The 228592-nt window shown below is 68.8% G+C and carries 217 protein-coding genes, 1 tRNA gene and 2 riboswitches (2 of these 220 cut by a window edge); of the genes, 98 read left to right on the top strand and 120 right to left on the bottom strand.

The features are described from left to right. On the top strand, positions 1–62 hold the end of the coding sequence (cydB, locus tag Q9R27_RS07410) for a cytochrome d ubiquinol oxidase subunit II (protein WP_311251712.1). 961 nt of this gene lie to the left of the window's left edge; 62 of the gene's 1023 nt are visible here — the last part of the coding sequence; the start codon falls outside the window, past its left edge; it ends in the stop codon at positions 60–62. After that, complete coding sequence (cydD, locus tag Q9R27_RS07405; protein WP_311251711.1) at positions 59–3460, top strand: thiol reductant ABC exporter subunit CydD; 3402 nt, start codon at positions 59–61, stop codon at positions 3458–3460. The genes cydB and cydD overlap by 4 nt, the downstream gene beginning before the upstream one ends. Here the strand turns inward: cydD and Q9R27_RS07400 are convergent. From Q9R27_RS07400 to Q9R27_RS07370, 7 genes are all read right to left on the bottom strand, one after another. Then, on the bottom strand, positions 3436–3975 hold the full coding sequence (locus Q9R27_RS07400; protein WP_311251710.1) for a hypothetical protein: 540 nt from the start codon (positions 3973–3975) through the stop codon (positions 3436–3438). The genes cydD and Q9R27_RS07400 overlap by 25 nt on opposite strands. A gap of 103 nt (positions 3976–4078) precedes the next feature. Then, positions 4079–5767 carry a ribonuclease J gene (locus tag Q9R27_RS07395; protein WP_311251709.1) on the bottom strand — a complete coding sequence of 563 codons (1689 nt, stop codon included), beginning with the start codon at positions 5765–5767 and terminating at the stop codon, positions 4079–4081. Between the two features lie 31 nt (positions 5768–5798). Continuing rightward, positions 5799–6698, bottom strand: coding sequence for a 4-hydroxy-tetrahydrodipicolinate synthase (gene dapA / locus Q9R27_RS07390; RefSeq protein ID WP_311251708.1), 900 nt, complete (start codon positions 6696–6698; stop codon positions 5799–5801). A gap of 24 nt (positions 6699–6722) precedes the next feature. Further along, entirely contained in the window at positions 6723–7661 is a 939-nt protein-coding gene (locus Q9R27_RS07385) for an LLM class F420-dependent oxidoreductase (protein ID WP_311251707.1), read from the bottom strand. After that, positions 7658–8536, bottom strand: coding sequence for a dihydrofolate reductase (locus Q9R27_RS07380; RefSeq protein ID WP_311251706.1), 879 nt, complete (start codon positions 8534–8536; stop codon positions 7658–7660). The genes Q9R27_RS07385 and Q9R27_RS07380 overlap by 4 nt, the downstream gene beginning before the upstream one ends. Next, a complete protein-coding gene (locus tag Q9R27_RS07375; protein ID WP_311251705.1) occupies positions 8533–9345 on the bottom strand; it encodes a thymidylate synthase in 813 nt (270 codons plus the stop codon). Before Q9R27_RS07375 ends, Q9R27_RS07380 begins: the two co-directional genes overlap by 4 nt. Before the next feature lie 441 nt (positions 9346–9786). After that, positions 9787–10047, bottom strand: a complete 261-nt coding sequence (locus Q9R27_RS07370; protein WP_311251704.1) for a hypothetical protein — start codon at positions 10045–10047, stop codon at positions 9787–9789. A 105-nt stretch (positions 10048–10152) separates the two neighbouring features. Next, positions 10153–10204: riboswitch (cobalamin riboswitch) on the top strand. Positions 10205–10312: 108 nt separating this feature from the next. Between Q9R27_RS07370 and Q9R27_RS07365 the strand changes: the two genes are divergently transcribed. Genes Q9R27_RS07365 through Q9R27_RS07340 form a run of 6 tightly spaced genes read left to right on the top strand, consistent with a single transcriptional unit; the run spans position 10313 to position 16813 of the window. After that, positions 10313–11032, top strand: a complete 720-nt coding sequence (locus Q9R27_RS07365) for an SCO2322 family protein (protein WP_311251703.1) — start codon at positions 10313–10315, stop codon at positions 11030–11032. A 26-nt stretch (positions 11033–11058) separates the two neighbouring features. Further along, positions 11059–12192 carry an energy-coupling factor transporter transmembrane component T gene (locus Q9R27_RS07360; protein ID WP_311251702.1) on the top strand — a complete coding sequence of 378 codons (1134 nt, stop codon included), beginning with the start codon at positions 11059–11061 and terminating at the stop codon, positions 12190–12192. Beyond that, complete coding sequence (locus tag Q9R27_RS07355; protein WP_311251701.1) at positions 12189–13757, top strand: ATP-binding cassette domain-containing protein; 1569 nt, start codon at positions 12189–12191, stop codon at positions 13755–13757. The genes Q9R27_RS07360 and Q9R27_RS07355 overlap by 4 nt, the downstream gene beginning before the upstream one ends. Next, positions 13750–14547: an ECF transporter S component gene (locus Q9R27_RS07350; RefSeq protein WP_311251700.1), complete on the top strand. Its 798-nt coding sequence runs from the start codon at positions 13750–13752 to the stop codon at positions 14545–14547. Before Q9R27_RS07355 ends, Q9R27_RS07350 begins: the two co-directional genes overlap by 8 nt. Continuing rightward, positions 14544–15971 carry a bifunctional adenosylcobinamide kinase/adenosylcobinamide-phosphate guanylyltransferase gene (locus Q9R27_RS07345; RefSeq protein WP_311251699.1) on the top strand — a complete coding sequence of 476 codons (1428 nt, stop codon included), beginning with the start codon at positions 14544–14546 and terminating at the stop codon, positions 15969–15971. Before Q9R27_RS07350 ends, Q9R27_RS07345 begins: the two co-directional genes overlap by 4 nt. Further along, entirely contained in the window at positions 15968–16813 is an 846-nt protein-coding gene (locus Q9R27_RS07340; protein WP_311251698.1) for an adenosylcobinamide-GDP ribazoletransferase, read from the top strand. The genes Q9R27_RS07345 and Q9R27_RS07340 overlap by 4 nt, the downstream gene beginning before the upstream one ends. Before the next feature lie 21 nt (positions 16814–16834). Here the strand turns inward: Q9R27_RS07340 and gcvT are convergent, their stop codons facing one another. After that, the gene (gene gcvT / locus Q9R27_RS07335; RefSeq protein ID WP_311251697.1) at positions 16835–17935 is read right to left on the bottom strand and encodes a glycine cleavage system aminomethyltransferase GcvT; all 1101 of its coding nucleotides are present in this window, start codon (positions 17933–17935) and stop codon (positions 16835–16837) included. 68 nt (positions 17936–18003) lie between these two features. On the opposite strand from gcvT, the gene Q9R27_RS07330 reads away from it, so the two are divergent. Beyond that, positions 18004–19530, top strand: a complete 1527-nt coding sequence (locus Q9R27_RS07330; RefSeq protein WP_311251696.1) for a leucyl aminopeptidase — start codon at positions 18004–18006, stop codon at positions 19528–19530. A gap of 33 nt (positions 19531–19563) precedes the next feature. Here the strand turns inward: Q9R27_RS07330 and Q9R27_RS07325 are convergent, their stop codons facing one another. Then, positions 19564–19917 carry a hypothetical protein gene (locus tag Q9R27_RS07325; protein ID WP_311251695.1) on the bottom strand — a complete coding sequence of 118 codons (354 nt, stop codon included), beginning with the start codon at positions 19915–19917 and terminating at the stop codon, positions 19564–19566. A gap of 134 nt (positions 19918–20051) precedes the next feature. On the opposite strand from Q9R27_RS07325, the gene lpdA reads away from it, so the two are divergent. The 3 genes from lpdA (at position 20052) to Q9R27_RS07310 (ending at position 24278) form a co-directional block, all read left to right on the top strand. Next, positions 20052–21446, top strand: a complete 1395-nt coding sequence (gene lpdA, locus Q9R27_RS07320; protein WP_311251694.1) for a dihydrolipoyl dehydrogenase — start codon at positions 20052–20054, stop codon at positions 21444–21446. A 49-nt stretch (positions 21447–21495) separates the two neighbouring features. After that, entirely contained in the window at positions 21496–23250 is a 1755-nt protein-coding gene (gene sucB / locus Q9R27_RS07315; RefSeq protein ID WP_311251693.1) for a 2-oxoglutarate dehydrogenase, E2 component, dihydrolipoamide succinyltransferase, read from the top strand. A 95-nt stretch (positions 23251–23345) separates the two neighbouring features. Next, positions 23346–24278, top strand: a complete 933-nt coding sequence (locus Q9R27_RS07310) for a TIGR01777 family oxidoreductase (RefSeq protein ID WP_311251692.1) — start codon at positions 23346–23348, stop codon at positions 24276–24278. Positions 24279–24287: 9 nt separating this feature from the next. On the opposite strand, the gene Q9R27_RS07305 is transcribed toward Q9R27_RS07310, so the two are convergent. Next, on the bottom strand, positions 24288–24806 hold the full coding sequence (locus tag Q9R27_RS07305) for a hypothetical protein (RefSeq protein ID WP_311251691.1): 519 nt from the start codon (positions 24804–24806) through the stop codon (positions 24288–24290). A gap of 77 nt (positions 24807–24883) precedes the next feature. Between Q9R27_RS07305 and lipB the strand changes: the two genes are divergently transcribed. From lipB to Q9R27_RS07270, 7 genes are read left to right on the top strand one after another with little or no spacing between them, the layout of a single operon-like run. Then, on the top strand, positions 24884–25597 hold the full coding sequence (gene lipB / locus Q9R27_RS07300) for a lipoyl(octanoyl) transferase LipB (RefSeq protein ID WP_311251690.1): 714 nt from the start codon (positions 24884–24886) through the stop codon (positions 25595–25597). Between the two features lie 58 nt (positions 25598–25655). After that, positions 25656–26189 (top strand): ATP-binding cassette domain-containing protein, encoded by a 534-nt coding sequence (locus tag Q9R27_RS07295; RefSeq protein WP_311251689.1) that lies wholly within the window; start codon positions 25656–25658, stop codon positions 26187–26189. Then, entirely contained in the window at positions 26186–26563 is a 378-nt protein-coding gene (locus tag Q9R27_RS07290; RefSeq protein WP_311251688.1) for a hypothetical protein, read from the top strand. The genes Q9R27_RS07295 and Q9R27_RS07290 overlap by 4 nt, the downstream gene beginning before the upstream one ends. Beyond that, positions 26560–27003 carry a hypothetical protein gene (locus Q9R27_RS07285; protein ID WP_311251687.1) on the top strand — a complete coding sequence of 148 codons (444 nt, stop codon included), beginning with the start codon at positions 26560–26562 and terminating at the stop codon, positions 27001–27003. Before Q9R27_RS07290 ends, Q9R27_RS07285 begins: the two co-directional genes overlap by 4 nt. Next, entirely contained in the window at positions 27000–27539 is a 540-nt protein-coding gene (locus Q9R27_RS07280; protein ID WP_311251686.1) for a hypothetical protein, read from the top strand. The genes Q9R27_RS07285 and Q9R27_RS07280 overlap by 4 nt, the downstream gene beginning before the upstream one ends. Before the next feature lie 56 nt (positions 27540–27595). Next, positions 27596–28555 carry a lipoyl synthase gene (gene lipA, locus Q9R27_RS07275; protein WP_311251685.1) on the top strand — a complete coding sequence of 320 codons (960 nt, stop codon included), beginning with the start codon at positions 27596–27598 and terminating at the stop codon, positions 28553–28555. Positions 28556–28584: 29 nt separating this feature from the next. Next, positions 28585–29295 carry a DUF4191 domain-containing protein gene (locus tag Q9R27_RS07270; protein ID WP_311251684.1) on the top strand — a complete coding sequence of 237 codons (711 nt, stop codon included), beginning with the start codon at positions 28585–28587 and terminating at the stop codon, positions 29293–29295. Between the two features lie 82 nt (positions 29296–29377). Here the strand turns inward: Q9R27_RS07270 and Q9R27_RS07265 are convergent, their stop codons facing one another. Both Q9R27_RS07265 and Q9R27_RS07260 read right to left on the bottom strand, forming a co-directional pair. Then, the gene (locus Q9R27_RS07265) at positions 29378–30187 is read right to left on the bottom strand and encodes an LppX_LprAFG lipoprotein (protein ID WP_311251683.1); all 810 of its coding nucleotides are present in this window, start codon (positions 30185–30187) and stop codon (positions 29378–29380) included. A 23-nt stretch (positions 30188–30210) separates the two neighbouring features. Next, positions 30211–30612 (bottom strand): RDD family protein, encoded by a 402-nt coding sequence (locus Q9R27_RS07260; RefSeq protein WP_311251682.1) that lies wholly within the window; start codon positions 30610–30612, stop codon positions 30211–30213. Positions 30613–30817: 205 nt separating this feature from the next. Here Q9R27_RS07260 and glnA point away from each other — a divergent pair, with 205 nt between their 5' ends. Next, positions 30818–32248: a type I glutamate--ammonia ligase gene (gene glnA / locus Q9R27_RS07255; RefSeq protein WP_311251681.1), complete on the top strand. Its 1431-nt coding sequence runs from the start codon at positions 30818–30820 to the stop codon at positions 32246–32248. Positions 32249–32416: 168 nt separating this feature from the next. After that, positions 32417–33223, top strand: a complete 807-nt coding sequence (locus Q9R27_RS07250; RefSeq protein ID WP_311251680.1) for a DUF4192 family protein — start codon at positions 32417–32419, stop codon at positions 33221–33223. Here the strand turns inward: Q9R27_RS07250 and Q9R27_RS07245 are convergent, their stop codons facing one another. Continuing rightward, a complete protein-coding gene (locus Q9R27_RS07245) occupies positions 33224–33754 on the bottom strand; it encodes a GNAT family N-acetyltransferase (protein WP_311251679.1) in 531 nt (176 codons plus the stop codon). 42 nt (positions 33755–33796) lie between these two features. On the opposite strand from Q9R27_RS07245, the gene Q9R27_RS07240 reads away from it, so the two are divergent. Further along, positions 33797–34411, top strand: a complete 615-nt coding sequence (locus Q9R27_RS07240; protein WP_311251678.1) for a TetR/AcrR family transcriptional regulator C-terminal domain-containing protein — start codon at positions 33797–33799, stop codon at positions 34409–34411. Positions 34412–34437: 26 nt separating this feature from the next. On the opposite strand, the gene Q9R27_RS07235 is transcribed toward Q9R27_RS07240, so the two are convergent. Next, complete coding sequence (locus Q9R27_RS07235; RefSeq protein ID WP_311251677.1) at positions 34438–35769, bottom strand: ABC transporter permease; 1332 nt, start codon at positions 35767–35769, stop codon at positions 34438–34440. After that, on the bottom strand, positions 35769–36506 hold the full coding sequence (locus tag Q9R27_RS07230) for an ABC transporter ATP-binding protein (protein WP_311251676.1): 738 nt from the start codon (positions 36504–36506) through the stop codon (positions 35769–35771). Before Q9R27_RS07230 ends, Q9R27_RS07235 begins: the two co-directional genes overlap by 1 nt. Positions 36507–36709: 203 nt before the next feature. Between Q9R27_RS07230 and Q9R27_RS07225 the strand changes: the two genes are divergently transcribed. The 14 genes from Q9R27_RS07225 to Q9R27_RS07160 all read left to right on the top strand — a co-directional run bounded on the left by Q9R27_RS07225 (position 36710) and on the right by Q9R27_RS07160 (position 48904). Continuing rightward, on the top strand, positions 36710–37663 hold the full coding sequence (locus Q9R27_RS07225; RefSeq protein ID WP_311251675.1) for an ABC transporter ATP-binding protein: 954 nt from the start codon (positions 36710–36712) through the stop codon (positions 37661–37663). Then, positions 37660–38442, top strand: a complete 783-nt coding sequence (locus Q9R27_RS07220) for an ABC transporter permease (RefSeq protein ID WP_311251674.1) — start codon at positions 37660–37662, stop codon at positions 38440–38442. Before Q9R27_RS07225 ends, Q9R27_RS07220 begins: the two co-directional genes overlap by 4 nt. An 80-nt stretch (positions 38443–38522) precedes the next feature. Continuing rightward, on the top strand, positions 38523–39704 hold the full coding sequence (locus Q9R27_RS07215) for a sensor histidine kinase (RefSeq protein WP_311251673.1): 1182 nt from the start codon (positions 38523–38525) through the stop codon (positions 39702–39704). Next, positions 39701–40324: a response regulator transcription factor gene (locus Q9R27_RS07210; RefSeq protein ID WP_311251672.1), complete on the top strand. Its 624-nt coding sequence runs from the start codon at positions 39701–39703 to the stop codon at positions 40322–40324. The genes Q9R27_RS07215 and Q9R27_RS07210 overlap by 4 nt, the downstream gene beginning before the upstream one ends. A gap of 96 nt (positions 40325–40420) precedes the next feature. Then, positions 40421–41356, top strand: a complete 936-nt coding sequence (locus tag Q9R27_RS07205; protein WP_311251671.1) for a M23 family metallopeptidase — start codon at positions 40421–40423, stop codon at positions 41354–41356. 652 nt (positions 41357–42008) lie between these two features. Further along, on the top strand, positions 42009–42179 hold the full coding sequence (locus tag Q9R27_RS07200) for a hypothetical protein (RefSeq protein ID WP_311251670.1): 171 nt from the start codon (positions 42009–42011) through the stop codon (positions 42177–42179). A gap of 1 nt (position 42180) precedes the next feature. Continuing rightward, positions 42181–42435, top strand: a complete 255-nt coding sequence (locus Q9R27_RS18745) for a GNAT family N-acetyltransferase (RefSeq protein WP_397219655.1) — start codon at positions 42181–42183, stop codon at positions 42433–42435. A 453-nt stretch (positions 42436–42888) separates the two neighbouring features. After that, positions 42889–44061, top strand: a complete 1173-nt coding sequence (locus tag Q9R27_RS18740; protein ID WP_397219654.1) for a bifunctional DNA primase/polymerase — start codon at positions 42889–42891, stop codon at positions 44059–44061. A 127-nt stretch (positions 44062–44188) separates the two neighbouring features. Further along, positions 44189–44509 (top strand): hypothetical protein, encoded by a 321-nt coding sequence (locus tag Q9R27_RS07185; protein WP_311251669.1) that lies wholly within the window; start codon positions 44189–44191, stop codon positions 44507–44509. Beyond that, on the top strand, positions 44509–45792 hold the full coding sequence (locus tag Q9R27_RS07180; RefSeq protein ID WP_311251668.1) for a hypothetical protein: 1284 nt from the start codon (positions 44509–44511) through the stop codon (positions 45790–45792). Before Q9R27_RS07185 ends, Q9R27_RS07180 begins: the two co-directional genes overlap by 1 nt. 16 nt (positions 45793–45808) lie before the next feature. Further along, a complete protein-coding gene (locus tag Q9R27_RS07175; RefSeq protein ID WP_311251667.1) occupies positions 45809–46012 on the top strand; it encodes a helix-turn-helix domain-containing protein in 204 nt (67 codons plus the stop codon). Next, positions 45999–47183, top strand: a complete 1185-nt coding sequence (locus tag Q9R27_RS07170; RefSeq protein WP_311251666.1) for a tyrosine-type recombinase/integrase — start codon at positions 45999–46001, stop codon at positions 47181–47183. Before Q9R27_RS07175 ends, Q9R27_RS07170 begins: the two co-directional genes overlap by 14 nt. A gap of 64 nt (positions 47184–47247) precedes the next feature. Beyond that, on the top strand, positions 47248–47904 hold the full coding sequence (locus tag Q9R27_RS07165) for a type IV toxin-antitoxin system AbiEi family antitoxin domain-containing protein (RefSeq protein WP_311251665.1): 657 nt from the start codon (positions 47248–47250) through the stop codon (positions 47902–47904). After that, positions 47897–48904 (top strand): nucleotidyl transferase AbiEii/AbiGii toxin family protein, encoded by a 1008-nt coding sequence (locus Q9R27_RS07160; RefSeq protein ID WP_311251664.1) that lies wholly within the window; start codon positions 47897–47899, stop codon positions 48902–48904. The genes Q9R27_RS07165 and Q9R27_RS07160 overlap by 8 nt, the downstream gene beginning before the upstream one ends. 571 nt (positions 48905–49475) lie before the next feature. Here Q9R27_RS07160 and Q9R27_RS07155 read toward each other — a convergent pair. After that, positions 49476–51995 carry a LuxR C-terminal-related transcriptional regulator gene (locus tag Q9R27_RS07155; RefSeq protein WP_311251663.1) on the bottom strand — a complete coding sequence of 840 codons (2520 nt, stop codon included), beginning with the start codon at positions 51993–51995 and terminating at the stop codon, positions 49476–49478. 319 nt (positions 51996–52314) lie between these two features. Here Q9R27_RS07155 and Q9R27_RS07150 point away from each other — a divergent pair, with 319 nt between their 5' ends. From Q9R27_RS07150 to Q9R27_RS07125, 6 genes are all read left to right on the top strand, one after another. Beyond that, on the top strand, positions 52315–53823 hold the full coding sequence (locus Q9R27_RS07150; protein WP_311251662.1) for a leucine-rich repeat protein: 1509 nt from the start codon (positions 52315–52317) through the stop codon (positions 53821–53823). Then, positions 53823–54464 (top strand): hypothetical protein, encoded by a 642-nt coding sequence (locus tag Q9R27_RS07145; protein WP_311251661.1) that lies wholly within the window; start codon positions 53823–53825, stop codon positions 54462–54464. Before Q9R27_RS07150 ends, Q9R27_RS07145 begins: the two co-directional genes overlap by 1 nt. A gap of 39 nt (positions 54465–54503) precedes the next feature. After that, complete coding sequence (locus Q9R27_RS07140; protein WP_311251660.1) at positions 54504–55028, top strand: hypothetical protein; 525 nt, start codon at positions 54504–54506, stop codon at positions 55026–55028. A 365-nt stretch (positions 55029–55393) separates the two neighbouring features. Continuing rightward, positions 55394–56752, top strand: coding sequence for a Na+/H+ antiporter NhaA (nhaA, locus tag Q9R27_RS07135; protein ID WP_311251659.1), 1359 nt, complete (start codon positions 55394–55396; stop codon positions 56750–56752). A gap of 391 nt (positions 56753–57143) precedes the next feature. Next, the gene (locus Q9R27_RS07130) at positions 57144–57386 is read left to right on the top strand and encodes a hypothetical protein (RefSeq protein WP_311251658.1); all 243 of its coding nucleotides are present in this window, start codon (positions 57144–57146) and stop codon (positions 57384–57386) included. Positions 57387–57440: 54 nt separating this feature from the next. Then, positions 57441–57848: a hypothetical protein gene (locus tag Q9R27_RS07125; protein ID WP_311251657.1), complete on the top strand. Its 408-nt coding sequence runs from the start codon at positions 57441–57443 to the stop codon at positions 57846–57848. Between the two features lie 75 nt (positions 57849–57923). Here the strand turns inward: Q9R27_RS07125 and Q9R27_RS07120 are convergent, their stop codons facing one another. Further along, a complete protein-coding gene (locus Q9R27_RS07120; protein WP_311251656.1) occupies positions 57924–59201 on the bottom strand; it encodes an amidohydrolase in 1278 nt (425 codons plus the stop codon). Between the two features lie 76 nt (positions 59202–59277). Here Q9R27_RS07120 and Q9R27_RS07115 point away from each other — a divergent pair, with 76 nt between their 5' ends. The 4 genes from Q9R27_RS07115 to Q9R27_RS07100 are packed head-to-tail and all read left to right on the top strand — an operon-like array spanning position 59278 to position 62580. Continuing rightward, positions 59278–59943 (top strand): histidine phosphatase family protein, encoded by a 666-nt coding sequence (locus Q9R27_RS07115; RefSeq protein ID WP_311251655.1) that lies wholly within the window; start codon positions 59278–59280, stop codon positions 59941–59943. Between the two features lie 49 nt (positions 59944–59992). Then, positions 59993–61102: a carbohydrate kinase gene (locus Q9R27_RS07110; RefSeq protein WP_311251654.1), complete on the top strand. Its 1110-nt coding sequence runs from the start codon at positions 59993–59995 to the stop codon at positions 61100–61102. Next, on the top strand, positions 61099–62016 hold the full coding sequence (locus tag Q9R27_RS07105; RefSeq protein WP_311251653.1) for a pseudouridine-5'-phosphate glycosidase: 918 nt from the start codon (positions 61099–61101) through the stop codon (positions 62014–62016). The genes Q9R27_RS07110 and Q9R27_RS07105 overlap by 4 nt, the downstream gene beginning before the upstream one ends. 30 nt (positions 62017–62046) lie before the next feature. Beyond that, positions 62047–62580, top strand: coding sequence for a hypothetical protein (locus tag Q9R27_RS07100; protein ID WP_311251652.1), 534 nt, complete (start codon positions 62047–62049; stop codon positions 62578–62580). Here the strand turns inward: Q9R27_RS07100 and Q9R27_RS07095 are convergent. The 3 genes from Q9R27_RS07095 to Q9R27_RS07085 all read right to left on the bottom strand — a co-directional run bounded on the left by Q9R27_RS07095 (position 62577) and on the right by Q9R27_RS07085 (position 63939). Then, positions 62577–62921: a DUF2200 domain-containing protein gene (locus tag Q9R27_RS07095; protein ID WP_311251651.1), complete on the bottom strand. Its 345-nt coding sequence runs from the start codon at positions 62919–62921 to the stop codon at positions 62577–62579. The genes Q9R27_RS07100 and Q9R27_RS07095 overlap by 4 nt on opposite strands. 36 nt (positions 62922–62957) lie before the next feature. Further along, positions 62958–63512 carry a hypothetical protein gene (locus Q9R27_RS07090; RefSeq protein ID WP_311251650.1) on the bottom strand — a complete coding sequence of 185 codons (555 nt, stop codon included), beginning with the start codon at positions 63510–63512 and terminating at the stop codon, positions 62958–62960. 76 nt (positions 63513–63588) lie between these two features. Then, the gene (locus Q9R27_RS07085) at positions 63589–63939 is read right to left on the bottom strand and encodes a TraR/DksA C4-type zinc finger protein (protein ID WP_311251649.1); all 351 of its coding nucleotides are present in this window, start codon (positions 63937–63939) and stop codon (positions 63589–63591) included. A 123-nt stretch (positions 63940–64062) separates the two neighbouring features. Between Q9R27_RS07085 and Q9R27_RS07080 the strand changes: the two genes are divergently transcribed. Further along, positions 64063–64641 carry a GNAT family N-acetyltransferase gene (locus tag Q9R27_RS07080; protein WP_311251648.1) on the top strand — a complete coding sequence of 193 codons (579 nt, stop codon included), beginning with the start codon at positions 64063–64065 and terminating at the stop codon, positions 64639–64641. On the opposite strand, the gene Q9R27_RS07075 is transcribed toward Q9R27_RS07080, so the two are convergent. Then, on the bottom strand, positions 64638–65402 hold the full coding sequence (locus Q9R27_RS07075) for a crotonase/enoyl-CoA hydratase family protein (RefSeq protein ID WP_311251647.1): 765 nt from the start codon (positions 65400–65402) through the stop codon (positions 64638–64640). The genes Q9R27_RS07080 and Q9R27_RS07075 overlap by 4 nt on opposite strands. Before the next feature lie 95 nt (positions 65403–65497). On the opposite strand from Q9R27_RS07075, the gene Q9R27_RS07070 reads away from it, so the two are divergent. Beyond that, entirely contained in the window at positions 65498–66415 is a 918-nt protein-coding gene (locus Q9R27_RS07070; RefSeq protein ID WP_311251646.1) for a nitronate monooxygenase, read from the top strand. Between the two features lie 3 nt (positions 66416–66418). Here the strand turns inward: Q9R27_RS07070 and Q9R27_RS07065 are convergent, their stop codons facing one another. The 3 genes from Q9R27_RS07065 to Q9R27_RS07055 form a co-directional block, all read right to left on the bottom strand. Then, entirely contained in the window at positions 66419–66757 is a 339-nt protein-coding gene (locus Q9R27_RS07065; protein ID WP_311251645.1) for a DUF1801 domain-containing protein, read from the bottom strand. Positions 66758–66880: 123 nt separating this feature from the next. Then, complete coding sequence (locus tag Q9R27_RS07060) at positions 66881–67981, bottom strand: LLM class flavin-dependent oxidoreductase (protein ID WP_311251644.1); 1101 nt, start codon at positions 67979–67981, stop codon at positions 66881–66883. Between the two features lie 71 nt (positions 67982–68052). Then, positions 68053–68562, bottom strand: coding sequence for a flavin reductase family protein (locus Q9R27_RS07055; RefSeq protein ID WP_311251643.1), 510 nt, complete (start codon positions 68560–68562; stop codon positions 68053–68055). A 124-nt stretch (positions 68563–68686) separates the two neighbouring features. Here Q9R27_RS07055 and Q9R27_RS07050 point away from each other — a divergent pair, with 124 nt between their 5' ends. From Q9R27_RS07050 to Q9R27_RS07005, 10 genes are all read left to right on the top strand, one after another. Then, positions 68687–69421 carry an SDR family oxidoreductase gene (locus tag Q9R27_RS07050; RefSeq protein ID WP_311251642.1) on the top strand — a complete coding sequence of 245 codons (735 nt, stop codon included), beginning with the start codon at positions 68687–68689 and terminating at the stop codon, positions 69419–69421. A 111-nt stretch (positions 69422–69532) separates the two neighbouring features. Beyond that, positions 69533–70693, top strand: coding sequence for an ABC transporter substrate-binding protein (locus tag Q9R27_RS07045; RefSeq protein ID WP_311251641.1), 1161 nt, complete (start codon positions 69533–69535; stop codon positions 70691–70693). Between the two features lie 31 nt (positions 70694–70724). Beyond that, positions 70725–71588 (top strand): branched-chain amino acid ABC transporter permease, encoded by an 864-nt coding sequence (locus Q9R27_RS07040; RefSeq protein ID WP_311251640.1) that lies wholly within the window; start codon positions 70725–70727, stop codon positions 71586–71588. After that, a complete protein-coding gene (locus Q9R27_RS07035; RefSeq protein WP_311251639.1) occupies positions 71588–73579 on the top strand; it encodes a branched-chain amino acid ABC transporter ATP-binding protein/permease in 1992 nt (663 codons plus the stop codon). The genes Q9R27_RS07040 and Q9R27_RS07035 overlap by 1 nt, the downstream gene beginning before the upstream one ends. Further along, positions 73572–74318: an ABC transporter ATP-binding protein gene (locus Q9R27_RS07030; protein WP_311251638.1), complete on the top strand. Its 747-nt coding sequence runs from the start codon at positions 73572–73574 to the stop codon at positions 74316–74318. Before Q9R27_RS07035 ends, Q9R27_RS07030 begins: the two co-directional genes overlap by 8 nt. Next, positions 74315–75250, top strand: a complete 936-nt coding sequence (locus Q9R27_RS07025; protein ID WP_311251637.1) for an SDR family NAD(P)-dependent oxidoreductase — start codon at positions 74315–74317, stop codon at positions 75248–75250. Before Q9R27_RS07030 ends, Q9R27_RS07025 begins: the two co-directional genes overlap by 4 nt. Before the next feature lie 88 nt (positions 75251–75338). Continuing rightward, positions 75339–75686: an OB-fold domain-containing protein gene (locus Q9R27_RS07020; protein ID WP_311251636.1), complete on the top strand. Its 348-nt coding sequence runs from the start codon at positions 75339–75341 to the stop codon at positions 75684–75686. After that, complete coding sequence (locus Q9R27_RS07015; RefSeq protein ID WP_311251635.1) at positions 75683–76837, top strand: thiolase family protein; 1155 nt, start codon at positions 75683–75685, stop codon at positions 76835–76837. The genes Q9R27_RS07020 and Q9R27_RS07015 overlap by 4 nt, the downstream gene beginning before the upstream one ends. Before the next feature lies 1 nt (position 76838). Beyond that, entirely contained in the window at positions 76839–78092 is a 1254-nt protein-coding gene (locus Q9R27_RS07010; protein WP_311251634.1) for a cytochrome P450, read from the top strand. Beyond that, complete coding sequence (locus tag Q9R27_RS07005; RefSeq protein WP_311251633.1) at positions 78085–78876, top strand: SDR family oxidoreductase; 792 nt, start codon at positions 78085–78087, stop codon at positions 78874–78876. The genes Q9R27_RS07010 and Q9R27_RS07005 overlap by 8 nt, the downstream gene beginning before the upstream one ends. 24 nt (positions 78877–78900) lie before the next feature. Here Q9R27_RS07005 and Q9R27_RS07000 read toward each other — a convergent pair whose 3' ends face one another. Both Q9R27_RS07000 and Q9R27_RS06995 read right to left on the bottom strand, forming a co-directional pair. Further along, entirely contained in the window at positions 78901–80118 is a 1218-nt protein-coding gene (locus Q9R27_RS07000) for an FAD-dependent oxidoreductase (protein WP_311251632.1), read from the bottom strand. After that, positions 80115–80438, bottom strand: coding sequence for a 2Fe-2S iron-sulfur cluster-binding protein (locus tag Q9R27_RS06995; RefSeq protein ID WP_311251631.1), 324 nt, complete (start codon positions 80436–80438; stop codon positions 80115–80117). Before Q9R27_RS06995 ends, Q9R27_RS07000 begins: the two co-directional genes overlap by 4 nt. Before the next feature lie 132 nt (positions 80439–80570). Here Q9R27_RS06995 and Q9R27_RS06990 point away from each other — a divergent pair, with 132 nt between their 5' ends. Next, positions 80571–81152, top strand: coding sequence for a TetR/AcrR family transcriptional regulator (locus Q9R27_RS06990; RefSeq protein ID WP_311251630.1), 582 nt, complete (start codon positions 80571–80573; stop codon positions 81150–81152). Between the two features lie 169 nt (positions 81153–81321). Beyond that, on the top strand, positions 81322–82698 hold the full coding sequence (locus Q9R27_RS06985) for an AMP-binding protein (protein ID WP_311251629.1): 1377 nt from the start codon (positions 81322–81324) through the stop codon (positions 82696–82698). Here Q9R27_RS06985 and Q9R27_RS06980 read toward each other — a convergent pair whose 3' ends face one another. The 4 genes from Q9R27_RS06980 to Q9R27_RS06965 form a co-directional block, all read right to left on the bottom strand. Continuing rightward, positions 82699–85719, bottom strand: coding sequence for a hypothetical protein (locus Q9R27_RS06980; protein WP_311251628.1), 3021 nt, complete (start codon positions 85717–85719; stop codon positions 82699–82701). It abuts the gene before it with no gap. A gap of 51 nt (positions 85720–85770) precedes the next feature. Next, positions 85771–87141, bottom strand: a complete 1371-nt coding sequence (locus Q9R27_RS06975; protein ID WP_311251627.1) for a dicarboxylate/amino acid:cation symporter — start codon at positions 87139–87141, stop codon at positions 85771–85773. A 270-nt stretch (positions 87142–87411) separates the two neighbouring features. Continuing rightward, entirely contained in the window at positions 87412–87927 is a 516-nt protein-coding gene (locus Q9R27_RS06970; protein ID WP_311251626.1) for a hypothetical protein, read from the bottom strand. Between the two features lie 215 nt (positions 87928–88142). Further along, a complete protein-coding gene (locus Q9R27_RS06965) occupies positions 88143–91571 on the bottom strand; it encodes a TM0106 family RecB-like putative nuclease (RefSeq protein ID WP_311251625.1) in 3429 nt (1142 codons plus the stop codon). Between the two features lie 84 nt (positions 91572–91655). On the opposite strand from Q9R27_RS06965, the gene Q9R27_RS06960 reads away from it, so the two are divergent. Beyond that, entirely contained in the window at positions 91656–92648 is a 993-nt protein-coding gene (locus Q9R27_RS06960) for a diaminopimelate dehydrogenase (RefSeq protein ID WP_311251624.1), read from the top strand. A gap of 16 nt (positions 92649–92664) precedes the next feature. Here Q9R27_RS06960 and Q9R27_RS06955 read toward each other — a convergent pair whose 3' ends face one another. The 5 genes from Q9R27_RS06955 to Q9R27_RS06935 all read right to left on the bottom strand — a co-directional run bounded on the left by Q9R27_RS06955 (position 92665) and on the right by Q9R27_RS06935 (position 97317). Continuing rightward, entirely contained in the window at positions 92665–93657 is a 993-nt protein-coding gene (locus tag Q9R27_RS06955) for a glycine betaine ABC transporter substrate-binding protein (RefSeq protein WP_311251623.1), read from the bottom strand. 1 nt (position 93658) lies between these two features. Continuing rightward, the gene (locus Q9R27_RS06950; RefSeq protein ID WP_311251622.1) at positions 93659–94459 is read right to left on the bottom strand and encodes an ABC transporter permease; all 801 of its coding nucleotides are present in this window, start codon (positions 94457–94459) and stop codon (positions 93659–93661) included. Next, entirely contained in the window at positions 94452–95693 is a 1242-nt protein-coding gene (locus Q9R27_RS06945; protein WP_311251621.1) for an ATP-binding cassette domain-containing protein, read from the bottom strand. The genes Q9R27_RS06950 and Q9R27_RS06945 overlap by 8 nt, the downstream gene beginning before the upstream one ends. Continuing rightward, positions 95690–96331, bottom strand: a complete 642-nt coding sequence (locus tag Q9R27_RS06940) for an ABC transporter permease (RefSeq protein ID WP_311251620.1) — start codon at positions 96329–96331, stop codon at positions 95690–95692. The genes Q9R27_RS06945 and Q9R27_RS06940 overlap by 4 nt, the downstream gene beginning before the upstream one ends. Positions 96332–96435: 104 nt before the next feature. Next, positions 96436–97317: a LysR family transcriptional regulator gene (locus Q9R27_RS06935; protein WP_311251619.1), complete on the bottom strand. Its 882-nt coding sequence runs from the start codon at positions 97315–97317 to the stop codon at positions 96436–96438. An 83-nt stretch (positions 97318–97400) separates the two neighbouring features. On the opposite strand from Q9R27_RS06935, the gene Q9R27_RS06930 reads away from it, so the two are divergent. Next, positions 97401–98738 carry an MFS transporter gene (locus Q9R27_RS06930; RefSeq protein WP_311251618.1) on the top strand — a complete coding sequence of 446 codons (1338 nt, stop codon included), beginning with the start codon at positions 97401–97403 and terminating at the stop codon, positions 98736–98738. On the opposite strand, the gene Q9R27_RS06925 is transcribed toward Q9R27_RS06930, so the two are convergent. The 7 genes from Q9R27_RS06925 to Q9R27_RS06895 form a co-directional block, all read right to left on the bottom strand. Continuing rightward, complete coding sequence (locus tag Q9R27_RS06925; RefSeq protein WP_311251617.1) at positions 98678–99583, bottom strand: DUF1295 domain-containing protein; 906 nt, start codon at positions 99581–99583, stop codon at positions 98678–98680. The genes Q9R27_RS06930 and Q9R27_RS06925 overlap by 61 nt on opposite strands. A 9-nt stretch (positions 99584–99592) precedes the next feature. After that, positions 99593–99997, bottom strand: a complete 405-nt coding sequence (locus tag Q9R27_RS06920; protein ID WP_311251616.1) for a hypothetical protein — start codon at positions 99995–99997, stop codon at positions 99593–99595. Between the two features lie 20 nt (positions 99998–100017). Beyond that, on the bottom strand, positions 100018–103536 hold the full coding sequence (locus Q9R27_RS06915) for an SbcC/MukB-like Walker B domain-containing protein (RefSeq protein WP_311251615.1): 3519 nt from the start codon (positions 103534–103536) through the stop codon (positions 100018–100020). Continuing rightward, positions 103533–104252: a DUF4194 domain-containing protein gene (locus Q9R27_RS06910; RefSeq protein WP_311251614.1), complete on the bottom strand. Its 720-nt coding sequence runs from the start codon at positions 104250–104252 to the stop codon at positions 103533–103535. Before Q9R27_RS06910 ends, Q9R27_RS06915 begins: the two co-directional genes overlap by 4 nt. Continuing rightward, on the bottom strand, positions 104249–105763 hold the full coding sequence (locus Q9R27_RS06905; protein ID WP_311251613.1) for a DUF3375 domain-containing protein: 1515 nt from the start codon (positions 105761–105763) through the stop codon (positions 104249–104251). The genes Q9R27_RS06910 and Q9R27_RS06905 overlap by 4 nt, the downstream gene beginning before the upstream one ends. Beyond that, complete coding sequence (locus Q9R27_RS06900) at positions 105760–106047, bottom strand: DUF1330 domain-containing protein (RefSeq protein ID WP_311251612.1); 288 nt, start codon at positions 106045–106047, stop codon at positions 105760–105762. The genes Q9R27_RS06905 and Q9R27_RS06900 overlap by 4 nt, the downstream gene beginning before the upstream one ends. A gap of 67 nt (positions 106048–106114) precedes the next feature. Next, entirely contained in the window at positions 106115–106618 is a 504-nt protein-coding gene (locus Q9R27_RS06895; protein WP_311251611.1) for a helix-turn-helix transcriptional regulator, read from the bottom strand. Positions 106619–106728: 110 nt separating this feature from the next. Here Q9R27_RS06895 and Q9R27_RS06890 point away from each other — a divergent pair, with 110 nt between their 5' ends. Beyond that, positions 106729–108639, top strand: a complete 1911-nt coding sequence (locus Q9R27_RS06890; protein WP_311251610.1) for a VWA domain-containing protein — start codon at positions 106729–106731, stop codon at positions 108637–108639. Here Q9R27_RS06890 and Q9R27_RS06885 read toward each other — a convergent pair. The 3 genes from Q9R27_RS06885 to Q9R27_RS06875 are packed head-to-tail and all read right to left on the bottom strand — an operon-like array spanning position 108632 to position 111232. Beyond that, entirely contained in the window at positions 108632–109561 is a 930-nt protein-coding gene (locus tag Q9R27_RS06885; protein WP_311251609.1) for a serine/threonine-protein kinase, read from the bottom strand. The genes Q9R27_RS06890 and Q9R27_RS06885 overlap by 8 nt on opposite strands. A 17-nt stretch (positions 109562–109578) precedes the next feature. Then, positions 109579–110613: a citrulline utilization hydrolase CtlX gene (gene ctlX / locus Q9R27_RS06880; protein WP_311251608.1), complete on the bottom strand. Its 1035-nt coding sequence runs from the start codon at positions 110611–110613 to the stop codon at positions 109579–109581. Between the two features lie 10 nt (positions 110614–110623). Continuing rightward, positions 110624–111232, bottom strand: a complete 609-nt coding sequence (locus tag Q9R27_RS06875; protein ID WP_311251607.1) for a histidine phosphatase family protein — start codon at positions 111230–111232, stop codon at positions 110624–110626. Positions 111233–111377: 145 nt separating this feature from the next. On the opposite strand from Q9R27_RS06875, the gene Q9R27_RS06870 reads away from it, so the two are divergent. Next, complete coding sequence (locus Q9R27_RS06870; RefSeq protein WP_311251606.1) at positions 111378–112877, top strand: AMP-binding protein; 1500 nt, start codon at positions 111378–111380, stop codon at positions 112875–112877. A 190-nt stretch (positions 112878–113067) separates the two neighbouring features. Here Q9R27_RS06870 and surE read toward each other — a convergent pair whose 3' ends face one another. Then, positions 113068–113853 (bottom strand): 5'/3'-nucleotidase SurE, encoded by a 786-nt coding sequence (gene surE / locus Q9R27_RS06865; protein WP_311251605.1) that lies wholly within the window; start codon positions 113851–113853, stop codon positions 113068–113070. Between the two features lie 197 nt (positions 113854–114050). On the opposite strand from surE, the gene Q9R27_RS06860 reads away from it, so the two are divergent. Continuing rightward, the gene (locus Q9R27_RS06860; RefSeq protein ID WP_311251604.1) at positions 114051–115802 is read left to right on the top strand and encodes a PEP-utilizing enzyme; all 1752 of its coding nucleotides are present in this window, start codon (positions 114051–114053) and stop codon (positions 115800–115802) included. 114 nt (positions 115803–115916) lie between these two features. Then, the gene (locus Q9R27_RS06855) at positions 115917–117215 is read left to right on the top strand and encodes a hypothetical protein (RefSeq protein WP_311251603.1); all 1299 of its coding nucleotides are present in this window, start codon (positions 115917–115919) and stop codon (positions 117213–117215) included. A gap of 25 nt (positions 117216–117240) precedes the next feature. Here the strand turns inward: Q9R27_RS06855 and Q9R27_RS06850 are convergent, their stop codons facing one another. Continuing rightward, the gene (locus Q9R27_RS06850) at positions 117241–117852 is read right to left on the bottom strand and encodes a hypothetical protein (protein WP_311251602.1); all 612 of its coding nucleotides are present in this window, start codon (positions 117850–117852) and stop codon (positions 117241–117243) included. Positions 117853–118041: 189 nt separating this feature from the next. Between Q9R27_RS06850 and Q9R27_RS06845 the strand changes: the two genes are divergently transcribed. From Q9R27_RS06845 to Q9R27_RS06825, 5 genes are read left to right on the top strand one after another with little or no spacing between them, the layout of a single operon-like run. Beyond that, positions 118042–119241, top strand: coding sequence for a cytochrome P450 (locus Q9R27_RS06845; RefSeq protein WP_311251601.1), 1200 nt, complete (start codon positions 118042–118044; stop codon positions 119239–119241). Beyond that, a complete protein-coding gene (locus Q9R27_RS06840; protein ID WP_311251600.1) occupies positions 119238–120665 on the top strand; it encodes an aldehyde dehydrogenase family protein in 1428 nt (475 codons plus the stop codon). The genes Q9R27_RS06845 and Q9R27_RS06840 overlap by 4 nt, the downstream gene beginning before the upstream one ends. An 8-nt stretch (positions 120666–120673) precedes the next feature. Further along, entirely contained in the window at positions 120674–121495 is an 822-nt protein-coding gene (locus tag Q9R27_RS06835; protein WP_311251599.1) for an SDR family oxidoreductase, read from the top strand. Then, a complete protein-coding gene (locus Q9R27_RS06830; protein WP_311251598.1) occupies positions 121492–122961 on the top strand; it encodes a pyruvate, phosphate dikinase in 1470 nt (489 codons plus the stop codon). The genes Q9R27_RS06835 and Q9R27_RS06830 overlap by 4 nt, the downstream gene beginning before the upstream one ends. Positions 122962–122979: 18 nt before the next feature. Beyond that, complete coding sequence (locus tag Q9R27_RS06825) at positions 122980–124044, top strand: ferredoxin--NADP reductase (RefSeq protein ID WP_311251597.1); 1065 nt, start codon at positions 122980–122982, stop codon at positions 124042–124044. Positions 124045–124072: 28 nt separating this feature from the next. On the opposite strand, the gene Q9R27_RS06820 is transcribed toward Q9R27_RS06825, so the two are convergent. The 7 genes from Q9R27_RS06820 to Q9R27_RS06790 form a co-directional block, all read right to left on the bottom strand. Then, the gene (locus Q9R27_RS06820; RefSeq protein WP_311251596.1) at positions 124073–124768 is read right to left on the bottom strand and encodes a TetR/AcrR family transcriptional regulator; all 696 of its coding nucleotides are present in this window, start codon (positions 124766–124768) and stop codon (positions 124073–124075) included. A gap of 127 nt (positions 124769–124895) precedes the next feature. Further along, a complete protein-coding gene (locus tag Q9R27_RS06815; protein WP_311251595.1) occupies positions 124896–125993 on the bottom strand; it encodes a phosphotransferase in 1098 nt (365 codons plus the stop codon). Between the two features lie 23 nt (positions 125994–126016). Then, a complete protein-coding gene (locus tag Q9R27_RS06810) occupies positions 126017–126385 on the bottom strand; it encodes a nuclear transport factor 2 family protein (RefSeq protein ID WP_311251594.1) in 369 nt (122 codons plus the stop codon). Then, positions 126385–127437 carry a TIGR03857 family LLM class F420-dependent oxidoreductase gene (locus tag Q9R27_RS06805; RefSeq protein WP_311251593.1) on the bottom strand — a complete coding sequence of 351 codons (1053 nt, stop codon included), beginning with the start codon at positions 127435–127437 and terminating at the stop codon, positions 126385–126387. The genes Q9R27_RS06810 and Q9R27_RS06805 overlap by 1 nt, the downstream gene beginning before the upstream one ends. Continuing rightward, positions 127434–128501, bottom strand: a complete 1068-nt coding sequence (locus Q9R27_RS06800; RefSeq protein ID WP_311251592.1) for a phosphotransferase — start codon at positions 128499–128501, stop codon at positions 127434–127436. Before Q9R27_RS06800 ends, Q9R27_RS06805 begins: the two co-directional genes overlap by 4 nt. 59 nt (positions 128502–128560) lie before the next feature. Beyond that, positions 128561–129664 (bottom strand): hypothetical protein, encoded by a 1104-nt coding sequence (locus tag Q9R27_RS06795; RefSeq protein WP_311251591.1) that lies wholly within the window; start codon positions 129662–129664, stop codon positions 128561–128563. Beyond that, positions 129664–130734 carry a phosphotransferase gene (locus Q9R27_RS06790; RefSeq protein ID WP_311251590.1) on the bottom strand — a complete coding sequence of 357 codons (1071 nt, stop codon included), beginning with the start codon at positions 130732–130734 and terminating at the stop codon, positions 129664–129666. Before Q9R27_RS06790 ends, Q9R27_RS06795 begins: the two co-directional genes overlap by 1 nt. Before the next feature lie 429 nt (positions 130735–131163). On the opposite strand from Q9R27_RS06790, the gene Q9R27_RS06785 reads away from it, so the two are divergent. Continuing rightward, the gene (locus tag Q9R27_RS06785) at positions 131164–131412 is read left to right on the top strand and encodes a hypothetical protein (RefSeq protein ID WP_311251589.1); all 249 of its coding nucleotides are present in this window, start codon (positions 131164–131166) and stop codon (positions 131410–131412) included. Beyond that, positions 131412–132383: a TerC family protein gene (locus tag Q9R27_RS06780; protein ID WP_311251588.1), complete on the top strand. Its 972-nt coding sequence runs from the start codon at positions 131412–131414 to the stop codon at positions 132381–132383. Before Q9R27_RS06785 ends, Q9R27_RS06780 begins: the two co-directional genes overlap by 1 nt. Positions 132384–132688: 305 nt before the next feature. On the opposite strand, the gene Q9R27_RS06775 is transcribed toward Q9R27_RS06780, so the two are convergent. Then, positions 132689–132910, bottom strand: coding sequence for a hypothetical protein (locus Q9R27_RS06775; protein WP_311251587.1), 222 nt, complete (start codon positions 132908–132910; stop codon positions 132689–132691). Between the two features lie 195 nt (positions 132911–133105). On the opposite strand from Q9R27_RS06775, the gene Q9R27_RS06770 reads away from it, so the two are divergent. Next, the gene (locus Q9R27_RS06770) at positions 133106–133525 is read left to right on the top strand and encodes a hypothetical protein (protein WP_311251586.1); all 420 of its coding nucleotides are present in this window, start codon (positions 133106–133108) and stop codon (positions 133523–133525) included. 76 nt (positions 133526–133601) lie between these two features. On the opposite strand, the gene Q9R27_RS06765 is transcribed toward Q9R27_RS06770, so the two are convergent. Both Q9R27_RS06765 and Q9R27_RS06760 read right to left on the bottom strand, forming a co-directional pair. Further along, positions 133602–135308, bottom strand: a complete 1707-nt coding sequence (locus Q9R27_RS06765; protein WP_311251585.1) for a DUF726 domain-containing protein — start codon at positions 135306–135308, stop codon at positions 133602–133604. Between the two features lie 103 nt (positions 135309–135411). Continuing rightward, on the bottom strand, positions 135412–136422 hold the full coding sequence (locus Q9R27_RS06760; protein ID WP_311251584.1) for a hypothetical protein: 1011 nt from the start codon (positions 136420–136422) through the stop codon (positions 135412–135414). A 97-nt stretch (positions 136423–136519) separates the two neighbouring features. Between Q9R27_RS06760 and Q9R27_RS06755 the strand changes: the two genes are divergently transcribed. Further along, the gene (locus Q9R27_RS06755; protein WP_311251583.1) at positions 136520–137905 is read left to right on the top strand and encodes a DUF222 domain-containing protein; all 1386 of its coding nucleotides are present in this window, start codon (positions 136520–136522) and stop codon (positions 137903–137905) included. A 56-nt stretch (positions 137906–137961) separates the two neighbouring features. Then, a complete protein-coding gene (locus Q9R27_RS06750; protein WP_311251582.1) occupies positions 137962–138993 on the top strand; it encodes a 5'-3' exonuclease H3TH domain-containing protein in 1032 nt (343 codons plus the stop codon). 6 nt (positions 138994–138999) lie between these two features. Here the strand turns inward: Q9R27_RS06750 and Q9R27_RS06745 are convergent, their stop codons facing one another. Next, complete coding sequence (locus Q9R27_RS06745) at positions 139000–140475, bottom strand: MFS transporter (RefSeq protein ID WP_311251581.1); 1476 nt, start codon at positions 140473–140475, stop codon at positions 139000–139002. Positions 140476–140536: 61 nt separating this feature from the next. On the opposite strand from Q9R27_RS06745, the gene Q9R27_RS06740 reads away from it, so the two are divergent. Continuing rightward, entirely contained in the window at positions 140537–140995 is a 459-nt protein-coding gene (locus Q9R27_RS06740; RefSeq protein WP_311251580.1) for a MarR family transcriptional regulator, read from the top strand. Positions 140996–141023: 28 nt separating this feature from the next. Here the strand turns inward: Q9R27_RS06740 and Q9R27_RS06735 are convergent, their stop codons facing one another. Then, on the bottom strand, positions 141024–141818 hold the full coding sequence (locus tag Q9R27_RS06735; protein ID WP_311251579.1) for an isocitrate lyase/phosphoenolpyruvate mutase family protein: 795 nt from the start codon (positions 141816–141818) through the stop codon (positions 141024–141026). A 97-nt stretch (positions 141819–141915) separates the two neighbouring features. On the opposite strand from Q9R27_RS06735, the gene Q9R27_RS06730 reads away from it, so the two are divergent. Together Q9R27_RS06730 and Q9R27_RS06725 are read left to right on the top strand one after the other, a co-directional pair. After that, on the top strand, positions 141916–142689 hold the full coding sequence (locus tag Q9R27_RS06730) for a thioredoxin domain-containing protein (protein WP_311251578.1): 774 nt from the start codon (positions 141916–141918) through the stop codon (positions 142687–142689). Then, the gene (locus Q9R27_RS06725) at positions 142686–143363 is read left to right on the top strand and encodes a vitamin K epoxide reductase family protein (protein ID WP_311251577.1); all 678 of its coding nucleotides are present in this window, start codon (positions 142686–142688) and stop codon (positions 143361–143363) included. The genes Q9R27_RS06730 and Q9R27_RS06725 overlap by 4 nt, the downstream gene beginning before the upstream one ends. A gap of 102 nt (positions 143364–143465) precedes the next feature. Here Q9R27_RS06725 and Q9R27_RS06720 read toward each other — a convergent pair whose 3' ends face one another. The 8 genes from Q9R27_RS06720 to Q9R27_RS06685 form a co-directional block, all read right to left on the bottom strand. Then, positions 143466–144650, bottom strand: coding sequence for a copper resistance protein CopC (locus Q9R27_RS06720; protein ID WP_311251576.1), 1185 nt, complete (start codon positions 144648–144650; stop codon positions 143466–143468). A 59-nt stretch (positions 144651–144709) separates the two neighbouring features. Then, on the bottom strand, positions 144710–145426 hold the full coding sequence (locus tag Q9R27_RS06715) for a YcnI family protein (RefSeq protein ID WP_311251575.1): 717 nt from the start codon (positions 145424–145426) through the stop codon (positions 144710–144712). 46 nt (positions 145427–145472) lie between these two features. After that, positions 145473–146870: a PepSY domain-containing protein gene (locus tag Q9R27_RS06710; RefSeq protein WP_311251574.1), complete on the bottom strand. Its 1398-nt coding sequence runs from the start codon at positions 146868–146870 to the stop codon at positions 145473–145475. Positions 146871–147049: 179 nt separating this feature from the next. Further along, positions 147050–147739: a hypothetical protein gene (locus tag Q9R27_RS06705; protein WP_311251573.1), complete on the bottom strand. Its 690-nt coding sequence runs from the start codon at positions 147737–147739 to the stop codon at positions 147050–147052. 43 nt (positions 147740–147782) lie between these two features. Continuing rightward, positions 147783–150761 carry a bifunctional [glutamine synthetase] adenylyltransferase/[glutamine synthetase]-adenylyl-L-tyrosine phosphorylase gene (locus tag Q9R27_RS06700; RefSeq protein ID WP_311251572.1) on the bottom strand — a complete coding sequence of 993 codons (2979 nt, stop codon included), beginning with the start codon at positions 150759–150761 and terminating at the stop codon, positions 147783–147785. Next, positions 150758–151522, bottom strand: coding sequence for a type 1 glutamine amidotransferase (locus Q9R27_RS06695; protein ID WP_311251571.1), 765 nt, complete (start codon positions 151520–151522; stop codon positions 150758–150760). Before Q9R27_RS06695 ends, Q9R27_RS06700 begins: the two co-directional genes overlap by 4 nt. Positions 151523–151529: 7 nt before the next feature. Next, a complete protein-coding gene (locus Q9R27_RS06690) occupies positions 151530–152867 on the bottom strand; it encodes a glutamine synthetase family protein (RefSeq protein ID WP_311251570.1) in 1338 nt (445 codons plus the stop codon). A gap of 25 nt (positions 152868–152892) precedes the next feature. Further along, positions 152893–154977 carry an NAD(+) synthase gene (locus Q9R27_RS06685; protein ID WP_397219653.1) on the bottom strand — a complete coding sequence of 695 codons (2085 nt, stop codon included), beginning with the start codon at positions 154975–154977 and terminating at the stop codon, positions 152893–152895. A 124-nt stretch (positions 154978–155101) separates the two neighbouring features. Between Q9R27_RS06685 and panB the strand changes: the two genes are divergently transcribed. Further along, positions 155102–155968: a 3-methyl-2-oxobutanoate hydroxymethyltransferase gene (gene panB / locus Q9R27_RS06680; protein ID WP_311251569.1), complete on the top strand. Its 867-nt coding sequence runs from the start codon at positions 155102–155104 to the stop codon at positions 155966–155968. 68 nt (positions 155969–156036) lie between these two features. Here panB and Q9R27_RS06675 read toward each other — a convergent pair whose 3' ends face one another. Further along, a complete protein-coding gene (locus Q9R27_RS06675) occupies positions 156037–157269 on the bottom strand; it encodes a cytochrome P450 (RefSeq protein WP_311251568.1) in 1233 nt (410 codons plus the stop codon). A gap of 131 nt (positions 157270–157400) precedes the next feature. On the opposite strand from Q9R27_RS06675, the gene Q9R27_RS06670 reads away from it, so the two are divergent. The 4 genes from Q9R27_RS06670 (at position 157401) to Q9R27_RS06655 (ending at position 160967) form a co-directional block, all read left to right on the top strand. Next, positions 157401–157979, top strand: coding sequence for a hypothetical protein (locus tag Q9R27_RS06670; RefSeq protein ID WP_311251567.1), 579 nt, complete (start codon positions 157401–157403; stop codon positions 157977–157979). 113 nt (positions 157980–158092) lie between these two features. Further along, positions 158093–159256: a steroid 3-ketoacyl-CoA thiolase gene (locus Q9R27_RS06665; protein WP_311251566.1), complete on the top strand. Its 1164-nt coding sequence runs from the start codon at positions 158093–158095 to the stop codon at positions 159254–159256. Beyond that, a complete protein-coding gene (locus Q9R27_RS06660) occupies positions 159256–160491 on the top strand; it encodes an acyl-CoA dehydrogenase family protein (RefSeq protein ID WP_311251565.1) in 1236 nt (411 codons plus the stop codon). The genes Q9R27_RS06665 and Q9R27_RS06660 overlap by 1 nt, the downstream gene beginning before the upstream one ends. A gap of 59 nt (positions 160492–160550) precedes the next feature. Continuing rightward, the gene (locus Q9R27_RS06655) at positions 160551–160967 is read left to right on the top strand and encodes a TM2 domain-containing protein (protein WP_311251564.1); all 417 of its coding nucleotides are present in this window, start codon (positions 160551–160553) and stop codon (positions 160965–160967) included. Positions 160968–160994: 27 nt separating this feature from the next. Here Q9R27_RS06655 and Q9R27_RS06650 read toward each other — a convergent pair whose 3' ends face one another. Continuing rightward, positions 160995–161873 carry an SDR family oxidoreductase gene (locus tag Q9R27_RS06650; protein ID WP_311251563.1) on the bottom strand — a complete coding sequence of 293 codons (879 nt, stop codon included), beginning with the start codon at positions 161871–161873 and terminating at the stop codon, positions 160995–160997. A 30-nt stretch (positions 161874–161903) separates the two neighbouring features. After that, complete coding sequence (locus Q9R27_RS06645; protein WP_311251562.1) at positions 161904–162671, bottom strand: SDR family oxidoreductase; 768 nt, start codon at positions 162669–162671, stop codon at positions 161904–161906. Positions 162672–162748: 77 nt separating this feature from the next. Between Q9R27_RS06645 and Q9R27_RS06640 the strand changes: the two genes are divergently transcribed. Genes Q9R27_RS06640 through Q9R27_RS06625 form a run of 4 tightly spaced genes read left to right on the top strand, consistent with a single transcriptional unit; the run spans position 162749 to position 166289 of the window. Then, a complete protein-coding gene (locus Q9R27_RS06640) occupies positions 162749–163510 on the top strand; it encodes an enoyl-CoA hydratase family protein (RefSeq protein ID WP_311251561.1) in 762 nt (253 codons plus the stop codon). Continuing rightward, entirely contained in the window at positions 163507–164415 is a 909-nt protein-coding gene (locus Q9R27_RS06635) for a CoA-transferase (protein ID WP_311251560.1), read from the top strand. The genes Q9R27_RS06640 and Q9R27_RS06635 overlap by 4 nt, the downstream gene beginning before the upstream one ends. 15 nt (positions 164416–164430) lie before the next feature. Continuing rightward, the gene (locus tag Q9R27_RS06630; protein ID WP_311251559.1) at positions 164431–165213 is read left to right on the top strand and encodes a CoA-transferase; all 783 of its coding nucleotides are present in this window, start codon (positions 164431–164433) and stop codon (positions 165211–165213) included. 2 nt (positions 165214–165215) lie between these two features. After that, complete coding sequence (locus Q9R27_RS06625) at positions 165216–166289, top strand: nitronate monooxygenase (protein ID WP_311251558.1); 1074 nt, start codon at positions 165216–165218, stop codon at positions 166287–166289. 81 nt (positions 166290–166370) lie between these two features. Here Q9R27_RS06625 and Q9R27_RS06620 read toward each other — a convergent pair whose 3' ends face one another. The 5 genes from Q9R27_RS06620 to Q9R27_RS06600 all read right to left on the bottom strand — a co-directional run bounded on the left by Q9R27_RS06620 (position 166371) and on the right by Q9R27_RS06600 (position 170742). Beyond that, positions 166371–166895: a hypothetical protein gene (locus Q9R27_RS06620; RefSeq protein ID WP_311251557.1), complete on the bottom strand. Its 525-nt coding sequence runs from the start codon at positions 166893–166895 to the stop codon at positions 166371–166373. A 99-nt stretch (positions 166896–166994) separates the two neighbouring features. Then, positions 166995–168158 (bottom strand): acetyl-CoA C-acetyltransferase, encoded by a 1164-nt coding sequence (locus Q9R27_RS06615; protein ID WP_311251556.1) that lies wholly within the window; start codon positions 168156–168158, stop codon positions 166995–166997. Beyond that, positions 168151–168774, bottom strand: a complete 624-nt coding sequence (locus Q9R27_RS06610) for a TetR/AcrR family transcriptional regulator (protein WP_311251555.1) — start codon at positions 168772–168774, stop codon at positions 168151–168153. The genes Q9R27_RS06615 and Q9R27_RS06610 overlap by 8 nt, the downstream gene beginning before the upstream one ends. Continuing rightward, complete coding sequence (locus Q9R27_RS06605) at positions 168767–169570, bottom strand: SDR family oxidoreductase (protein WP_311251554.1); 804 nt, start codon at positions 169568–169570, stop codon at positions 168767–168769. The genes Q9R27_RS06610 and Q9R27_RS06605 overlap by 8 nt, the downstream gene beginning before the upstream one ends. Beyond that, positions 169570–170742 carry an acyl-CoA dehydrogenase family protein gene (locus tag Q9R27_RS06600; protein WP_311251553.1) on the bottom strand — a complete coding sequence of 391 codons (1173 nt, stop codon included), beginning with the start codon at positions 170740–170742 and terminating at the stop codon, positions 169570–169572. The genes Q9R27_RS06605 and Q9R27_RS06600 overlap by 1 nt, the downstream gene beginning before the upstream one ends. 97 nt (positions 170743–170839) lie before the next feature. Here Q9R27_RS06600 and Q9R27_RS06595 point away from each other — a divergent pair, with 97 nt between their 5' ends. The 6 genes from Q9R27_RS06595 to Q9R27_RS06570 all read left to right on the top strand — a co-directional run bounded on the left by Q9R27_RS06595 (position 170840) and on the right by Q9R27_RS06570 (position 177814). Continuing rightward, positions 170840–172486 (top strand): FadD3 family acyl-CoA ligase, encoded by a 1647-nt coding sequence (locus tag Q9R27_RS06595; protein ID WP_311251552.1) that lies wholly within the window; start codon positions 170840–170842, stop codon positions 172484–172486. A 1-nt stretch (position 172487) separates the two neighbouring features. After that, complete coding sequence (locus tag Q9R27_RS06590; RefSeq protein ID WP_311251551.1) at positions 172488–173651, top strand: acyl-CoA dehydrogenase family protein; 1164 nt, start codon at positions 172488–172490, stop codon at positions 173649–173651. A gap of 85 nt (positions 173652–173736) precedes the next feature. Further along, entirely contained in the window at positions 173737–174699 is a 963-nt protein-coding gene (locus Q9R27_RS06585; RefSeq protein WP_311251550.1) for an acyl-CoA dehydrogenase, read from the top strand. A gap of 1 nt (position 174700) precedes the next feature. Continuing rightward, positions 174701–175687: an acyl-CoA dehydrogenase family protein gene (locus Q9R27_RS06580; protein WP_311251549.1), complete on the top strand. Its 987-nt coding sequence runs from the start codon at positions 174701–174703 to the stop codon at positions 175685–175687. A 158-nt stretch (positions 175688–175845) separates the two neighbouring features. Next, on the top strand, positions 175846–176928 hold the full coding sequence (locus Q9R27_RS06575) for a CoA ester lyase (protein WP_311251548.1): 1083 nt from the start codon (positions 175846–175848) through the stop codon (positions 176926–176928). Between the two features lies 1 nt (position 176929). Beyond that, complete coding sequence (locus tag Q9R27_RS06570; RefSeq protein ID WP_311251547.1) at positions 176930–177814, top strand: CoA ester lyase; 885 nt, start codon at positions 176930–176932, stop codon at positions 177812–177814. A 129-nt stretch (positions 177815–177943) separates the two neighbouring features. Here Q9R27_RS06570 and Q9R27_RS06565 read toward each other — a convergent pair whose 3' ends face one another. From Q9R27_RS06565 to Q9R27_RS06525, 9 genes are all read right to left on the bottom strand, one after another. Further along, positions 177944–178705: an enoyl-CoA hydratase-related protein gene (locus tag Q9R27_RS06565; protein ID WP_311251546.1), complete on the bottom strand. Its 762-nt coding sequence runs from the start codon at positions 178703–178705 to the stop codon at positions 177944–177946. 24 nt (positions 178706–178729) lie between these two features. After that, positions 178730–179284, bottom strand: a complete 555-nt coding sequence (locus tag Q9R27_RS06560; RefSeq protein ID WP_311251545.1) for a hypothetical protein — start codon at positions 179282–179284, stop codon at positions 178730–178732. Positions 179285–179315: 31 nt separating this feature from the next. After that, positions 179316–179948: a flavin reductase family protein gene (locus Q9R27_RS06555; RefSeq protein ID WP_311251544.1), complete on the bottom strand. Its 633-nt coding sequence runs from the start codon at positions 179946–179948 to the stop codon at positions 179316–179318. A 16-nt stretch (positions 179949–179964) separates the two neighbouring features. Then, on the bottom strand, positions 179965–180864 hold the full coding sequence (hsaC, locus tag Q9R27_RS06550) for an iron-dependent extradiol dioxygenase HsaC (RefSeq protein WP_311251543.1): 900 nt from the start codon (positions 180862–180864) through the stop codon (positions 179965–179967). After that, positions 180861–181748: a 4,5:9,10-diseco-3-hydroxy-5,9,17-trioxoandrosta-1(10),2-diene-4-oate hydrolase gene (hsaD, locus tag Q9R27_RS06545; RefSeq protein WP_311251542.1), complete on the bottom strand. Its 888-nt coding sequence runs from the start codon at positions 181746–181748 to the stop codon at positions 180861–180863. Before hsaD ends, hsaC begins: the two co-directional genes overlap by 4 nt. Positions 181749–181750: 2 nt before the next feature. Then, a complete protein-coding gene (hsaA, locus tag Q9R27_RS06540; protein ID WP_311251541.1) occupies positions 181751–182917 on the bottom strand; it encodes a 3-hydroxy-9,10-secoandrosta-1,3,5(10)-triene-9,17-dione monooxygenase oxygenase subunit in 1167 nt (388 codons plus the stop codon). Between the two features lie 116 nt (positions 182918–183033). Continuing rightward, the gene (gene dmpG, locus Q9R27_RS06535; protein WP_311251540.1) at positions 183034–184122 is read right to left on the bottom strand and encodes a 4-hydroxy-2-oxovalerate aldolase; all 1089 of its coding nucleotides are present in this window, start codon (positions 184120–184122) and stop codon (positions 183034–183036) included. Position 184123: 1 nt separating this feature from the next. Continuing rightward, positions 184124–185020 (bottom strand): acetaldehyde dehydrogenase (acetylating), encoded by an 897-nt coding sequence (locus Q9R27_RS06530; protein WP_311251539.1) that lies wholly within the window; start codon positions 185018–185020, stop codon positions 184124–184126. 27 nt (positions 185021–185047) lie between these two features. Next, entirely contained in the window at positions 185048–185836 is a 789-nt protein-coding gene (locus Q9R27_RS06525) for a 2-keto-4-pentenoate hydratase (protein ID WP_311251538.1), read from the bottom strand. 75 nt (positions 185837–185911) lie between these two features. On the opposite strand from Q9R27_RS06525, the gene kstD reads away from it, so the two are divergent. Next, positions 185912–187648 (top strand): 3-oxosteroid 1-dehydrogenase, encoded by a 1737-nt coding sequence (gene kstD, locus Q9R27_RS06520; RefSeq protein WP_311251537.1) that lies wholly within the window; start codon positions 185912–185914, stop codon positions 187646–187648. Beyond that, positions 187648–188535 (top strand): MaoC/PaaZ C-terminal domain-containing protein, encoded by an 888-nt coding sequence (locus Q9R27_RS06515; RefSeq protein WP_311251536.1) that lies wholly within the window; start codon positions 187648–187650, stop codon positions 188533–188535. The genes kstD and Q9R27_RS06515 overlap by 1 nt, the downstream gene beginning before the upstream one ends. 76 nt (positions 188536–188611) lie before the next feature. Here Q9R27_RS06515 and Q9R27_RS06510 read toward each other — a convergent pair whose 3' ends face one another. The 18 genes from Q9R27_RS06510 to Q9R27_RS06425 form a co-directional block, all read right to left on the bottom strand. Continuing rightward, the gene (locus Q9R27_RS06510) at positions 188612–189952 is read right to left on the bottom strand and encodes a serine hydrolase domain-containing protein (protein WP_311251535.1); all 1341 of its coding nucleotides are present in this window, start codon (positions 189950–189952) and stop codon (positions 188612–188614) included. Positions 189953–189990: 38 nt separating this feature from the next. Further along, positions 189991–190557, bottom strand: coding sequence for a hypothetical protein (locus Q9R27_RS06505; protein WP_311251534.1), 567 nt, complete (start codon positions 190555–190557; stop codon positions 189991–189993). A gap of 212 nt (positions 190558–190769) precedes the next feature. Then, on the bottom strand, positions 190770–193646 hold the full coding sequence (gene gcvP, locus Q9R27_RS06500) for an aminomethyl-transferring glycine dehydrogenase (RefSeq protein ID WP_311251533.1): 2877 nt from the start codon (positions 193644–193646) through the stop codon (positions 190770–190772). Between the two features lie 80 nt (positions 193647–193726). Beyond that, positions 193727–193830: riboswitch (glycine riboswitch) on the bottom strand. Positions 193831–193912: 82 nt separating this feature from the next. Continuing rightward, positions 193913–194455, bottom strand: coding sequence for a MerR family transcriptional regulator (locus tag Q9R27_RS06495; RefSeq protein ID WP_311251743.1), 543 nt, complete (start codon positions 194453–194455; stop codon positions 193913–193915). A 231-nt stretch (positions 194456–194686) separates the two neighbouring features. Then, the gene (locus Q9R27_RS06490) at positions 194687–195163 is read right to left on the bottom strand and encodes a bifunctional nuclease family protein (protein ID WP_311251532.1); all 477 of its coding nucleotides are present in this window, start codon (positions 195161–195163) and stop codon (positions 194687–194689) included. A gap of 24 nt (positions 195164–195187) precedes the next feature. Further along, a complete protein-coding gene (locus tag Q9R27_RS06485; protein ID WP_311251531.1) occupies positions 195188–195913 on the bottom strand; it encodes a MerR family transcriptional regulator in 726 nt (241 codons plus the stop codon). A gap of 2 nt (positions 195914–195915) precedes the next feature. Then, positions 195916–196434, bottom strand: coding sequence for an FHA domain-containing protein (locus tag Q9R27_RS06480; RefSeq protein WP_311251530.1), 519 nt, complete (start codon positions 196432–196434; stop codon positions 195916–195918). Between the two features lie 80 nt (positions 196435–196514). Beyond that, positions 196515–196895, bottom strand: a complete 381-nt coding sequence (gene gcvH, locus Q9R27_RS06475) for a glycine cleavage system protein GcvH (protein ID WP_311251529.1) — start codon at positions 196893–196895, stop codon at positions 196515–196517. Between the two features lie 43 nt (positions 196896–196938). Then, on the bottom strand, positions 196939–197733 hold the full coding sequence (locus Q9R27_RS06470; protein WP_311251528.1) for a DUF881 domain-containing protein: 795 nt from the start codon (positions 197731–197733) through the stop codon (positions 196939–196941). Continuing rightward, positions 197726–198058, bottom strand: a complete 333-nt coding sequence (locus Q9R27_RS06465) for a small basic family protein (protein WP_311251527.1) — start codon at positions 198056–198058, stop codon at positions 197726–197728. The genes Q9R27_RS06470 and Q9R27_RS06465 overlap by 8 nt, the downstream gene beginning before the upstream one ends. Further along, on the bottom strand, positions 198055–198909 hold the full coding sequence (locus Q9R27_RS06460) for a DUF881 domain-containing protein (RefSeq protein ID WP_311251526.1): 855 nt from the start codon (positions 198907–198909) through the stop codon (positions 198055–198057). The genes Q9R27_RS06465 and Q9R27_RS06460 overlap by 4 nt, the downstream gene beginning before the upstream one ends. Next, positions 198902–199534 (bottom strand): CDP-alcohol phosphatidyltransferase family protein, encoded by a 633-nt coding sequence (locus tag Q9R27_RS06455; RefSeq protein WP_311251525.1) that lies wholly within the window; start codon positions 199532–199534, stop codon positions 198902–198904. The genes Q9R27_RS06460 and Q9R27_RS06455 overlap by 8 nt, the downstream gene beginning before the upstream one ends. 40 nt (positions 199535–199574) lie before the next feature. Continuing rightward, on the bottom strand, positions 199575–200639 hold the full coding sequence (locus tag Q9R27_RS06450; protein WP_311251524.1) for a hemolysin family protein: 1065 nt from the start codon (positions 200637–200639) through the stop codon (positions 199575–199577). Continuing rightward, positions 200632–201993 (bottom strand): hemolysin family protein, encoded by a 1362-nt coding sequence (locus Q9R27_RS06445; protein ID WP_311251523.1) that lies wholly within the window; start codon positions 201991–201993, stop codon positions 200632–200634. Before Q9R27_RS06445 ends, Q9R27_RS06450 begins: the two co-directional genes overlap by 8 nt. Positions 201994–202116: 123 nt before the next feature. After that, positions 202117–202518 carry a hypothetical protein gene (locus Q9R27_RS06440; protein WP_311251522.1) on the bottom strand — a complete coding sequence of 134 codons (402 nt, stop codon included), beginning with the start codon at positions 202516–202518 and terminating at the stop codon, positions 202117–202119. Next, a complete protein-coding gene (locus Q9R27_RS06435; protein ID WP_311251521.1) occupies positions 202488–202964 on the bottom strand; it encodes a hypothetical protein in 477 nt (158 codons plus the stop codon). Before Q9R27_RS06435 ends, Q9R27_RS06440 begins: the two co-directional genes overlap by 31 nt. 83 nt (positions 202965–203047) lie before the next feature. Then, positions 203048–206275: a fused isobutyryl-CoA mutase/GTPase IcmF gene (gene icmF / locus Q9R27_RS06430; RefSeq protein WP_311251520.1), complete on the bottom strand. Its 3228-nt coding sequence runs from the start codon at positions 206273–206275 to the stop codon at positions 203048–203050. A 36-nt stretch (positions 206276–206311) separates the two neighbouring features. After that, positions 206312–207082 carry a helical backbone metal receptor gene (locus tag Q9R27_RS06425; protein ID WP_311251519.1) on the bottom strand — a complete coding sequence of 257 codons (771 nt, stop codon included), beginning with the start codon at positions 207080–207082 and terminating at the stop codon, positions 206312–206314. A gap of 43 nt (positions 207083–207125) precedes the next feature. On the opposite strand from Q9R27_RS06425, the gene Q9R27_RS06420 reads away from it, so the two are divergent. Together Q9R27_RS06420 and Q9R27_RS06415 are read left to right on the top strand one after the other, a co-directional pair. Next, positions 207126–208391, top strand: a complete 1266-nt coding sequence (locus Q9R27_RS06420; RefSeq protein ID WP_311251518.1) for an SLC13 family permease — start codon at positions 207126–207128, stop codon at positions 208389–208391. Between the two features lie 3 nt (positions 208392–208394). Beyond that, positions 208395–209930, top strand: coding sequence for an ATP-dependent DNA ligase (locus Q9R27_RS06415; protein WP_311251517.1), 1536 nt, complete (start codon positions 208395–208397; stop codon positions 209928–209930). Between the two features lie 55 nt (positions 209931–209985). Here Q9R27_RS06415 and Q9R27_RS06410 read toward each other — a convergent pair whose 3' ends face one another. The 18 genes from Q9R27_RS06410 to Q9R27_RS06325 form a co-directional block, all read right to left on the bottom strand. Then, the gene (locus Q9R27_RS06410; protein WP_311251516.1) at positions 209986–210678 is read right to left on the bottom strand and encodes a dihydrofolate reductase family protein; all 693 of its coding nucleotides are present in this window, start codon (positions 210676–210678) and stop codon (positions 209986–209988) included. Then, positions 210675–211235 (bottom strand): hypothetical protein, encoded by a 561-nt coding sequence (locus tag Q9R27_RS06405; RefSeq protein WP_311251515.1) that lies wholly within the window; start codon positions 211233–211235, stop codon positions 210675–210677. Before Q9R27_RS06405 ends, Q9R27_RS06410 begins: the two co-directional genes overlap by 4 nt. Beyond that, positions 211232–212095: a dihydropteroate synthase gene (gene folP, locus Q9R27_RS06400; protein WP_311251514.1), complete on the bottom strand. Its 864-nt coding sequence runs from the start codon at positions 212093–212095 to the stop codon at positions 211232–211234. Before folP ends, Q9R27_RS06405 begins: the two co-directional genes overlap by 4 nt. Beyond that, positions 212092–213051, bottom strand: coding sequence for a glucosyl-3-phosphoglycerate synthase (locus Q9R27_RS06395; RefSeq protein WP_311251513.1), 960 nt, complete (start codon positions 213049–213051; stop codon positions 212092–212094). Before Q9R27_RS06395 ends, folP begins: the two co-directional genes overlap by 4 nt. 20 nt (positions 213052–213071) lie before the next feature. Further along, a complete protein-coding gene (locus tag Q9R27_RS06390) occupies positions 213072–213566 on the bottom strand; it encodes a septum formation family protein (RefSeq protein WP_311251512.1) in 495 nt (164 codons plus the stop codon). 83 nt (positions 213567–213649) lie between these two features. Then, a complete protein-coding gene (locus Q9R27_RS06385) occupies positions 213650–218791 on the bottom strand; it encodes a VWA domain-containing protein (protein ID WP_311251511.1) in 5142 nt (1713 codons plus the stop codon). After that, complete coding sequence (locus Q9R27_RS06380) at positions 218788–219804, bottom strand: PASTA domain-containing protein (protein WP_311251510.1); 1017 nt, start codon at positions 219802–219804, stop codon at positions 218788–218790. The genes Q9R27_RS06385 and Q9R27_RS06380 overlap by 4 nt, the downstream gene beginning before the upstream one ends. Next, a complete protein-coding gene (locus Q9R27_RS06375; RefSeq protein WP_311251509.1) occupies positions 219801–220424 on the bottom strand; it encodes a hypothetical protein in 624 nt (207 codons plus the stop codon). The genes Q9R27_RS06380 and Q9R27_RS06375 overlap by 4 nt, the downstream gene beginning before the upstream one ends. A 45-nt stretch (positions 220425–220469) precedes the next feature. Beyond that, positions 220470–222461: an MFS transporter gene (locus tag Q9R27_RS06370; protein WP_311251508.1), complete on the bottom strand. Its 1992-nt coding sequence runs from the start codon at positions 222459–222461 to the stop codon at positions 220470–220472. After that, positions 222461–223147, bottom strand: a complete 687-nt coding sequence (locus tag Q9R27_RS06365; RefSeq protein ID WP_311251507.1) for an acyltransferase — start codon at positions 223145–223147, stop codon at positions 222461–222463. The genes Q9R27_RS06370 and Q9R27_RS06365 overlap by 1 nt, the downstream gene beginning before the upstream one ends. A gap of 431 nt (positions 223148–223578) precedes the next feature. Continuing rightward, positions 223579–223652, bottom strand: a tRNA-Pro gene (locus Q9R27_RS06360). A gap of 96 nt (positions 223653–223748) precedes the next feature. Then, complete coding sequence (der, locus tag Q9R27_RS06355; protein WP_311251506.1) at positions 223749–225092, bottom strand: ribosome biogenesis GTPase Der; 1344 nt, start codon at positions 225090–225092, stop codon at positions 223749–223751. Then, the gene (locus tag Q9R27_RS06350) at positions 225089–225856 is read right to left on the bottom strand and encodes a lysophospholipid acyltransferase family protein (RefSeq protein WP_311251505.1); all 768 of its coding nucleotides are present in this window, start codon (positions 225854–225856) and stop codon (positions 225089–225091) included. Before Q9R27_RS06350 ends, der begins: the two co-directional genes overlap by 4 nt. After that, positions 225856–226524: a (d)CMP kinase gene (gene cmk / locus Q9R27_RS06345; protein WP_311251504.1), complete on the bottom strand. Its 669-nt coding sequence runs from the start codon at positions 226522–226524 to the stop codon at positions 225856–225858. The genes Q9R27_RS06350 and cmk overlap by 1 nt, the downstream gene beginning before the upstream one ends. A gap of 97 nt (positions 226525–226621) precedes the next feature. After that, on the bottom strand, positions 226622–227701 hold the full coding sequence (locus tag Q9R27_RS06340; protein ID WP_311251503.1) for a prephenate dehydrogenase: 1080 nt from the start codon (positions 227699–227701) through the stop codon (positions 226622–226624). Beyond that, positions 227694–228083 (bottom strand): chorismate mutase, encoded by a 390-nt coding sequence (gene aroH / locus Q9R27_RS06335; RefSeq protein WP_311251502.1) that lies wholly within the window; start codon positions 228081–228083, stop codon positions 227694–227696. The genes Q9R27_RS06340 and aroH overlap by 8 nt, the downstream gene beginning before the upstream one ends. Positions 228084–228144: 61 nt before the next feature. Beyond that, positions 228145–228540, bottom strand: a complete 396-nt coding sequence (locus Q9R27_RS06330; protein WP_311251501.1) for a VOC family protein — start codon at positions 228538–228540, stop codon at positions 228145–228147. A gap of 16 nt (positions 228541–228556) precedes the next feature. Continuing rightward, positions 228557–228592, bottom strand: the 3' portion of a protein-coding gene (locus Q9R27_RS06325; RefSeq protein WP_311251500.1) for a pseudouridine synthase. It continues 723 nt past the right edge of the window; only the last 36 of its 759 coding nucleotides appear in the window; its start codon lies beyond the right edge, outside the window; the stop codon is at positions 228557–228559.

Below are 228592 nucleotides of genomic sequence, written 5' to 3'. Positions count from 1 at the left end.
GCAAGCGGATCGGCACCCACCACATCCCGGACCCCGCGCCCGAGCCGGCGAGCGCACCGTGAAGCCGCTCGACCCGCGCGTCCTGCCCCACCTCGCGGTTGCCCGTGGCCCGCTGGCCGTGGTGCTGGTCGGCAATGTGGTCGCGGGCCTGCTGATCGTGGGCCAGGCCTTCGCCCTGGCCGCGCTGGTGGCCGGGCTGCTCACGGATCCGGCCGGGACCGGCTGGCACACCGCCGCGGTGTGGCTGGCCGTGGTCACCGTGCTCCGCGCCGTGACCGCCCGCGTGGTCGACGTGGCTGCCTCGCGTGCGGCGGGCCGGGTGGGCGTCCGGCTGCGGAGGCTCGTGCTCCGCTCGGTCCTCGACCACGAGGCAACAGCGCTGCGTCGACGCCGTACCGGCGAGCTGGCGACCCTGGCCACCCGCGGCGTGGCGGCCGTCGAGCCCTACCTGACCCGCTATCTCCCGGCGCTCGTCCTGGCCGCGGTGCTGCCCCTGGTGGCCGTCGTGGCGATCATCACCCAGGACTGGCTCAGCGCCCTGATCGTGGTCGCCACGCTGCCGCTGGTGCCGGTCTTCGCGATCCTGATCGGACTGACCACCCAGGAGAAGGCCGATCGCCAGTGGCGCGCCCTGGGCACGCTCGCCGGCCACTTCCTCGACGTGGTCCGCGGCCTGCCCACCCTGGTCGCGCACCGCCGCGCCGAGGCCCAGGTCTCCACGATCGCGAAGGTGACCGACACCTACCGCAAGCGGACCAACGAGACCCTCAAGGTCGCCTTCGCCTCCTCCGCCGCCCTGGAACTGATCGCCACCATCTCGGTGGCCCTGGTCGCCGTCGTGGTCGGCCTGCGCCTGGCCGGCGGCAACCTCGAGCTGCAGGTGGCCCTGACCGTCCTGCTGCTGGCCCCCGAGGCCTACTGGCCGCTGCGCCGGGTCGGCGCCGAATACCACTCCGCCGCCGAAGGGACCGCCACCTTCGAGGCCATCCACCAGCTCACGAACGCTCAATCGTTGTGTCGCGAACGCTCAATCGTTGATGCGCGAAAGCTCAATCGTTGCGCTCCCGCACCCCTCCGCCTGATCGACGTAGCCCTGGCCTGGCCCGACCGCGAACCCATCATTGCGGGCGTGGATGCCACGATCCCGGCCCACGGCATCACCGCGATCGTGGGCCCGTCCGGCTGCGGGAAGTCCACCCTGCTCCAGGTGCTCCTGGGTGAACTCCCCCTCGCTGGCGGCGTGATCGCGGTCGGCGACGAGGACCACGCCGACCTCGAACGTACGACGTGGCGCAGCCAGGTCGCCCACCTCGCGCAGCGCCCGTGGCTGGTCGCCGGCACCATCGCGGAGAACCTGCGGATCGCCCGGCCTGACGCATCCGATGCTGACGTGTGGGCCGCCCTGGCCACCGTCGACCTGGCCAGCCACGTCGCCTCGCTGCCCGGCGGCATCGACACCGACCTCGGCGAGGAGGGCCTCGGCCTCTCAGCTGGGCAGCGGGCCCGGCTCGGTCTGGCCCGGGTCGTCCTGGCCGAGCGTCCCTACGTCTTCCTCGACGAGCCGAGCGCGCACCTGGATGCCGACAGCGAGCGGATCATCATCGAGGTGATCCGCTACCTGGCCGAGACCAGCACGGTCGTCGTGGTGGCCCACCGCGACGCCGTCGTCGCGGCCGCAGACACCGTCATCGACCTAGGGACCGCGAGTCGGCACGAGTTGACCGATTCGGTCGCCGAGTCGGCACGAATCGACGGTCCGGTGCGTCAACACGTGCCGACTCGGCGTCTCACGGCGTCAACACGTGCCGACTCGGCGCCAGACGGAAGTGCGCACACCGGTGGACTGTGGGCGCTCACGGTGCTGCTCGCCACCCTCGCCGCCGCTTCCGGCGTCGCCCTGACCGCCACCGCGGGCTGGCTCATCGCGCGGGCCGCCGAACAGCCCCCTGTCCTGATGCTGACCGTCGCCATCGTCGGCGTGCGCACCTTCGGCCTGGCTCGTCCTGCGCTGCACTATGTCGAGCGCCTGCTCGGCCACGACGTCGCATTGCGCCACCTCTCGGCCCGGCGCGCGGGCGTCTTCGCCCGCCTGATCCCGCTGGCCCCGGCTCGCTTGGGCCGCCAGGGCGACCTGCTCACCGGCATCGTGGAGGACGTCGACGCCGAACTCGATGATCGGCTGCGGGTCCAGTTGCCGATTGCGACCTGGCTCGGGGTCGCCGTCCTGGCCACGCTCACGGCGTACGTCGTCCTGCCGGCCAGTGCCCTGCCTGTCCTCGTGGTCTCCCTCGGCGGCGGCCTGGCCGCCCTGCTGGCCGGATGGACCGGTGCCCGGCGCCACGAGGAGCGCTTCATCCAAGCCCGCGCCGACGTCGGGCGGCGTACCACCGACCTGGTCAACTCGGCTCGGCCGCTGGTGCTGTGGCAGGCCGATGACCGGGCGCTCGAGGGCGTCGACCATGCCGGTGACGAACTCGCCGCTGCAGCCACGCACAGCAATGCGGCCACTGCCACGGGCCGTGCGCTGGCCACCCTCTTGGCAGGGCTCGGCGTCGTCTGGGTCGCCTGGCTCGGCGCTCCTGCCCTCGCGGCCGGGGATGTCTCCGGGCCGATGCTCGCCCTGCTCCTGTTGCTCCCGCTTGCCCTCGCCGAGTCCACCGCGGCGCTGGCCGAGGCCGGTGCGCTGCGGGTGCGGACCCGGGCCGCGGCCACCCGCGTCGACGCACTCCTCGACACGCTGCCGGCGGTCACCGAACCGGCCCGAGCCGCAGCCCTGCCGGCCGGACCGACCCGGATCCACCTCCACCAGGCGGCGGCTTCCTGGGCGCCAGGGGCACCCGCGTTCACCGGCGTGGACCTCGACCTCACACCGGGTCGCCACATCGGCGTCACCGGCCCGTCGGGCTCCGGCAAATCGAGCCTGGCCATGGTCCTGGCCCGCTTCCTTGACACCAACTCCGGCGACCACGAGGTCAACGGGCAGCCGGTGGCGACGTCGGCAGCCGACGACGTACGCCGCAGGGTCGGCCTGCTCGGCGACGATCCCTACCTCTTCGGGTCGACCCTGGTCGAGAACGTGCGCCTGGCTGCTCCCGAGGCGGACGACCTCGCCGTCGAACTGGCGCTGCGCCAGGCCCACCTCGGCCCGTGGCTCGAGGCGTTGCCCGAGGGCCTGCACACCCGGATCGGTGATGGTGGCCGGGCCGTCTCCGGCGGCGAACGGGCCCGGATCGGGCTTGCCCGGGCCCTGCTCGCCGGGCGCGACGTACTCGTCCTGGACGAGCCGACCGCCCACCTGGACGGGGCCACTGCCCGCGCGGTCGCCGCCGACCTGCTGGCCGCGAACCAGGGCCGATCACTGGTCTGGATCACCCACGACCGGATCGGGCTGGACGCGATGGACGAGGTCCTCGACCTCGTCGACCAGCCGCAGGCTCAGGAGTTGTCGGGGTTCAGGTAGAGGTACTCGCTGTCGTCGCCCCGGAGTGCGATGACACGATCCACCTCATTGTCCTCGAGGATGGTGAGCGTGTCGTCAGGCATCGCGAGCACCTGTGCGAGATTCGGATTGACCTGCACCACCTGCCACGCAGGCACCTTCAGGATCTCATCATGGGGATAGGGCTCATCGCGCTCGGACGTGTCGCTGATGAACCACCCCGAGTAGATGTCGTGCTTCGACGCCCTGCGGGAAGCCTCGAAGTCCACCATCTCCTGCCAGCCGCGCTGGATGAGGACCTCCTGGTCGAAGCGAATCTCCTGGGGCCGGACACCGGCGGCCCCCGGCAGCCACATCTGGGCCACCTGGATGGCAAGCGCACCGGACAGGTCAGCGGTCCGGTCGTTGGCCGCATCACGGCCGTAGTCCGGAGTCGTCAGCCGCAGCCACTCATCAGTTGCTGCGAGGAAGATCGGCCCCCAGCCGAACTGGAGCACATAGCCGTCACGAAGGTTCGCCTGCTGGCCCTCGAGCACATCGAGGATGTCGTTGACGATCTGTGAGAACTGCGTCGAGGCAGTTGCGACAAGCGTGTGCGCCCCGGCCTGGCGGGTGAACGTGGTGGTCCCGGCGATCGGTTCAGGCCTCGATGACCACCGGAACGATCATCGGACGGCGGCGCAACTTGGTGCCCACCCAGCGGCCGATCACGCGACGGACCGTCTGCTGCAACTGGTAGGTGTCATCCACGCCGTCGGCCAGCGCCTTGTTCAGGGCGTCGGTGATCGGGGCCTTGATCGCGTCGAAGGTCGTGTCGTCCTCGGCGAAGCCACGCGCATGGATCTCCGGGCCGGTGACCACCTTCCCGGTCTGGGTGTCGACCACCACGATCACCGAGATGAAGCCTTCCTCACCGAGGATCCGCCGGTCCTTCAGCGACGACTCGGTGATGTCGCCGACCGAGGTGCCGTCGACGAAGACATAGCCGCAGTCCACCTTGCCGGCGATCTCGGCCTTGCCGTCCACCAGGTCGACCACGACACCGTCCTCGGCCAGGACCACGTTCTCCACACCGGTGGCACGGGCGAGGTCGGCATTGGCGCGCATGTGCCGGATCTCCCCGTGGATCGGGAGCACGTTCTTCGGCTTGACGATGTTGTAGCAGTAGAGCAGCTCACCGGCCGAGGCATGGCCGGAGACGTGGACCAGCGCGTTCCCCTTGTGCACCACGTTGGCGCCCCAGCGGGAGAGCCCGTTGATCACCCGATAGACCGCGTTCTCGTTGCCGGGGATCAGGGACGAGGCCAGGACGACCGTGTCGCCCTCCTCGATGTGCACGAAGTTGTGGTTGCGCTGCGCAATCCGCGACAGGGCCGAGAGCGGCTCACCCTGCGACCCGGTCGAGATCAGCACCTGCTTGTGCGGCGGGAGGTCGGCGAGTTCCTTGGCTTCGACGATCACGCCCTTGGGCACGTTCAGGTAGCCCAGGTCGCGGGCGATCGCCATGTTGCGCACCATCGAGCGGCCGACATAGGCCACCTTGCGCCCATGCGACACCGCAGCATCGAGCACCTGCTGGACGCGGTGGATGTGCGAGGCGAAGCAGGCCACGATGATCCGCTGGTCACGAGCGGAGTGGAAGACCGAGTCGAGCACCGGGCCGATCGACTTCTCGGTGGTGGTGAAGCCCGGCACCTCGGCGTTGGTCGAGTCGGTCATGAACAGGTCGACGCCCTCGTCGCCGAGCCGGGCGAACGCGTTCAGGTCCGTGATCCGCCCGTCCAGGGGCAACTGGTCCATCTTGAAGTCGCCCGTGTGCAGCACCAGTCCGGCGCCGGTGCGGATCGCCACCGCCAGCGCGTCCGGGATGGAGTGGTTGACCGCGACGAACTCGAGTTCGAACGGCCCGAAGCTGATCGTGTCCCCGGCGGCCACCACGTGGTGCACCGTCTCCTTGAGCCGGTGCTCGCGCAGCTTGGACCCGAGCAGCGCCAGGGTGAGTTCGGAGCCGACCAGCGGGATGTCCTGGCGCTCGCGCAGCAGGTACGGCGTGGCGCCGATGTGGTCTTCGTGCCCGTGGGTCAGCACCAGCGCCTCGACCGCATCGAGGCGGTCCCGGATCGAGTCGAAGTCGGGGAGGATCAGGTCGACGCCGGGGTGGTGGTCCTCGGGGAAGAGGACGCCGCAGTCGACGAGCAGAAGGCGCCCCTCGTACTCGAAGGACGTCATGTTGCGCCCGACCTCGCCAAGGCCACCGAGCGGGGTGATCCGCAGGCCTCCCTTCGGCAACGGTGCGGGTGCACTCAGTTCGGGATGCGGGTGGCTCATCTGCCCCTCCTGGATGTCGTGTTGACGGCCCTCACAGCAGGCCGGACGCCGAAAGGCCGGCCCGGAGCGCGACGTACTCGTCGTCGTCGAGCGGGACGAGCGGGCTGCGCACGTTCCGGTTGTCCAGCACCCCGAGCATCTGGCACGTGGCCTTGGCCGTGGTGGCTCCGTAGTTCGGGACGCCCATGATGGCGTCGATCGCGGGGAGCAGCCGCGTGAAGATCTCCAGTGCGCGGGCGTTCTCGCCGGCGAAGAAGGCGTCGGCCATCTCGCGGAGCTGGTTGCCGCAGGCGTGCCCGGCCACCGAGACGAAGCCGCACGCACCGTGGGCCAGCCAGCCCAGGTTGTTGGCGTCGTCGCCGGAATAGACCGCCAGGCCGAGTTCGCGCAGCCGCACGCCGCGGACGAAGTCACCGACCGCGTCCTTGACCGCGACCACCTTGTCCCACTGGGCAGCCTCGCGGTACGTCTCCAGCGCGATCGTGGTGCCGGTGCGGCCGGGGACGTCATACAGCATCACGGGGAGGTCGCTGGCCTCGGTGACCTGGCGGAAGTGGTGCAGCAGGCCCTTCTGCGAGGGCTTGTTGTAGTACGGCGTGACCAGCAGTACGCCGTCGGCGCCGTTGGCCTGTGCCTGGCGGGCGAGTTCGACGGAGTGGACCGTGGTGTTGGTGCCCACGCCGGCGACCAGCTTGATGTCGGGACCGACCTCGGCGCGGACCGCGGCCAGGATCTCCCCGTCCTCGGCGACCGTGGTGGTCGGCGACTCACCGGTGGTGCCGGAGACGACGAGGCCGTCGTGGCCGTTGGCAACCAGGTGGGCCGCGATCGCGGCGGTGCCGGCCAGGTCCAGGGAACCGTCGTCGTGGAAGGCGGTCGCCATCGCGGTGAGCACGCGGCCGAAGGGAGCCTCGGGGGCAGCAGAGGTCATGGGGAAGAGGTTATCGCTCCACCTTCACAGGTGGGGCATCACCTCGGCCGCAACCAGCTCCAGGTGGTCGAGATCGGCCAGGTCGAGCACCTGCAGGTAGAACCTCTGGCTGCCGAGCGCCGCATAGCGGTGGATCTTGTCGACCACTTCCTGCGGGGTTCCGGCCAGGCCGTTGGCGCGCAACTCATCCACCTCGCGTCCGATCGACGCCGCCCGCCGGGCGATCTCGGCCTCGTCGCGCCCGACGCAGAGCACCAGTGCGTTGGACCAGGTGAGTTCGTCGGCGTCGCGGCCGATCTCCTCGCACGCGGCACGGACCCGGGCGAACTGGGTCGCGGTGGTCTCCTCGTCCACGAACGGCAGGTTGAACTCGTCGGCGAACCGCGCGGCCAGTGACGGCGTACGTCGCTTGCCCAGGCCGCCGATCAGCACCGGCGGGTGCGGGTCCTGGACCGGCTTGGGCAGGGCGAGCGAGTCGGTCAGCGGCCAGGTGGGACCCGGGTGGGTGAACCGGTCGCCGAGCGGCGTGCGCCACAGCCCGGTGATGATCTCGAGTTGCTCCTCGAAGCGGTCGAAGCGCTCGGCGGTGGACGGGAACGGGATGCCGTACTGGGTGTGCTCCTCCTCGAACCAGCCGGCGCCGATGCCCAGTTCGACCCGGCCACCGCTCATCTGGTCGACGCCGGCGACCTGGATCGCGAGGACGCCGGGGTGGCGGAAGGTGGCCGAGGTCATCATCGTGCCGAGGCGGATGGTGGTGGTGTCGCGGGCGAGGCCGGCCAGCGTCGTCCAGGCATCGGTCGGTCCCGGGTGCCCCTCGGTGCCCATGCCCAGGTAGTGGTCGGAGCGGAAGAACGCACCGAACCCGAGGCGTTCCGCGGCCAGTGCCACCCGCAACAAGTCGTCGTACGTCGCGCCCTGCTGGGGCTCGGTGAAGATCCGGAGTTCCAGGGATGAGGTCATGGCTCCAGCCTGCCATGGCGGCGAAGCACCGGCAGCAGGCTCTCCAGCAGCGGCGCCAGGTCGTCGTGCGCCTCGTCGAACCCCATCCAGCGCAACTCGGCGATCTCGGCGGCCACCTCCGGCACGCCACCGCACGCGCCCACGAAGACCTGGGAACGGACCAAGTGACCGGGCTCGTTGGCGGCCAGTGCGGTGAACTCGCCCAGCGGTTCCAGGCCGAGCGGGCGCAGCAGCACCTCCTCGGCGCTCTCCCGCCGAGCCGCGTCCTCGCCGCTCTCCCCGGGCTCCAGCTTCCCGCCGACCAGCATGAACCGGTCGGTGCCGCGCTTGCGGACGGTGAGCACCTCGCCGTCGCGGACCAGCGCCACCGCGGCCACCTCGATCGTGGGCGGGGGCGCGATCCGGGCCCATTCGACGAAGGCGTAGCCGTCGTGCTCCTCGCGGGAGACCTCGGCCCACTCCCCCTCGGGAAGCGGCGGATAGTGGGCGTCGCCGGGCGGTTCGAGATCGATCTCGGTGAGCACCTGGCGATCGGCCAGCGGCATCGCCTGGGCATAGACCTGGCTGCCGCCGGCGATCACCGTGTCGCCGGACAGGGTGGCGGCCAGGTCGATCGCAGCCTGCACGGAGTGGGCGACGTGGACCTGATCGGCGTACTCACCGGCGTGCCAGGTCCGGTCGCGGGTGACCACCACGGTGGTCCGTCCCGGCAGCGGGCGCCCGATCGAGTCCCAGGTGGCGCGGCCCATCACCAGGGTGTGGCCCAGCGTGACGCGCTTGAAGTGGGCGAAGTCCTCCGGCACGTGCCAGGGGATGTCACCGCGGTTGCCGATCACCCGGTTGCGGGCGTACGCCGCGACCATCACCACGCTCATACGGCGATGGGCGCCTTGATCACTGGGTGCGGGTCATAGCCGGTGACCTCGATGTGCTCCAGGTCGAAGGCGTCGATCTGGGTGACGGAGGGATCAAGCACCAGGCTCGGCAACGGGCGCGGCGTACGGGTGCGCTGCAGGTGCGCCTGTTCGAGGTGGTTGGAATAGAGGTGGGCATCGCCCATGGTGTGCACGAACTCGCCCACGCGCAGCCCGGTCACCTGGGCGACCATGTGGGTGAGCAGTGCATAGGAGGCGATGTTGAACGGCACGCCGAGGAAGACGTCTGCACTGCGCTGGTAGAGCTGGCAACTCAGCCGTCCCGGGCCTCCGTCGTCACTCGGGGCGACGTAGAACTGGAAGAGGGTGTGGCACGGCGGCAGGGCCATCTCATCGACGTCGGCGACGTTCCAGGCCGAGACGATGTGGCGCCGCGAGTCGGGGTTGGTGCGGATCGAATCGATGAGGTTCTTGATCTGGTCGACGTGGCGCCCGTCCGGGGTGGGCCAGGAGCGCCATTGGTAGCCGTAGACCGGGCCGAGGTCGCCGTTCTCGTCGGCCCATTCATCCCAGATGGTCACGCCGCGGTCCTGGAGCCACTTCACGTTGGTGTCGCCGCGCAGGAACCAGAGCAGTTCGGCGAAGACCGACCGGGTGTGCACCTTCTTGGTGGTCACCAGCGGGAAGCCGGCCGTCAGGTCGAAGCGCATCTGGTGGCCGAAGACGCTGCGCGTCCCGGTGCCGGTGCGGTCGCCCTTGTCGACGCCGTCGTCGATGATGCGCTGGAGAAGTTCGAGGTAGGCCTGCACGCGCCCAACCCTACCGACATCTCCTCCACAGGTCCTGTGGAGGAACCGGGGAACCCTGTGGACACGACAGCCCGGTTCTGTGGACGACACGCCGTTGGCTTGTAGAACCAGAAGAATGTTTGGTGAATCCCTTGCGTGATCACGGCCACACCACGTAGAACTTTGCCTACGCACTTCCCCCCGGAGGTGCGGGACAGCTCGGAAGCAAGGTTCACACGGAGGGGGCAACCCCGACGCAGCGGCAGGGTGACGAAGCCGCTGGGGCCGGAAACGAAGAGCAGTCGATCGGAAGCGTCACCGGATCCGATCACACAGAAGGCCCCTCGCAACTCATACTTGCGAGGGGCCTTCGCCTATCTGTGGGCACCACGATAGGCGCAGCCGGGCCTCTGGCGCCGCACCTGCGCCGCGTGTCGTTCCTCCACCCGTGCGGGGCCAGGGTCAGGCGTGCAGGGACATCTGCCCGTAGACCAGGCGGTCGCCGTCGAAGAGGCTGACCGCGTCCACGCCCAAGTCGGCCAGGTCGGCGTAGAACTCCCCCACCCAGGACTCGGCGTCAGCCTGGCTGGCGAACGACTGCCCGGCCAGGTCACCGGCGATCTCGACCTCCGCGCCGTTGGCATCCTCCAGGCGCCAGTGCCACGTCTGGTCCGGGGCCTGGCTGGGCTGGAAGGTCGGGGGCTCGGGGGGAACGTTCGCCATGCGGGCGAGACTACACAGTGTGGACGGCCTTTGACGGAACCGTGGCCCGGTGGCAGATTTCGCCCTGTCCCCCTGGCACAGGCGGGACAGCAACATCCCGTTCCGGGGAAGCCGGTGTGATTCCGGCGCTGACCCGCAACCGTAGAGCCGGAGCACCGGAAGGGGATGCTGGCTCCACCGTCGAGGTCTACGGAACGTGGAGCCGGACCCTGGTCCGGCATCCTCCCTCCGTGGCGCCGCACCAGAAGAAAGGGCACCAACGCCCATGCGCACCACCCGCACGCCCATCGCCGCAGCCATGGCCTTGTTCCTGACCGGACTCCTGGTCGCGTTCACCCCCGGCAGCGCGCACGCCGCCGACATCTACCGCTACTGGGCCTATTTCACCGTCACCGACGGCGCGTTCGTCGCCCAGGGCACGGGGCCGTCCGGCGCCAACCCGGCTGACGGGTCCATCGAGGCCTACCGCTATGCGGCACCGGCCGACTTCGCCAACCCGAACCTGCCCCGCGCCGACCTGTCGAAGGTCAACTTCGACACCGTCTGCGCCGACGTGGCCGCGGCCGAGGGCAAGAAGCGCGTCGCCGTCCTGGTCGACTTCGGGGTCGAGGAGGACGCCACTGACGGCGCCAGCGTCCCGGCGGCCCAGGCGTGGTGCGCACAGGTGGACACCGACGCCAACGGCCTCCAGGTCCTGCAGTCCGTCTCGCAGAAGGTGCGCACCGAGGACAGCTCGTACGGCCCGATGCTGTGTGCGATCGAGAGCTACCCCGCCACCGGTTGCGGCAGCGACCTGGCCGAGGCGGGCACCCCGGCCGACGGCGAGCCGGTGGCCTTCGTGATGCCGGGCGACGAGGCCGCCTCCGCGGACGAGGATGACGACTCGAACCTGCCGCTGCTGATCGGCGTCGGTGCGGCCGTGGTCGTGCTCGGCGCGGGCGGCGCCTTCCTGGCTCGTCGCCGCTCGGCCGACGAGGCTGCCTGAGTCAGCCTGCTGGATCCGCGAGCCTGATGCGCCCCCACCACCTGATCACCCATCCGCGTGCCCTGCACCCGGTGGCGTGGTGGCTGTGGGCCATCGGGCTCGCTGCGGCTGCGAGCCGCACCATGAACCCGGTGCCGTTGGTGCTGATCATGGCGGTCAGCTGGTTCGTGGTCTCGGCCCGCAAGGGCAACACGCCGTGGGCGTCCTCCTACGCGCTCTTCTTCAAGCTGGCCCTCTTCGTGATCTTCATCCACGTGCTGTTCCAGAGCCTCTTCTCCGGCAGCAGCCAGGGCCTCAATGTCCTCTTCACATTGCCCGAGCTTCCGCTGCCGAAGGAGTCCGGCCTGCGGATCGGCGGGCCGGTCACCCTGGAGGCGGTGCTGACCTCGTTGTACGTCGGCATCCAGCTCGCCGCGATCTTCTGCTGCATCGGCGCCGCCAACGCACTGGGCAGCGCCCGCCAGTTGCTGCGCTATGTGCCCGCTGCGCTCTATGAGATCGGTGTGGCCTGCATCATCGCCCTGACGTTCGCTCCGCAACTGGCCACCGACGCCCGACGGGTCCGCGACGCGGCCCGTCTCCGTGGCGGCCGCAAGGGGCGGCTGCGTCGTTTCGGTCGCCTCGCCATGCCGATGCTCGAGGGCGCCTTGGAACGATCCGTGGACCTGGCCGCTGCGATGGACTCGCGCGGCTATGGCCGCACCACGGTCACCGATCCTCGCACCCGGCGCTTCACTGTCGCCCTGGTCACCCTCGGTGCCCTCGGTGTCTGCCTGGGCATGTACGGCTTCCTCAACGGCACCGCCGACTCCTGGCTGGGCCTGCCGATGCTGGTGCTCGGCGCCGTCCTCGGCACGCTCGGACTGGTGGTCGGCGGACGGCGTACCGGGCGGACCCGCTATCGCCCTGACCCGTGGGCCGTCCCGGAGTTCCTGGTCGCCGGGTGCGGCATTGCCGCGGCGGTGCTTTCCTTCTGGCAGATGTCGGCGGACCCGTCCACCATGGTGCTGGCCTGGCCGACGCAGACCCCGCCAGTCCCCCCGTACGCCGTGCTCGGCATCCTGATCGCCGCGCTGCCGGCCTTCCTTGCCCCACCGGTTCCGCTGCCACCCCGGCGCAGGACTGCCGTCGTCGCCGCACCCGTCGGAGCTGCGGCATGATCCGCTTCGACCACGTGACCCTCACCCATGCCGGGGCCCCCGCGCCCGTGCTCGTCGACGTCGATGTCCAGGTCGCCGAGGGCGAGATGGTGCTGGTGATGGGCCGCACCGGGGGCGGGAAGTCGACCCTGCTGCGCGCCATCAACGGTCTCTTCCCGCACTTCTCCGGCGGGACGCTCCGCGGCGAGGTCACCGTGGCAGGCCGCTCCACGCGCACCCATCGTCCCCGCGACCTGGCCGATGTGGTCGGGTTCGTCGGGCAGGACCCCCTGGCCGGATTCATCACCGACAACGTCGAGGACGAACTTGCCTATGGGATGGAGTCGCTGGGGATCCCTCCGCGGGTGATGCGGCGCCGGGTCGAGGAGACCCTGGACCTGCTCGGACTGGCCGACCTGCGTGGGCGACCGTTGTCGGCCCTGTCGGGCGGACAGCAGCAGCGGGTCGCGATCGGGTCCGTATTGACCACGCATCCCGACGTGCTGGTCCTCGATGAGCCGACGTCCGCCCTGGACCCGCTGGCCGCCGAAGAGGTGCTGGCCACCTTGCAGCGACTGGTCCACGACAACGGGATGACGGTGGTCCTGGCCGAGCACCGCCTCGAGCGGGTGGTGCCCCACGTGGACCGGGTGATCCATGTGCCCGGCAACGGCGCCGCCGTCGAGGTCGGCGTCCCCGCCGAGGTGATGGCCCGTACGCCGATCGCTCCCCCCGTGGTGGCCCTCGGTCGGGCAGCGGGGTGGTCGCCGTTGCCGCTCACCGTCCGTGAGGCCCGTCGTCGTGCCGCTCCGCTGCGCGAGCGCCTGGCCGCGACCACGCCGCCGGACCACCAGCCCCAGCAGGTCGGCGAGGTCGTGGCGCAGGTGAAGGACCTGGTTGCCGGCTATCCGCGCCAACCGGTCCTGGACGGGATCTCCGTGAGCATCCGCGCTGGCGAGGTCGTGGCCCTGATGGGACGCAATGGAGCAGGCAAGTCCACCCTGCTCCGCTCGATCGTCGGCCTGCACAAGCCCACCAGCGGCCAGGTCGATGCGGCGCAGGTCGGTCTCGTCCCGCAGGTGCCCGGTGACCTGCTCTATGCCCCGACCGTGGGGCAGGAATGCCGCCTGGCGGACCAGGATGCCGACGCCCCGGCCGGGACCACCCGGGCCCTGCTGGACCAGTTGTCCCCCGACGTACCGGATGCGCACCACCCGCGGGACCTCTCCGAGGGGCAGAAGCTCTGCCTGGCGCTGGCCGTGGTGCTGGCGAGCCGGCCGCGGATGCTGCTCCTGGACGAGCCGACCCGTGGCCTGGACTATGTGGCGAAGGCGAATCTGGTGGAGATCCTGCGCACCCTTGCCGCCACCGGCCACGGCATCCTGCTGGCCACCCACGACGTCGAACTGGTCGCCGACGTGGCGTCGCGGGTGTTGCTGCTCGGCGATGGGGACCTGGTGGCTGACGGGCCCGTGGCCGAGGTCGTGGTCTCCTCGCCTGCCTTCGCACCGCAGGTTGCCAAGGTGATGGCGCCGCAGGAGTGGCTGACCGTCGGCGACGTCAGGAAGGCACTTGCCGATGGCTGACGTCACCGCGATCCGGGTTCCGGTCGCTGCCGCGGTCGCGATGACCCTGGCCTCGGTGTTGACCCTGGCTGCTTTCGGGTGGCCGTTCCTCTTCGAGCCCGCCGGTGAGGCGCGGGCGACCTCACATGCCGGCGATGCCCCATGGATCTTCGCGATGGTGTTGCCGTTGCTGGCCGCGATCGTCCTGGCCGAGCTCAATGCGGGAACGATCGACGCCAAGGCGATCGCGTTGCTGGGGATGCTCTCCGCGATGGGCGGCGCCCTGCGCGCCCTGTCCCCTGGGATTGCCGGGTTCGAACCCAGTTTCGCCCTCTTCCTGCTCGGTGGACGTGTCTTCGGTAGGGGTTTCGGCTTCGTGCTGGGTGCCCTGTCGATGTTCGTCGGTGCCCTGATCACCGGTGGCGTGGGGCCGTGGCTGCCGTTCCAGATGATGACCGCCGGCTGGGTCGGCTTCCTCGGCGGTTGTCTGCCACGCGCCAGCGGCAAGGTCGAGATCGGGATGCTCGCCGTGCTCGGCTTCTTCATCGGTCTCTTCTATGGGCTGCTGATGAACCTGTGGTTCTGGCCGTTCGGCAACTACGGCGACCAGATCAGCTTCGTCCCCGGGGCGACGGCCGCGGAGAACCTGGTGAACTACGTGCGCTACTACGCGCTCACCTCCGTGGTCTGGGACCTGGCTCGGGCCAACTTCACCTTCCTGCTCGTGCTGTTCCTCGGGACACCGCTGTTGCGCGCGCTCAGACGTGTGTCCCGCCGGGCCGCCTTCGACGCGGAGGCCCGGTTCGAATGACAGCTTCCTCCCCCGCGGTCCATGTCCTGGGCACCGGCGCTGCCGATGGCTGGCCGAACCCGTTCTGTGACTGCCACTCCTGCAACTCGGCGCGCGCAGCCGGCACGGTCCGCGCCCAGACCTGTGCCCTGGTCGGCGACTTCCTGCTGGACTGCGGGCCCGAGACGCTGCGGACTGCAGAGCGCGCCGGCATCTCGTTGCGCGGCGTACGCCACGTCCTGCTCACCCATGACCATCCGGACCACACCGCGCCCGCGTTCCTGCTCTACAGGTCCTGGGTCGCCGGCGATGCGCCGCTGGACGTGGTCGGCCCGGCCACGGTGATCGCCTCGGCCCGCCAGTGGCTTGCCCCTGACACCCACGTGGCCTTCCACGAGGTCTCCCCCGGCGACGTCCTCGAGATGACCGGCGGCACGGTCAGAGTGCTCGCCGCCGCTCATGCCCGGGGAGCGGTCCTGTACGACGTACACGCTCGGGCCCACCCGGGCCCACTGGCCGGAGGCTCGGTCCAATCGGACCGAGTAGACGCCGAGTTGGCCCACTTGGGCCCCACCGCACAGCACGCGGTGAGGGTGCTCTACGCCACCGACACCGGGCCCCTGCCAGCCGAGACGGTCGCTGCCACGGCCGGGGCGGCGTACGAGGTCGTCCTGCTGGAACAGACCTTCGGCGACTTCACCGACCACGGCACCGACCACCTGGACCTCCCCTCCTTCACCGCCCAGGTACGCCGCCTGCGCGAGGTCGGCGCCATCACCAACGACACCGACGTGGTGGCGGTGCACCTCTCCCACCACAACCCACCCCAACCTGAGCTGGCCGACCGGCTGGCCGCGATCGGAGCTCGCATGGTCGATGACGGCACCAGACTGGGTGACAGCACCCAACCGTCACGCACGCTGGTCATCGGGGGTGCGCGCAGCGGCAAGTCCAGTGAGGCCGAGCGGATCCTGATCGAGGAGGGTGGGGAGGTCACCTATGTGGCCACCTCCTATCCACGCTCGGATGACCCGGAGTGGGTGGAACGGGTCCGGCTGCACCGCGCCCAGCGCCCGGCGGAATGGGCCACCGTGGAGACCCTGGACATCGTCGGCCTGCTCGGCGAGGACGGCGGTCCGCTGCTCATCGACTGCCTCACCTTGTGGCTGACCCGGGTGATGGACACCCACGACGCCTGGGCCGACGGCGCCTGGGAGGCAGGTGCCGAGGCGGCGGTCCTGGCCGAGGTCGAAGCACTCACAGAGGCCTGGCGCACCACCAACCGGCGGGTCGTCGCCGTCACCAATGAGGTCGGCCAGGGGATCGTTCCGGCGGAACCGTCGCTGCGTCGGTTCCGCGACGAGATGGGTCGGCTGAATGCTGCCATCGCCGCAGCCAGTCCCGACGTCCGCTGGTGCATCGCCGGACGGGTGGTGTCGCTGTGAGCCCGGGCGACCTGCGCGACGCATCCCGGTTGTCGTTCGGGATGTTCACCATCTTCCCGGTCCGGCCCCCGACCAGGGTGGACCGGGCCGTGGCCGGAGCGGCGATGATCATGGCGCCCGCAGCCGGGGCGGCGCTGGCTGCAGCCGTCCTGGTCCCCCTGCTCCTTGCCCTGGAAATCGCCTCGGTCCGCGACTCCGTGCTTCTGGTGGCCCTCCTGGTGACCGGTGCCCTGGCGTTGCTGACCCGGGGCATGCACATGGACGGACTGGCCGACACCGCCGACGGACTCGGCTCGGGTCGCCAGGGACCCGACGCGGTGGCGATCATGCACCAGTCCGACATCGGCCCCTTCGGCGTGATCACCCTCGTCGTGGCGCTCGGGATCCAGGTCGCGGCGCTGGCCGACCTGGCCCTCAACGGCACCACCACCATGGCCGCGGCCCTGGTGCTGGCGCTGGTCGTCAGCAGGGGCCTGATCCCCGTGCTCTGCGGCAACTGGATGCCGGCCGCAGCCGAATCCGGCCTGGGCAAGATCGTCGCGGGCTCGGTCCGGCCCCTGGCCGCCACCGGTTCGTTGCTGCTCTCCGCCATGCTCGTCGCCGCAGGGCTGGGGCTCCTCCACCTGCTGGCCACCGTGCCGTCCGCGGTCCCGGCCGGGCTCGGCCCACTCGACACGTCCCTGGTCCGCATCCTCGCCATCGGCCTGCTCGGCGTGGTGCCGGCACTGGTGGTGGCAGTGCGCAGTCGTGCCAGGTTCGAAGGGGTCACCGGGGATGTGTACGGCGCCAGTGTGGAGACGGCGTACACGGCGATCCTGCTCTTCTGCGCGCTGGCCGCCTGAGCGACCGGCCAGGAGCCCGGGTCAGGACTCCCGGACGGAGGTGTCCACGAACGGGGGCTTCACGACGGTGAAGATCTCCCGCCGGCCGCGGATGTCCACACCGACCTCGGCCCCGTCGGAGACCAGGGTCGGCACGATGGCCAGGCCGATCCCCTTCTTCAGGGTCGGCGAGAAGGTGCCCGAGGTGACCTCGCACAACAGCACGTCCGGCACCAGCGACACACTCATCCCCGGCCGCGGGATGCCACGACCCGTGGCCACCAGGCCGCGCAGCACCCGCTCGGGTCCGGCTTCCTTCAGCGGCAGCAGTACGTCGCGTCCCCAGAACGCGTCCTTCTTCCAGCCCACCGCCCAGCCGACCCGTCCCTCGAGCGGGTTCACCGCGAGCGAGATGTCCTGGCCGTGCAGCGGATAGCCCATCTCGGTGCGCAGGGTGTCGCGCGAGCCAAGCCCGCACGGCGCGATCGCGTGGACCTCGCCAGCCGACATCAGCGCGTCCCAGAGGCCCAGCGCGGCTTCGTTCTTGACGATCAGTTCGTAGCCGCGCTCACCGGTGTAGCCGGTGCGGCACACGACCACACCGGCACCCTCGAACTCGGCCTCGACGAAGGCCATGTAGTCGTGCCCGACGGGCAGGGAGAGCGCAGAGAGCACCTCGTCGGACTTCGTCCCCTGGATCGCCAGGACGGCATAGTCACGGTGCAGGTCCTTGACCGTCACCCCCTCGGGGGCGGCCGCCCGGAGCCGCCCGACCACCTCGGCGGCGTTGGCAGCGTTCGGGACCAGCAGGATGTGCTCGTCGTGGTAGTAGGCGATCAGGTCGTCGACGATGCCGCCGGTCTCCTCGTCGATGCACAGCGTGTACTGCGCCTTGCCGGGCTCGATCCGCGACAGGTCGTTGGAGAGGGTCGCGTTCACGAAGTCGGCTGCTCCGGGGCCCGAGACCATCGCCTTGCCCAGGTGGCTGACGTCGAAGAGGCCCACCGACGTGCGCACCGCGTTGTGCTCGGCAACGGTGCCCGCGGCATATTCCAGGGGCATCGACCAGCCGCCGAATCCGGAGAACTTCGCGCCGAGGGCGACGTGGCGCTCGTGCAGGGGCGAGGTGAGCAACTCAGTCATGGCGGTGAACCTATCGCAGCATGCCGCCGCCACGCCGGACATTCCGGTCACGGCTAGAGTGCGTTGGCGTGACGACCTATGCCTTCCGTTCTGCCAGCCCCGCCAAGACCCGCGCCGACGCCGTCGTGGTCGGGATAGCCACCTCCACCAAGGGCCCGGTGATCGCATCGGGCGGCGAGGATGTCCAGGCCGCGTGGGGCCGCAAGTTCCGTCCACTGCTCTCCGCGATCGGGTTCACCGGCAAGGCCGGCGAGGTGGCCAAGGTGCCGACCGCCGGCGCGATCAACTCACCGCTGGTGGTCCTGGTCGGGCTCGGTGAGCAGAAGCAGGTCGACCACGTCCGGGTACGCCGTGCCGCCGGCGTCGCGGCCCGCACGGTCACCAACGCGGCGTCGGTCGCCATCGCGCTCCCGGCGGACTCTCCCGAACTGGTCCGTGCCGTCACCGAGGGCTACCTGCTCGGCACCTATGCGTTCGACGACTACAAGCGCGACTCGAAGCCGAAGTCGGAGAAGTCCAGTGAGGTCGTCGTGCTCAGTCCGATCGCGCGCCAGGGCGAGGCGATCGCGGCGTACGAACGGGCCCACCTGGTGGCCGGGGCGCTCAATGCCACCCGCCAGTGGGTGAACCTGCCGGCCAATGACCTCAACCCGCCGCTCTTCGCCGACGCCGTGGTCGCGGCGCATGCCGAACTGACCAAGGGCAAGGGCGCGCCGAAGGTCGGGATCAAGGTGTGGGACGAGCAGGAACTCGCCGCGGACGGGTGTGGCGGCATCCTCGGTGTCGGCGGCGGTTCGGCGACTCCCCCGCGCCTGGTCAAGCTCACCTGGGAGCCGGCCGGGGCGACCCGCCACGTGGCGCTGGTCGGCAAGGGCGTCACCTTCGACTCCGGCGGCTACACGATCAAACCGGCCAACTCGATGGCCACCATGAAGGAGGACATGGCCGGCGCTGCGAGCGTCGTCCAGGCCCTCTTCCTGATCGCCCGCCTCGGCCTGCCGGTGAAGGTGACCGCGTGGGCGCCAATGGCCGAGAACATGGTCTCCGGTGAGGCGATGCGCCCCGGGGACGTGCTCACCATCCGCGGCGGCACCACCGTCGAGGTCTCCAACACCGACGCCGAGGGACGCCTCATCCTTGCCGACGCCCTGGTCATGGCCGCCGAGGAGGAGCCCGACGCGATCATCGACATCGCGACGCTGACCGGCCACATGGTCGTCGCACTCGGCGACAAGGTGGCCGGCGTGATGGGCACCGACGACGTCGTCGCCGACCTGCGCGCCGCGGCCGATGCGGCGGGCGAGGCCGTGTGGCCAATGCCGATCCCCGAGGAGATGGAGCAGCGGGTCAGGAGCAGCAAGATCGCCGACATCGCCCAGCACGACTGGGTGCGCTGGGGCGGTGGCCTCTTCGCGGCCGCGTTCCTGCGCGAGTTCACCAACGGCCTGCCCTGGGGCCACCTGGACATCGCCGGCCCCGGCTTCAACACCGGTGGGCCGCACGGCTTCACCCCCGCCGGCGGCACCGGCTTCGGGGTCGCAACCCTGGTCGAGTACGTCGAGTCACTGGCCGCTGCGAGGCCGGACGACGCCTGAGCCGCCCGGCGGTGCCCTGCGCAACGCAAGCGGTCAGCCCTGGGCCTTCTTGCGGCGGTTGAAGTCGCGCATCCGTTGCGGGATGCCGACCACGGCCGCGTCGTACGACGGGACCTGGTGCTTGTTGCAGAAGGTGTGGGCCCACTGCACCGACGGCACCCGGCGCCGGGTCCACTCGCCGTCGTGCGCGACCAGCAGCAGCGTCACGTCGCTGACCGCCGTACGTGGCTCGACGAACCCCTCGACACCGCGACGCGCGGTGACGAACTCACGCAGGTGCTTCTCGTCGGCCGCGTTGGAGGCGCGCACCGAGGTGGACCCGGTGCGCTCGCCGCCCGTGGGGCGACTGACGCCGGACTTGCGGCGGAATCGGGAGAAGAGACCCATGCGACCAGTGTGACGCATGGCCGCACACGCGGCGTGCAGCAGGCCCGTCGGATCAGTGAGCGCCGGGGTGGTGTCGCACCTCACCCGGATAGTGCAAGGATGGGCCCGTCGTTTCATCAGGAGTGGAGGACAACGTGACGGACGCGGCAACCCCGCAGACCGGCAACCAGTTCGATGTGGTCATTCTCGGCGCCGGTTCGGGCGGCTATGCCTGCGCCCTGCGCGCCGCCCAACTGGGCCTGACCGTGGCCCTGGTGGAGAAGGGAAGTCTGGGCGGCACCTGCCTGCACGTCGGCTGCATCCCGACCAAGGCACTGCTGCACGCGGCCGAGGTCGCCGAGAGCGCGAGCCAGGCGGCCCAGTTCGGCGTCAACGCCACCTTCGACGGCATCGACATGGCAGGCGTCAACGCCTACAAGGACGGCGTTGTCTCCCGCCTCTTCAAGGGCCTCACCGGCCTGATCAAGTCACGCGGCATCACCGTGGTCGAGGGCAGCGGCCGGCTGACCTCTCCCACCACCGTCGAGGTCGACGGCACGACGTACACGGGGAAGAACGTCGTCCTGGCCACCGGCTCCCGTTCCCGCTCGTTGCCCGGCCTCGAGATCGACGGCAAGCGGGTGATCACCTCCGAGCACGCCCTGCAACTCGATGAGGTCCCCGGCTCGGCGATCGTGCTCGGCGGCGGGGTGATCGGCACCGAGTTCGCCTCCGTCTGGAAGTCGTTCGGCGCGGAGGTGACTGTCGTCGAGGCGCTCCCCCGGCTGGTCGCTGCCGAGGACGCCGACTCCTCGAAGGCGCTCGAGCGCGCGTTCCGCAAGCGGAAGATCAAGGCATTGACCAACACCCGGTTCGAGTCGGTGCAGGTCGGCGAGGACGGCGTGGTCGTTACCGTCGAGGGTGGCAAGACCCTCGAGGCAGACCTCCTCCTGGTCGCGGTCGGCCGCGGGCCGGTCACCGAGGGCCTCGGCTTCGAGGAGGCCGGTGTGGCGATGGACCGCGGCTTCGTGGCCACCGATGAGCGGCTGCGCACCAGCGTCGACGGTGTGTACGCCGTGGGCGACATCGTGCCGGGCCTGCAACTGGCGCACCGCGGGTTCGCCCAGGGGATCTTCGTCGCCGAGGAGCTCGCCGGGCTCGACCCGGTGCCGATCGACGAGGCCGGCATCCCCCGGGTGACCTACAGCGACCCCGAGCTGGCCTCGGTCGGGCTCACCGAGGAGCAGGCCCGCGCGGAGTACGGCGAGGTCGAGGCCCTCACCTATGACCTGGGCGGCAACGGCAAGAGCCAGATCCTCAAGACCCAGGGCTTCGTCAAGCTGGTACGACGCAAGGACGGGCCGGTGGTCGGGATCCACATGGTCGGTGCCCGCGTCGGCGAGTTGATCGGCGAGGCACAGTTGATCTACGGGTGGGAGGGGTACGCCGAGGACGTCGCGCCCCTGGTGCATGCCCACCCGACCCAGAACGAAGCCCTCGGCGAGGCCCACCTGGCCCTCGCCGGCAAGCCGCTGCACGCGCACGGCTGAGACCCACAGACGCTGGACCACCACAGAAGAATTCGAGCGAAGGAAGCACATGGCCACCGAAGTCACCCTCCCGGAGTTGGGCGAATCCGTCACCGAAGGCACCGTCACCCGCTGGTTGAAGCAGGTGGGCGATGCCGTGGCCATGGATGAGCCGCTGCTCGAGGTTTCCACCGACAAGGTCGACACCGAGATCCCCTCCCCGGTCGCCGGCACGTTGCTGGAGATCAAGGCCCAGGAGGACGACACCGTCGAGGTCGGCGGTCTCCTGGCCGTGATCGGGGACGAGAGCGAGGGCGGTGGCTCTGCTGATTCCGGGGCCGACTCGAGCGCCGAGGAGGACGCCGCGGAGGCGGCTGACGAAGCGACCGAGGAACCCGCAGCCGAGGCCGACGAGCCGGCGCAGGAAGCACCCGCCGAGGAGGCACCTGCCGAGCAGCAGGCGCCCGCCGCCGAGTCCAAGCCCGCCCAGGGTGGCTCCGGCACCGAGGTGAAGCTCCCCGAGCTGGGTGAGTCGGTCACCGAGGGCACCGTGACCCGCTGGCTCAAGGACGTCGGCGACGAGGTCGCCGTCGATGAGGCGCTGCTCGAGGTCTCCACCGACAAGGTCGACACCGAGATCCCCTCCCCGGTCGCGGGCACGCTGCTGGAGCAGCGCGTCGCCGAGGACGAGACCGTCGAGGTCGGCGCGGTGCTCGGGATCATCGGTGACGGCAGCGCGGCGCCCGCTGAGCAGGAAGAGCCCAAGCAGGAAGAGGCTCCCACCCAGGAGCAGCCTGCTCAGGAAGAAGCGCCTGCCCCGGAGCAGCCGGCTGAACAGCCGAAGCAGGAAGAGGCAGCCCCCCAGCAGGAGGCTCCCAAGCCCGCCGCCTCCGGCAACGAGGACGCCGGCTATGTCACCCCGCTGGTCCGCAAGCTCGCCAACCAGCACGGCGTGGACCTCTCCACCGTGACCGGCTCGGGCGTCGGTGGCCGGATCCGCAAGCAGGACGTGCTCGATGCTGCCAAGGCCCAGGAGGCGCCTGCTGCACCGGCACCGGCACCGGCCGCGAGCGCTGCTCCGGCGGCCACCCCGGCACCGGCCCAGCCGTCGCCGCTGCGTGGCAAGACCGAGCCGATGACCCGCCTGCGCAAGGTGATCGCCAAGCGGATGGTCGAGTCGCTGCAGATCTCGGCCCAGCTGACCCAGGTGGTCGAGGTGGACGTCACCAACGTGGCGCGCCTGCGCGATCAGGTGAAGGCCGACTTCCACTCCCGCGAGGGCGTGAAGCTGTCGTTCTTCCCGTTCTTCGCCAAGGCCACCATCGACGCGCTGAAGGCCCACCCGGCCCTCAACGCCCAGGTCGACGCGGAGAAGTCGGAGATCACCTACTTCGACGCCGAGCACCTGGCCATCGCGGTCGACACCGAGCGTGGCCTGCTGAGCCCGGTGATCCACAACGCCGGTGACCTGAACGTCGCTGGCCTGGCCCGCAAGATCGCCGATCTGGCCGACCGCACCCGCAACAACAAGGTCAAGCCGGACGAACTGGCCGGGGGCACCTTCACGCTGACCAACACCGGCAGCGTCGGCGCCCTCTTCGACACCCCGATCATCAACCAGCCGCAGGTGGCGATCCTCGGCACCGGCGCGGTGGTCAAGCGCGCCGTGGTGATCGACGACCCGAACCTGGGCGAGACGATCGCGGTGCGCCACATGGCCTACCTGTCGCTCACCTATGACCACCGGATCGTCGACGGTGCCGACGCGGCCCGCTTCCTGCAGGACGTGAAGCAGCGCGTCGAGTCGGGGGCCTTCGAGGTCTGATCCAGCGTCGAGTCGGCGCGTGTTCACGACAGGTTGTCGTGAACACGTGCCGACTCGGCATTTCGGGGACTTGAGGGCCATGGCAGGCTGGAGCCATGCGCATCGTCGTGGCCGGTTCCTCGGGCTTCCTCGGCTCCCACCTGGTGGCACATCTCGTCGCGGAGGGCCATTCGGTCACCCGCCTGGTCCGCCATGAGTCCCGTGGGGACGCGCACCCATCCGCCCCTCGGGTGAAGTCCACCGCCGTCACCTGGGACCCGTACGCCGCCCACCTGGACCAGTCCGTCATCGACGGGGCCGACGTGGTCGTCAACCTGGCCGGCGCACCGCTGATCGGCAACCCGCACTCGAAGAAGTGGGCCGCCGCCCTGGTGAACAGCCGGGTGACCACAACCCGCTTCCTGGCCGACCGGATCGCCGCCAGCCACACCAGCGGCGCGGGATCCCCGGCGTACTTGGCGGGCAACGGCATCTCCGTCTACGGCGACCGTGGCGACGAACCGGTCGACGAGGCCCACGAGGCCGACGGGACCACGCTGCTCGCCGGGGTGACCCGACTCTGGGAGGACGCCGCTGCCCCCGCTGCGGCGGCGGGTGCCCGCGTCGCGGTGCTGCGCACCGCCCCGGTGATCAGCAGCCACGCTGCGCCGTTGAAGCCGATGCTGCTGCCGTTCCGGCTGGGCCTGGGCGCGCGACTGGGCACGGGCAGCCAGTTCTTCCCGCTCATCTCGCTGCGCGACTGGCTCGGCGGGGTCGCCCACCTGGCCGCGCACCCGGACGCCAGCGGCCCGTTCAACCTCTGTTGCCCCGACACGCCGACCAACGCCGAGTTCACCTACGCACTGTCCGCGGCCCTGGGTCGCAATGCGCGCCTGTCCGTGCCACGCGTGGTGATCGAGCGGGCCGCCGGCCCGATGGCCCCGGAGGTCCTGGGCTCCCTGCGCGCCGAGCCACGGGCGCTGATGGAGTCCGGATACGACTTCGCCGACCGCGACGTGCGCGACGTGATCGCCGCTGCGCTGGGCTGACGCCGACCATCAACTGACCCGCCACTCCCCCTTCACCAGCACCAGGGTGACCCGGTGGCGCTCGGCCTGCGAGTGCGGCAGGGCGATCCGCTGGCCACTGCCCACCGCTTCCCCACCGACGATGCGGTCGGTCACCTCGATGACGATCTGCTCCGAGGTCCGGCTGACCAGTTCGAACTCCAGCACCTGTATGGCGATCTCCTCCACCCGCAAGCCCCGTTCCTGCCAGGCGGCCAGCCGTTCCGCGTCCCGCTCCCCCGCCGCAGAGCCGTCCACGTAGAGATCCCGCAGCGCCACCAGGTCCCCCGCGGCCCAGGCGGCCGCACGACGCCGGTCCCACTCGGCCAGGACCCGTCGCGCCGCCTCCCGGTCACGGTCCAGGCTGGTCACTGCCCGCGCAGCGACCCCGACCACGGGCCCGTCCTGGGCCGGAGCGGCCCTTTCCCGCACCCCGACGAGCACGCCGGTCAGGACGGCGCCGGTGACGACCACCAGCACCAGCAACACCTTCAGCACCCGAGACCTCATGGCACCAGCCTGACCCGGATCCGCGACGTACGCATCCGCTTCTCCACAGGCACCCGGACGGGGGTAGTGTCGAAGCCGTGCCACTCGAGTTCCGCATCGAAGGATTGGGCGAGGACGCCCGCGACTACCGCGACGCCTGGGAGTTGCAGGGCGAGGTCCACGCGCGGGTGGCTGCCGGTGGCCCGGACACGGTGCTGCTGCTCGAACATCCCCCGGTCTACACCGCCGGGACCCGCACCGACCCGCACGAGCGTCCCGCCGACCCGGGCGGCGCCCCGGTGATCGACGTGAACCGCGGCGGGAAGATCACCTTCCACGGCCCCGGCCAGCTGGTCGGCTACCCGATCGTGAAGCTCCCCGAGCGGGTGAAGGTGGTGGACTATGTACGCCGTGTCGAGGAGGCCCTGATCCACGTCTGTGCCGACTTCGGCGTGGCCACGGCCCGGGTGCCCGGCCGCAGTGGCGTCTGGCTGCAGGCCGATGAGCGCGGCCCGGAGCGCAAGATCGGCGCCATCGGCATCCGGGTCTCCCAGCGGGTCACCATGCACGGGTTCGCGCTCAACTGCGACGTCGACATGAGCTGGTATGACCGCTTCGTGCCGTGCGGCATCACCGACGCCGGGGTCACCTCCCTTTCCCTCGAACTCGGGCGCAGGGTTGGCCCGGCCGACGTGATCGACTCGACCCGCACCCACCTGGCCGACTTGCTCTCCTGGCGCGACTACACCCCGACGCCCGACTACGAGCCACGGCCCGAGCCGCCCCGGTTGAGCCTGATCCGGCCCGCCTGAGCCGGGTCACCTGCGCGCCTCACCGGCAATCCCGGCATCCGCTGCCACGATGCTGCCTGTGAACGATCTCGTCATCGAGACGCGGGCGCTGCACAAGCGCTTCCGCACCCGCAACGGCCACCGGGTTGCCGTCGCCGGCCTCGACCTTGCCGTCCCTGCCGGCGGCGTACACGGCTTCCTGGGGCCCAACGGCTCCGGCAAGACGACCACGATCCGGATGCTGCTGGGACTGGCGCGCGCCACCAGCGGCCAGATGTGGCTCTTCGGCCAGGCGGTCCCAGCCCGCCTGCCGCAGGTGCTGCCCCGCATTGGTGCCGTGGTCGAGTCACCGAAGTTCGCCCCCACCTTCACCGGCCGGCAGAACCTGCAACTCCTGGCCCGCTCGATCGGCGTCCCCGACGTGCAGGTGGACGCCTGCCTGGAGACCGTCGGACTGACCGGTCGCGAGAAAGATCGCTTCGGCTCCTACTCCCTGGGCATGAAGCAGCGCCTGGCGATCGCGGCGACCCTGCTCACCTCACCCGACCTGCTCATCCTGGACGAGCCGACCAATGGCCTCGCCCGGCCGGCATCCGGGAGATCCGCGAGATGATCCGCGGCCTGGGCGAACGTGGCGTCACCGTCCTGCTCAGCTCGCACATCCTGGCCGAGGTGCAGCAGGTCTGCGACGCCGCCACCATCATCGGCCACGGCCAGATGCTGGCCAGCGGGCCGGTGGACGAACTGATCGGGACCAGTACGTCGTACCGGATCAGCGTGGCAGACCTGGAGGCCGCCGCGAGCGTCCTGGACCGGGCCGGCTTCACCGCCGAACTCCTCGAGGGCCAGGTAATCGTCCAGACCACCAAGGACCCCAGTGCCCTGACCCGGGTCCTGGCCACCTCCGGGATCTACCTGTCCGAGCTGGTGCCGCAGCGCGCCGACCTGGAAACCGTCTTCCTGCAACTCACCGAGGCGGCGCAATGAGGATCTTCCTGGTCGAACTGACCCGACTGCGCTGGCGCCGCGCCGTACAACTGCTGGTGCTGGCTGCGTTCGTGCTGCCCGTGGTGATCTGGGGCGGGACGGCATGGAACACCCGCCCGGTCAGCGAGGCAGACATCGCGGCAGCCAAGGCCCAGTCCCAGCGCGACGCCGAGGCCTTCCAGACGGACTTCGACGCCTGCCTGGCCGACCCCGACCAGCGTGCCGAGGACTGGGGCTACGCCGCCGGTACGCCGTGCGAGGAGATGCTGGGCGATCCGGACGCCTACCTCACCGACTACATCTGGTACCTGGAACGCCAGCCTCTGGAGTTCGCCACGCTGCTCGACGATAGCGGCGTCGCCGCAGCCCTGCTGGTGGTCGCCCTGATGCTGGTCGTCGGGCCACGTTCGCCGGTGCGGACTGGGCGAGCGGTTCGATGAGCAACCAGCTCGTCTTCGAGTCACGGCGGACCCGAGTGTGGTGGGCCAAGGCCGCGGCGGTGGCCAGCGCCGCCTTCGTGGTGGCTGCACTGGCCCTCGCGCTCTTCTGGGGCCTGTGTGCGCTCCTGGTCGCGTTGCGCGACATCGAGGTGACCGGTGCCCAGTGGGGCGACGCGTGGACCGGCGTACTGCGGGCGGCGCTGATGGCGGCAGCCGCGGCGCTGGGCGGCTATGCGGTGACCATGCTGTTCCGCAACACCATCGCGACCCTGGGACTGCTCTTCGTGGCGGCAGTGGGCAGCTCGCTGCTGATCTCGGCGATGCCCATGGCCGACCCCGAGCGGTGGATGCTCCACGCCAACGGCCTGACCATCCTGGCCGACGGCTACACCTACTGGTCACCGTGCCGCAGCGACATGTGCGAGCAGGTCGAGCTGGTCTTGCCGATGAGCCACGGCCTGGTCTATTTCGGCGTCGCGCTGGCGGTGGCAGTCGTCGCCTCGCTGGTTGCCTTCCAGCGGCGCGACGTACCCTGATCGACCCCCGCTGACTGGGTTGGGGCCGCCTGCGCGGGCCGCGTAGAGTGGCTGGTGTGACGCAAGCTCCCGCCGCCCAGAACTCACCCACGGCTCCGAATGGCCGGAAGCTGCTCCGACTCGAAGTGCGCAACGCGGAGACCCCGATCGAGCGCAAGCCGGAGTGGATCAAGACCAAGGCCAGGATGGGGCCCGAATACAACGAGCTGATGAAGCTCGTGAAGTCCGAAGGCCTGCACACGGTCTGCCAGGAAGCCGGCTGTCCCAACATCTTCGAATGCTGGGAAGACCGCGAGGCCACCTTCCTGATCGGCGGTGACCAGTGCACCCGCCGCTGCGACTTCTGCCAGATCGACACCGGCAAGCCGGCCGAGCTGGACCGCGACGAACCCCGGCGGGTCGCCGAGTCGGTGCGCACCATGGAGCTCAAGTACGCCACCATCACCGGTGTCGCGCGCGACGACCTGCCCGACGGCGGCGCCTGGCTGTACGCCGAGACGGTGCGGGCGATCCACGAACTCAACCCCGGCACCGGGGTGGAGAACCTGATCCCCGACTTCAACGGCAAGCCGGACCTGCTGGCCGAGGTCTTCGAGTCGCGCCCGGAAGTGCTGGCGCACAACGTGGAGACGGTGCCGCGGATCTTCAAGCGGATCCGGCCCGCGTTCCGCTATGAGCGCTCCCTGGACGTGCTCACCCAGGCGCGGGCGTTCGGCCTGGTCACCAAGTCGAACCTGATCCTGGGCATGGGCGAGACCCGCGAGGAGATCTCCCAGGCGCTGCAGGACCTGCACGACGCCGGCTGCGAACTGGTCACGATCACCCAATACCTGCGCCCCAGCGTGCGCCACCACCCGGTGGAGCGGTGGGTCAAGCCGCAGGAGTTCGTCGAGCTCTCCGAGGAGGCCGAGGAGATCGGTTTCTCCGGCGTGCTGTCCGGACCGCTGGTCCGTTCGTCGTACCGCGCTGGTCGCCTGTACCGTCAGGCGCTGGATAATCGTGCCAACGCATCCTGACCCTGACTGAACGAAGAGGCCCCGCAACCATGTCCACGCCGCAGACGGACCCGTCCAAGATGAGTCGCCGCAAGCAGCTCGTCCAGACCTACAAGATGGCCAAGAAGTCCGACAAGGTCATCGGGCTGTGGATGCTGGGCGCCTTCATCGTCGGCTTCGCGCTCGGGTTCGGCCTCTTCTGGATCCTTCCCGGCTCGGGCACCCTGGGCTTGGTGCTCAGCATCATCGGCGGCCTCTTCGTCGGCTTCCTGGTGATGATGATCGTCTTCGGTCGCCGGGCGCAGGCGGCTGCGTTCAACCAGATGGACGGCCAGAAGGGCGCTGCCGCGGCGGCACTCGGGATGCTGCGCCGTGGCTGGAAGTCCGAGCCCGCGGTCGCGTTCAACAAGCAGCAGGACGTCATCCACCGCGTGATCGGTCCCCCCGGAGTGGTCCTGGTCGGTGAGGGTTCCTATCACCGGGTCCGCCAGATGATGGTGATCGAGAAGAAGAAGTACGCCCGGATCCTGCCCGAGACCCCGATCCACGAGGTCTACTGCGGCAACGAGGAGGGCGAAGTCCCCCTCAAGAAGCTCATCAAGCACGTCACCAAGCTGGGCCGCAACATCAAGCCCAAGGAGATGACCGACGTGCTCTACCGGATCAAGGCACTCGACGCGAACCGCTCCAACATCCCGATCCCCAAGGGCCCGGTGCCGACCAGCATGAAGGGCCAGCGCGGCAACCTGCGCGGTCGGTGACACGAACGCTCATTCGTTGTGTCGCGAACGCTCAATGCTTGATGCGCGAAAGCTCAATCGTTGATGCGTCGGCGATCTGCTGTCACGGGGATTCGGTGGCCCCGCCGGTCGGATACGGCTCCACCTGAGCGGCCGGCGGCGCGGCAATGTCGACCTCGCCGCCCCAGTTCGACATCACCAGCTTCATCGATCCCTGGCCGGGCAGGTCGGATTCCATCTTGATCATCTGGCCCGACTCGTCGAGCCACACGTCGTACGTCAGTGTCTCCGGCACCGCCGAGGCGTCCGCGAGGTCCTCCAGGCTCGACGTACTCGTGGTCACCACGTAGTGGTTGGTCGCCACCCCGTTGATGGTGTCGTTGCCGACCAGGTAGACCTCCTGCAGGCCCTGGGCGAAGACCTCGACCGACGCCTTGGGGTCGAAGCTGTTGAGGCCGCCGAGCTGGCGCACCAGCGGGTTGTCCTCGTCGTTGAGGTCCAGCTCGTAGTAGATCCGCGTCTCGTCCTCGGGCTGCGGCAACGAGACATACATGATGTTGTCGATGACGATGCTGTGCATCTCCCCCTCGCCGGTGGCCGGCACGGAGAGGCTCAGGCTGACCCGCGGGCTCTCGTGGGAGTAGTCGACCTGGCCCTTGGAGACGGTGACCATGCCGCCGTTGATGATCTGGAGTTCCATGTCGGCCGTGTCGTTCTGACCGAACGCGTCGGCGATCAGGGTGGCGAACTCGCGGGTGTTGATCTTCTCGCCCACCGGCGGTGCCTCGGTCGGCACACTGGAGCCGCCCTGACCGGGGTCGTCGGCAGACTCGTCGTCGCCGGAACAGCCAGCCAGTACGGCGATCAGCAGCGGCGTGGCCGCGGCGAGGGCAAGGGAGCGGGTGATGCGCATGGGCACCAACCTAGACGACGGACCTAGGAGCGGGCGGCAAGATCGGGGTGGACGTCCCGCAGGTTGACACTGACCGTGCCGGCGGCCATGTCGTGCAGGCCGCGTCCGTCGGGCCGGAAGACCAGCGGCGGGATGACCAGGGCGACCATCACCTGGCGCAGCAGGGCACGGAAGATGTCGACGGGGCGACCGGATCCATCGGCCCGGACGACGCGCAGGCGGATCGCCAGCTTGCCGAAGGAGCCGCCGAGCAGCGCGGTGAAGACTGCGGACTCCACGACGAAGACGATGAGGGTGTACGCCGAACCCCGCTGGTCCCCGGTGAAGCTGTCGGCACCAGCGATCAGCATCACCACGAGCATGGAGACGACCCAGTCAATGATGAGGGCGAAGACGCGCTGGAGCCAGGAAGCGGTTTGCTGCACGAGAGATGAGCCTACCTGCGGCCCCTGATGCGATTTTTATCCCCCTGAGACTGACCTTCTGTTACATGGCTGAAACAAACCGGATACGGTCAAGAAACTGCTCGTAACTAGATTACGGACAACTTCTCCGGTGCAGCGCCGCATCGAGGATCTCCAAAACCGCATCCAGTTTGCGGTCGCCTGAAGGGGCGGCCAAGGAGGACGAATGTTCGCAAACAGCGACGAACTGCTGGGCTACATCAAGGACGAGGGCGTCGAAATGGTCGACGTACGCTTCTGCGACCTCCCCGGCGTGATGCAGCACTTCACCATCCCCGTCTCGTCGTTCGACGAGTCCGTCTTCACCGACGGCCTCGGCTTCGACGGTTCCTCGATCCGTGGCTTCCAGGCCATCCACGAATCCGACATGCAGCTCTTCCCGGACCCGACCACGGCGTACATCGACCCGTTCCGGGTCGCGAAGACCCTCGTGGTGAACTTCTTCATCCACGACCCGATCACCGGTGAGGCGTACTCGCGCGACCCGCGCAACATCGCCCGCAAGGCGATGGCGTACATGGCCAGCACAGGCATCGGCGACAAGGCGTTCTTCGCGCCCGAGGCCGAGTTCTACGTCTTCGACAAGGTCCGTTTCGCGACGAACGCGAACGAGGGCTTCTACCACATCGACTCCGAGGCCGGCGCCTGGAACTCGGGTGCTGCTGGCACCGAGGAGAGCCCGAACCGCGGTTACAAGGTGAAGTACAAGGGTGGCTACTTCCCGGTGGCGCCGTACGACCACTTCGGTGAGCTGCGCGACGAGATGGTGATCGAACTGGAGAAGGCCGGCCTGCAGGTCGAGCGCGCCCACCACGAGGTCGGCACCGCCGGCCAGGCCGAGATCAACTACCGGTTCGACGAGCTGCTCAAGGCTGCCGACGACGTGATGAAGTTCAAGTACATCATCAAGAACGTCGCTTGGCGCAACAACAAGACCGCGACCTTCATGCCGAAGCCGATCTTCGGTGACAACGGTTCCGGCATGCACGTGCACCAGTCCATCTGGAACGAGGGCGAGCCGCTCTTCTATGACGAGACCGGTTATGGCGGCCTCTCGGACATGGCCCGGTGGTACATCGGCGGCATGCTCAAGCACGCCCCGGCGCTGCTGGCCTTCACCAACCCGACGGTGAACTCCTACCACCGCCTGGTGCCCGGCTTCGAGGCGCCGATCTCGCTGGTTTACTCGCAGCGCAACCGTTCTGCCTGTGTCCGGATCCCGATCACCGGCACCAACCCGAAGGCGAAGCGGGTCGAGTTCCGCTGCCCCGACCCGAGCGCCAACCCCTACCTGGCGTTCTCCGCGCTGCTGCTGGCTGGCCTGGACGGCATCAAGAACAAGATCGAGCCGGCCGACCCGATCGACAAGGACATCTACGAGCTGCCGCCGGACGAGATGGCCGAGATCGAGCAGGTCCCGACCACGCTGGACGCGGTGCTCAACGCACTCGAGGAGGACCAGGACTTCCTCACCGTCGGGAACGTCTTCACCCCCGACCTGCTGGAGACCTGGATCGACTACAAGCGCAAGAACGAGATCCTGCCGGTGCAGCAGCGTCCGCACCCGCACGAGTTCGAGCTGTATTACGACATCTGATCCGAGGGTTTTCACCATCTTCCGTTAGTCGTCGAAAATGGCGTCTGACCTGCGGAAACGTCTTTCAACGTCTCGCGGCGTCAGACGCCATTTTCCGTTGTCGTGCGTACCCAGTGCACCCCAAGTTTGGTTTCAACCACCTCGCGAGGACCGGCACACCTCAGGGGTATGAGCCTCTCCATCCACTCCTCCGACGAGCTGATCGCAGCCATCCCCCACATGCTCGGCTTCAAGCCACAAGAGTCGATCGTCCTCATCCCGATCCGCTCCGATCTACCCACCGCCCGCATCGACCTCCCGACCACCCCACGAGCCCAGGAGCAGGCGTGGCGCTCGATCCGCGAGGGAATGTCGCGCTACGCCCGGCCCGGCGCTGCCGTCGGCATCGTCTGCTTCACGGCCGACCGCCAGCAGGCCGACCTGATCGGCCGCGAGTTCGCCGAGCGACTCGACACCATCGGCATCGACACCCACCTCCTGCTGTGGGCGGATGAGACCCGCTGGGCCGACCTGGTCACCGGAGACATGGGCCTCCAAACCGACGGTGCCCGTGAGCACGTTGCCACCATGACCGTCCTCGCCGGTCGACCCCAGCCTGCTGCCACCCGCGACTCACTCGCCCAGTCCCTCGTTGGCGACCGAGAGCCCGTGGCGAGGTTGCTGCCCGAGACCCGAGCCAACACCACTGCGAGCACAGTCCAGGCCGAGGGCCACTGGGCGGTGAGCCGTGTACAGCAGTTCCAACGCGATGGTGTGCGCCTGGACGATGCGGACGCGGCCAGGCTCCTCGTGGCCATCGAAGCCATCCCGACCCGCGACCAACTCTGGCTCGGCATGACCCGAGGCAACGCCGTCTCCCACGTTGCCCTGTGGACCGACCTGACCCCGACTGCACCGAACGGGTGCGAAGAAGGTCATCGTGCTCGCCGGTCAGCCAGGCCGATACCGAGGTCAGTCCCCGCTCTCCACGCATAGCTAGAGCCTGCACTCGTAGTGGACCAGCTCGACCTCGAGTCCCGACGGGGCAGTGCCCAGACCGCGACCCACGGCAACGAAGCCGGCCTTGACCAAGACGTGCTGGGAAGCGACGTTGTCCACGACGGTGCGCGCGCTCAGCTTGGTTAGGCCACTCCCGCGAGCGAACTGAGCAGCCAGCCGGAGCGCTGCACCGGTCAGTCCCCTACCCCGAGCCTCAGGGCGCAGCCAGAATCCGACCTCCGCAGCGTCGGTGGTGACGTCGAAGAGCACGAGGCTGCCGACGAAGTTGTCCGCCGTTGCGTCGGCGATCGTCACGACAGCCAGATCGCCGTCAGCCAGGCCCGTGGCGATGACGCCGTCGATCATCTCGACCACCGACGCCCGGGAGTAATCCGGCGCTGGCAGGTGCGCGTATGTGCGCACTTCCGTGTCACGGGTGCCTTCGGCGTACGCAGGGGCGTCGAGTCGGGTCATGGGCCGAAGCCGGACGGAGTCATTGGCCAGAGGCAGAAGAGCAGCGTTCAACACTCTCTAAACCTACCAAAGTTAACTTAAGAGTAAAGTGGCGCCATGAGCTATTGGTCTGACCCCAAGCCGGTGCGACGTACCCGTGCTGTCACCGTCGACGACGTGGCGCGCGAAGCCGTCGTCCTCTTGGACGAGGGCGGGATCCCTGCCGTGACCATCCGCTCCTTGGCCGGCCGGGTCGGGGTCGCCGCACCGAGCCTCTATTCCCGGATCCGGTCGGTCGACGACATCTTGGACCTGGGGCTGGACCATGCCCTCGATGGCGACAGGCAGGTCTGGCGCGCCGCCGAGACAGGTTCTCCGCACGAGTTGCTGCTCGCCCTCTACGACCATCTGTGCCGACACCGCTGGGCAGCACAGGTGATCGGTTTGCGAGCACCCCGTGGTCCCGCCTACCTGCGCTTCTCCGAGCGACTCCTCATCCTTCTCCTCGGCCAAGGGGTCGAGGATCCGTTATCGGCGGCGTACGCCATGTCCAACTTCGTCATCGGCAGCGCCACGACTGCGGCGAGTGCAACCGACGAACCCAAAAGCCCTGTCGACCACTCCCTCGCTCCCACGTACTCACGGCTGCACGCCGGACATGCTGTGGACCCAAGGACGATCGTCGACGCCGGGCTGCGGGCGCTCACGTCCGCTGTAACCGGTCGAACTTGACGTGCGCCGCGATCGCTGGGGGCGGTTCACTCGAATGCCAGAGCCTTCGTCAATTGCCTTCGTGTCGTCAACATCACCACGACTGCACCGACCGCCATCGCCACGGCCAGAGCCGTCCCCAGCACCATCCCGGACAACGCCCACGTGCCGTCGGGCACTCGAAGATGGCCTCGCAACGCAGCGAGGAAGGGCAGTACCGTCACCAAAGCTACCGCCGCACCGAGGATGAGCCCGCTGAGGACGCCGATCAGCAGCTCAACCAAGGAGGTCAACCCGGACTGCAGGGGCGTCGCCCCCAGTGCTCTGAAGGTGGTCCTCTCTCGGCGAGAGCCCAGTGCCCACAGGATGACGGTGTTGACGAAGGAAACCGTGGCGTACGCGACGATGAGACCGGTGAGCATGTAGTTCACAATTCCCCCCACATCGGGGTGGCCACCGGGCGCTCCACCGGCGGCTTCGTCAACGGCCATCTGCATGGAGATGAGAGAGAGCGCCGCCCCGACCGCGACGAGCAACGAGACAGCGACCGGAGCAATCGCGCCGACGCGGGCGCGGGCTCCGTGTGCGGCGAGGCTCCCAGGCACCCCGGTCACCGCGACGAGAGCCCCCAGAGCGAGCACGAGGGGCCGCACCAGCACCGGGGCGATGAGCGCCATTCCTCCCGCCCACAAGAAGATCGCCGGAGAGGCGGTGGAGGACGCGACGGGGCCTCGCATCACCAACAGAGTCACCAGTGAGAGTGCCAGTCCCCCGAGCAGCACGGCCACTCCGGTGAGTGCCCGAGCAGGCGACAGGTGGCCGGACTGGTCATGTCGCTCCACGAGTGCCTCGGCCGGAGCTAGGCCGGCCCACCTGTGGACGGCGGTCAGACCAGCCACGAGGCTGGTGACGATTCCGAGAGCGACGGAGGTCACACACGGCAGGAGCCGAGGCGGCACCTCCAGGCTCGCGGGTGCGATGCCAGCATCGGTCATGACGGCCAGGATCTGGGTCGACAGAGGCACGCTGAGGACGAGCCCGAGCGAACTGCTGACGAGACCGATGGTGAGGGCTTCAAGAGTGACCAGTGATCGCAACTGTCCAGGGGATACTCCCACGGCTCGACCGAGCGCCATCTCGGCTCCGCGCTGCGCGAGCGTGAGTGAGAAGGCGACGCACACCAGCGTCACCATGATCATGATGGTGAGCCCACCGAAGACTGCGCTCAATGAGATGACCTCGTCGTGGCCACCACGGATGCCGGCGTCAAGGAGTGAACCGTTGACCGCCACAACGGCAGTCCCACTCGCCAGCACGATTGCCGTGACGATCAGTCCTGGCCAGCGCAGCATCAGCGTGCCTTTGAGCAGGATCCACATCAGGCATCCCGCCTGGGCGTCGAGATGGGTGTGTCGGCCTTTGACAAGCCGCCCGAAGCGAGTTGCAGGGTCCGGTCGGTGAGTCGGGCGACTCGTTCGTCGTGCGTGACCAGCACGACCCCCGCGCCCGTCTCGACGACGCACCGCAGAGCAGCCATGACCTCTTCTGATGACGCCCGGTCCAGTGCACCGGTGGGTTCGTCGCCGAACAGCAGTCGTGGCCTGCTGGCCAGGGCCCGGGCGATCGCAACTCGCTGCGCCTGTCCCCCGGAGAGTTGCGCGGGCCAGGCCCGCACTCGCTTCGCCAGCCCCACGGTGGCCAGCGCCGTCATGACTCCGTCCCTGACGCCTCGCTCGCGCCGCAGCCTCAGCGGCAGCGCGACATTGTCGAAGACGGTTAACGACGGAAGGAGGTTGTAGGACTGGAAGACGAAACCGAACATGTCGCGACGGAGCCGACTGAGCCGCCGTTCGGGGAGCCCGACCAGGTCCAAGTCACCGAAGCGGACCCTGCCCGAAGTGGGAGGGCGTAGGCCGGCCGCCACATGCAGCAGGGTGCTCTTGCCGCAGCCAGAAGGCCCCATGATCGCTGTCATCATGCCAGGCTCGAAGGTAGCCGAGATGGGGCCGAAGACAGGGACGCCTCGAGCCCCTTTGCCAACATGGGCTGTGACTGCCTCCAGCGCGAGCGCGTGGTGTTGCCCCGTGACACTCGCGCCTTGCTTCGTTGTCTTCATCCGTCGAGCATGGGTGATCGATGGGGAACTCAGCATCGGTCATCCGGCTGCTACCGCCTCAACCGATCAGCGGGGTCCTCGGCGATGGCCGATACCCCGGTGGTGGCCGGTCAAGGCTGATTCCCGCAATCCTCTGAATGGTGGATGCCAACAGCGCCTGATGCCTGATGCGCCCAACGTCCCAACCTCGGGATGCTGGATGCATGAACACGACAGCAGTGCAGGTGGAGCACCTCCGCAAGTGTTACGGCGAAACCGTCGCCGTGGACGACGTCAGCCTCACCGTCGATCGCGGGGAGATCTTCGGCATCCTCGGCCCGAACGGCGCGGGCAAGACAACCACTGTCGAACTGATCGCGGGGCTACGCATCCCCGACGGTGGCAGCGCTCGCGTGAACGGCCTGGACCCGGTCGCCGACCGCAGCGAAGTCACCCGCCTCCTCGGTGTTCAGCTGCAGGAGAGCCGTCTGCAGCCGAAGATCACTGCCCGCGAGGCCCTGAAACTGTGGTCGGCCTTCTACGACGACCCCGAACCATGGCCTGACTTGGCCGATCGCTTGGGGTTGATCAGTCTCCTCGACCAGCAGTTCCGAACGCTCAGCGGTGGCCAGCAGCAGAGGCTTTCGATCGCGCTGGCCCTCGTCGGCCGCCCCGAGGTGGCGATCTTGGATGAGTTGACCACCGGTCTGGACCCCCAAGCGAGGCGTGAGGTGTGGCAGCTGGTGCTGGAAGTCAGGGAGCGCGGGGTCACCGTCTTGTTGGTCACCCATGCCATGGAGGAGGCGCAGAGCCTCTGCGATCGCATCGCAATCATCAACGACGGCCGAGTCCGAGCAGTGGACACACCTGACGGGCTGATCGGACGAGCTGCCACGGCCACTGTCACATCCTTCACCACCGAGTCCGCCGTGGACCTAGAAGCCCTGCGCGAGATCTCCGGGGTCGCAGCGGTGCGCACCGAGGCGGGTCGGATCGTCGTTGAAGGTGCCGATGAGGTCCCGCTCCTCGTGCTCAGTTGCCTTGAGAGCCAGCGGGTCGTGCCACACAGGCTGCGTGTTCAGGAGGGATCTCTCGACTCTGCATATCTGGACCTCATCTCCACCCCGCGTGAACCCACAGTCATGAGTCCGAACCTCATCGCGGAGACCGCACGATGACCACCCGTACAGCCCAGAGTCCGACCTCGATCCAGCCGGCTGGTCCGACCATGGCCGTCCTGCGAGCCGAGGCGAGACTCTTCGGACGAGAACTTGGCTCCCTGTTCTACATCCTGTTGTTCCCCGTGGTGCTGCTCAGCATTCTCGGGGCCATCCCCTCCTTCCGCGAGGACAACCCCGACCTCGGGGGCATGTCCGTTGTCGACCTCTATGTGCCGGTCACGGTCCTGCTGTCGATGATCATGGCGGCCTTAATGGCGATGCCGTCCATCGTTCTCGCCTACCGTGAGGCCGGGGTGCTGCGCCGCCTCCGCACCACCCCGGTGCGCCCGGCCTCCATCCTTGTCGTGCAGGTCCTGTTGCATGCCGCCACGGTGGCGGCATCCTCGATTCTCCTGCTCACCGTAGGTCGGCTCGTGTTCGGAACACCCCTTCCCCAGTCGTGGCCCGGCTACATCTGCGCCTACCTCCTCGCGTTGGTGGCATCCTTCTCCTTGGGGGCTGCGATCACGGCGATCTCCCCGAACGCCCGGGTCGCCGCAGTCTTCGGCTCGCTCGCTTTCTTCGGCTCCATGTTCACCGCCGGGGTCTACCTGCCAGTGCAGGCGATGGGAGGGCTGCTCCGACGCATCGTGGAGTTCACACCCCTTGGTGCCGCCTCGGAGGCGATGAACGCCGCGATGCTGGGGGCGCTCCCGGATGTGGGTGATCTCCTGGTCGTCGCCGCGTGGGGCGCGCTGCTCGCGCTCTTCTCAGTGCGCCTTTTCCGGTGGCAGTGAGATGCTGAGATGATGCGGTGATGGGAGTACCCGGCGAGCGGATCAGATGGGAGCGGTGGACGCCTGCCGTTCCGCTGGTCATGCTCGTGCTGGCATCCGCGGTGGCGACGCCCACGGCGGTCCTCTTCGGAGTCGACACCCCGGGCTGGCTGCTGTCCCAGACATGCCTCGTGCTCGCGAGTGCGGCTTGGACTTGGTGGTGGGTCCTGCGTCCCCGGCGACGGCAGTCGGCCCCTGCCGCGCAGAACATCCACTTCTTGGGTCGGATGGTGCTCGCGTTCGTACTGACCTGGATCAATCCGTTCTTCGGACTCTACGCCTGGGTCGGGTATTTGGATCTTGGTGACCTCCGGAACCAATGGGTGAGGAGGATCGGCCTCATCGGGGTGGCGTTCACGCTGGCCGGGTCACAGTCCGGGGGCTTCCCTCCAACCAGTGGGGTCCAGTGGCTGGTGTTCGTGGTGCTGCTTGTGATCAACATCGGTTTGGCGGGCCTGCTGCACCACCTCCAACTACAGAACACACGCAGGGCTGAGGAGCAGAGGGCCGTGATCGCTGAGTTGGGACGGGTCAACGCCGACCTGGAGCGTGCAGCCACTGAGAACGCCGCTCTACACGACACCGTCTTGGAGCAGGCAAGGAGAGCTGGGGTACAGGACGAACGGCAGCGACTTGCCAGAGAGATCCATGACACCATCGCCCAGAGCCTCGCCGCGACCTTGGTGCAACTCCAGGCCGCGCAGCACGACCCGGATCCCGGAGTGAGGCTAGCCCGGGCAACCGATCTGGTGCGCAGCACCCTGCGGGAGGCCCGCCGCTCCGTTATGAATCTCGCGCCCGGCCCCCTGACGTCCACGAGCCTTGCCGAGGCGGTGAACGCTCTGGTGCAGGAATGGTCGCAGGAGCGTCCCGTGCAGGCGGATGTCACCGTGGTGGGTGAGGTCCGTGCTCTGCACCCGGAGGTGGAGGCGACAGTGTTGCGGGTCGCGCAGGAGGCATTGTCCAACGTCGGGAAGCACGCTCGTGCGCGTCGCGTGGGGGTCACGCTCACCTACGACGACGAGCAAGTCGCGCTCGATGTCCGGGATGACGGCATCGGCTTCGACCCCACCACGTCGGTGACCGACTCGTCCTTCGGGCTGCGGGGAATGAGGCAGCGAGCCGCTCGCCTCGCCGGCACCTTGGACGTCGAGACCGCGGCCGAGCAAGGCACGGCCGTCTCCGTGCATTTGCCGGCCCTGTCGAGAGAGGGTGCAGCATGATCCAGGTCGTCGTGGTCGATGACCACCCTGTCGTCCGCGACGGAGTCGTCGCGACCATCTCCGCCGCACCGGATCTGGAGGTCATCGGCCAGGCGGCCAGCGGGCCAGACGCGGTCCGGGTCGTAGCGTCTTCGGACCCCGATGTGGTCGTGATGGATCTGCGCATGCCTGCTGGCGGTGGAGTGGAGGCCGTACGTGAAATGAAGAGCAGAGGGCTCAGAGCATCAGTGCTCGTGCTGACCACCTATGACACGGACTCGGAGACGGTGGCCGCGATCGAAGCCGGGGCGACCGGGTACCTGCTGAAGGACTCGTCAGCCTCCACCTTGATCGAGGCCATCCGATCGACCGCAGCTGGGGAGACGGTGCTGTCGCCGGCCATCGCCACGCGCCTCGCGTCGCACGTGCACAGTCCGTCGCGCCGGGCCACTCTGAGCGCGCGGGAACGCGAGGTGCTGCTGCTCGTGGCGAGGGGCACGCCGAACCGGCTGATCGCCAAGGAGTTGTTTGTCAGCGAGGCCACGGTGAAGACGCACCTGACCCACATCTTTGACAAGCTCGGGGTGTCCGATCGGGCAGCTGCTGTGGCCACTGCCTATGAGCTGGGGATTCTGGGCTGATCTCCGGGAGGTTCGAACGGATATCCGCTGTTCGGACGATGCAGCACTGACCCACTGGGCGATGCGCTGTCCACTGCCGGTTGAGAGGCTCGCATCATGACCGAACAGCAGGACTCCGCCCGAGCGGAGGCGAAAAAGGCCCCGGCGCGGGATCGCGAACTGAGGCGACATCTGGGAGGCCTCACAGGTTGGTGGTTGGGGCTCTTCATCGGGCTCATCCTCCTCCGGGAGGCACTCCGTCTGCCCGAGGGTGGTTGGAACGTGAGTGTGCCGATCTGGCTCGTCTTAATTCCGCTGGGCATGGCGCTGCTCGTGCGACCTGTCCAAGCGGACGATGCCCCTCCCCGCACCGTCTCACCGCCCGTCCACGGACGGTGGACCGCCATCAATAGCCCGGCGACCCAGGTGCCAAGCCATGGAGTGCGCACACTGGGCCAAGCTTTCGCGATCGACGTCCTCCACCCCTTCGACGGCTTTTCGGGGCTACGGGTCGGCTGGGGGATACGTCAGCGTCGTCCCGAGGAGTACTCCTGTTTCGGTTCCGACGTGTTGGCGGTGCGGGGTGGTCACGTCGTCCATGCGCACAAAGGCCGGCGGGACCACCGCGCGCGCAACACTTGGCCGGGCATCATCTTCATGCTCACCATCGAAGGCGTCTGCCGTGAACTCGGCGGGTCCCGGTTCGTCATGGGCAACCACGTGGTGATCGACCACGGTGACGGTTCCTATGCCGCGTACGCACATCTGCGCCACGGCTCCGTAGGCGTCGCCCCAGGGATGAGCATCACCACCGGTCAGAAGATCGGTGAGGTCGGCAACACCGGCAACAGCAGCGAGCCCCACCTCCACTTCCAGCTCATGGACCGAGCACGCCCCACGCATGCTGCGGGCCTGCCCTTCCGGTGGAGCGACATCGCCATCGAGCCGGATCCGGACCCCCGATGGAGCACCGCCAAGAAGGCCACGGCGACCATCCACGGCCTGCCGGGAACCGGACAGACCTTCCACACGACAGGAGAAGATGGAAGATGAACGAGACGCGAACGACCACGCATACCTGGACCAGCCGCTGGTAGACGCCGTCACGGAACGGGGTCGCGACCACTCGCCGTGGGAACGGGTGGACTGCCTCGACCCATGACGACACCGATCGCTCGCGCCTTCTCGGGCCCACGCGGTGCAAGGAGAGCACCGGGAGGACCAGATGAGAAGGAACACCGCCGGCCCGCGCAACACCTCGCAGGTGGACCTAACCAATCCGACGGTCGACGAGCTCGGCACCGCGGTGCACCAACTGCGCCGATGGCAGGCTGATGGTGCAGCCTGGCAGCTGCACCCGGAGGCATCGGCTGGTTCTGGCGAAACGGTCTCCAGACGACCGCCCACGCGGTCCGCCTCCGACCAGGAACGGCGCCGTAGTTGCGGTCGGGCTGCTGGACGGCGCCCACCTCCTGCGACTCACCACCGCTCCTGAGGTACACCACGACCGTCACCTGGCACGTCGACTCGCGGCAGACATCTCGGACCTCGAGACGGGAGTGCTCCCGCCAGACAGAGCGAGCGTGGAGGTCCCGGCCGATGCGGCACTTCAGCACGTTCTCGCCCAGTGCGGCTGAGCACCGATGAACCGTTCACCCCTCTGCGCCGAGACCTTGCACAGAAGGTGGAGGACACCGGCATTCGCGTGGAGATCGTCACCGAGGCGGAGTCCGAGGAGTGGGCAGGCGTCCTGCGCTCGGCGTTCGGTACGCCCTCCCCGACCAGGAGCCGTTGGCAGGCGATGACCTCGGGTTTGTGTACGAGGACGCTGCGTGCCTGCTGGGGCACGACCGTGATGACGCAGCCGCAGCCGTGACGTGTGGTCCGCCGGAGCGGTCAGACCCGGGCTCATCGAACCCATGGAAGTGCACGAGAACCACCGCGGCCGAGGTCTCGGAAGGGCCATCAACCTCGCTGCTGCAACTGTACTTCGAACGGTGGGAGCATCCAGCGCGTCGGTATACACGCCGTCATCGAATACCGGTGGCGTTGCGACCTACGCAAGGCGCGGCTTCGTCGCGCTGCCCTCGGTGCTCGACAGGCTCCGGCCCTCCGCATCGATCTCTAGCTAGGAAGGGCGCCAGCACGAACGTGGTGTGACTCCACAGCAGCGCACCTCCCGCGCCGTTCACGACCCGCCGAGGGGCCGGATTCACTGGGTCAGGTTCTCTCCAAGATCCCGTGACCGGGATCGACCCTCAGCTCCGAAGACGATGCGAACGAGGCACCAAGTCGGCATCCACATCATCGTGACCGTGAGCACGTCGTCTCTTGATCCCCCACCGGACACGAACCACCCCATCCCAGGGACCAAACCGGACTTCGTGATCTCGCCGAACGCGTCTCTCTCGCGGGCGGTACCTTCACCTTGGTTCGGGCATTTCAGGTTTCAGACACCCTCACGGCAGCTGATTGGGGTACGCCCGTTGACCTGCGCAAACGCGTATAGGTACGGGCGTACCCCCACGCCTACCGGCGGGTAAGGGCTACGAAGTCGGATACGGGTTCTGAGGATCGTCGAGCCCATGACCGACTCGACACTCCACGCCGCCAACTCTCCTCGCTGGTCACCAGCGCTGGTGGCTGACCTGGAGCAGTCTGCGACACCCGCGAGCGCTGCGTCGGTGCTCGCGTCTGCTGGGGTGCCGGTGTTCCCGTGCGTCCCGCAGCAGAAGAAGCCGCTCACCGAGCACGGCTTCCACGACGCCTCGACCGAGACGTCCGTCGTAGCCGAGTGGTGGCGTCGGTGGTCGGACGCGAACGTGGCTATGCCGACCGGCTTCGCCTCTGGCGTGGACGTTGTGGATATCGACGTGCACTCCTCCGGAAGCGGCTTCGACGCCCTGCAGCAAGCTCGGTCCGCCGGCCTCCTCGGAACACCCGCATGGGTGGTGTCGACACCCTCGGGCGGGATGCACGCGTGCTTCCTCCGCACGGGTCCGGACGAGCAGCGGTCATGGCAGGTCCCCAGGCGACACGTCGACTTCCGCGGCGACGGCGGGTACGTCGTACTGCCGCCATCCACCGTCATCCAGCCCGATGGCGAAGCTCGCACCTATCGGGTCGTCAACGTTGCCGCGCACCAACCCGATGCTGTCGACGCGACCGCGCTCCGTCGATTCTTGGAACCGCCTCGTCCGACCCGTCCGCCGGCTGACCTTCCAAGCCTCGGCGCTCGGCCGGACCGACTCGCATCCTGGGTTGCCTCGCGCGGTGAGGGCGAGAGAAACCGCGGGCTCTTCTGGGCGTCCTGCCGCATGGCCGAGTCGGGCGAACGGTTCGACGTCGCCGCCACTCTCCTGGGCGAGGCTGCCCAGCCTGCGGGTCTGACCGTGCACGAGGCGATGACCACGGTCCGCTCGGCCTACCGCCACGACGAACTCGTCTGGGAACTGTCCGCACTGCACCTGCACTGGCTGAACTCCTACAGCCCCGACGCCTCGCCGTCGTCACCGCTGGCGTGGCATCGCGACTTCGCCGAGACCCGGCACCGGCTGCGGGACTGGGTGGCCGCCTGCGGCACTCGACTGGACCGCGACCGACCCACCCGCCACACCACCTGGCCCGGCGAACCCGCCGCACTCCCCGCGGCCGAAACCTCGGTCACCGATCGGGACGCCGACTTCGTGCAGTTCGTGATGGAAGACGTCACCGCACGCCGCCAGGTCGAAGCCGACCTCGACCGCCACGCCTCCTGACCCTGGTCGCGCGAACTGTGGACAACCAGCCGTTGTCCACAGCCCGACGAATCGCCCCGTCCCGCAACCGGCTCTCGGGCGAACGGTGGCGGTGCGCGCACCTGATCTTCAACGAAGGGACACCCTCATGCTTCTCGCCCACGCGGTCGCCCTGGCCGAAGCCCGCTCCTACATCGCAGCGCTCGCCGATGAGGCAGCCACGTTCGACGGCTCGGTCGAGTACGAACACGCCCTGCTCTACCTCGACCTGATCCACGGCGACGACGTCCCCGCCCTCGACACCCACGGGCTCACCGACGACCGCGCCATCCTGCACGCCGTCGCCGTCCGCGCCGTCAAAGAACTCGCCGACCACGGTGTCGACAAGCTCCAGGTCGAACTGCTCCTCGACATGCTCGACGTCGCCCGCGACCGCGACAACCCGAACCCCGAGGCCAGTGGGTTCTGATGTACGGCGACAACACGGCGGCGCTACGCGGCGAACTCGCCACGCTCCTGCAGATCACCCGCAACCAGCAAGGCCTCGACACCCTCACGTCCGACGATGCCGTGCTGATCGCGTCCTTTCGCACCAGCCTGACCCTCTGGTGCCAGCAAGCCGTCCGAGCGTCGAACCCCGACGGCGACTTCGGCGGAACGACACCGCGCAGCCGCGGGCCAGCCGAGGAACTGCGGCACCGCCTCGACCAGGCCCGCACCGCATACACCGCTCCCCTGCCGGACCTGGACCAGCTCGCCACGCCCCACCCCAACCACGTCGTCGACCTGTGGCGGCGTGCAGCGAAGGCAGCGGCACTCGGTGAGCACGACTTCCCCGCCGGTCTGGACTACGGCAATCTCACGGAGCACCAGGCCATGACGGTCTTGAAGGACGCCTCCGAAGTCGCCCGGGCACTCACCGGGCTCGACCGGCACTACGCCGCGGCTGTTCCTGGCTGGGAGGCGATCACCGAGGCGGACGGGCTGAGTCGAGCCGCGGTCGTCTGCGCCGCCCACGCCGGTTACGACAAGCCCGACTACAGCGTCGACCAGCGCGGCTGGCGTCCCCCGGTCCAACTCGTCGACGGACCAGCACTCCCCGGACTCGACGGTGTGCATCAGGCGCAGAACAACCTGCTCGTCCACCTGCGCCACCAACCCGACGCCTACAGCCTGCGGCTCATCTTCGACTCCCAACGGATCGTCAGCCGCGGTGCTGCGGAGTTCTGCGGCCAGAGCCCGAGCCGTGAGCAGATCGCCGCAAAGTGGGACCACCGACACGAGACCTACCGCCAACTCATCGATCAGTCCCGCAACCTCCGCGGCTTGGTCGGTAACGGCTTCGCCGCAGCCGACGGCGCACTCGCCGCTGCCCGCATGAAAAACCTCTCCCCGGCCGAGGCGGTCAGCGGCAACCAACTCCGCCACCTTGATGCGTTGTTCACGCACATCGACCGACGCCTCGCCGCGATCACCCGTGCTGGCGCGAGCGACCGCAGCTACCTCGTGCGCGTCACCATCCCGCGCATCGACATGTCCGCCCCGGGCGCGGTCAAGGAACCGCGAGCACGACACGTACCTCTCGACGTCCCCACCAAAGCGCGCCTCCTGGTGACCGTCGACCGGCGGCTTCGCACCCCGGAGCCACGAAGGCCTGTCTCTGCCACTTCAGCCACAGAGCGGGCGGCGTTCGTGCGCTCGATCAACGGACCCACGCAGGAAGGATCGATCCACCATAAGCGAAGCCTCTGACCACAGCCACGAAGGCATGCACCTCCCCGTCAGCGACCGACTGATGACCGTCGAGGAGGTCGCAGACTTCCTCGGCGTCCCCATCGCCACGCTCTATCAGTGGCGGCACAAGGGCACCGGTCCTGTTGCGTTCCGGGTCGGCCGGTTCCTGCGTTACGACCCCGGCGACGTCCGGGTCTGGCTTGAAGCCCAGGCGGGAGTGAGCCATGGCGTGGGTTGAGCGACGTGCGCGAACGGGAGCCAAGGGCAAGCGGGTCGTCAACTACCGGGTGCGCTGGCGTGATCCCGATGGTCGAGCACGCGCCAAGACGTTCCCCCGCAAGGTCGATGCCGATCGGTTCGCGGCCGAGATCTCGGCGGACATCGTCCGTGGCCATTACTACGATCCCGACGCGGGCAAGATCAGTTTCAAGGAGTACGCCGTCGGGTGGCTCGCTGCGCAGACGTTCGACGAAGGAACCCACGAGGCTGTCGAGCTGCGGCTGCGCCTGCATGCTTACCCGACGTTGGGCCCGAAGCTGCTGGTCGAGGTCAAGCCGTCCACGATCCAGAACTGGCTTCGCGGACTGTCCGAGCTTGCGCCGACGTATCGCAAGGTGCTCTACGCCAATGTGTCCACGGTGTTCACCGCGGCCGTCGACGACAATCTGATCCAGAAAAACCCCTGCAAGGCACCATCGGTCCGACGCCCCAAGACCGAGCCGCGCAAGATGGTGCCTTGGACGGTCGAGCAGGTCGACGACGTGGGCGAAGCGCTCACCGAGAAGTACCGGCTGGTGGCGCACCTCGGGGCAGGACTCGGTCTGCGGCAAGGAGAGATCTTCGGCCTCTCCCCTGACGACATCGACATCGAGAACGCCGAGGTGCGTGTGGTCCGCCAGGTCAAGATCCGCTCCGGCAACAAGCTCCTCTTCGGCCTCCCCAAGGGACGCAAGACCCGCACTGTCCCGCTCCCCGACTCTGTTCTCGAAGCGATCAACGTGCACATGACCAAGTTCCCTCCGCGGGACGTCACCATGGCGTGGGACCGCCTCGACGGCGCAGAGCGCACCGTCTCCCTCCTGCTCACCACCCGCGAAGGCGGCGCACTGAACCGCAACTACTTCAACACCCGGATTTGGCGACCCGCGCTGGAGAAGGCAGGCATCGAGTCAAAGCGTGAGAACGGGTGCCATGCGCTGCGGCACTTCTATGCGAGCACGCTCCTCGACGGCGGCGAATCGATCAAGGCGCTCAGTGAACACCTGGGCCACAGCGACCCGGGCTTCACCCTGCGCACCTACACCCACCTCCTACCGACCTCGAACGAGCGGACACGCAAGACGATCGATGCAGTCTTTGGACGCGACAGCGACGACACCGCGGCAGAGAGCGAAACGAACGATGACTAGATCTTCGGTCCGCTCCGGGTTTTCACTACAGCATTTGTTCCCCGAAGTGGGTACAATCGATGTCGTGAGCGACTCGACGGTGTCCCGGATCGGCATCCTGGCCGAACGTCGCTGGGGCATGTTCACCACCGCCCAGGCTGAGGCGGTCGGGGTGTCGCGCAAGCAGCTGGTGCGAATGACAGCGAGCGGGGTGCTCGAACGCCTGGCCCAGGGCGTCTACCGGATGGCCGGCGCTCCCCCACAGGACCACGAGAACATCTACGCAACTTGGCTGGCCCTGGGCGGCGCAACCTCCCAGCCGACCAAGGCCGGCACACCCGCCCTGGTGGCAGCTGGGGTCACGGCCGCCGTGGTGCATGAGATCGGCGACTTCTTCCTCGACGGCATCGACTTCATCGTCGGCTCCCGCAAGACCACGCGTCTGCCCGACGTACGCCTGCGCATCCGTCGGCTCACTCCCGCCGATACCATCTCCGTCAATGGGCTGCCCACGCTCACGGTCGAACGCACCATCACCGACCTGCTCGATCTCGGCACCGACACCTCACTCATCGACGACGCCCTGCGCGAGGCCGCCCGGTTCGGCAAGATCACCGATCCGCAGCGACTGCGGGCCGACCTGACAGCAGCCCCGACCCGGCTCCGGGACGATGCCGGCGTCCTGATCGAATCGCTCGACGCAATCCTGGCTCCCAACGCAGAGGCGGCTCTCCATGGTTGACGCGCAGGGGTATGGCGACTGGCGCGCCGTAGAACTCGCGATCAAGGACGCCGCCAAGAAAGCCGCCCGCGAAGCCGGTGCCGGCGTCAGCGCAGCGACCGTGGACGCGCAGATCCGCCAAGCCCGCTACGACCGATTCCTGTCCCGCGTGTTCGCCGCGGGCGAGGCCACCGAGTGGATGCTCAAAGGCGGCCTGAGCATGCTGGCCCGGGTCCCGCGCTCGAGGACCACCAAGGACGTTGACCTCGCAGCGCGCGGGGCCACCGACCTCGACGAGGCCGAACGGCAGCTGTCCGCGCTGGTCGCTGTCGATCTGGGCGATCACCTGACGTTCAGCCTGACGCGGTCGCTGCCGACCGGCGCGGGCGAGAACCAACCCAGCCTGGCCACCCGCCGTTTCATCTATGCCTGCCTCGACGTCGACACCGGCGCGCAGATCGACACGGTCACCGTCGACGTCGTCGTGGGTCCTGCACCCATCGGCACACCCGAGTACGTCGAACCGGCCAACCGCCTGCAGCTGAAACGTCAGCTCGTCACTCACCCCTACCGGCTGTTTCCGGTCGTTGATCAGATAGCCGACAAGGTCTGCGCGACCATGAGCACCGACTATCCGGGCGGGCGTCGCAGCAGCCGAGTCAAGGACCTGGTCGACCTCGTCGTGCTCGCCCAGACCCAGTCGGTAGACCTGAGCGAACTACGGGTCGCGATCGCCACCAAGCAGGCACTCAGCGGCATGGACCCGTTCGCCACATTCACCATCCCCGACACCTGGCACCGCACCTACCCGAACACCGCGAAGGGCGTGCCCTCAGCCCAGACCTACACGGCCGCGGAGGCCGCGAACCTGGTCGCCCGGTTCGTTGATCCCGCCCTCACCACCGCGGGCGATTCCGCGATCTGGGACCCCGAGCAGCTCGCTTGGAGCGCGACGGCGAGCGTACCCAAAGCGTACCCAGCGGACTGGCCGACAGCGTTTGCGCAGGTCAGGGCGGGTTAGTCGGTCACTATTACGACATCTGATTTGAGGGTTCTCACCCTCTGCCAGTAGTCCGCGAAAACGGCTCCTGACCTGAACAAACGTCTTTCGGCGTCTGGCAGCGTCAGGGGCCGTTCTTCGTTGTTCTGCGGCCGCACGGCGGCCCCAGCGTCAGCGGCCCTTGCCCGGCCAACGCTGCGCACCTCAGGGGCATGAGCCTCTCCGCCCACTCCCCCGACGAGCTGATCGCGGCCATACCGCACATGCTCGGATTCAAGTCACAAGAGCCGATCGTATTCGTACCGATCCGCTCCGACCTCCCCACAGCCCGCATCGATCTCCCGACCACCCCACGAGCCTAGGAGTTGGCGTGGCGAGCCATCCGCGAGGGCATGTCTCGCCACGCCCGGCCAGGCGCTGCCGTTGGCATCGTCTTTTTCACTCCCGACCGGCAGCGGGCCGACGTGGTGAGCCGCGAGTTCGCCAAGCGACTCGACACCATCGGCACCTAATCGTGCAGCAGTCCCGTTCGACCTCTCGTTTGGCTCGCGTGACTCACGTGTGCGATACGCGCCCGGTGATGCATTCTGTTCTACGCGCGAAGGAGGTCACGGAGTTCGGCTCGGCTGCCGACACCTAACTTTCGGAAAGCGGATGCGAGCTGGTTCGTGACTGTGTTGACCGAGACCTCGTTCATCTCGGCGATCTCCTTCGCGGTGTATCTATCCGCAGCGAGTCGGACGACAAGATGCTCTCGTTCCGTCAGCAAAGTCGAGCGATCCGGCGCAGTGTTCCACAGTGCCATCATCGGCATACGAACACGCACTGCGTCTGCGGCGAGGAGATGTCGCCGCGTGGCCATCTCCGAGAGCTTCCGGCGATCATCGATGTCAGATAGCCACAGCCTGGTGTCAGCAGCAGTGGTGGCAAGACCCAGTTCGGATGCGTCCGAGGCGATCTGCGCAAGCATGTTGACATCGCTCTCGGCGATGGCCTCGGCGTGGCTTGCGAAGAGTCGTAAGAGGCTGCCTCCTGCCAGGTCGGAAGCGGCGCGTAGCAGCGCGGCGGTCTCGGCGGGTCGTCGGCCCATCCGCGCAACGCAGTGCGCGATCATCCCGGCGAAGTAGGTGTGCTGAGCTGTCATAAGCCACCCCGCCGTGTTGAGTAATAGATCTGCGCTCTGGTCAGCACGGCGTTCTGCGTTAGCCTGCCACGCCTCGACCCATGTTCGCAGCATGACTACCTTGGGGTCGCTTGCCGCCGTTTCAGGGATGCTGTCAAGTTCTTTATACGCCTCGACGCTCCGCCCCGTTGCAATGGCAGCCGCGGCAGTGAGGGCGTGGGCGGCTGGCAGGAGACCCGTGCTGTCGCGCCACGCAAGATGGGAGACTGCGGCTTGGCCTAACGAGTACGCCCGCTCGGCATCCGCCGAGAGGAACTCCAAGAACCCGAGGGCGTACTCCCAGATGCCCACGGATTCCGGGTTGTACTCTCGTGAGGAAGCGATTGCTTGCGTCAGCCGCCGCCGGGTGGCGAGCACATCCCCGCTATAGGACAACGCCATGATCTCGGTGAGTTCGATCAATGAATCGCCGCCTGGAACCAACGCCAGGAGTTCGGTGGGAACCTCCCGCATTCGTGGCAGTAGCAGCGTGGTTTCTCGCAAGGGGCCAGTGATCACGCCGGAGACCCCGGCAGTGATCAAGCTCATCGCACCCTCCTGGCTGCGGATTTCGTGAGGCGCAGTGATCGCATCGTGTGCTTGCCCAGCGACAGCGGCCCAGCGCAGACTCGCACCTTGCAGGTGGGTGAGGCTCATCTCGTCGCGCACTATGTTGAGCGTGCTCTGAACAATCTGGAGTGCTGCGGTTGCATCGCTGTGCCGGATGCCGAGATGCTGTGCATGAGCGAGGGTGACTGACGTCCGTTCTTCATCGGTTCGGGCAAGTCGCTGTGCCTCGTTGAAATGCACATCGGCAGTCTCAGTATGGCCGAGCAATGATGCCGCAAGGCCAGCGACCCGACGCGCGGCCAAAGCATCTGGCTTGATGTTCAAGACGGCGGTAGCTGCGCGGAGCGCGAGCCGTGCATCAAAGGACCCGAGTGCGTACTCTGCCAAGGAGATCATGGAGGCAGTCTCGAAGTCACAGCAGTGCTCCAACGCCAAGAGATCCGCCTGACGCTGTGCATGGGGGCGAGATGCTGCGGACGGACTCCTCAGCACGTCTATCGCATGGTGTGCGATCTCGTGCAGCAACGTCGAGGAACAGCGGGAAACGAGATGCGGCGCATCAAGCGGGTGCGACAGTCGCAGCCAACCGCAGTCACTGACCTCAATGAGGTTCGCGTGAGCTAGAGCATGCCGGTCTTCAGTCGTGACCTCATCGAAAGGACACTCTCCGGCCAAGGCAATGAGAGTGGCGGCTTTCACCGCGGTCTTGGACAGTCGACTGAAGCGCTCCGCAAGAAGGCTGTCCAGCCGTTGCGTCAGTGCGGGCGACCCGTGGAGTTCCCAACCATGCGGGGTTTGAGTGAGGCGACCACTGTCGGCCGAACCTCGGACGATCTCACGCAGATGCAGAGGGCTCCCACCGGCTGCCGAAAGAAGCTCTGCCCGGGCTCTGGGGGTGGGTTCCCCGCCAACGAGGTCAGCGAGCAGCACTTCAGCCTCGAAATCGGACAACGCCGGCAGCGCCGCCTCTGTGAGATAGCCGGCGTCGTAGAGATCACCGATACTCTGCGGTGCCACACCGAGGTCGCGGACAGTGAGAATCGCCGGCATCTGCGTCGTGGAGACCAGTTGAGAGACAACGTACAGCGAGGCGTCGTCGAGCAGATCCACGTTGTCAACCAGGAGGACGGTCCGCGAACGGCGGCGCGCAAAGGCATCCACGACGACCGCCGGAGACTCCAGCGCCGCAGCCGGGATCTCATTGATGCCCGCGAAAGCACCCAATGGCACCGACGAGCCAGAAACGGTTCCAACGACGAGAGGCGCGTTCGCGCCCGCCGCCGACAGCGCCGCCTGCGTCTGCCGTAGCGTGTGAGACTTGCCGCTGCCGTCGACGCCGGTCAGTACCGTGGCCCGACCGTGTGTCAGGGTCTCCTCCACGAGGTGGTTCACCGTGCCTTGGCGTAGCACTCCTCCATTCACGGGCGACATGTCCTCTCCGTATTCCAGGAGGACACGCCCCGCACCGTGACCCTCGTGTGCATAGCCAATTTCTCACTATGGCTCCGGTCTGACGCCAAGCCTAGCGTTGACCACACTTGCTATGCCCATGCCGTCCACGAGAGAACACATGCCAATACACCATTCTGCTAGAAGATCGCCACTGCCCGCTCTCGCCGCGGGCGTCTCCCTACTGATTCTGTCTGCTCTCGGAACGGCCACGCCCGCGTATGCGGCCGATGAGGCGACCGTCGACGGTGTGACCTATGAGCTCATAGACGCCGCAAATCCTTCGCAGGGGGCTTCTGCCACGGACTACGACCAGGATGCGAACCCCGAGCACCCCCACCTCGCGCTTGCCTCGGAGGTGGAGATCGACGGCCAGACGGTGACGGTAGTCGAGGTGGGACAGAACGCATTCCGAGACTCAGACATCACGTCGGTCACCGTGCCGGGTTCAGTCGTCTCGGTGGGACCGTACGCCTTCGCGTACAACGCGGATCTGGCATCCGTCGACCTCTCCGAGGGACTCGAACTCATCGGCACCGGCGCCTTCAGAGGTGGGGCACTGGTGGAGGTCGACCTTCCCTCCTCGCTCTCCCGGATCAACCCCCAGGCGTTCTTCGACAACGCCCTGACCGATATCGTCATTCCTTCGCTGGTGGACACCTTGACCATCGGTGTCTTCGGGCGCAATGCGCTGACACACCTCGATGTGCCGGCGCACGTCACAAAGATCCGAGAGAGAGCTTTCGCGGAGAACGACCTCACGCTTGTCTCCCTTCCCGAGACGCTCGCCGAGATGGGTGAGGGAGTCTTTACGGGCAACCCCGTTCTGGGAACGGTTGTCTTCTTCGGCCCGGAGCCTGCTCTCGTCAACCAGGGCACCACGACTCCCGGCGACGGCAACCCTATCGCGATCGACACCGAGACCAACCCGACGATCCGGTTCCCTTGGCGCCACCGCGAAGACCAGGCGACCTCCGGCGGGTTCACCACACCCCAGTGGTGGGGCTTCGACAGTTTGCCCGTGGCGACGGTCACCTTTCTCACGTGGGATTCACACATCCACGCCACCCGATTCGTGCCGCTCGACCAGGCCGGAGCCGCCGCCCCCTGGGGCACGGTACCCGCGTGGAACATGCCCGCAGATCCCATCCGCGATGGCCACGAGTTCACGTTCTGGCATGATCTCGGCTCCGTCTGGTCGCCCGGTGACCCCGTAGTCGGCGATCTCATCCTGAGCGGCAATTGGGTCGACCTGACCTGGGTGCAGAGCATCATCCTCACTGCGACGCCAGAGGAGGTTACGGTGGACGAAGCAGTGACACTCTCTGCGGAGGGTTTCAACAGCAACGGCGACTCCCTGGGCGACATCACCGATGAGATCGCCTTTGATGTTCCGGGCGACAGCACGATCGTGCTTGACGGGACACAAGTGACCTTCGCAGAAGCGGGAACTTACACGATCACCGGACGCCATGCCGTCACCGAACGTCCGGTGTCATTGGAAATCGAGGTGCGACCGGCATCGACGAATCTCCCCGAAGACGAGGACGACGATGCCACCGTCCCCGACAACGAACAGGCCACTGATGTCCACAATGAGGCAACTCCCACCGAGGATGCTGAGCACCAGACGCTTCCCGCAACGGGCACGGAGATCGCCCCCTGGACAGCAGCAGTAGGAGTGCTCGCACTCGTCCTCGGGTCGTTGCTCGTCATCGCCAGTCGGCGCAAACGCCAAGTACAGGCGCTGAAGCCGTGATGAAGCTAACGATCATGACAGGAGCGGTTGCCGCTGTTCTCCCACTCTCCGGGTGCGCCTCAAGCGGCCCAAGCACGAGCGAGCTGCTCGAGTCGGGAAATACCGATCAATCTGCTGAGACCTTTCAGGACCGTGCTCCCGGCGCCTCGACTGACTACCTAGATGAACTCTTCTCCGAGAGCTTGCACGACGGTGTGGCCCCGGCAGCCCCAGGAACCGCATACATCGAGGTCGCAGGCGAGCGGTTCGAGTTCGGGAGCGTCCAGTGCGACATTTCAGATCAAACCAGCCGAGGAATTTTCTCACTCAGCGCCAGCGATGATGCCAGCGGCACCGGGCACCAGTTCTATCTCAGCCGTGAAATCGGACCTGACATCGGCTTCAACTGGGAAAACGAATACATCCAGCTTGCGCTCCTAACCACGCCTGCCCGCGGTGACACCCCCGAGCGGTTCAGCAACTCGATGGCACAGCATGGACGAGACGAAGGTGACCCACCCGCATGGGACTGGGGTAACGGCACGTCTCCGCTGGTACGTGTCGTCGGCGACGAGGCAACTGCGATGGGTACGTTGGAGGGCATTCTGCTCGCACCTGATCCGCTAGAGGGCGACTTCGTTGCTGCCGCGACTTGTCCCTGACCACGCAGAACTATCTCCCCCGCGAACTTAGGAGAAAGCATGAAGAAGTTCCATATCGGACTGTCGAGCCTCGCCGCAACTGCACTGATACTCACAGGCTGCTCGTCGGCTCCAGATGATTCCAGCCAATCCGAAGTCAACCAGGAGTCGCCTACCAGTACCCAGGGAAACACGCCAGAGAGTAACGAACCGGCTCAATCGCTTGGCACCGTCCGGGTCAACCAGGCCGTCACTTACTCAATCACTGAACTCCGAAACTGCGAGCCATTGAACGATGGCACCATCGAGCGCGAACTGGAACTTCAAGGCTTCGGACAGTACGAAGGCGAGCGAATCCAGATCGACGTCTACAAGCAAATGGTGGCCGGCAACGCAGGCAACGAAGTCTCCTGGTCCGGCCCTGAGGGCGTCTTCGGAAGTTCGACCATCGCCGCAATCACCTGGGGGCCAGACGGTGCCAGCGTGCTCGGATCATCAGAGTTGGTTGACAGCATGACGCAGACGGAGAGACTCATGATCAGCTTCGATCTGCAAGTTCCCACCGAAACGGTCGCCTGCCGATAGGCATCTCTTTCGGTCAACAGAGCAACCCGGCAGACTCGAGGTGGCCTGATCAGTCTCAGTACCTGTCAAGAAGTCGTCTTGGGGAGTCGGGTTCGGCTGCCAGGGCGGCCTGCAGCACCCGCAGGGTCTGCATGATGGCGTTCCCCGGCCCCACTCAGCAATCGGGAAGCGCTCACCCATCAGCAGGTTGGACGACCTGGCTGGGCATCACAACCAGACCAGAAAGCGCAGTCGCAGAACCACTGGTTCTCGGGTTGCCGCTCCTGGCGGCGGCTCTCGTCGTGATGGTGGTCGAGGGTAGACTGTGAATGGCGTGTCGGGAAGTCTGGTCGACGGTTCTGCTGTCGACCGTTCCCGGAGGTTTCATGCCCAAGCCCACTCCTCATCCTGCTCATTCACCTCGCCAGTCGGTGTTCCCCGGCCGCGGGAGCTATCGGGAAGCTGCGCGCATCGGCGAGGTGCTCCGCAAGGAGACCGTCGGCGGGATGCTGCTGGTCGCACTCGCTGCGATCGCCATCGTATGGGCGAACTCGCCCTGGGCGGCAAGCTACTTCGCGGTGCGGGACTTCCGCATCGGATACGCGCCCTGGCATCTGGAACTGAGCCTGGGCGGGTGGGCAGCGGACGGACTGCTGGCGATCTTCTTCTTCCTCGTCGGGCTCGAACTCAAACGCGAGTTCGTTGCCGGCGACCTCCGCCAGATCCGCACCGCAGTGGTGCCGATCGCCGCAGCGGTCGGCGGAGTGGCTGTCCCGGCGCTTATCTACCTCGCCGTCATTGGCAATGATCCGGGGCTCCGCGGCGGGTGGGCGATCCCGACCGCCACCGATATCGCGTTCGCGGTCGCAGTGCTGGCTCTGATCGGCTCGCACCTGCCCAGCCCGTTGCGGATCTTCCTGCTCACCCTCGCTGTGGTTGACGATCTGATCGCGATCGGAATCATCGCCCTGTTCTACACCGACACCATCGACCTGCTCCCGCTGCTTTTCGCGCTCGTCACGATCATCGTCTATGGGCTGATCGCGCAACTCTCCCGCCGGTTCTTCGGTCTGCACCCGGCCGCTCCTTGGCTGATCCTGCTCCCCGTCGGCCTCGTGGCATGGGCGTTCATGCACGCCTCCGGCATTCACGCCACCATCGCGGGGGTGCTCCTGGGATTCACTATTCCCGTCCTTCACCACAAGTCCGACCGCGCCGATAGTGCGGGGCCCGGCCTTGCGGAACAGTTCGAGCACCGCTTCCGGCCGTTGTCTGCGGGGTTTGCGGTGCCATTGTTCGCGTTCTTCTCCGCAGGCGTCGCCGTCGGCGGGCTCGACGGGTTCGCCTCCGCGCTCACCGATCCGCTCACGGTCGGAATCGTCGCTGCGCTCGTGCTCGGAAAGCCCATCGGTATCCTCACCACGACCTGGCTGGTGAGCAAGACACTCCGCATCCGCCTCGATTTGGCGCTGCGCTGGGTTGACCTCACCGGAGTCGGTCTGCTCGCCGGCATCGGGTTCACCGTGTCGCTTCTGGTCGCCGAACTTTCTTTCGCCCCCGGCAGCCCGGAGTATGACCACGCCAAAGTCGCGGTGCTCGCCGCTTCCATCATCGCTGCCGGGCTGGCAGCCATCGTCCTGACCGTGAGAAATCGCGGCTACCGAAGGATCAGCGAACAAGACACAATCGACGCCGATGGCGACGGCATCCCCGACGTGTACCAACAGGCTGATGCCGGGCACTAACTGCTCGTGCACACTATCGCGACGGCTTGATCGGTGTTCTCGGATCGCGGACGTCACGCATCCCCATTGGCGACCACCGACAAGAAGGCACCCGGGTTCGGAGCTTCGCTGGCTTCCGGCATGACGGGTCTGCGGAGCTCAGCCGACCTGGCGCCGGTGCCTCGTCTTCGTCAACGAGGTCGTCGGTGATGTAGTGGTCAATATGACGCCAGCTCTCGTCGTTTGCGTGCACATGCTGACCGTAGAAGCGGACGTCGATCAGTCCGTGGGAGTCGGGTCACGGCCCCGGTTGGGCACTGACGGGGATCAGGCCACCGCGCCTACGTTGGACGCACGCGCTCGCTCAGGTCCGTCGTACACCACTCTGCTGGGCTCTACTGCGTCCGGTCAGGTGCCCTATCAGTACTCGTACTTCAACGACCAGTTCCGACGGCGGGTGAAGACCACCGGGGCCACGATGCGGATCCCGCGTGAGCCGGGCGAGCAGATCGAGGTCGACTGGACCGGTGACCCGATGACGTTCGCGGCCCCTGTGACCGGGCAGCCACAGCGGGGGTGGCTGTTCGTGGCCGCGTTGCCGTTCAGCGCCTACACCTATGTCAAGGCGTTCGCCGACATGAAACTCCCGGCGTAGATCGACGCGGATGTTCATGCCTTCGAAGCGTTCGGTGGTGCCGGACGGCTGCTGGTGCCGGACAACCTGCGCACCGGCGTGAGCCGTGCGGATCGTTACGAGCCGGCACTCAACCCGGCCTATGCTCAACTAGCCGAGCACTACGGGACCGCGGTCATCCCCGCCAGAGTCACGCGGCCACGGGACAAACCGGTCGTGAAAGGCCGCCTCCGGTTCGTGGCCAACCAGATCGCCGCAAGGTTGCGCAACCGCAGGTTCGTCGGGCTGGTGGAGTGGAACGAGGCCATCTTCGATGAGGTCGACCAGATCAACGCGCGTGGCTTCCAGAAACGTGAGGACTCGCGTGAGGTCGTGTTCGAACGGACGGGAAACCGCTGCTGGTCCCGTTGCCGACAGCCATCGGCCACGAGCTCGCCAATCTCCAGCAGGTGCCGCCTCGCCGCCAGGAAAACCGCCAGCTGAACCACCCAGTTTCGCGGGCATCTTGACTTGAGGCACTACGCCACACCGCGAGTTCGAGGAGTAGCCGGGGATCGCCTACGGGGTCGAGGTCGGCGTGCCCAGCCACGCCAGGGCCGCGACGACGAGCGCCTCGATGTCGAGGGCCGGCTGGATCACGGGCGTGAAGTGGGCGGAGCGGTTGACCGGGATATCAGAGTCGATGCGCCCGGCCGCCTCGGCCGTGCGCCAGGCATCAGGGTCGACACCGCCGATCCCCCAATAGGTGTAGGGCAGGCCGAAGGCACGCGGCAGGTCGCTGAAGTCCTCGCTCGCGCTCTGCAGCGCAAGCTCGCCGGCACGCTCGCCGAAGTGTTCTGCGAAGGCTGTCGAGACGCGCTCGGTGACGATCGGGTCGTTCTCGGTGCTGGGGAAGCGGTCGAAGAGTTCGAACTCTGGCGGCGCCGGCGTACCCGAGGCGGCGCACTCGGCGGTGACGATGCGCTTGATCGCCTCCAGGACAGTGGTCCGGGTCTGCTCGGAATAGCTGCGCACGTTGAGTGCCAACGTCGCATGGTCGGGGATGACGTTGCTCTTGGTGCCGGCCTGGAGGCTGCCGACGGTGAGCACCGCTGGCTCGCCAGGGGCGACTTCACGGGCGACGACGGTCTGCAGGCGCAACACGATCGAGGCCGCCAGCACGACGGGGTCGACGGCCGCCTGCGGCATAGACCCGTGGGCGCCGCGGCCGTGGAGGGTGATTCGCATGCTGTCGGCGGCGGAGAGGACCGCCCCGGAGCGGGTGCCGACGGTGCCGGCCGGCAGCGGGAGCACGTGTTGGCACAGGGCCACGTCAAGCTCACCCGCCGCGGTGGTGACCAGGTCGACGAGGCCATCCTCGACCATGCCTGCGGCACCATCACCGGTCTCCTCAGCGGGCTGGAAGACGGCGACCAGGGTGCCGCTCCATTCCTGCGGCGCGGCCGTCAGCAGGGCGACGGCGCCGAGCAGGCACGCCACGTGTACGTCGTGCCCGCAGGAGTGCATCACCGGCACGTCGCCGTCGTCCGTGGTGGCGACCTCGGTGCTCGCATAGGGCAACGACGTCGCCTCACGCACCGGCAGTGCGTCCATGTCGGCGCGGAGCAGGACCCCGGCGCCTTCACCGTTGCGCACGATGGCAACGACCCCGGTGCCGCCGACGCCCTCGTGGACCTCGGCTCCGAGCTCACGCAGTCTGACGGCGACATTGGCAGCCGTCCTGTGCTCGGCGTGTGAGAGCTCCGGGTGAGCGTGCAGATCGCGGTAGAACTCCTCTTGCCATGCCCGGACCTGGCTCAGGCCGGTGAGGACCGCGGTGGGCGATGCAGTGCTCATGGCGCATGACTGTAGGCCGCGGGAAGGTTGGAGCCCGGTGCACCCGTGGCCACGATCCACCTCGTAGGCTCTCGGTGTGCGCCTGATCCTGATCCGCCATGGCCAGACCCCCCACAACGTGACCGGGGCCCTCGACACGGGCTTCCCCGGGGCCGGACTGACGCCGCTCGGCGAGACCCAGGCCGCCGCGGTCCCCCGCGCCCTAGAGGCGGACCTGGCCGGCATCTACGCCTCGCGCCTGGTCCGCACCCAGTTGACCGCCGGGCCACTGGCCGAACACCGCGGCCTCGACGTACGCATCACGCCGGGAATCGAAGAGGTCGCGGCAGGCGAACTGGAACTCCGCTCCGACAAGGACGCTGTCCATTCCTACGCCGAAACCCTGGTCACCTGGATGCACGGCGACCTGGCACGCAGGATGCCCGGCGGCCCCTCCGGACACGAGTTCTACGACGGGTACGACGCGGCGTTGCGCACCATTGCCGAAGGGCATGCCGACGACGACACGGTAGCCGTCTTCAGCCACGGTGCCGCGATCCGCGTCTACACCTCACTCGCCGCCCGCCTCGACCCGAACGAGTCGACGAAGCTGTGGATGATGAACACCGGGATGGGCGTCCTCGAGGGCGATCCGGATGCCGGCTGGGAACTGACCACGTGGAGCCCGGAGCCCCTCGGCGGGGAAGCGCTGACGGATGCGAGCGCGCACGACGTCACCGGTGAGGCCGCCGACGAGGCCTGACCTGACCATCGCTTGCTTACTATCATAAAGGTAGCTTATCTTAGCAAGCATGGAACTCACGGACCGCGAGCAGGAGATCGTTGCGCTGCTCCGCCGCGACCCACTGGCGTCCTCCGAGGCCATCGCCCGGGCGCTCGGCAGCACCCGCCAGGCGGTCAACGTGCACCTGTCGAACCTGGGCAAGAAGGGCGTCATCCTCGGACGCGGCTACATCCTGAGTGACCAGCCGGCAGTGGTGGTGATCGGCGGGGCCAACATCGACGTCAAGGCACACAGCCTCGCCCCCGCCAGCCAGGGAACCAGCAATCCCGGCCGCGGCGAGATGACGCCCGGCGGCGTGGGCCGCAACATCGCCGAGAACCTTGCTCGCCTCGGCACCCGCACCCACCTGGTCGCCAACGTGGGCACCGATCCGATCGGTGACGGCCTGCTCGCCGCCACCTCCGCGGCCGGCGTCCACGTCGAGCACGTACGACGTACCGCGACCGCCACCGGGACCTACACCGCAATCCTCGACGCCGACGGCGAACTCGTGATCGCCGTCGCCGACATGGCGGCCAGCGACGAGATGGGCCCCGAGGCCGTCGAGGCCGCGCGCGACCTGATCGGCCACGCGAGCCACGTCGTCCTGGACGGCAACCTCGCCGCGCCAACCCTGGCCCGGGCCCTCGACCTGTGCCACGAGGCCGGCACCCGGATCGTGGTGGAACCGGTCAGCGTCGCCAAGGCCCGCCTCCTCTCCCCCGCCCTCGTCGCGGACCGCCCCGTCTTCGCGGTCACCCCGAACGCCGACGAACTCACCGCACTGACCGACCTGCCCGCACGCACCGATCGCCAACTCCTCAAGGCCGCAGCCCAACTCCACGACCGCGGCGTCGAGCACGTCTGGGTCCGCCTCGGCGGGCGCGGGTCGCTGCTCTCCAGCACCGGGAGCCACGTCTTCCTCGACGCCCACCCGATCGACGTCGTCGACGTCACCGGCGCCGGCGATGCCGCCCTGGCCGCCTTCGTCCATGCCCTGCTCGACGGCAAGGAACCCGTCGAAGCAGCGGCCTGGGCCCACGTCGCAGCAGCCCTGACCATCAACAGCCCGCACACCGTCCGCCCCGACCTGACCGCCCGCCTGGTCACCCAGACCGCCACCGGAGGAACCCGATGACACACCCCATGCTCCGCCTCACCGACGAGGTCCACGACGCGCTGGCCGACGGCCGCCCCGTGGTCGCCCTGGAGTCCACCATCATCAGCCACGGCATGCCCTACCCGGAAAACGTCGCCATGGCCAACGAGGTGGAGCAGATCATCCGCGACAACGGTGCCGTGCCTGCGACCATCGCGATCCTGGACGGCGTCCCCCGGGTCGGCCTGGACGCCGACGGACTGGAACTGCTCGGTTCCGACGACAACATCACCAAGGTCAGCGTCCGCGATCTCCCGTACGTCGTGGCGCAGGGCCTGCACGGCGCGACCACCGTGGCCTCCACGATGCGCCTGGCTGCCCTGGCCGGGATCCGCGTCTTCGTCACCGGCGGCCTGGGCGGCGTACACCGCGGCGCCGAGCAGTCGATGGACGTCAGCGCCGACCTGACCGAACTCGGCACCACTGATGTCGCCGTGGTCTCGGCCGGCGTGAAGAGCATCCTGGACATCGGCCTGACCCTGGAGAAGCTGGAGACCCTCGGCGTCCCCGTCGTCGCCTATGGCACCGATGAGTTCCCGTCCTTCTTCTCCCGCTCCAGCGGCTTCGCTGCTCCGATGCGCCTGGACACGCCGGCAGAGGTGGCCGGCCTGATGCGCGCGAAGTGGGACCTGGGCATCCACGGCGGAGTCGTCCTGGCGAACCCGATCCCGGCCGCGGACGAGATCCCCGCTGCGGAGATCGACGGCGTGATCAGCCAGGCCCTGCATGACATGGAGGGCGAGGGCATCCACGGCAAGGACGCCACACCGTACCTGCTGAACCGGATTGTGGAGATCTCCCAGGGTGCCAGCCTCACCGCCAACATCGCGCTGGTCCGCAACAACGCCGTCCTCGGCGCGGCCGTTGCCCGGGAGTACGCCGCCGCACGGTGACCGGGGCGCGATCCGTGACAGGGTGGCCCCGTGCAGACGGACGCGTTGATCAGGACCTGGCTCCTCGAGGTCCTCGCCGACGGCCCGGCGACCGCACTGGAAGTCGCCAGGGCCGTGTGGTCACGCCACGAGGACGAGATCCGCGACGTGGGTGACCTGCTCTTCACGTGGCAACTCGACCTGCGTCGTTGTGCCGAGGCGCTGATCTCCGGGGGCGACCTGGCAGTGCTCGCGTCGGGCAAGTGGGCCGCACCGGACGGATCGACGCCACCCACCCGGCGTACCTGGGCCGAAGCGGAGATCGCAGTGGCGGTGGAGCGCTACCTGGACGCCCTCGTCGACGAACACGCCGGCAAGGCCGTGCACCAGCGGAGGCTGGTGTCGGACCTGGTGGGGCTCACCAGCCACGGCGAGGATCGCGTGCACCAGTTGCTGTGCAACATCACCACGGTGGTGGGTGAGCACGACATCGCTCCACTCACGGGGTTCCCGCCGCGCTCCAACGTGCCGGTCGGCGTACGACCCGCGGTGGCGCAGGCATTGGAGCGCTTGCGGACGCACTAGACCGGCGTGCGCAACACCTTCTCCAACGCCTTGCCCCGGGCCAGTTCGTCGACCAACTTGTCGAGCCAGCGGATCTGCTGCATCAGCGGATCCTCCACCTCCTCGACCCGTACGCCGCAGACCACTCCGGTGATCAGCGATGCTGCGGGGTTGACCCGAGCAGCGGCGAAGAACTGTTCGAACGTGGTCTCGTCGGCGAGGTGCTGTTCGAGTTCGGCCCGATCGAAGCCGGTCAGCCAGCAGATCACCTCATCGACTTCTTCCCTGGAACGCCCCTTCTTCTCCGCCTTCGCCACATAGTGCGGATAGACGGAAGCGAAGCTGGCACGAAAGATCCTCACGTCACCCAGTCTCCCACCGCATGGTTGGCCAGCCGATCACGACATCTTCGTGACCGTCAGGCTCAGGTTGGCGTCGTCGGAGAAGAGGACGAGGACCGAGTGCGTGCCGTTGCTGAGCGTCCACCGCTCGGAGGAGTCGCTACCGAAGGGACCGCCGACCTTGTAGCCCGCGGCCTCCGCTTGCTGGACCATCTGCTCCACTTCCGCCTTGCTCACCCCGTCATAGTTCAGCGACCATCCGCCACCGACCTGGTCGCCGCCACTGCCGACGGTCACCACGGAGGTCGGCGCCCGGTCAGGCAGCGGCAGGTCGTCGGGCAACCCGTCGGGCAACTTGGTCCCGACGCTGACGTCGCCCATCTCGACGTCTTCATCACCGCTGTCTGCAGCGCCGCCCTCGTCCGGGGCGTCGTCGCCCTCATCGACCGAGCCGCCCTGCTGGCCCGTCTGCCCCTGCTCCTGCTCCTGGGCGGGCTCGTCATCACCGGAACATCCCGTGAGCAGCAGGCCGCACAGCGCCAGCGGCACTCCCGCCCGGACCGTGAGGGCGCGGAGGATCGACGTACGTTTTCCGGACGGCAGGTGGTTCATGGTGACTCCTGGCTATGTCGACACTGGTGTCCGTCTTGCGACATTACGCCTGATTCGCGCGTATCGCACTACTTCTTCACCCAGCGCTGGCGCAGGCGATACAGGTGCGTGCAACCGGTCTGGCGTCCAGACGACCCGGGGCGATCTCGCTCCCGCAGCGCTCGCAGAGCCCATAGGTCCCCTCCTCCACCCTGCGCAGGGCAGCCTCGATCTCCTCGAGTTGTTGCGCGGCCTGCCGGACGAGTGAGCCGACCTGCGAGCGCTCGAACGCGATCGTCGCTCCCTCCGGGTCATGCTCGTCGTCGGCGTTCGTGTCCTTGGAGGCCGCGATCACCTCGGCGTAGTCCTCGCTCAGGCTGGCCAGCCGGGTGAGCGTCTCACGGCGTACCTGTTCGAGGCGGGCGGCGGCGTGTTCGGGGCTGATCATGGGACGGCAACCTGGGCGGTGGGGCGGACGAGCAGTGGTTGATGACGGCACATGACGCCGAATCTAGGCTTCGCGGAGCCCACTCCAGTCGCGCATGTCGGTCACATGCGATAGCAAGGAGCCATGGAGTTCGAGGTGCACCCGCTGACGCCCGGTCGGTTCGAGGACTTCGCCGACGTGGTCAATCCCAATCGGCGCTCGACGCACTGCTGGTGCCTGTCCCACCGCATCTCCGCGGGTGAGATCCGCGAACTCGGCGGGGAGAGCCGGGAGCAGGCGATGCGCTGCTTGTCCGAGCGCGATCCCGCGCCTGGCGTGATCGGCTATGCCGACGGCGTTCCGGTCGGATGGTGCTCGATCTCGCCACGCACCGCGATCCCACGCCTCGAGGCGTCGAAGCTGATCCGGCCGGTCGATGACGTCCCCGTGTGGAGCATCATCTGCACTGTGATCCGCGGCGGTCACCGACGGCGGGGTTACACCAGGCCCCTGCTCGAGGGGGCAGTCGCCCACGCCGCTGCCCAGGGTGCGGTTGCCGTCGAAGCGCACCCTGTCGACCCCGATGGCAGGATGGACCTGACGATGGCGTTCGTCGGAACGCGAGCCATGTTCGAGGCCGTCGGGTTCGACGTCATCGGTACCACCGACGCACAGGCGAGCAAGATGCCGCGCCTGGTGATGCGTCGTAGCCTCCCGGGCTAACCGTCGAACTCTCCGTGCCTGCCCGCGCCCTGGGCGAACCGTCCCGCGCCGCCGAGCCCGTCAGCCTTGAGGGATTCCACCCCCACCCCCAGTTCGAAACCCATGGCCTCGGGCTCGGTCAGCCCGCGCTGCTCGAGCACCGAGCGGCGGTCGTTGCGCAGGCAGGTTTGCGGGAAGGCCGCGATCTCACGGGCGAGCGCCTCGGCCGCGTCGCGCGCCTGGCCCGGCTCGACCATCCGGTTGGCCAGCCCGATGTCCATCGCCTCGCCAGCCGCCACCGGACGCCCGGTCAGGATGAGGTCCATCGCCCGGCTCGTCCCGATCAGGCGCGGCAACCGCACCGTGCCACCATCGATCAGCGGCACGCCCCACCGGCGGCAGAAGACTCCGAGCGTCGCATCCGAGGCCACCACGCGAAGGTCGCACCAGAGCGCCAGCTCCAGCCCGCCGGCGACGGCGTACCCCTCGATCGCGGCGATCACCGGCTTGGTGAGCTGCATCCGGGTCGGCCCCATCGGCCCGTCCCCGTCGGGGCTGACCACGTTGCTTGCCTCCGTCCCGACGGCCTTCAGGTCCGCGCCGGCGCAGAAGTTGCCGCCGGTGCCCCACAGCACCGCGACGTCGGCGGCGGGGTCCGCGTCGAAGGCCCGGAACGCCTCGGCCAGGGCTGCTGCCATCTCGCCGTCGACTGCGTTGCGTCGCTCGGGGCGGTCCATGATCACGGTGCTGACCCGGTCACGGGTCTCGATGTGCACGGGCACGGTTCCTCCTGGTGGTCTGCGAGTGCGGCCAGTCTGGCCAGCGGTTGCGGCGTGGCGCAAGGAGCGTCCGTCGCGGTTGGCCATACTCGGGTGGCATGACCAACCGCGTGCAGCAACTGCTCGGCATCGAGATCCCGATCGTGCAGGCTCCGATGACGTTCATCGCCAATGCCGACCTGGCCGTCGCCGTCTCCGCGGCAGGAGGCATGGGCGTGCTGGAGACGCTCTCCCCGCAAGGACGCGAGGACCTGGCCCGGATCCACCATCTGACCGATCGCCCGGTCGGCGCCAACCTGATGATCCAGGGGTGGAAGCAGGACCCCTCGATCGTGGAGACGATCGCGCAGTCGCCGGTGAAGTACGTCGCCACCTCGGCCGGGGACCCGGCACTCTTCACCGATCGTCTCCACGACGCGGGCCTCACCGTCTTCCATGTGGTCGGCTCCCTGCGCGCGGCGCAGAAGGCGATCGACGCAGGTGTCGACGGCCTGGTCGTCGAGGGAGTCGAGGGCGGTGGGTTCAAGGGAGCCCTGGGCGCCTCCACCATGGTGCTGCTCCCGCTGATCGCCTCACGGACTGACCTGCCGCTGATCGCCGCCGGCGGCATCTGCGATGCGGCCTCCATGGCCGCGGCGTTCGTGCTCGGAGCCGAAGGTGTCCAGATGGGCACGCGGATGCTTGCCACCACCGAGTCCGTCGTACACACGAACTTCAAGGACGCCATCACCGCGGCAGGCGATGATGCGACCGTGCTCGTCACCCCCGGCTCTCAGGTGACGATGCGGGTGCTGCGCAATGCCATCACCACCGCCATCGAGGCCGGCGAGGAGTCGGGGAACGTGCTGGAGCGGATCACCGACCTCTACTTCAACGGCGAGATGGATGCCAGTGTCGCGAACACCGGTCAGGTCTCCGCTCGCATCGACACGATCGTGCCGGTCGCACAGGTGATCAGTGAGATGTGGTCCGGGTGCACCGCGGCGCTCAACGCCGCGCGCGCCCGGCTGGGGTGAGGCTCAGCCGCGGTTGAGCGCCACCGCGTCCTTGACCAGCTGCACGAATGCGTCCTCGTCGAGCGCGTCGGACTCCTTGAGGTCCACGGCCCGGCGCGTGCCGGCGTCCAAGCTCGCGTTGAACACCCCCTGCGGATCCGTCAGGGAGGCCCCCTTGGCGAAGGTGACCTTGACCTTGTCCTTGTAGGTCTCCACCGTCGCGACCAGCCCGTCACAGGAGAACGTCGGGACGCCGTCCGGGTTGGTCGGCTTGCGCCACTTGGTCTCCTCGACCATCGCCGGGTCGCCAGAGGCGATCAGGGAGCGGAGCCGGTCCACGCGTTCAGTTCGCCAGTCGGTCATCTGCCGACCCTAGCCCACACGAACGCTCACTCGTTGCGCCGCGAAAGCTCAGTCGTTGTCGCCGGGACAACAACAATTGAGCTCTCGAGCGTCAACGAGTGAGCGTTCGTGGGTTTGGCGTGGTCAGTCGATCCCGAGGGCTACCTTTGCCAGGCGCTCGCGCCGGGCCATGTGCTGGTTGGCCTGGAACTGTGGCATCACATAGCGGGCGAAGAGCTCGAGCGATCGGTTCCACCTGTCGGTGGTCACCCAGTCACGGGAGTTGATCAGGAAGGTGCCGAACTCCCCGACCTCTTCGCGGAGCTCGTTGATCTGCTGGACGCAGTCCTCCGGGCTGCCGATGATCCACGGGATGTTCTCTGCCATCCACTCGAAGGAGAGCTGCTCGTCGGGGAAGTCGGGGTCGAGCTTCATCAACGCCCCGAGGCCGAGACCGAGGAGGTAGTCGTAGGAACGCTTCACGCCTTCACGGATCTCGGCGAAGGCCTGCTCCTTGCTGTCGGAGACGTAGACCTCGCGGCTCACCCGCCAGTTCGCCAGGGCAGCGGCCTCGTCCAGGCCGGCCTCCCTTGCCCCCGCGAGCATCGCATCGCGGTGGCCGACCAGGTCCGGCGCTGCGTTGCTGTGGATCGGTGCGAAGTAGACACTGAGCGGAATCCAGCCGCGGTTGCCGCACTTCTCGAAGTTGTGCGTGCCGGTCAGCCCGGCCACTCCGAAGGGCGGCACCATCTGGTACGGCCCCACCTGCAGCTGACGGTCCTCGTAGTGCCAGAAGGTGCCCTGGTGGGTCACCGGTTCATCCGAGGTCAGCAGCTTCCAGATGATCTCGAGCGATTCGTTGGTCCGTGGGGTTGCCTCATCGGGGGCCATCTGGAACAACGCCTTGTCCGTGGGCAGGCCACCGCCGCCGAAGCCATAGATCAACCGGCCGCGGGTGAGGTGGTCCAGGAAGGCAAGCCGTTCGGCGACCAGGAAGGGATCCTGGTAGGGCAGGTTGACCACGCCCGTGCCGAGACGGATCTTCGTGGTCACCGCCGACGCCTTGGCGATCATGAACTCGGGGATCGGCACGTTTTCGTAGCCACCGGTGTGGTGCTCACCGATCCAGAACTCATCGAAGCCGAGCTTCTCCGCAAGGACGATCTCGTCGATGTCCCGGTCATAGGACAGGGTCCAGTTCTCCCGAGGGGGGTGCTCGGGCATGGTGAAGATTCCAAACTTCATGGATATTCCTTCCGAATCAGCATTGGTTGGGTCCGGCATTGGGTTGGTTTCGACAAGCTTCAGGCTCTGCTTCAGGCCGTGCCTTGCACACTGACGAGCGCACGGAAGCGACTCCGGTGGAACACGAGGGGCTCGACACTGACGTTGCCGAGGAGTTCGTGCACCCGGAGCAGGACGATGGCGTGGTCCCCGGCCGGGACCACGGTGTGGATTCCGCAGTTCAGCCAGGCCGTCGCCCCCTCGATCAGCACCGCTCCGTCCGCGGTCACGTCCCACGCCACGCCGTCGAAGCGGTCACCTTCGGGGCTCGCCAGGGAACGACAGGCATGGCCCTGCGCCTGGGACAGCACACTGACGCCGAGGCGATGCTGGGATCGCAACTTGCGCCAGGTCTGGGAAGTCACCTGCATGCAGACGGAGACCAGCGGCGGGTCCAGCGACACGGCCGTGAACGAACTGGCCGCCATCCCGACTGGCTCGCCGTCAATCAGTGCGCTGACCGCGGTGACACCACTCGGGAAGCACCCGAAGACCTCCTTGAGCCGGACTCCGTTGACTGGTTCTCCATCAAGCTTGATCACATGTGCTCCAAGGTGTGACGGGGGTCATATCGAGTGGAACGTAAGCAACCATACAGTCGGTTATGGTGAAGGTGTCAAGGGTCACACACGACCCACCTGAATCGATTCGGACCGGAGCGACTCCATGACCATCCTCGTGACCGGCGGTTCCTCAGGCATCGGCCGCGCCATAGCCATCCACTGGGCATCACGCGGCCACGACGTGATCGTGAACTACCACGCCAACGACGACGCCGCCCATGCCACGCGCGAACAGATCGAGGAGTGCGGCCAGCGCGCCTTCCTCGTCAAGGCAGACCTCGCCACCCCCGAGGGCATCCAGGCCCTCATCGCGGCCGCCCGGGAGCATGCGGACCACCTGAGCCTCTACGCACATTGCGCAGCCCTGGCCGTGACGGGCGGCGCGCTCACTGTGGCCCCAGAAGAGTTGTCCGCCGCGATCGCCGTGAACGGAACCTCCCTGATCCCGATCACACAGGGTGTCCTGCCCCTGCTCCGCCGGGGCTCCAGCGTGATCTACCTGAGCAGCCAGGGTGCCACCAGGGTGATCAAGTCCTACGTCGCACTTGGCCCGCCCAAGTCGCTGGGCGAGGCGCTGATCCGTTATCTGGCGGTCGAACTGGCACCGCTCGGCGTACGGGCGAACACAGTCGCAGCAGGAGCCTTGGACACCCCTGCCTTCCGGACCATGTTCGGCGAAGTTGCACAACGGCGACTCGACGCCGCTGCCGCCGCCAACCCCAGTGGCCGCCGGCTTGATTTCACGGACGTGATTGCTGCCGTCGAACTGCTGACCGCACCAGATGCATCCATGGTCCAGGGGCAGACCCTGATGGTCGACGGCGGCACATCACTATGACCCCGCTCGACCACATGGCAAGGATTGTGACCCTTGACACGACGCCACGGAACCTATTCCATGTACCTCATTCCAAACCGTTCGTTTGGTTATAAACCCAGGAGATGCATCGTGGCGAAGAAGAGAATCGTGGCGGCAGTCACCACTGCGCTGTTGCTCGCAGGCGGCCTGACCGCATGTGGCAGTTCCAGCGAGGGCAGCGAAGGCGGGCTCTCGGTCAAGGCTGGCGTCATCGGACCGAAGACCAGTCCGGCATCGCAGTACTGGATCGAACTCGAGCGCGGGATCGAACTGGCACTGGATGAGGCCGAGGAGCGGTACGGCGTCACCTTCGACCTCGTCAAGCGCGACGACAAGGGCGAGCCCGAGACCGGAGCGCGCCTGATCCAGGAGCTGTTGAACCAGGAGCAGGTCGACGTGATCTTCGGCCCGTCCCTCTCCGGGGTCGCTCTCCAGGTGGCGCCCGTGATCCAGCGCGCTGGCCGTCCGTGGATGACCGGTATCCCCACCGCCGACGAGATCATCGACTACTCCAGCCAGCCCAACTGGGGCTTCCGCACCAACTACAACAACGCCCAGAACATCGAGGCCGTCGCCAACGTCGCCTTCGGTGAGGGCAAGACCGTCGGCATGATCTATGGCACGGACGGCTTCGGTCAGGCCGGCTACGACGCGGTCAGCTCCTACGCCGAGGCCAACGGGCTCGACCTGGTGCGGGCAGAGGGCGTGGACCCCGGCGCCACGTCGATGACGGCACAGGTCAACACGCTCAAGGGTGCCGGCGTCGACACAGTCATCGTCTGGTTCACCACCGGTGCGGACCACGCCACGATGATGCGGAGCATGGCCCAGGTCGACTACGACCCCGAGGTGGTGGCGACCGCAACCATCCTCGATCCAGCCTTCGTCGAGCTCTCCAAGCCCCAGGAGTGGGACAACACCGTCTTCGCCGCACCGATCGACTTCGAGTCGCCCGAACTGGTCGCCCTCACGGAGCGCTATGTGGAGGAGTACGGCGAGCAGCCGCTCATCCTGACCGCGGTCTGGTCCCTCTATGCAGCGACGCTGACGTACGCCGCAGCAGTCGCGGAGGCCGGTGACTCCAACGACTACGCCGCCGTCCGCGATGCCATCGAGGCGCTGGAGTCCATCGAGGTCCTGGGCCAGGAGTTCGACGCACCGTTCAGCCAGGACGACCACGAGTTGTTCACCCCGGAGGACTGGATCTCCTACCAGTTCGACGAGTCGGGCACGGTCGTCAAGGCCGACTGACCCGACGACACCGATCCCCTGAGGAGAATCCATGGACTCCGTCCTCGTCGGCTTGACGCTCGGCGGACTGTACGGTCTGGTCGCACTCGCCTTCGTGCTCACCTTCCAGACCACCAGGACCCTGAACTTCGCCCTCGGTGAGTTCATCACCGCCGGAGGATTCCTCTTCCTGGCCATCGTTGCGCTCGATGTCCCGGCCTGGTTGGCAGTGGCCCTCGCCGTGGTCCTGATCGGCCTGCTGGGCACTGTCGTCGAGCGGACTGTCGTGCGGCCCTTCAACTCGGGGCCGCACGACATCCGGTGGCTGCTCACCACGGCTGGCCTGTCCCTGATCATGCTCGACCTGCTGCGCAACTCCCAGGGCTCGGGCACGAAGGCACTCAACGGGATCGGCTTCGATGGCTTCACCTCGATCGCGGGGACCAAAGTCAGCACCCAGTTCCTGCTGATCCTGGTCGTCGCGATCGGGGTGACCCTGGCGCTCACCTGGTTCACCATGCGGACCACTCTGGGCACCATCTTTCGCGCGGTGGCCGAGGATCGTGAGACCGCTTCCCTGATGGGCCTCAATCCCGGCCTCGTCGCCCTGGGCGCCTATGCCATCGCGATGACCATCGCAGCCGCGGCGGGCATCATGTACAGCTCCGAGGTCGGCCTCTCCATCAGCACCGGCCAGGGGCTCCTGGTCGCCGGGTTCGCTGCCGCGATCCTGGGCGGTCTGGACAGCATTCCCGGTGCGCTCGCCGGCGGCATCATCTATGGGGTTGCCACCGTCGTGGCCACCGACTGGCTGGGCACCGCCGTCGGTGGCGTCATCGGCCTCGTGGTCACCGTCATCGTGCTTGCCGTCCGTCCCCAGGGCCTTCTGGGCCGCGTCGTCATGGAGAAGGTCTGATGCCCGACACCACGATCACCCTGCGCAGGAGCCTGCTGCGCAAGGACATCCTCGTCCTGGTCATTGCCCTCGCCGTCGCGGCGTTCGCCATCGTCCCCGGGCTGGGCGGCGACCCCCTGACCATCTCCCGCAGCCAGTCGATGGGGGCAATCGCCGTCGCACTGGTAGCTGCCTGTGGGCTGAACCTGCTTGCCGGCTATGCGGGCCTCGTCTCCCTGGGGCAGGGAGCCTTCGTCGCCATCGGCGCCTACGTGAGTGCATGGGCCCTGCTGGAGACCGGTCTCCCCTGGCCCGTCTCCCTGGTGGTCGCCATCGGCGCCTCTGCCGCTGCCGGTGCGGTGCTGTCGCTCGCGGCCGCACGGCTGTCCGGCCCCCAGGTCGCCATGATCACCCTCGCCTTTGCGGTGATGGTCCATCGGATCTTCGTCGAACTGGAGATGTTCGGGAGGTTGGCCGGCTATCCCAACGTCTCGAACCACGACACCTCCCTGCTCGAGCCGGTCACGATCGGCGGCACTGTCCTGGAACCCCCACTCTTCGCCGGGACCGGCCCCTTGGTCATGCTCCTGGTCGGCGCGCTGGCAGTCCTCTCGTTCGTCGCCTATCGCAACCTGGCCGAGTCCGCGTGGGGCCGGAGCCTCCGTGCCCTCGCCACGAACGAGATCGTCGCCTCCCACATCGGGATCAACCCGCGACGCCGCAAGACCGCCGTCTTCACGGTCGCCGCGGCGTTCGGCGGCATGGCCGGCACCATGCAGACCCAGTTGCAGGCCCACCTGCAGCCCGAGTCGTTCACCTTCACCCTCAGCCTCAGCCTGATCATCATGGTGATCCTGGGCGGTTCCGGTCGCCTCTATGGCCCCGTGGTCGGCGTACTGGTGCTGATGACGCTCGAACATTCCCATGCCATGCAGGGCATCGTGGAGTTCCAGCAGGAGAACTTGAGCGACACCTGGTTCCTCTCCGACGAGGGCCTCACCGGCCTGCTGCTGATCCTGACGCTGGTCTTCCTGCCCAGCGGCCTGGCCGGCGGCGCCCAGCAACTGTGGCACCGCTGGCGGGCAGCCCGCACGCCTGCCGCCGCCACGAGCGGAGACGAGCCTGCGCTCGACATCGACGAGGCGCCCATCGACGAGGCGCCCATCGAATCGGTCCGCCAGCAGGTGCAGGGCTCCAGTGAGCACCACGCCCATGCCGAGGTGATGCGCCTGACCGGGGTGACCCACAGCTTCGCCGGGCTGAAGGCGGTCGACGACATGCAGCTGTCCGTTCGGTCGGGGACCATCCATGCGCTGGTCGGCCCCAACGGGGCCGGGAAGACGACCTTGGTCAACCTGATCACGGGCGTCTACCCGCTCCAGGGCGCCTCACGTGTCGAGATCCGCGGGGCCGATGCCACCGGCCTGGCTCCCCACGCCATCTACCAGCTCGGGGTGGCTCGCACCTTCCAGACTCCGCAGCTCTTCCACGGCGAGAGCGCCCTGGTCAACGTGATGGCGGGCCTGGACGCCAAGCTCGGCGAGTCATTCCTGGCCACCCTGCTGCGCCTGCCCAAGGTACGCCGACTCGAAGCGCAGGCACGAGAGCGCGCCATGGGCCTGCTGGGCACACTCGGCATCGAGGAGCACGCTGACGTCCCAGCCGGGGAACTCCCCTACGGCCTGCAACGGTCCGTCGAACTCGCCCGTGCACTGGCCAGCGATCCCGAGTTCCTCATCCTGGACGAGCCGGCCGCCGGGCTCAACCCCTCCGAGACCTATCAACTGGGCACCACCCTGGAAGCCATTGCCGCCACCGGAGTCGCCATCTTGCTGGTCGAGCACGACATGAGCCTGGTGATCCGCGTCGCCGACGAGGTCACCTGCATGGAGCGCGGAGCACGGATCTATCACGGCGACGCTGCTGGCCTGCAACAGGACGAACGGGTGCTGGCCGCCTATCTCGGCGCGGGCCACGTCACCATCGAGGGCAAGGGGAACCAGAATGCTTGAGGCCAGGGACGTCGTCAGCGGCTATGGCTCGGTCAGCGTCCTGCACGGCGTCGACCTGGAACTCGACCGTGAGGAGATCGTCGCGGTGGTCGGGGCCAACGGCGCGGGGAAGAGCACCCTGGCCCGCACGTTGGCGGGCCTGCTCCCCCTGCGCTCGGGCAACATCATCCTGGACGACACCCAGGTCGGAGCAAGCAGTTCACACTCACGGGCCAGGCATGGCCTGATCATGGTCCCCGAGGGACGACGGCTCTTTGCCGGCCTGACCGTTCGCGAGAACATCAACCTGGGCCGCTCCGCAGTCGGCAAGCGAGGCAGCGATCCCGAGCCTGCCGACGTCCTCGGCGACATCTTCCCCATCATCAAGGAACGGGAGAACCAACGGGCCGGCCTGCTCTCGGGCGGTGAGCAGCAACAGGTGGCCCTGGCGCGGGCCCTGGCCGGTCGCCCCCGGTATCTCCTGCTCGATGAGCCGTCACTCGGGCTCAGCCCCGCCCTGACCACGCAACTGTTCGAGACCATCGCACGTATCCGCGAGCACCTCCCGGTGGGCATCCTGCTGGTCGAGCAGATGGTGGACCGGGCCCTGGCCCTGGCTGACCGGGCGTACGTCGTGGAGCGGGGCCGCGTCGTACTGTCAGGCACAGCAGCGGACGTCGCTGCCTCACCCGAGGTGCAGCGCGCCTATCTCGGTGGAGCAGGCAGTGCACCTGCCAGCGACGGACCGGCCGCTCCATGACCGCGCTCCCCCTGTCCGGGCAGGTCGCCCTCGTCACCGGTGCCGGCCGCGGGCTGGGGCGATCCCATGCCCTTCACCTGTCCTCCCTGGGCGCTGCCGTGGTGGTCAACGACCTCGAGGTCAGCACCTCCGGCGGCAAGGTCACGGAGTCAGCAGCAGCTGAGGTCGTCGCACTGATCGAGGAACGCGGCGGACGGGCGCTCCACGACGGTGGGGACTGCTCCAGCTTCGACGTTGCCGAACACATGGTTGCCAACGCCGTCGCCACCTTCGGGCGCCTGGACATCCTCGTCAACAACGCAGGCATCCTCCGCGACCGGATGGTCTTCAACCTGGACGCTGCCGAGTGGGACGACGTGATCAGGGTCCATCTGCGCGGACACGCTGCCCCGCTGCGCGCAGCTGCCCGGCACTGGCGATCACTCAACGAGGCGCCGGGCCGCGCCCCCTGCGGACGCGTCGTCAACACGGTCAGCGAATCGGGCCTGTACGGCAATGCAGGACAGACCAACTACTCCGCAGCCAAGGCCGGGATTGCCGCCCTGACCCAGGCCGCGGCCCGGGAACTCATCCGCCATGGCGTGACCGTGAATGCCATGGCACCCCGGGCGCGGACCAGGATGGTCGAACACACCTGGGGAGCCAGCGCGGACGGGACCGGAGCCTTTGGCGCCTACCGTCCCGAGCACGTCTCCGCATTCCTCGGATGGCTCGTCAGCGATCGGGCGAGTTCCGTGACCGGACAGGTCTTCACTGTCTTCGGCAACACCATCCAGTTGATGCAGGGATGGCCCCCGGCCTCGTCGATCACCTACCAGGGCGAGCCGTCGACTGCCGCGATCGATCGTGCATGCGACGTCCTGTTCGCCACCCGGGAACGCCGACTGGCCCCCTTTCCCTACGACCCATCGCTTGGCATGGCGCAGCAATGACACCCAACGCCGACTTCCTTGCCATCCCGACGTTACCAACCTATTGTTTGGTTATCTCATTGACCGGCACTGCACAGGAGTGAGACCGATGACCGATCCCCGCCCACGCGTCCAGGGAACACCACCGGAGGTGGTCGGCGTGGCCTGCACCGCGTGCCACCACCCGATGCCGACCCCCCGCCCCGCCTGTGCCGCCTGTGGCGGTCCGGTCGCCGAGGCGCGCTTTGGTCCCGCTGGCGTCATCTGGTCATCGACAGTGGTCCGGATCCCGGTGGGAGACCGACAACCGCCGTACGCGCTGGCCTACGTCGACCTCGAGGACGGCCCCAGGGTGCTCGCCCACGTCGCCGGCGCAGTGGAAGCGCCGGCGGTGGGCAGCGCCGTAGAACTCGTTGCACCTGTCGATGGTGACGTGACCGTGGAGGTGATCGCGTGAGCACCTGGATCAGTGGGGTAGGCACCTCGAACTTCGGCAAGCAGCCCGATCTCTCCCCTGCCGAACTCGCCTGGCAGGCGATCGGCGAGGCGCTGAGCGACGCTGAACTGGCATCCGGAGCACGCCCCGGGATCGACGCGGTCTATGTCGGCAGCGTCTTCGGTGAGCCAGGTGTTGCGGTGCGGGTGCTCCAGGGACATGCCATCACCGGCGTACCCGTGATCACCGTGGAGAACGCCTGCGCCAGCGGCACGTCCGCCCTGCACGAGGCTGCCGTCGCCCTCACCTCGGGCCGATATGAGCAGGTGCTGGTGCTCGGGGTCGAGCAGATGACCCCGTTGTTCAACGGGCCGATCATCCCCCAGCAATCCGACACCGAGGGTCGCACCGGCCTCGCGATGCCGAGCATGTATGCCATGGAAGCCAGCCGCTGGCTCTACGAGGGGCGCACCACCCTCGAGCAACTCGCCGCCGTCTCGGTGAAGAACCACCGCCACGCCATGCACAACGACCGGGCACAGTATCGCGGCGAGTACACGATCGAGGAGGTCCTTGCCTCCCCGATGATCTCGGACCCGATCACCCTGCTCCAGTGCAGCCCGATCTCCGACGGCGCCGCGGCCGTGGTGATGTCCCGCAACCGCGTCAGCACGACCGATGTCGAACTGGTCGCCTCCGCACAACGCTCGGGCGGCCCGTGGGACCACCGTAGCGATGATGTCTGGGGCTATCGCCTGATCCACGACACAGCCCAGGATGTCTTCGAAGCAGCCGGCCTTGGCCCCGATGCCGTGGACCTGGCCGAGGTCCACGACGCATTCACCATCGGGGAGTTGACCACCACCGAGGCCCTTGGCCTCGCGCCGGCGGGAGAGGCCGGAGCACGGGCTGCATCCGGCGCCACCGCACTGGGAGGCGCCCTGCCGATCAACCCTTCAGGTGGGCTGCTCTCACGTGGTCATCCGCTTGGGGCGACCGGCGTGGCACAGGTCGCGGAGGTGGTCTGGCAGTTGCGCGGGGTGGCCGGAGGTCGTCAGGTGGACGGGGCCCGGGTCGGCCTGGTCGAGACAATGGGCGGCGGGGTCTCCGGCGTCGACGGGAACGCGTGCGTGGTGGCCCTGCTCCGTGGCCAGCACGGAGAGAGGAACTGACATGGACGCACGGCCGGGCAGCAACGAGGACCTGGACGAGATCCTCTCCCCCGAGGCGGTCCGCGACCCCTACACGTACCTGGGCCGCCTCCGTGAGCAACACCCGGTCCACTGGAACGCTCGCTATCGGTCCTGGGTCATCACCAGCCACGCCGACGTGAGCGCCGCCATGTCGGACGCACGCTTCTCGTCGGACCGGATCGCCCCGGTCATCGAGCGAGAACGCGCCAAGGCCGAGCCCAAGCATGACCTGATCGAGACCCTGGAGTTGCTCAACGGGTGGCTCGTCTTCCGCGACCAGCCCGAGCACACGCGCTTCCGGCGCCTGGTCCACAAGGCGTTCTCGCCGCGGATCCTCTCCGCGATGAGACCGGAGGTCGAGCGCATTGCTGACGAACTCCTCCAGGAGGCCGGCGCAAAGGCACGCAGTGAGGGCACCATCGACCTGATCGAGGAGGTGGCCTATCCGCTTCCGGCAATCGTGATCGCGTCGATGCTGGGCGTCCCACCCGAGGACCGGGTGCTCTTCAAGAACTGGTCCGATGACATCTCTGCCTTGATCTTCGGAGCGCTGGAGGACCCGGGACGCCATGCCAGGGCGCAGTCCGGCATGTCCGAACTCGTTGCCTACATCAAGGCCCACCTGGCCAGGGTTCGTGACGAGCCCGGTGACGACCTTGCCAGTTCCCTGGTGCAATCGCGCAGTGGGGAGGATGCGCTGACCGAGCCGGAGCTGGTGGCGATCTGCGTCAACCTGCTCTTCGGTGGGCACGAGACCACCACGAACCTGATCGGCAACAGCATCCTCGCGCTGATCCAGCACCCGGAGCAGGCCGCCATGCTCCGCGAGGACCCGGGCCTGATCGACCAGGCCGTGGAGGAACTCCTCCGCTACGACGGCCCTGCCAAGGCGGTGGTCCGGATTGCTGGCGAGGACATCGAGATCGGTGGGCAGCGGATCAAGCAGGGAGACCGGGTCTTCCTGATGCTCTCCAGCGCCAACCACGATCCCCGGGTCTTCGAGGACCCTGAGAAGCTGGACTTCAATCGTGGGCGCAGCCCACACATCGCCTTCGGCATCGGGATCCACTATTGCCTCGGCGCCATCCTGGCCAGGCTCGAGGCCACTACAGTGATCCCCCGGATCCTGACCAGGTTTCCCGACATCGCGTTGGCCGACGAGGAGCTCGAGTGGAACGAAGTCATCCTGACCCGCGGGTTGAAGCGCCTTCCGGTGCGGCTGCACAGTGACTGACCAGGTGGCCGCCCCGGCCCGGCTCTTCGACCTCTCCGGAAAGGTCGCCATCGTCACCGGAGGCTCGTCGGGCCTCGGCATCCAGTTTGCCCGCACCCTGGCCGCAGCAGGTGCGGACATCGCCCTGGGCGCACGCCGGGCCGAGCAGTTGCAGGTCGTTGCCGAGGAGATCCGTGCGCTGGGACGACGCGTCCTCGCCGTCCGCACCGACGTCTCCAGCCGGGCCGACTGCGACGACCTCGTCGCGCAGGCCGTTGCCGAACTCGGCGACGTGCACGTCCTGGTGAACAACGCCGGCACCAGCCGGACCGTGCCCGCCCACCGGGAGGGTCCCGAGGACTTTACCGCAGTGATCGACGTCAACCTGATCGGTGCGCACCAGATGGCGCTGGCGTTCGCGCGACACTGCATAGCGGCCGGCCACGGCGGAAGCATCGTCAACATTTCCTCGGTCCTGGCGCTGAGCGGCACCACCACGCCCCAGGCCGGCTATGCGGCCTCCAAGGCCGGCCTGCTCGGCTTGACCCGGGACCTGGCCATGCAGTGGTCGGGTCGCAAGGGCATCCGGGTCAACGCCCTCGCCCCGGGATACTTTGCCTCCGAACTGACCCAACCGCTCCTGGCCGATCCCGCGCAGGCCGCCGCATTGACCGACCGTACGGCGCTGGGGCGGCTCGGCAATCCCGAGGAGCTCGCAGGCGCCCTGCTGTTGCTGGCCTCGGATGCCGGTTCCTACATCACCGGGGCCACACTCGCCGTCGATGGCGGCTGGAGCCTGCACTGAACCGTCCTGCCGACAACCACGGGGTCAGAGCAGGGTCTTGAGCTTCACACTCGTGTCGCTGACCCGATCCGGATCCGGGGAAGCGCCCGTTGCCAGTGCCCGACGGACCGCGACGAAGTCCGCAGGTGCGTTGACCGACTCGGCCCCGACCAGGACGCCACGCCGATAGAGCAGGTGGGTGAAGGAGCCATCGGCAGGCGAGCCGCGCAGGACCGCGCGGTCATGACTGCTGGGCGCGCCCGCCATCTGCAACTTGGCGTCGTACTGGTCGGACCAGAACCATGGCACGACCGGCTGTGTACGCGGTGCCTTGCCGAGCAGCGACCAGGCTGCGGCCGCGGCCTGGTCCGTGGCGTTCTGCACCGATTCCAGCCGCACCATGGTGCCGTCCCCCAGCGGGTGTGGCTGCACCGTGGCGTCACCAGCAGCGACGATCCCGGCTGCGCTGGTCCGCGCCTGCGCATCGACGATGATCCCGCCATCCACGGCAAGACCGAGTTGATCGGCGAGTTCCAGGCGTGGTTCCACTCCGATACCCACCACGACGAGATCGGTGTCGAGCCGGCCACCATCCGTGAGCACGGCCTGTCGCACGGTGGTCTCGCCCTCCAGTGCAGAAACGGCACACCCGGTGCGAACCTCGACGCCGTGGTGGCGATGCAGGTCGGCGGACCAGGCAGAGAGTTCCGGGCTGACAGCACGGCCCAGGAGGCGATCTCCTGCTTCGACCACGGTGACGGTGACGCCATTGCGCGCAAGGACTGCGGCGGATTCGAGTCCGATGAAGCCACCACCGACCACCACTGCGCGCCGCACCCCCGGCAGCAGCGCCTTGAGTCGATCGGCGTCATCGAGGTCGCGCATGTGGACCACATCGTCCAGTCCCCCACCAGGCACGTCAAGGCGACGTACCCTGGCGCCCGTGGCCAGCACGAGCCGGTCGAAGGCCAGGGTGTCCCCGGTGTCCGTCGTGGCAGTCCCCGACGTTGCATCGACCTTCTCCACCCTCACACCCCTGCGCAACTCGATCTCGCGCGAGGCATAGAACGCCTCAGGACGCAGGGCGAAACCATCCCGCTCGGTCACCCCGAGCAGGTAGTCCTTGGAGAGGGGCGGCCGGTGATAGGGCAGGTGGTCCTCGGCACCGACGACGGTGATCGAGCCGGCGTACCCGCCCTCGCGCAGCGAGGCAGCCGCGTGGATGCCGGCGTGGCTGGCGCCGACGACGAGGATGGCGCTCACAGTTGCTCCGGGGCCACTTCGACGGTCAAGCCATCCAGGTCATCGCTCATCCTGATCTGGCACGAGAGGCGACTCTGCGGACGACGTTCGGCCATCGCGCCGTCCAGCATGTCGTCCTCCATCTCGGAGACCTCACCGGTCCTGGCGAGCCACTCGTCATGGACATAGACATGGCAACTGGCGCAGGCCAGTGAGCCACCACACTGGCCGACGATTCCCGGCACGCCGTTGGCCACGGCGGTCTCCATCACCGACTGGCCCTCGTCGGCATCGATGCGGTGTTCCTCGCCATACGGATCGAAGTAGACGACGCCAGGCACGGGAGCTCCTTGGGTGAGTGGACTTTCTCCCACGTTACCAAACGTATGGTTGGAAAAGAACCGCCGTAGACTACTTTGTGATCGATCATCCACCAGGGCAGTCCGCCCGGTGCCAGCCCAGGAGGAATGTCCGTGCCGCGACCCAGCAGGTGGGACGACGTCGTCGAAGCCGCTGCCCGAGTCTTCAGCGAGAAGGGATTCCGTGGCGCCTCCCTGGAGGACGTGGCAGCCGAGGTCGGCATGCTCAAGGGAAGCCTCTACAACTACATCAAGAACAAGGAGGACCTGCTCTTCGCCATCATCCGCCCGAGCGCAGAGGCCCTCCTGGAGTCGGCCCGCAGCCTGAAGGGCTCTGACCTTCCGGCAGCCGAGAAGGTGCGACAGATCGCCCAGATCCACTTCGACATCATCGATCGACAACTCCCCTATGTGACGGTGTACGTGCAGGAGATCGCCGGCAAGGAGGTCGCCCCGGAGTGGACCGCGATGGACCGCGAGTACCTCGGACTGGTGACCGGATTCATGGCCGAAGGAATCGACCAGGGCGACTTCGCCGACCACCTCGAACCGCGTCTGGCAGCCAAGGCCCTGATCGGCTCGCTCAACTGGGCGACCCGGTGGTACAAGCCGACCAGTCCCGCGCACGCCCGGGCTACCGCCACCCAGATCGCCGACATCTTCCTGGCCGGGATGTTCGTCCGGCGACGCGCCTGAGTCAGACTTCCCACTCCAACCAGACCACCAATCTCGACACCATCGGGACTGGGGTCTTGTGCGTCCCGTCACAGTGGTGCAGAGTGTAGGCAGCCGATCGGTCGGCTAAACATCAGTGGCGAGCCGAGCCCGATGGAGACACCTGGCCCGCAGACGGAGGAGTCGAAGCATGGCAACTGGACAAGGATCACGATCGAGCACCCTCGACGACCGCGGGTTCCCGCTCTTCTGGGACGAGGCGCGGGAGACGATGCCACGGGCCGATCGGGACGCCGTGATCCTCACCCGGATCCAGCACCAGCTCCACTTCGTCTACGAGAACCTGCCCTTCTATCGGCGCCACTACGACAACCACGGATTCCACCCGGACACCGTCACCTCCCTGGACGACTTCACCCGCAAGGTCCCGGTGATCACCAAGAAGATGCTCGTGGCCGACCAGGCCGAGCATCCCCCCTTCGGCAGCTACACCGCCACCGATTCGATGGGCGACATCGCCCGGATCCACGGCTCGTCAGGAACCTCCGGCGTCCCCACGCTCTATGCCGTGAGCCAGAACGACTGGGATCGCGCTGCGGACGTGCACGCCATGGCCCAGTGGATCGGTGGCATCCGTCCCGACGACCTCGTCCAGGTCGGATTCCCGTTCGGGCTCTTCTTCGGCGGCTGGGGAACCCTGCAAGGCACCGAGCGCCTCGGTGCTGCAATGTTCCCGCTTGGCGTCGCGGAGTCCGAGAAGCACCTGGAGTTCATCGATCGCCTCAAGCCACGCGTCTTCGCGGCCACGCCGTCCTACTGCATGCACCTGATCTCCGTCGCGCAGGGCATGGGCATCGACCTGAAGGCCTCGTCGGTGAAGATCCTCCTGGTCGGCGGCGAGCCCGGTGGCAGCCTGCCCGGCACTCGCCAGATCCTCGAAGAAGCATGGGGCGCGACCATGGTCGATGCAGGTTCCACCTCGGAGATGTACCCGTTCCAGACCAACGTCGGTTGCCTGGCCAAGAACGGCACGCACTTGATCACCGACGAGGTGTTCACCGAGGTCGTCGACAAGGACGACCACAACCAGCCGATCCCCGAGGGCGACCGGGGCGCCATCATCTACACCCACCTGTGGCGCGAGTCCCAGCCGATGATCCGGTTTGCGCCCGGCGACGAGTCCTACATCAGCCACGACCCGTGTCCGTGCGGGCGCACCTACCCACGCCTGCCCGAGGGTGTCCTGGGCCGCCTCGACGACATGCTGGTGATTCGCGGTGCCAACATCTTCCCCAGCGCCATCGAGACAGCACTGCGCAGCGTCAACGGATTCGGGCCCGAGTTCGAGATCCGGGTGTCAAAGCGCGGTGCCCTGGACGAGATCGTGGTGCGCGCCGAGCACGATGCGGAACACCCCGGCGATCTTGACCAATTGCGCACCGACGGCGAGGCCATGCTCAAGAAGATGTGCGGGATCCGGATCCCGGTCGAGCTGATCGAGCCAGGCACCCTCCCCGCAACCGTGTTCAAGGCACGACGCGTCGTCGACGAACGCCCCCGTCCCTGATCAGGGCGCCGCAGGCACCCTGCGGCCTGCGGCAGCAAGAACCCCACCCAGCGCGGCCACCACGCCTGCGACGAGCAGCCAGGTTGGCAGTGCCGAAGGGATGCCCAGGTGGACCGTGAGCCCCAGGATCCGGGAGAGGCCGAGCGGCAGCACGGCCATCTCGTCGTTGAGCTTGGTCAGCGCCGTTTCGAGCCCGGGCACCCCGAGGAGTGCGCTGACCAACAGCAGCGCTGCCCCGATGCCGATCAGGACGGCCCCGATGCCCTGGCGCAAGCGGAGCCCGTACGCCGCGCCGAGGACCACGACGACGACCACCAGCGAGTGCAGGAACGCCGCGAAGGCGAGCGTCACATAGATCTCGCGGGTGGTCTCGTCGATCCAGAACCGGTACCAGTAGCCACCCGGGCCACGCACCCCGACAGCCGCCATGAAGAGGACGCTGCGCAGCACGAGTGCGCCACCCAGCCCTGCCCAGATCCAGAATCCATCCGCCCCGGGGCGCAGCCAAGCCAGGACGCCGCGCGCAGCGGCCCCCAGCAGCGCGAGTGAACCCAGGGTGGCGACCAGATACCACGGCGAGAGCGCGGAGCTAAAGGTGATCCGTGCCCCGACCACGACGACCACCGGCACGGCCAGGACCAGCCATCGCATCCGTGTCGTGGGTGCGGGCGCATCACCTCGGACGCGCCACGGCATGAAGGCGCCCGAGCGCAGTGCCGGGAGCAACACCAGGGCGAGCAGTCCCGCAAGCGCCAGCGCCAGTGCAGCCGGGCGTGTGACCGCGACCCGCTCCGCGTGCTCCATGCCGGCATCGGCCGCGAAGAAGTTGTACGGTGGCAGGTCGAGGTTGCCGTGCCACTTCTGCTCATGGGCGGTCACCGCAGCGTGGTAGGCAGGCAGCGCGCCGCGGAACTCGTCGTACGCCGCGGAGTCGCCCGTGTCGAGCCATTCGTAATAGCGCAGGAAGAGCACCCGGAAGACCTGGAGCGTGCGCAACAGGTCGACCTCGTATTCCAGTGCCGAAGCGAGCGCAACGTACCGTTCGCGGTCGTCGAAGAGTTGCTGGGGCACGGCCAGGAACGCCTGCTGCATCTGCTCGGCCGTAGCAACGGCCGACTCCCCCGCCTTGATCGCGCCGAGGACGCCGTCGGGATGCTCGGCAACCGTCGAATACACCGCCGCCAGCGCGGCCGTGTCGCCGGAGACGATGTCCCACTTGAAGATCCACATCATCGGCGGCGGCTCGAGGCCGAGTGCGAACACCTGCCGTTCGGCGTACGGACGGACGTAGAGCCCGTCCAGGACGGCCGCACGCGACAGGGAGAACACCTCTCCCACGGCCTCGACCACGGCAGGGTCGTTCCCATAGGTGCGGGCGATCCAGTCGGCCTCGGCCGCCCCCAGATCGGCCTGCGGATCCCACCCCAGGCGCCCGCCGGTGTAGACGTTGAGGTCGTACAGTTCCCAGTTCCCGGCCTTGAGGTAGTGCGACATCGGGCCGGCGCGCCACGGCCCACCGTCCTGGGTCCACATCCAGAGCCCGTCGATGTCCTGGTTCGCACCACGCAGTTCGCGCAGCGCGACCTGGTGCGCCGGGCCGAGGTCATCGGGGATCGAGTTGAAGGCCTCGAACTCGCGCCGTCCCTGCATCTCCACCAGGCGGCGCTGCTCGCCGGTGGCGAGCGTCGGGTTGAGCGGCAGGTACGAGTCGAAGTCACCCATCACGAACTTGGTGGAGACCACCAGGTTGTCGGGCACGAACCCGTCGAAGAGGTGGTCATAGGTCTCGGGGTTGGTGTGCATGTCGCCGACGTCCCCCACGCCGACCGACCAGGTGCGGAAGTAGATGTCCGCATCGTGGTCGGCTGCCACGTCGGTCGCGGTCTCCAGCATGGTCCGTACGCCGGCCGCGTCGGTCACCTCGAGCGCGGAGTAGTAGTCCCAGCCGTGCAGGTTGTAGATGCTGCCGCCCTCGCCGATGCGGATCATGAAGCCGTCGGCCCATTCGAAGTCGCCGAGGAACTCGTCCAGCCCTGCGCGGTAGACCTCCCACAGCGCCTCGTCGTTGGCGTCCAGGCCCGTCTCCCGGGCGAGGTACTCCTCCAGCGGGGTGGTCAACGCGAGCATGTCGGACTTGAAGACCACGCGCAGGCCCATCGCGTCGGCGTATTGCCAGATCTCGCCGACGTCCCGCTTCATCACCTCGTGCCGGGCGCGATAGGGACTGTCGGGGCCATAGACCTCGAACCCGTCGCCGAGCCGGTCGAAGTTCACGTACTCCAGGAACCCGGGGATGACCACGCCGTTGTAGCCGTAGGCCACCACGTGGTCGATGAACTGCTTCCAGTCCGCCTCCAGTGCTTCAAGGCCGTCGGGATCGACGTACGGCGGCTCCGAGAGCACCACGTCCTCCAGCGCACCCGAGGCGTGCTGGTAATCGGCCTGGGCCCGGTAGGCATCCTCGTCCGCACGTACGCCGACGGCTCCGGTGTCGACGAAGCGGTCGGCCAGTTCGGGGACGACCGGACCGTCGCTGACGACGTCGGCCCAGTCGTGGCCGGCCGCGACCAGGTCGGCGATCCGGAAAAGCGCGTTGGTGGCGCCGATCGGGTCGTGCGCCTCGACCGTGACCTGTCCGGGATCGCTGGTGACGACGTACCCCTCCTCGCCGAGGGACGCGTCGCCGGCGAGGGACACGGAGACGGTGATCGTCTCGCCGGTGAGCTCGCGGGCGTCCAGTGCCTCGTCGAGCAACCGGGTGGCCAGGTCACCTCGAGGCGACCCGGCCACCTCATCGGGCAGGTCGAGCCCGGCCAGTCCAGCCAGCGGCCCGACCTCGGTCGGGGTGACCTGGACCGGTTGCTCGTCAGGCAGTTCCTTGTCGTGGAACTCGATGGCGAGGAAGCCGCTCAGCCCATTGGCTACGACCCATCCGAGGACGAGGCTGGCCAGGACCGCAATCGCGGTCCCGATCGCCCAGCCACGGTGGGGCGCCGTGGTCTCCGGTTCGGTGGATGCCATGCAAGGGATTGTGCCTTGCAAACATCTCCGGGTGAACGCCCCTGGCCGGGGTCAGGCGGCCAGGACCGGTTCCTCCTCGCGCCACGCCTCGCCCGTGCGGGCCGCGTCGTACGCCGAGTGGTCCAGGATCCCTTCGCGCTTGGCGACCAGCGTCGGCACCAGTGCCTGCCCGGCCACGTTGGTGGCGGTGCGGCCCATGTCGAGGATCGGGTCGATGGCGAGCAGCAGGCCGACGCCCTCGAGCGGCAGGCCCAGCGTCGACAGGGTCAGGGTCAGCATCACAACCGCGCCGGTGACACCTGCCGTTGCCGCGGAACCAATCACCGCGACGAAGGCGATCAGCAGGTAGTCGGTGACGCCGAGGTCGATCCCGAAGAACTGGGCCACGAAGATCGCAGAGATCGCCGGATAGATCGAGGCGCAGCCGTCCATCTTCGTCGTTGCCCCGAGCGGCACGGCGAACGAGCTGTAGGCGCGGGGCACGCCCAGGTTGCGCTCGGTGACCGCCTGGGTGACCGGCATCGTGCCGATCGAGGAGCGCGAGACGAAGCCGAGCTGGATCGCAGGCCAGGCGCCGGAGAAGAACTGGCGCACCGAGAGGCCGTTGGCCTTGAGCAGCATCGGGTAGACACCGAACACCACCAGCGTCAGGCCGAGGTAGATCGCCAGCGCGAAGGTGCTCAGCGAGCCGAGCGCGTCCCAGCCGTACGAGGCGACCGCATTGCCCAACAGGCCCACCGTGGCGATCGGGGCCAGCAGGATGATCCACCAGAGCACCTTCTGCACCACGGCAAGCGCAGAGCGGACCAGGCGCAGGAACGGCTCGGCGGCCTCGCCGACCTTCAAGGTGGCGATGCCGATCGCGATGGCGATCACCAGGATCTGCAGCACGTTGAAGGAGAGCCCGATGGACCCGTCGGAGCCGGCGCTGCCCTGGATGCCGAGGAAGTTGCTGGGCACGATCCCGGTGAGGAAGTCGAGCCAGGAGCCGGTCCGGCCGGGTGCTGCGGCGGCATCCTCGGTCACGCTGGTGTTGGCGCCGGGCTGGAGGACCAGGCCGAGCACGACGCCGATCGCGACGGCGATCAGGGCAGTCGCCGCGAACCAGACCAGGGTCTGCCAGGCCAGGCGTGCGGCGCCGGTGACCTCGCGCAGGTTGGCGATCGAGGCGACGATGGCCAGGAAGACGAGCGGCGGGACGACGGCGCGCAGCAACGTCACGAAGGTGGAGCCGATGACGGTCAGCGTCTCGGTGAGCCAGTTTGGGTCGACTGCTCCGTCGGCATCGACGCCGTCGGCACCCATCCAGCGGGCCAGCAGCCCGAGCAGGACGCCGACGACGAGTCCGATCAGGACCTGGGTGCCGAACGAGGGGAGCCAGCGCCGCTTCGTGGGCGCGGGCGTGGTATTCGTGGTGGACACGGGGTGGAACCTTTCACTGCAGGACGGGATGCCCGGACTTGCCGGGGTGGACGTGGGTCAGCAGTGACAGGCGTGGATCTGCAAGCGGGCGAGGTCAACCACGAGGCGTCGCGTCAGCAACTCGCCCTCGGTCGCCGGTTCCCTGTGCATGGTCAGTGCAACGTCATGCGAGGTGGTTCCATTCCCCGCAGCGTCCACCTACGCTGACACGACGTACGCCGGGCGCAACGATTGAGCTTTCGCGCATCAACGATTGAGCGTTCGTGGGGATCAGGGGGTGGCAGGTACGCCGTGCACGGTGCCAGGGGCGGGCGGATCAGACGGGTCGGGGTCCACCGGCGGCTCAGGGTCGGGATCGGGGTCCGGTGGCGGAGCGCTGGTGGTGCGCGTCGGGCTCGGCGACGATGGGGTCGGCGGGGGTGCCGGATTCGTCGTCCTTGTGGACCCCGGGTCCGATGGCCTGGTCGGGCGGGTGCCGCCACCACCGCTGCCGCGGGTGCTGGTCGGCGGCGGCGTGTAGGGCCGGTAGCTGGAGGTCTCCTCGGTCTGGGCCGGGGACTCGGTCTCCTCCGTGGACTCGGACTCCTCGGGCGACTCCGTCTCGCCGGCCTCGGGGGTGGTCATCGGGTCGGAGGGCAGCACGGTGATCTCGCTGGCCGGGTCGACACCGCGGACGGTGCCCTCGCCCTCGTCCCCGGTGGCGGACCGGAAGAGGACCACGACCAGGACCAGGTCGACGACGATGAAGGCAGCAAGGAACCCGAACTTTGCCTTGCCCTCGAACATTTTCACCACCATCTGCACCTGGCCGCCACCAAAGAACCCTCACATTCTCCCACGAGTGGCCGCGGCCGGGGCAATCCTGTGCGATCCGTGTTGCACGGACCGCGGAGCCAAGCCCACCCCCACCGGGCTTGGCCCCGCCGCCGTGGACATCCCGAGCTGTCACCACGCACCCTGCCCCAGGGGCCCGACACAACTCCGCGTCCGTGGTTGACCGCTCAGGAGCTGAGCCCGATGAACGCCCCCAGTTCGAGCAGTCCGGTGGTGTCGCGCGGCATGAAGCCGGTCAGCGCGCGGGAACGGATCAGCACACTGCGCCATTGCGCCCGTGAGATGGCCACGTTGATCCGGTTGCGGTTGAGCAGGAAGCCCATCCCCCGCGGCACGTCCGCGGGCGAGGAGGCCGTCATCGAGACCAGGACGACCGGCGCCTGCTGGCCCTGGAAGCGGTCTACCGTCCCGACGCGTACGTCGCCGTGCCCGGCGTCGGCGAGCGCCTTGCGGATCGTCATCACCTGGGCGTTGTAGGGCGCCACGACCAAGATGTCGGATCCCGTCAGCGGACGAGCCGGGGCGTCACCGCTGGACCAGGCGAGGCCGAGGTGGGCCTCGACCTGGCGGACCACCTCGGCTGCTTCCTCCTCGGAGGAGAATGCGTTGTCAGTGTGGTCAACGAAGACGGTCTCCAGGCCGGGGGCCACGCCCTCCAGCAGGCGTTCCGATGCCGCCGGGGCCGCCTCGAGCCGCCCCTCGTAGGAGAGGCGGGACACCTTCGCGCACAGCGTCGGGTGCATCCGCCAGGAGTCGGCCAGGAAGTAGCCGAGCTCCTTCGGCAGGGTTTCGTGCTCTGTCATCAGCCACCCCAGGGCCGAGTGGTCCACCGGCTCGGCATGGGTGCCCTGGGTGACCTGCGGCAACTGTTGTGGGTCCCCCAGCAGCAACAGGCGGCGCGCGGCACGGGAGGCGGCAAGCGTCGGCGCCAGCGCGAACTGGCCTGCCTCGTCGATCACCAACAGGTCCAGCTCGCCGGGATCGCACAGCTTCGTGCTGGCAAAGGTCCATGCCGTGCCGCCGAGGACGCAGCCCGTTGCCGCATGTTCGGTCAGGAAGCCGGCACGGGCGTCGGCCGAGTTGGCGACGTCGGTCCAGGCTGGCTCGGCGGTGTTGTTCTTGCTCTTGCCGACCAGGGATGGGTCGAGGCCGGCGGCGACGACACCGGACAGCAAGTTCTCGACCACCGCATGCGACTGGGCCACGACGCCGATGCGCCAGCCGTGCTGCTCGACGAGTTCACGGATCACCCGCGACCCAGTCCACGACTTGCCCGTGCCGGGCGGGCCCTGCACCGCTACATAGGAGTCGTCCATGCCCAGGAGTGCGGTGGTCACGTCGGCAACGCCGTTGCCTGTCGCCGGGAGGGATCCGCCGCCACGCAACCGGGGAGTCCGGCGGGCCAGCAGGTCCAGCGCGGGACCTTGCGGCAGGTCACTGGAGGCAAGCGCATCCAGGCACAGGTCCTTGATCGCTGTCTCGAGGTCCTTTGTCATCGGTGGCGTCCCCGGCAGCAACGCCACCGGGTGCTCGTCGAAGGTGGCATCGCGGTGGCGGGACTCGACCAGCAGGACGGTGCCGTTGTCATCGGTGACCTCCTCGGCGCGGGCTGCTCCGTAGTGCGCCTTCTCGGGTCCATCGGCGCCGGATGCCGTCGGGATCGTGTAGGCAACCTGTGCCTGACCAAGCTTGCTGCCCGGCGCCCACTCGCCGTGCAGGCGCAGCATGCGGCGCCAGTTCCGCGCCCGCCCTCCTGGGTGGGCCCAGTCGGCGACGACATCGACGTGGTCCACCCGGAACACGTCGCGCGTGTCGCTGCCCCACTCCTCCACCGGTGTCACGAGGCGCTCGAAGTGGCCCCACCAGAACTGCTTGCGCTCGCGCCGGTAGTAGTCGATGGCCGTGGCCAGCATGGCGTAGGACTGCTCCTGCGGACTCCGCTCCGCCCGTACGCCGGGACCGGAACGCGCCATCAAGGCGTCGAAGGTCGGGTCGACCTCCTCGTCCTGCTCGGGCACCTCTGGTACGACAGGTCCGGCCAAACGGGTCACCCCCGCCTCGGCGGCGCGCTCCACCAACCAGTCACGCAACTTGAGCGTCGACAGGCAGTCGTAACCGTTGTAGTCGGCGAGGTTGTCCAGCATGGCCTGCGCCCGGTCGGGATCGGTGTCGCGCAGTTGCCGGTAGTGCTGATATTCGAGGATGGAGGCATCGCCGGCCTGGATGCCATCCGCCGTCCGGAGCCGGTCGCCCATGTAGAGCGGCTCCAGCTTCTTGATGCTGTAGGACCCCTGGGAGACCAGCACCGAGGAACGGACCGTCGCATAGAGGTCGACGAAGACCTCGGCGCGCAGCAGGTCATCGAGCTCGTCCTCGCGCACCTGGTAGCGCATGGCCAGCCGCTTCAGGGCAGAGGTCTCGTACGGCGCATAGTGGTAGACGTGCATGTCCGGCCAGGTCCGGCGCTGCTCGGTGAGCGCATCGAGGAAGGAGATGAAGGCCTGCTTCTCCTCGGCGAAGCTGTGTGCCCAGGTGGCGGTGAACTGCTCAGCGGCATCGACGATCCCCCACAGGTATTCCAGGCCGGCCACCGTCGGGTCGGCCTCGGTGTACAGCGGGTCGCCTTCGAAGTCGAAGAACCAGTCTCCCGGCGACGGCTCGGGCAGCAGTTGCAGGGTCCGTGCGGCGTCCGGCAGCAGTTCGGCGACCACCGGGGCATCCGGCCCGGCCGAGCGTTGGCGGTGCTGGATCCTGGCCTGCGCACGGAGCCGCTCGAACGTGGTGTGCGGCAAGGACTCCGGGGCCACTTCGGCGTGGGCAAGGTCTGTCAGCGTGGCGATCCCGGCATCGCGGAGCTTGCGACGTTGATCCATCCGCATCCGGGCGACGAGGGCCAGGTCGTCGTGTGCCTCGGCTGCAGCGGTGCACTCGGCACAGCGGCCGCATGCGGCGTACCGCTCATCACCCCACGAGACGGGATCAGGGTCGGCGTGGTGGCTGGTGAGCAGATCGCGCAGCCGTGCCCGCCGCTCGGCGAAGACGGGCAGCAGGTCCGCGACAGCGAAGTCCTCGCGTCGTCCGTCGCCGAGAAGCAGGGAGACCTTCCTGGCCACGGGCAGGCCCAAGCCGAGCATCTGGTCGGCGTACGCCGCCAACTGGAGCAGGGCCGTGGGCCGGGCGCTGCGGGCGAGCTTCGCATCACAGACCACCCATCCCTCCTCGGTGCGCTCGAGGAAGTCGGCGAAGCCGAGGAACTCGCCGTCGAAGAATGCCGCCTGGTGGACCAGGGTGACCGCGGGGTCGGCAAGTGCGGCGGCCGTGCGTTCCGCGGCCGCCTGCAGGGACTCGCGGGTGTAGGGGAACGCGACGGGCTCCATCGCCGCGACGTCGCCGAGGCGGCGGCGTTCTGCCAGCAGGGCCTGCTCGTGCACCTCGCCCAGGTGTGCGATGTGGTCCAGCAACGGGTCGCTGGCCTCGGCCAGGGCCGCACCGCGACCCATCTTCGCGTCCAGCGTGCGCAGTGCGGCGTACTCACAGGTGGTGGCACCGACCAGGTCGGACGCACTCCAGTGCAGTGTGTCGTTGATCAGGAACATGGGCTCTCCCCCAGTGGTCGTGGTGCACACAGTCCAGCACGAGGTACCGACGCAACCCGGAACCGACTCGTCTAGCCTGACGCCATGACCTCCCCCTCCCCGATCCGGGTCGCCGTGGTCGGCTACGGAAATCTCGGTCGTGGCGTCGAGAACGCCGTGGCCCGGTGCGATGACATGGACCTCGTCGGCGTCTTCACCCGCCGCGACCCGGCCGCGGTGTCCACTGTCGAGGCGAGCACCCCGGCGTACGCCCTGAGCCGGATCGACGACCACGCCGACTCCATCGACGTGGCGATCCTGTGCGGCGGCTCGAAGAGCGACCTGCCGGTGCAAGGCCCGGAACTGGCTGCGCGGTTCAACATCGTGGACAGCTTCGACACCCACGCCGAAATCCCGGCGTACTTCGACTCCGTCGACGCCCCGGCCCGGGAGGCCGGAAGGAGCGCGCTGATCTCCACCGGTTGGGACCCGGGACTCTTCTCGATCAACCGACTGCTGGGCGAGTCGATCCTCCCCGATGGCGAGACCTATACCTTCTGGGGCAGGGGCCTGAGCCAGGGGCACTCCGATGCGGTCCGCCGGGTGCCCGGAGTTGCGGCCGCAGTGCAGTACACCCACCCCTCGGTGGCCGCGATCGAGCAGGTGCGCAGTGGAGCCCGGCCGGTGTTGAGCACGGGTGAGAAGCACACCCGGGAGTGCTTCGTGGTGCTGGAGCCCGATGCTGATCCGGACCTCGTGCGCACGACGATCGTGACGATGCCGCACTACTTCGAACCCTTCGACACGGTCGTCCACTTCGTCACCGCCGAGGAACTCGAGCGAGACCACGCGGCGATGCCGCACGGTGGCTTCGTGCTGCGCAGTGGGACCACCGGCGCCGGGCACAACCAAGGGATGGAGTTCAGCCTCGCGCTGGAGAGCAATCCGGAGTTCACCGGGAGTGTCCTGGTCGCCTACGCGCGCGCCGTGCACCGGCTCAACGCGCAGGGCCAGGTCGGCGCATTCACGCCATTCGACGTGGCACCCGGGCTCCTCTCGCCGAAGTCACCCGCCCAGTTGCGCGCCGAACTGCTCTGAGGTCGACGAGCACGGTTCAGGAGATGAACCCCTCGGAGACCAGCCAGTCATAGGCCACGTCGACCGGTTCCAGTCCCTCGACGTCGACCTTGGCGTTGAGTTCGATCAGCACCTCGTCGGTGAGCCGCTCGGCGACCGGGGCGAAGAGATCCGCGATCTGGGGGTGGGCCTGCAGCATCTCGTCGTCGATGACCAGGGAGACGTTGTACTTCGGGAAGTATTCGCGATCATCCTCGAGCACGGTCAGGTCGAGGGCGACGATGCGCCCGTCGGTGGTGAAGACCTCGCCGAAGGTGCACTCCCCCTTCTCGGTGGCGCTGTAGACGGCTCCGGTCTGGTAGGTCTTCAGGTTGCTCTCGGGCACCCCGTCGGCCTCACCCTGGGGGATGTCGTAGGTCTGGAGCATCCCGGGCAGCCCGTCAGGACGGTTGGCGAACTCCGACTCCACACAGAAGGTGCGCTCGGCGACCGGCACCTCCTTCATCTGGGAGAGCTTGGTGATGCCGTACTTCTGTGCGGTCGCCTGGGTGATGGCGAAGCCGTAGGTGTTGTTCATCGGCGCCGGCGGCAACCAGGCGAGCCCGTTCAGTTCCAGGTCCTCGTCGCGCACCGCGACGTACTGTTCCTGCTCGTCGGCGATCGGGTCGTCGTGGCCCAGATAGGTGATCCACCCGGTGCCGGTGTATTCCCACATCGCGTCGATCTGGCCCTCGATGTGCGCCTGGCGGGCGGCCGAACTGCCGGGGATGTTGGTCAGGTCGGTGACGTCGGCATCGGCCGAGGCGAGCAGGGTGACGGCGATCTTGCCGAGGATGATGTTCTCGGAGAAGTTCTTCGACCCGACCGCGATCTCCAGCCCGTCCAGTGACTCGACGTCGGCCAGCGGGCCGGCGAGGTCGCCGGAGCGGACCGGGCCGGCTGCGGTGCCGAGGCCACAGGCCGAGACCAGCATGCCCAGGCAGGCCAGGGCGCTGACCACGGCGAGTCGGGTACGTCGTACCGGATGCATCTCAGATCCCCTTCGGTCGGGTGACCAGTTCGAGGACGCGGCCGAGCCACTCGATCAGCAGGGCGAGCAGCGCGATCAGGACCGCGCCGGTGACCATCAACGAGAACCGGAAGAGGCTGATCCCGGTCTGCAGCACCTCGCCCAGGCCACCGGCGTTGATGAAGCAGGCCAGCGAGGCGGTGCCGGCGATCAGGACCAGGGAGGTGCGTACGCCGGCCATGATCACCGGGATCGAGAGCGGCAGTTCGATCTTGAACAGTGTCATCCACCCGGTCATGCCGATGCCGCGGCCGGCCTCGACCAGGGTCGGGTCGACGCCCTCGATGCCGACGATGGTGTTGCGCAGGACCGGCAGGATGCCGTAGAGGCTCAGCGCCCAGATCGCCGTCCAGAAGCCGCCGTCGAGCCAGAGGAAGAGCAGCACGATCAGGCCCACCGAGGGCGCTGCCTGGCCGGCGTTGGCGATGCCGACCACGAACGGCACGGCGGCGCGGAACTGGCGGCGGGTCAGCATGATGCCGAGCGGTACGGCGACCAGGACGACGATGATCGCCGCGACGACGGTCAGCTGGACGTGCTCCCACATCAAGGTGCGCAACTCGGACCAGCGCAACTGGTTGGCCTCCACCGAGTCCAGTTCGGCGGTCTGGCGCCACCAGACGAAGGCACCGAAGACGATGGCGACCAGGACTGGCGGGACGGTCAGCATGATCACCATCTCGCGGGTGATCACCCTGGCGCCGCGCTTGCCCTCGGGCGGTCCGGACTCCTCGTCGACGGCGACCGGTGTCGACTCAGCCATGGCCCGCCTCCCCTGTCGGCGCCGGATCCTCGATGCTCTCTGCGCTCTCGGCTTTCTCGGCGTTCTCGACGTTCTCGGCTGCCTCACGCTCGGCCGAACGCATGTGCTCGGTGACCGTCTCGAAGTCGAGCACGCCCAGGTAGCGGTCCCGGTCCCCGGTGACGATCGCCTTGGAGTGGGCCGCGGTGAGCATGGTGTCGAGGGCGTCATTGAGGGTCGCGGCCTCGTCCAGGGTGACCAGGTTCTCCCGCGGCTCGCCGATCACCTTCGTCTTGTTGCGCATCTGGCGCAGCCACGGCCAGGCAACGGGTCGGTCACGGTCATCGAGGATGACCACCTCGTCGTCGCCGGCTGCCTCCGCCCGGGCCAGGACCGGTCCCATCTCCTCACCGACGCGGGCCGTAGTCGGCTGGTTCAGGTCGAGGGAGCGCACCCGGGTCAGCGAGAGTTGCTTGAGGGTGGACCCTGCGCCGACGAAGTCGGCCACGAAGTCGTTGGCCGGTGCCGCCAGGATGTTCTCGGGGGTGTCGTACTGCGCGATCCTGGCGCCTTCCTGGAGGATCAGGATCCGGTCCCCGAGCTTGATCGCCTCGTCGATGTCGTGGGTGACGCACACGATCGTCTTGCCGAGCTCGCGCTGGATCGAGATCAGCTCGTCCTGCAGGCGCTGGCGGGTGATCGGGTCGACGGCGCCGAACGGCTCGTCCATCAGGATCACCGGCGGGTCCGCAGCAAGTCCGCGGGCCACGCCGACGCGCTGCTGCTGCCCGCCGGAGAGTTCACGCGGGTAGCGGTCGCGATAGCGGTCCGGGTCCAGGCCGACCAGGTCGAGCAACTCATCAGTGCGCTCGGCGATCCGGGCCGCGTCCCAACCGAGCATCTTCGGGACCACGCCCACGTTGGTGGCCACGGTCATGTGCGGGAAGAGGCTGCCGCCCTGGATCACGTAGCCGATCTTGCGGCGCAGGCTGGTCGCGGACTCCTGGCGGATGTCGTTGCCGTCGATCAGGATCGTGCCCGACGTCGGCTCGATCAGCCGGTTGATCATCTTCAGGGACGTGGTCTTGCCGCAGCCGGACGGCCCGACGAAGGCGACGATCTCGCCGGCCGGGATGGTGAGGCTCAGCGACTGGACGGCGGGCACCTTCTGGCCCGGATAGCGCTTGACCACCTGATCGAGGCGGAGTTCGGCCCCACTGACCGACTGGCCCTGGCTCGGTGTCCCCTGGGTCATGTCCGGATTCCCTTCGAGATGGTCGCGCGCCCCAGCAGGAGCATCAGCAGGTCGGCGATGAGGGCGACGATGACGATGCCCACGGTGCCGACGACGGCATAGTTGACGGCGTTGGCGCCTCCCGCCTGGGAGAGGCCGGTGAAGATGTAGCCACCCAGGCCGGGCCCGAGCACGTACGCCGCGATCGCGGCGACGCCCATCGACATCTGCACCGAGGTGCGCACTCCGGCGTGGATCACCGGCCAGGCCAGTGGCAGGCGCACCCGCAGCAGGATGCCGAGCTCGGTCATGCCCATCCCGCGGGCGGACTCGATCAAGGTCTCGTCGACCTGGGAGAAGCCGACCACGGCGTTGCGCAGGATCGGCAGTGCGGCATAGAAGGCAACGCAGATGAACGCGGTCATCGCGCCGATCTTCGTCAGCGGCAACAACAGGCCGACCAGCGCGAACGACGGGATGGTGAGCCCGATCGCCGAGAGGGTGTTGGCCACCGGGTCGAGGAAGCGGAACTTGTTCACCACGACGGCCAGGGCCACCGCGACGACGGTCGCCACGAGCACCGCCTGGAAGACCAGGTTGGCGTGTTGGAGCGCGTTGTACCCGATCAGGTCCCAACGCTCCCTGATGAATTCCCACATGCCCGCGAATCACCCCGATTACGTCGCCGAAGGCAACTCCACCCAAACACAGATGCCCCTCGATCGCGAGGGCCCGGCGTGTCGCAGGTCACCCGGGAACGGCCTCAGGCCGGCGAGACGGCCCAGTTCTCGCGCAGGAAGTCCAGCATCCGCGCTGCCGGTGGCGCCAGCGGCACGTCATTGCGCCAGACCACCCCGATGGTGCGCCGGGCAGAGGCCGAACGCAGCGCCAACCCGACCGATCCGGAGACCCCGGCGAACTGCTCGGGCACGATCGCGAAGCCGAGCCCGGCAGCGACCAGTCCCTCGATGGTGGCTAGGTCGACGCTCTCGAAGGAGACCCTCGGCGCGACGCCCTCCTCGGCAAGGAGGGCACGCACGTGGTCGCGATAACCGAACCCGTCAGGCGGGGTGATCAGTCCGTCCCCGGCCAGTTCGGCGAGATCGATCCGCTTCCGATCGCGGAAGCGGTGGGTCGGCGGCACGATCGCGACGAGCCGTTCGTGTTGCAAGGGCAACCATCCGTGCTCGCCAGCAGGTCGCACCGAGGTGATCGCCAGTTCGACGGCACCCGACTCTAGATCGCGCAGCATGGAGTGACCGGCCTCCTGGGTGAGCACCACCCGGACCCGGGGCGCGTGCTCGTGGAAGCCTCGGAGCAGGCGCGGGACCAGGGAGGTTGCCATCGAGTCGAGGAACGCCAGGTGGACCACCCCTGCCTCCGGGTCGAGGCGGCTGGCCAGGGCCGAGCGCATCCGGGCGTCGCGCTCGACGATGTCACCAGCAGCAGCCAGGACCAGTTCCGCATGTGAGGTCGGTCGCACCCCCGACGGCAACCGCTCGAAGAGGCGCACCCCCAGTTCGTCCTCGATCCGGGCCACGGCGCGGGACAGGGTGGGCTGGCTGACCCCCAGGATCGCCGCGGTATCGGTGACATGGCCGTGCTCGGCCAGGGCGAGGAGCCAGGCCAGGTCACGGATCTGCACGGACCTCATCATACGTAACGCGCATGCAGTAGGTCCATTCATGGCATTGGACGCATGAAGGCGGGACGCCGAGGATGGCCACCGTGACCACCGCTCCTGTCGAACCCAGCACCAGCACCGGATATCTCCCCGGGAGCTCGGGCTATCGCCGGGTGATGGTGGCCATGTTCGCCGCCGGCCTGGCCACCTTCATGCTGCTCTACTCGACCCAGGCCCTGCTGCCTGCCTTCGTCGACGAGTTCGGCGTCACCCCCACCCAGTCCACCCTGACCATCTCCCTGACCACCGCCGCCCTGGCCGTGGCGCTCCTGGTCGCCGGTCCCATCTCGGAAGTGGTGGGGCGCACCCGGTTGATCCACCTCTCCCTGTGGGCCTCGGTGGTCGTGGCGCTGGGCGCCGCCCTGGCACCGAACTGGGGATCCCTGGTCGCCCTCCGGGTGGTCGCCGGTTTCGCCCTGGCCGGTCTCCCCGCAGTGGCCACGGCGTACCTGCGCGAGGAACTCCACCCACGGGCGGCCGCCGGCGCGGTCGGGCTCTACATCGGCGGCACCGCGATGGGCGGGATGGCCGGTCGCCTGGCCACCGCGCCGATCAATGACATCGCCGGCTGGCGCTGGGCACTCGCCTGCGTCGCGGTGGCGGCGCTGGCCTGTGCCGTGGTGGTGGCGCTGTGGTTGCCGGCCTCACGCAACTTTGTGGGTACGCCGCGCTCCCCCGGTCGCCTGGCCGCCACCACACGCGCCGTCCTGGCCGACCGCGCCCTGGTCGCCCTCTACGCGCTCGGTGCCACCAGCGTCGGCAGCCTGGTCGCGGTGCTGAATGCGCTCGGTTTCCGGCTGACGGCTGATCCGTGGTTCCTCTCCCTGGGGGTGATCAGCCTGGTCTACCTGGTCTATCCGCTGGGCAGCGTGAGTTCGATCGTCGCGGGCCGGTTCGCCGACCGCATCGATCGCCGCGAGATCATCCCCGTCGGCCTGGTCCTCGGACTCCTCGGCATTGCGTTGACCGCCTTCGGCTCACTGCCCCTGATCATCAGCGGTGTCGCCCTGCTCACCATCGGCTTCTTCTGCATGCACAGCCTGGCCAGCGGCTGGGTGACGGTCCGCGCCCACGCGCTGGGGGCCAGCACCGGGCAGGCGGCGTCGTTCTACCTGTTCACCTACTACGTCGGCTCCTCGCTCTTCGGCAACCTCGGCGCCACCGCCTGGAGCCACGGTGGCTGGGACGGCGTGGCCCTGCTCGCCGCTGCACTGCTTCTCGTCTCGGGCGCCATGATCGCCGTCCTGCGCCGGACCAGGCCTCCGGCCGGGTACGTCGGCCCCGGGGCAGTCTCCCCATCGGCGGCCAGTGCCGAACCGGATCAACCGAGGCGCGGTGGCAACGGTACGAAGACCGAGACCCGGCGCACCACCTCCGCATAGCCCGGTCGGCGTTCCAAGCTGCGCTTCTCCATCATCGGGATGCTGAACCCGAAGAAGACCACCAGCATCACTGCTGGTCCTGCCACCACCCACCAGGCGCCGGGATCGGCGGCCAACGCGAACAGCGCCAGCGCGGTCCAGAACATGGTCTCCCCGAAATAGTTCGGGTGGCGCGACCAGGCCCACAGTCCCGACTCCATCACCTCGCCCGGCGCGCGACGGCGTACGAACCGGTGCATCTGGGAATCCGCGACCGCCTCGATGACGACGGCGCCGGCCCCCACCACGACCGCGGCCAGGTCGAGCCATCCGACCGGCTCACTGCCGCGGGTGGCCACGACGTACACCGCGAGCATCCCTGCGAAGACCTGCAGCGTGGGCACCACATGGATGCCGAACAGGTCGCCGAGGACGGCGAACCTGCCGGCCCGGGCGCGGACCTCGCGATAGCGCCAGTCCTCGTGGTGCAGGCCCGGGAACCCATAGGCCCAGTTGCCGGTCAGCCGCACCGACCAGGCGATCAGGACCACGGACAGCAAGGCGAACCGGGCCGGCTCACCGCCGCCCTCGGCGAACCACCACCAGGCTGCCATCAGCGGCGGGCCGACACTCCACCAGGCGTCGTAGAAGCTGGAGTTCCGGTGGATCCGGCTCGCGATGAAGATGACCACCGTCGCGATCAGGTCGGCAATCAGGACGTCGAGGAGCAGCGTGGAGGTCGCGGGTCCCCACAGCAGCCACGCCGCAGCGGCAGCGATCGCGCAGGCGTAGGCGATGCCGACGCGGACCAGGGAGGCCGTCTTGCTCAACGGCGGGACCGCGGGCGTGGCTTCGGGCGCAGACATGGAGCGAGGCTAGCGCCGAACCGGCCCGGTGTCCCCCGTGTTCCCGGTTTCGCCCGCCACCACCGGCAGCGGCGCGCTGGCCACCCGGACCACGCCCAGCACCCGGTCGGTGCGTCCGATCCAGACCGAGCCGTGGTCGGTGCGCAGCGCGGCACGCCCCAGTTGCACCTCGAAGATCCCGACCCGCCGGCGTACGCCGTCCATGGCCAGCACCACCTCGCCACGGCGCGGGCGCCGCGACGGGTCGAGGAGGAGTTCGGTGCCGGCCGGCCAGCCGAGCGAGGCGAGCGCGTCGTCCTCGAGCCGGTGCCGCAGGGCGCCGTCGACGGGCGTCGCCGTACGCCGTGGTGGCGGTGCGCAGGCTGGCTCGACGTGGATCGGCAGGCTCGCCTGCTCCCCATGCTCCGAACGCATGTTCGAAGCCTAGTGCATTCTCAGCCCGTCTGGTCCTCCGGACCGGCCGGTTCCTCGACGCTGGTGATCGGCGTGATCCACGACTGGTGCGTGGCCGGGTTCTTGGTGATCGCCAGCAGTTCGTCCATGTGCGGTTCGAGACCGGTCACCTTGTCCAGCGGGACGCCCACGATCAACTGGAAGCCCAGCCCCCGCCAGGCCTGGACGGCGCGGCCGGCGAACTCGGAGTCGGCCTTGACGAACCCCTCGTCCAGGAAGACCGGCGCGAACCGTGGCCGCGACCGCATCTCGTCCCCGAGCCGGAACCGCAGCGCGGAGCCGACGATGAACGCGACCAGTTCCTGGCTCTCACCACCCGACTTCTCCCCCAGCGTCCGGTAGGTCGCCTTGAGCTCACCGGTCAGGTGGTCGAAGCGCTCGGCGCTGATCTCCACGTGGCGGCGTACGTCGAGCAGCCGGTCGCGCTCGCTCACCCCGGGGGCGGTGTGTTCGGGCTTGCGCAACTGGCCCATGAAGCGGCTCAGTTCGTCGAAGCGCCGGGCCAGGTCCGCCTCGGCCAGGTCGGCGCCGACCTCGCGGGAGAGGTGGCGCAGGTCCTTCATGAACGCCTGCACGTGGGCCGGCGCCAGACGACGCAGCCGGATCCGCAGCCGCTGCCCGGTGGCGCCGAACTCCAGGCGGCGCAGGATCGCGTTGATCGGCTCGAGCCGGTCCTCGATCTCCTCCACCGAGGCAGCCATCGCCCCGACCAGCGGCACCAGGTCCTGCCCACTCCACTCGGTGAGCCGGCGGCGCCATTCGGTACGCCGCTCCGCCAGGCCGGTGGCGCGGATCTGGTCCAGGATCCGTGCGTAGTCGCCGTACGAGTCGAGCGTGGAGCCCAGGTTGGGCGAGTCCCACTGCATCTTGTAGACCCGGAAGATGCCGGTCAGTTCGTCCGCCGCCCGCCCGGCCTCGACCTCCGCGTCGGCCACGGCGGCACGGAGCCGTTCGCCCAGTCGCTGCGCGGAGTCGGTGAAGCGGGCCAGGTCCTCGGGGTCATCGGGGGCTGCCGCGGCGGCGAAGTCGGCAGCCAGGGCGGCCGACTGCTCCTCGGTGAGCACGACCTTGCCGGCGTCCTCCATCGCGTCCAGCCGGTCACGGGCCTCGTCCTCGGCGTCGACCAGGGCAGCGTGCTCCTCGTTGAGGGAGAGGCGGCGCTGGTCCAGGCCGAAGCGGTTGCGGCGTACGTCGTCCACCCGGCCCTGCAGCTGCTCGATCTGTTGCTGCAGCGCGTGGAGCTTGTCGTCGGAGTTGAGGATCTCGCGGCGGCGCCGCCCGATCTCCGCGATCCGCTGGTCACTGCCGGCCACGTCGAAGTCGTCGAAGCGGGCCGTGGCCACCGCGTCATAGGCGAGGCGGCGCTGCTCCAGCACGCTGACCTGGCGGTCCAGTTCGGCGACCCGCCCGTCCACCTGTCCGAGTTGCTCCTCCAGTGCTTCGATCTCGGCGTCGATCTCGCCGATCGCGTCGGCGTTGGAGAAGCCGATGATGCTGCGGGCGTCGTTGCGACCGTGGGTGCCGCGGCGACCGCTGCGGGTCTGCCCGGCCAGGGTGACCCGATAGCCGCCACCGTCGAGTCCGGCCGCGTCCTCGACACAGAGCGCGTTGCGCGACGGCTCGGCGACGTGGGCCTGCACCCAGCCGGAGAACGGCGAGTCCTTGAAGACCAGCTTGCCGGCGATCCGCTCCGGGTCGGCCGGTCCGCTGTCGGGCAGGTCCAGTTCGACGCCCTCGAAGGTGATCCGGCCCTTGAGGCGCAGTCCGTCGATGGCCCGGGAGAAGCCGGCCAGCCGGTCCGCGGGGACCAGCATCATCCGGGCGCTGGCGCCGAGCACGGTCTCGACCGCGGTGCGCCAGCGGGCCTCCTCGGGTGCCACGTCGATGAGTTCGGCGACGAATGGCAGTTCGTCGAGTCCGAGACCGGCAGCGGCGGCGACCTCGGCGCGCAGCTCGTCGAGCCGGATCGGGACACGCCCGGCGCGGCCCTCTAGCGAGGACCGTTCCCGGCGCAACTCGCTGCGGCGCTGGCTGATCGGGAACTTCGTCTCCAGCACGGCGTCGCGCTCGGCCTTGAGCCGCGCGCGCTCGTCCTGCCACTGGCCGAGCCAGCCGCGGGCGACCTCCTGCAGGGTGGCGAACGCTGCCTGCGAAGCCAGCGAGGCATCGACGTCGAGGTCGTCGGCCGACTCCAGCAGCGGGAGCAGTCGCTCCTCGAGCCGGGCACGGCGGGTGAGCCGATCCTCGCGGACCACCTGCTCCTGCTCCAGCTTGTTCCCCAGGTCGGCGAGCGTGGAGCCTCCGGCAGCGCGGTGCGCCTCCTTGGCCGACTCCAGGTCGGCGACCAGTGCGGTCTCTGCGGAGGCAGCCGCGGCGAGTTCGTCGTTGGCGGCCGCGCGTGCGTTCCGGTTCGTGGCGACCGCGGTCTCCAGCAGGCGCAGGTGGGTGCGCAGCAGCCACATCCGCAGCGGCGTGTCCACGTGCGGTGGCCGGGTGACGCCGAAGGAGTCGAGCTGCGCCATCCGGCGGGTGGCGCGGGTGTGCCGCTCGTGCAGTTCGGTGATCGGCTCGAGGACCGCGAGCTTGCTCTCCTCGGTGCGCATCGCGTCGTGGGCCGCGTCGAGGTCGTCGAAGTGCTCGATGGCCCGGTCCGCCGCGGCGTACGTCGCTGGCCGCTCGAGCACCATCTCCTTGTAGAGCTCATCGACGCTGCGGACCTGGTTGCCGGCCTGGATCCGGGCCAGCAGGCGCAGCGCCTTGGCGCCGTCCCCGTTCGCGCCGATGCCGAGGCGCGCGTGGAGCACGGAGGCGAACTCGGCATAGGTGCGGTGCACCCGGATGCCGCCGAAGAGGCGCTTGAGTGCGTTCGCGTTGAAGCGTTCCGGAACGGCGAGTTCCAGGGTGGCCAGGTCGAGCATCCCCTCGTGGGTCAGCAGCGTCATCTGCACCTCGCCCGAGCGGGTGGCGCGCCGCGGCACGTAATAGGTGCGCAGGGCGGTGAAGCGGCCGCCCTGGTCGTTGACGAACGTCATCGCGATCGCGCCCCAGGTGTCCAAGCCCTTGCCGCGCAGCAGTTGCTCCTCGGGCCGTCCGGTGCGTGGGTTGTCGACCACGTCGACGGCGCCGCGCAGGTAGGAGAGCAGGTTGCGCTGGCCGACGCTGCGGGCGCGCCCGGCAACCGCGTCGTTGGAGGCGCCGTTGAACTTGGTGTCCGAGGGCATCATCAAGGCGGTGTAGGCGTCCAGGATCGTCGACTTCCCGACGCCCGAGGCGCCGGAGATCATCGTCGTGTCGCCGCGCAGCGGGACCGTGGTCAGGCCGCTGAAGCCACCCCAGTTGACCAGCTGGAGCAGCACGGCGCGCCACTGCACGGTGTCGTCGTGCGGCATGGCCACGGCGTCCTGGTCGAAGAGCCCGTCGGAGTACGCCGCCTCGACCACGGCCTGGTCGACCGCGCCGTCGTCCTCACCCATCCGGTCGGTGTCCACCTCCACGCTCACTGCTCCTCCTCCACGTCGAAGAGTTCATCGTCGGCCTCGATCCCGGCGGGCTCGCTCCCGTTGGCCCGGCGCAGCGCCTCGAGCAGTTCGGTGAGCAACTCCAGTGGCATCAGCGGCTCGACGGCCTCGCTGATCTCGTAGCGGTCCTCGGTCGCGGTCGGGATCAACAGGCCCGCCTTGGCGATCGCGAGCACCGCGTTGCGGGCGCGCCGCTCGTCGGCGGCCTCGTCGGTGGCGTGTGCAGGTCGGAAGCCGGCGATGTGGTCGAGCAGGTCGTCACGGTCGACGAAGACCCGCGCCTCCCCGGTGCCGGTGCCGGCCCGCAGCCGGTCGCGCAGGTGGACCAGGACGAGCGTCTCCTCGCGTGACCACGGCACGTCGTGGAGCAGGGTCGGGAAGCGCCCGCCGGTCTCCGGGGTCGCCTGTCGCTTCCAGGCGACCTCGCGCTCGCGGTCCACGTGGAGTTCGAGGAAGAGGTCGTTGAGGCGGGAGCGCAGGGTCCGCTCCTGCTCGACGAGGACGGCCCAGTCGCGCGGGTGGGTGCGCGCAGAGATGAACCGCTGCTTGAGCAGGGTGACCAGGGCGAGGCGCTCGGCGTACTCCAGTCCGCCCTCGTCGCCCTCGAAGAGGGAGACCGACTCGGCCGCGATCTCTTCGGCCTCGATCTCGTCCGTCTCGTCCCAGGGGGCCACGCCGGCCTCGGTGCTGGTGCTCATCGGGTGCCTTCCTGGCGCTCGGGCCGGTCATCGGAGTCAGGCCGGTCATCGGGGTCGGGCAGCGCGAGCCGGGGCACCGCGAAGCTGCGCGCGCTCCCGTCCGGCCGCACTGCGGCGTACGTCTCGGTGGTCGCCTCGGCCTCCAGTTCCCGGTCGGCGGCGAGGTGGAGCAACCCGAAGATCTCCACCGGGCGGCGCAACTCCGGCTCGAGGGCGGCGAAGACCTCGCCGAGCGATCCGGCCGGCAGCAGGCCGCCGGTGGCCTCGGCCAGCCGTTCGCGCAGCACCCCGAACTGGGGTCCGCCCTGGGCCATCAGTTCGGCCAGGGAGACCCGCGGCGCCTGGGCGGGGTCGGCGGTCTCCATCGGCTCCGGCGGTACGTCGTCGGCCGGGTCGTAGAAGCGTTCGCGCAGGTGGTCGATGCCGGGGCGGGCCGGCAGCAGCGGTACGTCGTGGGTGGCCCGGGGGCCGGTGCTGGCCATCCAGTCCATCATCTCGGACTCGACCTGGCGCAGCACCCGCTCCAGTTCGCGGTCACGGGCCACGTCGTGGGAGAGGATGTAGTCCTTCAGGGTGGCGCTGACCCGGCGGCGCTGGGCCAGCACCCGGTCCAGTCCGTCGCGGACCAGTCGGACCGTGCCGCGCAACTCGATCCGCTCCGCGTCGGCCAGGATCCCCTCGGAGAGCGGGTGGTCCAGCAGCGCGTTGAGGTCCTGGCGGAGCTGGGCGACCAGCCCGTCGTCGCGGAGCAGCGCGAAGGCGCCCTCGAAGGCGCGCCCCTCCTGGGTGGCCGTGGTCAACGCGTCGGCGCGGGCCAGGTAGTCGTCGATGACCTCGCCGGCCGGTCGGTCCTCGGCGCGGAAGGAGGCCAGGATCTGGGTGCGGATCTCGGAGAAGCGCTCCTCCACCCGGGCGAAGTCACTGGGCAGGGCCGAGATCAGCGAGAGCAATTCGGAGAACCCCTCGACCATGTAGTCCTCGGTCGGGCTGACCATCTCGGCACCGTCGATGAGGCGGTCACGCTCGGCGCTCAACCGGGCGATCTCCTCGTTCAGCAGCACCACCCGTGCGGTGCGGTCCGGGTTCGCCTCGGAGTTGAAGCGGCGTACCGCGCCGAGGATGGTGGCGATCCGGTGCTCGCTCAGGGTGGCCCGGTCGCGGGCCAGGGTCTTGACCAGTTCCAGTGCCTGCTGCGCGTGCGAGGTCAGCACATAGACCTCCTGGCCGCGCTCGTCGATGGCCCGGACCAGCCACTGGCCGCGCATCCACCGGTGGCACAGGTCCTTGCCGCTGCCGGTGGGCACGTCGTGGTCACCCTTGCGGCGCATACCGGCCAGGTGCTCTTCCACCACGGTGTGCAGGCGGGCGGTCGGGATGGGCGTGTTGTTGCGCCCGAAGACAGCCCGGAAGATGGTGATCACCACCGGGGCCTGGCGCTGGTGGAGCAGGGTGAGGGTCGGCTGGGAGAAGGCGCCCCGCACGCGGGCGAGTTCTCCTGCGATCTCGCTCACGCGCCGGGAACGATCCGGATCTCGCGTCGTACGCCGCCGTCCAGCGCCTCGAGCGCGGCCTGGTAGGCGGGGCTGTCGTGCGCGGCGCGGGCCGCTTCGACGGACTCGAACTCGATCAGCACGATGCGCTCGCGGATGCCGTCCTCATAGACCGCCTCGGGCAGCGAACGAGCCAGGAACGTGCCCCCGGCCTCGACCAGGGCAGGACCGGCGAGCTTCGCGTACGCCGCCATCTTCTCCTCGTCGAGGATCTCGTCATAGATGCTGATCCAGTAGGCACTCATGGGCCGCATCCTGCCGCAACGGGCTCCCCGCCGACGAACCGGGTCTCCCCCGCGGCGGTGACCCGGATCAGCGGGGGAGGTTGGCCCAGTGGACACGCATCTCGGCCTCGGTGCCGGTGCCGTAGACCCGGATCAGTTCGGCCAGGTCCGGCGCGGTCCCGGCCAGTGCCGTGACCGCTGCCGCGAGTTCACGCCCGGAGGCCACCGCGCGGAGCGCGGAGCGGAGCAGCGCTGGTCCGTCGGTCGCCTCGGTGGCCACCTGCTGGCTGGTGGTCAGGTCGACCACCAGGGTGCCGATCCCGTCGAGGCGTTGTTGCAGGTCCGCGGCGGTCAGCCCGGGCGCGTGGTCAGCGAGCTCGACCAGTGCCCGCAGCCGGGTCAGGGTGACCGGGTTGGCCACCTTCACCCGCTGTCCGGTGACCAGGTGGGAGAGCATCGCCGGGCTCAGCCCGAGCACCTTTGCCATCGCGGCCTGGGTGAGGCCCAGTGCTGCCGCCGTACGCCGGACCAGGTCGCCCAGGGGTTCGCCGTACAGGGCTCGCTGCTGGACGATGTTCTCCTCGATGCTCACGACCACGAGACTAGGCACGCAGATGAGATGTTTGCAATGGGAAATGCTGGATATACATTCGTAAACACCATGGGCGCCTCCCGTGGTCCCTCCAGAACAGGAACCGAGACATGCGAACACCCCTCGCCCTCGCGGCCTCGCTCACCGTGGCCGGAGCACTCTGCCTGACCCCGTCCCTGGCCCTGGCCGACGAAACCGACCCCGACTCCGGGATCGAGACCGACTACGGCCGGATGATGCTCGTCCTGGACTCGTCCGGCTCGATGAAGGAGGCCGCTGCCGGCGGCCAGACCCGGATCGAGGCAGCCCGCACGGCACTGACTGAGGTGATCAACACGCTGCCCGACGACGCCGACGTCGGCCTCCAGGTCTTCGGTGCCACCGTCTTCAGCCGCAACGATGCCGGCGCCTGCACCGACACGCAGGTCGTGGTCGCCCCCGGCACCGACAACCGTGCCGAACTCCTCGCGGCGGTCGGCGACTACGCGCCGTACGGCGAGACCCCGATCCCGGTCGCCCTCGAGGAGGCGGCCAAGGCCCTCGGTGGAGAAGGCAAGCGCTCCATCGTGCTCGTCTCCGACGGCGAGTCGACCTGCGGCAACCCGTGTGAGGTGGCCGCCGGGATCGCCAACTCGGGGGTGGACATCCAGATCGACGTGGTCGGCCTCTCGGTCTCCGGCGAGGCGAAGAAGCAACTCCAGTGCGTCGCCGACAGCGGCAACGGCACCTACTACGACGCCGATGATGCCGAGGACCTCACCGAGTCGCTGCAGCGGATCAGCGAACGGGCCGTGCAGCCCTTCCTGGCCCAGGGCACCCCGGTCGAGGGCACGACGAGCCAGGCCGATGCCCCGGAGATCGGTCCCGGCGTCTGGCTCGACGACCTGCCGGCCACCGACGAGGCGCTGCACTACCTGATCCCCCGCTCCATCGCGGGCTCCACGCTGTGGGCCGGTGTGGTGGCCCAACCCAACCAGGCCCAGCAGCAGGTGCGGCTGACGTTCCGCACCGAGGACGGCCATGATTGCGGCTCGGATCGCGGTCACAACAGCGTCTCCGGCAAACAGCGGGCAGCCCTGCTGGCAGCTTCCACCCCCAGCAAGGACTCCGATCGGTGCGCGGACCAGGACGTCCTGGTGCTCTCGGTCGCCAAGACCCAGTTCTCCAAGGGAGACCCGGAAGTCGCCATGCAGTTGTTGATCCACGAGGAGCCGCCCGTGGTGACCACGGACGGCCTGCCCGAAGGGGTCAGGGGAAACACGATCTGGGAGAAGGTCGACCTGGGCGACGAGATCAGTGACGTGACGCCGGGCAACACCCTCAACGATGCGCCTCTCCTGGAGCAGGGCCGCCATCGGACGCCGGGCATCGTCCCCGGCGAGGCGCAGGTCTACAAGGTGCGCGTCGAGTGGGGAGAGTCGCTGCAGGTCCGCGCCGTGCTCCCGGTGAACGCGGCCGCCTCCGGCCACTTCGGCCGGTACGGGCCGGTGGTGCGGATCGGGATCATCTCCCCCACCGGCGGCTCCATCATCGAAGCACTCAAGGTCCGCGATGAGTACGACGAACTCCTCCAGGGCCACGCCTATCCGCCGACCCGGGTCGACCGGGGAGACGCCTACCTCCACGCCAAGACCCAGCCGATCCGGTGGCTCAACCGGGAGGCCAGCGGCGAGCAGATGTCGATGCCGGGCGACTACTACATCGTCGTCAACCAGGGCTCGCACGAGTCTTCGGTGATCACTCCCCTGGAGCTCGAGGTCTCCATGGTGGGCACGCCCGGCGAGGGAGCCCCGCAGTATGCCGACGGCGCTGCGATTGCCGGCCCCGACACGGGCTCTGCCGAGGATCCGTCCTCCGCCGCGGGTACGGCGACCGACGCCGCGGATGACCCGGCTGACGGATCCGGGGACACCCTCACCCTGGTGGCCGGGGCCTCGGCCGTGGCGGCGGGCCTGCTCGCAATCGGGATCGGGGTGGCCATGCTGCTGCGGCGTCGGTCCCGGGCAGGCACCGTCACCTGAGCAGGATCCAGCCACCGGCCAGCAGCAACAGCACGCCCCCGGCCAGGAGCAGGACGATCGGCCACCACGGCGCACCGTGGTGGCCGATCGGTGCCGAACCGGCACCCTGTCCGACCAGGACGTCGGAGGACCACTGGTCCAGCACCTCGATCTCTCCGGGGTCCCACTCCGTTGCAGGCACGGCCTGGCGGACCAGTGCCGCGAACCCGGCCGCGTCGGCGGGGCGTCGGGACGGATCCGGATCAGCAGCCCGCAGCAGCACCTCGACCAGGGGCTCGTCGGGAAGTGCCCAGGGGTCGTGCGGCGGCGGTGCCCCGGTGAGCATCTGCAAGCCGGTCACCGCCACGGCGTACAGGTCCTGGGCCGGCGCCGGGTCCGCGCCACGTTCCTGCTCGGGCGCCATGTAGCCGGGGGTGCCGAAGGTGATCGAGGATCGGGTCAGCCGTGGCTCACCGGTCGGCACCGACACCCCGAAGTCGGTGATCCGCAGGTGCGGGCGCGCCGTGCCGGTGTGCTCCAGGAGCAGGTTGCCCGGCTTGATGTCACGGTGCACCACCCCGGCGGCATGGACCGCGCCGAGGCCGGCCAGGGCCTGCACCAGCAGTTCTGCCACCCACCTTGGCGGCAAGGCGCCGTAGTCGCCGATCAGGGTGGCCACCGAGCCGCCACGCAGCAGGGGCATGGTGAACAGCACCGCGTCGTCCGCGCCGGCCCAGCCGAGTGGGGTGACCACGTGGTCGTGGTGGATCCGGGTCCCCTGCTCCCGGACGAAGCGGAGCAGGGAGGTGGCGTCCTGCTGGCGCAGGATCTTGGCAGCCTTGACCGTGTCGTCCTCGCGGTCGCGCACCCGCCACACCGAACTCATCGAGCCATCGGCGATCGGGTCGAGGAGTTCGTAGCGTCCGGCGAAGACCTGTCCCACGTCGTGGCCCCCTGCGCTCAGTCCGCGGCCGGGATGGCGACATAGCGCCCATCCGCGGTCACCGGGTTGTCCTCGTTGATCGACTGGACGGCGCGGGTCAGCGCGGGCTCGGCCTCGGGGCGACGGTCCAGGTGGACGCCGGCGATCATGCACCGCACCGAGCCGCCGGCCAGTTCGATGGTCGGGATGTCGACCGCGACGATCTCGCACGACTCCTCGATGGCGGCCACCTGCGCGTCGCTCAGGCTCCGCCGGGCCCGCGCCGACATCGCCATCACATAGCGACGCCGGCCCTCCGGCGTACGTCCGCAGAGCTCGACCGCGTTGCCGGCGAATTCGCGGACCTGCTCCTCGGTGATCTCGACGACCTTGCGCCCATTGACCGAGAGGCGCTCGCGCACCTGCTCGCGGCGGCGTACGTCGGGGATCATCCCCAGCGCGAAGAGCGCGACCTCGGTGCCGACGCAGCCGATCACGTTGGTGTGGTAGACGGGCACCCCGTCGGAGTCGAGCGCGTCGAAGGCCATCGGCTCATAGCCGAAGTCGGTGCAGAAGCGTTCCAGCACGTGGGTGTCGGCGCGGTGGCTGCGGGCGGTGTAGGCGACCCGGGAGACGTGGTCGAGGACCATCGCACCGGTGCCCTCCAGGAAGATCCCGTCCGGTTCGAGGCCCGAGTAGTCGACGATCGTCTGCACCCGATAGGCCGACTTGAGCATCTCCAGGACGTCGGCGCGCCGCTCATGGCGCCGGTTGGAGGCATACATCGGATAGACCGCAACGCTGCCGCCGGCGTGGGTGGAGAGCCAGTTGTTCGGGAAGACGCTGTCGGGGCGGGTGTGGTCGGCGTCGGAGAAGACGTGGACCCGCACCCCGACCGCGCGCAGCGCCGCGGCGACCGCATCCATCTCGGCCAGTGCCCGGGTGGCCAGCTCCTCGCCGGTCGCGTCGCCCGGGGCGTCGGCCTGGAACGCGTTGTCGGCCGCGGTCGCCGGGTTCGGGGTGAAACGCTCGGCGCGGACCAGGATCACTGCGGAGGGTGCTTGGGCGCTCACGGGGTGGAATCTACTGGACGAGCGCATCCCCCTGCGGGAGTTCGTTGAGCGACCCCAGGCGCAGTGAGCGGTCCGGGCCGACGAGGACCCGGCTGACCGAGGTGTAGTGCGGCATGAAGAAGATCCCGTGCGGACGTCCGATCACGCCGCTGAGCCAGGAGTTGAGTACGCCGCCGTGGCAGACCACCACGACCCGCTCCGCGTTGGCGTCGGCGACGATGTCGTTGAATCCGGCCCGGACCCGTGCCCGGAAGGCGTCGGGGTCGAAGGTGTGGCTGCCCCAGACGCCGGTCTGGAGCGCGGAGGTGGCTGCCTCGAGGACGCTGGCACCGAGTTGTTCGATCGGGATGTATTCCCGGGCGCCCAGGTCGAACTCCGCGATCCGTTCGTCGGTCTCGACCTGCAGTCCGGTCCGCTCCGCGATGGCCTCGGCCGTCTGGCGAGCCCGGCGCATCGTGCTGGCAATGATCCTGTCCGGGCGCGCCTCGGGGGTGCGGGTGAGCCACTGCCCCAGGGCGTCGGCCTGGCGACTCCCCAGGTCGGTCAGGGCCGGGTCTGCCGGTCCGTTCTCCGGCCTGGCACGTTCAGGTTGGGCGTGGCGTACGACGAGGAGTTCCATCGGGTTCCTCCTGCGAGAGGATGGGCATTGACGACGACCTGCTATTTTGTGATTCTAGTGTCACATATTAGCGACAGCTGGAATGCTTGTCGTCGTTGTTGTGAACATCCGCTCGCACTTCTCCTTCCGCCGGAGGCCAGGAACCGTGTATCCCCCCACGATCGCGAACACGACACCCGACGCCATCGCCTACGAGATGGCCGGCTCCGGCGCCAGCCTCACCTTCGCCGACCTCGACGCGCGCTCCAATGCGCTGGCCCACCTGCTCCGCCGCAACGGCGTACGTCCCGGCGACAGCCTGGTGATCCTGCTCCCCAACGACCTCGCCTGGCCGGTCGCGGTCGCCGCAGGCATGCGGACCGGCCTGGAGGTCACCCCGATCAACTGGCACCTGCGCAGCACCGAACTGGTGCCGATGCTCGCCGAGGCTGCCCCGGCCGCGCTGGTCACCAGCCCCGACCTCGCCCCGCTCGCGATGCAGGCATGCGCCCATCTCGACCGCACGCCGTACGTACTGACCGTGGGCGGCGAGATCACCGGGACCACCGAGTTCGACTCCGCCCTGGACGGCCTGCCCACCACGCCCGTCGAGGACGAACTCCTCGGTGCCCGGGTGCTCTTCAGCGGGGGAAGCACCGGCCGCCCGAAGGCATATCGCCAACCACTGCTGGGGATCCACCCCCTCGACGCCCCCGCACGGCACCCCGGCCTGGGCGCGAAGCTCGGCATCGAGGCGGGGATCAGGTTCCTTTCCCCCGCGCCGAGCTACCACGCAGCTCCGTTCACCTTCCAGTTGATGGTCGCGTCCGCAGGCGGGACCGTGGTCTGCATGGAATCCTTCGACGCCACCGGGGCGCTGCGCACCCTCCACGAGCGATCGATCACCCATTCCCAGTGGGTCCCGACGATGCTGTCCCGGTTGCTGGCCGTCGAGGACCGCCACGACATCCCCGTCTCCCCCACCCACCGGGTCGCGGTCACCTCCGGCGCCCCGTGCCCGCCCGACCTCAAGGACGCGATCAACGACTGGTGGGGCGACGTGCTCCATGAGTACTACGGCGCCTCGGAGGGCTACGGGCACACCTACATCTCACCGGCCGAGTCGCGGGAACGGCGCGGCTCGGTCGGCCGTCCACTGGGCGCCGCGAAGGTCCGGGTCACCGACGCCGCGGGCCACGACGTACCGACCGGAACCGTGGGGCGAGTGGGCTTCGAGGGCACCGCTGCCGACGGGTCGACCACGGTGAAGGGCATGGGCGATTTGGGGCGTCTCGACGAGGACGGGTACCTCTACCTCAGCGGCCGCGAGTCCTTCATGATCATCTCCGGTGGCGTGAACATCCATCCCGAGGAGATCGAGGCGGTGCTCACCGCCCACCCTGCGGTGGCCGACGCGGCGGTCTTCGGCCTGCCGCACCCCGACTTCGGTGAGGAAGTGGTCGCCGTGGTCGAACTCGAGCCCGACGCGGACCTCGACGCGGCCACCCGCGACGACTTACTGCGCGACCACTGCCGGGACCACCTGGCGCGCTTCAAGGCCCCACGTCGCTATGAGTACGTCGACAAGTTGCCGCGCCTGCCCACCGGGAAGCTGAACAAGAAGTCCCTCCAGTCCCGCTACCTCCCACGAACGCTCAAGGATTGATGCGCGAACGCTCAATGCTTGATGTCCGAAAGCTCAATCGTTGATGGCCGGACCTGACTGCGCGAGGGGCTGACCCGAGAACGAGGAGATTCTCCCGGACCAGGCGCCGGAGGATCTCCTCGTTCGCGCAGCGCATCAGCAGCACCGCAACGGGTGAGCGCTCGAGGCGCAACGACTGAGCGTTCGTGGGTCAGTGCGCGACGGGCAGGGCAAGCGCCGCCTCGACGGCGGCAGCGGGGTCGTTGCCAGCCGGATCGGCGGCCCGGGAGACGCTCGGCAAGACGCTGATCGCGACATAGCCGGCCTGCACCAGCGCGGCATCGGTCTCCTCGCCCAGGCCCTCGGTGTTGGCGAAGCGCTCCAGCCGGATCGCGCCCGCGGTCGGGTTCAGTCGCAGGCCCATCAGGCCACGCGGGGCCAGTGCCGCCATCCGCACGCCCTTGACTTCCTCGATGCCGAGGTTGGGCACGTTGACATTGAGGACGGTCCGGGGAGCTGCGTGCTCGATGAGCCATTCGACTGCACTCACCGCCACCTGGGCGGCCGTGTCGAAGCGGTGGTCGGGCGCGAAACCAGCGCTGATCGCCAACCCGCGTACGCCGAGTGATCCAGCATTCAGGGCAGCCCCGACGGTGCTCGAGGTGAGCAGCAGGCGACCGGTGTTGAACCCGTCATTGATCCCACTGACGACCAGGTCGGGGCGGGGCCCCAGGACCCCGGTGCACGCAGCCAGGACGGCGAAGGACGGCGGGGCGTCGAAGGCAGTGGCCGACACACCGGGCAGGTCGGGGAGCTGGTGCTCGGTCACCGCGATCTCGGCACCATCCTCGATGGTGCCCAGGCCCGATCCGGTGCCGCTGCGGTCAGTGGCGGGCGCCGCGACCACGAGGTCGTGACCGGCGTCGGCAAGGGCACGCCCCAGGACCGCCAGTCCCGGCGCGTCAATGCCGTCGTCATTGGTCAACAGGATCCGCACACTGCCTCCTTTGTCTCGACGATTGTGATTGATGTGTCACTGAATGTCCAGCCCCGCCGGCAACGACTTCTCTACGGATCACCCGCCCGGATCCGCGGGAATCGCCGGGAGTGCAGGGGGTTGACAGGTGACAGCCCTCACATCAAACTGTGAACAAGACGTCACTCAAACTAGTCGCTGGCACCCAAGGAGTCCCCATGTCGAAGTGGCCCATCAACGATGAAGTCTCGAAGGTCTTCCCGCTCTATTCGCGGGCGAACGTCGGCGAGATCTTCCCGGACCCGATCAGCCCCCTGAATGCCTCCGCCGGGTTCCAGCACAACCTGGAGCCAGGGTGGCGCGACGCGTTCGTGGCCTGTGGCGTGTGGGATGACGACCTCTACGACAAGTCGGGCGTGCCGATCACGGTGCTGCCCGCCTTCGGCAGCTACCTCTACATCAACATGTCGCTGATGCGCCTCTTCGGCGTCCGCGTGCCCGGGATGACCGCGGAGGCGGTCGACCTGCAGTACTTCGGCGACATGCCCGGCATCCCGTCGTACGAGTCGGAGAAGCGCGACTTCGACGAGGACCCGTCCTACGAGGAGAAGGCCGGCGCCTGGCTGATGGAGGAGGTGCTCGGGGCCACCGGGCTCCCCGCCTATGACCAGGACCGCCTGGAGGTCGAGGAGATCCGTCGCAACCGCCCAGACATGTCCACGCTCTCCGACCAGGAGTTGCGCGAGCGGATCACCTCGTTCGACTACATCCTGCGTCCGCTCTTCAAGCGGCACATCGAGGCCTCCCTCAAGTGCGGCGTCGGACTCGGCGGCGTCGCCCAGTTCGCCGAGGCGATCGGCAAGCCCGAGCTCTCCCTGGTCCTGGTCGGCGGCCTCGGTGACGTCGACTCCGCAATCCCGTCGAACCGGATGTGGCAGCTGAGCCGGGCCGCCCAGGCGCCGGCCGTAGCCGCCCTCTTCGACGAGGGCATCGCCGGCCTGCGGGACCGGCTGCGCAACTCCACCGACGAGACCGTCGCCGCCTTCAGCAAGGAGTTCGAGGAGTTCCTGGCCGACTGGGACTTCCGTGGCCCCGCCGAGTGGGAGATCCGCGCGAAGACCTGGAGCCTGGTGCCGGAGATCCCGCTGGGGACCATCGACCGGATGCGCCACGTGGACGACGACCAGGCCCCCGAGGTGAAGAACGCCGCCCGTGCCGCCGAGCGCGAGGCCGCCGCAGCCGGGATCCGTGAGGCGATCGCCGCCGACCCGGAGGCAAGCGGCCAGTTCGAGGCCGTGATGAACGGGGCACTGATGTGGATGCGCGGTCGCGAACGCGGCCGGGCCACCGCCGCAATGGTGATCCACGAGATCCGCCTGCCCGCCCTCGAGCTCGGGCGTCGTGGCGTCGAGGCTGGCCACCTGAAGTCGGCCGACCAGATCTTCATGCTCTTCGCCGAGGAACTCGACGACTACCTGGCCGACCCGGGCAAGTTCACCGACCTGCTGGCGGAGCGCGAGGCGAGCTACCTGGACCTGTTCACCTATGTGCCGCCGTTCGTGGTGGCGGGCGAGGTCCCCGAGCTCTCCACCTGGGAGCGCGTCGACACCAGCGCCCAGCCGGCACTGCCGGTCGGCGGGGAACTGGTAGGCGTCTCCGGGTGCAACGGCGTCGCCCGCGGGCGTGCCCGGGTGCTGCTCTCCCCCGACGACCCGTCGGCACTGGAGCCCGGCGAGATCCTGGTCGCCCCGATCACCGACCCGTCCTGGACGCCGCTCTTCGTCCCGGCCGCCGCCGTCGTGGTGAACGTGGGAGCACCCTTCTCCCACGCCGCGATCGTCAGCCGCGAACTCGGCATCCCCTGCGTGGTCTCGGCAAGCAACGCCACCAAGCAGATCCGCACCGGCTCGTTGATCGAGGTCGACGGCACCACCGGCAAGATCACCGTGCTGGAGGACGCACCGGCCTGATCAGCGCCATCCCCTGACCCGGGGCCGTCCACGGAGCATGACTTCGCGGGCGGCCCCGGTTCCATTCTCGACATTCCGGGTGCAACGCCCCGGATACAGCCCTACGCTCTCCCGGTGCACACTACAGCAGACCTGACCATGGCGCGGGCGCAGGCCTGGGGTCCACGGGTCCCGACGCTGGTCCTCACCCTCGGCCCGGCCGTGCTCCTCGTACTCGCCGCCGTGGCCACCTGGAACCAACCGGCGGAGTACTACAGCGACGTCACTGTCGCCACTTCGTGGGGCGAGTTCCTCTTCGGCGTACCCATCGGCGTTGCCCTGGGAACTGTGCTGCTCAGTTGGTGGGCACCTCGACTGGGTTCGCGACTGCTCGCCGCGGCCTTCGTCGCGATCGCCCTGGAGGACGGCCCGGCCGGAGTGGCGGACGACTTCGTCCTCGGCGACTGGGTGCTGGCCGCGCTCTGCGCCGCGTGGGTGCTCCTGGTGGCCTTCGACTCATGGTGCCTGATCCGACAGCGCGCGGCCTCGGAGTGGCTTCCGGCGCCCCGCACCGGAAGCAGTCCCTGGTACGCCGAGCCCCACCGGGCCGCCCGTTTCGCACTGGCCGCCGGGCTGGCGGCTGCCATCTCCTTCGGTCTCGCCCGGTACGTCGATTGGCAGCAGGAGGCGCGCGAGTACGCGACCCGGGCGATGCCGATCCAGGCGACAGTCACCGCGGTGGACCACTTCGTCGACTCCGTCCGCGTCGATGTCGCCGGCAAGGAGGTCGAGCTCTTCGTCAATGACTCCAGCCGGCACCCGGTCGGTTCCACCTACACCGTCTACACCGATCCGTTGGGGCGCATGGGTCCCTACGGTGTGGAGGACGTGGACCCCGACGGATGGGCCGACATGGGGATCCCGATCGGCTTCGGAGTGCTCGGCATCTACGTGCTGTTGGTGGAGATTCCCCGTCGCCGACGTGGCGTGGAGCACCTAGCCACCCATGGTGGCCCGGGCGTCCGGGCGCTGGTCACCTGGCACCGCTACGAGAATGGCCTGGAGGTGTTCGCCCGCGACGACCCGGCAGGCCGGTCGCCCCTGTTCCTGCTCGGCGGCCTGGTCGAGTTGTACGAGGGTTCCCTGCCACGCACCCAGGACTGGGGCGAGGACCCCGACGACGACGCGGACTGGGCCGACGACGACGTGGACTGGGCTGACGACGACCTTGAGCCTCGACGTCCTCTCTACGAGGCGCGCGTGGTCGGCCTGGGCGGCGACGGGTGCCTGACGGTGATCCACATCGATGGCGCTGAGGAGGGCATCGCGCTCGGCTCGACACGGCCCTCACGGGATCCCTGGACCTTGCGCACACGCCTGGTCAGGCACTGGGATCGGCTGACCGGCCGCGCTCGCGATCTCGACGTACGCTGAGCCGGCCGTCGGGACCACGAGGAGGTCACCCCTCGTCGGCGGCACTCCGCTCGCGCTGCAGCGAGAGCACCACGTCGTTGTGCAGTTCCATCCAGATGTCGTGGTAACTGTCGTACATCGGGCGGGCGAAGGACCCCTGGTCCCCCTCCTGGAGCCGGGCCAGCGCTGCGGCCAGGCGCGGCGCGTAGCGACCCATCCGGGCCAGGTCCTGGCCGACCTTGTCGAGCAGCGGGGTGAACTCGCCATGGAAGGCAGCAAGTTCGGCGATCACGGCATCGTCGTACGCCGTGTCGCTGTGGTCGTTCGGCTGGTCGTCACGCATCTGCCACCGCGTGCAGAGTTGCTTGAATGCCGTGTTGTGCGGCAGGAATGCTTCGTCGAACGCGACCAGTGCGTCGCGCGCGGCCGCGGTCTCGGCGTCCTCGCCCAGGAGGCGCGCGGCCTCATCCTTGCCGGCAGGGGTGAGCATGTAGCCGGCCATCGCGCCGGTGCGGGCAATCACGAGGCCCTGCTCGACCAGCGGAGCGGTGACGGACTCGAGTTCGGACCCCGGTACGCCGGAGAGCCCACTGAGCACCTCCGGACGCGCCAGACCCTTCACGCGGAGCGCGTGCAGGACGTCGAAGGTGGTGGTCATGGCTCCTCCTGGTCAGTTTCGCCCGCCGCGCGGAATCTTCCGGGACGAGGACTTGGATTGTGACTGCTATGTCACTATTATGTGGATCACATTATCCTCAATGCAAGCCGGATTCAATGTCTTCCACCGATTGTTCCGATGTGCTTTAGTGGTTCAAGCGTCACAAAATTGTGGACTCAGGAGAGTGCAATGCCCACCGCGACCGAGATCGACCTGATGGACCTCGACTCCTTCGAGGCCGGCACTGACCACGAACTCTTCCATGTCCTGCGCGAAGAGGACCCACTGCACTGGAACGAGGAACCGGACGGCGGCCAGGGCTTCTGGTCAGTCACCCGCTATGACGACGTGGTCGCGGTGGCCAACAACCACGCCGCCTTCACCGTGGCAGAGGGCACCCAGATCCCGAGCCGCCGCGCCGAGGGCGATGGCGCGCCGAGTATCCATCACGTCGACCCGCCGCACCACGGTCCGCTTCGCCGTGTGGTCACCCCGCACGTGCGGCCGGTCAAGATCAAGGCACTCGAGGCCGACATCCTCACCGTGATCGACCGCCTGCTCGACAAGCACGTCGACCAGGGCCGCTTCAACTTCGTCCACGAGATCTCCGCCCAACTCCCGGTGGTGATGATCAGCCGCCTGTTGGGCGCCCCACTGGAGGACGTGGACCAGATCATCTCCTGGACCAACCGGATGTCCCCCGACGACCCGGACCACTCGGCCGGCCCCGAGGACATGGTCAAGGCGCGTGACGAGATCTTCGACTACTTCCGTGGCATCGAGGCCCAGCGCCGCCAGGAACCCAAGGAAGACGTGATCTCCGCGCTCACCGCCGGCCGTCTCGACGGCGAACCGCTCAGCCGCGGCCACCTGGATGCCTATTACCTGATTATGATGGTTGCTGGCAACGAGACCACCCGCAACCTGCTCTCCGGCGGCACCTGGGCACTGCACCAGAACCAGCAGTGGTGGGATGCCCTGCGCGCCCAGCCGGCGCGGTCGCGTCTGGTGGTCGAGGAGATGATCCGCTACGTCTCGCCGATCATCTGCATGCGCCGCAACGCCACCCGCGACATCGAGATACACGGCAAGACCATCCGCGAAGGCGACAAGGTGGTCATGTGGTTCACCTCGGCCAACCGGGACGGGCGCAAGTTCGACCGGCCCGACGAGTTCATCGGCGACCGCCATCCCAACGACCACGTCGGCTTCGGCTATGGCGAGCACACCTGCCTGGGCACCAACCTGGCGCGGCTCGAGGCCCAACTCTTCTTCTCCCGCGTCGCCGAGCGCAACCTGGAGCTGACTGCCGTGGGTGAGCCGGCTCGGCTGCGCAGCAACTTCTTCCGCGGCATCAAGCGCCTCGACGTCGAGTTGGTGCAGCGATGACCCGCCCCGCAGCGCACTCGATGGTCGGTGGCGAGTCCTTCGTCGCTGCCGGCGCCGAGATCCCCGTGATCAACCCGTTCACCGAGCAGCCGATGGGCAGGGCCACCGAAGCCGGCGCCGAGATCGTCGATCGGGCGGTCCGCGACGCGCACCGTGCGTACGCCGCATGGCGGGGCATCGCGGTCGAGGAACGCGCCGCGCTGCTCGAGCGGGTCGCAGACCTGCTGGCCCGTGACGAGGAGGAGATGGCGGCCCTGGTCACCAGTGAGATGGGGATGCCGATCACCCTGTCCCGGGTCACCCAGGCCCAACTCCCGGCCAGCGTGCTCCGGGCTACGGCACAGGTCGCCCGCGACGACTTCGGGTGGCGCGAGGAGGTCGACGGCGCCACACTGATCCGCTCCGGCGCGGGCGTGGTCGGTGCGATCACGCCGTGGAACATGCCGGTCCACCAGATCATCGCCAAGGTCGCCGCTGCCGTGGTAGCAGGCTCGACCGTGGTGCTCAAGGCCTCCGAGCAGACGCCGTACGACGCCACCCGGGTCGCGGAGCTCTTCCTGGAGGCCGGCGCACCGGAGGGCCTGCTCAACGTGGTCACCGGCACGGGACCGGTCACCGGCGCCGCCCTGGCGGCCCATCCCCTGCTGACAAGGCTCTCCTTCACCGGCAGCGTGCGGGCCGGCCGGGAAGTCGCCGCACTCGCAGCCCGTGAGCTGACCCGGACCGCCCTGGAGCTCGGCGGCAAGTCACCGGCCCTGCTCCTGGACGACGTCGACCTCGCCCGTGCCGTGCCGGCGGCGCTGACCAATGGCCTGGTCAACTCCGGCCAGGCGTGCAACGCGCCGACCCGGATGCTGGTCCCCGCAAACCGCCTCGACGAGGTACTCGACCTGGTCCGGGAAGCGGCGAATCGTTTCGTCCTCGGCGACCCCACCGACGAGGACACCAACCAGGGCCCCCTGGTCACCGCCCGCCAGCAGGCATCCGTGCTCGCCCGGATCGAACGCGCCCAGGCGCAGGGCGGTCGCCTGGTGATCGGCACCGGACGGCCGTCGGAACGGACCTCGACCGGCTTCTTCGTCGACCCGACGGTGATCGTCGGGCTGGAGGAGGACGCCGAAGCAGTGCGCGAGGAAATCTTCGGGCCCGTCGTGGTGCTGCAGCCGTACGCCGACGAGGCCGAGGCGATCCGGATCGCCAACGACAGTGACTACGGGCTCTCGGCAGAGGTCTGGTCCGGCGACGACGAAAGGGCGCTGGCCGTGGCGGAGATGCTCTCCGTCGGCCAGGTCAAGATCAACGGCGTACGCACCCGCAACCGGCCGCTGGTGCCGTTCGGCGGGATGCGGAACTCGGGCTATGGACGAGAACTCGGTCCGCTCGGGATCGAAGAGTTCACCGACGTGACGGCGGTGATGGCGTGAGGAACAGCGTGAGCACGAGGAACCGCAACCATGCCCCCATCGTGGTGACCGGGGCCGCGTCCGGCATCGGGGCAGCCCTCGCCACGATCCTGCGCGAGCAGGGGCGTGAGGTGATCGGGCTGGACCGTGTCGCGGGCGACGGGATCCTTTCCTGCGACCTGGCCGATCCCGACTCGATCGCCGCCGCGGTCGAGCAGTTGCCGGCCGAACTGGGCGGGTTGGCCAACGTGGCCGGCGTACCCGGGACCGCCCCAGCCGCCACGGTGCTGCAGGTCAACGTCCTCGGCCCCCGCCTGCTGAGCCAGGCGGTGGAGTCGCGCCTGGTCGCGGACAGCGCAATCGTCAGCGTCGCCTCGGTCGCCGCGCACAACAACACCCAACCCGAGGAGGCGCTCGAGGAACTCCACCGCGCCGCCACCCACGCCGACATCGCGGCCTGGCTGGCCAGCCACCCGATCGACGGCACCGCCGCCTACGACACGTCCAAGCGCGTCGTCGTGGACTGGACGGTGCGCACGGCAGCAGCGTTGATCGGGACCGGCGTACGTGCGCTCAGCGTGAGCCCGGGACCAGTGCAGACCCCGATCCTCGACGACTTCGCCGCCACCATGGGCCAGGACCGGATGGCCCGGTCGGTGGCCACCGTCGGGCGCCACGGTCGCCCCGAGGAGATCGCGGCCGTGGTCGCCTTCTGCCTCTCCCCCGATGCCTCGTGGCTCAACGGCATCGACATCCTCGTCGAGGGCGGCCTGATGGCCGCCCGCACGGCGGCCCAGGTCCGGGACCGCCTCGAATCCCAGCAAGCCCCCACCGGAGGTGCCTCGTCATGACCAGCAGCCAGTCCACCGTCGTCCTGCTCGACGGGTCCCATGACGGCGACCGCGAACTCCTCGGCGGCAAGGCCTACAGCGTGAACCGGATGCGGAGTCTGGGCCTCCCCGTGCCACCGGCCTTCGCCCTGCCGACCACCGTCTGCGGCACCTACCACGGCAACGACCGCGCACTGCCCGAGGCGGTCTGGGACGAGGTCGTCGCGGCCGTCCGGGCGCTCGAGGCCGACACCGGTCGCACCTTCGGCACCGGTCCGTCACCGCTCCTGGTCTCGGTCCGCTCCGGCGCGGCGCAGTCCATGCCCGGGATGATGGACACGGTGCTCAACCTCGGCCTTACCCCCGAACTCGTCGACGTGCTCGGTGCCGAGTCCGGCGACACGGACTGGGCTCAGGACACCTGGCAGCGCTTCCAGCGCTCGTACGCCGAGATCGTGCTCGGCGGCGAGGGTGCCACCCCCGCCGACCCGTGGGAACAACTGCGGGCCGCTATCGGTGCCGTCTTCGACTCGTGGACCAACGAACGGGTGCGCACCTACCGCGAGCGGCACGGGCTCGGCGAGGGCGGCGGCACCGCGGTCACCGTCCAGGCGATGGTCTTCGGCAACCGTGACGAGGCTTCGGGGACCGGCGTGATGTTCAGCCGCAACCCCAGCTCGGGCGTGCCCGAGTTGTACGGCGAGTGGCTGGCGCATGCCCAGGGCGAGGACGTGGTCTCGGGCGAGAAGACCCCCACCCAGCTCGCTGAACTGGCCACCAGCGACCCGGGGTTGCACGCCGAACTGGCCCGCGTCGCTGGCGTCCTGGAGGCGGAGTACCGCGACCTGGTCGACATCGAGTTCACCGTGGAGAGCGGACGGCTCTTCATGCTCCAGTCGCGTGCCGGGAAGCGCTCGCCGCAGGCCGCGGTGCGGATCGCGGTCGACCTGGTGGAGGCCGGGACGATCACGCCCGCCGAGGCACTGGGCCGGATCACCGCCGACCACGTCGAGTCCCTGGCCGGGTCGACCCAGGTCGACGCCGGGGACCACGAGGTCCTGGCCACCGGCCTGGGTGCCTGCCCCGGAGTCGCCACCGGTCACGTCGCCCGCGACCTCGAGGAGGTCCTGACCCTGGTCGACGAGGGGAAGCCGGTGATCCTGGTCCGCACCTTCACCGCACCCGACGACGTACCGGCGATGTTCCAGGCCGCAGGCGTGCTGACCGAGGTCGGCGGCGCCACATCGCACGCTGCGCTGGTCTGCCGCGAGATCGGCCTGCCGTGCGTGGTCGGTGCCGGTCCCGGACTCGTCGAGGCGCTGGCGGGACAGGTGATCACCATCGACGGCACCAGCGGCAAGGTCCACGCCGAGGGCTCGGTCAACACCTCCTCGGTCGCGGCCGACCCGCATGTGCAGAAGCTGATCGAGTACGCCGGCACCGACGCCGGGCACCCGATCCACCGCCTCGCCACCATCGACGCCTGACGGAGTGAAGGGATGACCATGGCTTCCTTGCCACAGACGGATTCGCTCGCCCCCGACGTCGACCTGCTGGGCCATGTGCTCACCGTGGACCGGGTGGTCGCCGAGACCGACGATGCGGTGACCATCTGGTTCCACGTGCCGGACCACCTCGCCGAGGAGTATGCGTTCCGGGCCGGACAGTTCCTCACCCTCGCCGTGCCGAGTGAACGGACCGGCTGGGTGGCGCGCTGCTATTCGATCTCCAGCTCACCGACCCAGCCCGACATCGCGGTCACCGTGAAGCGGACCCGCGACGGCTATGCGTCCAACTGGCTGTGCGACAACGTCGCGGCTGGCTCCCGGTTGCGGGTGCTGCCGCCCAGCGGCCTCTTCTGCCCGCGCTTGCCGGAGGCGGACCTGCTGCTGTGCGCCGCGGGCAGTGGGGTGACCCCGGCGATGTCGATCCTGCGCACGGTCCTGGCCTCGGTGACCGGTCGGATCGCCTTCTTCTATGCCAACCGTGACGCCGACTCGATCATCTTCCGTGACGAGCTCGAGGCATTGGCTGCCGAGCATGGCGAGCGCCTGGTCGTGGAGCACTGGCTGGAGTCCGAACGCGGCATCCCCACCGCCGACGACTTCGCGGCGTGGGCCTCGCCGTACTCCGAGCGCGAGATCTTCACCTGTGGTCCGGCACCGTTCATGGAGATGGTCCGCGTCGGCGCGGAAACCGCAGGCTTCGACACGTTCCGGATCCAGACCGAGGAATATCGCTCGCTGACCGGCGATCCGTTCCAGCCGATCGCGGAGATCAGTGCGGAGAACCTCTCCGACGCCGCCCTGGCCGAGGTGAACATCGACGGCGAGGTCCACTCCCTGGCCTGGCCAGCCACGCACACGCTGGTCGACGTGATGGTGCTCAACGGGATCGACACCCCCTATGCCTGTCGCGAGGGCAAGTGCGGTGCCTGCACCTGCCACCTCGGCGAGGGCACCGTCGACCTGGGCCGCACCGATGCGCTGGAGGCCGAGGACATCGCCGACGGCTACATCCTTGCCTGCCAGGCGAAGCCGTCGTCGAAGTCGATCAAGGTCGAGTTCTGACGCCTGCCCGCCTCGACGGGTACGCCGCTCAGCCGGCGTCGGCGCGCGGGATCAGGCGATACCACGCCTCACCCAGGGCCTTGCCGAGCTCGTCGATCCGCTCCAGGCGCGGGGTGGTCGAGGGCAGGCCCACGTGCACGTAGGCGAGTTGCTCGGTGAGGCAGCCGAGCGTCTCGGCGAGCAAGTCGAGGTCGACGTCCTCGATGGTGCCCGCCTCGCGCAGCCGCACCAGCCACCGCTTGGTCCGGCCGACGAAGTCACCGCGCAGGCGCAGCCACAGGGACTGGAATCCGTCGTTGGGGCTGGCTGCTGCCGCCTCGCGGAGCAGCCGCAGGATGTGGCGGTGGCGGGCATAGGTGTGCAGATAGGTCGTGTTGGTCTCGATCAGGCTGGCCAGGTCGGTGGAGTGGCCCGAACGCCTGGTCGAGGCGTTGGCGAGCTCCTCGAGCCCGGTCCGGATCACGGCCAGGAACGCCTCGTCGAGGGAGGCGAAGTGGCGGTAGAAGTTGCCCTGGGCGGTGCCGGCGCGGTGCACCACGTCGGAGATGCGGGTGCGGGTGTAGCCGTATTCGGTGAAGCACTCGGTCGCCGCCTGGATGAGTCGCTCCCGGGTCTGCTGGCCGCGCTTGTTGGGCCGCTTGGCCGGGCTCTCCCCCGCCAGGCCGGCATCGCTGTAGAGCTCGGTGATGAACGAACTGCTGACTTCCGATTCACTCGTGGTCATCCGCTTGCGCCCTCTCGTCTCTACTGCTGCCCCGCCATGACACCACATGCGGCCCGTGCGTGGGGGCGCGACGTACCGATGCTTGCGAAATGCCGTTCACAAGCGTGGTACGCCGCGCCCCGATCGCCTAGCCGGCGATGGCTGCCCGGGCCGCAGCGATGGATCCCCAGTCGGTGACTGCGGCGCAGTTGCGCCGGATCAGGGCGAGGATCAACCTGTTCACGACCTCGTTGTCGGGCAGCACCGCGATCGCGGCTGTGGTGATGATCAGTCCGCTCAACACCTGGACCCGGAAGTCGGCACGTGCGTCCGCCAGGTCGTACGGCGTCTCGCTGATCGCGTTGTAGCGATCGACGTAGCGCTGCAGCAGGTCGTCCTCGTGCGTACGCCGGTCCTCGATGTCGATGCTGCCGGAGAGGAAGTAGCCCACGTCGTACATCGGGTTCCGGACACCGGTCACCTGCCAGTCGATCAGCACCGCCCGCGGCTTCGCGTCGACTTCCTCGAAGAGGACGTTGTCCACCCGGGGGTCGCCATGGGTGAGCGTCTGCAGGCGGGGCGCGAGGTGGTGCCAGTCTCGGACCAGCGCCGCTCCGTCCCGGATCGCAGCGAAGTCGTCTGGAGACAGGTCCTCGGCGAAGCGTTCCTCGATGATCGCGGCGCCGGCCTGCATCTTCTCGGTCCAGTAGTCGGCGACCTCGGGAAGCTTGATCGTCCAGTCGGGCGCCGTCTCGGGATCCATCGGGAAGGTGGCATGCAGGCCGGCCAGTTCGGCCAGCACGGCGTGGGCGGCTTCCACGCTGCACCCGGCGACCTGGTCACCCGGGGTGGCAGAGGTCAGGTCCTCCACCACCAGGTTGATGTTCGTCTCGTCCCCGGCGACGTGGACCAGACGCGGCAGTCGGCAATTCGGGGTCTGCACGGTCCGGTAGGCGCCGATCTCGCGGTGGTAGGCGCCGCTGCCCAGCCCGTGGGCGTGGACGTCCGGGTCGCTGGGCCGGAACTTCACCACCACGGAGTCCGGTGCCCCCTCGGGGCGTTCGGCATAGGTCAGTTCGACCGCAACGGTGTCGCTGACATTGCCTGCCCCGACTGGGTGGGCGGAGAACCCCTCGATCCGTGCCCCGGGGAAGTTCCCGGCGAGGGCGGCTTCCAGCCAGGGGCCGTCGATCTGGTCGATGTAGTCGAGCAGGGGTACGTCGCGGGTGGTCGTCGGTGTGCTCATCTCGGTGTCCTCATCTCTGCGGGTCAGTGCCAGGGCTGCGATGCATAGGGGGCGTTCCAGACGTCGGTGATCCGGCCCTCGACGACGCGGAACACCTCGATCCCGGACAGCAGTCGCTCGGCGGTGCGACCGCGTGCGGTCCACACCAGGACGGCGTACTCGTCGTCGCCGGCGAGCACCTCGGAGGTGAAGTGCGGCTGCCATTGCGGCAGGTCGGCGTTGATCCGGGCGATCTGGTCCTCATGGGTCAGAGAGGACTGCTTGCCCGGGTCGTGGCGGACGACCGGATCAGCGCAGATCTCCCGGACCAGGTCGACCTGGCCCTGGTGGTAGATCTCCTCGAGGTAGCGCTCGACGACCTCGACCGGTGTCGCGCTGGCGTCGGTGGCCATCAGTTCGCTCCCTGGGCGGCGGCGTACTCGGCGACGACGCTGGTCAGCTCGCTCGGCGTGGCACCGTGCATGATCACGCCGTCGCAGCCCAGGTCGAGCTGGCCGCGCACGGACGCGGCGCACTCGGCCGGCGTACCGGTGGCCGCGCAGTCGAGCCACTCCGCGGGCAGTACGTCGCGGAGTCGTTCGAGCTGCTCGGGGGTGGCGGTGGCGTCCGCCCAGCCGGGCAGTTCGTTGACCACGTCGGACTCGCGGAACTTCTGCAGCAGCGCGGGGTCCCACTGGTTGGTGGAGACCAGCAGGTCGCCGTAGACCTGCAGATAGGTGGAGAGCCGCCCGACGGTCTTCTTCACGAAGACGTCCTCGGGGAGTTCGTCTGTGACGGTGGCATAGCAGGACCAGATCTTCACCGCCGCCGGATCGCGACCTGCCTCCTCGGCGCTGCGCCGCACGGTGTCGACCACACGGCGTACCGTCTCGTCGCTGAAGAAGGTGTGCAGCACGACCAGGTCGAACGCGCGCCCGGCCAGTTTCAGCGTCTGCGGCCCGAACGCGGTGGTGGCGAGCCGGATCTCCTCGTCGAAGGTCGGATCCAGCGCCAGCTTGGGGAACGTCCCGAGCGGTCCGTCGTATCCGGCGACCACCTCACCGCGCCACAGCCGCCGCATCAGTCCGGCGAACTCCTCCATCTCCGCAGTGGTGGTCTGGGAGAGGCCCAGCCCGGCGATCTGGGGTCGCAGGCCACGCCCGATGCCGAAGACGAAACGGCCACCGGTCAGCCGGTGCATGGTGGTGGCGAACGCCGCGGAGATCGCCGGGTGGCGGGTGTTGATGTTGGTCGCCGCGGTGGTGATGTCGATGCTGCTGGTCACTGCGCCGGCCGCGCCGGAGAGCGAACAGGCTTCCTTGACGTTGAGGCGCTCGGAGATGAAGGCGTTGCCGAGCCCCATCTCCTCGGCCAGGCGCAACTCGTCGAGCATGTCGCGCGGGGATTCGACGTGGCCGCCCAGGGTGTAGAACCCGAGCTCAGGAAACTTCGGCGTGGTGGTCATCGCGTGATTCCGATCTGCTCGAGGGCGCCCTGGTCCTGGGCGTGGGTAACCGCGTTGGTGACCATGGAGTGGAAGAGCGCATCACCGCGCTCGGTCCGCACCACGAGCATCGCCGCGGCGACACCGATGATGAAGTTGTGCAGGGTGCCCGCGGCGTACCCGCGCTTCACCTCGTCGCGGTCGGTCTTCACGCCGAGCCGTTCCAGTTCGGCGAAGTAGACGTCGAAGAGGTGGTCCTCGTGCTCGCGGCGGGTCTCGACCGGCAGTGCTCCGCCCACGCAGTACGCCGCGTCCACGGCGCCCGGGGCCAGCAGCACGGTCTGCCAGTCCACCACCGCCATCGAGGCCGCGTCGCCGTCGACGCCGAAGAGGATGTTGTCGGGGCGGAAGTCACCGTGCTGGATGGTCGCCGGCAGGGTGCGCATCAGTTCGTAGTACTTGGCGATGCCGCCGACGAAGCGGTCCCCGAAGGCGACCTGGTCCTCGGTGAGCTTGGCCTGGTAGCGGTCGCGGAATCCTTCCCACCACTGCGGCATCATCTCCTCGAACCGGACCCAGTAACTGCCGGAGATGTCGAGCCACTCCGAGCCGTCGAACTCGTCCGTGCCCCAGAACGGCGCATGGAACCCGGCCGCCTGGCGCAGGGCGCCCTCGACGTCGGCGAGCGTGGATCCGTCGAGCTGGTTGCCTGCGGTGGCCGGCGAGAGGTCCTCGAGCAGCAGCACGAACTCGGTGCCGTTGGAGTCGATCTCGGCGTAGTAGCACTGCGGCACCCGTGCGCTCAGGCGCGGGGCGACCTGTTCGTAGAAGCGGACCTCGCGCAGGTAGTTGAGCTCGGTGCGCCCGGCTGCGCGGCTGTCCTGGTTGTCGGAGGAGACCTTGGCGACCAGCGAGGTGAACGGCGCCTCGCCGTCGACCTCCAGCTCGACCCGGACCGACTCGGCCACCTGGCCGGTGCCGATCGGGTTGACCCTCGCGCCGGTGATCCTGGTCGTCGCGGGCAGGGTGCCGTTGGCATGGAGGACCCTCTCGATCCACTCTGCGTTGACGTCTGATGCGTGCATGGTGTGCCTCATTCCTGGTGGGGTTGGTGGCGTTGCGCCCTGCAGCAGGGCGGGGTTGGTCAGTGGGGTGCGGCGAGGCCCTCGGGGAGGCCGGATGGCTGGTGCGGTCCCATCGCGATGTGTTCGAAGAGCCCGACACCGGTGACGCCGTCGCTGCGGCGTACGACGCAGAGTTGCTGGGCGTGCACGTTCTCCTCGGCCAGCGGGTCGAGGTCGTCGATGCGCCAGGTCTCGCGGGCCACCGATTCGCCGCCGTGATCACGCCCGTGGGCGCGCTCGGGGTGGTAATAGCCCAGCCCCTTCATCTGGAAGACCTGGCGTGGCTCCACCTCGATCGCGAAGTCGAGCGGTCCACGCGGTCCCACGGCGATCCGGGCGGTGGCCGGCCGTCGGGTGCCGGGGGCGTAGTCGATGTCGACCCGGACGTCATCGGTGCGCAGCAGGGCCAGGTTCGGCTCGACCGCGGCGGGTGCCAGGCGCTCGGCCTGCATCGCCATCCGCACGTGGCCGACCCCGTCCGGGGCTTCGTGGAGGGTCACCTGCAGGAAGTCGTCGGGGAAGTGGAGGACGCTCCACACGGCGTGGATCGGCTTCACGTCGGCGGCCGCGACGTCCTCGGCGGTGGCCTGGCGGCGTACGCCCCAGGACCGGTCCCGTACGCCGTGCCACCCGTCGACGCTGACCTGCATGTCGGCGACGCGCACCGTCCCGGTCCAACCGCCGAACTGGACGAATCGGGTCCGGTCGGAGGCCGTCGCCGTCCCGCGGGTGCGGATCAGTCGCTGCTCCTCCATCGGCGTCCCCTCGGCGACGAAGGTGAGGTCGGCCGCCAGTCCGTCGGTCTCGGCCAGGACCACGCGGATCCGCCGCAGTGGCTCGAGCACCTCGATCAGCAGTGGTCCGACCCGGGCTTCGCTCCGGTCGGCGGGCAGGTGCCCGGAGGCGAAGACGGATTCCTGTACGCCGTCGCGCGAGAAGCTCAGTGCGGCGTCGATGATCCCGGTGTTGGGATAGATGCTGAGCCCGAATCCGAGGTGGCCGTCGGCCTCTGGGGAGAAGGCGGTGGCGTAGTAGCGCTCGTAGAACGCGGGATCGCCGTTGGCCGGGTGCAGCACCGGCGCCGGGGTCTGGTGGACCAGGTAGTCGTCGAAGGTGCTCAGCATCAGTTGGCTCCGTTGAGGGGCAGGAACTCGCGGGCATCGAGGTCGATCACCATCTGTGCGGCGCGGTTCCACATGGTCACGAACATCTGTCGGGCGCGATCGTTGGTGCGCACCTCGCCGGCTGCGGGGACGGTGAGCAGGAAGGTGCTGAAGGACATCTGGCGATAGCGGTCCCACGCCTGGGCGTCGCTCCAGTCGATGCCGCGCTCGCGCAACTGGGCGGCGTGGCGAGCGACGAGGTCGCGTTCGGCGGCGCGGCGTTCGTCCACGGTGAGCGAGGTGCCCATGAAGTAGGCCAGGTCCCAGGCCGGCGGGCCCCAGCCGAGGGTCTGCCAGTCGACGATCGTCACCGAACCGTCGGTGAAGAGCATGTTGTCGAGGCGGTAGTCGTGGTGGGCCAGGGTGAGCGGGCCGTCGTACGCCTGCGACCAGGCGTCGCAGTGGTGGCCGAACTCCTCGATCACCTCCGCTGCGCCGTCGACCAGGTCGCTGGCCACCGAGTCGAGCACCTTGGCCCACCCGGCGTCGTACCGCTGCTGGCGCTCCGGGATCGGGGCTCCGGCGCGCCGTTGCAGCCAGTCCTGGGCACCGAAGGCGTCGTCGTTCCACCAGCGATGCTGGTAGCGGGCGAGTTGGTCGACCGCGAGCGTTGCCTGTCCGGGCGCTGCGCCGGCGATCTGGTTGCCCTGTTGCGCGCCGCTGATGTCCTCGAGGACCAGCGCGGGCTCGCCGTCGACGTCCCAGGTGCCGTAGGACTCCGGGCAGGCGAGTTCGGGGACCTCGGGCCGCAGTTCCGCATAGAACCTGGCCTCGCGGTCATAGACGGCCGCATGCCGGGCGGTGAGGGCGGTCTGTCCTTCGCCGACCGGGAGCTTCACCACGCAACTGGCGGGCAGGTTGCCGCTGGGCCGGAGGAAGGTGACGCGGACGGTGTCGGCCATCTGGCCGGTCCCGATCGGGTCGACGCGGATCTCGCCGAGCTCCGCCCCGGGAGCCAGTCGTCCATTCTCCGTGAACACCTGCCGCAACTGCTCCGGCTCCACCGCCGGCGCCGCACCTGTGCCAGTCATTCGTCCTGCTCTCGAGCCGTTCGGCCACGCACTGCGCGTGGTCCGGATCACATCCCCGCAGGACCGAGGCTAGGTGATCGATTCTCTTTTTGCGACCCTTCAATCGCATTATTTTCCGACAGGAGTGGACTTTTTGCGGGACAAATGGGATCTATTTGCGATTCATGCGACACAACTTGAGTTGTGGATGGCCGGTTCGGATGAAGGCGTCCTCGTTGGCCAGTACACCGCAGACGGCCACGAGGCCCGCCCGGATGCCCTCGGGCGCCAGGTGCGAACGCAACCCCTGTGCAGGCGTGCACTGCGCTGCTAGCCTGAATGCAAAGGGGAGTACCTCCAACGCCGTGAGGTCGTCAGCCCGGCCCCCCAGCCCGGCCCACGGAGCAAGCACTGAGGGAGACCTTCGTCGACAACGATGGAGGTCCTGCGATGTTCACCACCCGTTTCTCCCCCGCCCTGCTGGCCGGGCCACAACGCTCCCCTGGCGACGGCGAGGACGTTGCGAGTGAGAACGCAACGCCTGCGCTCGAGGCGCAGGGTGTCCTGGTCGCCGAGGCGATCGCCTGGGCAGGCGTGGCCCTGTGGAGCCTGGCGTTGCTCTGGCTGGTGGCCGGCGGCGTGATCGCACACCGGCGCCGGAGCCACCGCCGCCACGGCGACCACCACGGTCACGACTGATGCGCGGCATCGACACGATCGGGACGCCGGCGCTGTGGGCAGTCTCGATCGGGGTCTTCTGCGTCCTGGTGGCGCTCGACTTCGTGCTCACCCGCCGTCCGCACGAGGTCCGGATGAAGGAAGCGCTCGGCTGGTCGGCGTTCTACATCGCCCTCCCGCTCGCCTTCGGTGGGTACATCTGGTGGCAGCACGGTGGCGGACTGGGCCTGGAATACCTCACCGGCTACCTGGTGGAGAAGTCGCTGAGCGTGGACAACCTCTTCGTCTTCATGCTGTTGCTGACGGCGTTCGCGGTGCCACGTGAACTGCAGCAGAGGGTGCTGCTCTACGGGATCGTCGGGGCGCTGGTGCTGCGCGGCATCTTCATCGCGGTCGGCGCGGCGGCCTTGTCGGCGTTCGACTGGACGTTCCTGGTCTTCGGGCTGATCCTCTTCGCCTCCTCGATCAAGATCCTCGCCGGGGCGAGCGGTGGCCTCGAACCAGACGTCGACGTGGACCGCATGCGCAGTGTCCGGTTCGTACGCCGGATGGTGCCGATCACGCCGGACTATGCGGGTCCTGAGTTCTTCGGTCGCGTGGACGGGAAGCGCGCGCTGACGCCCTTCGCCCTCGTGGTGATCGCGGTGCTCTTCACCGACGTCGTCTTCGCGGTCGATTCGGTGCCGGCGGTCTATGGCATCACCAGCGACCCCTACCTGGTCTTCGTGACGAACGCCTTCGCGCTCCTGGGCCTGCGGGCGCTCTACTTCGTGGTCCAGGGTGCGCTGCGCAAACTGGTCCACCTGGCCTATGGGCTGGGCCTGGTCCTGGCCTTCATCGCGGTGAAGCTGGGCCTGCACTGGGCACACCTGAACTGGCCCTCGGTCCCGGAGATCCCGACACTGGCCTCGCTCGGGGTGATCGTGGTGATCCTGACCGTCACCACGGCCACCAGCCTGGTGAGCACACGGCGTACGTCGGAGGCGCGCTGAGCCGCGGGCCAGGAAGCCACCCTGCGGAGCAATGGCTTGCCTTTCACCTAAGTGGTAATGATACTTAACCTATTATGCGAACTTCGGCGTCTCCCCTGTTGCCGCTCCTGCGGTCGCGCGTCCAGGGTGATCTGCTTGCCCTGACCTATTTGAATCCGGACCATGAGTTCAGCATCACGGAGGCTGCAGAACGGGTCGGCGCCTCCGTCAAGGCTGTGCATCAGGAAGCGTCACGACTTGTTGAAACGGGTCTCCTGGCGGACCGTCGGGTCGGCACCTCGCGCTTGGTCCGCGCCGTACTGGATTCACTGCTCACCCGCCCGCTGACCGATCTGCTCGCGGTCACCTTCGGCCCGCTCCCCGTGTTGACCCGACTCCTGGCTGGCGTCGAAGGTGTCGACGAAGCGTTCATCCACGGGTCCTGGGCCGCCAGGTACGCCGGCGAGCCCGGGCCGGTGCCCCATGACGTCGATGTCCTGGTCATCGGACACGCAGACCCGGATGTTCTCGATGAGCGTGCTGGACAAGCCGAGAGCGAACTCCATCGGGCAGTCAACATCCGCCGCATCAGACCAAGTGTCTGGACCCAGGAGGAAGATCCCTTCGTAGTAACGGTGAAGGGACGGCCCCTCATCCCTCTCCGTCAAGGCAGGGAATGACTCGGGCAAGGAGCAGGCGTGAAGTGGCAGCAAGGAAGACCAGAGATCGACCGGATGCTCAGCATGGGCGAGTTGGAGCACGTGCAGGCGAATCGCGACCATGCCGACCGCCTTCTCTCCCAAGCACGACGCCACCTCGCTTCAGCGGAGGCAACCTGTGACGCAGACCCGGAAGGCGCTTACGGCACCCTGTATGACGCTGGGCGCAAGGCACTCTGGGCAGTCCTGGCCAACCAGGGCCTCCGCCCCACGACCAGGGGCGGGCACCTAGCCGTCTATCAGGCGGTGAGGGCGCAACTCGACCCTCCGATGGGCGACCAGTTGCGCCCGTTCGACCGGATGCGACGCCAACGCCATGCCGCTGAATACCCTCAGGCCGACACTCCAGCACTGCACTGTGACGACGTTCTCGATGACCTTCCCAAGGTCACCGTGATGATTGAGATCGCCGAAACGGTGCTGGACAGCATGTCGGTGTACTGACCTTCTGTCCACGAGCCAACCTCGCCGGAGCGCCAGACGCTACGTAGGCAACCGCTGACCAGGGCTCCCTCGGCTCTCAGGTGGCTCCCATCAACTCCGCGTGATCGAGGTAGTCAAAGTGCGTCGGGACCTGGTCACTCACATCCACGTTGACCAGTTTCGCCGAGGCCGGCTGGAAGCCGACGTACCCGACTGCTGACTGACCGGCCTGGACCGTCTTGTAGATCCACTTCAGGACGGCGTCGTTCCTGGAGTGGTACCCATACGCAGCATCGTCAATTGCAGCCGTCAACCCGTCCCAGTTGCTCTTCGCGCCGATCGCTGTGCCGAACAGATGGGCCGCCTCAATGCGCGGCCCGCCGGGCTTCGACCCGAGCGCCTCGGCGGCTACCACCATGACTCGTGCGCCGAGGCTGTGTCCCATCAGCACGTACGACGGAGTATCCGTGCGCGCCAGCAGATCTCCGACGACAACGCCCGTCTTGTCCGCACGACTCTTGGCAACGTGCCACGGGTTCTTCGCCAGGTCACTGGCAACGAGAGCAGGCGCCACGGTGCGCCCGAGCCACTTTGCCCCTTCCTTCGTGGCCAGCGCCGCAGCGCCCTTGACGGCCAATCCACCGCTGATGTTCCCGGCCAGGGCGCCAGCGAACATCCCCAGGTTCTTGAGTTCCTTGGAACCCCATCTGACCCGGTACACCGGCGAGTCCTCATAGCGGGAGTCCACGATCGCTCGCCACCCACCCCAACTGTCAGTGTCACCTTCGGTGAGGAATCCGTTGCAGACCAGGACCGGAACACCACCCTTACCGGGGCGCAACAGTTCGATCCGAAACGACCTGTCTTCACGGAGATAGGCGTTGGACACCGAAGCACCCAGAGTTCCGCCGACTGCCCCGCCAACAACCGTCACCACCGTGGTTCCACCAGCCATGCCCAACCCACCGGCCGCGAGGCTTCCGCCGCCAAGGAGTGCCAGTCCATGGGAAGTGGCGGCCGCGCCGGAGAGACCACCAAACATCCCCATCGAACCAATCGCCCCGCCGATAGCAGGGGCAGCCAACAGCGCCATTGGGGCAGCTGCAGTCACACTGGCTGCGCCGAAGGCAGCCAGCTTGGACGCCTTGCTGAGATTGGGCTTGTCATACTCGAGGAACTCCTCGTATTCGTAGAGTTCACCGATCTGCTGGTGGGCCTTTGCGAAGCCCGGGATGTCGTGACGGTGCTCAGCGCAATATTGCGGAACACGGACCGCTCCACGCTCCCGCACTGCCATGTTCTCGCAGCTTGGGGCAACGCAGGGCAAGGTTGGAGATCCGCACCCCTGGCAGACGTACACCGGGAGCTGACCCGCTGGTCGATTCGACTTGCGATGTTCGGTCTCGAAGAAGCAGGACGAGCACCAGGCTTCCTTGGGCTGATAGGGCGAAACATCGTCCGCAACATCGGCGATCCATTGCGCGGCCTTCGCATAGGAGTCAGCGCGCTTCTGGGCAGCCTTCTTGATCTCGGCCACCAACTTCAGCGCGGTCTTCTGCTCCTGTGGGTCAGCCATACCCAGTGCTTCTTCCTGCGACGTCGCATGCGCCTCGTACCACGTCTTGGCATAGGCCCACATGTTGCTCAGCAGCGCTGGATTGTCCTGCAGTACGCCGCCAGCTTCCACCGTCGGCTCCAGAGAAGTCACCTCGCCCACCAGCGCAAGGGTCGCCCCCTGGTCCGACTCAATGGCGACCCGGAGCCGGGTTCCTTCAACTACATGCGCGTGGATCGAACCAGTCATTCACGCATACTCACACAGCGGCATCTCGCTGGTGCTGACTTTGCAAATAATCGCTAACGGCCCACTACATGGGCCGACGTGGCGACCTGCCGCACTGACAACCTCAGCGGGTGAGGCCAAAAACCTCGTCCGAGGCATAGAACGGCTCCAGCCGCGCGCGGATGATCCGCTCCAGGTCACCAGACTCACGCAGCGCGTCCACCACCCCGGGCGCCAACCGGACCAGGTCGTCGACCACGTCGTCACGGGAGATCTCGAGTTCGTCGAGGAGTTCGGTCGGCGTGTAGCCACCGAAGCGATCCACGAACGCATCCACCACGAGTCGGCCGACACCCAGCATGTGCTCGTTGGCCGCCGTACTGATCACCAGGTCGTGGAGCGCGTCCACGAGGCCGTCAAGGTCCTCGCGCTCGAGGCGCCCCTCGAGCCCACGCACCTGCTCCGCACTCGCCAACTCCCACACCTGGAGGATCGCCTCGCGGGTGGTCGGGTCCTGGATGGTCTCCAGCACGATCTTGTTCAGGCGGCGTACGGCGAAGGTCCCGCCCTTGCCCATCGTGTCGCTGATCAGGCCCTCGAACTGCTTGCCCGCTGCCCCCGTTACCTTGGCCGCAGCGCTCGTGCCGAACGACACCAGTCCCCCAAGACCCGGCACCTTGTCGGCGATTGCCTGGTTCGTTGCCATCACCTCGGCGACGACGCGCCCCATGAACCGCGTCGCGAGCGTCGCCACCAGCGGACTGTCCACCAACTTGTCCAGCGCACGTTCCAGCACCGGCGCCAACGCCAGCACCTCGTCGAGCACCGCTTCGAGGCGCTCGCGGTCGATGACCTCGCCGAGGGAATGCGGCTCGGGTGGACCGGCGTACACGAGGTCGGTGGCCATCTCGACGATCCCACCCACCCCGGCACTCGCCGGTACGTCGCGCAACGCCCGCTCTACGATCCCGTGCAACGTCGGTACGTCGACGAGGTCGGCGATCTGCTGCCCGCTGGCCGCGGCGAAGAGGTCGCTGGCCAGGTTCCGCACCGTTTCCTCGAGCCGGTCCCCGGCGAGTTCTGCGAGGTGGAAGCGGACCTGGGCATCCAGCAACTGCTGGGCAAGTGGGGTCATCGGCACACGGTGAGCCTAACGTCCGCGACTCCGAACGGCACCGGGCGTCAATAACACTGGGGAAGGAAGTGTCGGTACCCCTTCCTAAGGTCGGTGCATGGTCAAGGATTCGGGTGTTCGAGATGGTGGATCCGGCGGCGGCGCCGGCTCCGCGATCAGTGGTGCCCCGGACGCGTACGACGCCACCCATGAGCATCGTCTGCTCGCCTGCGTCGCGGCAATGAGGGACGCCCTCGCCGAAGCAGCCACGATCAATCCGACACTGGCGCCGTGCGGGGTGAAGCGCGAAGCACTACTGGGCCTCTCCCGGCTCGGCGATCAGGTCGAGGCACTGCGGATGACGATCATGGCCACCGCCGACGACGTCCGCGATGCCGACGCCGCCCGGTCCATCGCCGACTGGTTGGCCGCCCACACGAACACCGACCGTGGCCCGCAGGCTGCTGCGTCGAACCTGGCCCATGACCTGGACCGCCTCTACCCCACCACCGCCGCAGCACTCAGCACGGGACAGGCGAACCTTGCCCAGGTCCGCGTCATCACGCGGTGCCTCAACGAACTACGCCGCCTGGAGGATGTCACCCCAGGGATCCTTGCGCAGGCCGAGACCGCGTTGCTGGGCCATTGCGCCAAACTGTCGCCCCGTGAACTGCGGGTGTTGGGCGACCGGATCCTGGAGGTCATCGACCCGGAGCTGTTCGAGGAGGCCGAGCGCAAGAAGCTCGAACGTGACCTGGCCAGGGCCCGCGCCCAGGCCCGGCTCTCGATGCGTCGCCGCGGCGACGGAGCAACCGACCTGACCGCCCGCATCCCCGACGCCCACGCGACGCGCCTGAAGAACATCCTCAACGCCTTCACCGCGCCCCGCCACGACGCCAACGACAACGGATCACCGTCAGGCACGAGTAATGGTGGGCTGGCCGAGAACGCCGTCGGCTCGCGCTATCGCGACCCGGCCACCGGCGAACGCCTCCCCCAGGATCGCCTCCTCGGCGAAGCGTTCTGCGCCTTCCTCGAACGCCACGATCCGACGCTGGTCCCCCAGCACGGGGGAACGGCGACCACCCTGGTCATCACCACGCAGTACGACGCGCTCACCCAGCAACTGATGACCGGCACCCTGCCGGACGGCACCCGGGTTCCCGCCACCGAAATCCGCCGGCTCGCCTGCACCGCCGGCATCATCCCCGCCGTGCTCGGCAGCGACTCGGTACCCCTCGACCTGGGCCGCAAGACGCGACTCTTCACCCCGGAGCAGCGCATCGCCCTCCGCCTCCGGCACTCCACCTGCCAGGCGCAGGACTGCACCATCCCGGCGCGCTGGTGCGAGGCCCATCACCGCACGCCGTGGTCACACGGCGGTCCGACCGACCTCGACCACGGGATGCTCCTGTGCGCCTACCACCACCAGCGCATCCACGATCCCGCCTACACCACCCAGCACGAGGCAGGCGGCGATGTCAGGTTCCACCGACGACCCTGAGCGCCAACGGGCGCCCGGCGCGGTCCGCGGTCGCACAACCTAGAGTTGGCGGCCAGATGACCACGCCCGATGACCTCGCAGCACCCGAACCGGGGGCACGCAAGCTCCTGCTCGCCGTGGATGCTCCTTCCCTGTTGCACCGCAACCACCATGCGCGTGCCCACAGCGACCTGCGCGACAAGGGGAACCGGCCGGCCTGGGCACTGCACGGCATGCTGCGCCAGATCATCGAGGCGATCGACCAGTTCGCCCCAGATGCGGTCATCTTCGGCCTGGATGATCGCGAGCGCTCCGAGCGGGAAGCGTTCTATCCCGACTACAAGGCCGGGCGGGCACCCAAGGACGCCGCCCTGGTCGAACAACTCGAACGTGCCGGCGCCCTGCTCGACGCGCTGGGCCTGGCCACGCTCACTCCACCGGGACTGGAGGCCGATGACGTCAACGCCTCAGCCGCCAGGTGGGCACGGGAGAACGACTGGAACTGCGTGATCATCACCTCCGACCGTGACTCGTTTGCGCACATCAGCGACCACACCCAGGTGCTCCGCCTGATCAACGGCGGCATGGCAAACTCGCCCCTGCTCAATCCGCGCAAGCTGCATGCGATGTACGGCGTGGCAGCGGAGAACTACCTCGAGTTCGCGGCGCTGCGCGGCGACGCCAGCGACAACCTGCCCGGAGTGAGCGGCATCGGCGAGAAGGGCGCGGCAACGCTGCTCGCGGCGATGGGATCGATGGACGCGGTCTGGGCAGACATCGACCACTGCGACGGCCAGACACTGGTCGCAGCCGTCGATTCGCTCGCCGAGGAGCAGGACCAGCGTCGCATCGGCACCACCCTGCTCCGCAGGCTCACGGCCGATGGTGCCCGGGAGCGCTACGCGTTCAACGTGCGGATCATGTCCGGCCGCGAGGACCTCGACCTCGGCCTGACGCCGGACGTCCCCGGGACACCGGGCCTGCTGCCCCTGGACATCGATCGGGTCGCCCGCGTGGTCGGCCACCTCAACATGCAGGCGACCACTGACCTGGCGGTCCGGGTGTTGACTGCCGCCCCGACGACGGGCGACAACTTCACCGTCCGGTGAGGGCGATCATCCCGCGACCGGCTCGACCTCGGGTGCCTGGTCCGGGTGGTCGATCCGTTCCTCGGCAGTGCGGCTGGCCCGGCTCGGGATCGTCAGCGCGATCATCGCGGCGACCAGGGCAACCCCGGCCCCGATCAGCAAGCCGGCCTGGAAGCCTGCTTCGGTGGGGATCTCCCGGCCACCCAGCGTGGTGGTCATCTGGGCCAGCACCACGCCCACGACGGCTGCCGCGACCGACGTACCCACCGCGCGGCTGAGGGTGTTGAAGCTGTTCGCCGAGGCGGTCTCCGAGAGCGGCACCGAGCCCATGATCAGCGCCGGCATTGCTCCATAGGCCAGGCCGACGCCAGCCGAGCAGACGCAGACCGCGACCAGCAGGCCGGGCGCGGTGGCCATCAGCAACACGGCCAGCACATAGCCCATCGAGACCACGAAGGCACCCAGCGCCAAGGTGATTCGAGGTCCGCGCATCCGCGAGACCTTCGCGCCCAGTGGCGAGACCAGCATCATCACGAATCCACCGGGAGCCATCCACAGGCCCATCTCCAGCATGTCCAGGCCGAGGCCATAGCCGGTCACCTCGGGCAACTGCATCAACTGCGGGATGATCAGGGACTGGGCATACATCGCGAAGCCGACGACCAGCGAGGCGAGGTTGGTCAGCAACACCACGGGCCGGGCCGTGATCCGCAGGTCGACCAAGGGATCCGGCGTACGCAGTTCGAACCAGCCCCAGGCGACCAGCACCACGACGGCGCCGAGCAGGCATCCCAGCGTGGCGGCGCTGCCCCAGCCCCAGTCCGCGCCCTTGGAGACGCCGAGGAGGAGTGCGACCAGCCCGGCACCGAGCCCGAGCGCTCCGACGGGATCGAAGCGGGCGCCCTCCTGCGCGCTGATCGCCGTGGGCGGCACCAGCGTCCAGATCAGCGTGAAGACCAGGGCAGCCAGGGCCGTCGAGCCCCAGAAGAGCATCCGCCAGTTGGAGTTCTCCGCCACGGCCGCGGCGATCGGCAGGCCCAGCGCGCCACCGACGCCCATCGAGGCGCTCATCAGCGCGATCGAGGTGCCCAGGCGCTCCGGCGGGAGCAGGTCGCGCATCGCGGAGATGCCGAGCGGGATCATGCCCATCCCCACGCCCTGCAGGCCACGACCGATGATCATCGGCACCACGGTGCTGGCCAGGGCGCAGACCACCGAGCCGATCACCAGGATGCCTGCGCAGATGAGCATCACGCGGCGCTTGCCGTAGAGGTCCCCCAGTCGCCCGCTCACGGGTGTCGCGACCGCGCTGGTGAGCAGGGTCGCCGTGATCACCCACGCAGCCGTCGAGGCATCGGTGTCCAGCAGGAGCGGCAGGTCACCGATCAGTGGCACGACCAGGGTCTGCATCAGCGCCGCGGTGATGCCGGCGACGGAGAGCACCCAGACGATCGCGTTCGGGTTGCTGCCCTGGCCGGAATCCTGATTGTTTGTATGACGCACAAGTGGGGACGATACCACTCGATGTGCATCATGCACATGTTGTGTACGTTACAATTCGATGGTGAGTGACAGCTTCGCCGCCATCGAGTTCGAGACCCTGGTCCTGATGCGCCAGCTCGCCCCCACCCGCCGCCACGAGGACGGCCGGCCCCACCTCGAGCGCAGCGCCTACACGCTGCTGACCCGCCTGTCCCGGCAGGGCCCGATGTCGATCGGCCAGTTGAGCGAGGCCTTCGGGCTCGACACCTCCACCCTCAACCGGCAGACGGCGGCGATGATGCGCCAGGGCCTGGTCGAACGCATCCCGGACCCCGACGGTGGCCTGGCTCGCAAGTTCGTGCCCTCGGCGGCGGGGCTCGCCCAACTCGAGGCCGAGCGCCAGCTCAACGTCTCCGGCGTACGCCGCGTGCTGGAGGCATGGAACGCCGAGGACGTCGCGCACCTGGCGGAACTGTTGCGGCGGTTCAACCTCGACATCGAGGCGCGCGACGGCCGGCCGTGGCCGCGTCCCGCTGACTGATCCCTGCGGCGAGTGCGGGCAGGCGCGCTCAGTTCAGTGGCCGCATGGTGTCCGGGACTCCCCCGCCCGCATGGACTGCCTCGACGAGTTCCTGGAGCGCGGTCAGTGCCACGCGTTGCGACATCGGTCCATACGAGACCCGGGCGACACCGATTTCCTCCAGCCGCGACAGCGCCGGTACGCCGGGGAGCGCGATCAGGGTGAGTCGTTGCGGACCGAACGCCTCGGCCAGTTCGACGACCTCATCGTCGCTGAGCACTCCCGGGACGAAGACCACGGGGGCACCTGCATCCAGGTAGGCCAGGCCGCGCTGCTTCGCGTCGGCCAGCACCTCGGCACGGTCCCGGTCCTTGCCCTTGACGAAGGCATCGGTGCGGGCGTTGAGCACGAAGTCCAGCCCGGCTCCCTCGGCGACCTTCATCATCGCCTCGACGTTGCCGGCCGCCTCAGCGAGCGGTCGCATCTGGTCCTCGATGTTGGCGCCCACCACGCCCACGTCGATGGCCCGCCGGATCGTCCCCGCGGGATCGCCGTACCCACCCTCCAGGTCGGCCGAGACCGGCAGGTCCGTCGCTGCGACGATCCGGGCGACCTCACCGATCATCTCCTCGACCGGGATGTTCTCGCCGTCCTTGTAGCCGCGCGAGGCTGCGATCGAGTGGCTCGCGGTGGCCAGCGCCCGGGTTCCCTCGGTGCCGGCGACCACTTGGGTGCTGATCACGTCCCAGACGTTGACCACCGTCAGCAGGGACGGATCCTGGTGGAGGCGGAGCAACTCGCTGGCCTTGGCGTGCGTAGACTTCGTGGGAGCGGCGTCGTTCATGACCGCCACGGTACGCCGCCCACCGGTCCGGCACCATGGTGAAGATAGAATCTTCAAATAAAGTCCGCCGTCTCCGAGCACCCGAGGGTCACCCCAGATGTCAGGCAAGCGCCCGGGCAAGAAGAAGCCCAACAAGTCCACCTCGCAGAAGAAGGCCGATCCCGAGGCAGCCCGCCTCAAGCGCGAGGCCCGTGCCAAGGCCGCGGCGTTGCGGGAAGCCGAGAAGCGGAAGCAACGGCGCATCTCGCTGATGAAGCAGATCGGCGTGATCGCAGCCGTCGTCCTGGTCGCCGGCGCCGTGGTCTGGGGCGTCGCCAAGGCCCGGCAGCTCGACCCGGTCGCCGCACCGGAGGGGTTCAACGAGGACGGCGTGATCGCGTTCGGCAATCCCGACGCGGACGTCACGGTCTCGGTGCTGGCGGACTACAGCTGCCCGCACTGCCGGGACTTCGACGCCTCGACCCGTGACCTGCTCGCGTCCTGGGAGGCCGGCGACGAGGTGCGCGTCGAATACCACCCGATCGCGTTCATGGGCGAGGGTTCCGAGCGCGCACTCAACGCCGCCGTCTGCGTCGTCGGGCAAGACCCCGAGCTGTGGTCCCCGATGAACCGCCTCCTCTTCGACAACCAGGGCAACTTCTCCGACGACAGCCTGATCGACCTCGCGGTCCAGGCCGGGGCCGAGCGCGATGCGGTGGCCGGCTGCATCGCCGAACGCCCCCACCAGGACTGGATCGAATACACCACGAAGCGGGAGCAGCGTCGCTCCTCCTGGAACGGCACCCCCGACGTGCGGGTCAACGGCGGCCGCACCCAGGCCCGCACCGGCAGCGCACTCGAGGCCATCGTGCAGGGCGAGCTCGACAAGTGACCGACGGGCCCCCGGGCCGGGACGAGCAGGCCGATGACCCGATCCACGACCGGGCAGATGCCGACCCCGCACCCGGGAGCGAACACCTCGCCTCGCAGTGGGGCCGCCTGACCGGGCTCGGGCTCGCCGTCCTCTCCGCCCTGGGGCTGACCGCCTCGCTCACCCTCTCGATCGACAAGGTCCGCCTGCTCCAGGACCCGTCGTACGTGCCGAGTTGCAACTTCAACCCGTTGCTCTCGTGTGGCTCGGTGATGGACACCGACCAGGCCGCGGTCTTCGGCTTCCCGAATCCGTTCCTGGGGCTGATCGGGTTCGCGATCATGCTCACCGTGGCGGTCCTGGTGGTGGCCGGTTCGCGGCTGCCGAAGCCGATCGTGATCGGTGGCGCGGTCGGTTCCCTGACCGGTGCCGGATTCGTGCACTGGTTGATCTTCCAGAGCATCTACCGCATCGAGGCGCTGTGCCCGTGGTGCATGGTGGTGTGGGCGGTGACGATCCCGTTGGCGCTGTGGTTCACCCTTGCCGCCCTGGACCGGGTCGGGGGCGCCGCCGTACGCCGTGTGGTCGACGTGGTGCACCAGTGGCGGGTCACGGTGCTCGCCGCCTGGTACCTGGCAGTCGCGGCCCTGATCCTGGTCCGGTTCTGGGACTACTGGTCCACCGTCCTCGCCTGAGCGCCACCACCCCGGACGAACTGGTGCAGATGCACCCGATCGGCCCTCGCGAACCGGGTTCCGGGCCGATCGGGTGCATCTGCGCGCTCGGCGTCCGGCCGCTCAGTGACCGCCGCTGGGGACCTGGACCGCACGGGTGCCGAACCGGAACGGCAACTCGACCACCGGGTTGGTGAACTCGTCCAGGCGCAGGCTGACCTCCACGGTCCACTCCCCCGGTTCAGGGATGGTCACCTGCCCGGTATAGGTGCCCGACGACTCCTCGACCAGTTCGACCGCGCCCAGGTCCAGCCCTGCGCCTTCGTCCGCGTCATCATCCGCACCGGTCGCCGTGTGCAGGACCAGTCGGGGTACGTCGTACGGCGCCGCCGGTTCGCCCGAGGCGTCGAGCACCGTGAGGGTGAGCCCGGTGGTGCCGACCGCCATCGAGTCGAACTCGACCCGCACCGTGTGGTCCCCTGCAGCGACCTCGCCGACAGGAGAACCACCGGGCTCTCCGGCCGAGGCACCCGGCGGCGGACCGGGCAGGGCGAGCGCGGCCGGTGCAGTCATGACGAGCACAGCCGCAGCGACAAGTGCCGGGACGCGCCGCGACGCCCTGGCGGCGGTGACCAGCCAGGCAGCGGCGATCACCCCTACTGCAACGACCAGGCCACGCCAACTGACCCAACCGTCGACCCACGACTCCCAGGAGGTGATGCCCTGCCACCCGGTCCGGTCGCGGTGCATCGTGTCGAGGAGCAGTGCCCCGACCACCGCGACCATGCCGATGCCCCAGCACCACTCGCGAAGCCGCGGCCAGTCCCGGCTCACGGCCACGAGCAGGCCGAGGGCAGCCATCCCGACGACCGCAACCAGCGCGGTGCGGGCCGCACCGATCCCGGTCGTGGTCGGCTCGGTGAACACGTCGTTGCCCGAAGCGCCAGGAGTGGGTGCCCCGATCGCAAAGGTGACCGACCCGGAGATGGTGTGGCCATCAGCGGAGACCACCGACCACGTCACCACCACCGTGCCCTCGGGCAACGGCGCACCGGGGGTGACCACGGCGTTGCGGTCGGCCGTGGTGACGGTGGCGGGCACTTCGGTGCCGTCCCCGGTGAAGATCCGGGTGCCGGCACCGCGGGCCTCGATGCGCTCGTTGAACTCCAGCGTGATCGTCTCCGGCGCCACCTCCACGACCGCCCCGTTGGCCGGGTCGCTGCTGACCAGTTGGGCGTGCGCCTGGGCGGCACCGGCCCCGACCAGGACCAGGCACGCGGAGAGGGTGGCCACCAGCACGGCGGCCACGAGCGCGCCCGGCCCCGGCCGCCGAAGCGAGCGACCGGGATCCGGGACGGACGAGATCCTCACTTGCGGCTGCGCGCCAGTGCCGCACCACCAGCGAGCAGGCCCAGCACTCCGGCGACCAGGCCAGCGATGGCGAGCTCGTTGCTGCCGCCGTCGGCATCCTCGCTGGCCGCGTCGTTCCCCGCGGCCTCGTGCCCGGCGTCGGCCGACTGGTCGCCGTGGCCGTACCCGTCGCCCTCGGCAGCGGTCAGCGTGACGGTCGGCGCCGGGGCCGCCAGGTCGTGGCTGTCCTGGCCGTCCGCGGCCACCTCGGTCCATGCGGTCTCGCCGACCTCACAGGTCTGGATCGTCGGGAAGACCAGCGTCTCGCCCTCAGCGTCGGGCAGCGACACCGACAGCACCAGTTCATCGCGCTGGCCGTCGGGCAACGGCGTCGTGGCGGTGTAGACGACCTGGTCGACACGCTCGGTGATCTCGTTGCCGTGAGCGTCGGTGATCGGCTCGTCGAGGGTCGCCATCACCTTCTCGACGGTGTAGTTGGCGCTGCGGGTCGGGGTCACCGAGACGACCTGCTCGGGGATCTTGATGGCGACCCGGGTGGTCGGCGAACCGTCACAGCCGTGGCCGTAGGCAAAGGTGAGCAGCGAGCTCGACCCGGCGGCGGTGGTGGACGCGCTGACGGTGACGTGGGCCTGGGCGGAGCCGGCCCCGATCAGCAGGCTGGCCCCGAGGACCGGGACGACGGCGAGGCGGACAAGGGTGCGGGTGATGTTCATGTTCTTCTCCTTGGGAGGGTTGGGTTGTCGAGGGCCTGTGCCGGGCTCAGGCCGAGTTGAAGTAGCGCGCCAGCGCCGGGATCCGGCGTACGACGAGTTGGTCAAGGACCAGGACCAGGACCAGGGTGATCCCGAAGAGCGGCAGGAAGAGGCCGAGCGCCACCAGTGCCACCAGCAGCAGCGGCGAGGCCTTGATCGGCAGGCGCCCCCGTGGGGCACCCGAGGAACCGGAGGGCCGGCGCCGCCACCACATCAACGGGCCGGTGACGCAGGAGGCGATGACCCCCAGGCACATCAGCAGCGCGCCCCAGAACGAGACCAGTCCCAGGCTGCGTCCCTCGTGCAGGCCGATCCCCTGGGCGACCACCTTGGCGAGCACCGGGTAGTCGTCATAGCCATAGGTGGAGACGACCTCGCCGCCGTAGCGACCGACGTGGACCGTCTTCTCGTCCGACGGTGCGTCGAAGGCATAGCCGATCACCGAGAAGACACCGTCGTCGGTGTTCGGCAGCGCGACCGTCATCGGGTGGCGGAGCCCCTGCTGTTCCGCGACCAGGATCGCGGTGTCGATGTTGGCCACATTGGTGCCGTCGTGGCCGTCGCTGCTCGATCGGGGCACTTCGCCCTTGCCCTGCGCCCACGGTACGGCGTGGGAGTGCGGCAGCGACTCGTCCAGCGTGGACGCCGGATCGGAGAGCGCCCCGGGGTCGGTGCTCCACATCGACGTGCTGCGATCGGTGGCCAGGGTCTGCACCCGCTCGCCCCAGAAGCCGGTCCACGGCAGGCCGGAGACCAGCAGGAGCAGCAGTCCGATCCCGACCACGGCACCGATCCGCCCGTGGTTGGCGCGCAGCGTCCTGGGCCGCTTCTTCCGGTTGCCGCGCATCCTCCAGAACAGGTAATAGCCGGTCAGGGCCATCACGATCGACCAGCAGACCGCGATCTCGATCAACCGGTCACCGAACGTCCCTGCCATCAGGTTGGCGTGGATCCGCACCGCATAGCCGCTCAGGGTCGTGTCCGGGTTCAGGTCCCCCAGCACCTCGGCCCCCCACGGGTTGACGAAGACCGACCGGGGTTCGCCGTCGGCGGTGACGATCGAGAAGACCGTGCTGCGGTTCTCCGCGCGCGGCTCGGCCATCGAGGTGATGGTCGCGTCGGGGTAGGCCTTCTCCACGGCCGCCAACTGGGCCGAGTAGGGCTGGGTGAAGTCCATGTCGGCCGGTTGCGACACGGTCATCACGTCGGAGTTGAGCATCGGCTCCACTTGGAAGCGGAGCAGGTAGATCAGGCCGGTGATCGAGAGCACCAGCAGGATCGGGACCACCAGGAAGCTGGCATAGAAGTGCCAGCGCCAGAACGCCCGGAACCAGCCGGACGCTCCGGGAGCGGCAGGAGCCCGTGGTGGGCGGTCCTCCTGCACGCGCTCGTCTTGCAGGGTCATGGTCTCTCCTCGAAACACATGGGTACGCCGCAGCGTGGGCGCCTCGTCTTCCCGGGCTGTTGCCGGTGGGACAGGGCGGTCGGCGGGGTCGGTGCGCCTGGTCGATCGGTGCGATCAGCCAGATCAGTGCGATCGGTGCGCGAGGACGTGCCGGAGCCGTGGCGAGGGGTTGGGGTGGATCAGGCCGGGAGGAGGGCCGGCGGGCCACGGCGTACGACGGAGCGCGCCAGCGTGGCCAGATGGCGCGGGGCGTGCGTGACGCGTGTCGCGTGCGGGAACCGGGCCGGCGTCCGCATGGCGTGCATGGCCAGGCCGAGCACCGGCACCAGGACGGTGGCAGCCAGGGCGACCAGGGTCCAGATGGCGCGCTCTCCGACGGCGAGCCAGAGGCCGACGGCGACCGCTGCTGCGACGTGGAGCAGCGTCATCCAGGCATGGGCCGGCGTGGCGAGCTCGGTGAAGAGGTGGACGACCTCGGCCGGGATGGCGAGGCTGGCGTCGACGTGGGGACCACCCGCGGCGAACTGGTCGGCGAAGGAACCGCCGGCGCCAGGGTCGATCGGGGTCGGTGCCGGGCGGGGTGCAGCAGCGGCCACCGGGTCGCCCACGTGGCCGGCACTCAGCGAGAACGCCAGGTGGGCCAGCGTCTGTCCGACGACGGTCAACGCGACGATCCGGGCGGCGGTGGCGGGGCGCCCCAGGAACATGGCCAGGCCGACGGTGGCGGCCCCGAAGAGGAACACCATCATCGTGACCGAGGGCAGCAGGCCGCCGGCGGTGGCGTGCGCGATGGCGCCGGTGGCGAGCACGACGAACGCGAGCACGGCGGCACGGATGTACCGCAGCCCCAGGGTCACCGACGTCTCCACGGTGGTGATTGTCCCAGATGACACCCAGCGCGCCCAGTCGGGCTCACCCCCAGAAGACCCGCTCCACGACACCGTGGGCCAGCCGGGTGGTGCGCAGGTAGTCGTTGACCATCACGTCCGACTGCCCCGAGCGATAGCCGAGCACCGAGGCGACGGCGTCGCGCTCGCGTACGTCGCGCGGGATCTGGTCGGATGCCTTGCCGCGGACCAAGGTGATCGCGTTGCGGGTCGCGGAGACCAGTCGCCAGGCCGCCTCGAGTGCCTCGGCGTCGGCAGCATCGATCAGTTCGAGGTCACGGGCCGCGTGCAGTGCCGGCAGGGTGCGCGGGGTGCGCAACTCCGGGTGGCGCCCGGCGTGCTGCATCTGCAGCAACTGGACGGTCCACTCGATGTCGGCCAGTCCGCCACGTCCCAGCTTGAGGTGGGTGTTGGGGTCGGCTCCCCGGGGCAGCCGTTCGGCGTCCACCCGGGCCTTGATCCGGCGTACCTCGATGACGTCGTCGCTGCTCAGCCCCTGGGCGGGGAAGCGGAGCGGGTCGACCAGTTCGGTGAACTCCCGGCGCAGGTCCTCGTCGCCGACGACCGCGTCGGCGCGGAGCAGCGCCTGGAACTCCCAGACGGCCGACCACTTGCGGTAATAGCCGGCGTACGACTCCAGGGTGCGCACCAGCGGTCCCTGCTTGCCCTCGGGCCGCAGCGCCGCGTCGACCTCGAGTGCCGGGTCGGTGCCGGGCAGCGCCAGCATCCGGCGCAGTTCGTTGGCCACCGCCTGGGCATAACTGGTGGCCTGCTGCGCCTCCACGCCCGGTTCGGCGGCGTGGACGAACATCACGTCCGCGTCGCTGCCATAGGAGAGTTCGAACCCGCCGTAGCGTCCCATCGCGATGATCGCCATCCGGCTCAGCGGCCCGTCGAGCTTCCGCTCCTGGCAGACCGCCTCCTGCGCTGCGGCGAGGGTCGCTTCCAGCGTGGCGTCGGTGAGCTTGGAGAGCCCGGCGCCGACCTCGGCCACGTCCAGGGTGCCGGTCAACTCGCCGGTGGCGATCCGGAGCAGTTCGCGCCGCCGTACGCCGCGGATCGCCAGCACCTTCGCGTCCGCGCCCTCCTTGCGTCCTGCGGAAGCGACCATCTCGGTGACCAGGGCGGACGAGGCCAGCGGGGTGAGGTCCGCGCCGAGGATCTTCACCCCGTCCGGCTCCCGTTCGAGCAGGTCGGTGGCATAGCGCGAGGTGCCGAGCACCCGGGCCAGGGTCTGGGCGACCTCGCCCTCGTCGCGGAGCAGCTTCAGGTACCAGTGCGTGGTGCCCAGGGCCTCGGAGATCCGCCGGAACCCGAAGAGCCCGGCGTCGGGGTCGGGCGAGTCGCCGAACCAGCCCAGCATCGCCGGGAGCAACTGGCGCTGGATCTTCGCGGTCCGGGTGACGCCCTTGGTGAGGTATTCGAGGTGGCGCAGCGCCGCCGCCGGGTCGAGGTAACCCAGGGCAGCCATCCGCTCCTTGGCGGCGTCGGTGGAGAGGCGGGCCTGGTCGCCGGGCAGCATCGCGACCGCGCTGAGCAGCGGGCGGTAGAAGAGCTTCTCGTGCAGGCGCCGGACCTCGCGGCGGTGCCAGTTCCACTGCTTGTCGAGTTCCTTGACCGGGTCCTTGAGGTGGCCCAGGGAGCGACCCAGCCGGCGCAGGTCGGCCTCGTCGGTCGGCAGCACGTGGGTGCGGCGCAACTGGTGGAGCTGGATCCGGTGCTCCAGGGTGCGCAGGAAGGCATAGGCCTCGTGCATCGCCTGGCCGTCCTCGCGCCCGATGTAGCCGCCCCGGGTCAGCTGGGCCATCGCGCTCAGGGTTCCGGGGGCGCGCACCGTCTCGTCGACGCGCCCGTGCACCATCTGCAGCAACTGGACCGCGAACTCGACGTCGCGCAGGCCGCCGGAGCCGAGCTTGAGCTGGCGTTCGGCCTGGTCGGCCGGGATGTGGTCGAGCACCCGGCGGCGCATCGACTGGACGTCCTCGACGAACCCGTCGCGCCCAGCGGCGGACCAGACCAGCGGCGCGATCATCTCCCTGTACGCCGCCCCGAGTTCCAGGTCGCCGGCGACCGGGCGGGCCTTGAGCAGTGCCTGGAACTCCCAGGTCTTGGCCCACCGGCCGTAGTAGCCCTCGTGGCTGGCCAGGGTGCGGACCAGGGGGCCGTTGCTGCCCTCGGGGCGCAGGTTGGCGTCGACCGGCCAGATCGTCCCCTCGCGGGTGTGGTCGGAGCAGATCTGCATCATCGCTGCGGCCAGTTGGGTGGCGATCCGGGTGGCGGCGTTGTCGTCGGCGCCCTCGGCCGCGGCGTGGACGAAGATCACGTCGACGTCGCTGACGTAGTTGAGTTCGTGGCCGCCACACTTGCCCATCGCGATCACGGCCAGCCGGGCCTGATCAGCCTCCGGGCCGATCCGGGCACGGGCCACGGCGAGCGCGGCCTCCAGGGTCCCGGCGGCGAGGTCGGAGAGTTCGGCAGCCACGTCGGCCACCCCGAGGCCGTGGGCAACGTCACGGGCGCAGAGCGAGAGCAGGTGGCGGCGATATTGCACCCGCAGTGCGTCGGCGGCCTCGACGTCGGGCAGCGTCGCGACCGGGGCCGGTGAACTCGCCTCGGCCCCGACCGCGGCGAGCAGGTCGGCGCGGAGCGCGGAGGAGGTCGGCCGGGTGGAGGCCAGGTGCGGGTCACGCAGGTCGTGCCAGTGCCCGGGGTGGCGGCGCAGGTGGCTGCCGAGCGCCTCACTCGCCCCGAGCACCAGGAGCAGCCGCTCGCCGGTCTCCCCGTCCCCGGTGATCGCCTGGAGCAAATCGTCCCGGTCGTCGACCGCCTCGGCCAGGTCGACCAGGGCGGCCAGGGCCAGGTCGGGGTCGCCGGTACGGGCGAAGAGGGGAACCAGGTCCGGCCCCTGCTCCCCCAGTTCACTGATCCGGTCCAGCGCGGTGTCGGCGTCGGCGAACCCGGCGCGGGCGAGTGCACTGCGCAGGCTGGTCCCCGGCGTACTCACGGTGCCGGCCAGTCGTCGGCAGCCACCCGGGCGAAGGCGTCGGCCAGGCCCCGCCAGGTCGCCTCGAGTTCACTCGCCGCAGCGCGGGCCTGGTCGAGGCGGGCGGTGGTGTCGATGCCGAGTGCGCGGTGGCGGTCAGCATCCCCGGCGGCCCAGGCTGCGGCGATCTCCGCGTCGGCCTCGGGATGGAACTGGACGCCCCAGACGGTGGCGGCGAAGCGGACCGCCTGGATCTCCTCCTGCGGCGTCTCGGCGAGCACGCTCGCGCCGTACGGCAACAGCGTGACCACGTCGTCATTCCACTGGATCGCCCGGGTCGGTGCCCCAGTGGCGGCGGCGCGAGCCAGGGCGCCGAGCACTGGGTCGGTCGCTGCCTCATCGGTCCAGCCGACCGGGACCAGCCCGACCTGCTGGCCCAGCGGGTTGCGGGAGACCTCGCCGCCGAGGGCGACGGCGACCAACTGGTGGCCCAGGCAGATGCCGAGCACGGGTACGTCGTCACTGGCGGCGGAGCGGATGAGTTCCTTCACCGGTCCCAGCCAGGGATGGGTGGCGTCGTCGCCGGCTCCCATGGTGCCGCCGAGGACGAGCAGTGCGTCGTGGTCGTCCAGGTCGTCGGGCAACGGATCACCGGCACCCATCCGGCGTACGTCCAGGCGTGCGCCGGCCTCGGCCAGCCAGCGCCCGACGTGCCCCGGCGGGCAGATGGCCTCGTGCTCGACGACCAGGATCCGTGGGGCCGACGCGTCGGGAGCGGTCACGGCGACCTCAGAGCACCGGGAGCATCTGGTTCCGCTCGAAGGCGGAGACCTGGCCGCGGTAGTCTTCCCACTCGGCGCGCTTGTTGCGCAGGAAGTAGTCGTAGACGTGCTCGCCGAGCGTGGTGGCCAGGAGTTCGGAGTCCTCGGCGATGTGGATCGCCTCAGCCAGGGTCTTGGGCAGCGGCTGGATGCCGAGCATCTTGCGCTCCCGCTCGGTCAGCGACCAGACGTCGTCCTCCGCCTCGCGGGGCAGTTCGTACTCCTCCTCGATCCCCTTCATCCCGGCGGCCAGGATCACCGCGAAGGCGAGGTAGGGATTGCAGGCGGCGTCCATCGAGCGCAGTTCGATGCGGGTGGACTGGCCCTTGTTCGGCTTGTACATCGGCACCCGGATCATCGCGGAGCGGTTGTTGTGCCCCCAGCAGATGTACGACGGGGCCTCGCCGCCACCGATCAGGCGCTTGTAGGAGTTGACCCACTGGTTGGTCACCGCGGTGATCTCGGCCGCGTGCTTGAGCAGGCCGGCGATGAAGTGTCGCCCGGTGCGCGAGATCTGGTATTCGGCACCCGCCTCGAAGAAGGCGTTGCGGTCCCCCTCGAACAGGGAGAGGTGGGTGTGCATCCCCGAGCCGGGGTGGGTGGTGAACGGCTTGGGCATGAAGGTGGCCCAGATGTCCTGGCTCAACGCGACCTCGCGGACCACGGTGCGGAAGGTCATCACGTTGTCGGCCGTCGAGAGGGCGTCTGCGTAGCGCAGGTCGATCTCCTGCTGGCCCGGCCCGCCCTCGTGGTGGCTGTACTCCACCGAGATGCCCATCGCCTCGAGCATGGTGATCGCCTCGCGGCGGAAGTCGGAGCCGTGCGAGTGCGCGGTGTGGTCGAAATAGCCACTGCGGTCCACCGGGACCGGCTCCACGCCGTCCTGCGGCGAGTCCTTGAAGAGGTAGAACTCGATCTCGGGGTGGGTGTAGAAGGTGAAGCCCTTGTCGGCCGCCGCCGAGAGGGTCCGCTTGAGCACGTAGCGCGGGTCGGCGTACGACGGGCTGCCGTCAGGCATCACGATGTCGCAGAACATCCGCGCCGTGCTGGGGCCCTCGCCGCGCCACGGCAGGATCTGGAAGGTGGACGGGTCCGGCTTGGCCAGCATGTCGGCCTCGTAGACCCGGGCGAAACCCTCGATCGCGGAACCGTCGAAACCGATGCCCTCACTGAAGGCTCCCTCGAGTTCGGCCGGGGCGACCGCCACCGACTTGAGGAACCCGAGCACGTCGGTGAACCAGAGCCGGACGAATCGGACGTCGCGTTCTTCGAGTGCCCGCAGCACGAAATCCTCTTGCTTACCCATGGCCCCAACTATGGCGCATCGGGTGTTACGGGCGTGTGAACGGCTCCTGAGGCACGTTCTCCAGTTCCCGCAGCCATGCCGCTGCACTGGCATCCGAGGGCATCCGCCAGTCCCCACGCGGCGACATGGTGCCGCCGGAAGAGACCTTGGGGCCGTTGGGCAGCGCGGAGCGCTTGAACTGGTTGGCGAAGAACCGGGTGAGGAAGACCTCCAGCCAGCGGCGGATCTCGGCCAGGTCGTACGCCGTACGTCGTTCGGCGGGGAATCCGGGCGGCCACTCGCCGACCTCTGCGTCACGCCAGGCATGCCAGGCCAAAAAGGCGATCTTGCTGGGCCGCAGACCGTGGCGCAGCACGTGGTGGAGGGTGAAGTCCGCCAGCGCATAGGGACCGACCGTGTCCTCGGTGGCCTGGGGCTTCGCCCCCTCGGTGGTCGGGATCAGCTCGGGGGTGATCTCCTGGTCCAGGATCTCGCGGAGCACCGCGGCGATCTCACCGCTGGCGCCGTCGGCGGCGAACTGGCCCGAGTCGATCACCCAGCGGATCAGGTGCTGGATCAGGGTCTTGGGGACGCCGGGGTTGACGTTGTAGTGCGACATCTGGTCGCCGACGCCATAGGTGCACCAGCCCAGCGCGAGTTCGGAGAGGTCACCGGTGCCCAGCACGATGCCGCCACGGTGGTTGGCGAGTCGGAAGAGGTAGTCCGTGCGCAGGCCGGCCTGGACGTTCTCGAAGGTGACGTCGTACGCCGCCTCGCCGTCGGCGTACGGGTGGTCCAGGTCCTCCAGCATCTGGGTGGCGGCCGGCCTGATGTCCAGTTCCTCGAAGGCGACCCCGAGCGCGGTGGCCAGCCGGGTGGCACAGGACTTGGTCCGCTCGCCGGTGGCGAAGCCGGGCATGGTGATCGCATGGATGTCGGTGCGCGGGCGACCGAGCCGGTCCATCGCCTTGGCCGCCACGATCAGGGCGTGCGTGGAGTCCAGTCCGCCGCTGACGCCGATCACCACCTTGGGCTGCCAGGCAGCGCCGCCGATGGCCCGCAGCCGCTGCTCCAGGCCGGAGACCTGGATGTTGTAGGCCTCGTAGCAGTCCTGGGCCAGTCGCTCCGGGTCGTCGGGCACGAACGGGAAGCGGTCCACGTGACGGCGCAGGCCGATGTCACCGGTCGGCGCCTCGAGGACGAACTCGACGGTCGTGAACAAGGACGGCTGCAGCCCTTCCCCGTGTCGGTTGTCGTCGAAGGTGCCCTGTCGCAGCCGCTCCTGGCGGATCCGGTCGAGGTCGACGTCCACCACGGTGCGCCGTGGTCCGTCGGGGAACCGCTCGGACTCGCCGAGCAGGTCGCCGAGTTCGTAGGCCATGGTCTGGCCGTCCCAGCTCAGATCGGTGGTGGATTCCCCCTCGCCGGCGGCCGCGTAGAGGTACGCCGCGGCGCAGCGGGCGCTGGCGCTGCGGACCAGGAGCCGGCGGTCCTCGGCCCGGCCGACCGTGATCGGGGATCCGGACAGATTCGTGAGAACCGTGGCCCCGGCGAGAGCAGCGTTGGCGCTCGGCGGCACCGGGACCCACATGTCCTCACAGACCTCGACGTGCAAGGTCAGGCCAGGAACATCAGTCGCTTCGAACAGCAGGTCGCTGCCGAACGGGACGTCCGTGCCGTTCAGCGTGATCACACCACCCCCGCCTTGGCTGGCACCCGATGCGAACCAACGCGCTTCGTAAAACTCCCGATAGGTGGGCAGGTACGACTTCGGCGCCACACCGAGCACCTTCCCCTTGTGGATCACAACGCCGCAGTTGTAGAGCCGGTGCAGGCTGCGCAGCGGCGCCCCCACGATGATCACCGGCAACAGATCGACGCTGGCCTCGACGATCTCGGCGATCGCCGCCTGAACCTCGTCGAGCAGCACGTCCTGCAGGTGCAGGTCATCGATCGCATAGCCGCTCAGACAGAGTTCGGGGAAGACCGCGACCGCGACCCCCTCGTCGTGGCAGGCCCGGGCCTGATCCAGCACGGCGGCGGCGTTGGCCCGTGGGTCGGCCAGGGTGACCGGGAGGGTGCAGGCCGCGACGCGGGCGAAGCCCTGGGCGTATGCCGAGTAGAAGTCCACACCGTGGATTCTAGGGCGTGCCCCACGTGAGCATCGCCACAGTGCGAGGGCAGCCGACGGCACTAGCCTTGATCCCGGTCCGGGGACTCAGCCAGGAGCCTCGAGATGAACAAGGAGTCCGATCATGCCCGAGCAGAACCCTGAGGTCGCCGCACCCTACGGCGGTGGGGCCAAGGACGCAGCAGCACCGGCCCCCGTGAAGCGGGTCCGCACGCACCACCTGGCCCAGATGAAGCAGCGCGGCGAGAAGATCACCATGCTCACCGCCTATGACATGTACACCGCCCAGACCTTCGACGAGGCCGGGGTGGACATGCTCCTGGTCGGCGACAGCGCCTCAAACAACGTGCTCGGCAACGAGACGTCCCTGCCGATCACGGTCGACGAACTGATCCCGCTCACCCGCGCGGTGGCCAACTCCGCCAACCGGGCGATGGTGGTGGCTGATCTGCCGTTCGGCTCCTACCAGGCATCGCCGGAGCAGGGCTATCTGACGGCGGTGCGGTTCATGAAGGAGGCCGGGGCGCACTGCGTGAAGATGGAGGGCGGCGCCGAAATGGCGCCGGTGATCACCAAGCTGGTGCAGGGCGGCATTCCCGTCGTGGCCCACATCGGCTTCACCCCGCAGAGCGAGCACGTGCTCGGCGGCTATCGGGTCCAGGGCCGCGACGACGCGGCCGAACGGGTCAAGGCCGACGCCCGTGCGGTGCAGGAGGCCGGTGCGTTCGCGGTGGTGATGGAGATGGTGCCCGGCGACGTGGCCGGCGAGATCACCCGCGAGCTCGATATCGTCACGATCGGCATCGGCGCCGGCAACCAGACCGACGGCCAGGTGCTGGTCTGGCAGGACGCCTTCGGGCTGCGGACCGGGAAGATGGCCCGCTTCGTCAAGCAGTACGCCGACCTGCACGGCGTACTGCTGGGGGCCGCCAAGGAGTACGTCGCGGACGTGCGGGCGACCACCTTCCCGGGTGCCGAGCACACCTTCTGACCCCTACGCGCGAGGGCGGCCGGAGCCTCCCACAGGTCCGGCCGCCCTCGCGCCCCCGATGGTCGAGGTCAGTAGGTGACTTGCAGCTCCTTGACCCCGTTGATCCAGGCACTGCGCAGGCGACGCGCGTCGCCGGCGCGCTTGATGTCGGGGATCTGGTCGGCGACCTCGTTGAAGATCAACTCGATCTCCAGGCGGGCCAGGTTGGCACCGATGCAGTAGTGCGCACCGTGGCCGCCGAACCCGAGGTGCGGGTTCTCCTCGCGCATGATGTTGAAGGAGTACGGGTCGTCGAAGACGTCCTCGTCGAAGTTGCCGCTGGCATAGAAGAGGCCGACGCGGTCCCCCTCCTTGACCAGGGTGCCGTTGATCTCGACGTCCTCGAGCGCGACCCGCTGGAAGACGGTCACCGGGGTGGCCCAGCGGACGACCTCGTCCACGGCCGACTGCGGGCGCTCCTTCTTGTAGAGCTCCCACTGGTCGGGGTTGTCGAAGAAGGCGCCCATCCCGTGGGTGATCGCGTTGCGGGTGGTCTCGTTGCCGGCCACGGCCAGCAGGATCACGAAGAACCCGAACTCGTCGTCGGTGAGCGCGTGCCCGTTGACGTCAGCGGTGATCAGCTTGGTGACGATGTCGTCCTTGGGGTTCTGGCGACGCTCGTCGGCCAGGGCCGCGGCATAGGTCAGGATCTCGATGGAGGCAGCCTCGGCGTCGCCCTCGATCTCCGGGTCGTCATAGGAGAGCATCTGGTTCGACCAGTCGAAGAGCTTGCCGCGGTCCTCCTGCGGCACGCCCATCAGCTCGGCGATCGCCTGCAGCGGCAGTTCAGCGGCGATGTCCTCGACGAAGTTGCCCGAACCCTTCGCCTTGGCGTCGGCGACGATCTTCTTCGCCCGCTCGGCCAGGGCGTCGTGGAGCGCGTTGATGGCACGCGGCGTGAAGCCGCGCGAGATCACCTGGCGCAACTTGGTGTGGTCCGGCGGGTCCTGGTTGATCAGCATGACGCCCTGGAGTTCCACCTGCTCGGGCGTCATGTCCGGGGCGAAGCGGATGATCGCGCCCTGCTTGGCCGTCGAGAACGACTTGCTGTTCTTGGAGACGGCGGCGATGTCCTCGTGCCTGGTCAGAGCCCAGTAGCCCTCGACCCCCTTGAACCCGGCCCGCGCCTCCTGCGGCTGCTCCACCCAGTGCACCGGCGAGGACTGGCGCAGTGCGCGGAACTCCTCGTGCGGAATGCGCTCCTCGATGAGGCCCGGGTCGGTGGGATCGAACCCGACAGGCAACTGCGTCGTAACGGTCACTGCTTCCTCCACGATTGTTAGAACACGTTCTAGTGACGATGGTTACATACTCACAGAATGTTTGGAAGAGGCTTGCCGAGATATTTCCGAAACGATTGACGAATCACGCGGCTACGAGGTGGGCTGGACCGATGTGGCGACCCTGCGATCCCGACGAACTGGGCAACCCCGAGGTGCTCAGTGAACTCGAGGCCGCCCACGACGAATCCATCCACAGCGTCATCCCTCCGCGGTACGACGCGTACGGCCGGCTCGCCTCCCTGCCCGTCGGCGAGGAACTCGATGCACTCAGCGAACTCCTCACCAGGCACACCACGACGCCAGCGCACTGCAGCTTCCTTGCCTGGGAAGGCCTGCACATGGGCATGCCACATCTGGACTCCCCGGCGACCCTGGACCTGCAGGACCGGCCCCACCACGCCTTCCGGGGAGCGGCGACCGACCTGGCGGACTTGGCCGAACACCTGGGAACTCTGGGCATGGCCGAACGCCTCGGCATCGCCGAGATCCCTCACCAGACACGACGCAATTCAGCCATGGTCCCCTCCTTCTGGTGGCCCGATGACCTCGCCTGGTTCGCCGGATGGCACATCGACGCGGCGTACGTCGTCCTTGGCGGTTCGGAGGACTTACTGACGGACCTGGCGAGCTCCAACCAGATCGGCGTACGTCGCCTCCCCGCGAACGCCGAACTGGAGTTCGATCACTGAACTCCCTCCCAGTGGGACCACCATGGCGGGCAGCAGCGAGAACGTGTTCTACTTTGCCGGACAGGCGTGGCTCCGCCGAGCCAGGCATCCAGCGTTCCGCGAGTGAGGCAGTCATGGGCAACCCGGTCATCGTCGAAGCAGTCCGTACGGCGCAGGGCAAGCGACGCGGGTGGCTGGCCGGCGTACACCCGGCCGAACTGCTCGGCGCCGCACAGGTCGAGGTGCTCAAGCGCGCCGGGATCGACCCCGAACTCATCGAGCAGGTGATCGGTGGCTGTGTCACGCAGGCCGGCGAGCAGTCCAACAACATGGTGCGCCGCGCCTGGATGCACGCGGGCCTGCCGAACCACACCGCCTCCACCGTGATCGACGCGCAGTGCTCCTCTGCCCAGCAGTCCACCCACCTGATCAACGCGATGATCGCCGGCGGCGCGATCAAGGCCGGCGTCGCCTGCGGCATCGAGTCGATGTCGCGGATCCCCCTGGGCGGCAACGTGCCCAAGGGCCTGGGCGACCCGCGCCCGAGCAGCTGGGACATCGACCTGCCCAACCAGTTCGAGGGCGCTGACCGGATCGTGAATGACCGCGGCTTCACCCGCGCCGACGTCGATGCCTTCGGCCTCTGGTCCCAGCAGAAGGCCCGGGTCGCCGTCGACGAGGGGCGCTTCACCCGCGAGATCTTCGGCGTCGAGGCGCCGGTCCTGGACGACGAGGGCAATCCGACCGGCGAGACCCGCCTGGTCACCACCGACCAGGGGCTGCGCGAGACCACGCTGGAAGGCCTGGCGAACCTCAAGCCCGTGCTCGAGGGCGGCGTCCACACCGCCGGCACCTCCTCGCAGATCTCCGACGGCGCCTCCGCGCTGCTGCTGATGGACGAGGACCTCGCCACCTCGCTCGGCCTCAAGCCGCGGGCCCGGATCGTCAGCTCCTGCCTGGTCGGCGCGGACCCCTACTACCACCTCGACGGCCCGGTCCAGGCCACCGAGAAGCTGCTCAAGGACACCGGCATGAGCATCAGCGACATCGACATCTGCGAGGTCAACGAAGCCTTCGCGGGCGTGGTGATGAGCTGGGCAAAGGTGCACCAGGTGCCCGAGGAGAAGATCAACGTCAACGGTGGCGCCATCGCCATCGGACACCCGGTCGGCTCCACCGGCACCCGGCTGCTCACCACTGCCCTGCACGAACTCGAGCGCCGCGACGCCTCCACCGCACTGGTCTCCATGTGCGCCGGTGGCGCGCAGGCCTCGGGCACCATCATCGAGCGCATCTGATGTTCGAGTGGAGTGCGGACGATCTCGCCGTCCGTGACGCAGTGCGGACGTTCGTCGACAAGGAACTGCGCCCCCACCAGGACGCACTCGAGTTCGAGGGCATGGCGCCCTATGACCTGGTCCGCAAGTACTACGCCGCTTTCGGGCTGGGTGAGGCAGCCGGCGAGCGCTTCGACCACGACATCCGCAAGGCGAGCGCCGAGGCGGCCGGTGAGCCGTTCGACGAGGAGGCCCCCGAGGGCCTGGAGACGGCGCTGGGTGCCATCGCCAACATCGAACTGGTCAAGGTCGGGATGGGCATCCCCACCGCGATCGGCGTCTCGGCCGGGCTGACCGCAGGGACCATCAACGCCCTCGGCACGATCGAGCAGCGCCAGCGCTGGGCGCGCGACCTGCTCACCTTCGACAAGGTCGGCGCCTGGGCAATCACCGAGCCGGAGTCCGGCTCGGACGCCTTCGGCGGGATGCGGTCCACCGTCAAGCCCGACGGTGACGAATGGCTCCTGTCCGGGCACAAGACGTTCATCACCAACGGCCCGTACGCCGACACCATCGTGGTCTACGCGAAGCTCGACGACGGCTCGGGAGTCGACCGGCGCGAGCAGCCGGTGCTGACCTTCGTCCTCGACTCCGGCATGGACGGGCTGACCCAGTCCAGGCCATTCAAGAAGATGGGGATGGCCTCCTCCCCGACCGGGGAACTCTTCTTCGACAACATCCGCCTCGGCCGCGACCGGCTGCTGGCCGGTCCGGGCACCGGTGCCGCGAAGGGCGCCGACGGCAGGGCCTCGGCGCGGGCCAACTTCGTCGCCGAGCGGGTCGGCATCGCCACCTTTGCCCTGGGCATCATCGAGGAGTGCCAGCGCCTCTGCATCGACTATGCGAAGTCGCGTGAGCTGTGGGGCAAGCCGATCGCCGACTTCCAGTTGATCCAGCTCAAGCTGGCCGAGATGGAGATCGCCCGGGTCAACGTCGCCAACATGGTCTTCAAGGGCATCGCGGCGCGCCGTGCCGGCACCCTGATCGACATGGCCGAGGCGTCGGCGTACAAGCTGTACTCCTCGCGCGCGGCGACCGAGGTGGCGATGGAGGCCGTCCAGCTCTTCGGCGGGAACGGCTACATGGCCGAATATCGCGTCGAACAACTCGCCCGCGACGCCAAGTCGCTGATGATCTACGCCGGCTCCAACGAGGTGCAGGTCACCCACGTGGCCAAGGGCCTGCTGCGCCGCTGAGCAGGCATCCCGGCGGGGCGCGACGTTTGCGCAGCCACTGGCGTGGGACGATCACCGGCGTGAGTGAACACGACCCGAACGACGACGCGACCCGCCGCCTCCCCTCCTCCGGCCAACCCGGCTGGGGCGAGCAGCAACCCGGCCCTCCGCCGTACGGCCAGCAGGCACCGTACGGCCAGCCCGCGCCGCCCCCGGGATATGGCTATGCACCGCCCGGGTTCGACCCGGCCGCCCCATTCGGGCGGCACCCGCGCTCCGGTGAGCCGTACGGCGAGAAGAGCAAGGTGATCGCCGGCGTACTCCAGTTGCTGATCGGGACGCTGGGCATCGGGCGCTTCTACACCGGGCACACCGGGATGGCGATCGCCCAACTGGTCACCTGTGGTGGCTGCGGCATCTGGGCGCTGATCGACGGCATCCTGATCCTGGTCGGCGACGACCAGCGCGATGCCGAGGGGCGCCTGCTGCGGAGCTGACGCTCGCTCAGGTGCCGCAGACCTCGCTCAGGTGCCGTAGACCGGGTCCGGCGTGGCACCTTCAGCCAGCAACTGGTCGACGACGTCGCCCAGTTCGCCTGCCTCCCAGCGGCGCCCGGCGTCACGGGCAGCCCCGTGGCGCCAGCCGTCCTCCAGGGTGAGCAGGCCGCCGTCGATCTCAAAGACACGACCTGTCACGTGGCCGGCTGCCTCGGAGGCCAGCCAGGCGACGACCGGCGAGTTGTCCTCGGGCAGCGCCATCTGCGAGGTGTCGAAGGCACCCTCGGTCATCCGTGTCTTGGCCACCGGGGCGATAGCGTTGACGGTGACGCCGACCCGGCCGAGTTCGGCCGCAGCGACCAGGGTCATCGTCGCGATGCCGCCCTTGGCCGCGGAATAGGCGACCTGGCCGATCGAGCCCTGCAGGCCCGCGCCCGAGGTCGTGTTGATCACTCGTCCTGCGCGCTGGCGGTCGGCCTTCGACTCGGCCCGCCAGTACGCCGCGGCGTGGCGCAGCGGCGCGAAGTGTCCCTTGAGGTGGACCCGGATCACCGCGTCCCACTCGTCCTCGGTGGCATTGACCAGCATCCGGTCGCGGACGAAGCCGGCGTTGTTGACCAGGATGTCGAGGCCGCCCCAGGTGTCGATCGCCTGCTGGACCATGGCGCCCGCTTGGTCGAAGTCGGCGACATCGGCGCCGTTGACCGCAGCCCGGCCTCCCAGCGCCTCGATCTCGGCAACCACCTCGTGGGCCGGCGAGTCGGACTTCTCCCCGTTGTTGGTGACCCCGAAGTCGTTGACCAGGACAGTGGCGCCCTGGCGGGCGAGTTCGAGGGCGTGCGCGCGGCCGATGCCGCGGCCTGCTCCGGTGACGATGGCGATGCGGCCGTCGAGGATCTTGCTCATGGGTGCGTGCTCCTTGTGCTTCGCGGCCGCTCAGGCCTGGTTGACGGAGTTGAGGACGTGCTGGAAGACCGGCGGTTCGCCGCCACCGTGGCACTCGATGGTGGCGCCGGTGACATAGGAGGCGAGGTCGGAGGCGAGGAAGAGGGCGACGCCGCCGACCTCCTCCGGGCGGGCCATCCGGCCGATCGGGATGGTGGCCTCGATGGCGGCAACGCTCGCGTCACCGCCGTAGTGGTCGGCCGTGTCGCTGGTGCGGCAGAGCCCGACGTTGATCGCGTTGACCCGCACCGTGGGCGCCCACTCCATCCCCGCGGAGACGGTGAGCTGGTCGACGGCCGCCTTGGCCGCGCCGTACACCGCCGTCCCCGGCGAGGGGCGCAACGCGGAGATGGAGGAGATGTTGACGATCGCGCCACCACCGGGCTGCGCCTGCATCACCCGGTTGGCGGCCTGGGCCACCAGCAGCACCGAGGTGAAGTTCAGGCCCATGATCTTGTCGTGGAAGCGCGGTGACCCGTCGGCCAGCAGTGCGTACGGCGCTCCCCCGGCGTTGTTGACCGCAACGTCGAGGCGTCCGTGCTCGGCGACGATGGCGTCGACCATCGCGTTGACCGCGTCCGGGTCGCGTACGTCGCAGACCAGGTGGCTGGTCCCGGGAGCAGGTGTCACCTCGGAGCGGGCGCAGGTGACCACGTGGGCACCGGCCTCGACGAAGGTGCGGGCAATGCCGGCGCCGATGCCCTTGGTGCCGCCCGTGACGAGGACGACGCGCCCCGTCATGTCGATCTGCACTGCCATGGGATTCCTTCCAACGGTGGACCAAGCAAGTGCTAGGGTACCAAGCAAGTGTTTGGTTGACTGGAAGGGCGTCATCGATGGCAATCACCTCCGAGTTGCGCGAGGACCACATCCGCGTCGTGACGATGGAACACGGCAAGGTCAACGCGCTCCCGGTCTCCGACTGGTACGCCGTGGCCGAGGCGCTCGACGAGGCTGGCCGCGACGGCCAGACCCATGTCGTGGTGCTCCGCGCCGAGGGTCGCGGGTTCAACGCCGGCGTCGACATCAAGGAAATGCAGGACACCTCCGGCTTCGAGGCCCTGCTCGGCGCCAACGCCGGGTGCTACGCAGCCTTCAAGGCCGTCTATGAATGCCCGGTCCCGGTGATCGCCGCGGTCAACGGCCACTGCATCGGCGGCGGCGTCGGCCTGGTCGGCAACGCCGACATCGTCGTCGCCTCCGACGACGCCTACTTCTCCGTCCCCGAGGTGAACCAGGGCGCACTCGGTGCGGCGACCCACATGGCCCGCCTGGTGCCGCAGCACATGATGCGCACCCTCTACTTCACCGCCGGGCGGATCGCCGCCAGCGACCTGCTCCAGTTCGGCTCGGTCCACCGGGTGGTGCCACGCGAGGAACTGCTGGAGGCAGCCCTCGAGGTCGCCCGGGTGATCGCCGGGAAGCACACCTCGGTGATCCGCGCCGCCAAGGAGGCGATCAACGGGATCGACCCGATCGACGTGAACAAGAGCTACCGCTTCGAGCAGGGATTCACCTTCGAGCTCAACCTGATGGGGGTCTCGGACGAGCTCCGCGATTCATTCGCCGGAACAGACAAGGCAGGGAAGAACAAGTGACACGACCACGCGACAAGCAGCTGACCATCGACCAGGTGGTCGACCAGCTCTGTGACGGGATGACGATCGGCATCGGCGGCTGGGGCCCCCGGCGCAAGCCGATGGCGCTGGTCCGCGCCATCCTGCGCTCGGACCTGAAGGACCTCACCATCGTCTCCTGGGGCGGCCCGGACGTCGGCCTGCTGGCCGAGGCCGGCAAGATCAAGCGCCTCGTCTATGCCTTCGTCACCATGGACACAGTCCCCCTCGAGCCGAACTTCCAGGCCGCACGCCAGAACCGCACGATCCCCGAGGTCTGCGAGTGGGACGAGGGCATGTTCTACACCGGCCTCAAGGCGGCCAGCCAGAACCTGCCGTTCCTGCCGATGCGCGCCGGGCTGGGCTCCGACGTACTGGTCAACAACCCGGACCTGGAGCTGGTCACCAGCCCATACGCCGACGAGAACGGTGACCACGAGGAGTTCGTGGCGGTCCCCGCGCTGAAGCTCGACGTCGCGCTGGTCCACCTGAACCGCGCCGACGCCCACGGCAACGCGACGTACCTCGGGCCCGACCCCTACTTCGACGACCTCTTCGCGATGGCCGCCGACAAGACGTTCGTCTCGTGCGAGCAGGTCGTCGACACCGCCGGCCTGACCGCCGCACCGTCCGCCGGCGACCAGTCGGTGCCCTACCAGCGCGTGCTGCTGAACCGGATGATGGTCACCGGCGTGGTGGAGACGCCCAATGGTGCGCACTTCACCAACTGCGTGCCCGACTACGAGCGGGACGAGAAGTTCCAGAAGCACTACGCCACCTCCGCCAAGGACCCCGAGGCGTGGGCTGCGTTCAAGGAGCGGTTCCTCTCCGGTGACGAGGCCGCCTACCAGGAAGCCGTCCGGGCGTTCCACGCCGAGCAGGCCTGACGAGGAGACTGAGCAATGACTGACACGAACGTGACCAGGGCAGAGGTCTGCGCTGCCGCCATCGCCGACGCCTTCGCCGAGGACGGCGAGATCTTCGGCTCCCCGATGGGGACCCTGCCGATGCTGGGCGTGCGCCTGGCCCGGCTCACCTCCAACCCGGACCTGGTGATCTCCGACGGGGAGGCGCTCTTCCTCAACGGGACTCCCCCGATCTTCGCCAAGGGCGATGTCATCGAGGGCTGGATCCCGTTCCGGCGGGTCTTCGACGTGGTCGCCTATGGACGTCGCCACGTGATGATGGGCGCCACCCAGATCGACCGCCATGGCAACCAGAACATCTCCGCGATCGGCTCCTTCGAACAGCCGACCCGCCAGTTGCTCGGTTCCCGCGGGGCGCCGGGCAACACGGTGAACAACCGTACGTCGTACTGGGTGCCCAAGCACTCCAAGCGGGTCTTCGTGGAGCAGGTCGACATCGTCTCCGGTGTCGGGCCCAAGCGAGCGAAGCAGGCCGGACCGGCCGCGGCGAAGTTCAACGACATCCACCGGATCGTCTCCAACCTGGGCGTCTTCGACGTCAAGGGCCCCGACGACACCGTGCGCCTGCTCTCGGTGCACCCCGGCGTCAGTGTCGAGGAGGTCGTCGAGGCAACCGGGTTCGACCTGCACATCGAAGCGGACGTGCCCACCACGCGCGAGCCCGACGCATCGGAGTTGATGATCATCCGCAACGTGCTGGACCCGAAGAACATCCGCGACCGCGAGGTCCCACCCGCCGACGCCACCCCGAAGGCGTGATCGTGAGCACCCCGCAACTCCTGAGCACTGCGCTCACCGAGCTGATCGGCATCCGCCACCCCGTCGTCCAGACGGGGATGGGCTGGGTGGCCGGGCCGCGGCTCGTCTCGGCCACCGCGAACGCCGGTGGCCTGGGCATCCTGGCCAGTGCCACGATGACCTTCGAGGAACTGGAGCAGGCGATCCTCGAGGTCAAGGGACGCACGGAGGAACCGTTCGGCGTCAACCTGCGTGCCGACGCCGGGGACGCGGCCGAGCGGTGCGCGTTGCTGATCAAGCATGGCGTCAAGGTCGCCTCGTTCGCCCTGGCCCCCAAGCCGGAGCTGATCGCGACCCTCAAGGAGCACGGCATCGTCGTGATCCCGAGCGTGGGCCTGCCCAAGCACGCCAGGAAGGTCGCCTCGTGGGGCGCCGACGCGGTGATGATCCAGGGCGGCGAGGGTGGTGGCCACACCGGTTCCACGCCCACCACGTTGCTGCTCCCCTCGGTGCTGGACGCCGTCGACATCCCGGTCATTGCTGCCGGTGGCTTCTTCGACGGCCGGGGCCTGGCCGCGGCGCTCTCGTACGGGGCTGCCGGGATCGGGATGGGCACCCGCTTCCTGCTCACCGCCGACAGCGCGGTGCCGCAGGCGGTCAAGGAGCTCTACCTGGCCCACGACCTCAACGGCACCGTGGTGACCGACAAGGTCGACGGCATGCCGCACCGGATGCTGCGTACGCCGTTCGTCGAGGAGATCGAGGAGTCGAGCCGGCTCAAGCGGCTCGCGCCCACGGTGCGGCGCACCCTCGAGTTCAAGAAGATGTCGGGGATGTCGTGGCTCGACCTGGCCCGCGACGGCAGGGAGATGAAGAAGAACCAGGGGCGTTCACTGGCCCAGATGACCCTGGCCGCGAACACCCCGATGATGCTCCGGGCCGGCCTGGTCGAGGGCGACACCAACGCCGGGGTACTCGCCTCGGGCCAGGTCGTCGGCGTCCTGGACGACCTGCCGACCTGCGAGGAGCTGATCTCCCGCGTGGTGACCGAAGCGGCCGAATGCCTCCGGCGTACCCAGGGCTACCTCGTCCCCTGACCTCGAGGCGGCACGTGTTGACGCCTGAACACGTCGAGGCGGCGTCAATTGACGCCGCCTCGACGCTCCGTGTGCGCGTCCTCAACCGTGTGGACCAGGTGGTCCACACGGTTGAGGAGGCCCCGGTACGCCGTACGGCGGATGCATCCCGCCACCAGGGAACGCTGGCGGCACGTGGCGCCGGGCCAGGATGGCGGTGACGATGACCGCTGCCCAGCCGGCGACCACCACTGCCGTCGAGGTGAGGCTCAACGCCGCACTGAGGTCCTGCCAGGAGTCGCCGGCCACCTGGGTGAACGCGGAACCGATGCTGTCATCGGTGTCGCCACCGTCGACGAGGAAGAACCCGAAGCCCAGCAGTCCTGACCACAGGGTGGCGTGGGCAGCGACCTCGGCGGTGGTGAAGGTCCGGGGCCGCCGCGGCGTCGTCAGGGTGAGCACGACGTGGGCGATGAGGATCACCAGCACGACCGGCCCGGCAAAGATCGGCAGGATCAGGAAGAACCACCCACCGGCCCCGAAGAAGGCCCGCCCGAACCATGCCCACACCAGCAACAGCAGCGTGAGCGGGATGTGCAGCAGGTAGACGATGCGATGCAGGTTCACCCGCTGATCGTTTCACGCGCACGAAAATCGTCGAGGCGGCGTCAATGGACGCCGCCTCGACGCAGAATCACGTCAACACGTGCCGCCTCGACGACAGGGTCAGAGGCGCTCGATGATGGTGACGTTGGCCTGGCCGCCGCCCTCGCACATGGTCTGCAGGCCATAGCGACCGCCGGTGCGCTCGAGTTCGTTGAGCATCGTGGTCATCAACCGGGTGCCGGTGGCGCCGATCGGGTGGCCCAGCGCGATCGCGCCACCGTTGACGTTCACCTTCTCGTGCGGCGCGCCGGTCTCCTTCATCCACGCGAGCACCACGCTGGCGAACGCCTCGTTGCATTCGAAGAGGTCGATGTCGTCAATCGACATCCCGGCCTTGGCGAGCGCGTGCTTGGTGGCAGTGATCGGCCCGGTCAGCATCCAGATCGGGTCGTCGCCGCGGACCGAGAGGTGGTGCACCCGGGCCCGGGGGGTGAGCCCGTGGTCCTTGACCGCCTGCTCCGAGGCGATCAGCATCGCCGACGACGCGTCGCAGATCTGCGAGGAGACGCCGGCGTGGACCCGGCCGCCGGGGAGCAGGGTCTGCAACTCGGCCATCTTCGCCAGGGAGGTGTCCCGGGGGCACTGGTCGGTGTCGAAGACAGTGCCGTCGGCCAGGGTGACCGGTGCGATCTCGTTCGTGAAGCGGCCCTCGTGGATCGCGGCGCGGGCTCGGGTGTGCGACTCGAGCGCGAAGACCTCCATCTCCTCACGGCTAATCCCCCACTTCTCCGCGATCATCTCGGCGGAGTTGAACTGGGAGACCTCGACGTCGCCGTAGCGGGCATTCCAGCCCGGGGACTCGGCGAACGGGGTGGTGAACCCGTACTGGTCCGCGACCAGCATCGCTGCCGAGATCGGGATGGCGGACATGTTCTGCAGGCCGCCGGCGACGACCAGGTCCTGGGTCCCGGACATCACGCCCTGGGCAGCGAAGTGGACCGACTGCTGCGAGGATCCGCACTGGCGGTCGATGGTCACGCCGGGCACGTGGTCGGGCAGGCCCGCGACGAGCCACGCCGTACGGGCGACGTCGCCGGCCTGGGAGCCGATCGTGTCGCAGCAGCCCATGATCACGTCGTCCACCGCGCCCGGGTCGACCCCGGTCCGGTCGATGAGTGCCTTGATCGAGTGGGCGCCGAGGTCGGCGGAGTGCATGTCGGCCAGCGCGCCGCGGCGCTTGGCGACCGGGGTGCGGACCGCGTCGACGATGTAGGCCTCAGCCATGGGTGGTTCCTTCCGTGATGCCTTCAAGGAGGATGTGCAGGTATTGGTCGGCGACCTCGGGGTGGTCCAGTTCGCCGCCGGGGCGGTACCACCGCACCGCGACCCAGACGGTGTCGCGGATGAAGCGGTAGATGATCTCGATGTCGAGGTCCTGGCGCAGCACGCCGGAGTCGATGCCCTCACGGAGCAGGGTCATCCACACGTCGCGGGACTGCTGGTTGCGCTCGGCCAGGTAGCCGAACCGCTCGAACCCGCCGAGGAAGTCGGCGTCGTTCTGGAAGATGGCCACCTCGGGTCCACGGGTGTGGATCGCCTCGAAGGAGAGGCGGACCGCTGCCTCGATCTTGCCGCGGGCATCCAGGTCGGAGGCCAGGATTTCGTCGTACCTGTCGAACAGTTCGGTCTGGAAGGCGACGAGCAACTCGTCGACGATCGACTCCTTGGAGTCGAAGTGGTGGTAGAGGCTGCCCGACAGGATCCCGGCCGCGTCGGCGATGTCGCGCACCGTCGTGTTCTTGAACCCCTTCTCGGCGAAGAGGCCGGCCGCGATGCGGAGCAGTTCGTCGCGCCGGCTGCTGTTCTCCCCTGTCGCGCCCGTGGCGCCCGGCTCAGGCATGCTGGCTGCTCACCGAGACCACTTCACCGGTCATGTACGACGCGTAGTCGCTGGCCAGGAAGACCATCACGTTGGCGACCTCCCACGGCTCGGCGGCCCGGCCGAACGCCTCGCGCTGCTTGAGCTCGGCGAGCAGTTCGGGGGTGGTGACCTTCTCCAGGAACGGGTGCATCGCCAGGCTCGGCGAGACCGCGTTGATCCGGATCCCGTGCGCGGCCATGTCGAGGGCGGCACAGCGGGTCAGCGCCATCACCCCGGCCTTCGCGGCCGCGTAGTGGGCCTGTCCCTCTTGGGCCCGCCATCCGATCACGGAGGCGTTGTTGACGATGACGCCGCGCTTGCCGGCCGCGACCATCCGGTTGCCGGCTGCGCGCACGCACCGGAAGGTGCCGTTGAGGGTGATGTCGAGGACCTTGAGCCACTGTTCGTCGGTCATCTCCAGCACATTGACCTCGCCGCCGAGCCCGGCGTTGTTGATCATCACGTCGACCCCGCCGAACTCGTCGGCCGCGTCCAGCAGGGCGGTCACCTGTGCCTCGTCGGTGACGTCGCAGACCAGCGAGCGGACCCGGTCGGCGCCGAACTCCTTGCCCAGTTCGGCCTCGGCCTCGGCCAGCCGCCGGGCGTGGGTGTCGGAGAGGACTACGGCCCGGGCACCCTCCTCCAGCACACGGCGTACCACTGCGGCGCCGATGCCGGCACCGGCTGCGGCGGTGACGACGACGACCTTGCCGGCGAGGAGGTCGTGCCCGGGGACGTAGTCAGGGGCGGGCTGTTCGGGACGGTGGGTGCTCATCAGGCGCCTTTCGGCTCGCGCGGGAGTCCGAGGACTCGTTCGGAGAGGATGTTGCGTTGGACTTCGTCGGAGCCGCCATAGATCGTGTCGGCCCGGGTGAAGAGGAAGAGGCGTTGCCACTGGTCCAGGTCGTACGGCGCGCCCTGGGCGCTCAGCGAGTCGCGCCCGGCGATCTCCATGGCCAGTTCGCCCAGGCGGCGGTGCCAGTTGCCCCAGACCAGCTTGGCGATCGATTCGGCGCCGGGGCCGCCGCCCGACAGGGTGCGCAGGGCGTTGAGGCGCATCGTCTCCAGGCCGACCTTGGCCTGGGCGAGGCGGTCCCGCAGGATCGGGTCATCGATCGCGCCGTTCGCCGTGGCCATCTCCACGACGCCGGCGAACTCGCGGGCGAAGCCGACCTGCTGGCCGAGCGTGGAGACGCCGCGTTCGAAGCCGAGCAGCCCCATCGCCACGCCCCATCCCTTGCCGGGCTCGCCGACGACCAGGTCGGCACTGGTGCTGGCCCCGGTGAAGAAGACCTCGTTGAACTCGGCGCCGCTGGTGAGCTGTTCGATGCCGCGGATCTCGACCCCGTCCTGCTGAGTGGGAACCAGCAGGAAGCTGAGTCCGTGGTGCCGCGAGGAGCCGGGCTCGGTGCGGGCGAGCACGAAGATCCAGTCGGCGAACTGGGCCAGCGAGGTCCATACCTTCTGCCCGTCGATCACCCAGTCGTCCCCGTCCAGGCGCGCCCTGGTGGAGACGGCGGCCAGGTCGGAGCCGGCGCCTGGCTCGGAATAGCCCTGGCACCAGAGTTCCTCGACGGCGCGGATCTTCGGCAGGAAGCGTTGCTGCTGCTCCGGCGTACCGAAGGCGATCAGGGTGGGGCCGAGCAGTTCCTCGCCGAGGTGGTTGACCCGCGCCGGGGCGTTGGCGCGGGCGTATTCCTCGTGGAAGATCACCTGCTGCATCAGCGAGAGGCCGCGGCCGCCGTGCTCGGTGGGCCAGCCGATGCAGGTCCAGCCGTGGCGGGCCAGGTGGCGGTCCCACTCGAGGCGCTCGTCGTGGGCCTCGAGGTCCTTGCCGGACCCGCCCAGCCCCTTGAGCTCGGCGAAGTCGCCGACGAGGTTGTCGCCGAGCCAGGCCCGGACCTCGGCCCGGAACTGCTCGTCCTCGGCTGAGTGGCTCAGATCCACGGGAGGGTCCTTTCGCGACGGCGGGTGCTGCGACTAAGGTACCCTACCAAGCACTTGTTTGGTTGCCGTCCAGGTGAGCGGCTCGAGGAGGAGAGAGATGACCGGCGTACAGACCCTTCCCGCCGCCGTACGGGAGGCCGCAGCGCAGTACGCCGACCACCCGGCGGTCGTCGACGGCGACACCACCCTCACCTTCGCCTCGTTGCGCCAGCAGGTCCGCGACGCCGCGCGCGGGTACGTCGCCCTCGGCGTGCGTCCCGGGGATCGGGTCGCGATCTGGGCCCCCAACACCTGGCACTGGATCGTCGCCGGCCTGGCCGTGAGCCACGCCGGCGCCACCCTGGTCCCGCTCAACACCCGCTACAAGGGCCACGAGGTCATCGACGTCCTTGACCGCACCGGGGCCACCCTGGCGATCATCGCCGACGGCTTCCTGGGCCGCAGCCAGGTCGACGAACTCCAGGCCGCAGCAGGCGAACTGAGGGACGCCGGCGACCTGGGCACCGAGGGCGAGGTCGTTGCCGGCCTGCCCGGCCTGCGCGCCATCGTCCGGATCAGCGACGACGCCGCGCCCGGCAATCCCCCGGGCACTGTTGCCTTCGTCGACCTGGCCAGCGTCGGCGCAAGCGTCAGCGACGACCAGGTCGACGCCATCGCGGATGCAGTCACCGGCGACGACATTGCCGACATCCTCTTCACCTCCGGCACCACCGGTCGCTCCAAGGGCGTCCTGTCGGCCCACAGCCAGACGATCAGCGCCTCGGCCGTGTGGGCCGCGACCGGGCAGGTCAGCGATGCGGACCGCTACCTGGTGATCAGCCCGTTCTTCCACTCCTATGGCTACAAGGTCGGCATCGTCACCTCGATCCTGACCGGATGCACCCTCTATCCGATGGCGGCCTTCGACGCCGGTGAGGCGCTGCGGTTGATCGCCGACGAGCAGATTACCATGGTCCCGGGGGCGCCGACGATCTTCCACTCCCTGCTGGAGCATCCCGACTTCGCCACCACCGACACGTCCTCGCTGCGCTTCGCCAACACCGGCGCGGCGTCGGTGCCGGTCGCCCTGGTCGAGCGGATGCAGTCCGAACTCTCCTTCGACCTGGTGATCACCGCCTTCGGGATGACCGAGTGCGTCACCGCGACCATGTGCCGTCCCGGCGATGACGACCACACCATTGCCACCACCTGCGGGCGCGTGGTGGACGGACTGGAATTGCGGATCGTCGATCCCGAGTCGGGCCGGGTGCTCGGCGCGGGCGAGGAGGGCGAGGTCCAGTTCCGCGGCCCGATGGTGATGCGCGGCTACCTCGACGATCCGGAGGCGACCGCGGCCACCATCGAACCCGACGGCTGGCTGCACACCGGCGACGTGGGCAGCGTGGACGAGCGCGGCTACCTGCGGATCACCGACCGGCTCAAGGACATGTACATCAGCGGCGGCTTCAACGTCTATCCCGCCGAGGTGGAACAGGTGCTGGCCCGCCTCGACGGCGTCGTGGAGGCCGCCGTGATCGGCGTACCGGACGAGCGGATGGGCGAGGTCGGCAAGGCCCACGTCGTACGCCGTGACGGCGCGGACGTCACCGTCGAGGACGTGATCGCCTTCGCGAAGGAGCGGCTGGCCAACTTCAAGGTGCCCCGGGTGGTGGAGTTCGTCGACGCGCTCCCCCGCAACCTGGGCGGCAAGGTGCTCAAGACACAGCTGCGCGAGCAGCACGAGCCTGGAAAGGGCCAGGACTGAGATGGATCTCGAACTGACCGAGGCCGAGCGCGCATTCCGCGACGAGGCCCGCGCCTGGCTGGCCGAGAACGTGCCGGCCGAGCCGCTCCCCTCGATGGACACCGCCGAGGGATGGACCGCGCACCAGGAGTGGGAGGCGAAGTTGTCGGCCGCCCGCTGGTCGGTGGTCTCCTGGCCCGAGAAGTACCACGGCCGCGAGGCGTCGCTGGTCGAGTGGGTGATCTTCGAGGAGGAGTACTACCGCGCCGGCGCGCCGGGCCGCGTGTCGCAGAACGGCATCTTCCTGCTCTCCCCGATCCTCTTCGACCACGGCACCCCCGAGCAGCAGGACCGGTTCCTGCCCTCGATGGCAACCGGCGAGACGATCTGGGCCCAGGCGTGGTCCGAGCCCGAGGCCGGCTCCGACCTGGCCTCGCTGCGCTCGACCGCCACCCGCGACGAGGAGCGCGGCGGGTGGGTGCTCAACGGGCAGAAGACCTGGTCCTCGCGCGCCGCCTTCGCGCACTGGGGCTTCGGGCTCTTCCGCTCCGACCCGTCCGCCCAGCGCCATGCCGGGCTGACCTACTTCCTGTTCCCGCTCGACGCCGCAGGGATCACGGTGCGCCCGATCGCGCAGCTGGACGGCGAGGCCGGGTTCGCGGAGATCTTCTTCGAGGACGTCTTCGTCCCCGATGCCGACGTGCTGGGTGCGCCCGGTGACGGGTGGCGGGTCGCGATGAGCACGGCCGGCAACGAGCGCGGCCTCTCGCTGCGCTCGCCGGGCCGCTTCTGTGCCGCGGCCGACCGTCTGGTCGACCTCTACCGGAGTCAGGTCGACGTCGGCGCTCCGGTGCCGGCCGGTGCCGGGGACCGTGTCGTCGATGCGTGGCTGCGGGCCCAGGCCTACCGCCTCTACACCTGGGGCACGGTGACCCGGCTGGCCGGCGGTGGCGAGATGGGTGCGGCCGGATCGGTCAACAAGGTGTTCTGGTCCGAACTCGACGTGGCCCTGCACGAGACCGGCCTGGACCTGCTCGGCGCGGACGCGGAGCTGGAGTCGCGCTGGAGCGACGGCTACATCTTCTCGCTGTCCGGCCCGATCTATGCCGGCACCAACGAGATCCAGCGCAACATCGTCGCGGAGCGCATCCTGGGGCTGCCCCGCGAGCCGAAGGGAGCGCGCTGATGCGGTGCACCGACGCAACCACCCGCAACCCCGCGCGCGCACTGAGGCGAGCACACAAGCACAGCGAGCCGAAGGGAGCAGGCAAGTGAGGTTCACGTTCACCCCCGAGCAGGAGTCCTTCGCCGCGACCCTGGACAAGTTGCTGGCCGGCGCCGGCACGGTTGCCGCCGCCCGCGCCTGGGCCGAGGACGACACCGCCCCCGGGCTGGCCCTGTGGCAGCGCCTGGCCGAGCAGGGCGTCAACGCCCTCCTGGTGCCCGAGGAGTCGGGCGGCATGGGTGCCAGCGGCGTGGAGCTGGCGATCGCCTTCGAGGCGCTCGGCAGGCATGCGGTGCCCGGCCCCTGGGTCGAGTCCGCGGCGTACCTCCCGCTCGCCCTAGCCGACACCACCGTGCTGTGCGAACTGGCCGAGGGGGCCGTCGCCTCGGTAGCGGTTGCCCCGCACGTTCCGCGGGCCCTCGACGCCGACCTGGCCACCCACCTGTACGCCGCCGACGCGGCGGGGAACCTGGCCACCGCTGCCGTCGGTGAGCGGGCACACTCGGTGGACCCGACCCGCCGCCTGTACGCCGTCACTGCCGGTGACCAGGTCGCGACCGGCGACCCGGCCGCGGCCTTCGACGCTGCCGTGGTCGCCACCGCAGCCCAGTTGCTCGGCGCCGGCGAGCGGATCCTCGACGACGCGGTCACCTATGTGAAGCAGCGGCGCCAGTTCGGCCGCGAGATCGGCTCCTACCAGGCCATCAAGCACCAGCTCGCCGACGTCCGGATCGCCCTGGACTTCGCCCGCCCGCTCGTCTTCGGGGCGGCCCTCTCCCTCGGTACGCCGGAGGGGTCCCGGGACGCATCGGCCGCGAAGGTGGCCTGTGCGGATGCTGTCTACCTGGCCAGCCGGGTCGGCCTGCAGGTGCACGGCGCGATCGGCTACACCGCGGAGTTCGACCTGAGCCTGTGGCTGATGAAGGTCCGGGCCCTGGTCACCGCCTGGGGCACCCCGGCACACCACCGGGCCGCGATCCTCGACGCACTGGTCGCGGCGGGGGCCTGAGATGCACTTCGGGCTCTCCGAGGACCAGCAGGAACTGGCCGAACTGATCCGCGGCCTGCTCGCCCGGCGCGGCGACAGCATGGCAGTGCGGGCCGCGATCGAGGGCGACGACGGGTTCGACCGCGCCCTGTGGACCACCCTGTGCGAGCAGGTCGGGGTGGCTGCCCTGGCAGTGCCGGAGGAGTACGACGGAGCCGGTGCCACCCTCTTCGAGTCCGCGGTCGTGCTCGAGGAACTGGGCCAGGCACTCTCCCCCGTGCCGATGCTGGCCAGCACGCTCGCCGTGACGGCGCTGCGGTTGCACGGCACCGAGGAGCAGCGCACCGGACTGCTGCCGCGGATCGCGGCGGGCGAGATCGCCACGGTCGTGCTGGACCCGGACACGGTGCTCGATGCGCCGTACGCCGAGATCGTGCTCGCCCTGGTCGGCGAGGGCGCCGAGACCCGGGTCGAGCAGGTCGAGGCTCCGGTGACCGGACTGGTCGGCGTGGACCAGACCATCGGCCTGGGTGCCGTCGACGCACCGGTCGCGCCGCAGGGTCCGCTGCGTGACGTCGCCGCTGCCCTGGCCACTGCGCTCCAGGTGGGTGCTGCCCAGCGTGGGCTGGACATGACCGTCTCCTACGCCAAGGAGCGGGTGCAGTTCGGGCGAGCCATCGGTTCCTTCCAGGCGCTCAAGCACCGGATGTCCGACATGCTGGTGCTCCTCGAGACGAGCCGTTCGGTCTCCTGGGCCGCCAGCGCCGCCGCGGCGGCGTACTTGGAGGAACCCGGCCAGGAGCAGGCCGCGCTGCTCGCCGAGCGCTCGGCCGTGGCCCGGTCGTGGTGCACCGATGCGCTGGCCAAGGTTGCCTCCGAGACGGTGCAACTGCATGGCGGGATCGCGATCACCTGGGAGCACGACGCGCACCTGGTCTTCAAGCGGGCGCACGCGCTGGGCCAGCTCTTCGGGCAGCCGCACGAGCACCGGGCCCGGATCGCCCTCTGAACCCCCTTGGCGGGGCCGTGAGATCGGTCGCACCGGGTCCGCAGTGCGATGCGTCGTACGCCGTGGCGGCCCGGGGCTGCTAGGTTCGCCGGAGAATCCGGCGCGCCGCCTGGTGGCGTGCGCCCGGCACCCTGGCCCAGAACCCGAGGAGCAGACACTTGCGAACCGCCAAGGACTTCTTCGCCCCACTCGCCGTGGGCGCACCCGCACCGTTGCGTGAGATCCCGGCCCGCCCGTCACGGGCGATCCACTTCTTCGACCCGGGCAACGAGAAGATGGCGGCCAAGGTCCCCGGGATGGTCGGCACCACCGACGTGCTGCTGGGCAACCTGGAGGACGCCGTCAAGGCGGAGAACAAGGAGCAGGCGCGCAACGGCCTGGTCAAGATCGGCCAGGAGGTCGACTTCGGGCCCACCCAGTTCTGGACCCGGATCAACGCCCTGGACTCCCCCTGGGTGCTCGACGACCTGACCACCCTGATCCCGGCGATCGGTGAGAAGCTCGACGTGATCATGGTGCCCAAGGTGCAGGGCGCCGAGGACATCCACTACATCGACCGGATCCTGGCCCAGCTCGAGGCGAAGGCTGGCATCACCAAGCCGCTCCAGGTGCACGCGATCCTGGAGACCGCCCGCGGCGTGGCGAACATCGAGGAGATCTGCGGCGCCTCGCCCCGGATGCAGGGCCTCTCGCTGGGCCCGGCCGACCTGGCCGCGGACCGGCGGATGAAGACCACCCGCGTGGGCGGTCCGCACCCGGGCTACCTGGTCCGCCAGGACGCCCCGCGCACCGACGACGGCAGCTTCGCCTACGACGCCGACCGGACGACGTACCAGCAGGACCTCTACCACTACACGATCGCCCGGATGGTCGACGCCTGCGTGATGCACGGCATCTACCCCTACTGGGGCCCGTTCGGCGACATCAAGGACACGGTGGCCTGCGAGGACCAGTTCCGCAACGCGTTCCTGCTCGGCTGCGTCGGCGCCTGGTCGCTGCACCCGGTGCAGATCGAGATCGCGAACCGCGTCTTCGCCCCCAGCGTCGAGGACGTCACCCACGCCCGCCGGGTGATCGCTGCGATGGGTGACGGCACCGGTGCGGTGATGATCGACGGCAAGATGGAGGACGACGCCTCGGTCAAGCAGTGCAAGGTGCAGGTCGAACTGGCCGACCAGCTGGCCGCGATCGACCCGAAGCTCAAGGAACTGTACGACGCCATCGTGATCGAGGAAGCCTGACATGACCGCCACCACGGGATTCACCCCGCTCCGCTCCGTCCTCTACATGCCCTCCTCCAACGCGAAGGCGCTGGAGAAGGCGAAGACGCTGCCCATCGACGGCGTGATCTTCGACCTCGAGGACGCCGTCGCCCCCGACGCCAAGCCCGCCGCCCGCGAGGCGGCTGCCGCGGCCGCCTCCTCGGGCGCCTACGGCAAGCGCACGCTGACCATCCGGGTCAACGGCATCGGCACCGAGTGGCACGACGCGGACATCGTCGCTGCCGCCCAGGCCGGTCCGCACGCCATCGTGGTGCCGAAGGTCAACTCGGCCGAGGAAGTGCACCAGCTCGTGGCTGCGATGGAGAAGGCTGGCGCCCCGGAGCACACGAAGCTCTGGGCGATGGTCGAGACCCCCGTCGCCATCCTCGGCGCGCTCTCCATCGCCACCGCCTCCGAACGCCTCGGCGCCTTCGTGCTGGGCACCAACGACCTGGTCAAGGAGCTGTACGCCGAGCACGTGCCGGGGCGCGAGCCGATCCTGCCGAGCCTGCACACCGCACTCCTGGCCGGTCGCGCCGCGGGCATCGCGGTGATCGACGGTGTCTACAACGACGTGAAGAACATCGACGGGTTCCTCGCCGAGTGCGAGCAGGGCCGCCAGATGGGCTTCGACGGCAAGACCCTGATCCACCCCGGCCAGGTCGAGGGCGCCAACAAGGCGTTCGCACCCTCCGAGCAGGCCGTCGAGGACGCCCGCGGACTGATCCAGGCGTGGAACGACGGCAAGGGCTCGGGCGTGGTGACCTACAACAACAAGATGGTGGAGAACCTCCACGTCGAGTCGGCGCAGCGCACCCTGGACATCCATGAGGCGATCACCGCCCTCGAGGCCGACCAGGCCTGAGGCCGCCGGGCCGCGCCGGCCCCTCTCTCATCGGCACTAAACCATGTGGACCACGTGGTCCACATGGTTTAGTGCCTTCTCAGGGCCATCCGTGGGTGCGCCGTCACGGGTGCCCCATCGGTCGGCAGGTCACTTGCCGAAGGCGGGCTTCTCCTTGGCCAGGAACGCGCGGACGCCCTCGTGGAAGTCGGCGCCTGTGTAGACCTCACGGAGCACCTCGTCGTCGTCGGCAGGTGCCACCTCCAGCGCTTCGGCCCGGGCGACGAGTTGGCGCTTGGTGGTGCGCAGGGTGACCCCGGAGAGCGCAGTCAGCGACTCCACCAGGCTCGCCACCTCGCCATCGAGGTCGTCCGTCACCGCCATCAGCGCGCCCACGGCGTACGCACGGTCAGCGGTGACCAGACGGGAGGCGAGCAGCATCTCGCGGGTCATTGACTCCCCGAAGACGGCCGAGCAGCGGTAGACGATCGGCGCGGAGAGCGCGTTGCCCAGGGTGCGCGCGATCGGATAACCGAACCGCGAGTGGCCCGTGGCGATCCGCAGGTCGCAGTGGGTGGCCACGGCCAGTCCCCCACCGACGCAGACACCGTCGATCGCCGCGATGGTGACCTGGGGCAGTTCGAAGAGGAGCTGGAGCATCTCCCGGATCCAGGTCTCGTAGGCGACCGCGTCGGCCTCGAGGAAGTCGGAGATCTCGTTGCCGGCGGCGAAGGCACGGCCACCGGCGCCGCGCAGCACGAGCACCTTGACGGAGGTGTCCTCACGCAGCTCTGCGGCCAGGTCGCGGATGCCCTGGTACATCGCCTTGGTGAAGGCATTGTGGCGCTCGGGGCGGTCGAAGAGGACCTCGACGACGTCGTCGGTCCGGGTGATCTGGAGTCCTGGGGTCACGGCGGAAGGCTATCGAGGCGCCCTTCAGAACGGGCGACCGCCCCGTTTCACCTGCATCCACGCCTCGACCACGTCCGCGCTGCCCGGTCCGGCCAGGCGCTCCGGCGGGTCGGGGTCTGCCGCTTCCTCACCGGGCTCGGCACCCAGGAGTCCCCGTACGCCGGCAGCCACCATCGGCAGCAGTCGTTCCAGCGGCATCGAGGCAACCGGCTCGACCAGGAGCACATAGCGGAGCATCGCGGTGCCGACGAGTTGGGCGCCCACCAGTTCCATCCGCGAGGCCGACAGGGTCATCCGGCGCCCGACCATGCCGTCCATCCGCCGGTTGAGGAAGCCATAGAACCTGCTCGCCGACTCCGCGTCCGAGACGCTCGCCTCGACCATCCGCAGCACGCGCCGGCTGGTCATCGGGTGCTCGCAGAGCCAGAAGAACCGGGCGGTCACCCGGTCGGCGAGGTCACGGCGGCCGGTGCCGGCACCGCCCGCCACGCCTGGCGGCGCGACGGCGTCTTCGTCGATCGTGTCGATCTGATCGAGCGAGGCCTCGAGCTCGTCGTACTCCTCGTCACTGCCGCCCACGCGCCGCATCCTCCCACGGCCGCGGCACGGATCACTTCACCGTGCGGTAGGCACCCTGGAAGTAGAGCAACGGGTCCGGCGAGACGCCGTCGGCGTCGGTGGTGAAGTCCAGGTCCTGGACCCGGCCGATCACCACGTAGTGGTCACCGGCGACGTGGACCGCCTCGATGGTGCAGTCGACATAGCCGACGATGCCGTCGAAGCGGGGCGACCCCGTGGCCGACAACGCGAACTCGACACCGGCAAACTTGTCGGTGCCGCGACTGGCCATCACGTTCGAGAGCGCTTCCTGGCCATCGGCCAGGAAGTTGACGCAGAAGTGGCCCGAGCGCTGGATCAGCGGCCAGGCACGCGACGTACGGGCGGGGCTGAACATCACCAGCGGCGGGTCCAGCGAGATCGAGGAGAACGACTGGCAGGTCATCCCGACCGGCTCCCCGTCGGCCATCGACGTGATCACGGTGACCCCGGAGGCATAGCGCCCCAGGGTGTCGCGGAACTTGCGGGCGGCGGCCTGGGCCTCCTCCGTGTCCGCGATGTCGACACCCTCACCGGGGCGGAACTCGAAGTCGAAGTTGCCCAGGAAGGAGTCGATCAGTTCCTGCGGCGGCCAGTGCTCGCCGGCGTCCGGACGCATCCCTGCCGGGATCTCGTGGTCACTCATGGTTCCCATTGTGGCCTCAGGCCCCACCGGAGAAGTCGTGGCCCCAGTAGGAGACCGCAGTCGACTCGCGAGCGACCCAGCGCTCGTCGTCCACGGTCAATCCCTCGGTGCCGAACTCCACGTCGAAGCCGCCCGGCGACTTGACGTAGAAGGAGACCATCTCGTCGTTCATGTGACGTCCCAGCGTCGCCGAGAGCGGCGCCTTGTGCTTCTTCACCCGCTCCAGTGCCCGGCCGACGTCGTCGAGCTTGTCGACCTCGAGCATGATGTGGACGCACTTGGCGGGGTTCGGCATCGGCAGGAACGCCAGCGAGTGGTGGCGCGGATTGATGCCCAGGAAGCGGAGCCAGACCTTCGAGCCGGGCTCCTTGCCGACGAACTCTCCGGGCATGGACATCGAGTCGCGCAGCCGGAAGCCGAGCACCTCGGTGTAGAAGCGCAGCGCCTCCACGTCGTCGGTCACCGGGATCACAATGTGCCCCATGCCCTGGTCGGCGGTGACGAAGGTGGCGCCGTACGGCGTGATGGCCGGGTGCTTCTCGTAGGTGATGCCGTGGAAGAGTTCGAAGACGTTGCCCCACGGGTCCTCGAAGCGGATCAGTTCCTGGACCCGGCGCTCGGCCAGCTCCTCGGCAGTCCCCTCCTCGAAGGTGACGCCGGCGGCGGCGAGGTGCTCACGTGCGTCCTGCAGCGCCCGGTTGTCGGCCAGTTCCCAACCTGTGGCCGAGAGCAGGTCGACGTCGGAGGGGAAGACCACGACCCGCGCCGAGACCGCGTCGATGCGGTAGTAGAGGTTCTCCGGGTTCGGCCCACGGCCTTCCGCCAGGCCGAGCACCTTCCCGGCGAACGTGCGCCACTGGTCCAGGTCGGTCGAGGCGACCCGGACATAGCCCATGGACTTGATGTTGATGCTCACTTCGCGCGCTCCCGATGGCGGTTGAGGAATTGGACCGTGACTTCGCGGAACTCGTCCGCCGCTTCGATCTGGGCCCAGTGGCCGCAGTTCGGAAAGACGTGGAGCTGGGCCTTGGGGATCAGCTTGAGCGCCACCATCGCCCCGTCCAGCGGGTTGACCCGGTCCTCGCGGCCCCAGGTCAGCAGGGTGTGCTGGCGCAGCCGGTGCGCCTCGCGCCACAGCATCCCGTCCTCGAAGGTCTCCGGATTCCAGAACGAGGCGCCCATCGAGGCCATCGCCTCACGGGATCCGGGGGCGGTGGCGTCGGCGAACCGCTCCTCGACCAGTTCGTCGGTGACCAGCGCCTGGTTGACGACCATGGTCGAGATGAAGGCGCGCAGGGCCTCCCGGGTGGGGTTGGCGCTGAACTCCATCAGCCGCTTCACGCCCTCGGTCGGGTCCGCGTGGAAGAGGTTGAGCGAGAGTCCCCCCGGCCCCATCAGCACCAGCCGGCCGACCCGCTTGGGGTGCTCGAGCGCCAGGCGCATCGCGGTGCCGCCGCCGAGGCTGTTGCCGAGCACGTGGAACCGGTCGATGCCGAGCTGGTCCAGCAGGCCGATCACGTACTTCGCGGCGTGGCGGTAGTAGTTGCCCTCGACCGGCGGCTTGTCCGAGCCACCGAAGCCCGGCTGGTCGATGAGGATCGTGCGGAAGTCCTGGGCGAACCCCGGCAGCGCACTGCCGAAGTTCGACCAGGACGACGCACCCGGCCCGCCGCCGTGCAACATCACCAGCGGCAGGCCCCCACCCGCATCTGTCGTGCTCCCGGACTCGTAGTAGTTGATGGAGATGCCCTCGACGCTCGCGCTGCGGCGTACGTCGTCGGCGGCCAGTGGCTCAGTCACGCTCAGTACATCCCCGGGTCGATCTTGTGGCCGAACTCGAGCTCACCGAACATCTTCAGCGCCCGCTCGGGGTCGTTGGCGGCGTGGACGCGTCCGGCGTGGGCGTCGCGCCAGGCCCGCTGCAGGTAGGTCCCCTCGGCCAGGGCACGACCGCCGGATGCCTCGAAGAGGGCGTCGATGGCGTCGATGGCGCGCTGGGTGCCGAGCACCTGGTCGCGGCGGACCTTGAGCCGCAGGTTCAGCGGGATCTTCTCCCCCCTGGCGACGCAGGCCTGCTCCTCGCGGATGTTGTTGACCAGGAGCGCCCAGGCGGCGTCGATCTCGGATCCGGCACGGGCGATGCGGACCGCGGCGAACGGGTCCGAGGACGCCTTCTCGCCGATGTAGGAGGCGCGCACGCGCTTCTGCTGCATCTCGACGTGCTCGGCGTACGCACCGGTGGCCATCCCGACGATCGGGGTGGTGATCGTGGTGGTGAACAGCGAGTGGAAGGGCAGCTTGTAGAGGTCGGAGGTGTTCTGCTCCTGGCCCGGGCCGAAGCAACGACCGGTGTCCGACATCGAGAGGGTGAAGGCGTCCGGCACGAACACCTCCTCGACCACGATGTCGTTCGAGCCGGTGCCGCGCAGGCCGACCACGTTCCACACGTCGACGATCTCGTACTTGTCGCGCGGGAGCAGGAAGGTCTTGAAGTCGACGACCTGCCCCTCCTCGGTGAAGACCAGGCCGCCGAGCAGCACCCAGGAGGCGTGCGCGGAGCCGGAGGAGAAGGACCACTTGCCCGACAGCTTGTAGCCGCCCTCGGTCAGCACCGCCTTGCCGGTGGGCGCATAGGAGGAGGAGAGGCGGGTCGCGGTGTCCTCGCCCCACACGGCCTGCTGGGCCTCGTCGGGGAAGAGGGCGACCTGCCACGGGTGTACGCCGAGCACCGAGGAAATCCAGCCCGTCGAGCCGTCCGCCGAAGCGATCTCGCGCACGGCGGTGTAGAAGTCGATCGGGTCGCTCTCCAGGCCGTCGAAGCGCTTGGGCTGGAGCATCCGGAAGAATCCGGTCTCCTCGAGCGCCTTGACCGACGACTCGGGAACCTGGCGCACCTTCTCGGACTCATCGGCACGCTCACGGAAGGTGGGGAGCAGGTCCCTCACTCCGTCGAGGACTTCCTTCGACATTCGGTTCTCCTGGCCTGGTTGGGTTGCTTGCCACCCAATACTAGAACACGTTCTCGTTTTGCGCGAGAACATGTTCTCGTTCTGCGGGTCTCGTGCCGCTCGACGGCGACGGAGACCTACGAGTTCGCGTCCTGCTTCGCCTTCAACTGCAACGCGATGTCGATGAGCTGGTCCTCCTGGCCGCCGATCAGCTTCCGCTCACCGGCCTCGAGCAGGATCTGCGCGCCGGAGACGCCGTAGCGCTCCGCGGCGTTGCCGGCGTGCTTGAGGAAGGACGAGTAGACCCCGGCGTACCCCATCATCAGGGTCATCCGGTTCAGGGTGCACTCCTCGGGCATCGCCGGACGGATCACGTCCTCGGCCGCATCCACGACCTGGAGGAAGTCCACGCCGGTCCTCCAACCGAGCTTGTCCGCAACCCCGATGAACGCCTCCAGCGGGGTGTTGCCCGCGCCGGCACCGAAACGGCGTACGGAGCCGTCGATCTGGGTGGCCCCGGCACGCGCCGCGATCACCGTGTTCGCCACGCCCAGGCCCAGATTCTCGTGACCATGAAATCCCACAGAAGCCGACTCCCCCACCTCGGCCACCACGGCCGCGACCCGGTCGCCGACTCCCTCGAGGATGAGCGCACCGGCGGAGTCCACGACGTACACGCACTGGCAGCCGGCGTCGACCATGATCCGGGCCTGCCTGGCGAGCACCTCGGGCGGCTGTGTGTGGCTCATCATCAGGAAGCCGACCGTCTCCAGGCCGAGTTCGCGGGCCAGGCCGAAGTGCTGGATCGAGGTGTCTGCCTCGGTGCAGTGGGTGGCGATCCGGCAGATCTGGCCGCCGTTGTCCTGGGCGGCGCGGATGTCGTCCTTGGTGCCGACACCGGGCAGCATCAGGAAGGCGATCTTCGCCCGCTTGGCGGTTTCGGCTGCGAGCTTGATCAGCTCCTGCTCCGGCGTACGCGAGAAGCCGTAGTTGAACGACGACCCGCCCAGCCCGTCACCGTGGGTCACCTCGATCACCGGCATCCCGGCGTCGTCGAGGGCCGCCACGATGTCGCGCACCTCCTGCGCCACGAACTGGTGGCGCTTGTGGTGCGACCCGTCGCGCAGGCAGGTGTCGGTCAGCCGCAGGTCGAGGCCGGAGTCGGGATCGGTCTCGCTCCAGCGGCGGGTGAGCTGGTTCGTCTCGGGCGTGTTGAGGAACGACATGTCAGGCTCCCAGGATCGAGCGGGCGATGTTGTCACCGACGCGCGCTGCCGCGGCGGTCATGATGTCCAGGTTGCCGGCGTACGGCGGGAGGAAGTCCCCGGCGCCCTCGACCTCGACGAAGATGCTGACCTTCGTCTGGCCCAGGGTGGCCGCCGACGCGTCGTCGAACTGCGGCTCCTGGAGCAGGCGATAGCCCGGGACGTACTCCTGCACGGCGCGCTCCATCTCGTGGACCGAGGCAGCAATGGCGTCGCGGTCCGCGTCCGGGGCGACGGCACAGAAGATCGTGTCGCGCATGATCATCGGCGGCTCGGCGGGGTTGAGGATGATGATCGCCTTGCCGCGCTTCGCGCCACCGATCGTCTCCACCCCGGCACTGGTGGTGCGGGTGAACTCGTCGATGTTGGCCCGGGTGCCCGGTCCGGCCGAGGCACTGGAGACCGACGCCACGATCTCGGCGTACGACACCTCCGCGGCACGCGAGACGGCGGCAACCATCGGGATGGTTGCCTGTCCCCCGCAGGTGATCATGTTGACGTTGTCGGCGCCGACGTGCTCCTCGCCGTTCACCGGCGGGATCACCGCCGGGCCGACCGCGGCCGGGGTGAGGTCCACGGCCCGGATGCCGGCCTCGGCATAGCGGGGGGCGTACTCGCGGTGCACGTAGGCGCTGGTCGCCTCGAAGATGATGTCGGGCAGCTCGTCCTGCTTCAGCAGCCAGTCGACCCCCTCGTGGGAGGCCTCCAGACCCTGCTTGCGGGCCAGGTCCAGACCGGCCGAGGAGGGATCCACACCGATCATCCAGCGCGGCTCGACGACCTCGCTGCGGAGCAGCTTGTACATCAGGTCCGTACCGATGTTGCCCGGGCCGACAATCGCGGCGGTGAGCTTGCTCATCTGGTTCCTCTCAGTCGGTGAAGCCTGTCAGTCAACAAAACCGAGGCGAACGCTGCCGAGTCCGTCGAAGACGGCCTCGAACTCCTCGCCCGGGTGTACGTCGATGGCCCGGTGCACACTGCCCGGCAGGATCACGTGCCCTGCCTCCAGGGTGACACCGAACGACGCCACCTTGTTGGCCAGCCACGCGACCGCGGTGACCGGGTTGCCCAGCACTGCGTCCGACCGCCCCTCGGCCACCTGTTCACCATTGCACAGCAGGCGGGCGTCGATGGTGCGCAAGTCCAGATCAGTGGGACGGACCCGCTCCGGCCCGAGCACATAGCCAGCGCTGGAGGCGTTGTCGGCGATGGTGTCGCCGATCTTGATGTCCCAGTCGGTGATCCGCGAGTCGATCAGTTCGATCGCCGGGGCAACGTACTCGGTGGCGGCGATGACGTCGTCCTCCGTGCACCCCTCGCCCGGGAGGGTGGCGCCGAGGATGAAGCCGACCTCGACCTCCACCCGCGGGGTGCAGTAGTCACTGACCCGGACCGGCACGTCGGAACTGAGCGCCATGTCGGAGAGCAGGTGGCCGTAGTCCGGCTCGTCGACGCCCATCATCTGCTGCATCGCGACCGAGGAGAGTCCGACCTTGTGGCCGTGCACGCCTGCCCCGGCGGCGAGCCGCTGGCGGATGTTGATCAGCTGGATCTCGTAGGCGTCGACCACGTCGAGTCCGGGCCAGGTGACGCGGAGCGGGGCGATCGGGACGCGGGTGCGTTCGGCGTCGGCAAGCGCTGCGGCGGCCTCGGCGCGGAGGGTGTCGGACAACATGGACCCCATGCTAGAACCTGTTACAGTTTTAGTGAAGCAACCACCCGCTGAGCGGGACACATCCCCGGAGGAATCGTGGTCGAGAAGACCGAGTACGACGTCATCGTCGTGGGCACCGGCGGCGCCGGATTCACTGCAGCACTGGCCGCGCACGAGCGGGGCCTGAGCACCCTGGTCATCGAGGCCACCGGCGGGTTCGGCGGCTCCACCGCCCGCTCCGGCGGCGGCGTCTGGATCCCGAACAACTACGCGCTGCGCGCCGCGGGCCAGTCCCAGCCCGTCGAGGAGGTCAAGGAATACCTCTACTCGATCATCGGCGACACAGTGGAGCGCGAGCGGATCGACGCCTTCGTCGACAACGGCCCGGCCGCCCTGGAGTTCATCCGCGACCACTCGGCCGCCGACTTCCGCTGGGTGCCGAACTACTCCGACTACTACCCCGAGGCGCCGGGCGGCAAGGCCAGCGGGCGCAGCGTGGAGCCGAAGCCGATCGACGGCCACGTCATCGGCGACGAGCTGGAGCGGCTCACCCCCTCCTACACCAAGGCCCCGGCCGGGATGGTCGTCACCCAGAAGGACTACCGCCACATCTCCCTGGGCATGCGCACGCTGCGTGGGCCGTTGACGATGATCAAGGTCTTCCTGACCCGGCTGCTCACCATGGCCCGCGGCAAGCGCATGTACGGCATGGGCATGGCGATGATGATCGGGATGCGCAAGGGGCTCCTCGACCGCGACATCCCGCTCTGGTACGACACGCCCCTGACCGACCTGCAGGTCACCGACGGGCGGGTCACCGGCGTCGTGGTGCAGCGCAACGGCGCCGAGCAGGCCCTGACCGCACGCCGTGGCGTGGTGCTGGCCTGTGGCGGGTTCGAGCACAACGACGAGATGCGCAAGAAGTTCCAGCGCGCCCCGATTGGCAACGAGTGGACCACCGGCGCGGCCGGCAACACCGGCGCCGGCATCGAGGCAGCCGCGAAGCACGGCGCCGAACTCGCCCTGATGGACGACGCCTGGTGGGGTCCGTCGATCCCGCTGCCCAGCGGTCCGTGGTTCTGCCTGGCCGAGCGCAACCTGCCCGGCTCGATCATCGTCAACCAGGACGGCAAGCGCTATGCCAACGAGGCTGCGCCGTACGTCGACGCGGTGCACGCGATGTACGACTCCGCCGAGGCGACCGGCATCGAGCACGTGCCGAGCTGGATGATCATCGACCAGCGCTACCGCAACCGCTACCTCTTCGCCGGCCTGGGGCCGCGGCAGCCGTTCCCGGGTCGCTGGCTCAAGTCCGGCGTGATCGTGAAGGCCTCCACCCTGGAGGGCCTGGCCGAGAAGATCGGCGTCCCGGCCGCCAACCTGGCCGAGACCGTCGAGACGTTCAACGGCTATGCCGCCACCGGCAAGGACCTCGACTTCGGCCGCGGCGACTCGGCGTACGACCGCTACTACGGCGACCCCCGGGTCAAGCCGAACCCGTCGCTGGGCGAGATCAGCCAGGGCCCGTTCTACGCGGTGAAGATGGTGCCCGGTGACCTCGGCACCAAGGGCGGCATCGTGACCGACCCGCTGGCCCGCGCACTGCGCACCGACGGCTCGGTGATCGAGGGCCTCTACGCGGCCGGCAACGTCAGCGCCGCGGTGATGGGCAACACGTACGCCGGGGCGGGCGCCACCATCGGTCCGGCGGTGACGTTCGCCTGGATCGCTGCCAACCACATCGCGGACTCAGCCAGTGGGAGCGCTGGCGACACCGGTGCCTCCGTTGCTGGTAGTCAAGGGGTCGACACCACAGAAGGAAAGGCCTCCTGATGCCCATCGATCCCTCCATCGCGCTCGGCGCAGCGCTCCCGGACCGCTCGTTCAGTTGGACCGAGTCCGACGTCCTGCTCTACCACCTAGGCATCGGGGCAGGCTCACGCCCGGGCGACAACGTTGACGCCGGCGCGCTGCGCTACACCCTCGATGACGACAACCTCCAGGTGCTGCCGTCGTTCGGTGTCGTGGCGCCGACCTTCCACGAGACCAACCCGCCGGCGCTCGACCTGCCGGGCTGCGACATCGACCTTCAGATGGTCCTGCACGGCTCGCAGGAGATCGTGGTCCACCAACCGATCCCGGCCGCGGGCTCGGCGACGGTGAGCACGAAGATCTCCGAGGTCTGGGACAAGGGCAAGGCCGCCGTCATCGTCCAGGAAGGTGAGGCCCGCGACGAGGCCGGCACCCACCTGTGGACGGTCCGCTCGAGCATCTTCGTCCGCAACGAGGGCGGCTGGGGCGGCGACCGCGGCCCCTCGACCAAGGTCGAGTTGCCCGACCGCGAGCCCGAGGGCACCACGTCGTACGCCGTCACCCCGCAGCAGGCGATGCTCTACCGCCTCTGCGGCGACCGGAACCCGCTGCACGCCGACCCCGCCTTCGCCAAGGGCGCTGGCTTCCCGGCACCGATCCTGCACGGGCTCTGCTCCTACGGCATCGTGCTGCGCGAGGTCACCGACCTGCTCCTCGACGGCGACGCCGCGCGGGTGGGTGGCTTCTCCGCCCGGTTCGCCGGCGTGGTCTTCCCCGGCGAGACCATCGCGGTCCGCGCCTGGGACGAGGGCGATCGGATCCTGATCGACGCCACCATCGCCAGTGAGCACGAGCAGCGCAACGGATCACCTGTGCTGGCCGACTGCGTGCTCACCAAGGCCCCATAAGCCCAGGCCGACCATCTCCGGTTAGTGCACCGGATCGCAGTCACCTGGTGACTGGGATCCGGTGCACTAACCGTTCTCAGCCCGGGTGCCCACCCGGGATCGGCGCGGCCGGGTCATAGGGAACGCGGGTGAAGATGAAGGTGGCCAGGTTGAGGTGGTTGATCGTGCCGTCGTCATTGCGCACGATCCGCAACTCCTCCCCCAGTTGATAGCCGGCGGTGCCGACCCACCGGTCCCCGTCGAGGCGATAGCGGTAGGCCACCACTCCGGCCTTGCGTGCGACCAGTTCGCCGGACTCCCAGGTGAACTGGAACGGGGTGGGTCCCCAGTGCCAGGTGCCGACGATTTCGCGCACCGTGGCGGGCACGTCGACCGAAGGGCGCCACGGCGCGGGCAGCGTCGGTTCGCTGGACTCGAGCTCGACGAGCAGGTCGACCGCGATCGCGACGGCGGGCAGCCCGCTCATCGCGTTCCCGAAGGCGACCACGCCCGTACGCCGCGCCCGGTCCACGAAGCAGGTGGCCACGAAGCCGGGCATCGATCCGGTGTGGCCGATGAGGGTGCCTGATCCGCCTGCGAACAGTTGGAAGCCGAGCGCGTGCCCGGTGCTCAGGCCGCCGGCCAGGGTGCCGCTCTGCGGGATGTACGCCGCCTCGAGGTGCGCCTTGTCCAGCACCTCGTCATGCCCGTCGAGCAGGAACTGGGCATAGCGGGTCAGGTCGGCAACCGTGCTCCACAGTTGTCCTGCCGGTGCCATCGCCCCGGTGTCGGGGTGTGGCTCGGCGATGGCCTCGCCGGTCCAGGGGTGGATGCTGAACCCTTGCGCGTGTGGGGCGACGGCCTGATAGCTGGTCCGCTCCATGCCCAGTGGGTGCAGGATCTTCGACTGGACGTTCTCCCACCAGGTGCCGCCGCGGAGCCGGGCCACGATCTCGCCGAGCAGGCCGTAGGCGAGGTTGGTGTAGTGGAACTGTTCCCCGACGGGCAGCACCGCGTCCGAGCCGTCGTTGGCCGCAGCCAGGTCCTCGAACGTGCCGCCCTCGCTGCGCTCCCACCACGGCCCGTTCGGCTCTGCCTGCATCCCGGAGTTGTGGGCCAGCAGCGAGCGCATGGTGCGGTCGCCGTAGCCGACGTCGCCGAGCACGGATCCGGCGGTGTCCTCCAGCGAGAGCCGCCCCTCGGCGACCAATTGCAGGATCAGGACCGCGGTCATCGTCTTGGTGATCGAGCCGATCTTGTACTGCACGTCCAGGTGATCGCCGGGTACGTCGCCGTACCCGGAACTCCACACCAGGGCGCCGTCGCGGATGATGCCGGCGGCCACTGACGGGATCCTGCCCTCGGTCTGGGTGCGGGCCAGGATGGCCAGCAGGCGGCGTGCGGTCAGCGGGGCAACGGGTTCGACAGGCAGGCTCACTCGGTGACCGTACAACGCTGGACTGGAGCAGGTTGCCTTCAGGTGCCCTGGCCGAGTCGAGCATTCAACTGGCGCGCCGCCTCCTCCAGTTCTTGCACCTGCCACGGGGCCGCGATCATCCTGTCGAACACGACCTCACCGCCCTTGGTCTCCGCCACAAGGCGCGCTGCGGTGAGCAAACCTTCAGCACGTCGTGCGCGAAAGCACCTCACGTCCGCGATCGGCACACTCACTGACGTTCCACCTTCCTGGCGCACCCGACCGTCTTGGACGATGACGATCCCGCCACCGAGCCATCGCCACAGGCCCACCGCAATGGCCGCCGCGACGAGCACCGCCGTCCACCAGAGCGGCGAACCGATGTTCATGGCGTGCCGGATCAGAAGAACCGTCGCCCACACCGCAACGAAGAGCATCAAGGTCAGGAATCGGTTCCACGGCCGCACCACCCGAAGCGTCTGCGCCGACTCCGACACAGGTAGCCCCAGCACCGCCTTCATCTCCCGAACGATCGACTCAAGCCGTGGCACCTTCCACAGCAGGACCTCGAAATCATCGAGTTCGATCGTGCCGTCCCTCAGGATTGTCCGCTTCCCGTACTCCACTTTGGCCCCCTTGTGAGATCAGAAGAGGTCATGTGACCGCCGACCAACCCGTGCCCACACCCTGCCAGAAACGCAGGCTGCCGGTGGCCGAAATGCAGTAAACAGGCGTGGTCTCCATCGCGCCGCAAACCCTTTCCAGTCATCCGCGTTGGATAGGGATACTGCGTTATCCCTATCCAACGAGATTGGACAGCAAGGGTTCGCTGCCCAGGTCAGTCCTCGAACGCCTCCGGCGGCGGGCACGAGCAAACCAGGTTGCGGTCGCCGTACGCCTGGTCGATCCGTGCCACCGGCGGCCAGTACTTGTCCGGGTCGGCGCCGGTCGGGAAGACCGCGGTCTCGCGGGAGTAGGCACGCTCCCAGTCACCGACCAGGGCACGCGAGGTGTGCGGGGCCCCGCGCAGCGGCGAGCCCTCGGGGGTCCAGGTGCCGTCGGCAACCTGGTCGATCTCACCCCGGATCGCGATCATCGCCTCGATGAAGCGGTCGATCTCCGCCAGGTCCTCGGACTCGGTCGGCTCCACCATCAGCGTGCCGGCGACCGGGAACGACATCGTCGGGGCGTGGAAGCCGTAGTCGATCAGCCGCTTGGCGACGTCATCGACGCTCACGCCGGTCTCCTTGGTCAGCCCACGCAGGTCGAGGATGCACTCGTGGGCAACCAGTCCGTTGTGGCCTCGGTAGAGCACCGGATAGTGCTCCTGGAGCCGCGTAGCGATGTAGTTGGCCGCCAGCACGGCGACCGCGGTGGCCCGGGTCAGGCCTTCGCCACCCATCAACCGGATGTAGGCCCAGGAGATCGGCAGGATGCCGGCGGACCCGTACGGCGCGGCGCTGATCGGGCCGATGCCCTCCTGCTTCGCGGGCTCCGGGTGGAGCGCATGCGAGGGCAGGTACGGCGCCAGGTGCTCGCGGACCGCCACCGGTCCGACGCCGGGGCCACCACCGCCGTGTGGGATGCAGAAGGTCTTGTGCAGGTTCAGGTGCGAGACGTCGCCGCCGAACTTGCCGGGCCGGGCATAACCGAGCAGCGCATTGAAGTTGGCGCCGTCGACGTACACCTGTCCCCCGTGCTCGTGCACCAGGCGGCACAACTCGGTGATGCCCTCTTCGTAGGCGCCGTGGGTGGAGGGATAGGTGACCATGATCGCGGCCAGGTTCTCCCCATGCTTCTCGCACGCCGCGGCCAGGTCGGCCAGGTCGACCGAGCCGTCCTCGGCGGCCTTGACCACCACCACCTTCATCCCGGCCATCACCGCGGAGGCGGCGTTCGTGCCGTGTGCCGAGGAGGGGATCAGGCAGACGTCGCGGTGCGTGTCGCCGTTCGCGTGGTGATAGCCACGGATCGCGAGCAGGCCGGCGAGTTCACCCTGGGAGCCGGCGTTGGGCTGGATCGAGACCCGGTCATAGCCGGTCACCTCGGCCAGCCAGCCCTCCAGGTCGGCCACCAGGCGCCGGTATCCCTCGGCGTCGGCGGCCGGCACGAACGGGTGCAGGTCGGCGAAGCCGGGCAGGCTGATCGGCTCCATCTCGGTGGTGGCGTTGAGCTTCATCGTGCACGAGCCGAGCGGGATCATCCCGCGGTCCAGTGCGTAGTCGCGCGCGGAGAGCCGGCGCAGGTAGCGCAGCATCGCGGTCTCGCTGTGATGGGTGTTGAAGACCTCGTGCCCCAGGTACGCCGTGGAGCGGCGCAGCGCTTCGGGCAGCGCGTCGCCGGTGGTCCGGTCGACCTCGGCGATGTCCACGGAGTCCTTCGCGATCCCGAAGGCTTCCAGCAGCGCGGTCAGGGTGGCCCGCGTGGTGGTCTCCGAGGTCGAGAACCCGACGGTGTCGGCGTCGACGCGGCGCAGGTGGAGCCCGAGGTCGCGGGCCCGCTCGACCACCTCGTCGGCGCGGCCGGGCACGACCACGCCCACGGTGTCGAAGAACTCCTCGGCGACCAGACCCAGGCCGGCATTGGCCAGGGCACGTGCAGCCACGGCGGCGTACCGGTGGGTGCGCTGCGCGATCGAGCGCAGGCCCTCTGGGCCGTGGTAGACGGCGTACATCCCGGCGACCACGGCCAGCAGCACCTGGGCGGTGCAGATGTTGGAGGTCGCCTTGTCACGGCGGATGTGCTGCTCGCGGGTCTGCAGGGCCAGCCGGTACGCCGGGCGCCCCTCGGCGTCGACCGAGACCCCGACCAGGCGCCCGGGCAACTGGCGCTCCAGACCGGCGCTGACTGCCATGAACCCGGCATGCGGGCCGCCGTGGAAGAGCGGTACGCCGAAGCGTTGCGAGGAGCCAACGACGACGTCAGCGCCCAGTCCCCCGGGCGCCTCCAGCACGGTCAGGGCGAGCAGGTCGGCGGCGACCACGGCCAGGGCGTTCCGCTCGTGGGCGGCCTCGATGACCGGGCGCGGGTCCAGGATCCGGCCCGAGGCGCCGGGATACTGCACGACGACGCCACAGAGTTCGCCGTCGGGCAGTCCGTCGGCGAGGTCGGCGACGACGACCTCGATGCCCATCGCCGCGGCGCGGGTGCGGACCACGTCGATGGTCTGCGGCAGCGCATCGGCGTCGACCACGAACGGGCCACTGGCCTTGCGGTTGCCGCGACGGACCAGGGTCATCGCCTCGGCCACCGCGGTGCCCTCGTCGAGCAGCGACGAGTTGGCGACCGGCAGGCCGGTCAGGTCCGCCACCATGGTCTGGAAGTTGATCAGTGCCTCGAGGCGGCCCTGGGAAATCTCGGGCTGGTAGGGGGTGTAGGCGGTGTACCAGCTCGGGTCCTCGAGCACGTTGCGCCGGATCACCGGCGGGGTCAGGGTGCCGTGGTAGCCCAGTCCGATCAGGGACTCCCCGGGGGTGTTGGCCCCGGCCAGGGCGCGCAACTCGGCGGCGACCGCGGCCTCGGTGGCTGCGGGGGGCAGGTCCAGTGCGGCGTCGGCACGGATCCCGCCGGGGACGGCGGCGTCCATCAGCGCGTCCAGGCTTGGCTGGCCCAGGTGCTCCAGCATCGTGGCGATGGCATCGGCGTCGGGGCCGATGTGGCGCTCGGTGAAGGGCAGCGCGGCGTCGAGGTCGGTCAACGACGGGTGATCGGACACAGGGTGGCTCCAGGGGACGGGCGGAAGGGGTCGGTACTTCGCGCCTCCCCCTCTGTCGACCCCAAGGTCTCCAGAGTTGCCAGCTCCGCACGGTCCTTGGCGCCTGAGAGGTTCCGGGGAGGGGTTGCCCCTTCGGCGCTCCCCCTCGGCCGGGGCCGGGAGGAGACTCTCCCGTGCGGGATTGTCAGCGGCGTCAATCTATCACCGCGAACAGCACGACGGCCCACCATCGGTCGATGGTGGGCCGTCGTCGAGTCGTGTGGGTCTCAGCCGATCTTGCGTGCCGCGCGACGGGCAGCGAGCTCGTCGGAGGCGTGGGCCTGCGCGGGCTCCTCCTCGGCGCGCTCGCTGGGCAGCTCGGCCAGGGAGCCCTCGATCTCCCGCCAGACGCCGCCGATCGCGATGCCGAAGACGCCCTGCCCGCCTTGGAGCAGGTCGATCACCTCGTCGTTGCTGGTGCACTCATAGACCGTCGCCCCGTCACTCATCAGGGTGACCCGGGTCAGGTCTTCGGTGCCGCGCTGGCGCAGGTGCTGGACGGCCGTGCGGATCTGCTGCAGCGAGACACCCGCGTCGAGCAGTCGCTTGATGATCTTGAGGACCAGGATGTCGCGGAACGAGTAGAGCCGCTGCGAGCCGCTCCCCTTCGCTCCCCGGACGGTCGGCTCGACCAGGCCGGTCCGGGCCCAGTAGTCGAGCTGGCGGTAGGTGATGCCAGCGGCGTTGCAGGCCGTCGGGCCGCGGTAGCCGAGGTCACTGGGCAGCGGCGAGACGTCGTCGGTGAAGAGCAGTCCCTGCTCGTCTGCCATGCCTGCGGCTTCCTGCGCGGCGTGGTCCACCGCGTCCTTCTCGTTGAATCCCACGTTCGACCCTCCGGTCAGTTACTCCGTTGAGCGTAACTCCCGAGGGGGAAGGCACTGCGGGCCGGGTAGCGGACCACAGCGGTGGAGTTACAACGGAGACACTTCAAGGTAAGGCCCCGCGCCCGGATGGTCAACGCGCCACGCGGCGTGTCGAAACCCTCAACCTCAACTTGAGGTTCAGGCTTCAGGGCCGCTCTCGAAGTCCTCCGGGGTGACATGGTCGAGGAATTCGCGGAACCGTTCGACCTCGTCCTCCTGCTCGTCCGGCACCGCCAGGCCGGCCTCCTCCAGGACCCCCTCGTCGCACACGATCCGGGTGCCGGTGCGCAGCGCCAGGGCGATCGAGTCCGAGGGACGGGCGCTGACCTCGATGCCCGACTCGAAGCAGAGCAGGGCATAGAAGACCCCGTCGCGCATGTCGGTGATCCGGACCTCGTCCAGCACGTTGCCGGTCTCGTCCAGGATGTTCTTCATCAGGTCGTGGGTCAACGGCCTCGGTGGCACCACGCCCTGCTGCGCGAACGCGATCGCGGTGGCCTCCACGGCGCCGATCCAGATCGGCAGATAACGCTCGCCGTCGGACTCCCTCAGCAGCACGATCGGCTGGTTCGAGGGCATCTCCACCCGGACCCCGACGACATCGACTTCACGCATGCCACCACCCTACTCGGCGGTGGATCAGGACCGCAGGCCCTTCTTCACCAAGGTGGCGTGCAGCTTCACCGACAGCGCCGCGATCTCGGCGACCGCGTCCTCGGCACGCGCCCGGGCACTGGCATCACGACCACCGCGCACCGGCGCCACCACCTGCTCGACCAGCCCGACCTCACGATCCGCAGCCGTGCGGAAGGCACGCAGGTGGCGCGGCTCGAGGCCGAAGCCGGCCAGTTCCGCGGCCGCGCGCGCCACGACCAGGTCATCGGCGTCGAAGTGGCCCGTGCGGCTGGCCCGGAGCAGGCCGAAGCTCTCCAGCTGGGCCAGGAAGTCGTCCTCGATGCCGACGACCTTGAGCAGTTCCTTGCGCGAGACCCGCAGGTCGGAGGTGCTCCGGAACGACTCCACCGACGGCAATCCGTCGCCGGCCAGCGCGACCGTCGGCACCCGGGGTCCCACCTCCTCGATGGCGGGCGGCTCCAGCCCCCGGTCCATCGCGTCGAGGTGCTCCCCGATCACCTTCAATGGCAGGTAGTGGTCGCGCTGCATCCGCAGCACGTAGCGCAGTCGCTCCACGTCGCGCCGGGAGAACTTGCGATAACCGGCCGGCGTACGCTCCGGCTCGATCAGGCCCTTGTCCTCGTAATAGCGGATCTTGGAGTGCGAGATCCCCGGGAAGTCAGGCGCCAGCTCGGCCAGCACCTGCCCGATGTTCATCCGGCTCCGGGAGGAAGCAGCGGGTGTCGCCACGATCAGGCGTTCTCGCTCGCATGCCCGGCGAAGTAGACCAGGCGATACTTCCCGATCTGGACCTCGTCGCCGTCCTGCAGGGTGACCTCGTCGATCCGGTCCCGGTTCACATAGGTGCCGTTGAGGCTGCCCGCGTCCGAGACGGTGAAGCCGCCACCGACCCGGGTGAACTCGGCGTGGCGCCGCGAGACCGTCACGTCGTCGAGGAAGATCTCGCTCTCCGGGTGGCGCCCGGCGCTGACCAGCGACTGGTCGAGGAGGAAGCGCGATCCGGCACTCGGGCCGCGCTGCACCACCAGGAGCGCGCTGCCCGCCGGCAGGGCGTCGACGGCAGCCGACTCGGCCAGGTTGAGCTTGCGGTCCCCGGTCTCACCGCGCTCGGGCGTCGAGAAGGTGATCGTCGCGGTCGACTCGGTGGCGGACTCGGGCGCAGCGTCGGTGGTCACGAGCTTGTTTCCGCACTGGGCACAGAACCGCGCGTCGTCCGGGTTCTTCTGTCCGCAACTGGTGCAGAACGGCATCGATGGCTCCAGGAATTCGTGGGGGTACGTCGTTCTCATCAACCCACAACGTGGGGTCGAGGTTGATGGTTCCCAACCTATCAGCCGTCCAAGGTCTCCTGATAGGAATCGGCATCCATCAGCGCCTCGAGCTGGGCCGGGTCGCTGAGCTTGACCTCGAAGAGCCAGCCACCGTCGTACGGCTCGGAGTTGACCAGCCCGGGCGTCTCGTCGACGGCGCCGTTGATGGCCACCACCTCGCCGGAGACCGGGGTGTAGACGTCGTTGACCGACTTGACCGACTCCAGCTCCCCCACCGCGCTGTTGGCCTCGATCGTGTCGCCGACCTCGGGGAGCGCGACATAGACGATGTCGCCGAGCGAGTCCTGGGCGAAGTGGGTGACGCCGATCCGGACCGTGCCGTCGGCGCCCTGGCGGACCCACTCGTGCTCGGCGCTGTACTTGAGGTCTTCGGGATACAAGGCGTTTCCTCTCGGAGTTCCGGTTGCGTGGGGAAGGCTACTGCTAGGAGCGGGGTTGTGCGAACCGTGCGTCCGGCTCGTCCACGACGGTCTCGATGATCACCTCGGTCATCTCCTCGAAGGTGACCGTGCCGCCCTCGTCATCGACGCTCTCGGTCGGGCCCCCCGGGAAGTCCAGCGAACCGGCCAGGGTGCGGGGCTCGCCGATCACGTCCAGCACGTACGGCGCCTCCAGCAGCTCGCCGTCGATCTCGATGCCCAGGTCGGTCTCGTTCACGTGGCTCTGGGCCACCAGCCGGATCCGGTCATTGAACTCTATCGACTCGGCGCCGGCGGCCCGCAACTCCTGGATCGCGTCCAGCAGGGTCCGCGCGGAGACCTGCCCGAGCGGGTCGGTGATGGTGATCCGTACGCCGGGGCCCTTCACCGGCAGGGTGCCGGCCAGGATGCCGAAGACCTGGGCGTCGTTGCGCGCCTGCTCCAGCGCCGCCTGGCGGCTCGAGGACTCGTTGCGCAACTCCTCGCGCAGCCCGGTGAGTCGCTGGATCTCGGCGTCAGCGCGCTGGGAGCTGCCCGAGAGGCCGTCGAAGACGCGGATCAGGTCCGCCTGGCGCAGGCCGGTGTAGTCGTCGTCGCGCTCGTTGGACTGCACCTGGGTGGTCGCGGCGAACCCGACCGCAGCGAGCATCACCGCGACCAGCAACTGTCCCCGCGACGGGCGTCCGGTCAGCGCGCGGCGGAAGCGGGCCCGGCCCAGGTCGCTGCTCGGGACCGCGCCGGCCTTGCCTTCGGCGGCGGGCGTCTCCGGTCCGGTGCTCGGCTCTGTCTGCTCAGGCATGGAACAGGTGCCTCCGGATGGCCGCGACGTTGGAGAAGATCCGGATGCCCAGGACGACGATCACGCCGGTGGCCAGTTGGCCGCCCACGCCGAGCTTGTCGCCGAGGAAGACGATGCCGGCGGCGATCACCACGTTGCTGATGAAGGAGACCACGAAGACCTTGTCGTCGAAGATCCCGTCGAGGAAGGCACGCAGCGCACCGAAGACCGCGTCCAGGGCGGCCACCACGGCAATCGGGAGATAGGGCTCGAGCCAGACCGGCACGTCGGGCTGCAGGATCAGCCCGAGGACCACTCCGACCAGGAGTCCCAGTGCAGCAATCACGGTGTTCCTTCCAGCCAGCCCGGCGGCCGCTTCGTGTTGACTTCTGCGGATCGTAGCCGGGGACCCCGCGCCGCACCGATCACCAACCCCTGCGCGTTCTGCATCTGGTAGTCGAATCCATAGCCATTGGCCAGCGCATTGAACTGCATCCCCGAGGCGGATTCGACGAAGAGCGACTGCAGGGTGTTGGGGTCACCGATGGCCAGAACGACGTACGGCGGCTTCAGCGGCTGGGCCTTGATGTGCACCGCGACACCGACATTGCGGATCCCGGTCAGCACGGTGAGCCGGTGGCCGTTGATCGAGATCGCCTCGGCACCTGCCGCCCACAGTCCGTCCACCAGGAGGGCCAGGTCCTCGTCGCGCACCCGCCCGTCGGCGCTGCCGTCCGGGGAGTCGTTGACCGTGATCCGTACGCCGTCGCCCTGCACCGTGGTGTAGCCGCTGAGGATCCGCTTGTCGGCGATGGCACTGTTCACCGCGCGCTCGGCGTCGCGGGTGGCCTCGACCTCGGCATCCAGTTCGCGTTGCGCGGCGCGCAGTTCGCTGACCCGCTCCTGGCTGGTCGCCAGCGTGGCGCGCTGCTGGTTGATCGAACTGATCAGCCGCTGCCGCCCGGCCTCGTTGTCCTCGGCGTTGCGCTCGGTCTGCACCAGGGCGACCATCAGCATCAGGCCGAAGATCGCGACCACGATCGCCGCGTTGCGCAATGAATGGGGGCGGCTGGTCTCCTCCCCCGTGGCGGCCTTGCGGTCGGCGACGTGCTGATAGTCACCGTCCATGCTCTGCACGGTGATCCGGGTGAGCAGTGGCATCACCACGTGCTCGGGAAGCTTCCGCTGCTCAGCCACCGGGGGCCTCCCGTACGCCGGCGGGGGCACCGCGTTCGGTCTCGCGCAGCAGGGTCCGCACCTGCCATGCGTAGAGGATCCCGGCCCACCAGTAGAGGCCGATCCCCCAGAAGGCGAACGCCCAACCGAACACCTCGGCCAGGCTGGCGATCCGGCCCTCGCCGTCACCGAGCAGCAGCAGCGGGAAGGCATAGAGCAGGTTGAAGGTGGCGGCCTTGCCGAGGAAGTGGACCGGCAGGGCGCTGTAGCCCCGCGTGCGCAGGAACGGGACCAGGCCCCACAACAGCAGGTCGCGCAGCGGCAGAAGCAGCGCGACCCACCACGGGATGACGTCGCGCAGGGCCAGGCCCACCACCACGGCCAGGATGTAGAGGCGGTCCGCGACCGGGTCCAGGATCTCGCCGAGCTTGGAGTACTGGTCCAGGCGCCGCGCCAGGTAGCCGTCGGCCCAGTCGGTGACACCGGAGACCATCAGCAGCGCGAGCGCCCAGGCGTCGGCCTCCGGACCGAGCACCAGCCACAGGAAGAGCGGCACCCCGGCCAGGCGCAGCATGCTCAGGACGTTCGGCACCGTCCAGACCTTGCTGGTGCGCTGCTGCTCGTCCTGCACGGGGCCTATGTCCATCTCTCGCTCGGGGTTGCCGGGACAACCCTAGGGCACGCCCCTAGTCCGTGTTGGCTGCCTCGCCAGCGTCCTCGAGGTGGGCTGCGTCCCGGATCTCGCCGACGAGCTCCTCCAGGACGTCCTCCAGCGTGGCCAGCCCCAACGTCCGCCCGTCGACGTCGACCACGCGGGCCATGTGGGCGCCCTTGTGTTGCAGGGTCTCCAGTGCGTCGTGGAGCACGTCGGTGGGACGGACCGAGGCGAACGGGTGGATCCACTTGTCGTCGACCTTGCGCTGGCGCCGTTCGGGGTCGGACTCGAGGACGTCCTTGATGTGCAGATAGCCGATCAGGTCGTCCCCGTTGCGGACCGGGAAGCGCGAATAGCCGGTCTGCGCGCAGATGTCCTCGACGTCGGCCACGGTGCATCCGCGGGGCAGCGTCGCCAGGGTGTCCAGGTCGATCATCACCGACTCAAGGGTCCGCTCGGTGAAGCCGAGGGCGCCGGCCAGGCGGTCGTACTCGTCCTCGTGGAGCAGGCCCTCGCCACGCGACTCCTCGACCAGGGCCGCGACCTCCTCGCGGGTGAAGGTGGAGGTGACCTCCGCCTTCGGTTCGACCCGCATCAGGCGCAAGGTGACGTTGGCGATGGCGTTGAGTGCCACGATCACCGGGCGCAGCACGGTGACGATCGCCATCATCGGCGGGCCCAGGACGATCGCGGAGCGCTCCGGGCCAGCGATGGCGATGTTCTTCGGCACCATCTCGCCGAGCACCACGTGCAGGTAGACCACGATCATCATCGCGATCACGAAGGCGATCGGATGGAGCAGGTCACCGGGCACGCCCAGCTTCTCCAGGCCGGGCTCGATCAGGTGCGCAACGGCAGGCTCGCCCACCGCGCCGAGGCCCAGGGAGCAGATGGTGATACCGAGCTGGGCTCCTGCCATCACCAGGGACACGTTCTCCATGGCGCGCAACGTGGTCCGCGCCATCGAGCTGCCGGCCTGGGCCTTCGGCTCGATCTGTGTCCGGCGGGCGGAGATCAGTGCAAACTCGGCGCCGACGAAGAAGGCGTTGAAGGCCAGCAGCAGTACGGCGACCAGCACCGCGACCCAGTCAGCCATCGGACTCCCCCTCTCCCTCGGTGCGGGTCCAGAGCCTGATCCGGTCGACGCGACGACCGTCCATGTGTTCGACCTTGAGCACGGCCGTCACCCGGGGCAGCGGCTCGTCCTCCTCGTCGAGCACGACGGGCAGCGGCACCTCGACCTCGTCGCCTGCGACCGGGATCCGGCCCAGTTCGCGCAGCACGAGTCCGGCGATCGTGTCGTAGTCGTCGCTCACCGGCAGGTCGATCCCGGTGACGTCCTCGACCTCGTCGGGGCGGAGCAGCCCCGACAGCGACCAGGCACCATCCCGGCGTTGGCGGGCCCGGGAGCCGAGCCGGTCGTGCTCGTCGGCGATGTCGCCGACGATCTCCTCGACCACGTCCTCCAGGGTCACGATGCCCGCCTGGCCGCCGTACTCGTCCAGCACGACGGCCATCTGGAACCCGTCGCGGCGCAGCAGTGCCAGCAGCGGGTCCAGGCGCAGCGAGTCCGGGACCACGATCGGCTTGACCATGATGTGCTTGATCCGGGTGGTGGCCCGCTCGTGCAGCGGCAGCGCCACTGCGTGCTTGACGTGGACCGTGCCGACCACGTTGTCCGCATCGTCGAGCACCGGGAACCGCGAGTGGCCGGTCTGGCGGGCCAGGTCGATCACTGCGGCCGCGCGTTCGGTGGCCTCCAGGCTCGAGGTGCGCACCCGGGGCGTCATGATCTCGCCAGCGGTCCGGGTGCCGAACTCCACCGAGCGCTCCATCAGTTCGGCCGTGTCGGCGTCGAGCACGCCCCGGTCGGCCGAACGCGCGATCAGCGACGCGAGCTCCGTGGTGGTCCGCGCCGAGCGGAGCTCCTCCTGCGGCTCGATCCCCATCCGGCGGATCAGCCAGTTCGCCGAGCCGTTCAGGACCCGGATCGGGATCGCGATCGACGCGGTGAAGGTGCGCTGGGGCAGCGCCGTCGCCTTCGCCGTGGCCAGGGGCCGGGCAATGGCCAGGTTCTTCGGGACCAGCTCACCGAAGATCATGGTGAGGGCGGTGCTCAGCACCAGGGCGATGGTCAGCGCGGTCGGGCGCACTGCCCCGCCCGGTACGCCGAGCGCCTCCAGCGGATCGCGGATCAGCGCGGCGATCGCGGGTTCGGCCAGGAACCCGATCGCCAGGTTGGTCACCGTGATCCCGACCTGCGCACCGGAGAGTTGTGTGGAGAGCGACTTCAGTGCCTTCTGCACCGCCATCGCGCCGGGTTCACCGTCGGCGACGGCCTTCTCCACCACCGAGCGGTCGACCGTGACCAGCGAGAACTCGGCGGCAACGAAGACGCCACAGGCCAGCATCAGCAGCAAGGCCGCGGCGAGCAGGATCCATTCGATCATCGGTGCCCTCCCCCGTGGTGCGCGGGATCAAGGGGCAACGGACTTTGAGACTCCATGGGCGGTGCGTCAACTGCCTTCGGGTGGGGTGCAATGCCGGCAACAGCGTAGCGAACCAGCCATGGATCACCCAGTGCCGCTGGCTTCGTCCACGGCCAGGACGACCGACGCCACCCCGGCAACGGTGGCCACGGCCAGTGTCGTCCAGGCCCAGCCGGGAGCCCAATGCCCCAGCCGCATCGTTGCCACCAGCAACGAGACCAGGTGGAGGGAGACCAGGGCCACCCACGGCCACGGCGTACGGCGGATGCCGAGCGCTGCGGCCAGCAGCAGCACCGGGGCGAGCAGGAACCACACCACCCACAGCGCCAGCCACATTTCCCCGAGGTTGACCAGGGTGGTCATCACCCAGCGCGGCGAGAGGCCGCTCCGGGCCAGCAGCACGGGCGCCGCAACAGCGGTGAGCAGCACGGGTGCTGCGCTGATCCGGAACGGGATCAGTCGGCTTCCGCCACGCCCGCGATGCACGAGTGGCCGTCCTTCGACTCGACCAGGACCTTGAAGAACATCCGGTGCCCTTCCAGTTCGCCGTCATCGCTGGTGACCTCGACGTGGAAGGAGCCCTCCTCCTCGCCGGTGACCTTCGAGATCTCGTAGGTCACCTCCGGGTCGTCGGTGCCGGCCTTCTCGCGTGCCTGGCCGAGGAGCTCGTCCAGGTCCGCCCGGTCCTTCTCACTGGGCGCTTCGCAGAGGAGCTCGATCCCCTTGTCGATGTCGAGGTCCTCGGCCGCTTCCTGGGCGCGGTCGGCAACCTCCTGGACGCTGTCCGGCTTCGAGTCCGAGAGTGCCCAGACCAGGGTGCCCACGATGAGCAGCAACACCAGGACGGCGCCACCGACGATCCAGGGCAGGAGGTTGCGCCGCGGCGCTGCCGGTTGCTGGCTGGGATGGGGCTGGGGAGGGAAAGTGCTCACTTGCCGCAATTTACCCCGGACCAGCCCACTCCCCGGCGTACCTCGGGCTCAGACGTGCTGGATCTGTCCTCGCCCTGCGGGGCTCAGACGTTGCGGCGGTATTGCCCACCGACCTCGAAGAACGCCTCGGTCACCTGCTGCAGCGAGCAGACCCGGGCCGCGTCCATCAGCACCGCGAAGACGTTCTCGCCGCTGACCGCCGCCTCCTTGAGCCGGGCGATCGCCTGCTCGGCCTCGGTGCGGTGGGTCTCCTGGAAGGTGCGCACCCGGTCGAGCTGGGACTTCTTCTCCGCCTCGGTGGCGCGGGCCAGTTCGACGGTATGCTCCTCGGCGTCCTCGGAGGCCGGCCGGCGGAAGGTGTTCACCCCGATGATCGGCAGCGAGCCGTCGTGCTTGCGGTGCTCATAGAGCATCGACTCGTCCTGGATCCGGCCACGCTGGTAGCCGGTCTCCATCGCGCCGAGCACGCCGCCGCGCTCGTTGATCCGGTCGAACTCGTCCAGCACGGCGGCCTCCACCAGGTCGGTGAGCTCGTCGATGATGAAGGAGCCCTGCAGCGGGTTCTCGTTCATCGCCAGGCCCCACTCACGGTTGATGATCAACTGGATGGCCAGCGCCCGGCGCACCGACTCCTCGGTGGGGGTGGTGACGGCCTCGTCGTAGGCGTTGGTGTGCAGCGAGTTCGCGTTGTCATAGATCGCGATGAGCGCCTGCAGGGTGGTGCGGATGTCGTTGAAGTCCATCTCCTGCGCGTGCAGCGAACGGCCCGAGGTCTGCACGTGGTACTTCAGCTTCTGCGAGCGCTCCCCTGCGCCGTACTTCTCCTTCATCGCCACGGCCCAGATCCGCCGCGCGACCCGGCCGATCACCGAGTACTCCGGGTCCATCCCGTTGGAGAAGAAGAAGGACAGGTTGGGCGCGAAGTCATCGATGTCCATGCCGCGGGCCAGATAGGCCTCCACATAGGTGAAGCCGTTGGCCAGGGTGAAGGCGAGCTGGCTGATCGGGTTCGCCCCGGCCTCGGCGATGTGATAGCCGGAGATGGAGACCGAGTAGAAGTTGCGGACCTGGTTCTGGATGAACCACTCCTGGATGTCGGCCATCATCCGCAGCGAGAACTCGGTGGAGAACAGGCAGGTGTTCTGGCCCTGGTCCTCCTTGAGGATGTCCGCCTGCACGGTGCCGCGGACGTTCGCCAGCGCGTACGCCGCGAGCGTGGCGCGCTCCTCCTCGTTCGGCTCGCGCTCGTGCTCGGCGCGGAACTTGTCGACCTGCTGGTCGATCACCGTGTTGAGGAAGAAGGCGAGCACCGTCGGCGCAGGACCGTTGATGGTCATGCTCACGCTGGTGCTCGGCGCGACCAGGTCGAACCCGTCGTAGAGCACCTTCATGTCATCGAGGGTGGCCACCGAGACGCCGGAGGTGCCGACCTTGCCGTAGACGTCGGGGCGGGGGTCGGGGTCGCGGCCATAGAGGGTGACCGAGTCGAACGCGGTGGACAGGCGGGTGGCCTCGCCGTCCTCGCTGAGGATCTTGAACCGGCGGTTGGTGCGGGCCGGGTCGCCCTCGCCGGCGAACATCCGGGCCGGGTCCTCGCCGTCACGCTTGAACGGGAAGACCCCGGCGGTGAAGGGGAAGAAGCCGGGCAGGTTCTCGTTGCGCCAGAACCGGACCAGTTCACCGTGGTCGGTGAAGCGCGGCAGCGCGACCCGGCGGATCTTGTTGCCACTGAGGGACTCGCGGGTGAGCTTGGTGTGCAGTTCCTTGTCGCGGACCTTGATCACCTGCTCCTCGCCGGAGTAGGACTCGACGACGGCGGGCCAGGCCTGGATCTGGTCGGCGATCTCGTGCGGCACCTGCTTGCGGGTCCGCTCCAGCAGCTCCGCCACCTCGGTGTTGTCGGTGAGCTCGCCGGCGACGACCTCGACCTGCTGCGCCTTGCGGGCGGCAGCGGCGAGGTTCTCGGTCTCGGCGTGGTAGGCCCGCACCGTGTCGGTGATCTCGGAGAGGTAGCGCACCCGACTGGTCGGCACCACCTGGGCGATCCCGGAGGAGTGGCGTACGTCGACGCGCGGCAGGACGCCCTCGGCGACCGGCAATCCGTGCTCGGCCAGGTTGGCCAGCAGGTGCTGGTAGAGGGCGGTGACGCCGTCGTCGTTGAACGTCGCCGCCGAGGTGCCGAAGACCGGCATGTCCTCGGGCTTCTTGCCGAACGCCTCGCGGTTGCGGACCAGCTGGCGGCCCACGTCGCGCAGGGCGTCCATCGCCCCGCGGCGCTCGAACTTGTTGATCGCCACCGTGTCGGCGAAGTCGAGCATGTCGATCTTCTCCAGCTGCGAGGCCGCGCCGAACTCGGGCGTCATCACGTACATCGACGTGTCGACGTACGGGAGCACGCCGGCGTCGCCCTGGCCGATGCCGGGCGTCTCCAGGATGACCAGGTCGAAGCCGGCGGCCTTGACCACGGTGAGCACGTCGGTGAGCCCGTCGGGCAGCTCGTGCGAGCCGCGGGTGGCCAGGGAGCGGAAGAGGGTGGTGTCGCCGGAGAGGGAGTTCATCCGGATCCGGTCACCGAGCAGCGCACCGCCACCGCGGCGCCGGGTCGGGTCGACCGCGATCACCGCGACGCGGAGCTTGTCCTGCTGGTCGACCCGGAAGCGGCGGACCAGTTCGTCGGTGAGACTGGACTTGCCGGAACCGCCGGTGCCGGTGATGCCCAGGATCGGGGCGACATGGCCGTCAGCCGCCTCGCGGAGCCGGACGAGTGTCTCCTCGGGCAGTTCACCGAGTTCGGCTCCGGTGATCGCCCGGGCGATCGCGGCGCGGTCGCCGGCGATGACCGCATCGGCGGCCACGGCGCCCTGCTGCCACAGGTCGACGTCGCACTCGCGGATCATCGAGTTGATCATCCCGACCAGGCCCATGGTCTGGCCGTCCTCGGGCGAGAAGATCTTCACGCCGCTCTTGGCGAGCCGGGCGATCTCCTCGGGCACGATGACGCCGCCCCCGCCGCCGTACACCTTGATGTGCCCGGCGCCGCGCTCGCGCAGCGACTCGACGAGGTATTCGAAGTATTCGACGTGGCCGCCCTGGTAGGAGGAGACGGCGACGCCCTGGACGTCCTCCTCGATCGCTGCTTCGACGACTTCGGAGACCGAGCGGTTGTGGCCCAGGTGGATCACTTCGGCGCCCTGGGACTGCAGGATCCGGCGCATGATGTTGATCGAGGCGTCATGGCCGTCGAAGAGGCTCGAGGCGGTGACGAAGCGGACCGGGTTGGCCGGCACGTGCAGTTCGGTCTTGTTCGACACGGATGCTCCCAGGGCAGATAGTAGGACGTCCTATTTCTAGATAGTAGGACGTCCTAGCAATTCCTGCAAAGTGACGTGGGCCTCCACCAGCGCGGGGCCGTACCAGGTGATCAGCCGCCCCTCCAGCAACACGGTGGCCAGGTCCTCGAAGGCCTCCGGGCCGTCGTCGGCGGTGAACTCATACGGCTCATCAGGCAGCAGCACCAGGTCCGGTTCGCGGGCCACGATCTCCGCCACGGTGGTGTGCGGATAGCGCCCCTTGGCATCGGCGTACACGTTGTCGATGCCCAGGCGGCGCAACAGGTCACCGGTGAACGTGTCGCGCCCGACCACCATCCACGGATCGCGCCAGATCGGCACCGCCGCCGTGCGCCGCACCGGCGGGCGGTCACCGGACCAGAGCCGGTCCGCCTCGGTGAGCCAGTCCGGTTCGGGCTCGCCGAGCACCTCGACGAAGAGGCGGCGCATGCTGGCGATCGACTCCGGGACCGACTCGGTCACGGTGACCCAGACCGCGACCCCCTGCTCCCGCAACCGCCGGACGTCCAGTTCCCGGTTCTCCTCCTGGTTGGCGATCACCAGGTCGGGTTGGAGCCCGGCGATCGCGGCCAGGTCCGGGTTCTTCGTGCCGCGGACCCGATCCACCGCCAGGCCTGCCGGGTGCGTGCACCAGTCGGTGGCGCCGACCAGGCGACCGGTCGGCGCCAGGGCCTCGGTCAGGGAGGGCACCAGGGAGACGATCCGCTGCGGCGGGCCAGCCAACTCCACGGCAGTGCCCAGGTCATCAAGGAGCCGTGCATCGTTCATGCCTGTGCAGACTACGTGCGGCTGGATGTGTCACGCTTCGCCGGTGCCCGCGCCCCTCCTCGACCTGATCGTGGTCTCCTGCCTGGCCGGAGCCCTGGCCATCGCGCTGGCGCATCCACGCGGTCGTTGGGAGGCCCTCGTCGCGCTCGGGGCCTCCGCGGTGGTCATCGGCACGGGTGTGATCAGCATCCGCGAGGCCACCGACCAGGTGCGGTTGCTGCTGCCCGTCGTCGGATTCCTGGTCGCGATCCTGGTGGTGGCCGACGCCTGCGCCGCGGCGGGTCTCTTCCGCGCCCTGGGTGCCCTGGTCCGGCGCCACCGGGGCGATGGACCCCGACCGCTGGTGCTGCTCTCCTTCATCGCCGCCGCGGTGGTGACGGCGGTGCTCAGCCTGGATGCCACCGTGGTGTTGCTGACCCCCGTGATCGCCGCAGCGACCATCGGCACCACGGCCCACCGCGCCGGGGTGCACGCCAATGTCCGGCTGGCGAACTCGGCCTCCCTCCTGCTGCCGGTCTCGAACCTGACCAACCTGCTCGCGCTGCCCCACCTGGGGATCAGTTTCACCACCTGGCTGCTGCTGATGGCACCGGTCTGGCTGGCCGTCCTGGCCGTCGAGTACGCCGGGATGGTGCTCGTCTTCAGTGAGGTGCGGCGCGGTGGCGCATCCGGTTCCGTCGGTGTTGTCGCTGCGGTCCGGCTCCCCCGGTTCCCGCTCCTGGCGGTGGCGGTGATGCTGGTCGGGTTCGCGGCCGGTTCCCCGCTCGGGATCGACCCGGTCTGGGTGGCTGCCGGGGCCGCAATGGTCCTGGTCCTGCACGGCACCCACGCCGGCACCCTGGACACGCGCCGGGTGCTCGACGCAGCCCATCTGCCCTTCGCACTCTTCGTGCTCGGCCTGGGCGTGGTGGTGCTGGGCGTGACCGATTCCTTCCTCGGCTCGCTCGTCGCCGCGCTGGTGCCGCACGGCAAGGGCCTGCCCACCCTGCTCCTGATCGCCTTGCTCGCCACCCTCCTGGCCAACGTGGTCAACAACCTGCCCGCGACCCTGCTGCTAGTCCCGTTGGTGGCACCGTTGGGTCCGGCGTACGTGCTGGCCGCGCTGATCGGGCTCAACGTCGGCTCAGGCCTGACCCTCCCCGGTTCACTGGCCAACCTGTTGTGGCGGCGTACGTTGCTGCGCCACGGGCTCACTGCGGATCTGCGCCTCTTCCACCGGCACGCCATCCTGGTCACCCCGGTGGCCGTGCTGGCCGGAGTCCTCGTGCTATGGATGATGACCGGTATCCCCGGCCTGCTGCATGCTTGAGGAATGCTTCTCGCCACCCTGATCGAGACCTCCACTGCCGTGGCCGCCACCTCGTCACGCACAGCCAAGGTGGAGGCCGTGGCCACGGCGCTGCGCACCGCCCATGCAGACGGCGAACCGATCGAGGTGGTGGCCGACTACCTGGCCGGGGTGCTCCCCCAGCGCCGGATCGGCGTCGGCTGGCGCGGGCTGGCCGCACTTCCCGAGCCCATCGCGCGGCCCACGTTGGAGGTCCGTGAGGTTGATGCCGAACTGACCCGGATCGGGGGCCTGTCAGGGTCCGGCTCCGCAGCGAGCCGGCACGACGCCGTCACGCGACTCTTCTCCCGCGCCACCGTGGCCGAGCAACGGTGGCTGGTCGGGCTGATCACCGGGGAGTTGCGTCAAGGCGCGAGCGACGGCGTACTGCTGAAGGCGATCGCGCACGCGGCGTCCGTATCGGAGCCAACGGTCCGTCGTGCCGTGATGCTGGCCGGCTTCGCCGCGCCGGTGGCCAGGATCGCGCTCGACGGAGGGGAGGACGCACTGGCCGAGGTCCGGCTCGAGGTGGGGCGTCCACTCCGCCCCATGCTGGCCGGGAGTGCACCGGACGTGTCGGCAGCGCTGGCGGGTTCCGGTCGCCGGGCCCTGGACAGCAAACTGGACGGGATCCGGATCCAGGCGCACCGCGACGGTGCTGCGGTGCGGCTCTTCACCCGCACCCTCGACGAGGTCACCGATCGGCTGCCCGAGGTTGTCGACGCGGTGCGGCGGCTCCCGGTGACACGGGCCGTGCTGGACGGGGAGGTGATCGCCGAGCGCGCCGGGCGACCCGAGCCGTTCCAGGTGACCGGCTCCCGGACGATGAGCAGCGCGGACCCGGCACGGATGCGCACCGAGGTCCCGTTGACGACGTACTTCTTCGACCTGCTCCACCTCGACGGTCGCGACCTCGTCGACGAACCCGCCTCACTGCGGTGGGACCTGCTCGAGCGGATCGCGCCCGACCACGTGGTGCCGCGGATCGTGACCGACTCCGTGTCCGCGGCACAGGAATTCTTCGACGAGCGCATCGCCGTCGGCCACGAGGGCGTCGTGGTCAAGGACCCCGATGCTCCCTACGCTGCTGGGCGGCGCGGTGCCGGCTGGGTGAAGGTGAAGCCGCGGCACACCGTGGACCTGGTCGTGCTCGGGGTCGAGTGGGGCAGCGGACGACGCCGGGGCATGCTCTCCAACATCCATCTCGGCGCCCGCGAGGGGGACGGCTTCGTGATGCTCGGCAAGACGTTCAAGGGGATGACCGACGAGATGCTCGCGTGGCAGACCGAGCGATTCCTGGCGTTGGAGACCCACCGCGAGGGACACGTGGTTCACGTCCGACCCGAGCAAGTTGTCGAAATCGCCTTCGACGGGGTGCAGCGCTCACGCCGCTATCCCGGTGGGGTGGCACTGCGGTTTGCGCGGGTGATTCGCTATCGCGACGACAAGATCGCGGCCCAGACGGACACGATCGAGGCCGTACGGGCGCATCTCGAACCGCTGCCCGAAACAAGCGTGTAGATCACTGTCACCAGATGACGGCAACCGACATTGCAAACGCCACGATCCGGTCGGCTCAGCGGCGCACCAGCCAGCGGGCAACCAGGCTGCTGTCCTCCTCGAGCAGCGTGGCCAGTTCCAGGCCGACGTCGAGCGGGCGACCGTGCGCTATGCGGATGTGTTCCCCGCCGATCAGGCGCGGGACCGTGGTGGTGCAGACTTCGTCCACCACACCGGCGTCGAGCAGGTCCGCGAAGAGGGTCGGCCCGCCCTCGCTGAGGATGTTCGCGAACCCCTTCTCGACCAGTGCCGTCTTGAGTGCAGCCAGGTCGACGCGGCGCTCACCGACGACGAGCACATGGTCCTCGCCCAGGTCGGCACGGAGGGCGGCAAGGCCGTGCGATTCTGCGTGGGTGGCCACCAGCACCCGCCCTGCCGGCGCATCGCGCAGGGTCTGCGGCACCTCGCCGCGCGCACTGACCACCACGATCGGGCGATCTGCCGGCCGGTAGCCCTCGATCCGGGCCGTCCCCGCACCGATCAGCACCACGTCGGCCTGGTCGCGGAGCAGGTCGAAGATCCGCTTGTCGGCGGCGTTGTTGATCGAGCCGGACTTGCCCGACGCTCCGGTCGCGGCGCCGTCCACGGTCTCGACGAAGTTCACCCGCAGCCATGGTGTGGCCGGCACGGCGTACGCCGCCTGGAGTTGCTCGTCGGTCGCCTCCGCAGCTGGCGCCTGTCCGGCAACGGTGTCGAGAAGGATCTTCACAGCCAGCTCACCACCCACCACGCCACCCCACGCTCGTCACTGCTGAACCAGCCCAGTGCCCGCCCGGGCGTCGGCACGGCGCGGCCGAGTTCGACCAGTCCGGCGATGCCCTCGGCGAGCAGTTCCTCGCCCAGTGCGGTGTCCAGCCCCGCCAGCACGGTCCCGTCCCCGGCCCACAGCGCCTTCTCGATGTCGTCGTCGAAGGCGAAGGCACGCTCGTCCAGGTGGCCCGGGGCCTTCTCGCCGCGGCGGGCGCTGCCGTTGGCGACCACGATCCATGCCTCGGCATCACGGTGCTCGGGCCCCGCCGGCAGGGTGCTGCCGAGTTCGCCCAGCAGGTGGCGCACCGCCCGGGCTCCGGCCGGCTCGGTGATGCCCCGAGCCGCGTTGGACGCCTGGACCGGATCGGTGACCAGACGGATCGGCCCGTCGTGGCGCTCCAGCAGGTGGGCGAGTGCCCGCAGGCAGCTGGCGCGCAGGTCGTCGACCGGGTCGTGCAGGCTGGCATGCTCCGGCAGCAGAGCCGGGGGCGCCGAGAGCACCACGATGCGCTTCATGCCAGTCCCCTGATCGCCCGGGCCGGTGCTCGTCGTCCGGCAATGGTGGCGACCATGTCGACCACCTGCCGGGTCTCGACCACCTCGTGCACCCGATAGATCCGGGCACCGGCCAGCGCGCAAAGCGCGGTCGCCGCCAGGGTGCCGGTCAGCCGCTCCCCCACGGGCAGGTCGAGGGTCTCGCCGACGAAGTCCTTGTTGGACAGCGAGACCAGGACGGGGAAGCCGGTGGCGATCATCTCGTCGAGCCGGCGCGTCACTTCGAGCGAGTGGAAGGTGTTCTTCCCGAAGTCGTGGGCAGGGTCGATGATGACGCTCCGCTCGTCGACCCCGAGGGCGATCGCGCGCTTCGCCTCGCCGACGGTGTGGTCGATCACGTCGGCCATCACGTCGGCGTACTCGATCCGGTGCGGTCGGGTCCGCGGCGTCACCCCGCCGGTGTGGGTGCAGACCAGTGCGACATCAAAGTCGGCGGCGACCTGGGCCAGGTCGGGGTCGTGCCCGCCCCAGGCGTCGTTCAGCAGATCCGCCCCGGCTTCGCAGACCGCACGGCCCACCTCGGCACGCCAGGTGTCGACGCTGATCACCACGCCCGGGTACGCCGCGCGGACGCGGGCCACGAAGTCCACCACCCGCCGTTTTTCCTCGTCGGCGTCGATCTCGACGCCGGGAGCCGCCTTGATGCCGCCGATGTCGACGATCTCGGCGCCCTCGTCGACCACCTGGGCGACCCGGTCGAAAGCCTTGTCCTCCGCCCAGGTCGCGCCCTTGTCGTAGAAGGAGTCGGGGGTGCGGTTGACGATCGCCATCATCAACATGGCGTCGTCGTCGAACAGGTGCCGTCCCAATTTCAGGGTCATCGCGCTCCTCCTGCAGCGTGTCCCACCGAGACCATCGGCGGCCGTTCCCCGGTGTGCACGCTCCGCTCACTCGGCTCGATGGCGCCGGCGCTGCCGACGTACTGGCGGAGCAGCACCGCATCGTTCCCCGGCTCGTCCCGCGTGCCGAGGCTCCGTCGCGCCGCGGCCGCCATGATCTGGGTGGCCATGGCGCCCAGGTCGCGCAGTGCCTGGTGGCGGTGGGCGCGACGCCCGAGGTCGACCTGGGCGATCGCGTCGACGCCGAAGGAGCGCACGGTGTCCACAAGTGCGGCCAGTTCCACGGCGTACCCGGTGGGCACCGAGAACGTCTCGAAGGCGGACCGGCGCACGGCCCACTCCCCTGCCAGCGGCTGGACCAGCCCGGCGAGTTCGGGGAAGGCGAGCGCAATCAGCGGACGGGCAACGAGTTCGGTGACGCGTCCGCCCTCGAACGCGGCTGCCGGGTCGTTGCCGCCGAGCAGGGGCCGCTCATAGAAGCCCTTGACCAGGTGCACGTCCGAATCGGTGAGCAGTGGACCAAGCAGGCCGGGCACGAAATGGGTGTCCCAGTCGAGCAGGTCGGCGTCCATGAAGACGATGAGGTCGCCGCGGGTGACGAAGAGGGACTTCCACATCGCCTCCCCCTTGCCGGGGACGCTGCCCAGGTCGGGGCGGATGTCCGCGCTGCGGTGCACCACGGCACCTGCGTCACTGGCCACCTCGCCCGTGGCATCGGTGGAGTCGGAGTCGATCACCACGATCTCGTCGAGGAACTCGACGGTCTCCATGAGTTGCTCGCGCACCCGGGTGACCACTGCCCCGACCGTGGCGGCCTCGTTGCGGGCGGGGACCACCAGGCTGACGGAGGTTCCGCTGTCCCGGCGGGCGCGAACCAGATCGGCGACCGTCCACTCGTCCCAGCTGTGTGTACGTCGCTCGAACCAGTCCCGGGTCACGTCCCCACCCTAGGACTCGCTCAGATGCCGCTGCCCTTCTGGGTGCCGGTGAGCTTCTCCTCGCCGTAGACCGGGCAGGCGATCTCACGGTCACCGGCCCGCCAGGACTCTGCTGTCGGCTGGTAGATGAAGAAGTCGAGGGCCGACTCCTCGTAGGGCAGGCCGACGAATGCCTCGAACTGCTCGTAGCACAGGTCCATGCCGAGTTCGTTGGTCTCTGCGTCGCCGGGGAAGTCGCCGTCCGGGAGGTCGACGATGTGGAAGACCTCGTTGTCGTGCGGCTGACCGCACGGCACCGCCTTGGCCGTCTCCACCTCGACGAACTCGTCGTCCATCCCCTCCTCGGGGTCGTCATAGCAGTCGCCGACGCGCATCTCGAAGACGCTCGCCTTCTCGTTCTCCTCCACGATCGCGCCGTTGTCGTCGCGCCTGGATTCGTTGGTGTCACAGGCAGTGAGGGGAAGGGCGAGGGCGAGTGCGCCGAGGAGGCCGATGCCGGCACGAGTGACTGTCATGCGAAATCTAGCGGCCCGACAGGCTAGGCGGGTCAGGGATCGGGAAACCGTCGTGGAGACCTTCGCCACAGGGTCAGGCGCCGTCAGGCGCCGTCCAGCGTACGCCGTCGCAGGCGCCAGGCGGCTCCCAGCAACGCGAGTGCAGCGAGCCCGGCCAGCAGCGAGACGGGCGTCCAGATCGAGACGCCGAGTGAGACCGGGGCTGCGACATGGACCGTGGCCAGAACCCGCTCGGACTGGCCTCCAGCAGTCACGCCGAGCACCGCCAAGGTGGTCTCACCGACCGGGGTCCCATAGGGCACGCGGGTCAACGCCGTGAATGTGCCGTCTGCTCCGACCTCGAAGGTGCCCAGCGCAATCGGGCGCTCCTGCTGCAGACTGATGAACACCGAAGCGCCGGGTGCATATCCGGAGCCGTGGATCCGGAGTGCCTGCCCTCCCTTGACCACCGTTCCGCGGCCCTGCTCGGGCACCCACACGTCGATCAGAGCGCCGGGCGGCTGCGCATCCATCTGCACCTCCACCGTGCCGGGGTACATCCAGGCCAGGGCATGGGCGCTGCCGGAGTCGGCTGCACGCTTGGGGCGCACTGCCTCGGCCCGGGCACGTCCTTGGCTCCACCGTGCCATTGCCTCGGCGGACCGGTTCACTCCCTGCTGGCTCATCTTGAGTCCATCTGCGAACTCGACACCGGGTTGGGCGCCACACAACGATGCGTCCGGAATCAGTGCATCGACCACGTCTGCCGCGAAGTAGATTTCGTAGCCGCGCGCCTGCGCGGCCAGGACACCCGCCTCAGCTGCTCGGTTGAGTGTGGTCACGACCGCATTCAGGGCACGTGCCTCGGCCAGTGAGAAGTCCCCGGAACAAGGCCGCCCCGTGCTCGTGTCGAAGAGGTAGGGGTACGCGCTGACCACGATGACCGGGTCCGACCTCGAGTTCAATGCATCAGCCAGGTCCGCATAGAGCGTGGTGAAGTCGATCTCCTGGGCGGCTCTGATCGCATTGGTGATCCGGGCATCATCGGCCGGGCATTCCTGCTGGGCACAGTGGACCAGCAGGCGGTCGAGCCCCACGTCACTTGCCCCGACGGAGACCTGGACCACCACATCCCCGGCACGCTCGGGGAGCCGCTCCATCTGGGACTCGCCCTCGATCGGGTCGAGTAGGTCACGAATGCCAGCATCGACGCAAGCAACACTGGAGCCGGTGCCGTCGGTCGCGACCCCGACTGGTGTCTGTGCGGCGTCCCCGCAGGAGGGGTCGGCGAACCCGTCCCCCATCGCCCACACCTCCGGGTCGTCCTCGGGGGTGAGTATCTCGCCGGGAGCGGTGTCGACCTTACCCGGTTCGACCACCTGATAGGTGGTCCTCTCCTCCACCGCAGGCACGTTTCCGCCCCAGGCAAGGACACGCAGGGAGACTTCACCGGTCTCCGCGCCCTGGGTGGTGACCCGCACCTTGCGGGTCACGGTGGCACCGGGTGGGATGTTGCCGAGCATCACCTCGGCGGCCGGGCTCACCTGGGATTCCAGCCCTGACGAGGTCAGGGACATCCGCGCGCCAGCGACGTCACGGGCTGAAGGGTTCGTGACCCTGACCTCGACTGTGGCCGCCCCATCGGAGGCAATCGTGTCGGGATGGGAGAGAACAACCTCCAGCGAAGCCAGGGTCAGGTCCTCGACCGTCTCCCACAGTTCCTCGGGGTCATCGGAATCGATCACGTGCGGCTTGGCGCCGGTCGCCTCGGCGATGCAGGCCAGTTCCGCTGCGCCCTCGGCCGAGGTCTGGTAGGCCACCGTCGGGATGGTCACCTCGAAGCCCCGCTCGCTGAGCTGCGCCGCCACCTCGCACGGAGGCACACCACAGGTGGTCTCCCCGTCCGAGACCAGCAGGATGGTGGCGCCGGTGCGGCCCTGCGCCTCAAGTGCCGCAGCCACGGCCAGAAGTGCCTCACCCGTGGGTGTGTCGCCGCTGGTCTGGACCTGGTCGATGGCGCTGAGGAGGTTGCTGAACCCTGCCACCGGTTCCACCGGGATCACGAACTGGCCGGTCGTGCACCCACTGGTGCTCGACGACGTCCCGCCAGGATAGGTGTAGAGCCCGATCTCGGTACCCAACTGTTGCGCCTGCAGGACGCCGCGCAAGCTGGCCTTCGCGTTCTCGATACGTTGCCCGTCCATGGACGACGACGTGTCCATCAACAGCACCAGCGGACGGTCGCCCCTGCCGATGGCCGAGGTGTCACCTGCCTCGTCTGCTGCCGGGAAGGACCTGGACCCCTCCTCGGGGCAGGAGTCTCCCGCGCATGCCTCCCAGTGGCGACGCCAGATGTTCTGGGTGACCAGAGTGAGTTCGGGCGAGTGCCACTCGTCCTCGAAGCCGAGCAGGTCGACCTTGGCCCCGACCGACCCAAAGACATAGAGGTCCAGGGAGACATCGGCTGCGACGCGCGCCCCTCGGGAGGCTTCGTCCCCCGCCGTGTCGTTGTGCGCCTCCCCTTCGGCCCGCGCCGTGAGCTCCAGCATCAGGCTCAGGTCCAGGGATGGGCCGGCTCGGTCATACACCATCGCCCGGAAGGTGACGGGGGCGACGAAGCTTGCCATGGCATCGATCGAAAAACGGGCCTCCTGCGCCTGAGCAGTCAGTTGGAACTCGTTGATCTCCTCCCAGCCAGCCCCGCGCCACCGCACGCCCACCTCGTGCACATAGCCGAATGCCTGGGTCGCGGAGATCTCTCCGGTCAGGTAGGAGCCGTAGGCCATGTTCACGCTTGTGTAGACGTTGATCCAGACCGGAACTGCTGCCACCGTGAACTTGACGGTGCCGAGCTTGACCGTGAGCCTCTCCTCGAGGGACTTGGCATTCGGGTCCTGGGCGTCCTTGGCCTGGGCCACTTCCCTTGCAGCGTCCTTGAGTGTCTTCACCCGTTCCGCGGGCGTCGCCTCGAAGGTGTCGGCATCCATGAACTGCTGGAACTCACCCGTCGCGTTGAGGGTGAGCGACTCGTTGAAGGTCTGCGTGTGGGAGAGCTTGAACTCGTCGACAACGACCTTGGACTTGAACCAGTTCCACTCGATGTGGGTGTTGAGCGCGAAGTTGACCACTGACGTTGCGTGGAGCTCCAGCTTTGCATCAAGATTGGCCGAGGCGGCCACCGTGGTGGTGCCGGAGAGTTCCTTGCGCCACTTCTGCTCAAGCTTCTCGTCGACCAGGCGTTCGCCGCTCACATCGACCTGGACGGTAGTGGTGCTGGCTGCTGTGACCTCACGGGATCGCTTGCCGTCGCGATAGTCGGCCTGGCCTGCGAATGTCCCGACCACATCGAGTGAGGCGACCTGCCATGACTCGTCGACGAGCGTGATGATGTCCGTGACGGTGCCGGGCTCATGGGCGACCGGTTCGGCCCCCGGGCCCTCGACCCCCACCACTGGTTGGTCCGGCTCGTCCACGCGATAGGAGCCCAGGACCTGGGGTACCGCATCAGGGATCTCCGCGCCCGCCTGCACGAAGTGGACCTGCAGGAAGATCTCGTCAAGGCCGGCGGGGCGAGTCATCACGACCATGCCACCACCGTGTTGCCGGATCGCGGTGACTCGGGCCAGGCGACCGTCAGGAAGCGCCTCCGAGGGCTCCGCGACCAGGAAGTCCCCGACCCGGAGGTCCGCCGGGGCGGAGAGGGTCAGGCTGGTCTCGGTGGAGTCGGTGATGGTCCGGACCAGGTCAGTCCCACCGACCACCGTGCGTGGTGCCACCACCGGCGTGGTCCGGTTCTCCGGTGCTGTCGCCTCGAAGGAGATCGATCGGGACGTACGCCGTCCGGCAAGATCCTCCACCTCGACGGTGACCGCATGCTTTCCCGGTGCGGCATCCGTCCGGTAGCGCCACCGGTAACCTTCAGGTGTCGCATACACCTCGGCGGTGCCCAGGTAGCGGTCACCGCGCTTGAGCACGACCGAAGTCACTCCCTCGGCCCCGGTGATGGTTCCCTCGAAGGTGATCTGGCCACCGTTGGCGGCCAAGTCTATCCGGCTGTCCTTCCTGGGTGCGTCAATGGTCATCTCCAGCTCAGCCCGCGACTCGTCGTTCACTGGACCGGCGAAGTAACCCCACCACGCTCCGGCCGCCGCCATGGCCTCGCTCGAGGCGGTCAGCACCTGCCCGGCGCCGGCCGCTGTGGACGGACCGATGTCGCGACCGGCAAGCTGTCCGGCTCCGGAAACGGAGTCGCCACCAGAAACGCCGAAGGTCCACAGGCTGACGGCACCCACCGGCGCGATGGCGGGGGCAACCGGCTGCCCCGTGCTGTTGACGCTGGGCGTGGACAGGACCAGTCCGCCCTCGACGACAGTTGCATCCGTGGTCGGGTCGGCGGCAGCGGTCCAGCCGACCACGTCGACCTCGAGCGCGCTCACTTCACCGGTGGTGGCGAGCCAGGCGAACCCGTCGGCATCGACGGCGGCGGGGACCAGTGCCGTTCCCGATCCGTCGAGGAGGTCCAGCACGGGAACCTGCGCCTCACGAGTGCCGAGGAGCACCGACCCGGTGCCCGAGGCACGGATCTGGAGCCAGCCCCCTGCAACCCGTTCCGACGGCACATCTCCCAGTCCAGCAGGGCTGACCCATGCAGGAGCCTGCCTAGTGGGGATCGCTGCTCCGTCGCCGCCTGCACGCAGGGCAGGCGCTGGTGCCACCGCCTGGGTACCACCCGGGCCCGGGGCGTCGTCCTCTTGTCCGGTGAAGGCAGCCACGGCGACCACGCTGGCGGTCGCTTCCTGGTCGGCGAGGAGGGTGATCGCACCATCGTCACCAACATCGACCATCGTGGTGACGGTCCTCCTACCTGCGGGAAGAGTGAGCAGCGGGGCGGTCTTCCGCGAGGCCTGCGCTCCCGCGACCCAGACCTTGGTCGGCTCAGTGGCCGTTGCCGTGACCTGGACCAGCCACGAACGGGTCCCGGAGTCAATGCCCTCCACCTCATCGAAGCCGGCAACCTCGATCGGCTTGGACCCGCCGAGCGTCACGTCCCCGGCGACTTCAGCCTGCCCCGCGGGCACCCAAAGGCCCGACTGCACTGCCGGGGCCAGGTGGTCCAGCGTTCCTGCGACGCCCGGGTCGTCCTTGCCCCGTTCGAGGACGACCCAGACCACCGTGGCCAACGCCATCACCAGAGTGGCAGTGACGGCTGCGACGATCGCTGTCAGCCGTCGAAATTCCCTGCTCATTGTGGCAACCGCTGGATCTGCTCATAACTGCCGAGCAGCACCGGGTTCAACAACACGACGTTTGCACGCCATGGGGGGTCATCGCTCGACTCCGGGTCGACGGTGTTGACCACACGGATCATCAGCGTCTGGACACCCGCAAGGCTGGTTTCCAGCTTTGCGGCCTTGGTCGACGTCACCTCGAAGGAGTCGATCAACTCCCCATCGCCACGCACCTCGATACGGCCACGTTCACCCGCCTCGGCGTCCTCGCCGAGGACGAACTGCGCGCTGAGGTAGAGATCGGCCCCTCCGAGGTTCCAGACCAGGTCCGCGGGATCATCGTGACTCGGACTGAAGTACATCGCGGAGCCATAGGAGACTCCATGGATGGCAACCGTGTCGCTGTCCGCGCTGGGATAGCCCTGCAGTGTGCTCAGGTCAACCAGGCGTCGCTCGCTGGGCGCGTCGGCCACCTGCAAGGTGACCATCTCGGTCAGGCCCTCTCCTGCCTTGGGTGAGGTGGCGACAACGTTCCCCACCGTGGCGCCGGGGCGGTAGACCTTCACCTGCTGGACCCGGGCACCCATCCCCTGCATGGCGTCGATCGCGTCCTGGATCGGCGTGCCGATGACGTCCGGCACCTTCGCCTCCTGGGCGATCACCAGGAGAACTGCAGCTGGGTTAGCTGCGCCGAAGATCGGGGACTGCTGGATGACCACTCCGGACCGTCCCGCAGCGGGCCGCTCCTGAGTGGTGATCCGCGCCGTGATCTGGGCGTCGCCGAGAGCTTGGCGCGCCTCCTCGAGGGTCAGCCCGCGTACGTCGGGCATCTCGGTTCCACCCGCCTGCCCGAAGTCCGGAATGGAAATGACCCGCTCCGCAGGTACGTCGTGGGCGCGCGTCGCGTTACCGGCACGGTTGGCGGCACCCCAACCTGCCCCATAGGCGATACCGATCGCAGTGACCAGGACCAGCACCAACGCCCCTGCCAGGATCAGCCACCAGAGGCGCCGCCCGGATCGTCCACTCACAGCACGCTCCCGAAGAGACCGGGCAGGACCAGGATCACCAGGAAGGCAGCTCCGATACCGCCAACCACCAGCCCGATCAGCAGTCCCAGCGCCACCCAGGGAAGCCGACGTGAAGGTGCGGGCTCCGGATCGTCTGCAGCCGGCAGCGGTTCCGCCACGGCCAGCGGCTCCACAGGCGACAACGGCGCCCCACCCTCCAGTGGCTCTACAGGTCCCATCGGCCCAGCGGGCACCTCGAAGGGATTGACCAGCTCCGGTTCTTCGGTCCCGTCAGCGGCCTGACCGGCTTCCTCGAACTGACTGGCTTCGTCGCCGGGAATGGGCTCGGGGTCCTGACTGGCTTCTCCTGGCTCAGGTGCGGGGTCCGGTTCCGTTGCCGAGGAAGCCTGCCCGGACGGCGACGGCTCCTCGACGCGCAGGCTAGTGAACTGCGCTGGCTGGCCAGTCGGCGCCCCTGACACCTGGTCGATCCATTCGGTCAGCGCCGGATAGCAGTTGGGGTGGGTCTTCACGGTCTCCAACAGGTCGGGGCGGGAGGCCGCAATCTCATTGAGTACCTGAGGGGATGTCGTCGGATCGTGAAGTGCGACGAGCGCAGGGTCAGTGCCAGGCACGGTCATGGCTCGTGTTCTATCACTCCTGAACGGCCCACAAGTGGGAAACGTTCAAAAACTCCCCATTTTGGGGACCCCCTCGGCTTCGGCCAATTCGATGTCCACCACGAGCGACGCAGCAGTGACGATCACCTTGCGCGAATGGGCCTTGCCGGTGGCCGCACTCGCGGCCGTGACGACGTACGGTCCCGCGGATGGGAGTGGCAGGTCGTAGCCCCCGTCGGCCGCGGAGACCGTGCTCTGCACGAACTCACCGGCGCCGGCGTGGAGAGCGACCATGGCGGCAGCGACCGGGGTGCCTTTGTCGGTGACGGTGCCACGCAGCATCAACTGGTCGGTCAGGGCAACGTGCTCCTGCGAGGTGCCACCGGCGTACTCGAAGATGTGGGCGCGTGGGGACCAGCCGCGGGCGTTGCCGACCACGACGTAGGTGCCCGGTCCGGGCAGTGCCACCGAGTAGCCGCCCGACTGGTCGGACCAGGCCCAGTCGACCGGCGACCCGTCGAGGTGGGTGACGGTGACGATGGCCGGGGTCTGCCGCGGGGGCTCACCGCCGATCAGGATGGTGCCGCGTACGACGGTCTCGACCTGGTCCGCGTCGCGGGGCGCACCGATCTTCTTCTCCCGCGCCTGGGCCCGCGACGGGATCAGCCAGGTCACCCCGACGGCGGCCGCCGTGGCCGCGGCACACAGCACGAACATCAGGTGGAAGGAGCCCAGGCTGGGGAACTCGTGGCCCCCCGTGCGGACCACCATCACCGTGGTGATGGCGGCGAAGATCGCCGTGGAAGTGGCGCCACCCACGGCGCGGGCCAGTGAGTTGATGCCGTTCGCCGCGGCGGTCTCCGTGATCGGCACCGAGGCCATGATCAGCATCGGCATCGCCGCGAATGCCAGCGCCGTGCCCAGGCCGACCAGCGTCGAGCCGAGGATGACCTCGAACGCCGAGCCGGAGAACGGGATCCGGGCGAGGTAGGCCACCGACATGATCGCGGCACCGACCGCCATGGTGAGACGGCCGCCGAACCGGTTCAGGATCATCCCGGAGAAGGGTGAGAGGACCACCATGACCAGTCCGGACGGGACCATGGCCAGTCCGGCGGCGCTGACGTCCATCCCGATGCCGTGCTCGAGAGCCTCGGGCAACTCCAGGATGGTGATGGTGATCAGCATGTTCACGTACATCGCCAGCGCGATCAGGACCGAGGCGACGTTGGTCAACAGCACCGGTCTCCGTGCGGCCGTCCGCAGGTCCACCATCGGGTCCTTGACCCGCAGTTCGAACGGCACCCAGAACGCACCGACTGCCACGGTCAACGCCAGCAGGCCGACGACGGCGGGGCTGGTCCAACCCCAGCTCCCGCCCTTGGAGACCGCGAGCAGGAAGGCAGTCAGCGCGACCGAGAGCAGGAGCGCACCGGGCAGGTCGAAGCGTCCGGGTGTCTTGACCCGTGACTCGTTGACCAGGAGTGCCACCGCGACCAGGACGAGCAGGCTTCCGGCACCGGAGACCCAGAAGAGCGAGGACCAGCCCCAGTGCTGGTAGAGGAGGCCGGAGAGCGGTAGCCCCAGGGCGGTGCCGATGCCCAGGGTGGCACTCATCAGGGCGACGCCGAAGCTGACCCTGTTCGGCGGGAGCTCGTCGCGCATGATGCTGATCCCGACCGGGATCAGCGCCGCTGCAGAGCCCTGGAGAGCGCGGCCCGTGACAGCAGCGGCGAAGGACTCATCGAAGAGCGCCAGCAGCAGGGATCCGGCGGCCATCACGACCAGGCAGATCAGGATCATCCGCCGCTTGCCGACCATGTCCGCCAGGCGGGAGACGATCGGGGTGGCGACGGCCCCGGCGAGCAGTGAGGCGGTGACCATCCAGGTGCCGGAGTCCTGGCTGACGCCGAAGTGGGCTGGCACCTCGGGCAGGACGGGGACCACGAGCATCTGCTGAAGCGCGGCGATCATCCCGGCCAGTGACAGGGTCGCGATGACGATGCCGGTGCGCGCGGCACGCGGATCCTTCTCCCGGACCTGGTCGGGACGCGCCATCAGGCACCGTCCTCGACGAGCCGGAGCAGGTCTGCGGTCCGCTGAATCGGACGGATGTTCCCGGCTCCGTCGACCCATCCCTGGCCGGGCTCGAAGCGTCGCAGCACCCTTGCCGGCACCCCGGCCACCACTGCATGGTCGGGCACGTCGCCGCGGACCACTGCGCCGGCTCCGACCACCACGTTGCGGCCCAACGTGGTGCCGGGCAGGATCATTGCCCGGTGCCCGATCCAGGAGCCCGCGCCGATCCGCACCGGATGGTGTTGGCCGAGCTGGCGCCCGATCGGCTCGTCGGGGTCCTGGTAGCCGTGGCTGGCGTCGGAGACGAAGACGCCCTGGCCGAACCAGACGTCGTCACCGATCTCGATGCCCTCGTGTGCGGTCAGGGTGCTGAACGCGCCGATCACGCAGCGGTCGCCGATCACCAGACCCCGTTCGGGCAGTGAGGACGCGTCCGGGCCGTATCCGACGGTGAGGGTGCACTGGCGGCCGATCAGCGTCTCGCGGCCGATGTGGATGGCACGCTCGCCCATGAGCGTCGCGTGGGGGAAGCCGATCAGGCTCGCCTCGCCGAAACTGCCGAAGCGGGCGGCCGCGCGCGTGCCCGGGGTGATCTCACCGACCCACTCCAGTGCGCGGCGTACGGCGTGGAAGGTCGGGCTGAGCAGGGTCCGGAGCAAAGGCACGCTCGGAGCGTATCGGCTCACGGCTCATTGCCGGTGGTGGGCTGGGCATGCTCCTGGGCCAGGCCCAGATGATGTCGTGGCGCGGGCCGCCCACCGGGGCGACGGAGCCGTCGAGATGGTGGGGATGCGCCAGAGGTAGGTGCCTGGCCCGAGTTGTCGCACCGTGTCGTTCGCATGAGTCTTGGCCCTGTGGGCGTAACGGCTCAGGGGTGCGGCGTTGTGGGTGCCGGTCTGCCCCCGAAACCCGGGGTGGCAGGGGATGACGTGGTCCAGGTCGGTGCCGGTGCGTCGGACGGCATGGGTGGGACGGGGGACGGTGCTGCGTACCGCCCCGCGAACGGCCGTTCTCGTGGTCGCCCCAGAGCGAGTGGAGAAGTGGGGAAACCGCCTCTCACCTGCGGAAACAGGTGAGAGGCGGTTTCGTTTCTCGGTCGGGCTGACAGGATTTGAACCTGCGACCCCTTGACCCCCAGTCAAGTGCGCTACCAAGCTGCGCCACAGCCCGAGTTCCGCACTCTCGTGCGGACCGACGGAACACTATCGCACCGCGTCGCCCGAAAGGGAATCGGGCTACCGTGTCGCGCAATGGGGTTCTCCCCGCTCAGCGCTTCCGCTTCTCCCGGGGACGGACCTGCAGCTCGATCGGCGTGCCCACGAAGCCGAACTCCTCACGCAGGCGCCGCTCGATGAAGCGCTCATAGCCCGCGTCCAGCTTGCCGCTGGTGAAGAGGATGAACGTCGGCGGCGCCGTCTGCGCCTGGGTGCCGAAGAGGATCCGCGGCTGCTTGCCGCCACGCACCGGGTGGGGATGCTCGGCGACCAGGCGCCCGAGGAAGGTGTTCAGTTGCCCCGTGCTGATCCGGGTCTCCCAGCCCTCCAGTGCGCGGTCCAGGGCGGGGACGAGACGGTCCACGTGCCAGCCCGTGCGCGCAGTGATGTTGATCCGGGGTGCCCACTGGACCTGGACGAGCTCGCGCTCGATCTCGCGGTCCAGGTAATAGCGACGCTCCTCGTCGACCAGGTCCCACTTGTTGAACGCGATCACCAGCGCCCGGCCGGTCTCGCGAATGGTCTGGATGATCCGGATGTCCTGCTCGGAGATGGACTCGGAACCGTCCACCACGAGCACCGCAACCTCGGCCCGCTCGATCGCCGACGCGGTGCGCAGCGAGGCGTAGTACTCATGGCCCGAGGCGGTCTTGACCCGCTTGCGGATCCCGGCCGTGTCGATGAAGCGCCACGGGCGTCCGCCGAGGGTGATCAGTTCGTCGACGGGGTCGACTGTGGTGCCGGCGACGTTGTCCACCACGACCCGCTCCTCGCCGGCGAGCTTGTTGAGCAGGGACGACTTGCCGACGTTCGGCTTGCCGACCAGGGCAATGCGGCGCGGCCCACCGACCTCCTCGAACGACTCGGCCGGGGTGTCCGGCAACGCCGCCAGGACGGCGTCCAGCAGGTCACCAGAACCCCGGCCGTGGATGGCGGAGACCGGGTACGGCTCCCCCAGTCCCAAGTTCCACAGTCCGTACGCCTCGGCCTCGGTGCGCTGGTCGTCGACCTTGTTCGCGGCGAGCACGACCGGCTTGTTGGCCTTGCGCAGGATCTTGACCACGGCCTCGTCGGCGTCGGTGATCCCGACGGTCGCGTCCACCACGAAGAGGACCGCATCGGCCAGGGAGACCGCGACCTCGGCCTGGCCGGCGATTCGCTCTGCCATGCCGCGCGCGTCCGGGTCCCAGCCACCGGTGTCGACCACGGTGAAGGCGCGCCCGTTCCAGTTGGCGTCGTAGGGCACCCGGTCCCGGGTGACACCGGGGCGGTCCTCCACCACTGCTTCGCGGCGACCGATGATCCGGTTGACCAGGGTCGACTTGCCGACGTTGGGCCGACCGACGACTGCGAGGACCGGCAACGGACCTGCAGCTTCCGCGTCGTACTCGCTCATGATGCTCCTTGTTCGACCACACCGGTGTGTGGGTCGTCGTCGATGTTGCGCTGGCCAGGTGGCAGCGGCCCGGGTAGGTCCCGACCGCTCGCGGCGATCGCCCTGGCCTGCTGGTCCAGCATGTGCTCCCGGAGCAACAACGTCACCTGCCGGACTTGTTCCCGGGTGCGTGGCCACGGGCTCTGCGGCACCCGGAAGGGCGCCCCATAGACCATGTCCACCGTGCTTCCCCGGGGCGGCAGGGATCCACTGCTGCCGCCGGGCTCGCGGGTGCCGAGCATGGTCACCGGGACCACGGGCGCACCGGTCACCAACGCCAGGTACGCCGCTCCCCCGTGGAACCTGGCCAGGTCGCCGGCGCCGCGGGTGCCCTCGGGGAAGACGCCTGCCACCCGGCCGGCACGCAGCACCGCGATGCACGCCTTCATCGCCGACGGGTCGGCGGCGAACCGGTTGAGCGGGATCTGGCCGGAATGGTGCAGGAACCCACCGAGCTTGCCCTCGAACATCTCCTGCTTGGTCAGGGCGTGCACCGGACGGGGGCTGAAGATCGCCAGGAGCGGGCCGTCCACGACTCCGACGTGGTTGGCAGCCAGGATCACCGGGCCGGCCTCAGGCACGTGCCAGGTGCCCCGGGTGCGCACCGTGAACCGTCGGCTGATGATCCACCGGGCGAGCGGGCGCAGCGGGTGGAGCAGGTGCGTGGGCGGCAGTTCGATCCCGTCGGTGACGGGCAGCCCAGCGCGGGACGCGTCGAGGTCCATCAGGCGCCGGCTCCTGCGTCCTCCACCAGGGCGACAACCTGTGCGATCACTTCGTCGAGCGTGTACGGCGTGGTGTCCAGGTGGTGCGCACCTTCGGCCATCACCAGGGGCGCGGTGGCACGGCCCGAGTCGATCCGGTCCCGGGCCAGCAGTGACTGCTCGGTGACGGCCTGGTCGGACCCGCCCTCCTCGGCAGCGCGCCGGGCGGCACGGGCCGCGGGATCGGCGGTGACATAGAGCTTCACCTCGGCGTCGGGCCAGACCACCGAGCCGATGTCACGCCCTTCCACCACGATGCCGCCGTCGCCGATGATGGTGCGTTGCAACTCCAGCAGGTGCTCGCGCACCTGCGGCACGGCACTGACCGGGCTGACGGCGTTGGTGACCTGCTCGGTCCGGATGGCGATCGAGGCGTCCTCGCCGTCGACGGTGATCGTGGGATCGCGCGGATCGGTCCCGGAGACGACGACCGGGTCACCAGCCCGGGCCGCGACCGCGGCCGCGTCGTGCACGTCGACGCCGTTCCTCAGCATCCACCAGGTGATGGCGCGGAACTGGGCGCCCGTGTCGAGGTAGCGCAGCCCGAGCCGTGCGGCGACGCCACGTGCGGTGCTCGACTTGCCCGAACCGGACGTCCCGTCGATGGCAACGACGACCTTGCTGCTCACGGGACTCCTGTGCGGTTGGTTGGGGCGGAAAGGGCGGTGTCGGGGTGGACCGGACCGGCACGAGCCTACCGTCCGGGCACCCGCACGACGGCATCCGCTATTCGCGCACGTCCCACCCGCGGCTGGTCAGCGAGGTGACCAGGTGTGGCGCCCTGGCGGCCTCCACGACGAGTTCGACCTGTCCGACCGGGCGGCCCGGGTCGTGGTCGATGTGGACGTCCTCGATGTTGACGCCGATCTCCCCCGCGTCGGCGAAGAGTCGGGCCAGTTCGCCGGGGTGGTCGGGCACGGCAACGAAGACCGACTCGGTCGGTTGTGCCGGGCCGCCATGCTTGCCCGGGATGGCGCGGGTGCCGGCGACGCCCTCGGCGAGCACCTTCTCCAGCGCAGCGCGGGACCCATCAGCGACGGCAGCGCGCAGGTCACCCAGGCGCACCGTCACCTCGTCGAGCAGGGCCAGCACCGCAGGCTGGTTGGCGGTGATGATCTGCAGCCACATGCCCGGGTCGCTGCCGGCGATCCGGGTCACGTCTCGCACGCCCGGCCCGGAGAGGGCGAGCTGATCGACCGGAGCGTTGGCCAGGCGACCGGCGACCAGCGCCGACATCAGGTGCGGCAGGTGCGAGGTCCGCGCCACGGCGGCGTCGTGCTCGTCCGGCGCCAGTTCCAGCGGTACGCCGCCACAGAGCTCGACCAGTTCGCGCACCAGCGCCACGGCCGGTTCCGGCGCCCGCTCGTGCGGCGTGATCGCCCACGGTCGTCCCTCGAAGAGGGTGCCGGACGCAGTCAGCGGGCCCGAGCGCTCGCTGCCGGCCATCGGGTGGCTGCCCACGTAGCGGTCGACCGCGTCCGGGGCCACGGAGAGGACATGGTCCAGTGGCTGGGACTTGACCGAGCCGACGTCGGTGACGACGGCGTCCGTGGTGGTGAGTGCGCCGGCGATCACGGGGCCCAGATGGTCCGGCGGGACCGCCACCACGACCAGCTGCACCGGCTCACCGTGGTGTTCGATGCCGGCGCCGAGCCCGCTCGCGGTGCGGATGTGTTCCCGGTTCGGGTCGCTGAGGAAGACCTCCACCCGGTGGCGGCGCAGGGCCAGCGCCAGGGAGGTGCCGAGCAGGCCGGCGCCGACGACCAGGACGGGACCGGTCAGGTCGCCCCGGGGCATGTCACTCATCCGCGTCGGGGACCTCGCGGACCCGGGACAGGTCACGGCGCAGGTGGGCGGCGCCGTGCAGGTAGACGTGGGTGATGTCCTTGCGGGGCAGGTCGGTCTCGACGTGCGCCATCATCCGGACCACGCGCGGCATCGAGTTGCCGATCTCCAGTTCGCGGGCGCAGATCAGCGGCACCTCGTCGAATCCGAGCTGGCGGGCGGCGTACGCCGGGAACTCGGAGTTGAGGTCGTCGGTGGCCGTGAAGATCACGGAGATGAAGTCATCGACGGTGAATCCGTTGGAGGTCATCACGTCGGTGACCATCTCGGCCACCCGTTCGAGCATGTGCTCGCGGGTGTCCGTCTCGAGCTGCGTGGCCCCACGCACGGCCCGTACCGCCACGGCGACGTCCTTCCTGGAACTTCTCTGCTTGCCCGCACAGGTTAGTACGCCGCCGCGGCACTCAGTGCGGCTGGTAGTCGCCGAACGACCACTGGTTGCCGTCGGGGTCGGCAACGGTGCCGCCGCGACCGCCGTACCCCTGGTCCTGCATCGGCTGCACCACGGTGCCCCCGGCGGCCAGCGCCGCCTCGAAGACGGCGTCCGGGTCGTCGACGACCAGGTAGATGCCCGCCGTGCCGACACGTGAGGATCCCACGGCGTCCTCGCGCTCGGAGCCGAACATCAGCCCTCCGTGCCCGTCGGGTGAGACCCACTCGGCGTGCGCGACCAGCGAGGGATCCGCCTCGTCGCGGTACGCCGCGTGCTCGGTGAAGCCGAGCGCGGTCAGGAAGGCGGTCATCGCCTCCAGGTCGCGCACGGTGATGCAGTCCCAGAACCTGATCTCGCCGATGCCCATGGCCCGACGCTACGCCTCACAGTCGCGCGGAGTCGAGCAGTGTGCCGAGTTC

The sequence above is a fragment of the Nocardioides sp. AE5 genome, from assembly GCF_031844485.1.
Lineage (GTDB): Bacteria > Actinomycetota > Actinomycetes > Propionibacteriales > Nocardioidaceae > Nocardioides.
Note: the sequence above shows the minus strand (reverse complement) of the source record. Positions and strands in the feature narration are given on the sequence as shown.

What these genes read in the sequence shown, in the direction of transcription:
- Q9R27_RS06660 (WP_311251565.1), top strand. Translation starts at nt 159,256, where the DNA reads ATGTTCGAGTGGAGTGCGGACGATCTCGCCGTCCGTGACGCAGTGCGG.
- Q9R27_RS07185 (WP_311251669.1), top strand. Translation starts at nt 44,189, where the DNA reads ATGCTTCTCGCCCACGCGGTCGCCCTGGCCGAAGCCCGCTCCTACATC.
- Q9R27_RS07020 (WP_311251636.1), top strand. Translation starts at nt 75,339, where the DNA reads ATGACCGATCCCCGCCCACGCGTCCAGGGAACACCACCGGAGGTGGTC.
- Q9R27_RS06425 (WP_311251519.1), bottom strand. Translation starts at nt 207,082, where the DNA reads ATGAACGATGCACGGCTCCTTGATGACCTGGGCACTGCCGTGGAGTTG.
- Q9R27_RS06490 (WP_311251532.1), bottom strand. Translation starts at nt 195,163, where the DNA reads ATGCGTGAAGTCGATGTCGTCGGGGTCCGGGTGGAGATGCCCTCGAAC.
- Q9R27_RS07240 (WP_311251678.1), top strand. Translation starts at nt 33,797, where the DNA reads ATGAGCTATTGGTCTGACCCCAAGCCGGTGCGACGTACCCGTGCTGTC.
- Q9R27_RS07365 (WP_311251703.1), top strand. Translation starts at nt 10,313, where the DNA reads ATGCGCACCACCCGCACGCCCATCGCCGCAGCCATGGCCTTGTTCCTG.
- Q9R27_RS07140 (WP_311251660.1), top strand. Translation starts at nt 54,504, where the DNA reads ATGAAGAAGTTCCATATCGGACTGTCGAGCCTCGCCGCAACTGCACTG.
- Q9R27_RS06790 (WP_311251590.1), bottom strand. Translation starts at nt 130,734, where the DNA reads ATGACTGGCACAGGTGCGGCGCCGGCGGTGGAGCCGGAGCAGTTGCGG.
- Q9R27_RS07290 (WP_311251688.1), top strand. Translation starts at nt 26,186, where the DNA reads ATGATCCGCGGCCTGGGCGAACGTGGCGTCACCGTCCTGCTCAGCTCG.
- Q9R27_RS07225 (WP_311251675.1), top strand. Translation starts at nt 36,710, where the DNA reads ATGAACACGACAGCAGTGCAGGTGGAGCACCTCCGCAAGTGTTACGGC.
- Q9R27_RS06875 (WP_311251607.1), bottom strand. Translation starts at nt 111,232, where the DNA reads ATGGAACTCCTCGTCGTACGCCACGCCCAACCTGAACGTGCCAGGCCG.
- Q9R27_RS06495 (WP_311251743.1), bottom strand. Translation starts at nt 194,455, where the DNA reads ATGGCAGACGAGCAGGGACTGCTCTTCACCGACGACGTCTCGCCGCTG.
- Q9R27_RS06390 (WP_311251512.1), bottom strand. Translation starts at nt 213,566, where the DNA reads ATGACAGTCACTCGTGCCGGCATCGGCCTCCTCGGCGCACTCGCCCTC.
- Q9R27_RS07160 (WP_311251664.1), top strand. Translation starts at nt 47,897, where the DNA reads ATGGTTGACGCGCAGGGGTATGGCGACTGGCGCGCCGTAGAACTCGCG.
- Q9R27_RS06650 (WP_311251563.1), bottom strand. Translation starts at nt 161,873, where the DNA reads ATGAGCAAGATCCTCGACGGCCGCATCGCCATCGTCACCGGAGCAGGC.
- Q9R27_RS06615 (WP_311251556.1), bottom strand. Translation starts at nt 168,158, where the DNA reads ATGGCTGAGGCCTACATCGTCGACGCGGTCCGCACCCCGGTCGCCAAG.
- Q9R27_RS06480 (WP_311251530.1), bottom strand. Translation starts at nt 196,434, where the DNA reads ATGCCGTTCTGCACCAGTTGCGGACAGAAGAACCCGGACGACGCGCGG.
- Q9R27_RS06795 (WP_311251591.1), bottom strand. Translation starts at nt 129,664, where the DNA reads ATGCTGAGCACCTTCGACGACTACCTGGTCCACCAGACCCCGGCGCCG.
- Q9R27_RS06815 (WP_311251595.1), bottom strand. Translation starts at nt 125,993, where the DNA reads ATGAGCACACCGACGACCACCCGCGACGTACCCCTGCTCGACTACATC.
- Q9R27_RS06755 (WP_311251583.1), top strand. Translation starts at nt 136,520, where the DNA reads ATGGTCAAGGATTCGGGTGTTCGAGATGGTGGATCCGGCGGCGGCGCC.
- Q9R27_RS07270 (WP_311251684.1), top strand. Translation starts at nt 28,585, where the DNA reads ATGTCCACGCCGCAGACGGACCCGTCCAAGATGAGTCGCCGCAAGCAG.
- Q9R27_RS06630 (WP_311251559.1), top strand. Translation starts at nt 164,431, where the DNA reads ATGACTGACACGAACGTGACCAGGGCAGAGGTCTGCGCTGCCGCCATC.
- Q9R27_RS07145 (WP_311251661.1), top strand. Translation starts at nt 53,823, where the DNA reads ATGAAGCTAACGATCATGACAGGAGCGGTTGCCGCTGTTCTCCCACTC.
- Q9R27_RS06770 (WP_311251586.1), top strand. Translation starts at nt 133,106, where the DNA reads ATGGGCGAGTTGGAGCACGTGCAGGCGAATCGCGACCATGCCGACCGC.
- Q9R27_RS06610 (WP_311251555.1), bottom strand. Translation starts at nt 168,774, where the DNA reads ATGCCTGAGCCGGGCGCCACGGGCGCGACAGGGGAGAACAGCAGCCGG.
- Q9R27_RS07370 (WP_311251704.1), bottom strand. Translation starts at nt 10,047, where the DNA reads ATGGCGAACGTTCCCCCCGAGCCCCCGACCTTCCAGCCCAGCCAGGCC.
- Q9R27_RS07230 (WP_311251676.1), bottom strand. Translation starts at nt 36,506, where the DNA reads ATGAAGACAACGAAGCAAGGCGCGAGTGTCACGGGGCAACACCACGCG.
- Q9R27_RS06780 (WP_311251588.1), top strand. Translation starts at nt 131,412, where the DNA reads ATGCGCGGCATCGACACGATCGGGACGCCGGCGCTGTGGGCAGTCTCG.
- Q9R27_RS07250 (WP_311251680.1), top strand. Translation starts at nt 32,417, where the DNA reads ATGAGCCTCTCCATCCACTCCTCCGACGAGCTGATCGCAGCCATCCCC.
- Q9R27_RS07025 (WP_311251637.1), top strand. Translation starts at nt 74,315, where the DNA reads ATGACCGCGCTCCCCCTGTCCGGGCAGGTCGCCCTCGTCACCGGTGCC.
- Q9R27_RS06900 (WP_311251612.1), bottom strand. Translation starts at nt 106,047, where the DNA reads ATGAGTGCCTACTGGATCAGCATCTATGACGAGATCCTCGACGAGGAG.
- Q9R27_RS06445 (WP_311251523.1), bottom strand. Translation starts at nt 201,993, where the DNA reads ATGATCGAATGGATCCTGCTCGCCGCGGCCTTGCTGCTGATGCTGGCC.
- Q9R27_RS06670 (WP_311251567.1), top strand. Translation starts at nt 157,401, where the DNA reads ATGTGGCGACCCTGCGATCCCGACGAACTGGGCAACCCCGAGGTGCTC.
- Q9R27_RS06730 (WP_311251578.1), top strand. Translation starts at nt 141,916, where the DNA reads ATGTCAGGCAAGCGCCCGGGCAAGAAGAAGCCCAACAAGTCCACCTCG.
- Q9R27_RS07350 (WP_311251700.1), top strand. Translation starts at nt 13,750, where the DNA reads ATGGCTGACGTCACCGCGATCCGGGTTCCGGTCGCTGCCGCGGTCGCG.
- Q9R27_RS07175 (WP_311251667.1), top strand. Translation starts at nt 45,809, where the DNA reads ATGCACCTCCCCGTCAGCGACCGACTGATGACCGTCGAGGAGGTCGCA.
- Q9R27_RS06850 (WP_311251602.1), bottom strand. Translation starts at nt 117,852, where the DNA reads ATGACCACCACCTTCGACGTCCTGCACGCGCTCCGCGTGAAGGGTCTG.
- Q9R27_RS06925 (WP_311251617.1), bottom strand. Translation starts at nt 99,583, where the DNA reads ATGTCTGCGCCCGAAGCCACGCCCGCGGTCCCGCCGTTGAGCAAGACG.
- Q9R27_RS06405 (WP_311251515.1), bottom strand. Translation starts at nt 211,235, where the DNA reads ATGAAGCGCATCGTGGTGCTCTCGGCGCCCCCGGCTCTGCTGCCGGAG.
- Q9R27_RS07085 (WP_311251649.1), bottom strand. Translation starts at nt 63,939, where the DNA reads ATGATCAGCCCCGAACACGCCGCCGCCCGCCTCGAACAGGTACGCCGT.
- der (WP_311251506.1), bottom strand. Translation starts at nt 225,092, where the DNA reads ATGAGCGAGTACGACGCGGAAGCTGCAGGTCCGTTGCCGGTCCTCGCA.
- gcvT (WP_311251697.1), bottom strand. Translation starts at nt 17,935, where the DNA reads ATGACTGAGTTGCTCACCTCGCCCCTGCACGAGCGCCACGTCGCCCTC.
- Q9R27_RS07380 (WP_311251706.1), bottom strand. Translation starts at nt 8,536, where the DNA reads ATGAGCGTGGTGATGGTCGCGGCGTACGCCCGCAACCGGGTGATCGGC.
- Q9R27_RS06330 (WP_311251501.1), bottom strand. Translation starts at nt 228,540, where the DNA reads ATGGGCATCGGCGAGATCAGGTTCTGGGACTGCATCACCGTGCGCGAC.
- Q9R27_RS06665 (WP_311251566.1), top strand. Translation starts at nt 158,093, where the DNA reads ATGGGCAACCCGGTCATCGTCGAAGCAGTCCGTACGGCGCAGGGCAAG.
- Q9R27_RS07050 (WP_311251642.1), top strand. Translation starts at nt 68,687, where the DNA reads ATGACCATCCTCGTGACCGGCGGTTCCTCAGGCATCGGCCGCGCCATA.
- Q9R27_RS06845 (WP_311251601.1), top strand. Translation starts at nt 118,042, where the DNA reads ATGCCCACCGCGACCGAGATCGACCTGATGGACCTCGACTCCTTCGAG.
- hsaA (WP_311251541.1), bottom strand. Translation starts at nt 182,917, where the DNA reads ATGTCGAAGGAAGTCCTCGACGGAGTGAGGGACCTGCTCCCCACCTTC.
- Q9R27_RS06920 (WP_311251616.1), bottom strand. Translation starts at nt 99,997, where the DNA reads ATGCGTTCGGAGCATGGGGAGCAGGCGAGCCTGCCGATCCACGTCGAG.
- Q9R27_RS06980 (WP_311251628.1), bottom strand. Translation starts at nt 85,719, where the DNA reads ATGGCATCCACCGAACCGGAGACCACGGCGCCCCACCGTGGCTGGGCG.
- Q9R27_RS06455 (WP_311251525.1), bottom strand. Translation starts at nt 199,534, where the DNA reads ATGGACATAGGCCCCGTGCAGGACGAGCAGCAGCGCACCAGCAAGGTC.
- Q9R27_RS07180 (WP_311251668.1), top strand. Translation starts at nt 44,509, where the DNA reads ATGTACGGCGACAACACGGCGGCGCTACGCGGCGAACTCGCCACGCTC.
- Q9R27_RS07060 (WP_311251644.1), bottom strand. Translation starts at nt 67,981, where the DNA reads ATGAAGTTTGGAATCTTCACCATGCCCGAGCACCCCCCTCGGGAGAAC.
- Q9R27_RS06715 (WP_311251575.1), bottom strand. Translation starts at nt 145,426, where the DNA reads ATGAACATCACCCGCACCCTTGTCCGCCTCGCCGTCGTCCCGGTCCTC.
- Q9R27_RS07285 (WP_311251687.1), top strand. Translation starts at nt 26,560, where the DNA reads ATGAGGATCTTCCTGGTCGAACTGACCCGACTGCGCTGGCGCCGCGCC.
- Q9R27_RS07385 (WP_311251707.1), bottom strand. Translation starts at nt 7,661, where the DNA reads ATGACCTCATCCCTGGAACTCCGGATCTTCACCGAGCCCCAGCAGGGC.
- Q9R27_RS07280 (WP_311251686.1), top strand. Translation starts at nt 27,000, where the DNA reads ATGAGCAACCAGCTCGTCTTCGAGTCACGGCGGACCCGAGTGTGGTGG.
- Q9R27_RS07235 (WP_311251677.1), bottom strand. Translation starts at nt 35,769, where the DNA reads ATGTGGATCCTGCTCAAAGGCACGCTGATGCTGCGCTGGCCAGGACTG.
- Q9R27_RS06950 (WP_311251622.1), bottom strand. Translation starts at nt 94,459, where the DNA reads ATGGCTGAGTCGACACCGGTCGCCGTCGACGAGGAGTCCGGACCGCCC.
- dapA (WP_311251708.1), bottom strand. Translation starts at nt 6,698, where the DNA reads ATGACCTCTGCTGCCCCCGAGGCTCCCTTCGGCCGCGTGCTCACCGCG.
- Q9R27_RS06940 (WP_311251620.1), bottom strand. Translation starts at nt 96,331, where the DNA reads ATGTGGGAATTCATCAGGGAGCGTTGGGACCTGATCGGGTACAACGCG.
- sucB (WP_311251693.1), top strand. Translation starts at nt 21,496, where the DNA reads ATGGCCACCGAAGTCACCCTCCCGGAGTTGGGCGAATCCGTCACCGAA.
- Q9R27_RS06825 (WP_311251597.1), top strand. Translation starts at nt 122,980, where the DNA reads ATGGCTTCCTTGCCACAGACGGATTCGCTCGCCCCCGACGTCGACCTG.
- dmpG (WP_311251540.1), bottom strand. Translation starts at nt 184,122, where the DNA reads ATGTCGTTCCTCAACACGCCCGAGACGAACCAGCTCACCCGCCGCTGG.
- Q9R27_RS06415 (WP_311251517.1), top strand. Translation starts at nt 208,395, where the DNA reads ATGCTTCTCGCCACCCTGATCGAGACCTCCACTGCCGTGGCCGCCACC.
- Q9R27_RS06805 (WP_311251593.1), bottom strand. Translation starts at nt 127,437, where the DNA reads ATGACCACCACGCCGAAGTTTCCTGAGCTCGGGTTCTACACCCTGGGC.
- Q9R27_RS07215 (WP_311251673.1), top strand. Translation starts at nt 38,523, where the DNA reads ATGCTCGTGCTGGCATCCGCGGTGGCGACGCCCACGGCGGTCCTCTTC.
- Q9R27_RS06370 (WP_311251508.1), bottom strand. Translation starts at nt 222,461, where the DNA reads ATGGCGCGTCCCGACCAGGTCCGGGAGAAGGATCCGCGTGCCGCGCGC.
- Q9R27_RS06515 (WP_311251536.1), top strand. Translation starts at nt 187,648, where the DNA reads ATGCCCATCGATCCCTCCATCGCGCTCGGCGCAGCGCTCCCGGACCGC.
- Q9R27_RS07065 (WP_311251645.1), bottom strand. Translation starts at nt 66,757, where the DNA reads ATGACCGACTGGCGAACTGAACGCGTGGACCGGCTCCGCTCCCTGATC.
- Q9R27_RS06590 (WP_311251551.1), top strand. Translation starts at nt 172,488, where the DNA reads ATGGATCTCGAACTGACCGAGGCCGAGCGCGCATTCCGCGACGAGGCC.
- Q9R27_RS06750 (WP_311251582.1), top strand. Translation starts at nt 137,962, where the DNA reads ATGACCACGCCCGATGACCTCGCAGCACCCGAACCGGGGGCACGCAAG.
- Q9R27_RS06375 (WP_311251509.1), bottom strand. Translation starts at nt 220,424, where the DNA reads ATGACCGTGCCTGGCACTGACCCTGCGCTCGTCGCACTTCACGATCCG.
- Q9R27_RS06890 (WP_311251610.1), top strand. Translation starts at nt 106,729, where the DNA reads ATGCGAACACCCCTCGCCCTCGCGGCCTCGCTCACCGTGGCCGGAGCA.
- Q9R27_RS06820 (WP_311251596.1), bottom strand. Translation starts at nt 124,768, where the DNA reads ATGACCACGAGTGAATCGGAAGTCAGCAGTTCGTTCATCACCGAGCTC.
- Q9R27_RS07205 (WP_311251671.1), top strand. Translation starts at nt 40,421, where the DNA reads ATGACCGAACAGCAGGACTCCGCCCGAGCGGAGGCGAAAAAGGCCCCG.
- Q9R27_RS06450 (WP_311251524.1), bottom strand. Translation starts at nt 200,639, where the DNA reads ATGGCTGACTGGGTCGCGGTGCTGGTCGCCGTACTGCTGCTGGCCTTC.
- glnA (WP_311251681.1), top strand. Translation starts at nt 30,818, where the DNA reads ATGTTCGCAAACAGCGACGAACTGCTGGGCTACATCAAGGACGAGGGC.
- Q9R27_RS07265 (WP_311251683.1), bottom strand. Translation starts at nt 30,187, where the DNA reads ATGCGCATCACCCGCTCCCTTGCCCTCGCCGCGGCCACGCCGCTGCTG.
- Q9R27_RS06985 (WP_311251629.1), top strand. Translation starts at nt 81,322, where the DNA reads ATGGCAACTGGACAAGGATCACGATCGAGCACCCTCGACGACCGCGGG.
- Q9R27_RS06960 (WP_311251624.1), top strand. Translation starts at nt 91,656, where the DNA reads ATGACCTCCCCCTCCCCGATCCGGGTCGCCGTGGTCGGCTACGGAAAT.
- Q9R27_RS06945 (WP_311251621.1), bottom strand. Translation starts at nt 95,693, where the DNA reads ATGACCCAGGGGACACCGAGCCAGGGCCAGTCGGTCAGTGGGGCCGAA.
- Q9R27_RS06555 (WP_311251544.1), bottom strand. Translation starts at nt 179,948, where the DNA reads ATGAGTGACCACGAGATCCCGGCAGGGATGCGTCCGGACGCCGGCGAG.
- Q9R27_RS06800 (WP_311251592.1), bottom strand. Translation starts at nt 128,501, where the DNA reads ATGCACGCATCAGACGTCAACGCAGAGTGGATCGAGAGGGTCCTCCAT.
- Q9R27_RS07090 (WP_311251650.1), bottom strand. Translation starts at nt 63,512, where the DNA reads ATGAACCACCTGCCGTCCGGAAAACGTACGTCGATCCTCCGCGCCCTC.
- Q9R27_RS06860 (WP_311251604.1), top strand. Translation starts at nt 114,051, where the DNA reads ATGTCGAAGTGGCCCATCAACGATGAAGTCTCGAAGGTCTTCCCGCTC.
- Q9R27_RS06955 (WP_311251623.1), bottom strand. Translation starts at nt 93,657, where the DNA reads ATGCATCCGGTACGACGTACCCGACTCGCCGTGGTCAGCGCCCTGGCC.
- nhaA (WP_311251659.1), top strand. Translation starts at nt 55,394, where the DNA reads ATGCCCAAGCCCACTCCTCATCCTGCTCATTCACCTCGCCAGTCGGTG.
- Q9R27_RS07035 (WP_311251639.1), top strand. Translation starts at nt 71,588, where the DNA reads ATGCCCGACACCACGATCACCCTGCGCAGGAGCCTGCTGCGCAAGGAC.
- Q9R27_RS06910 (WP_311251614.1), bottom strand. Translation starts at nt 104,252, where the DNA reads ATGAGCACCAGCACCGAGGCCGGCGTGGCCCCCTGGGACGAGACGGAC.
- panB (WP_311251569.1), top strand. Translation starts at nt 155,102, where the DNA reads ATGCCCGAGCAGAACCCTGAGGTCGCCGCACCCTACGGCGGTGGGGCC.
- Q9R27_RS06340 (WP_311251503.1), bottom strand. Translation starts at nt 227,701, where the DNA reads ATGAGTGACATGCCCCGGGGCGACCTGACCGGTCCCGTCCTGGTCGTC.
- Q9R27_RS07395 (WP_311251709.1), bottom strand. Translation starts at nt 5,767, where the DNA reads ATGAGCCACCCGCATCCCGAACTGAGTGCACCCGCACCGTTGCCGAAG.
- Q9R27_RS06350 (WP_311251505.1), bottom strand. Translation starts at nt 225,856, where the DNA reads ATGGACCTCGACGCGTCCCGCGCTGGGCTGCCCGTCACCGACGGGATC.
- Q9R27_RS06580 (WP_311251549.1), top strand. Translation starts at nt 174,701, where the DNA reads ATGCACTTCGGGCTCTCCGAGGACCAGCAGGAACTGGCCGAACTGATC.
- Q9R27_RS06710 (WP_311251574.1), bottom strand. Translation starts at nt 146,870, where the DNA reads ATGACCCTGCAAGACGAGCGCGTGCAGGAGGACCGCCCACCACGGGCT.
- Q9R27_RS06595 (WP_311251552.1), top strand. Translation starts at nt 170,840, where the DNA reads ATGACCGGCGTACAGACCCTTCCCGCCGCCGTACGGGAGGCCGCAGCG.
- Q9R27_RS06970 (WP_311251626.1), bottom strand. Translation starts at nt 87,927, where the DNA reads ATGTTCGAGGGCAAGGCAAAGTTCGGGTTCCTTGCTGCCTTCATCGTC.
- Q9R27_RS06645 (WP_311251562.1), bottom strand. Translation starts at nt 162,671, where the DNA reads ATGGCAGTGCAGATCGACATGACGGGGCGCGTCGTCCTCGTCACGGGC.
- Q9R27_RS07120 (WP_311251656.1), bottom strand. Translation starts at nt 59,201, where the DNA reads ATGAGCACTGCATCGCCCACCGCGGTCCTCACCGGCCTGAGCCAGGTC.
- Q9R27_RS07305 (WP_311251691.1), bottom strand. Translation starts at nt 24,806, where the DNA reads ATGAGGTCTCGGGTGCTGAAGGTGTTGCTGGTGCTGGTGGTCGTCACC.
- Q9R27_RS06530 (WP_311251539.1), bottom strand. Translation starts at nt 185,020, where the DNA reads ATGAGCAAGCTCACCGCCGCGATTGTCGGCCCGGGCAACATCGGTACG.
- Q9R27_RS06810 (WP_311251594.1), bottom strand. Translation starts at nt 126,385, where the DNA reads ATGGCCACCGACGCCAGCGCGACACCGGTCGAGGTCGTCGAGCGCTAC.
- Q9R27_RS07105 (WP_311251653.1), top strand. Translation starts at nt 61,099, where the DNA reads ATGACACACCCCATGCTCCGCCTCACCGACGAGGTCCACGACGCGCTG.
- Q9R27_RS06830 (WP_311251598.1), top strand. Translation starts at nt 121,492, where the DNA reads ATGACCAGCAGCCAGTCCACCGTCGTCCTGCTCGACGGGTCCCATGAC.
- folP (WP_311251514.1), bottom strand. Translation starts at nt 212,095, where the DNA reads ATGACCCTGAAATTGGGACGGCACCTGTTCGACGACGACGCCATGTTG.
- Q9R27_RS06840 (WP_311251600.1), top strand. Translation starts at nt 119,238, where the DNA reads ATGACCCGCCCCGCAGCGCACTCGATGGTCGGTGGCGAGTCCTTCGTC.
- Q9R27_RS07220 (WP_311251674.1), top strand. Translation starts at nt 37,660, where the DNA reads ATGACCACCCGTACAGCCCAGAGTCCGACCTCGATCCAGCCGGCTGGT.
- Q9R27_RS18740 (WP_397219654.1), top strand. Translation starts at nt 42,889, where the DNA reads ATGACCGACTCGACACTCCACGCCGCCAACTCTCCTCGCTGGTCACCA.
- Q9R27_RS06785 (WP_311251589.1), top strand. Translation starts at nt 131,164, where the DNA reads ATGTTCACCACCCGTTTCTCCCCCGCCCTGCTGGCCGGGCCACAACGC.
- Q9R27_RS06525 (WP_311251538.1), bottom strand. Translation starts at nt 185,836, where the DNA reads ATGTTGTCCGACACCCTCCGCGCCGAGGCCGCCGCAGCGCTTGCCGAC.
- Q9R27_RS07030 (WP_311251638.1), top strand. Translation starts at nt 73,572, where the DNA reads ATGCTTGAGGCCAGGGACGTCGTCAGCGGCTATGGCTCGGTCAGCGTC.
- Q9R27_RS07355 (WP_311251701.1), top strand. Translation starts at nt 12,189, where the DNA reads ATGATCCGCTTCGACCACGTGACCCTCACCCATGCCGGGGCCCCCGCG.
- Q9R27_RS06385 (WP_311251511.1), bottom strand. Translation starts at nt 218,791, where the DNA reads ATGAGCAGGGAATTTCGACGGCTGACAGCGATCGTCGCAGCCGTCACT.
- Q9R27_RS06570 (WP_311251547.1), top strand. Translation starts at nt 176,930, where the DNA reads ATGACCGCCACCACGGGATTCACCCCGCTCCGCTCCGTCCTCTACATG.
- Q9R27_RS07110 (WP_311251654.1), top strand. Translation starts at nt 59,993, where the DNA reads ATGGAACTCACGGACCGCGAGCAGGAGATCGTTGCGCTGCTCCGCCGC.
- Q9R27_RS06605 (WP_311251554.1), bottom strand. Translation starts at nt 169,570, where the DNA reads ATGAGCACCCACCGTCCCGAACAGCCCGCCCCTGACTACGTCCCCGGG.
- Q9R27_RS06965 (WP_311251625.1), bottom strand. Translation starts at nt 91,571, where the DNA reads ATGTTCCTGATCAACGACACACTGCACTGGAGTGCGTCCGACCTGGTC.
- Q9R27_RS07080 (WP_311251648.1), top strand. Translation starts at nt 64,063, where the DNA reads ATGGAGTTCGAGGTGCACCCGCTGACGCCCGGTCGGTTCGAGGACTTC.
- Q9R27_RS06470 (WP_311251528.1), bottom strand. Translation starts at nt 197,733, where the DNA reads ATGCCTGAGCAGACAGAGCCGAGCACCGGACCGGAGACGCCCGCCGCC.
- Q9R27_RS07360 (WP_311251702.1), top strand. Translation starts at nt 11,059, where the DNA reads ATGCGCCCCCACCACCTGATCACCCATCCGCGTGCCCTGCACCCGGTG.
- Q9R27_RS07325 (WP_311251695.1), bottom strand. Translation starts at nt 19,917, where the DNA reads ATGGGTCTCTTCTCCCGATTCCGCCGCAAGTCCGGCGTCAGTCGCCCC.
- Q9R27_RS06760 (WP_311251584.1), bottom strand. Translation starts at nt 136,422, where the DNA reads ATGACCCCACTTGCCCAGCAGTTGCTGGATGCCCAGGTCCGCTTCCAC.
- Q9R27_RS07310 (WP_311251692.1), top strand. Translation starts at nt 23,346, where the DNA reads ATGCGCATCGTCGTGGCCGGTTCCTCGGGCTTCCTCGGCTCCCACCTG.
- Q9R27_RS07345 (WP_311251699.1), top strand. Translation starts at nt 14,544, where the DNA reads ATGACAGCTTCCTCCCCCGCGGTCCATGTCCTGGGCACCGGCGCTGCC.
- Q9R27_RS07170 (WP_311251666.1), top strand. Translation starts at nt 45,999, where the DNA reads ATGGCGTGGGTTGAGCGACGTGCGCGAACGGGAGCCAAGGGCAAGCGG.
- Q9R27_RS06765 (WP_311251585.1), bottom strand. Translation starts at nt 135,308, where the DNA reads ATGACTGGTTCGATCCACGCGCATGTAGTTGAAGGAACCCGGCTCCGG.
- Q9R27_RS07040 (WP_311251640.1), top strand. Translation starts at nt 70,725, where the DNA reads ATGGACTCCGTCCTCGTCGGCTTGACGCTCGGCGGACTGTACGGTCTG.
- Q9R27_RS07010 (WP_311251634.1), top strand. Translation starts at nt 76,839, where the DNA reads ATGGACGCACGGCCGGGCAGCAACGAGGACCTGGACGAGATCCTCTCC.
- Q9R27_RS06735 (WP_311251579.1), bottom strand. Translation starts at nt 141,818, where the DNA reads ATGAACGACGCCGCTCCCACGAAGTCTACGCACGCCAAGGCCAGCGAG.
- Q9R27_RS07070 (WP_311251646.1), top strand. Translation starts at nt 65,498, where the DNA reads ATGACCAACCGCGTGCAGCAACTGCTCGGCATCGAGATCCCGATCGTG.
- Q9R27_RS07210 (WP_311251672.1), top strand. Translation starts at nt 39,701, where the DNA reads ATGATCCAGGTCGTCGTGGTCGATGACCACCCTGTCGTCCGCGACGGA.
- Q9R27_RS06640 (WP_311251561.1), top strand. Translation starts at nt 162,749, where the DNA reads ATGGCAATCACCTCCGAGTTGCGCGAGGACCACATCCGCGTCGTGACG.
- Q9R27_RS06690 (WP_311251570.1), bottom strand. Translation starts at nt 152,867, where the DNA reads ATGGGTAAGCAAGAGGATTTCGTGCTGCGGGCACTCGAAGAACGCGAC.